General features: G+C 37.4%; 219 protein-coding genes, 2 tRNA genes and 18 pseudogenes (2 of these 239 only partly in view). 171 read left to right on the top strand and 68 right to left on the bottom strand.

What is annotated here, in order from left to right; genetic code table 11:
* The 9 genes from N4G44_RS13120 to N4G44_RS13080 all read left to right on the top strand — a co-directional run.
* A protein-coding gene (locus N4G44_RS13120; protein ID WP_474927527.1) for a pirin family protein crosses the window boundary here: on the top strand, positions 1-197 show its end. It extends 679 nt beyond the left edge of the window; the window shows 197 of its 876 coding nt (coding positions 680-876); its start codon lies off the left edge, out of view; it ends in the stop codon at positions 195-197.
* 133 nt (positions 198-330) lie between these two features.
* On the top strand, positions 331-1,749 hold the full coding sequence (gene gndA, locus N4G44_RS13115; RefSeq protein ID WP_474927526.1) for an NADP-dependent phosphogluconate dehydrogenase: 1,419 nt from the start codon (positions 331-333) through the stop codon (positions 1,747-1,749).
* A 9-nt stretch (positions 1,750-1,758) separates the two neighbouring features.
* Positions 1,759-3,240 carry a glucose-6-phosphate dehydrogenase gene (gene zwf / locus N4G44_RS13110; RefSeq protein WP_474927524.1) on the top strand — a complete coding sequence of 494 codons (1,482 nt, stop codon included), beginning with the start codon at positions 1,759-1,761 and terminating at the stop codon, positions 3,238-3,240.
* A gap of 20 nt (positions 3,241-3,260) precedes the next feature.
* Complete coding sequence (gene pgl, locus N4G44_RS13105) at positions 3,261-3,971, top strand: 6-phosphogluconolactonase (protein ID WP_474927523.1); 711 nt, start codon at positions 3,261-3,263, stop codon at positions 3,969-3,971.
* A 510-nt stretch (positions 3,972-4,481) separates the two neighbouring features.
* On the top strand, positions 4,482-5,171 hold the full coding sequence (locus N4G44_RS13100) for a hydrolase (protein ID WP_474927522.1): 690 nt from the start codon (positions 4,482-4,484) through the stop codon (positions 5,169-5,171).
* Between the two features lie 67 nt (positions 5,172-5,238).
* Positions 5,239-7,011 carry an amidohydrolase gene (locus tag N4G44_RS13095; RefSeq protein WP_474927521.1) on the top strand — a complete coding sequence of 591 codons (1,773 nt, stop codon included), beginning with the start codon at positions 5,239-5,241 and terminating at the stop codon, positions 7,009-7,011.
* Between the two features lie 133 nt (positions 7,012-7,144).
* A complete protein-coding gene (locus tag N4G44_RS13090) occupies positions 7,145-7,570 on the top strand; it encodes a DoxX family protein (RefSeq protein WP_474927520.1) in 426 nt (141 codons plus the stop codon).
* A gap of 1 nt (position 7,571) precedes the next feature.
* Positions 7,572-8,942: an alginate export family protein gene (locus N4G44_RS13085; RefSeq protein WP_474927519.1), complete on the top strand. Its 1,371-nt coding sequence runs from the start codon at positions 7,572-7,574 to the stop codon at positions 8,940-8,942.
* A gap of 128 nt (positions 8,943-9,070) precedes the next feature.
* Positions 9,071-9,817, top strand: a complete 747-nt coding sequence (locus N4G44_RS13080) for a M17 family peptidase N-terminal domain-containing protein (RefSeq protein WP_474927517.1) — start codon at positions 9,071-9,073, stop codon at positions 9,815-9,817.
* 85 nt (positions 9,818-9,902) lie between these two features.
* Here the strand turns inward: N4G44_RS13080 and N4G44_RS13075 are convergent, their stop codons facing one another.
* Positions 9,903-10,691: a PhzF family phenazine biosynthesis protein gene (locus tag N4G44_RS13075; RefSeq protein ID WP_474927515.1), complete on the bottom strand. Its 789-nt coding sequence runs from the start codon at positions 10,689-10,691 to the stop codon at positions 9,903-9,905.
* Between the two features lie 628 nt (positions 10,692-11,319).
* On the opposite strand from N4G44_RS13075, the gene N4G44_RS13070 reads away from it, so the two are divergent.
* The 11 genes from N4G44_RS13070 (at position 11,320) to N4G44_RS13020 (ending at position 34,050) form a co-directional block, all read left to right on the top strand.
* On the top strand, positions 11,320-13,182 hold the full coding sequence (locus tag N4G44_RS13070; RefSeq protein ID WP_474927514.1) for a DUF8202 domain-containing protein: 1,863 nt from the start codon (positions 11,320-11,322) through the stop codon (positions 13,180-13,182).
* A 374-nt stretch (positions 13,183-13,556) separates the two neighbouring features.
* Positions 13,557-20,894, top strand: coding sequence for a SpvB/TcaC N-terminal domain-containing protein (locus tag N4G44_RS13065; RefSeq protein WP_474927512.1), 7,338 nt, complete (start codon positions 13,557-13,559; stop codon positions 20,892-20,894).
* Positions 20,895-21,079: 185 nt separating this feature from the next.
* Positions 21,080-23,701, top strand: a complete 2,622-nt coding sequence (locus N4G44_RS13060) for a polymorphic toxin type 43 domain-containing protein (RefSeq protein WP_474927511.1) — start codon at positions 21,080-21,082, stop codon at positions 23,699-23,701.
* Between the two features lie 10 nt (positions 23,702-23,711).
* Positions 23,712-24,131: a hypothetical protein gene (locus tag N4G44_RS13055; RefSeq protein WP_474927509.1), complete on the top strand. Its 420-nt coding sequence runs from the start codon at positions 23,712-23,714 to the stop codon at positions 24,129-24,131.
* Positions 24,132-24,448: 317 nt separating this feature from the next.
* The gene (locus tag N4G44_RS13050; protein WP_474927508.1) at positions 24,449-24,793 is read left to right on the top strand and encodes a hypothetical protein; all 345 of its coding nucleotides are present in this window, start codon (positions 24,449-24,451) and stop codon (positions 24,791-24,793) included.
* 486 nt (positions 24,794-25,279) lie between these two features.
* On the top strand, positions 25,280-29,185 hold the full coding sequence (locus N4G44_RS13045; RefSeq protein WP_474927507.1) for a PAS domain S-box protein: 3,906 nt from the start codon (positions 25,280-25,282) through the stop codon (positions 29,183-29,185).
* Positions 29,186-29,196: 11 nt separating this feature from the next.
* A complete protein-coding gene (locus tag N4G44_RS13040) occupies positions 29,197-29,553 on the top strand; it encodes a response regulator transcription factor (RefSeq protein WP_474927505.1) in 357 nt (118 codons plus the stop codon).
* Between the two features lie 123 nt (positions 29,554-29,676).
* A complete protein-coding gene (locus N4G44_RS13035; RefSeq protein ID WP_474927503.1) occupies positions 29,677-30,009 on the top strand; it encodes a hypothetical protein in 333 nt (110 codons plus the stop codon).
* Complete coding sequence (locus N4G44_RS13030) at positions 30,006-30,626, top strand: HEAT repeat domain-containing protein (protein ID WP_474927502.1); 621 nt, start codon at positions 30,006-30,008, stop codon at positions 30,624-30,626. Before N4G44_RS13035 ends, N4G44_RS13030 begins: the two co-directional genes overlap by 4 nt.
* On the top strand, positions 30,620-32,491 hold the full coding sequence (locus N4G44_RS13025; protein WP_474927500.1) for a glycosyltransferase family 2 protein: 1,872 nt from the start codon (positions 30,620-30,622) through the stop codon (positions 32,489-32,491). The genes N4G44_RS13030 and N4G44_RS13025 overlap by 7 nt, the downstream gene beginning before the upstream one ends.
* The gene (locus N4G44_RS13020; protein WP_474927498.1) at positions 32,452-34,050 is read left to right on the top strand and encodes an LTA synthase family protein; all 1,599 of its coding nucleotides are present in this window, start codon (positions 32,452-32,454) and stop codon (positions 34,048-34,050) included. Before N4G44_RS13025 ends, N4G44_RS13020 begins: the two co-directional genes overlap by 40 nt.
* Before the next feature lie 6 nt (positions 34,051-34,056).
* Here the strand turns inward: N4G44_RS13020 and N4G44_RS13015 are convergent, their stop codons facing one another.
* From N4G44_RS13015 to N4G44_RS13005, 3 genes are all read right to left on the bottom strand, one after another.
* Positions 34,057-35,292 (bottom strand): YaiO family outer membrane beta-barrel protein, encoded by a 1,236-nt coding sequence (locus N4G44_RS13015; RefSeq protein WP_474927496.1) that lies wholly within the window; start codon positions 35,290-35,292, stop codon positions 34,057-34,059.
* A gap of 109 nt (positions 35,293-35,401) precedes the next feature.
* Complete coding sequence (locus tag N4G44_RS13010; RefSeq protein WP_474927495.1) at positions 35,402-36,112, bottom strand: transporter; 711 nt, start codon at positions 36,110-36,112, stop codon at positions 35,402-35,404.
* Between the two features lie 225 nt (positions 36,113-36,337).
* On the bottom strand, positions 36,338-36,805 hold the full coding sequence (locus N4G44_RS13005; RefSeq protein ID WP_474927493.1) for a PA2169 family four-helix-bundle protein: 468 nt from the start codon (positions 36,803-36,805) through the stop codon (positions 36,338-36,340).
* 365 nt (positions 36,806-37,170) lie between these two features.
* On the opposite strand from N4G44_RS13005, the gene N4G44_RS13000 reads away from it, so the two are divergent.
* The 8 genes and pseudogenes from N4G44_RS13000 (at position 37,171) to N4G44_RS12965 (ending at position 43,857) form a co-directional block, all read left to right on the top strand.
* Entirely contained in the window at positions 37,171-37,830 is a 660-nt protein-coding gene (locus tag N4G44_RS13000) for a MarR family winged helix-turn-helix transcriptional regulator (protein WP_474927490.1), read from the top strand.
* 38 nt (positions 37,831-37,868) lie between these two features.
* A pseudogene (locus N4G44_RS12995) lies at positions 37,869-39,358 on the top strand (phytoene desaturase family protein).
* Between the two features lies 1 nt (position 39,359).
* A complete protein-coding gene (locus N4G44_RS12990) occupies positions 39,360-40,196 on the top strand; it encodes a phytoene/squalene synthase family protein (RefSeq protein WP_474927489.1) in 837 nt (278 codons plus the stop codon).
* A 47-nt stretch (positions 40,197-40,243) separates the two neighbouring features.
* On the top strand, positions 40,244-40,711 hold the full coding sequence (locus tag N4G44_RS12985) for an SRPBCC family protein (RefSeq protein ID WP_474927488.1): 468 nt from the start codon (positions 40,244-40,246) through the stop codon (positions 40,709-40,711).
* A gap of 1 nt (position 40,712) precedes the next feature.
* Positions 40,713-41,165 (top strand): sterol desaturase family protein, encoded by a 453-nt coding sequence (locus tag N4G44_RS12980; RefSeq protein ID WP_474927487.1) that lies wholly within the window; start codon positions 40,713-40,715, stop codon positions 41,163-41,165.
* Complete coding sequence (locus N4G44_RS12975) at positions 41,162-41,848, top strand: lycopene cyclase domain-containing protein (protein ID WP_474927486.1); 687 nt, start codon at positions 41,162-41,164, stop codon at positions 41,846-41,848. Before N4G44_RS12980 ends, N4G44_RS12975 begins: the two co-directional genes overlap by 4 nt.
* Positions 41,841-43,124 carry a cryptochrome/photolyase family protein gene (locus N4G44_RS12970; protein WP_474927484.1) on the top strand — a complete coding sequence of 428 codons (1,284 nt, stop codon included), beginning with the start codon at positions 41,841-41,843 and terminating at the stop codon, positions 43,122-43,124. The genes N4G44_RS12975 and N4G44_RS12970 overlap by 8 nt, the downstream gene beginning before the upstream one ends.
* A gap of 61 nt (positions 43,125-43,185) precedes the next feature.
* A complete protein-coding gene (locus N4G44_RS12965) occupies positions 43,186-43,857 on the top strand; it encodes a MarR family winged helix-turn-helix transcriptional regulator (protein WP_474927483.1) in 672 nt (223 codons plus the stop codon).
* 116 nt (positions 43,858-43,973) lie between these two features.
* Here the strand turns inward: N4G44_RS12965 and N4G44_RS12960 are convergent, their stop codons facing one another.
* Positions 43,974-45,035 carry a serine hydrolase gene (locus tag N4G44_RS12960; protein WP_474927481.1) on the bottom strand — a complete coding sequence of 354 codons (1,062 nt, stop codon included), beginning with the start codon at positions 45,033-45,035 and terminating at the stop codon, positions 43,974-43,976.
* Between the two features lie 26 nt (positions 45,036-45,061).
* The gene (locus tag N4G44_RS12955) at positions 45,062-45,484 is read right to left on the bottom strand and encodes a serine hydrolase domain-containing protein (RefSeq protein ID WP_474927480.1); all 423 of its coding nucleotides are present in this window, start codon (positions 45,482-45,484) and stop codon (positions 45,062-45,064) included.
* Between the two features lie 262 nt (positions 45,485-45,746).
* Here N4G44_RS12955 and N4G44_RS12950 point away from each other — a divergent pair, with 262 nt between their 5' ends.
* The gene (locus N4G44_RS12950) at positions 45,747-46,364 is read left to right on the top strand and encodes a hypothetical protein (protein WP_474927479.1); all 618 of its coding nucleotides are present in this window, start codon (positions 45,747-45,749) and stop codon (positions 46,362-46,364) included.
* Positions 46,365-46,461: 97 nt separating this feature from the next.
* Here the strand turns inward: N4G44_RS12950 and N4G44_RS12945 are convergent, their stop codons facing one another.
* From N4G44_RS12945 to N4G44_RS12935, 3 genes are read right to left on the bottom strand one after another with little or no spacing between them, the layout of a single operon-like run.
* On the bottom strand, positions 46,462-46,779 hold the full coding sequence (locus N4G44_RS12945; RefSeq protein ID WP_474927477.1) for a nuclear transport factor 2 family protein: 318 nt from the start codon (positions 46,777-46,779) through the stop codon (positions 46,462-46,464).
* Positions 46,780-46,799: 20 nt separating this feature from the next.
* A complete protein-coding gene (locus N4G44_RS12940) occupies positions 46,800-46,928 on the bottom strand; it encodes an SDR family oxidoreductase (RefSeq protein ID WP_474928338.1) in 129 nt (42 codons plus the stop codon).
* Positions 46,892-47,629 carry an SDR family oxidoreductase gene (locus N4G44_RS12935; protein ID WP_474927476.1) on the bottom strand — a complete coding sequence of 246 codons (738 nt, stop codon included), beginning with the start codon at positions 47,627-47,629 and terminating at the stop codon, positions 46,892-46,894. Before N4G44_RS12935 ends, N4G44_RS12940 begins: the two co-directional genes overlap by 37 nt.
* 108 nt (positions 47,630-47,737) lie before the next feature.
* On the opposite strand from N4G44_RS12935, the gene N4G44_RS12930 reads away from it, so the two are divergent.
* From N4G44_RS12930 to N4G44_RS12910, 5 genes are all read left to right on the top strand, one after another.
* Positions 47,738-48,082 carry a winged helix-turn-helix transcriptional regulator gene (locus N4G44_RS12930; RefSeq protein ID WP_474927473.1) on the top strand — a complete coding sequence of 115 codons (345 nt, stop codon included), beginning with the start codon at positions 47,738-47,740 and terminating at the stop codon, positions 48,080-48,082.
* 276 nt (positions 48,083-48,358) lie between these two features.
* Positions 48,359-49,033, top strand: a complete 675-nt coding sequence (locus tag N4G44_RS12925) for a hypothetical protein (RefSeq protein ID WP_474927471.1) — start codon at positions 48,359-48,361, stop codon at positions 49,031-49,033.
* A gap of 66 nt (positions 49,034-49,099) precedes the next feature.
* Positions 49,100-49,864: a hypothetical protein gene (locus tag N4G44_RS12920; RefSeq protein WP_474927470.1), complete on the top strand. Its 765-nt coding sequence runs from the start codon at positions 49,100-49,102 to the stop codon at positions 49,862-49,864.
* Between the two features lie 42 nt (positions 49,865-49,906).
* Entirely contained in the window at positions 49,907-50,473 is a 567-nt protein-coding gene (locus N4G44_RS12915) for a hypothetical protein (protein ID WP_474927468.1), read from the top strand.
* A gap of 92 nt (positions 50,474-50,565) precedes the next feature.
* Positions 50,566-51,237, top strand: a complete 672-nt coding sequence (locus N4G44_RS12910) for a hypothetical protein (protein ID WP_474927466.1) — start codon at positions 50,566-50,568, stop codon at positions 51,235-51,237.
* Positions 51,238-51,328: 91 nt separating this feature from the next.
* On the opposite strand, the gene N4G44_RS12905 is transcribed toward N4G44_RS12910, so the two are convergent.
* Both N4G44_RS12905 and N4G44_RS12900 read right to left on the bottom strand, forming a co-directional pair.
* Complete coding sequence (locus N4G44_RS12905; RefSeq protein WP_474927463.1) at positions 51,329-52,243, bottom strand: hypothetical protein; 915 nt, start codon at positions 52,241-52,243, stop codon at positions 51,329-51,331.
* 58 nt (positions 52,244-52,301) lie between these two features.
* On the bottom strand, positions 52,302-52,595 hold the full coding sequence (locus tag N4G44_RS12900; protein WP_474927460.1) for a helix-turn-helix domain-containing protein: 294 nt from the start codon (positions 52,593-52,595) through the stop codon (positions 52,302-52,304).
* Positions 52,596-53,195: 600 nt separating this feature from the next.
* Between N4G44_RS12900 and N4G44_RS12895 the strand changes: the two genes are divergently transcribed.
* The 3 genes from N4G44_RS12895 (at position 53,196) to N4G44_RS12885 (ending at position 55,300) form a co-directional block, all read left to right on the top strand.
* Complete coding sequence (locus tag N4G44_RS12895; protein WP_474927458.1) at positions 53,196-53,741, top strand: hypothetical protein; 546 nt, start codon at positions 53,196-53,198, stop codon at positions 53,739-53,741.
* Positions 53,742-53,866: 125 nt separating this feature from the next.
* A complete protein-coding gene (locus tag N4G44_RS12890; protein ID WP_474927457.1) occupies positions 53,867-54,478 on the top strand; it encodes a DUF4142 domain-containing protein in 612 nt (203 codons plus the stop codon).
* Positions 54,479-54,781: 303 nt separating this feature from the next.
* Positions 54,782-55,300: a DUF2911 domain-containing protein gene (locus N4G44_RS12885; RefSeq protein WP_474927456.1), complete on the top strand. Its 519-nt coding sequence runs from the start codon at positions 54,782-54,784 to the stop codon at positions 55,298-55,300.
* Between the two features lie 115 nt (positions 55,301-55,415).
* Here N4G44_RS12885 and N4G44_RS12880 read toward each other — a convergent pair whose 3' ends face one another.
* Positions 55,416-55,637: a helix-turn-helix transcriptional regulator gene (locus N4G44_RS12880; RefSeq protein WP_474927454.1), complete on the bottom strand. Its 222-nt coding sequence runs from the start codon at positions 55,635-55,637 to the stop codon at positions 55,416-55,418.
* Positions 55,638-55,880: 243 nt separating this feature from the next.
* Between N4G44_RS12880 and N4G44_RS12875 the strand changes: the two genes are divergently transcribed.
* From N4G44_RS12875 to N4G44_RS12845, 7 genes are all read left to right on the top strand, one after another.
* Positions 55,881-56,057 carry a hypothetical protein gene (locus N4G44_RS12875; protein WP_474927452.1) on the top strand — a complete coding sequence of 59 codons (177 nt, stop codon included), beginning with the start codon at positions 55,881-55,883 and terminating at the stop codon, positions 56,055-56,057.
* A gap of 57 nt (positions 56,058-56,114) precedes the next feature.
* Entirely contained in the window at positions 56,115-57,107 is a 993-nt protein-coding gene (gwsG, locus tag N4G44_RS12870) for a grasp-with-spasm system ATP-grasp peptide maturase (protein WP_474927450.1), read from the top strand.
* Complete coding sequence (locus N4G44_RS12865) at positions 57,076-57,264, top strand: hypothetical protein (RefSeq protein ID WP_474927449.1); 189 nt, start codon at positions 57,076-57,078, stop codon at positions 57,262-57,264. Before gwsG ends, N4G44_RS12865 begins: the two co-directional genes overlap by 32 nt.
* Positions 57,265-57,383: 119 nt before the next feature.
* Complete coding sequence (gwsS, locus tag N4G44_RS12860; RefSeq protein WP_474927448.1) at positions 57,384-58,478, top strand: grasp-with-spasm system SPASM domain peptide maturase; 1,095 nt, start codon at positions 57,384-57,386, stop codon at positions 58,476-58,478.
* A 178-nt stretch (positions 58,479-58,656) separates the two neighbouring features.
* The gene (locus N4G44_RS12855) at positions 58,657-58,971 is read left to right on the top strand and encodes a helix-turn-helix domain-containing protein (RefSeq protein ID WP_474927447.1); all 315 of its coding nucleotides are present in this window, start codon (positions 58,657-58,659) and stop codon (positions 58,969-58,971) included.
* On the top strand, positions 58,961-59,200 hold the full coding sequence (locus N4G44_RS12850; RefSeq protein WP_474927445.1) for a magnetosome magnetite crystal formation protein family: 240 nt from the start codon (positions 58,961-58,963) through the stop codon (positions 59,198-59,200). Before N4G44_RS12855 ends, N4G44_RS12850 begins: the two co-directional genes overlap by 11 nt.
* Before the next feature lie 110 nt (positions 59,201-59,310).
* Positions 59,311-60,465 carry a serine hydrolase domain-containing protein gene (locus N4G44_RS12845; protein ID WP_474927443.1) on the top strand — a complete coding sequence of 385 codons (1,155 nt, stop codon included), beginning with the start codon at positions 59,311-59,313 and terminating at the stop codon, positions 60,463-60,465.
* Between the two features lie 236 nt (positions 60,466-60,701).
* Here N4G44_RS12845 and N4G44_RS12840 read toward each other — a convergent pair whose 3' ends face one another.
* The 5 genes from N4G44_RS12840 to N4G44_RS12820 form a co-directional block, all read right to left on the bottom strand.
* The gene (locus N4G44_RS12840) at positions 60,702-61,241 is read right to left on the bottom strand and encodes a hypothetical protein (RefSeq protein ID WP_474927442.1); all 540 of its coding nucleotides are present in this window, start codon (positions 61,239-61,241) and stop codon (positions 60,702-60,704) included.
* A gap of 42 nt (positions 61,242-61,283) precedes the next feature.
* Complete coding sequence (locus tag N4G44_RS12835) at positions 61,284-61,652, bottom strand: hypothetical protein (protein WP_474927440.1); 369 nt, start codon at positions 61,650-61,652, stop codon at positions 61,284-61,286.
* Positions 61,649-62,335: a hypothetical protein gene (locus N4G44_RS12830; protein WP_474927439.1), complete on the bottom strand. Its 687-nt coding sequence runs from the start codon at positions 62,333-62,335 to the stop codon at positions 61,649-61,651. The genes N4G44_RS12835 and N4G44_RS12830 overlap by 4 nt, the downstream gene beginning before the upstream one ends.
* A 66-nt stretch (positions 62,336-62,401) precedes the next feature.
* Entirely contained in the window at positions 62,402-62,896 is a 495-nt protein-coding gene (locus N4G44_RS12825; RefSeq protein ID WP_474927437.1) for a helix-turn-helix domain-containing protein, read from the bottom strand.
* The gene (locus tag N4G44_RS12820) at positions 62,842-63,327 is read right to left on the bottom strand and encodes an AraC family ligand binding domain-containing protein (protein WP_474927436.1); all 486 of its coding nucleotides are present in this window, start codon (positions 63,325-63,327) and stop codon (positions 62,842-62,844) included. Before N4G44_RS12820 ends, N4G44_RS12825 begins: the two co-directional genes overlap by 55 nt.
* Before the next feature lie 244 nt (positions 63,328-63,571).
* On the opposite strand from N4G44_RS12820, the gene N4G44_RS12815 reads away from it, so the two are divergent.
* The 13 genes from N4G44_RS12815 to N4G44_RS12755 all read left to right on the top strand — a co-directional run bounded on the left by N4G44_RS12815 (position 63,572) and on the right by N4G44_RS12755 (position 76,563).
* Positions 63,572-64,099: an SRPBCC family protein gene (locus N4G44_RS12815; protein ID WP_474927434.1), complete on the top strand. Its 528-nt coding sequence runs from the start codon at positions 63,572-63,574 to the stop codon at positions 64,097-64,099.
* A 364-nt stretch (positions 64,100-64,463) separates the two neighbouring features.
* On the top strand, positions 64,464-65,006 hold the full coding sequence (locus N4G44_RS12810) for a peptidoglycan-binding protein LysM (protein ID WP_474927432.1): 543 nt from the start codon (positions 64,464-64,466) through the stop codon (positions 65,004-65,006).
* Between the two features lie 200 nt (positions 65,007-65,206).
* Positions 65,207-65,752, top strand: coding sequence for a peptidoglycan-binding protein LysM (locus N4G44_RS12805; RefSeq protein WP_474927430.1), 546 nt, complete (start codon positions 65,207-65,209; stop codon positions 65,750-65,752).
* A gap of 272 nt (positions 65,753-66,024) precedes the next feature.
* Positions 66,025-66,570 carry a peptidoglycan-binding protein LysM gene (locus N4G44_RS12800; protein ID WP_474927429.1) on the top strand — a complete coding sequence of 182 codons (546 nt, stop codon included), beginning with the start codon at positions 66,025-66,027 and terminating at the stop codon, positions 66,568-66,570.
* Between the two features lie 66 nt (positions 66,571-66,636).
* The gene (locus tag N4G44_RS12795) at positions 66,637-67,182 is read left to right on the top strand and encodes a peptidoglycan-binding protein LysM (RefSeq protein WP_474927427.1); all 546 of its coding nucleotides are present in this window, start codon (positions 66,637-66,639) and stop codon (positions 67,180-67,182) included.
* Positions 67,183-67,393: 211 nt separating this feature from the next.
* Positions 67,394-67,939, top strand: coding sequence for a peptidoglycan-binding protein LysM (locus N4G44_RS12790; RefSeq protein WP_474927426.1), 546 nt, complete (start codon positions 67,394-67,396; stop codon positions 67,937-67,939).
* Between the two features lie 81 nt (positions 67,940-68,020).
* Positions 68,021-68,833, top strand: coding sequence for a fimbrial biogenesis chaperone (locus tag N4G44_RS12785; RefSeq protein ID WP_474927425.1), 813 nt, complete (start codon positions 68,021-68,023; stop codon positions 68,831-68,833).
* A 26-nt stretch (positions 68,834-68,859) separates the two neighbouring features.
* Positions 68,860-70,371 carry a hypothetical protein gene (locus N4G44_RS12780; protein WP_474927423.1) on the top strand — a complete coding sequence of 504 codons (1,512 nt, stop codon included), beginning with the start codon at positions 68,860-68,862 and terminating at the stop codon, positions 70,369-70,371.
* 56 nt (positions 70,372-70,427) lie between these two features.
* Positions 70,428-71,630 carry a hypothetical protein gene (locus N4G44_RS12775; RefSeq protein WP_474927421.1) on the top strand — a complete coding sequence of 401 codons (1,203 nt, stop codon included), beginning with the start codon at positions 70,428-70,430 and terminating at the stop codon, positions 71,628-71,630.
* Between the two features lie 10 nt (positions 71,631-71,640).
* Entirely contained in the window at positions 71,641-73,074 is a 1,434-nt protein-coding gene (locus N4G44_RS12770; RefSeq protein ID WP_474927420.1) for a hypothetical protein, read from the top strand.
* A 755-nt stretch (positions 73,075-73,829) separates the two neighbouring features.
* Complete coding sequence (locus N4G44_RS12765; RefSeq protein ID WP_474927419.1) at positions 73,830-74,564, top strand: sensor histidine kinase; 735 nt, start codon at positions 73,830-73,832, stop codon at positions 74,562-74,564.
* Positions 74,564-75,208: a response regulator gene (locus N4G44_RS12760; protein ID WP_474927417.1), complete on the top strand. Its 645-nt coding sequence runs from the start codon at positions 74,564-74,566 to the stop codon at positions 75,206-75,208. Before N4G44_RS12765 ends, N4G44_RS12760 begins: the two co-directional genes overlap by 1 nt.
* Before the next feature lie 326 nt (positions 75,209-75,534).
* Positions 75,535-76,563 (top strand): LLM class flavin-dependent oxidoreductase, encoded by a 1,029-nt coding sequence (locus N4G44_RS12755; protein ID WP_474927416.1) that lies wholly within the window; start codon positions 75,535-75,537, stop codon positions 76,561-76,563.
* On the opposite strand, the gene N4G44_RS12750 is transcribed toward N4G44_RS12755, so the two are convergent.
* Both N4G44_RS12750 and N4G44_RS12745 read right to left on the bottom strand, forming a co-directional pair.
* Positions 76,564-77,025, bottom strand: coding sequence for a Crp/Fnr family transcriptional regulator (locus tag N4G44_RS12750; RefSeq protein ID WP_474927414.1), 462 nt, complete (start codon positions 77,023-77,025; stop codon positions 76,564-76,566).
* Between the two features lie 408 nt (positions 77,026-77,433).
* Positions 77,434-77,507, bottom strand: a tRNA-Arg gene (locus N4G44_RS12745).
* A gap of 59 nt (positions 77,508-77,566) precedes the next feature.
* Between N4G44_RS12745 and N4G44_RS12740 the strand changes: the two genes are divergently transcribed.
* The 3 genes from N4G44_RS12740 to N4G44_RS12730 are packed head-to-tail and all read left to right on the top strand — an operon-like array spanning position 77,567 to position 81,343.
* A complete protein-coding gene (locus N4G44_RS12740; RefSeq protein ID WP_474927413.1) occupies positions 77,567-78,613 on the top strand; it encodes an ABC transporter substrate-binding protein in 1,047 nt (348 codons plus the stop codon).
* 41 nt (positions 78,614-78,654) lie between these two features.
* On the top strand, positions 78,655-79,299 hold the full coding sequence (gene mtgA, locus N4G44_RS12735) for a monofunctional biosynthetic peptidoglycan transglycosylase (protein WP_260543971.1): 645 nt from the start codon (positions 78,655-78,657) through the stop codon (positions 79,297-79,299).
* Between the two features lie 13 nt (positions 79,300-79,312).
* Positions 79,313-81,343, top strand: a complete 2,031-nt coding sequence (locus tag N4G44_RS12730; RefSeq protein ID WP_474927411.1) for a recombinase — start codon at positions 79,313-79,315, stop codon at positions 81,341-81,343.
* A 334-nt stretch (positions 81,344-81,677) separates the two neighbouring features.
* Here N4G44_RS12730 and N4G44_RS12725 read toward each other — a convergent pair whose 3' ends face one another.
* The 4 genes from N4G44_RS12725 to N4G44_RS12710 all read right to left on the bottom strand — a co-directional run bounded on the left by N4G44_RS12725 (position 81,678) and on the right by N4G44_RS12710 (position 84,326).
* On the bottom strand, positions 81,678-81,974 hold the full coding sequence (locus N4G44_RS12725) for a hypothetical protein (RefSeq protein WP_474927410.1): 297 nt from the start codon (positions 81,972-81,974) through the stop codon (positions 81,678-81,680).
* A 70-nt stretch (positions 81,975-82,044) separates the two neighbouring features.
* Positions 82,045-82,419: a four helix bundle protein gene (locus N4G44_RS12720; RefSeq protein ID WP_474927409.1), complete on the bottom strand. Its 375-nt coding sequence runs from the start codon at positions 82,417-82,419 to the stop codon at positions 82,045-82,047.
* A 133-nt stretch (positions 82,420-82,552) separates the two neighbouring features.
* Positions 82,553-83,656 carry a DNA replication/repair protein RecF gene (gene recF, locus N4G44_RS12715; protein WP_474927407.1) on the bottom strand — a complete coding sequence of 368 codons (1,104 nt, stop codon included), beginning with the start codon at positions 83,654-83,656 and terminating at the stop codon, positions 82,553-82,555.
* Positions 83,657-83,762: 106 nt separating this feature from the next.
* Positions 83,763-84,326: a UbiA prenyltransferase family protein gene (locus tag N4G44_RS12710; protein ID WP_474927405.1), complete on the bottom strand. Its 564-nt coding sequence runs from the start codon at positions 84,324-84,326 to the stop codon at positions 83,763-83,765.
* A 105-nt stretch (positions 84,327-84,431) separates the two neighbouring features.
* Here N4G44_RS12710 and N4G44_RS12705 point away from each other — a divergent pair.
* The 28 genes and pseudogenes from N4G44_RS12705 (at position 84,432) to N4G44_RS12570 (ending at position 107,526) form a co-directional block, all read left to right on the top strand.
* Positions 84,432-90,310: pseudogene (locus N4G44_RS12705) on the top strand (alpha-2-macroglobulin family protein).
* Between the two features lie 211 nt (positions 90,311-90,521).
* A complete protein-coding gene (gene eco, locus N4G44_RS12700; RefSeq protein WP_048501871.1) occupies positions 90,522-91,010 on the top strand; it encodes a serine protease inhibitor ecotin in 489 nt (162 codons plus the stop codon).
* 509 nt (positions 91,011-91,519) lie between these two features.
* Positions 91,520-92,212: a hypothetical protein gene (locus N4G44_RS12695; RefSeq protein ID WP_474927403.1), complete on the top strand. Its 693-nt coding sequence runs from the start codon at positions 91,520-91,522 to the stop codon at positions 92,210-92,212.
* 26 nt (positions 92,213-92,238) lie between these two features.
* Positions 92,239-92,928, top strand: coding sequence for a TolC family protein (locus tag N4G44_RS12690; protein ID WP_474927401.1), 690 nt, complete (start codon positions 92,239-92,241; stop codon positions 92,926-92,928).
* Between the two features lie 17 nt (positions 92,929-92,945).
* Positions 92,946-93,901, top strand: a pseudogene (locus N4G44_RS12685) (HlyD family secretion protein).
* 2 nt (positions 93,902-93,903) lie between these two features.
* Positions 93,904-95,094 (top strand): ABC transporter permease, encoded by a 1,191-nt coding sequence (locus tag N4G44_RS12680; RefSeq protein WP_474927398.1) that lies wholly within the window; start codon positions 93,904-93,906, stop codon positions 95,092-95,094.
* Positions 95,095-95,328: 234 nt separating this feature from the next.
* Entirely contained in the window at positions 95,329-95,784 is a 456-nt protein-coding gene (locus N4G44_RS12675) for a DUF1569 domain-containing protein (protein WP_040994307.1), read from the top strand.
* A gap of 11 nt (positions 95,785-95,795) precedes the next feature.
* The gene (locus tag N4G44_RS12670; RefSeq protein WP_474927397.1) at positions 95,796-96,002 is read left to right on the top strand and encodes a hypothetical protein; all 207 of its coding nucleotides are present in this window, start codon (positions 95,796-95,798) and stop codon (positions 96,000-96,002) included.
* A gap of 68 nt (positions 96,003-96,070) precedes the next feature.
* Positions 96,071-96,265 carry a hypothetical protein gene (locus N4G44_RS12665; RefSeq protein ID WP_474927395.1) on the top strand — a complete coding sequence of 65 codons (195 nt, stop codon included), beginning with the start codon at positions 96,071-96,073 and terminating at the stop codon, positions 96,263-96,265.
* Positions 96,266-96,267: 2 nt separating this feature from the next.
* Positions 96,268-96,681, top strand: coding sequence for a hypothetical protein (locus tag N4G44_RS12660; RefSeq protein ID WP_474927394.1), 414 nt, complete (start codon positions 96,268-96,270; stop codon positions 96,679-96,681).
* 70 nt (positions 96,682-96,751) lie between these two features.
* Positions 96,752-97,123 carry a VOC family protein gene (locus N4G44_RS12655; protein ID WP_474927392.1) on the top strand — a complete coding sequence of 124 codons (372 nt, stop codon included), beginning with the start codon at positions 96,752-96,754 and terminating at the stop codon, positions 97,121-97,123.
* A gap of 7 nt (positions 97,124-97,130) precedes the next feature.
* A complete protein-coding gene (locus N4G44_RS12650) occupies positions 97,131-97,676 on the top strand; it encodes an SRPBCC family protein (RefSeq protein ID WP_474927391.1) in 546 nt (181 codons plus the stop codon).
* A 41-nt stretch (positions 97,677-97,717) separates the two neighbouring features.
* Complete coding sequence (locus tag N4G44_RS12645; protein ID WP_474927389.1) at positions 97,718-98,167, top strand: VOC family protein; 450 nt, start codon at positions 97,718-97,720, stop codon at positions 98,165-98,167.
* 145 nt (positions 98,168-98,312) lie between these two features.
* Positions 98,313-98,705 carry a DUF1398 domain-containing protein gene (locus N4G44_RS12640; protein ID WP_474927387.1) on the top strand — a complete coding sequence of 131 codons (393 nt, stop codon included), beginning with the start codon at positions 98,313-98,315 and terminating at the stop codon, positions 98,703-98,705.
* Positions 98,706-98,812: 107 nt separating this feature from the next.
* Positions 98,813-99,490, top strand: coding sequence for a DUF2490 domain-containing protein (locus tag N4G44_RS12635; protein ID WP_040994318.1), 678 nt, complete (start codon positions 98,813-98,815; stop codon positions 99,488-99,490).
* A gap of 91 nt (positions 99,491-99,581) precedes the next feature.
* Complete coding sequence (locus N4G44_RS12630) at positions 99,582-99,890, top strand: hypothetical protein (protein ID WP_474927385.1); 309 nt, start codon at positions 99,582-99,584, stop codon at positions 99,888-99,890.
* A gap of 5 nt (positions 99,891-99,895) precedes the next feature.
* Positions 99,896-100,111 (top strand): hypothetical protein, encoded by a 216-nt coding sequence (locus tag N4G44_RS12625; protein ID WP_474927384.1) that lies wholly within the window; start codon positions 99,896-99,898, stop codon positions 100,109-100,111.
* Positions 100,111-100,584 carry a bestrophin family protein gene (locus tag N4G44_RS12620; protein WP_474927382.1) on the top strand — a complete coding sequence of 158 codons (474 nt, stop codon included), beginning with the start codon at positions 100,111-100,113 and terminating at the stop codon, positions 100,582-100,584. The genes N4G44_RS12625 and N4G44_RS12620 overlap by 1 nt, the downstream gene beginning before the upstream one ends.
* Before the next feature lie 77 nt (positions 100,585-100,661).
* Positions 100,662-102,056 carry a Na+/H+ antiporter gene (locus N4G44_RS12615; RefSeq protein ID WP_474927380.1) on the top strand — a complete coding sequence of 465 codons (1,395 nt, stop codon included), beginning with the start codon at positions 100,662-100,664 and terminating at the stop codon, positions 102,054-102,056.
* Positions 102,017-102,274, top strand: coding sequence for a hypothetical protein (locus N4G44_RS12610; protein ID WP_474927378.1), 258 nt, complete (start codon positions 102,017-102,019; stop codon positions 102,272-102,274). Before N4G44_RS12615 ends, N4G44_RS12610 begins: the two co-directional genes overlap by 40 nt.
* A gap of 17 nt (positions 102,275-102,291) precedes the next feature.
* Entirely contained in the window at positions 102,292-102,909 is a 618-nt protein-coding gene (locus N4G44_RS12605) for a hypothetical protein (RefSeq protein ID WP_474927377.1), read from the top strand.
* Positions 102,910-102,929: 20 nt separating this feature from the next.
* Positions 102,930-103,355 (top strand): SRPBCC family protein, encoded by a 426-nt coding sequence (locus tag N4G44_RS12600; protein WP_474927375.1) that lies wholly within the window; start codon positions 102,930-102,932, stop codon positions 103,353-103,355.
* Between the two features lie 4 nt (positions 103,356-103,359).
* Positions 103,360-103,866: a GNAT family N-acetyltransferase gene (locus N4G44_RS12595; protein ID WP_474927373.1), complete on the top strand. Its 507-nt coding sequence runs from the start codon at positions 103,360-103,362 to the stop codon at positions 103,864-103,866.
* Complete coding sequence (locus N4G44_RS12590; protein WP_474927372.1) at positions 103,866-104,246, top strand: VOC family protein; 381 nt, start codon at positions 103,866-103,868, stop codon at positions 104,244-104,246. The genes N4G44_RS12595 and N4G44_RS12590 overlap by 1 nt, the downstream gene beginning before the upstream one ends.
* Positions 104,247-104,281: 35 nt before the next feature.
* Entirely contained in the window at positions 104,282-105,304 is a 1,023-nt protein-coding gene (locus tag N4G44_RS12585) for a glutaminyl-peptide cyclotransferase (RefSeq protein ID WP_474927370.1), read from the top strand.
* Positions 105,305-105,480: 176 nt separating this feature from the next.
* The gene (locus N4G44_RS12580) at positions 105,481-106,413 is read left to right on the top strand and encodes a hypothetical protein (protein ID WP_474927368.1); all 933 of its coding nucleotides are present in this window, start codon (positions 105,481-105,483) and stop codon (positions 106,411-106,413) included.
* 62 nt (positions 106,414-106,475) lie between these two features.
* Positions 106,476-107,089, top strand: a pseudogene (locus N4G44_RS12575) (deoxynucleoside kinase).
* 86 nt (positions 107,090-107,175) lie between these two features.
* Positions 107,176-107,526 carry an ArsC/Spx/MgsR family protein gene (locus N4G44_RS12570; protein ID WP_474927366.1) on the top strand — a complete coding sequence of 117 codons (351 nt, stop codon included), beginning with the start codon at positions 107,176-107,178 and terminating at the stop codon, positions 107,524-107,526.
* Between the two features lie 33 nt (positions 107,527-107,559).
* Here the strand turns inward: N4G44_RS12570 and N4G44_RS12565 are convergent, their stop codons facing one another.
* The gene (locus tag N4G44_RS12565) at positions 107,560-107,865 is read right to left on the bottom strand and encodes a DUF493 family protein (RefSeq protein ID WP_040994336.1); all 306 of its coding nucleotides are present in this window, start codon (positions 107,863-107,865) and stop codon (positions 107,560-107,562) included.
* Between the two features lie 41 nt (positions 107,866-107,906).
* Entirely contained in the window at positions 107,907-108,578 is a 672-nt protein-coding gene (locus tag N4G44_RS12560; protein WP_474927364.1) for a DUF4197 family protein, read from the bottom strand.
* 344 nt (positions 108,579-108,922) lie between these two features.
* On the opposite strand from N4G44_RS12560, the gene N4G44_RS12555 reads away from it, so the two are divergent.
* From N4G44_RS12555 to N4G44_RS12470, 18 genes and pseudogenes are all read left to right on the top strand, one after another.
* Positions 108,923-111,769 (top strand): SusC/RagA family TonB-linked outer membrane protein, encoded by a 2,847-nt coding sequence (locus tag N4G44_RS12555; RefSeq protein WP_474927363.1) that lies wholly within the window; start codon positions 108,923-108,925, stop codon positions 111,767-111,769.
* 11 nt (positions 111,770-111,780) lie between these two features.
* The gene (locus tag N4G44_RS12550) at positions 111,781-113,244 is read left to right on the top strand and encodes a RagB/SusD family nutrient uptake outer membrane protein (RefSeq protein ID WP_474927362.1); all 1,464 of its coding nucleotides are present in this window, start codon (positions 111,781-111,783) and stop codon (positions 113,242-113,244) included.
* A gap of 18 nt (positions 113,245-113,262) precedes the next feature.
* Complete coding sequence (locus N4G44_RS12545; RefSeq protein WP_474927360.1) at positions 113,263-114,162, top strand: LamG domain-containing protein; 900 nt, start codon at positions 113,263-113,265, stop codon at positions 114,160-114,162.
* A 42-nt stretch (positions 114,163-114,204) separates the two neighbouring features.
* A complete protein-coding gene (locus tag N4G44_RS12540; protein WP_474927359.1) occupies positions 114,205-115,593 on the top strand; it encodes a glucoamylase family protein in 1,389 nt (462 codons plus the stop codon).
* A 12-nt stretch (positions 115,594-115,605) separates the two neighbouring features.
* A complete protein-coding gene (locus N4G44_RS12535) occupies positions 115,606-116,997 on the top strand; it encodes a glucoamylase family protein (RefSeq protein WP_474927357.1) in 1,392 nt (463 codons plus the stop codon).
* Positions 116,998-117,113: 116 nt separating this feature from the next.
* Positions 117,114-117,821: a carboxylesterase family protein gene (locus N4G44_RS12530; RefSeq protein ID WP_474927356.1), complete on the top strand. Its 708-nt coding sequence runs from the start codon at positions 117,114-117,116 to the stop codon at positions 117,819-117,821.
* Between the two features lie 112 nt (positions 117,822-117,933).
* Positions 117,934-120,260: pseudogene (bglX, locus tag N4G44_RS12525) on the top strand (beta-glucosidase BglX).
* Positions 120,261-120,346: 86 nt separating this feature from the next.
* Positions 120,347-120,733: a hypothetical protein gene (locus N4G44_RS12520; protein ID WP_474927354.1), complete on the top strand. Its 387-nt coding sequence runs from the start codon at positions 120,347-120,349 to the stop codon at positions 120,731-120,733.
* A 180-nt stretch (positions 120,734-120,913) separates the two neighbouring features.
* Complete coding sequence (locus tag N4G44_RS12515; RefSeq protein WP_474927352.1) at positions 120,914-121,315, top strand: hypothetical protein; 402 nt, start codon at positions 120,914-120,916, stop codon at positions 121,313-121,315.
* A gap of 146 nt (positions 121,316-121,461) precedes the next feature.
* A complete protein-coding gene (locus tag N4G44_RS12510) occupies positions 121,462-121,602 on the top strand; it encodes a bacteriocin-like protein (RefSeq protein WP_474927349.1) in 141 nt (46 codons plus the stop codon).
* A gap of 479 nt (positions 121,603-122,081) precedes the next feature.
* A pseudogene (gene purB / locus N4G44_RS12505) lies at positions 122,082-123,508 on the top strand (adenylosuccinate lyase).
* 63 nt (positions 123,509-123,571) lie between these two features.
* The gene (locus N4G44_RS12500; protein ID WP_474927347.1) at positions 123,572-124,708 is read left to right on the top strand and encodes a serine hydrolase domain-containing protein; all 1,137 of its coding nucleotides are present in this window, start codon (positions 123,572-123,574) and stop codon (positions 124,706-124,708) included.
* Positions 124,705-124,998 (top strand): glycogen-binding domain-containing protein, encoded by a 294-nt coding sequence (locus N4G44_RS12495; protein ID WP_474927345.1) that lies wholly within the window; start codon positions 124,705-124,707, stop codon positions 124,996-124,998. Before N4G44_RS12500 ends, N4G44_RS12495 begins: the two co-directional genes overlap by 4 nt.
* A gap of 71 nt (positions 124,999-125,069) precedes the next feature.
* The gene (locus tag N4G44_RS12490) at positions 125,070-128,765 is read left to right on the top strand and encodes a phosphoribosylformylglycinamidine synthase (RefSeq protein WP_474927344.1); all 3,696 of its coding nucleotides are present in this window, start codon (positions 125,070-125,072) and stop codon (positions 128,763-128,765) included.
* A gap of 13 nt (positions 128,766-128,778) precedes the next feature.
* Positions 128,779-129,159 (top strand): barstar family protein, encoded by a 381-nt coding sequence (locus N4G44_RS12485; RefSeq protein ID WP_474927342.1) that lies wholly within the window; start codon positions 128,779-128,781, stop codon positions 129,157-129,159.
* Between the two features lie 93 nt (positions 129,160-129,252).
* Complete coding sequence (locus N4G44_RS12480) at positions 129,253-129,879, top strand: SGNH/GDSL hydrolase family protein (protein WP_474927341.1); 627 nt, start codon at positions 129,253-129,255, stop codon at positions 129,877-129,879.
* A complete protein-coding gene (locus N4G44_RS12475) occupies positions 129,879-130,211 on the top strand; it encodes a gamma-glutamylcyclotransferase family protein (protein ID WP_474927340.1) in 333 nt (110 codons plus the stop codon). The genes N4G44_RS12480 and N4G44_RS12475 overlap by 1 nt, the downstream gene beginning before the upstream one ends.
* A gap of 68 nt (positions 130,212-130,279) precedes the next feature.
* Complete coding sequence (locus N4G44_RS12470; protein ID WP_474927338.1) at positions 130,280-130,462, top strand: bacteriocin-like protein; 183 nt, start codon at positions 130,280-130,282, stop codon at positions 130,460-130,462.
* Positions 130,463-130,492: 30 nt separating this feature from the next.
* On the opposite strand, the gene N4G44_RS12465 is transcribed toward N4G44_RS12470, so the two are convergent.
* Positions 130,493-130,849 carry a diacylglycerol kinase family protein gene (locus N4G44_RS12465; RefSeq protein WP_474927337.1) on the bottom strand — a complete coding sequence of 119 codons (357 nt, stop codon included), beginning with the start codon at positions 130,847-130,849 and terminating at the stop codon, positions 130,493-130,495.
* 255 nt (positions 130,850-131,104) lie between these two features.
* Between N4G44_RS12465 and dnaN the strand changes: the two genes are divergently transcribed.
* From dnaN to N4G44_RS12450, 3 genes are all read left to right on the top strand, one after another.
* On the top strand, positions 131,105-132,235 hold the full coding sequence (gene dnaN / locus N4G44_RS12460; RefSeq protein WP_474927336.1) for a DNA polymerase III subunit beta: 1,131 nt from the start codon (positions 131,105-131,107) through the stop codon (positions 132,233-132,235).
* 299 nt (positions 132,236-132,534) lie between these two features.
* The gene (gene pheT, locus N4G44_RS12455) at positions 132,535-134,937 is read left to right on the top strand and encodes a phenylalanine--tRNA ligase subunit beta (protein ID WP_474927335.1); all 2,403 of its coding nucleotides are present in this window, start codon (positions 132,535-132,537) and stop codon (positions 134,935-134,937) included.
* A 528-nt stretch (positions 134,938-135,465) separates the two neighbouring features.
* Positions 135,466-135,876 (top strand): META domain-containing protein, encoded by a 411-nt coding sequence (locus N4G44_RS12450; protein WP_260544071.1) that lies wholly within the window; start codon positions 135,466-135,468, stop codon positions 135,874-135,876.
* Between the two features lie 49 nt (positions 135,877-135,925).
* Here the strand turns inward: N4G44_RS12450 and N4G44_RS12445 are convergent, their stop codons facing one another.
* The 4 genes and pseudogenes from N4G44_RS12445 to N4G44_RS12430 form a co-directional block, all read right to left on the bottom strand.
* Positions 135,926-136,165 carry a hypothetical protein gene (locus N4G44_RS12445; protein WP_007845674.1) on the bottom strand — a complete coding sequence of 80 codons (240 nt, stop codon included), beginning with the start codon at positions 136,163-136,165 and terminating at the stop codon, positions 135,926-135,928.
* A 52-nt stretch (positions 136,166-136,217) separates the two neighbouring features.
* On the bottom strand, positions 136,218-137,108 hold the full coding sequence (locus N4G44_RS12440; protein WP_474928337.1) for a 3-hydroxybutyryl-CoA dehydrogenase: 891 nt from the start codon (positions 137,106-137,108) through the stop codon (positions 136,218-136,220).
* A gap of 122 nt (positions 137,109-137,230) precedes the next feature.
* A pseudogene (gene bla-A / locus N4G44_RS12435) lies at positions 137,231-138,108 on the bottom strand (CGA/CIA family class A beta-lactamase).
* 84 nt (positions 138,109-138,192) lie between these two features.
* Positions 138,193-138,792, bottom strand: a complete 600-nt coding sequence (locus tag N4G44_RS12430) for an isochorismatase family protein (RefSeq protein ID WP_474927332.1) — start codon at positions 138,790-138,792, stop codon at positions 138,193-138,195.
* Positions 138,793-138,902: 110 nt separating this feature from the next.
* Between N4G44_RS12430 and N4G44_RS12425 the strand changes: the two genes are divergently transcribed.
* The gene (locus tag N4G44_RS12425; protein WP_474927331.1) at positions 138,903-139,229 is read left to right on the top strand and encodes a winged helix-turn-helix transcriptional regulator; all 327 of its coding nucleotides are present in this window, start codon (positions 138,903-138,905) and stop codon (positions 139,227-139,229) included.
* A 62-nt stretch (positions 139,230-139,291) separates the two neighbouring features.
* Here the strand turns inward: N4G44_RS12425 and N4G44_RS12420 are convergent, their stop codons facing one another.
* The gene (locus tag N4G44_RS12420) at positions 139,292-141,022 is read right to left on the bottom strand and encodes a cellulase family glycosylhydrolase (protein WP_474927329.1); all 1,731 of its coding nucleotides are present in this window, start codon (positions 141,020-141,022) and stop codon (positions 139,292-139,294) included.
* 246 nt (positions 141,023-141,268) lie between these two features.
* Positions 141,269-142,230, bottom strand: a pseudogene (locus N4G44_RS12415) (Gfo/Idh/MocA family protein).
* Positions 142,231-142,369: 139 nt separating this feature from the next.
* On the opposite strand from N4G44_RS12415, the gene N4G44_RS12410 reads away from it, so the two are divergent.
* The 6 genes and pseudogenes from N4G44_RS12410 (at position 142,370) to N4G44_RS12385 (ending at position 148,086) form a co-directional block, all read left to right on the top strand.
* Entirely contained in the window at positions 142,370-143,020 is a 651-nt protein-coding gene (locus tag N4G44_RS12410) for a protein-L-isoaspartate(D-aspartate) O-methyltransferase (RefSeq protein WP_474928336.1), read from the top strand.
* Positions 143,021-143,338: 318 nt separating this feature from the next.
* Positions 143,339-143,602, top strand: coding sequence for a prevent-host-death protein (locus N4G44_RS12405; RefSeq protein ID WP_474927327.1), 264 nt, complete (start codon positions 143,339-143,341; stop codon positions 143,600-143,602).
* Between the two features lie 86 nt (positions 143,603-143,688).
* Positions 143,689-144,672 (top strand): 2-hydroxyacid dehydrogenase, encoded by a 984-nt coding sequence (locus tag N4G44_RS12400; RefSeq protein ID WP_474927325.1) that lies wholly within the window; start codon positions 143,689-143,691, stop codon positions 144,670-144,672.
* A 52-nt stretch (positions 144,673-144,724) separates the two neighbouring features.
* Positions 144,725-145,015: a hypothetical protein gene (locus N4G44_RS12395; RefSeq protein WP_474927323.1), complete on the top strand. Its 291-nt coding sequence runs from the start codon at positions 144,725-144,727 to the stop codon at positions 145,013-145,015.
* A 152-nt stretch (positions 145,016-145,167) separates the two neighbouring features.
* Positions 145,168-145,785, top strand: coding sequence for an endonuclease domain-containing protein (locus N4G44_RS12390; RefSeq protein WP_474927322.1), 618 nt, complete (start codon positions 145,168-145,170; stop codon positions 145,783-145,785).
* A gap of 316 nt (positions 145,786-146,101) precedes the next feature.
* Positions 146,102-148,086, top strand: a pseudogene (locus tag N4G44_RS12385) (urocanate hydratase).
* A 39-nt stretch (positions 148,087-148,125) separates the two neighbouring features.
* Here N4G44_RS12385 and N4G44_RS12380 read toward each other — a convergent pair.
* The 4 genes from N4G44_RS12380 to N4G44_RS12365 all read right to left on the bottom strand — a co-directional run bounded on the left by N4G44_RS12380 (position 148,126) and on the right by N4G44_RS12365 (position 151,255).
* Positions 148,126-148,869, bottom strand: a complete 744-nt coding sequence (locus N4G44_RS12380) for a hypothetical protein (RefSeq protein WP_474927320.1) — start codon at positions 148,867-148,869, stop codon at positions 148,126-148,128.
* Positions 148,870-148,873: 4 nt separating this feature from the next.
* Positions 148,874-149,788, bottom strand: a complete 915-nt coding sequence (locus N4G44_RS12375; protein WP_474927319.1) for an MvdC/MvdD family ATP grasp protein — start codon at positions 149,786-149,788, stop codon at positions 148,874-148,876.
* Positions 149,785-150,117, bottom strand: a complete 333-nt coding sequence (locus N4G44_RS12370) for a hypothetical protein (RefSeq protein ID WP_474927318.1) — start codon at positions 150,115-150,117, stop codon at positions 149,785-149,787. The genes N4G44_RS12375 and N4G44_RS12370 overlap by 4 nt, the downstream gene beginning before the upstream one ends.
* Before the next feature lie 616 nt (positions 150,118-150,733).
* Positions 150,734-151,255 (bottom strand): hypothetical protein, encoded by a 522-nt coding sequence (locus N4G44_RS12365; protein ID WP_474927316.1) that lies wholly within the window; start codon positions 151,253-151,255, stop codon positions 150,734-150,736.
* A 106-nt stretch (positions 151,256-151,361) separates the two neighbouring features.
* Here N4G44_RS12365 and N4G44_RS12360 point away from each other — a divergent pair, with 106 nt between their 5' ends.
* Complete coding sequence (locus tag N4G44_RS12360) at positions 151,362-152,087, top strand: TonB-dependent receptor plug domain-containing protein (protein WP_474927315.1); 726 nt, start codon at positions 151,362-151,364, stop codon at positions 152,085-152,087.
* Positions 152,088-152,151: 64 nt separating this feature from the next.
* Here the strand turns inward: N4G44_RS12360 and tpx (N4G44_RS12355) are convergent, their stop codons facing one another.
* Positions 152,152-152,709 carry a thiol peroxidase gene (gene tpx, locus N4G44_RS12355; protein WP_474927314.1) on the bottom strand — a complete coding sequence of 186 codons (558 nt, stop codon included), beginning with the start codon at positions 152,707-152,709 and terminating at the stop codon, positions 152,152-152,154.
* 176 nt (positions 152,710-152,885) lie between these two features.
* On the opposite strand from tpx (N4G44_RS12355), the gene N4G44_RS12350 reads away from it, so the two are divergent.
* The 5 genes and pseudogenes from N4G44_RS12350 to N4G44_RS12330 all read left to right on the top strand — a co-directional run bounded on the left by N4G44_RS12350 (position 152,886) and on the right by N4G44_RS12330 (position 157,622).
* Complete coding sequence (locus N4G44_RS12350) at positions 152,886-154,514, top strand: NADP-dependent glyceraldehyde-3-phosphate dehydrogenase (protein WP_474927313.1); 1,629 nt, start codon at positions 152,886-152,888, stop codon at positions 154,512-154,514.
* Positions 154,515-154,670: 156 nt separating this feature from the next.
* Positions 154,671-155,179 (top strand): annotated as a pseudogene (locus tag N4G44_RS12345) (RNA polymerase sigma factor).
* A 10-nt stretch (positions 155,180-155,189) separates the two neighbouring features.
* Positions 155,190-156,005, top strand: a complete 816-nt coding sequence (locus N4G44_RS12340) for a hypothetical protein (RefSeq protein WP_474927310.1) — start codon at positions 155,190-155,192, stop codon at positions 156,003-156,005.
* 515 nt (positions 156,006-156,520) lie between these two features.
* Positions 156,521-157,015: an RNA polymerase sigma factor gene (locus N4G44_RS12335; RefSeq protein ID WP_474927308.1), complete on the top strand. Its 495-nt coding sequence runs from the start codon at positions 156,521-156,523 to the stop codon at positions 157,013-157,015.
* Positions 157,016-157,031: 16 nt separating this feature from the next.
* Entirely contained in the window at positions 157,032-157,622 is a 591-nt protein-coding gene (locus N4G44_RS12330) for a hypothetical protein (protein WP_474927303.1), read from the top strand.
* A 42-nt stretch (positions 157,623-157,664) separates the two neighbouring features.
* Here N4G44_RS12330 and N4G44_RS12325 read toward each other — a convergent pair whose 3' ends face one another.
* Positions 157,665-158,837 (bottom strand): S41 family peptidase, encoded by a 1,173-nt coding sequence (locus N4G44_RS12325; RefSeq protein ID WP_474927299.1) that lies wholly within the window; start codon positions 158,835-158,837, stop codon positions 157,665-157,667.
* Positions 158,810-159,196 carry a hypothetical protein gene (locus N4G44_RS12320; RefSeq protein ID WP_474927294.1) on the bottom strand — a complete coding sequence of 129 codons (387 nt, stop codon included), beginning with the start codon at positions 159,194-159,196 and terminating at the stop codon, positions 158,810-158,812. Before N4G44_RS12320 ends, N4G44_RS12325 begins: the two co-directional genes overlap by 28 nt.
* Before the next feature lie 170 nt (positions 159,197-159,366).
* Between N4G44_RS12320 and N4G44_RS12315 the strand changes: the two genes are divergently transcribed.
* Together N4G44_RS12315 and N4G44_RS12310 are read left to right on the top strand one after the other, a co-directional pair.
* Positions 159,367-159,717, top strand: a complete 351-nt coding sequence (locus tag N4G44_RS12315; RefSeq protein WP_474927290.1) for a hypothetical protein — start codon at positions 159,367-159,369, stop codon at positions 159,715-159,717.
* A 5-nt stretch (positions 159,718-159,722) separates the two neighbouring features.
* On the top strand, positions 159,723-160,451 hold the full coding sequence (locus N4G44_RS12310) for an MBL fold metallo-hydrolase (protein WP_474927284.1): 729 nt from the start codon (positions 159,723-159,725) through the stop codon (positions 160,449-160,451).
* Position 160,452: 1 nt separating this feature from the next.
* On the opposite strand, the gene N4G44_RS12305 is transcribed toward N4G44_RS12310, so the two are convergent.
* Positions 160,453-160,740 carry a GNAT family N-acetyltransferase gene (locus N4G44_RS12305; RefSeq protein ID WP_474927278.1) on the bottom strand — a complete coding sequence of 96 codons (288 nt, stop codon included), beginning with the start codon at positions 160,738-160,740 and terminating at the stop codon, positions 160,453-160,455.
* Between the two features lie 420 nt (positions 160,741-161,160).
* On the opposite strand from N4G44_RS12305, the gene N4G44_RS12300 reads away from it, so the two are divergent.
* From N4G44_RS12300 to N4G44_RS12280, 5 genes and pseudogenes are all read left to right on the top strand, one after another.
* Positions 161,161-161,598 (top strand): hypothetical protein, encoded by a 438-nt coding sequence (locus tag N4G44_RS12300; RefSeq protein WP_474927274.1) that lies wholly within the window; start codon positions 161,161-161,163, stop codon positions 161,596-161,598.
* A 112-nt stretch (positions 161,599-161,710) separates the two neighbouring features.
* The gene (locus tag N4G44_RS12295; protein ID WP_474927271.1) at positions 161,711-162,616 is read left to right on the top strand and encodes a helix-turn-helix domain-containing protein; all 906 of its coding nucleotides are present in this window, start codon (positions 161,711-161,713) and stop codon (positions 162,614-162,616) included.
* Between the two features lie 88 nt (positions 162,617-162,704).
* Positions 162,705-163,304, top strand: a pseudogene (locus N4G44_RS12290) (aldo/keto reductase); the annotation flags it as partial.
* Positions 163,244-163,705: an aldo/keto reductase gene (locus N4G44_RS12285; protein WP_474928335.1), complete on the top strand. Its 462-nt coding sequence runs from the start codon at positions 163,244-163,246 to the stop codon at positions 163,703-163,705. The pseudogene N4G44_RS12290 and the gene N4G44_RS12285, both read left to right, overlap by 61 nt.
* A 64-nt stretch (positions 163,706-163,769) precedes the next feature.
* Positions 163,770-164,762 carry an MBL fold metallo-hydrolase gene (locus N4G44_RS12280; protein ID WP_474927268.1) on the top strand — a complete coding sequence of 331 codons (993 nt, stop codon included), beginning with the start codon at positions 163,770-163,772 and terminating at the stop codon, positions 164,760-164,762.
* Positions 164,763-165,062: 300 nt separating this feature from the next.
* Here N4G44_RS12280 and N4G44_RS12275 read toward each other — a convergent pair whose 3' ends face one another.
* From N4G44_RS12275 to N4G44_RS12235, 9 genes are all read right to left on the bottom strand, one after another.
* The gene (locus tag N4G44_RS12275) at positions 165,063-165,455 is read right to left on the bottom strand and encodes a DoxX family protein (RefSeq protein ID WP_474927264.1); all 393 of its coding nucleotides are present in this window, start codon (positions 165,453-165,455) and stop codon (positions 165,063-165,065) included.
* Between the two features lie 171 nt (positions 165,456-165,626).
* Entirely contained in the window at positions 165,627-166,403 is a 777-nt protein-coding gene (locus N4G44_RS12270; protein ID WP_474927261.1) for a DUF1223 domain-containing protein, read from the bottom strand.
* A 120-nt stretch (positions 166,404-166,523) separates the two neighbouring features.
* Positions 166,524-167,285, bottom strand: a complete 762-nt coding sequence (locus tag N4G44_RS12265) for a LytR/AlgR family response regulator transcription factor (protein WP_474927258.1) — start codon at positions 167,283-167,285, stop codon at positions 166,524-166,526.
* Entirely contained in the window at positions 167,266-168,282 is a 1,017-nt protein-coding gene (locus tag N4G44_RS12260) for a sensor histidine kinase (protein WP_474927255.1), read from the bottom strand. The genes N4G44_RS12265 and N4G44_RS12260 overlap by 20 nt, the downstream gene beginning before the upstream one ends.
* A 302-nt stretch (positions 168,283-168,584) precedes the next feature.
* On the bottom strand, positions 168,585-169,025 hold the full coding sequence (locus N4G44_RS12255; RefSeq protein ID WP_474927252.1) for a hypothetical protein: 441 nt from the start codon (positions 169,023-169,025) through the stop codon (positions 168,585-168,587).
* The gene (locus N4G44_RS12250; protein WP_474927247.1) at positions 169,025-170,005 is read right to left on the bottom strand and encodes a heme-binding domain-containing protein; all 981 of its coding nucleotides are present in this window, start codon (positions 170,003-170,005) and stop codon (positions 169,025-169,027) included. Before N4G44_RS12250 ends, N4G44_RS12255 begins: the two co-directional genes overlap by 1 nt.
* Before the next feature lie 325 nt (positions 170,006-170,330).
* The gene (locus N4G44_RS12245; RefSeq protein ID WP_474927243.1) at positions 170,331-172,550 is read right to left on the bottom strand and encodes an NADP-dependent isocitrate dehydrogenase; all 2,220 of its coding nucleotides are present in this window, start codon (positions 172,548-172,550) and stop codon (positions 170,331-170,333) included.
* A 105-nt stretch (positions 172,551-172,655) separates the two neighbouring features.
* Positions 172,656-173,768, bottom strand: a complete 1,113-nt coding sequence (locus N4G44_RS12240; RefSeq protein WP_474927240.1) for a cadherin repeat domain-containing protein — start codon at positions 173,766-173,768, stop codon at positions 172,656-172,658.
* A gap of 13 nt (positions 173,769-173,781) precedes the next feature.
* On the bottom strand, positions 173,782-174,267 hold the full coding sequence (locus N4G44_RS12235; RefSeq protein WP_474927238.1) for a T9SS type A sorting domain-containing protein: 486 nt from the start codon (positions 174,265-174,267) through the stop codon (positions 173,782-173,784).
* 127 nt (positions 174,268-174,394) lie between these two features.
* Between N4G44_RS12235 and tpx (N4G44_RS12230) the strand changes: the two genes are divergently transcribed.
* The 24 genes and pseudogenes from tpx (N4G44_RS12230) (at position 174,395) to N4G44_RS12115 (ending at position 191,044) form a co-directional block, all read left to right on the top strand.
* Entirely contained in the window at positions 174,395-174,895 is a 501-nt protein-coding gene (gene tpx, locus N4G44_RS12230) for a thiol peroxidase (protein WP_474927236.1), read from the top strand.
* Between the two features lie 85 nt (positions 174,896-174,980).
* The gene (locus tag N4G44_RS12225) at positions 174,981-175,328 is read left to right on the top strand and encodes a VOC family protein (protein WP_474927233.1); all 348 of its coding nucleotides are present in this window, start codon (positions 174,981-174,983) and stop codon (positions 175,326-175,328) included.
* A gap of 60 nt (positions 175,329-175,388) precedes the next feature.
* Positions 175,389-175,793: a glyoxalase superfamily protein gene (locus N4G44_RS12220; RefSeq protein ID WP_474927229.1), complete on the top strand. Its 405-nt coding sequence runs from the start codon at positions 175,389-175,391 to the stop codon at positions 175,791-175,793.
* Positions 175,794-176,018: 225 nt separating this feature from the next.
* Positions 176,019-177,227, top strand: a complete 1,209-nt coding sequence (locus tag N4G44_RS12215; protein WP_474927227.1) for a DUF763 domain-containing protein — start codon at positions 176,019-176,021, stop codon at positions 177,225-177,227.
* Between the two features lie 235 nt (positions 177,228-177,462).
* Positions 177,463-178,053: a Crp/Fnr family transcriptional regulator gene (locus N4G44_RS12210; RefSeq protein ID WP_042278985.1), complete on the top strand. Its 591-nt coding sequence runs from the start codon at positions 177,463-177,465 to the stop codon at positions 178,051-178,053.
* Positions 178,054-178,129: 76 nt separating this feature from the next.
* The gene (locus N4G44_RS12205) at positions 178,130-178,543 is read left to right on the top strand and encodes a VOC family protein (RefSeq protein WP_040994448.1); all 414 of its coding nucleotides are present in this window, start codon (positions 178,130-178,132) and stop codon (positions 178,541-178,543) included.
* An 87-nt stretch (positions 178,544-178,630) separates the two neighbouring features.
* Positions 178,631-179,092, top strand: a complete 462-nt coding sequence (locus N4G44_RS12200; RefSeq protein WP_474927224.1) for a hypothetical protein — start codon at positions 178,631-178,633, stop codon at positions 179,090-179,092.
* A gap of 67 nt (positions 179,093-179,159) precedes the next feature.
* Complete coding sequence (locus N4G44_RS12195; protein ID WP_474927222.1) at positions 179,160-179,684, top strand: DinB family protein; 525 nt, start codon at positions 179,160-179,162, stop codon at positions 179,682-179,684.
* Between the two features lie 3 nt (positions 179,685-179,687).
* Entirely contained in the window at positions 179,688-180,464 is a 777-nt protein-coding gene (locus N4G44_RS12190; RefSeq protein ID WP_474927219.1) for an alpha/beta fold hydrolase, read from the top strand.
* 246 nt (positions 180,465-180,710) lie between these two features.
* Positions 180,711-181,142 (top strand): VOC family protein, encoded by a 432-nt coding sequence (locus N4G44_RS12185; RefSeq protein WP_474927216.1) that lies wholly within the window; start codon positions 180,711-180,713, stop codon positions 181,140-181,142.
* Between the two features lie 74 nt (positions 181,143-181,216).
* Positions 181,217-181,630 (top strand): SRPBCC family protein, encoded by a 414-nt coding sequence (locus N4G44_RS12180; RefSeq protein WP_474927214.1) that lies wholly within the window; start codon positions 181,217-181,219, stop codon positions 181,628-181,630.
* A gap of 35 nt (positions 181,631-181,665) precedes the next feature.
* Entirely contained in the window at positions 181,666-181,905 is a 240-nt protein-coding gene (locus N4G44_RS12175; RefSeq protein ID WP_474927212.1) for a helix-hairpin-helix domain-containing protein, read from the top strand.
* Positions 181,906-181,986: 81 nt separating this feature from the next.
* Entirely contained in the window at positions 181,987-182,853 is an 867-nt protein-coding gene (locus N4G44_RS12170; RefSeq protein ID WP_474927209.1) for a VOC family protein, read from the top strand.
* Between the two features lie 128 nt (positions 182,854-182,981).
* Positions 182,982-183,836, top strand: coding sequence for a VOC family protein (locus tag N4G44_RS12165; RefSeq protein ID WP_474927206.1), 855 nt, complete (start codon positions 182,982-182,984; stop codon positions 183,834-183,836).
* 107 nt (positions 183,837-183,943) lie between these two features.
* A pseudogene (locus tag N4G44_RS12160) lies at positions 183,944-184,776 on the top strand (SDR family oxidoreductase).
* Positions 184,777-184,881: 105 nt separating this feature from the next.
* Positions 184,882-185,310, top strand: a complete 429-nt coding sequence (locus N4G44_RS12155; protein WP_474927203.1) for an SRPBCC family protein — start codon at positions 184,882-184,884, stop codon at positions 185,308-185,310.
* Positions 185,311-185,337: 27 nt separating this feature from the next.
* Entirely contained in the window at positions 185,338-185,781 is a 444-nt protein-coding gene (locus N4G44_RS12150; RefSeq protein WP_474927200.1) for an SRPBCC family protein, read from the top strand.
* Between the two features lie 124 nt (positions 185,782-185,905).
* Positions 185,906-186,364, top strand: a complete 459-nt coding sequence (locus N4G44_RS12145; protein ID WP_474927197.1) for a DoxX family protein — start codon at positions 185,906-185,908, stop codon at positions 186,362-186,364.
* 139 nt (positions 186,365-186,503) lie between these two features.
* Positions 186,504-188,509, top strand: a pseudogene (locus N4G44_RS12140) (S9 family peptidase).
* 269 nt (positions 188,510-188,778) lie between these two features.
* On the top strand, positions 188,779-189,333 hold the full coding sequence (locus N4G44_RS12135; protein ID WP_474927194.1) for an RNA polymerase sigma factor: 555 nt from the start codon (positions 188,779-188,781) through the stop codon (positions 189,331-189,333).
* Positions 189,334-189,429: 96 nt separating this feature from the next.
* Complete coding sequence (locus N4G44_RS12130) at positions 189,430-189,690, top strand: hypothetical protein (protein ID WP_474927191.1); 261 nt, start codon at positions 189,430-189,432, stop codon at positions 189,688-189,690.
* A 92-nt stretch (positions 189,691-189,782) separates the two neighbouring features.
* Positions 189,783-190,046 (top strand): hypothetical protein, encoded by a 264-nt coding sequence (locus N4G44_RS12125; RefSeq protein WP_048501781.1) that lies wholly within the window; start codon positions 189,783-189,785, stop codon positions 190,044-190,046.
* Between the two features lie 351 nt (positions 190,047-190,397).
* A complete protein-coding gene (locus tag N4G44_RS12120; protein ID WP_474927187.1) occupies positions 190,398-190,730 on the top strand; it encodes a DnaJ domain-containing protein in 333 nt (110 codons plus the stop codon).
* A complete protein-coding gene (locus N4G44_RS12115) occupies positions 190,724-191,044 on the top strand; it encodes a hypothetical protein (RefSeq protein ID WP_474927185.1) in 321 nt (106 codons plus the stop codon). Before N4G44_RS12120 ends, N4G44_RS12115 begins: the two co-directional genes overlap by 7 nt.
* On the opposite strand, the gene N4G44_RS12110 is transcribed toward N4G44_RS12115, so the two are convergent.
* Positions 191,024-191,197, bottom strand: a complete 174-nt coding sequence (locus N4G44_RS12110; RefSeq protein ID WP_474927183.1) for a hypothetical protein — start codon at positions 191,195-191,197, stop codon at positions 191,024-191,026. The two genes, N4G44_RS12115 and N4G44_RS12110, sit on opposite strands and share 21 nt — an antisense overlap.
* Before the next feature lie 432 nt (positions 191,198-191,629).
* Between N4G44_RS12110 and gcvP the strand changes: the two genes are divergently transcribed.
* Positions 191,630-194,488 carry an aminomethyl-transferring glycine dehydrogenase gene (gene gcvP / locus N4G44_RS12105; protein WP_474927178.1) on the top strand — a complete coding sequence of 953 codons (2,859 nt, stop codon included), beginning with the start codon at positions 191,630-191,632 and terminating at the stop codon, positions 194,486-194,488.
* Between the two features lie 72 nt (positions 194,489-194,560).
* Here the strand turns inward: gcvP and N4G44_RS12100 are convergent, their stop codons facing one another.
* Positions 194,561-194,740: a hypothetical protein gene (locus tag N4G44_RS12100; protein ID WP_474927174.1), complete on the bottom strand. Its 180-nt coding sequence runs from the start codon at positions 194,738-194,740 to the stop codon at positions 194,561-194,563.
* A 192-nt stretch (positions 194,741-194,932) separates the two neighbouring features.
* On the opposite strand from N4G44_RS12100, the gene N4G44_RS12095 reads away from it, so the two are divergent.
* Entirely contained in the window at positions 194,933-195,121 is a 189-nt protein-coding gene (locus tag N4G44_RS12095; protein ID WP_474927169.1) for a hypothetical protein, read from the top strand.
* Between the two features lie 208 nt (positions 195,122-195,329).
* On the opposite strand, the gene N4G44_RS12090 is transcribed toward N4G44_RS12095, so the two are convergent.
* Complete coding sequence (locus N4G44_RS12090; protein WP_474927167.1) at positions 195,330-196,061, bottom strand: YggS family pyridoxal phosphate-dependent enzyme; 732 nt, start codon at positions 196,059-196,061, stop codon at positions 195,330-195,332.
* Positions 196,058-196,777, bottom strand: a complete 720-nt coding sequence (locus N4G44_RS12085; RefSeq protein ID WP_474927165.1) for an AAA family ATPase — start codon at positions 196,775-196,777, stop codon at positions 196,058-196,060. Before N4G44_RS12085 ends, N4G44_RS12090 begins: the two co-directional genes overlap by 4 nt.
* Positions 196,778-197,961: 1,184 nt before the next feature.
* Between N4G44_RS12085 and N4G44_RS12080 the strand changes: the two genes are divergently transcribed.
* Positions 197,962-198,297 carry a DMT family transporter gene (locus N4G44_RS12080; RefSeq protein ID WP_474927162.1) on the top strand — a complete coding sequence of 112 codons (336 nt, stop codon included), beginning with the start codon at positions 197,962-197,964 and terminating at the stop codon, positions 198,295-198,297.
* Positions 198,298-198,335: 38 nt separating this feature from the next.
* Here the strand turns inward: N4G44_RS12080 and N4G44_RS12075 are convergent, their stop codons facing one another.
* A complete protein-coding gene (locus N4G44_RS12075) occupies positions 198,336-198,764 on the bottom strand; it encodes a hypothetical protein (RefSeq protein WP_474927160.1) in 429 nt (142 codons plus the stop codon).
* Positions 198,765-198,995: 231 nt separating this feature from the next.
* Between N4G44_RS12075 and N4G44_RS12070 the strand changes: the two genes are divergently transcribed.
* Both N4G44_RS12070 and N4G44_RS12065 read left to right on the top strand, forming a co-directional pair.
* On the top strand, positions 198,996-200,033 hold the full coding sequence (locus N4G44_RS12070) for a sensor histidine kinase (RefSeq protein ID WP_474927157.1): 1,038 nt from the start codon (positions 198,996-198,998) through the stop codon (positions 200,031-200,033).
* Positions 200,030-200,755 (top strand): LytR/AlgR family response regulator transcription factor, encoded by a 726-nt coding sequence (locus N4G44_RS12065; protein ID WP_474927155.1) that lies wholly within the window; start codon positions 200,030-200,032, stop codon positions 200,753-200,755. The genes N4G44_RS12070 and N4G44_RS12065 overlap by 4 nt, the downstream gene beginning before the upstream one ends.
* Before the next feature lies 1 nt (position 200,756).
* Here the strand turns inward: N4G44_RS12065 and N4G44_RS12060 are convergent, their stop codons facing one another.
* Together N4G44_RS12060 and N4G44_RS12055 are read right to left on the bottom strand one after the other, a co-directional pair.
* Positions 200,757-201,383 carry a class I SAM-dependent methyltransferase gene (locus N4G44_RS12060; RefSeq protein WP_474927152.1) on the bottom strand — a complete coding sequence of 209 codons (627 nt, stop codon included), beginning with the start codon at positions 201,381-201,383 and terminating at the stop codon, positions 200,757-200,759.
* 155 nt (positions 201,384-201,538) lie between these two features.
* Positions 201,539-202,273 carry a DNA-formamidopyrimidine glycosylase family protein gene (locus N4G44_RS12055; RefSeq protein WP_474927148.1) on the bottom strand — a complete coding sequence of 245 codons (735 nt, stop codon included), beginning with the start codon at positions 202,271-202,273 and terminating at the stop codon, positions 201,539-201,541.
* A gap of 70 nt (positions 202,274-202,343) precedes the next feature.
* Between N4G44_RS12055 and N4G44_RS12050 the strand changes: the two genes are divergently transcribed.
* Entirely contained in the window at positions 202,344-203,699 is a 1,356-nt protein-coding gene (locus N4G44_RS12050; protein WP_474928334.1) for a deoxyguanosinetriphosphate triphosphohydrolase, read from the top strand.
* A 155-nt stretch (positions 203,700-203,854) separates the two neighbouring features.
* Here the strand turns inward: N4G44_RS12050 and N4G44_RS12045 are convergent, their stop codons facing one another.
* The 4 genes and pseudogenes from N4G44_RS12045 to N4G44_RS12030 form a co-directional block, all read right to left on the bottom strand.
* Positions 203,855-204,202 carry a DUF4377 domain-containing protein gene (locus N4G44_RS12045; RefSeq protein WP_474927143.1) on the bottom strand — a complete coding sequence of 116 codons (348 nt, stop codon included), beginning with the start codon at positions 204,200-204,202 and terminating at the stop codon, positions 203,855-203,857.
* 563 nt (positions 204,203-204,765) lie between these two features.
* Positions 204,766-205,122, bottom strand: a complete 357-nt coding sequence (locus N4G44_RS12040) for an Mpo1-like protein (RefSeq protein WP_474927141.1) — start codon at positions 205,120-205,122, stop codon at positions 204,766-204,768.
* 184 nt (positions 205,123-205,306) lie between these two features.
* Positions 205,307-206,991, bottom strand: a pseudogene (locus N4G44_RS12035) (APC family permease).
* 111 nt (positions 206,992-207,102) lie between these two features.
* On the bottom strand, positions 207,103-209,343 hold the full coding sequence (locus N4G44_RS12030) for a CocE/NonD family hydrolase (protein ID WP_474927139.1): 2,241 nt from the start codon (positions 209,341-209,343) through the stop codon (positions 207,103-207,105).
* 253 nt (positions 209,344-209,596) lie between these two features.
* Here N4G44_RS12030 and N4G44_RS12025 point away from each other — a divergent pair.
* A pseudogene (locus N4G44_RS12025) lies at positions 209,597-212,544 on the top strand (tetratricopeptide repeat protein).
* A gap of 83 nt (positions 212,545-212,627) precedes the next feature.
* On the top strand, positions 212,628-214,397 hold the full coding sequence (locus tag N4G44_RS12020) for a TonB-dependent receptor (protein WP_474927136.1): 1,770 nt from the start codon (positions 212,628-212,630) through the stop codon (positions 214,395-214,397).
* A gap of 207 nt (positions 214,398-214,604) precedes the next feature.
* On the opposite strand, the gene N4G44_RS12015 is transcribed toward N4G44_RS12020, so the two are convergent.
* Complete coding sequence (locus N4G44_RS12015; protein ID WP_474927132.1) at positions 214,605-215,240, bottom strand: alpha/beta hydrolase family protein; 636 nt, start codon at positions 215,238-215,240, stop codon at positions 214,605-214,607.
* A gap of 5 nt (positions 215,241-215,245) precedes the next feature.
* Positions 215,246-215,698 carry an alpha/beta fold hydrolase gene (locus N4G44_RS12010; RefSeq protein ID WP_474927129.1) on the bottom strand — a complete coding sequence of 151 codons (453 nt, stop codon included), beginning with the start codon at positions 215,696-215,698 and terminating at the stop codon, positions 215,246-215,248.
* A 260-nt stretch (positions 215,699-215,958) separates the two neighbouring features.
* Between N4G44_RS12010 and N4G44_RS12005 the strand changes: the two genes are divergently transcribed.
* Positions 215,959-216,030, top strand: a tRNA-Arg gene (locus N4G44_RS12005).
* Between the two features lie 282 nt (positions 216,031-216,312).
* Here N4G44_RS12005 and N4G44_RS12000 read toward each other — a convergent pair.
* Positions 216,313-216,762: a hypothetical protein gene (locus N4G44_RS12000; protein WP_474927127.1), complete on the bottom strand. Its 450-nt coding sequence runs from the start codon at positions 216,760-216,762 to the stop codon at positions 216,313-216,315.
* A 598-nt stretch (positions 216,763-217,360) separates the two neighbouring features.
* Here N4G44_RS12000 and N4G44_RS11995 point away from each other — a divergent pair.
* From N4G44_RS11995 to N4G44_RS11985, 3 genes and pseudogenes are all read left to right on the top strand, one after another.
* A complete protein-coding gene (locus N4G44_RS11995) occupies positions 217,361-219,034 on the top strand; it encodes a glycosyl hydrolase 115 family protein (protein ID WP_474925610.1) in 1,674 nt (557 codons plus the stop codon).
* Positions 219,031-219,669 (top strand): hypothetical protein, encoded by a 639-nt coding sequence (locus N4G44_RS11990; RefSeq protein ID WP_474925612.1) that lies wholly within the window; start codon positions 219,031-219,033, stop codon positions 219,667-219,669. Before N4G44_RS11995 ends, N4G44_RS11990 begins: the two co-directional genes overlap by 4 nt.
* Positions 219,670-219,678: 9 nt before the next feature.
* Positions 219,679-220,796, top strand: a pseudogene (locus tag N4G44_RS11985) (glycoside hydrolase family 43 protein).
* 69 nt (positions 220,797-220,865) lie between these two features.
* Here N4G44_RS11985 and N4G44_RS11980 read toward each other — a convergent pair.
* The 5 genes from N4G44_RS11980 to N4G44_RS11960 all read right to left on the bottom strand — a co-directional run bounded on the left by N4G44_RS11980 (position 220,866) and on the right by N4G44_RS11960 (position 223,728).
* Positions 220,866-221,183 carry a helix-turn-helix domain-containing protein gene (locus N4G44_RS11980; protein ID WP_474925615.1) on the bottom strand — a complete coding sequence of 106 codons (318 nt, stop codon included), beginning with the start codon at positions 221,181-221,183 and terminating at the stop codon, positions 220,866-220,868.
* A gap of 131 nt (positions 221,184-221,314) precedes the next feature.
* Positions 221,315-221,773, bottom strand: coding sequence for a hypothetical protein (locus N4G44_RS11975; protein WP_474925617.1), 459 nt, complete (start codon positions 221,771-221,773; stop codon positions 221,315-221,317).
* 48 nt (positions 221,774-221,821) lie between these two features.
* The gene (locus N4G44_RS11970) at positions 221,822-222,319 is read right to left on the bottom strand and encodes a hypothetical protein (protein ID WP_474925618.1); all 498 of its coding nucleotides are present in this window, start codon (positions 222,317-222,319) and stop codon (positions 221,822-221,824) included.
* A gap of 104 nt (positions 222,320-222,423) precedes the next feature.
* Complete coding sequence (locus N4G44_RS11965) at positions 222,424-222,864, bottom strand: DUF2147 domain-containing protein (protein WP_474925621.1); 441 nt, start codon at positions 222,862-222,864, stop codon at positions 222,424-222,426.
* 48 nt (positions 222,865-222,912) lie between these two features.
* On the bottom strand, positions 222,913-223,728 hold the full coding sequence (locus N4G44_RS11960) for an oxidoreductase (protein ID WP_278353585.1): 816 nt from the start codon (positions 223,726-223,728) through the stop codon (positions 222,913-222,915).
* A 633-nt stretch (positions 223,729-224,361) separates the two neighbouring features.
* Here N4G44_RS11960 and N4G44_RS11955 point away from each other — a divergent pair.
* The 6 genes and pseudogenes from N4G44_RS11955 to xylA form a co-directional block, all read left to right on the top strand.
* Positions 224,362-225,345 carry a terpene synthase family protein gene (locus N4G44_RS11955; protein WP_474927123.1) on the top strand — a complete coding sequence of 328 codons (984 nt, stop codon included), beginning with the start codon at positions 224,362-224,364 and terminating at the stop codon, positions 225,343-225,345.
* A gap of 267 nt (positions 225,346-225,612) precedes the next feature.
* Positions 225,613-226,716 (top strand): helix-turn-helix domain-containing protein, encoded by a 1,104-nt coding sequence (locus N4G44_RS11950; protein WP_474927120.1) that lies wholly within the window; start codon positions 225,613-225,615, stop codon positions 226,714-226,716.
* Between the two features lie 74 nt (positions 226,717-226,790).
* Entirely contained in the window at positions 226,791-227,465 is a 675-nt protein-coding gene (locus tag N4G44_RS11945; RefSeq protein WP_474927118.1) for a hypothetical protein, read from the top strand.
* A gap of 437 nt (positions 227,466-227,902) precedes the next feature.
* A complete protein-coding gene (locus N4G44_RS11940) occupies positions 227,903-228,628 on the top strand; it encodes an NUDIX hydrolase (RefSeq protein WP_474927115.1) in 726 nt (241 codons plus the stop codon).
* Positions 228,629-228,644: 16 nt separating this feature from the next.
* A pseudogene (locus N4G44_RS11935) lies at positions 228,645-230,128 on the top strand (xylulokinase).
* Positions 230,129-230,233: 105 nt separating this feature from the next.
* Positions 230,234-230,686, top strand: a pseudogene (gene xylA, locus N4G44_RS11930) (xylose isomerase) (it continues 875 nt past the right edge of the window).

Raw genomic sequence — 230,686 nt, 5'->3', positions numbered from 1 at the left:
ATATCGAAACCCATTACCAGGTTAAGAAAAAAGGAAACGGAGTTTATGCTTTTATTCTGAAAGGAAGTGCGGAAATCGAAGGCCAGAAAGTGGAAACAAGAGACGGCTTCGGGGTTTGGGATATTTCCGGTCTGAACATTAAATCAACTTCAGAGAATACAGAGATTTTATTAATGGAAGTTCCGATGACGATGTAATTAACTTGAATATTTTAGTTTTTTATGTATTAAAACTATGATAGCAATCGAAAGAAATTACGGATATTTTTTTTACTGGTATGCATTTCCGTAATTTTATCGACTGTAAAAATTAAATAAATCTTAAGTAAGAATGGAAAAGTATAATTACGGGGTCATTGGGCTCGGAGTAATGGGAAGAAACCTGCTTTACAATATTGCCGATAACGGTTTTTCTACAGCAGGATTCGATTTGGATGAGGAAAAAGTAAAAGAGCTTCATAACGGGGCAACTCCGGGAACCCAGGTGAAAGGAACAGCTTCTCTGGAAGACTTTGTATCCGCTTTGGAAAGTCCGAGGAAGATCATTTTAATGGTTCCTGCAGGAAAACCGGTAGATGCCGTTCTGGAAAATATTACACCGCTTCTCAGCCCGAAAGATATTGTGGTTGATGCCGGAAATTCTTATTTCAAAGATACCGAGAGACGTATTGCTGATTTAGCTTCTAAGAACCTGCATTTTATGGGAATGGGTGTTTCCGGCGGAGAGCAGGGGGCAAGAAGGGGACCGAGTATTATGCCCGGTGGAGACCTGGAAGCTTTTACTTTGCTTAAGCCTATGTTGGAACTGATTGCAGCAAAAGTAAACGGGGAAGCCTGTACTGCTTATATGGGCAAAGGTTCCGCAGGAAACTATGTGAAAATGGTTCACAACGGTATAGAATATGCCATCATGCAGCTGATCAGTGAAGCTTACGACTTGTTGAGAAAAGGTGCAAACCTGAACAACGATCAGTTATACGAAGTTTTCAAAAAATGGAATGAAGGCGAAATGAATTCTTTCCTGATTGAAATCACAAGAGATATTTTCAAGCAAAAAGATGATTTGGCAGATGGTTTTCTGGTCGATCATATTTTAGACAAAGCCGGTGCAAAAGGAACCGGAAAATGGACTTCCGAGCAGGCAATGGAAATTGGTGTTTCTATTCCGACCATCGATATCGCGGTAACTTCAAGAATTTTATCCGCATATAAAGAGGAAAGAGTGAAAGCCTCTCAGTTATATGCTAAGGAAGAAATTATCAAGCCGGAAAATACAGAATTATTCATCCAGGAAGTGGGCGATGCGTTGTACCTGGCTACTTTAATCAGCTATGCACAAGGTTTGGCACTGCTCGTAAAAGCTTCTGAAGAATACCAGTTTGAAATTCCGTTGAAAGACGTTGTCAAAATCTGGAGAGGTGGATGCATCATCCGTTCTGTTTTATTGGAAACGTTCTATTCGGCTTATACGCAGGATCCAGGGTTATCTAATATTTTATTGAATCAGGAAATTTCCGGAATTGTAAAGTCTAAAATTAAGTCTTTAAGAAAAACAGCGGCTTTTGCTGTGTCAAACGGAATTCCAAGTTTAGGGCTTCAAACCACTTTAGGATATTTTGATGCATATACCACAGAATCTTTACCTGTGAATCTTATTCAGGCACAGCGTGATTATTTTGGAGCACACACCTACCAAAGAGTGGATAGAGAGGGAGTTTTTCACACTTCATGGCAAAACGTAAATAACTAAAACCGGAAAATGAGCGACAATACAATCCTGCACCCTACAACTATTGTTATTTTTGGTGCAACGGGAGATCTGGCCAAAAGAAAGCTTTTTCCTGCATTTTACAATTTATATATTGATGGCAGAATGCCAAAAGGCTTCAATATTCTGGCTTTAGGAAGAGCTGAAAATACAGACGAAAATTTTAGAAATTATATTAAAGAAAATCTGAAAAGCTTTTCAAGGAAGAATGTTACCACAGAAGACTGGGCTGGTTTCCAGGCACACATTTCTTATTTTCAGCATCAGCTGGATGAAGAAGATTCCTATAAAAACCTGTCCCAGAAACTGGAAAATTTTGATAAGGTTTACGGGACAAGAGGCAACAGGCTTTTCTACCTGTCGATTGCACCGAATTTTGTGTCCGTTATTTCCAATCATATCAAGAATACCTCTATAGCTTCTGATCCTGAAAAAGACCGGATTATCATCGAGAAACCTTTTGGTCACAATAAAGAGTCTGCCATAGAATTGAACAATCTTCTTTCGCAAACCTTTAAGGAAGAGCAGATTTACCGTATCGATCATTATCTGGGTAAGGAAACCGTTCAGAATATTTTGGCATTCAGGTTCGGAAATTCAATCTTTGAGCCTTTGTGGAATCACAGGCATATTGAATCTGTGCAGATTACTGTTGCAGAAGAAGTTGGTGTAGAGACCAGAGCGAGTTTTTATGAGCAGACAGGTGCTTTGCGTGACATGATCCAGAACCATCTTTTGCAGATCCTTTGCATGGTTGCCATGGAGCCGCCGGTTTCGCTGGAATCTGGGGAGATCAGGGACCGTAAAGTAGATGTTTTAAAATCAATCCGCAGGATTTCACCGGACAAAGTAGATCATTATGCAGTGAGAGGGCAGTACGGAAGAGGAAAGGTAAACGGTATCAAAGTAAACGGTTACCGCCAGGAAGAAGGAATTGCCCCTGATTCCAATACAGAAACATTTGCCGCTATAAAATTCTACCTGGATAACGAAAGATGGGAAAACGTTCCTTTCTACGTTCGTACAGGAAAGAAAATGAAAGAAAAGCATTCCTATATTACCATTCAGTTTAAGCCCCTTCCGCATTCTACATTTTCGGAAAGTTCATCCCTTTTATCCGCTAACCGTCTGACTATTAATATCCAGCCGCAAATGGATATCAGGTTACTGTTTATGTCAAAAAAACCGGGACTTTCATTAGAATTAAAGCCTGTGGAAATGATTTTTGATAATTTCGCCTGCCAGACCGATACTCCTGAAGCTTATGAAACCTTGTTGCTAGAAGCGCTTATAGGAGATCTTACCCTGTTTATGCGTTCCGATCAGGTAGAAGAGGCGTGGGATGTTGTAAAAACCATTCAGGAAACCTGGGAAAAAACCAAGGATCCTTCTTTCCCCAATTATGAAGCGGGAAGCTGGGGACCTGAAGACAGTAATGCGCTGGTAGAAAGACAGGGGCACCAATGGGTTTAATTTGAATTAAAAAAGTAAAAATGAATATTACAGCATTTGATGATCTGAATACCTTATATAAAAAAGCGGCAGATACCTTTGTTGAGCTTTCCGGAAAATCTATCCTGAAACATGACAAATTTTTTGTTGCCTTAAGCGGCGGTTCTTCTCCGAAGGCTATTTTCAGTCTCTTGGCGACTCAGGAATACGCAGAAAAGGTAGAATGGAATAAGGTCTATTTCTTTTGGGTAGATGAAAGATGGGTTTCCCTTGATGATGAAAAGAGCAATGCGAAAATGACTTTCGAAACACTTCTTGATAAAGTTCCTGTTAATAAGGATCACATTTTCCCGATGTATAAAGACGGAATCGAACCTGAAGATTATGCTAAAGAATATGAAACGCAGATCCGAAATGTTTTGGGAGCTGATGGCATTTTCGATTTTATCCTTTTAGGAATGGGCGACGACGGCCACACGGCTTCTTTGTTTCCGGGTGAAAAAATCCTGCACGAAAAAGAAAAATGGGTAGATGCTTATTATCTGAAACCTCAGGAAATGTTCAGAATTACACTGACTGCGCCCATTATCAATAAAGCTGAGAACATCCTGATTATCACATTCGGTACTTCTAAAAAGCATGCTTTGAATGAAGTCTTGAACGGAGAATACAATCCGGAGATGTATCCGCTTCAGTTAATTGAGAAGAGAAACGGAGTTCAGCTTTTCACTGATAAAGAGGCTGGTGCTTGATGCTGTAAAATGATTTCTGCCGTTCCCAGACTGATTTATTAATCTGGTTAAATGTCCGGTAAAATTGATTATCATAAATTTGTCACATCATTACCTCTGAAAAGGTAAAAAATACTTCAGGAAGTGATGATTTTATAGCGACAAAAAAATTAAACACTTCTTCATTACGGGGTGATATATTTATGTGAAACAGGCTTGGGTTTATTAATCCAGGCCTTTTTTTTGTCTGGATTTTACTGTTGGTAATTTTTCATTTTTACTTTTAATGTATTGTTTATTAGTGTTTTAGATTAATTACATGTGGCTTTTAGATTAATGGTGATAACATGAAAATGAGATCTGGTAAAAATAAATCCAACTTTTTTTCATGAAAATTAATTTATTAAACTAGTTAAATGTGCAGGCTTTCTGACCGCCCTAAATTTGTCATATCAAAATCAAACAAATATCCAGTAAGATTTTAAAATTTAGAACAACATTATAATAAGCAACATTTAAAAAGTAAACATTATGAAAAAATTAATCTTAACATTCGCAACAGTAGTATTATCAGTAACAGCATTTGCTCAGAAACCTGGAAAATTAATGTTGGACCCGACTAACCATGCTTTGGTTTTAATTGACCACGAAGGGCAGATGGCATTTGCCACAAAAAGCATCAGCATGGAAGAGCTGAGAAACAATGTAGCCTTGATTTCCGGAGGTTCAAAAATCTTTAATATTCCGACAGTGGTAACAACAGTTGCAGAAAAATCTTTCGCAGGACCTGTTTTCCCTGAAATTTCTGAAGTGTATCCTGAAGCAACAACTGGATATGTAGACAGAACCACAATGAATACCTGGGAAGACCTGAACGCTCACAAAGCCATCACAGGGAAAAACAAAAAGAAACTGGTTCTTGCAGGGCTGTGGACAAGTGTTTGTGTCGTAGGACCGGCTTTATCCGCCATCGATGAAGGGTATGAAGTATATGTCATTACAGATGCTTCAGGTGATATTTCAAAAGAAGCTCATGACCAGGCAGTGACAAGAATGGTTCAGGCTGGGGTGCATCCTATTACCTCTGTTCAGTATATTCTTGAATTACAGAGAGATTGGTCCAGAAAAGAAACGTACAAACCGGTTAATGATTTAATGAAAAAATATGGCGGCGCTTACGGATTAGGAATCCAGTACGCTCAGGATATGCTTAAGCATTAATCAGCTTTCAACGATGGCAGGTTGAAAAAACAGCCTGCCTTTTCTTCAAACTATTAAAAAGTAAATTATGAAACCACTACATAAAATTCTATTCTCATTCATCTTAGGTGCAGGACTGCTGAATGCCCAGAAAGCCGATTTAATTGTAACCAACGGTAAAATCACGACGATGGATGATAAAAATCCGGAAGTTCAGGCAATTGCCATCAAAGACCATAAAATTCTCCAGACAGGAACGAATGCGCAAATCTTAAAATTAAAAGGCGGCAGTACAAAAATCATTGATGCTAAAGGCAACAGAGTGATTCCAGGGTTATTTGACAGCCATTTACATGTCATCCGTGGCGGAAGATTTTACAATACCGAGCTTCGCTGGGACGGTGTGAAAACTTTGAAAAGAGCTTTGGAAATGCTGAAAGAACAGGCCCAAAGAACTCCAAAAGGTCAGTGGGTAAGAGTAATTGGTGGCTGGAACGAATATCAGTTTGAAGAAAAAAGACTGCCAACTTTGGAAGAAATCAACGAAGCGACAGGCGATGTTCCTACTTTCATAATGTATCTCTACGCAAAAGCCTGGCTGAATAAAGCGGGTTTAAAAGAATTAAAGATCAACAGCGATACGCCAAATCCGGCACAGGGTTTAATTGAGAAAGACAGCAACGGCGACCCGACAGGTTTGTTGGTTGCAGAACCGAATGCGTTTATCCTGTATTCAACTTTGGCAAAACTACCTGAGCTGACAGAAGCCGAGAAAGAAAATTCCACACTGCAGTATATGACCGAATTAAACCGTCTTGGTGTGACTGCTGTAATGGATGCAGGCGGTGGTTTTCAGAATTTCCCTGACGATTACGGAACAACGGATGCATTGAACAAACAAGGGAAAATTACGGTTCGATTACCTTATTATTTGTTCGCTCAGAAAAAAGGTTCCGAACTCGCCGATTACACAAAATGGACAGGAATGGTAGAAATCGATGACCACGGCCATAACGGCCATAATGAAATCGATTATCATGTAAATGGAGGCGGAGAGAACTTAGTATCAGACGGTGCCGATTTTGAAAATTTCCTTTTTCCAAGACCTGAACTGCCTGCAACAATGGAGAAAAATATGAAAGAAGTAGTAAGTCTTCTGGTTAAAAAAAGATGGCCGTTCAGAATTCACGCCACCTACAATGAAAGCATTACAAGATTCCTGAATGTTATTGAAGAAGTGAATAAAGAAACACCATTAAACGGACTGGTTTGGTTTATCGACCACGCAGAAACGGTTTCTGAAGATAATATGAAACGTATCAAAGCTTTAGACGGCGGAATCGCGGTACAGCACAGAATGGCCTATCAGGGTGAAAGTTTCATCCATCGCTACGGGAAAAAAGCAGCTCTGGCTTCTCCACCGGTAAAGAAAATGCTTGAGATGGGAATTCCTGTCGGATTGGGAACAGACGGAACGAGAGTCGCAAGTTATAATCCCTGGGTTGCTTTATACTGGATTACTACAGGCAAAACATTGGGCGGAACCCAGGTAATGGCAAAAGAAAATGTTTTGGACAGGAAAACAGCTTTATCACTTTCCACTTTCGGAGGATACGAACTGATAAAGGATTTTGAAAAAGGAAAAATCAAAAAAGGATATTTCGCAGACCTTACGATTTTGGATAGAGATTATTTCAGCGTCAGTGAAGAAGAAATCAAAGATATTACTTCAAAACTAACTATCGTTGACGGAAAAATAGTGTACGGAGACGAAACCTATAAAAATGCTGCTCCGGCTTCACTTCCTGTAATCCCGGAATGGTCTCCGGTAAAATATTACGGAGGATACCAAACGAAATAACGAAACCAAAGGCTACTTTGCCCCAAAATTCCCCTCCTTTGGAGGGGTGGCGAAAATTCAAAGAATTTTTGACGGGGTGGTTAAAAAAGTAAATTATTAAAATTCATCATCCCATCATTTCAAACCTAAAACTATGAAAAAGCTCATCCAAACCATCACCAATACCAGCCTTGAAGGAAAATTAATTCACATCGCTTTATTGGCATTCAGAATTTTATTATCAATAGAATTAATCACAGCACACGGACTGAAAAAACTTGGAGTAGGCGTTGCAGCAGCGGAAAAAATACCTAATCCTCTGCATCTTCCGGAAGCCTTCAACAGTCTTTTTGCAGATGCAGCCAACCTGGTGTTCCCGGTATTTGTCATCTTCGGATTTTTTACCAGAATTGCTGTTCTCCCGATTTTGGCGGTGACTCTCACAGGGTATTTTGTTCTTCACTGGAACGATGCTTTACTGATAAAAGACACTCCTTTTATGTACAGCCTGTGTTATTTGTTTCTGTTTTTTGTAGGTCCCGGAAAATATTCAGTCGATAATTATTTAAGAAAGATCTAAAATGAAGAAGTTAATTGCAATACTGTTGATTGTGCAGATTTTAATGCCTGTCTGTATCTCCGCACAATTTAAGCTGATGAGGTTTGATGAAAATTATGCAGCCTACCAGGATTCTGCAAAGACGTTTTATAACTCATTGAAATATATTCCGCTTTCCGAAAACAATGGCAATAAATATTTATCCTTAGGCGGAGAAGCAAGAGCAGAGTTTGTAGAATTTAATAATGAAGACTGGGGAAGACTGGGAATAGGAAGCAACCCGTTTTTTATCCAGAGATATAGTGTTCATGCAGATTTGCATTTAGGCTCAAGAGTGAGAATTTTCGGACAGCTGAGAAGTGCGTGGGAAAATGGCAGAAAGAATGGCCCAAGACCTATAGATGAAGATCATTTGAATGTTCAGAATCTTTTTATAGACGTAGATGCGGTTAAAAATGAAAAAGAAAAACTAACCGTTCGTGCAGGAAGACAGGAGCTGGACTACGGAAGCGGAAGATTGATTTCTGTGCGGGAAGGTCCGAACCTGAGGCTGTACTTTGATGGATTAAAGCTGATGTACCAGAAAGGAAACTTCAAATCGGATGCTTTTATGATGATGGCAAGCGAAATCAATACTGGGGCGTTTGATAATAAACTTTCAAAATCCATCAATCTCTGGGGTAGTTACAACACCCTCATTCTTCCTAAAAGTGGAAATCTGGAATTCTATTATCTGGGAATTCACCGGAAAGACTCACGTTTTGAAGACGGAATCGGCGACGAGACAAGACATACATTAGGCGGGAGATTCTGGAAATACGGTGGCGGTTTTATTTACAATTTTGAAGCGGCTTATCAGTTCGGGAACTTCAATAAAGGAACGATCAGTGCATGGACGGCTTCTGCAGACATTGGTTATCTGTTTGAAAATGTAAAAGGAAAACCGACCATCAATCTTCGCAACGATTATATTTCCGGAGACAGAAACAAAAATGATGGAAAGCTGGGAACTTTCAATCCGCTCTATCCTAAAGGAGGATATTTCGGATTCAATCCGCAAATCGGACCTGTGAATCTGATTGATATCCATCCTTACGCAACGGTAGATTTGAGTAGCAAAATAACGGTTCAGGCAGACGTGGTTTTCAATTGGAGATATTCTACCCAGGATGGTGTTTACAGGCCAAGCGGTTCTCTGAACCTGACTTCCGTGAATTCAAAAAAGAGATATATCGGAACTGCTTTTTTAGGAAGCTTTAATTATAAGATCAATAAATTTTTCACTTTCAATACTGGAATTCAGTATTTCAAAACCGGCGAATTCGTAGATGATATTATTGAAGATGACAAGGACGGACTATTCATCAATTCAAGAATCGTTTTTAAATTTTAGATTAAGCATACATAAAATTCGTTTTTAATTATCCCACATCAAGGCTGAAAATTATTTCAAAACCTACCTTTGATACACAGTAAAACAACAAACAACTAGATAAATATTAACTTAAAAAATAAATCATTATGAAAAATAAACTTACCAATATCCTTGGCAAATCCTTATTCATTGCCGGATTAGCATTTTCAACCCTGACTTTTGCTCAAACAACTACAACTGCAGCCAACTCATCTGCAAAAACCACTGCCGTAGGAACATCAAAAAACTGGGGTTCAGTGGATGGAATTTCTATGATAGGCTTGGTTCAGGGACCATCCTCTGCCGATGCCCAGCTTCAGGTTGCCTGTGTTTTCGAATATACGGAAAATGATATTCACAGTGCCCAGGCTTTACCTGCCAATCTGAACGGATTGGTACATTTGGATGATGCCTTGAAAGGTGAATTTACAAAAATCAGACAGTCGGGACAGTTTAAAGGACATTCCTTGGAAACTCTTTTAATAACACCTCCTGCAGGTTCTATGTCTGCGAAAAAATTATTGCTGATCGGCTTGGGCAATAGAAACAATTTTACTCCTGAACTGATGACTTCAGTGGGAGAAGTTGCCGCCCGCGAAGCAATGAGATTGGGGGTAACCAATTTTGCGTTTGCAAGTGATTTAAAAGATGCGGGAATAGATTCGCCAACTGCTCTGGTAGCAGGAAATGTAGTGAAAGGTATCGTCAGTGCAAACCGTTCTGAAACCTATCTGAAAGAGCATAACCTGTCCAAAACAAAAAAATTAGAAAAAGTATACCTTTTAGCCGGGCCATCTTTCTTTGAAATTGCCGGTGGCGGAATTTCAGACGCGATTGCAGAATTGAAGAAATAAGATTTCTGGTTTAAAATACTACTAAAAATGGCGCCACTTTGAGAAAAGCGGCGCCATTTGGCTTTTTAGTCAGATCACAATATCATTATTCTATCCGGAAATATCCTTCGGAATAAGTTCTGGCTTTACCTGCTACAATTATTCTTTCACCTTTGTTTTCACAATAAAGCTCACCGCCTCTTTCCGATAGCTGGCGGGCGAAAAGTTTATCTTTTCCTAGTCTTGATGACCAGAACGGAATCAGCGAGCAATGGGCAGAGCCGGTTACCGGATCTTCAAGGATTGACGATTGCGGTGTGAAATATCTTGAAACAAAATCACTGTCAGTACCAGCGGCTGTCACAATAACTCCTCCAGGGTCAAGATTGATAAGGTCAAAAACAGATCTTTCAATTTTAATCTTTTTTATATCTTCCTCAGATTCATATACCAGAACATAATCTCTTGATTTGAAGACTTCCTTAGGCTGAATATTAAGGGCTTGGGTTATCATATCCGGAAGAGTAGACGCTTCAGGGATTCTTGACGGGAAATCCATATAATAAACCCCATCTTTTACTTTAACTGTTAATTCACCACTTTTGGTTTGAAAAACCATTCTGCTGCCCTGATAATTTAAGATGGAAACCAGACAATGAGCCGTGGCAAGAGTAGCATGTCCGCACAAATCCATTTCTATTTCCGGGGTAAACCATCTCAGATGTATGGTACTGCCATTATCGATAAAGAAAGCTGTTTCTGCGACAGCATTTTCGCGGGCTATTTTTAAAAGTATTTCATCGGGTAACCAGTTTTTTAATGGAACAACACATGCAGGGTTTCCATGGAAAATTTCTTCTGTAAAAGCATCTATTTGATATAATTCTAACTTCATAACTGACAAAATTTAGTCTGCAACAAAGATAATTTATTTCCATGGCAGACCTTTGGTTTAATTATGTTTTATGGGATAATTTGTATCTCTTATACCTGAAATTTGAAGCTATGATCTGAGTTCGTAATTGCATCAATCAATATACTATTTATTAATTGTCAGATATTTTTTATCATTTTTTATGATAGAAATTCATCTTAAAAAATGAACAAATAAATCCCCTTAACTAGGTGTATTTCCAGAGATTTTGATAAATTAATCATTAATGAAATTTGTATTTTGAAATTAACTTTTAAATATTTTTTTATAAAAAATATTTTTTATTCAATATATGTAATATTTTTTTATACTTTTGAAAATCATAAAATATGTTAAAATATGAAATTTGACTGTAATGGAATTTCTTGCCCTTTTAATTCTTAAACAAACTGATTAGTTACAAATGCTAATTATTTAAGATGCAGAACAATTATATATAGTTAACATAAAAAATAAAATATAATATTTGAAACACTTAAAAATACAAACGATGAAAAAAATAAACCTATTTCACTTTCTGATTATACAATAATCTTATAAGCTCCAGACTGCTACTTCTCTTAATATTTATTTTATATCTTAATTCAATATGAGTAAAGTTTATACCTCTATATTTATATTTTGCTGCTGTTCTTTTTTGTTTTCTCAAACTACTATTTTTGGTGGAGTTCCGGGACTTTCTTTCAAAAAGAATAATGTGAAAGATAGTATTTTACCTACCGATACCCTGGCTGGAAAATTAATGAACTTTCATTTAATTAAAGATCCTGTAACCGGCTCTTTTTTTAAAAAATTAGATGCGGGCTTAAATCAACCGTCCTTATTTATTGTCAGCAATAAATTTGGAGGAAATGAAAAAAGGATTTATGGTAAAATAGGAAGTACTATTATCAGTAGTATTGGGATTGATGATTTTAATGATTCATTAAGAATTAACAGCGCTCAAGCTGGTTCAAAAATATTAACCTTTACCAAAAATGATAGTAATCATAAAATTAATCCTATTGTCTTTTTAAATAAGAGAACTGATCATTCACTTTTAATTCCTGAGATTCTTGTTTTTAACAGGAACCTTTCTGTAATAGACAAGCAGAAAGTTGAAACTTATCTTTCAATAAAATATGGAATTACCATTAATGATATATCTGAAAAAAATTATATTTCTTCTGGAAATCAAATTATTTGGGATTCTAAAAAAAATAAAAACTACAATTTTAGGATTACCGGTATAGGTAGGGATGATGCATTCGGATTGTATCAAAAACAATCTGCAAATGCAGAAGACGAGCATATTGTAGTTTCTTTAGGTCAGGTACAAGCAACTAATAATCAAAATAATACCAGTATTAATCAAGGTAGCTTTCTCTTGTGGGGAGATAATAACCAAGCCTTAACTTTCAAAGAAACAGATCTTATTTCTGCACATCCTAAACGGGATATGATGAGAATGTGGAAAGCACAGGTGAAAAACACAGGATCAATTCCTATGAAAACTCATCTCTATCTTAATCTTACCGGATTGCAACAAAATGATAAAATAAGATTACGAATTTTTACCAATGAAAGTAACTATCAGAGTGATCTTTCTACGGATATTCTGGGAGAGAAATTGAATGATTCATTATATGTTTTCAAAGATGTCGCTTGGGATACTGATCTTGATGGGATTGATTATTTTACCTTTAATTTACAAGATTCCCAAAGTGATATACTTGTACAACTTATCAGCACTTGTAGCGAATTTGGGAACGGTATCGTAAAAATATCGGTCCCGGAAAATATTTTTCCATTTACCTATAGCTTAAAAAGTATAACCACCAATCAAATGGTAGTGAATACTACTTCCGCGAGCTCTAATCCTGTTTTATTCAACAATCTTGCTCCTGATAATTATGAGCTTAGTATTCATAGGAACGGGTATCCAGATATTATAAGGAGCTTTGATCTTGAAGGCATTGTTAACCAGAATATTGACAACCAATATGTTTGGATGGGGACACCAATAGAATTGGACCTTAATACATCTTCTTATCAGTATACTCTTACAGCTCCTTCGGGTGCAGTAACTTATACTGCTCCCTACCTTCTTAACGGGCAGGGCACTTATCAATTGCTTATCAAAAACAAGCTGGGGTGCGAAATAACAAAAACACTTTCTGTACTTAGCCAAACTGAATACGACGCTTTACAAAGTACTTCTTTGTTTAAAAAAATTACCGTATCTCCGAACCCTTCTCATGATGGGAATCTGACGATAAAAGTAGAGCTGAAAACTGCTAAGCCATTGACAATTAAAATATTCAACAGTTTAGGAGTACTTGTTAAGCAAGGTCAGTATAATTCAGCTTCTGATTTTAGCATTCCGATGAGCATCCCTGCTTTTGTAGGATATTACAATATTAAAATATTTATTCCTGAAGAAGCAAAAGGAGTTAATTTTCTTATCAACTAATAACTAATAAAAAACACAAAATCCAAGATATGAAGCGACGTTCATTTTTCAGGCATAATACCATTGAACTGTTACCCGTTCTTATCCCTGTTATTCTTTCTCTAAGTAGCTGGACACTTTATAAAGTTATCCACAAAGATCAAAATATGGTAAGAGCGGTTAAAAGTTCAAATCAATATTCTAATCCATTTAAAATTAACTGCGATTTTCTAAAGCCGAGTAAAAGTGGTAAGCATATTAATAAAGAATCACGGGATATTTTTCATAACTTTTCGGTAAATAAAGTAACTGATTCTGCTTCCGCGAACCTTTTACTTTCGGAGAATAAAAAGCTTAAGTATACATCTAAAACCGAATTAAATAAAATCCGCTCATTGTCTGGTGATTTTAATTCCAGATTGACAAACTCAGGATATATAGGAGAGATCGGAAATAAAGATCCGCAAAGAAGAGATGCAAATGCTTCCGATAACATATTTGATGTTCAGCTTTCGGCCGTAGATCCCAATAAAACTTATATTCTTAATTACGAGGTAGAAGGTTATTCGGATGCGAATTCTGTGACCCGAAGTATCAATGGTAGCTTTGCAATGGGCGGTTATGTCAGACACAAAAAAGCAGGCTGGAATTCAGTGTCTGAACCACTTAATACAGAACTCCTGAAAAAAGGGGAAAATAAAATCTTATTCAATGCCCTGAATAAAGGAGATTATTATGCGATTAAGAATGTTCGTATTACTGAAAAACCAAATAATTCCTCTTCTTCCTATACTGTAACTGCAAAAATATACAATGATAAGGTTGTGTATCTTCGGGGATTTGTAAATCCTGGATCCGGAATCAAATCTTTAGATATTGAAGGGGAAAAGATAAACCTGAAAGGAAATGAATTTGAATATGCTTCTTATGAAAATTCAGATAAAAAGTTTTTTACTGTTAAATTCAATGGCTCACAATACGTACCCGAAATAATTGTTGAAAAGACAGTAGAGAATTCTTTTTCAGCAGAAATAAGTACATATGAAACAGAAGGGCATATGATCGTTTCACAGAATGAATCAGGAATTGTAAAAGGATTAAGATTAATTGATATACCTCCGGTAGATCTATCCACCATTAATGTAAGTCATAATTATGCAGGATTTCGTTTCAATAATAAAACTTTAAAAGAGGCGGAATTTCATTTACCTTATGACCAAGATAAACTTCCTAAGGACTATCAGGAAAAAGATATTACTGCATTTATGTTTGACTATACTAAAAAAGAATGGTCTCCTGTAAATATTGATAGTGTAAATACAGTAAAAAAATATATTATACTTCGTACTTCATTAAGTAATGCTGATTTTATGGCAGGTATTGTTAAACATCCAGAAAGCCCGGAAACAGGAGCTGGCGCACAAACGGAGTTTAATGATATGCCAATTGCTAATCCGGGATCTAAAATTAACCTGATTGCTCCGCCGACACCCAATCAACAAGGTACTACAAACGTTAAATATCCTATTGAAATACCTGCAGGAATTGGAGGTTTTCAGCCTAATGTTTCTATCGCATATAATAGTGATAATAAATTCGGATGGGCAGGAACGGGATGGGATATTCCAATAGAAACTATCGATATTGATACCAGATGGGGTATTCCGGCATTTGGTAGCCAGGAAACTGAGATTTACTTAATTGCAGGTGAGCAGCTTGTTTTCAGGGATGATTACCTGCCCAATAAACTTCCTTATTCCGAGGTAAGAATAACAAACAGGCAGTTTTACTACCGTAATGGAGTAAAAGAAGGATATACCATCACAAGAAAAGGATCTTCACCTTCAGATTATACGTGGGAAACATTGGATGGAAGCGGGACAAAAAAAGAATATCTGGATGTATTGACCAATAATCCTTCAAGTAATTCTTCAGGAAGTGTGGTGAAATGGTTTTTGTCTAAAGTTACAGATCGTTTCGGAAATACTATAACCTATACCTATTCAGACTCATTCGATGGAGGAGGTAAAAATAAATACCTGTCAAGAATTACTTACAGTAATAATACTGTTATTGAATTTGAAAATGAAGCGGGCATTAGAGGAGATATGACTTTCAATTATAAACTGGGAGTTAAATTGGCAGACGCAAAAATATTAAGCAAGATTAGAGTTAAAAGAGCGAATATCAATATCCGTGAATATGAGTTAAATAATACGACCGTAGGGATGTTTTCCAAAAGACTTTTAACAGAGATTATTCAAAAAGATGGAAATGGCATTCTATTTAACAAACACAAGTTACTTTATGAACACAATATGGGTGTTTTTGAAAAAACACCTACCAAAGTATACAACACTCCAAAAGATAACGGAGATGTAGGTTCTTTTTCAGGGGGCAATACCAGTTTTATTTCCGGAACATATAGTAAAAATAAAAATATTCGGGGTGCAGTAAGTTTTGGTGGTGGGCTTTGTTTTTTTGTTGGAATTAACAAAAAGGGGACTATAGGGATTACAGCAAGCTATGATGATAATGAGGCATATGGAAAAAATCAGCTTTTAGATATTGATGGAGACGGATTGCTAGATAAAGCATTCTATTCTTCAAATGGTAATATCAACTTCAGAAAGAATATAAGAACAGGATTTAGCGGGGTATATTCTTCTTCCGGACTTCCCGATGATACTCCTATCTATACCCATAATAGCTATAATACTACTCTCGGATTGGAATATTCATTTGCGAATGGTGTTGTAGGGGCTAATTATTCTTTTGGTAACAGCAATTCACCGATTTATTTTTCAGATGTTAATGGCGATGGCCTTCTGGATATGATCCATTATGGTGATGTTTTCTTTAATAAGATAAGAAATGGTGCCCCTCAGTTTATGACTCAGCCGGCTTCAGGAACAGTAAATGTTACGGAAGAAACTCCTAACGCTATTCTGGCAGGAAGCAATGCAGTTCAGGACACTATTATAACTACTAGCCAATTCTCGTCTTCTTTAGCCAATATTGTAAGAATGTGGGAAGCTCCTGTATCGGGAGATATTCGTATAAGTAATGAAGTAACATTGCTTCAAAACTCTCAGGATGGGGTGGATGTGTGGATTGAAAAGGGTGAAATGACAAAAGCCAATGAAGACCTCTCAGGATATAATCCTGCTAATTCCTCTCAAATTTCTCCAACCGTTACCTTAAATAGTCAGGGGCAGTTTCAGGCTCTTGGCACCACAACTCATGTTGAAAAGGGGCAAAGGATATTCGTAATAGCATCTTCTAAAACTAATCAGAATGGAGATAGAGTTAAAGCATATACAAGTATAGTATATACTTCTGTTCCGGGAGTTTCTGATCTGGGGATGCAGGATGCTAATAATAATACCTATTTTAGATTTGATGCAAGAGTTCATTACTTGCCATCCAGTCAAAAGCAAAATGTAATAGGTGATAAAAGTAAAGTCAATATTTCTTGGGATAAATTAAATAATGAAATATTTACAGATGATGTTGATTTTAAAATTTATAAAACGATACAGTCAATATCTGATACTACTGGTGTGATGCCGCCATCTACACTGATATATCACCAAAAACTAATTAAAGGTGATAATTTGAATTCAGTTACAGTGGCAAACAATGAAATTGCCAATTCCGATATTTCCAATTTGTTACTTAATCAGAACCCTTCCGACGGTACTATAACCCTGTTGCATTTTGATGTTTCTTCCGATACCAATGTTTCATGGGAAAAGATCAAGTGGAAGCCTACTCTTACGATAATGTCGGATACAGACACTACTGCGGTCAAAGCTTTAGTACAGTATAATCCCTATTCTGAAAGGCTAATTAATACTTTGCCTAAGGATTTCTTAAAATACAGGGAATATCCTTTTTGCGGCGATAAAACAGTATGTCCCCGTTGTAAGGCGGCAAGTGCTTATTATGTATTCCCGGATTTTAATGGAAATACTTCATTGAATGATTATTCCATTAACTTAAGCCAATCACATAATACAAGAGTTACTTTTTCATTAAAAATTAAGGACAATAACGGAAATGTTTACACTGCGAAAAATACGGTAAATGTTACTAATAATGTTATGCCGATTCCGAAAATAGACATATGTGCTTTTTTTGCGACTATACCTATTAGTTATGAAGAGCTTTGTATGCTGCCTTTTTATTTTGAGATCAGCTCTCCGGATTATGTAGTTACAAAAAAGCTGTCTTCGGAAAACCCGTTTATTATTAATTCTGCATTTTTAGGAGACCCAGCTTTAGAAAATACGGAACATAAAGCTGACTATTTTGCCTATCGTTCGGAGAACAACCATTATAATATCAATACAGGGTTGGTATACCAGGGATGGGGCAGATTTACATATAATGGTTCAAAATATCCTAGTCAGGCAATTCGTGAAAATGAATTTACAACCAATCCATTAGCCAATGTTCCACCTCCGGGCGGAGCTTCTCCTTGTAATCCTTCTTCTCCGGATTACTTCACATGTATGACGAATTATATTATTCAGCAGAATAATAACCGATATTTTACTCCCTTACAATTGAATGCAGAAACAGATGCTTATGTATCTCCTATGGAACCTGCAGAATTGTCCGAATACGATCTGCAGCCTTATGTACTGGGAGTATCTTCCAGCAGTTCTACCGTTGTCACAACACCTGTTTTTTCAGTGCCTAATCCACGGGGAATAATTCTCCGTTCCCGTTCTGATGCATTTCACGCTTATGTTGCGGGATCAATAATTCCCTGGCTGGGCATCAGTGGACATGCAGGCATCTCTACTGAAAAAACATCAGATTATTTCCAGGATTTTAATGGGGATCATTATCCCGATATTATTTCAGGAAGCTATTACCAGAAAACAAACGTTTTGGGGCAATTAGCGGCAGTATCTTCTATCAATGAAAAGGAAATTAAGAATAAAGGATTCATATTGGGTGCAGGACTTTCAGCTTCTGCTTCCGTAGCCAAATTCAGTAATACTGCAAATACATTCTTTGCCATAGGAGGAGAAAAAGATTTGCACACAGGATCTTCTTCTTTCGCTTTAGGAATAGGGCTTAATGTTACGGTAGGAAAAGCATGGGCACAGGGTACAGGTGTATGGGCTGACATAAATGGTGATGGCCTGACGGATTATATTTCTGATGGAAGCACATATATCAATACAGGAAATGGTTTTGCACCAGAGTCTTACGGATGGGACGTTTCGGAGGTGTCGAAAGGGGATTCTTTTGCAGTTTCAGGAGGAGGTGGTTTCAGCTTCGCTAATGGAAGCTGGGCTGCAGGTGTTGGACTTTCGAAATCTTCATCTACAGCAAAAGTGGGATTAATAGATATCAATGGGGACGGTCTTGCAGATAAGATCGTAAAGAATGGAAATACCTATGAAATGTTGATCAATAGTGGAACTTCCTTTATTCCTCTTGAGAACTTCAATGAAAATTTTAGCTTGGATAATAAACAGAATTCATCCGGGTTTAATTTATATGGAACACTATGTGCTTGTTTTGGATTGAAAATTTGTGTTTCAGCAGGAGGTGGAACCGATAAGTCTGTGTCTAAACAGGAAGTAGATCTCAGGGATTTTGACGGAGACGGATATCCGGATTTACTTGTTTCAGGAAATGACGGTGAACTGACATTTTATCAAAATCAATTGCCAAGAGCCAATTTACTGCTTAGTATTGAAACTCCCCTTCAGGGATTGATTGAATTTGAGTATTACAATGTCAACGAAAAAAATAACCTGGCAACACTTATAGGAGGGACTTACCAGATGCCTTTTTCAAAGACCGTGCTTTCCAGAATGGCTGTATGGAATTTTAAACCTATTGATACTACTCTTCCATACTTGGGCAATGTTTTAGATCCCCAGAGGATAAAGCCTGCTCAATATTTCAGTTTTGAATATGAAAAAGGAATACAGGACAGGAGAGAGCGAGAATTTTTAGGTTTCGGAATTGTAAAAACAAAAGTTTTTAATGAGTATGTTCTGCACCAAACCTATGTTACCCAGTATGAAACTGATTACACGGGTAATGAAAATAATTTTTACGTTAATTATAATGACACAAAAGTAAGGCAGTATTTCTACAAAAAAGGAATTGTACGCTCTTCGTATATGCTGGACAGCCAGAATAGAAAACGAAGCGAAACGAAATATACTTACCGGTATTTCGACCAGCCTTCTTCTTCAGAATATGCGCTTACAGAAAATCAGTCCGAACCCCAGTACAAGGATATCGGCAGGATTATACCGCTTTTATATAAAACAGAATCTACTTTTACTGAATTTTCCGCATCCGGGAGTCATAGTAAAACAACGGTCAATACAATTGATGCTTATGACAAATACGGTAATGTCACCCGTTCTACCTACAGAGGCTCCTCAACACCAACCTACACACCTCAAGGTATAAAAACACAGATTTCCTATCATGCTCCCGGGGCTAAAAATATAGTAGGAATACCTTCAGAAAAAATTATAATAGCTAATAGTAATGAGATCATGCGGAAAAGCACCACAGTTCTGGATGCTGCCCAAAATATAAGACAAATTAAAAAAGACATCTTGGGAACAGGCAGTAACGGGGCTTCCGGGACGGCAGATTTTGATATGGAGTATGACACTTATGGTAATTTAACCAAAGTTACACAGCCGGTTTCTGCAAACGGACAGCGAATGGTCTACAATTATGTTTATGATCCGGTGTATCATACCTATTTGACGGCTACCACTGATGCATACGGATATACAAGCACCACTCAGTATGATGATAATTATCTGTTGGGAGTTCCTGTTGCCATAACAGGTATTAATGGTGCAACGGCTCAATATACATATGACTCTTTCGGAAGGCTTACTGACTATCTTGCTCCCACGGATGTCGATTTTACGATCAGATTGTACTATTATTTTTCAGAAACTATACCGGTAGCTATTACGGAAAGAAAACCTATCAAGAATGACAAGGACCCAAGGCCCAATTACTTCGTTAGTTTATTTACTGATGCATGGGGAGAAGGCATCATGTCCAAGAAACTGTTTAAAAAAGAAAACCAGACCTACTATTTTGCCAATAACATTTACCAGATTAAAGATCATCTGGGAAGGCCTGTAAAAACAATCCTCAGAGATAAGGTGACAACAGGGACCGATATTATGACCTCTCTTAAAAAGTTTGATGATTACACGACTGCAGAAGACCAGGCTGCTCAAATTTATTCAACTACTACGTATGATGAGTTAGACCGCCCTGTGAGCACTACGCAGTTTAATGTCGCTACTAACAATGGACTGCAAAATCTCACCACCAATATGTTCTATGAATTTGGGATGGACAGGTATGGGTTTACACAGTTTTCAACAAGAGTAGTGAGTCCTTTGGGAAACACCAATATTTCCTATACTGATGAATTTGGCAGAACAACTTCCAGTAAGCAGACTAATGGAAATGAAGATATATGGGTGAGCTACAAATATGATGGTCTCCACCAAATTACTGCCATGCAGGATGCCGGAAACCATATTACAGAATATTTCTATGATAAATTTGGAAGAAATATCAAAAAAACAGAACCGGATGCAGGAGAATCAGGGTTTCAATATGATATGACCGGTAAAGTGACCTCCACCTATAATGCTGTTTTGAAGTCTAACGGAAAAAAATTAATTATAAATACAATTTTGACCAGTTAATATCTGTAGAATACCCTGATCACTCGGTACATTTTGTATATGGTGAGCCAGGAGGAGTTGCTGAAGAGCGTGGAAGGCTGATAAAGCAAACCGACAGAACAGGTACCCAAAACTTTAAATACGACATATGGGGTAATGTAAAAGAAAACATGCGGGTTGTGGTAGCGCCTAAAAATGTTCCCAAAATGTTCAAAACTTCTTTTGTACATGATGTATATGGCAGAATCAACAAGATTTTTTATCCGGATACCGAAGAGGTCACTTACAGCTATAATATGACAGGGCTTCTGGACGGAATCACAAGCAAGCTTCCGGGAGGAAGTAAGCCAACGGACATTGCCCATTCTATGACCTACAACAATAGAGACCAGTTGACCTCTTACATTGCAGGAAACGAAACCAAAACCCAGTATAACTATGATCCGTGGGGGAAAGTCAATGAACTTTCTCTATTGTATGACAATGGAAATACGAATATTCGTAAAAACAGATATTCTTTTGATGGTAACGGAAATGTTTCTGTAATCAATGGTATTACGCCCATGACTGGAAATTATCCATCTATGGATATGGGAATAGCTACGGATAAGACTTTCAGCTACGATTCTTTCGGAAGGTTGGGTTCAGCCCTAATAACAGCTACAGGAAAGAAGAATACCAAATATTATAATTTAAATATGAAGTATAATGCTGTTGGAAATATGGAGGTGAAAGACTTTAAACTCAAAACATATAAAAATGGAACCTGCATGACTCCAAGTAATGAAGGCGATGCAGGCTTATATAAATATGAAGATCCTGTGCATCCTAATGCGGTATCTTCGATATCTTATACCAAATTTGAGAATTTCACAGCTCCTATGGATTGTGGTCTGGTTCCGATTGACCTTTCAGTCAATGCAAAGGAAATGTTTCGTTATGATCTCAACGGAAATCTTGTCACTATCGTAGAAGATCAGCAGCAGTCTGAGAATACTTCTGCAGAATACAGAGAACTGTTCTGGGATGATCAGAACCGCCTGAAAGCTGTGGTCACTCAAAAAGAAAATTTCAATTACTACGTATATGACGCAGCCGGAGAGAGAATCCTGAAAAATGATGCGGTTTCTAAAAACCTTTACGTCAATGGGAATGATCCCAGCAATACCACCCAAATGGGACCTTTTGTTTATTATCCCAACGGCTATATGGTATTGAGTAACAAAACCATGAGCAAGCATTATTATATGGGAAGCCAGAGAATTGCCACAAGGGTAAGCGCGGTACCTACGCATAGGTTTAAAGTAAACCTTTCCGAAGGTTACGAGGAACAGGCATCTTTATTAGGAGAGGAAATACATGACATTATAGTAGCAGCCGGCCTTCCTGATGAAGTATGGGTAGAGGGCGAAGATTCTCAGGGAACCTATACTCCGCCTGTTTCTGCAACGCATGATGATACACTCTGCTCCTTTCTTATGGAACAGCAGATCTATACATTTTTACAGGACGAGAATGAGAGGTGTTATACTAAGCTGACGGAATATTATGAGCAAGCTTTAAATGATGGAAAGTTTTGTGAAAGGTGGACTGAGTTTTTGCAGGATGAATGTATGATTAACTACACTCCGCCGGAAATTCTGGAGAATGAAATGTACTGGATACATCCTGACCACCTTAGCGGAGCCTCAATATTAACGAATATTAAAGGGAATATCACCAATTGGTACGAATATATGCCGTATGGGGAAATGCTGATGGAAAATACGACGATGGGCTATGATAATCCTTACAGGTTCAATAGCAAAGAGCTTGATATGGCTACCGGATACTATTATTACGGAGCAAGATATTACGACCCTAAACGAAGCTTCTGGTTAAGTGTTGACCCATTATCAGAAATTACGCAGTCTCCGTATGCCTATGTTTGGAATGATCCTGTTAACTTTGCAGATCCAACGGGATTGATGGGGGAAAGAGTAGGAGGCGGTAACCCATGTGATCCTCCCGGGAAAAGGAGTTTTCTTAGAAAAGCCTATGACTGGATATTTGGCCGTAAATCTCACGCTAATATTTCAGTTGGGCCAATAACTCAAGAACCAGATCAAAGCGATTTGCCATGGTATCTTAATAAAAGTGAGTATGGCGGAAAGCCTGTTCTGACGCTAGGATTGCACAATATTAAGCTTCCATACATGCAAAGAGAACAGTATGACTCAGATGTATTGGAAAATGGAGACCGATTTATGAAGAATGCTTTGGGCTCTGCTTATAATGGTCTTGCATCTATGTGGAATGAAGGGATGCAAGGAAAAGAAGGCTCAGCCATGATGTTTGAAGGAGATCGGGATGCAGAATCTGCTGTAAGAAGGATTGTCAGGGGAAATGCAGGGGCTGAGGAATTTGAAGGATTAGCTGCAATGGCCATTATTCATAAAGCAGGAGAAGTGTCAGGTTCAGGACCAGCTGCTGGAGTAATAGAAGTTAGTGATAGGGTGAAATCTGTAGCTCAATTCAAAAATTATTTTCCTAAGCAAGGTGCAATAGAATTTGTATTTGATACAGAAACTAATACTTTTCTAGTTGGCAATCCAAAAGGTCCACAAGGATTATTATCTCCACATGAAAGCTTGGCTAATTTAATAGAAGCTGGAACTGTAGGAAAAAGTAGATATGTTGGAGGAATGTATAAAAGAGACGGCAATAATATATTGACCACAGAACATTCGGGACATTATGGTCATAATTGGACAGACCAAAATAGAGCCCAATTCATAGAATTTATGGAAAAAAATACTGGTTTAAAAGTTAAACATGAAAAATGGTAAAATTAATAATATGGAAAAAAGAATAATTTACCTTCCAGATTTGCAATATGAATGTTATTTTCTTGGAAATGGCTGGAAAGTTGTTAAAGAAGATAAAATAAGGAATATTTATATCGATTCTTTTTATGGTTATCCTTTTTACATAATTTTTGAAAATACAGAAACGGTAATTGAACAGTTAAAAATACAAATCAATAAACACAACATACTACTTTCAGATATTTTCCCTATAGAATTAATAGTGAAGGATATAGTAAATCATCAACAAGACTATTGGTTAAATTTATGTATAGATTTTATTATTAAAATGAATTGTTTAAATGAGGATATTGCAAAAATTTTGGGTGAAACAAAGCATAATAAACATTTTAGTCAAAAACTTAGACATACAATAAAAAGAATATTATTTATTAACAATTTTGATTATTAAAAAGTTCTCAAGCTCCTTGGATTTTCTGCCTTTTTTGAGACAAAATAGTTATACTCTTTTTTTATTTTATTACGGAGTAAGATATTACGATCCTAAACGAAGCTTCTGGTTAAGTGTAGACCCATTATCAGGAGAGAAAAGGAGGAAATGATTCATGCGATCCACCAGCTAAAAGAACCTTCGTTAAAAAGCATGGGATTGGTTATCTGGATTATTTAGGAGGAGTTGATTATGGTCATAAATCCAATGCCCACTTGAAGGTAAATAACAATGTACAGATTGGAATTCCAATTCCAATATCAGAAGAATAATATTTGATGTTTATGTTAGTTTTTTATTTAAAAAAAGAAAAAGAAGATACATATATAAAAAAAATGCTAAGCGTTATTTTTAAATGTCGTGATACAGAAGTTCAAGAATTATTGAGTGACAGTGATAGTTTAGTTAAATTTGAAAACCGTTTTTTAGACAATATCTCAGAATTTTGTGTAGAATTAATTATCTATATACATGGCAAAGATAAATTAAGTGATATTAATCTATCAAATAATTACTTCTTGGGGCGTAAGATATCAGAGTATATTAATGAAGATTTAGTAGTACATTATGAGAATGGTGATGCTTACCAATGGATATTAATAAAAGAAAATCGTTTTTTTTAGTAGAAGAAGTTGATCAAGAGAGTCCTGGAATTAATTTAAGGAAAGGTAATGAAGTTGAAATATGGTGTTCTACTAACTAATGGAATTGCTATCTTTTTTGAGACCCTAAACGACGTTTTTAATGGTTCTACACTTAACCAAATCAGAAATTACGCAATCTATGCTTATGTCTGCAATATGGCGTTGCTTTTAAATAAGCGACGCCATTTTGTTTTTGGTAAATAGGATAGAGTTTAAACAATTTTTATTTGATTTGTTAAAGTTGATGAATAAGTACCTTTTCATACTTCTAATTGTTAGATTCACAGTTTGAATCTAACACTTTTCGATTATGTATATTCTGAATAATTTTCTATTTTATAGTAGTATTATTAGTCATAATTAATTATTGCATATATTAATTATGAAATAATTAAGTTTATAAAAATAATTTTTATAATAATTTTCTGACTATATTTAGCGTAAAACAAATAGTAAATTAATATTATGGACAATTATCCAGTACCTGATAATGAAAAGGGAAGAGTTAAAAAACTGGAATTATTTGATCTTCTGAATCTTCCAAAGGATTCTCAATTAGATGTTTTTGCGGAAGCTGCGTGTCTGGTTGCAGATTGTCCCAGCTCGCTTATTGCGATTATGGAAAGCGAGATTCAGACAATACAGAGCTGTATTGGAATGTCTTTAGATACCGTAGATCGGAAAAATACATTATGTCAGTATTCTATTGCAAGCGGAGACGTTGTGGTAATAAATGATACATTGAAGGACAGCAGATCATCCGGCAATTCAATAATACTTGAAAGTGGCATCCGCTTCTATGCAGGGGTGCCACTAATAGATGATGAGGGCTTTGTATTGGGAACTATTTGCGTGATAGATTACAAGCCTAAAACTATTTCGGAAAACCAGATTGCCACCCTTAAAAAAATAGGTGAGGCAGTGACCAAGTTTTTCCTGAATAAAAAGAAAAATGTTCAGGCCGAATATTTCCAGCAGACTTTCGATATTTCCAATAATCTGATCTGTGTTATTGATCGGGAATTTATTCTTAAAGAAGTAAATCCATCCTTTGAAAAACTTTTCGGGTTGCCTAAAAATCAGGCCGTTGGTCAGAGTTTTTTAACGATTCTGGGGAAGCAGGATCCTCCTTTGCTGCTCAAATTAGAAAACTTTCTCCAGACCGATGAAGAATTGGTATTTATAACTTCTACCAATATAGATGGAGCTGCTCCTGTTCTTATAGAATGGTATCTGAAGCAGAATCAGAATCATTCCGGAATTTTTTGTTTCGGGATTAATATTACCCAACGTATAGAAGAAAGGCTTCAGCTTGAAAGCTCTGAGCGACGTTTCAGAAGCTTTTTTGAAAATGCTATTGGCCTGATGAGCATGCATGATATGGAAGGGAATATTCTTGAAGTGAATGAAAAAGGAAGAGAAAACCTGCAATATTCTGCGGAAGAAGTACAGGGATTGAATCTGAAAGACCTTGTTCCCGAGCAAAACTGGCCTTTACTGGAGCAATATCTGCAGCGGATCAATCAGAACAAGGAAGATTTCGGGACAATGATCCTCAAATCAAAGAAAGGCGAAGAGCTGATCTGGATGTATCATAATCTTGTAGAAACCGATAAAGACGGAAACCCCTATGTAGTAAGTACAGCCCTGAATGTCACCGAAAGAATCACCCTGGAAAGAGATCTGGTATATGCTAAGAAAATGCTCGAGCAGACAAGTTCGGTTGCTCAGGTGGGCGGCTGGGAAGTTAATCTTAAGAATAATGCTGTATTCTGGTCAAAGACGACAAAAGAAATTCATAAAATAGACTATGATTTCCAGCCGGATCTTGAAAATGCAATTGGTTTTTACAAAGATGAAGACAGGCAGAAAATTGATTTCCTTTTCAAAAGGGCTGTTTCGGAAGGTATTCCTTACGATGAAGAGGTTCAGCTTGTCCGGAATGATGGCGTTACGATCTGGGTGAGGGTAAAAGGAATTCCGGAGTTTGAAAACGGGGTATGCAACAGGGTTTTCGGGATCATTCAGGATATTGATGCCTTCAAAAAGATTTACCTGGAGCTTGCGAACAAAGAAGCAATGATGCAGTCTTTCGTAACCTATGTACCTGTTCCTGTAGCAATGTTCGATAAAGAGCTTAATTATATTTCGGTAAGCACCAGCTGGAAAGAAGAATTCAATATGAATCATATGGAGCTGACGGGAGAGAATATCTTTACCATTTCTCCCGATGTTCCGGAAGAAAGAAAAGCTATTTACAGGAATGCTTTGCAGGGAAAGGTCTATAAAAATGAAGATTTTGCCATTGAGCTTTTACATAAAGAGGGAATCCAGCATTACAATGTGGAAGTAGGGCCATGGTATCTTTCAGATGGGGTGATAGGTGGTGTAATAGTTTCTGTTCAGAATATTACCAGTGCTGTTAAAATTAATGAAGAGCTCAAAAATGCGAAAAAAATGGCAGACATTGCGAGCAAGGCTAAGTCAGAATTTCTCGCCAACATGAGTCACGAAATCCGTACCCCTCTGAATGGGGTTATAGGATTTTCAGATCTGCTTTTAAAAACCCCGCTCAATGAAATACAAAGCCAATATCTTAATTATATTAATGAATCCGGGGAAAACCTGCTTGCTATAATTAATGACATTCTGGACTTTTCCAAGATAGAGTCCGGGAAAATGGAGCTCCTCATTGAAAAATCCAATGTTTATGACCTAGTCAGCCAGGTAGTTAATGTAATTCTTTATCAGTCGCAGAAAAAGCATATTGAGCTGCTGCTTAATATCGAGCAGGGACTGCCGAAAATCCTTTGGCTAGATGAAACCCGACTGAAGCAGATTCTTATCAATCTTTTAGGGAATGCAGTAAAATTCACACAGCAAGGTGAAATTGAGCTTAAAGTAGAAAAGCTGAATATCAGCGATAAAAATATATCACTAAGATTTTCTGTAAGAGATACCGGAATAGGCATTCCTCTTGAAAAGCAGCAGCATATTTTTGATGCTTTTACACAGGAAAACAGTTCCATCAGCAAGCGCTACGGCGGAACCGGGCTGGGACTTACGATATCGAATAATATTTTGGGCTACATGGGAAGCCACCTTTCGCTGAACAGTGCACCGGGAAAAGGGTCTGTATTTTTCTTTGATATCGAGGTGCCTTATGAAATGTCCGAAACCAATGAAGATGAAGAACTGAAAATAGAAAAAGTCCTTATTGTAGACGATAATGAAGCTAACAGGGTGATTCTTCAGCACATGCTGGCGTATAAAAAAGTTGAATCGAAACTGGCAGCCAATGGAATGGAAGCCTTACAGATTTTGTTGTCAGGAGAACGGTTTGATGTTATTTTAATGGATTACCATATGCCCGTTATTTCCGGGCTGGAAACTATTGAAAAAATTAAGGAATTATTCATTCAGAAAGATGAAACTTCTCCACTTGTTATCCTTCATACTTCTTCTGAAGAGCATGATGTGATCAATTCTTTCCGAAAAGACGAAAACTCATACTTCCTTTTAAAACCTATAAAATCAGAGGAGCTCTATCAAACATTGAAACGTGCGGTACAGTATAATGTAAAAGAATTACCCGCAGCTGCGGAATCGGAAATGGAAACTTCTTTGTTCCCGCCTGATATTCATGTTTTACTTGTTGATGATAACCCTGTGAATATGGTACTTAACAACAAAATGATGAAATCCCTGATTCCTGATGCACAGCTTACGGAGGCAACTAATGGACTGGAAGCTTTGGAACAATGTAAAAGCAAACATTTTTCGGTGATCCTGATGGATGTTCAGATGCCTGTAATGGATGGTATTGAGGCCACCAAACAGATCCGTCTTCTTCCCGGATATCAGGATGTTCCGATTATTGGAGTCACAGCAGGAACTGTAATAGGTGAGAAGGAAAAATGCATCATGTCCGGAATGAATGATTTTCTTCCGAAACCTTTAAGGCAGGCTGATCTTCTGGAAATGCTTACAAAATATATTTCCGGCAATAAAGCAGAAAGCAAAAATGCTGTAATAACGGAAAAATACCTTGACCTGAATCTTCTCAATGATCAAATGGGAGAAGATGATGAAGATTTTAGGAAAATGTTTCTGAATTTGGTTATCCAACAGCTTTCCGAGGCCGAAAACAACATCAAAAATGCCGTCGCTGAAGAAAATGCTAGAGAATTGAGCAAAGTCCTCCACAAGCTGAAAGGAACTGCCGGAACAGCCGGATTGATCAAGCTGGCAGAAACCGCTTTATACTGGGAAAAGAAAGTAGACGAAACTACAGATTTCTCATCCTTACAGCAGGAAATAACTGATGAAATAACAATCGGATTGAATTTAATAAAAGGTTTAATAAAATAAAAACAAAAACTATGTTGATTCTGATCGCCGAAGATGATGAACTGATCCTAAAAACGATAGAACACAAATTATTAAAAGAAGGTCATGAGGTAATCCTTACCCGCAACGGTAAGGAAGCCATTGAAACCTTAAAAGAGAAAGAGGTGGACCTTGCCATTACAGATATCATGATGCCTTTCGCTTCAGGTATAGAAATACTTTCTGCTATAAAAACCATGGGGAAGCAGATTCCTGTTATTATGCTGTCCGGCATGGGGCAGGAAGAGGTAGTGCTTAATGCTTTCGATCTCGGGGCTTCGGATTTTATTGTAAAGCCATTCAGCCCCAATGAATTGATGCTGAGAATTAAAAGATTTATCCCTAAATAAACAAATATGCTGCTCACCACTTCTGTACATTTTCTTTTTCTCGTATTCCTTGGGATGCTGCTACTCGTACTGTTATTGATTATAGGGGTACTTTTTTACAGCTTTTTTCAATATAGAGAATCTGTGAAAACCTCAGAATGGATCAAGATTATTAATCAAAAAATCTCAGAAGTTATTGTTTATGAAGATCAGGAGCTGTCTCCGGATCAAAATTTTATGGCCTCTTCGGGGAATTCGTCATTCCGGAATTTATTCCTGCAGAAACTTGTAGATTCTGAAAAGAAATTCTCAGGATCGGCAAAAATTAAAATTAAAAACCTCTTCAAAGAATATCATCTCCAGGAGGAAGCTGCCAAAAAGCTTGATCAGAAGAAGCCCTACCTCATCGCTGGTGGGATACAGGAACTTACAGTGATGGATGTCAAAGAAAGTCTTCCAAAAATTTCTTCTTTTTGACTCATCCTTCCCCGCAGGTCTACCAGGAAGCACAGTACGCTATGGTAAGCTTTAAAGGTTTTGAAGGTCTTGATTTTCTGAATACTGCGACAGGAAAAATTTCAGAATGGCAACAGCTCCGTCTTCTTCTTTCTATTACCAGCATACCGGAAAATTCAGGAGAAGCTATCGAAAGCTGGCTTAGAAGCCCCAATGACTCGGTCATTATTTTTACTTTAAAACTGTTGAGGAAGTTTCAAATGCTTTCTTTTTATCCGACTGTAGTTACTCTTTTGGAGCATTCTTCAGTCGAGGTGAGAATACAGGCCGTACAGACGATTTTGTCACTGGAAAATCCTTCAACAATTCCTTTTCTTACAGAAGTGTATCCGGATCAGCCGCATGAAGTTCAGCTTGAAATTCTTCGTGTGATGAAGGTTTCCAAAGACCAGTGCTGCACAGAGCTGATAAAAAAAGAATTATTGGAAAACAATGATACAGTCATCAAGGTGTATGCTGCGGAAACCCTTTTTGAGCTGGGACACCGGGAATATTTAGAACAACTTTCCAGGGATGAAACGTCGTCCGAAGAATTAATTCAAATTATAAAATACGCACTCCGGGAAAAAGTATGTTAGAGTTCTCACACATTATCTATGAAGTTATTATATGGCTATTCCTGCTGTACGGAGCTGCGGTAGCCGTTATTTATGGCTGGATCGGGATCTATGCGCTGGGAGCCGTTATACGCTATAAAAAAGAAAACACATTCACCGATTACGGTATTATTGCTGCCAACCCCAATGCGCCCGCCTTCAGTCTTCTTGCGCCTGCCTACAATGAAGGAATGACCATTGTGGAAAATGTAAGGTCGTTGTTGTCCCTTTATTATCACAACCTGGAAATTATTATCATTAACGACGGGAGTAAAGATGATTCTATCCAGAAACTGATCGAAGCTTACGAGCTGGAAAGAGTGTCTTTCTTTGTACAGGGGAAAATTGAAACCAATAAGATAAAAGGGGTTTATAAGAGTAAAAATCAGGCTTTTAAAAAGCTTATCGTTGTAGATAAGGAAAACGGCGGTAAAGCTGATGCCTTAAATGTTGGAATTAACGTTTCTTCCGGAGATTATCTGGTGTGCATCGATGTGGATTGTATCCTGGAGCAGGACGCGATCTTAAAACTGGCCAAACCCTTTCTTGAACAAACCGACAAAAAATATATTGCCTGCGGAGGAGTGATCCGCCTTGCCAACAATTGCGTCATTGAAGACGGGAAAGTAGTAAGTGTAAATATGCCTAAAACGCTGCTGGGAAAAACGCAGGCCTTAGAATATATCCGGGCTTTTGTTTTGGGGCGAATGGCGTGGTCACGCGCATCAGGACTGATTCTGATCTCCGGCGCCTTTGGGGTTTTCGACAGGAAGATTGTTCTGGAATGTGGCGGATACGATAAAACTACGGTAGGTGAGGATATGGAACTGGTAGTCCGTATGAGGAAATATATGGAAGAAAGGAATGAGCCTTATGAAGTGCTTACAATTCCTGATCCCCTTTGCTGGACAGAAGTTCCTGAAAGCAAGGATATCCTGAAAAAACAGCGTAACCGCTGGATGCGCGGAACAATTGAAACTTTATGGAAACACCGGAAAATGATGTTCAACCCAAAATACGGAAAGCTGGGGATGGTAAGTCTTCCTTACTGGTTTTTCTTCGAATTTCTCGGCCCGTTGGTTGAGTTTTTAGGATACATCGTCTTTTTTGCTTTTCTTTTATTGGGGATTATCAACTGGTCGTTTTTCGAGGTTTTATTTGCACTGGTGGTATCAATGGGATTCCTTTACTCTATTTATGGGATTCTGGTGGATCTTGTCAGCCATCAGGTATATACCAAGCGAAAAGATTTTCTTACTTTGATAGGAACTGCTTTTTCAGAGCCTTTTTATTTTCATCCAATCGTGGTGAAGGCTGGAGTGAACGGATTTATAGATTATTTTAAAAAATCTCATGGCTGGGGCGAGATGACAAGGCAGGGCTTCAACCAGAATACTAAGAATTTACCTTTAAAGGAAAGAATTTCCGCGATTCTTAACAATGGCTTAAGGAAATTGGGAATGGTCTCTTTGGTATTCCTGATTCTGTTTTTAGCAGGGGTCACGGCAGAATGGTTTTGGTACAGATATTCTTTTCCAAGATTTAATTTTTCTTCAATTGCGGGACCTCTCTTTTTAGGAAATATTTTATTTGCGTTTAAACTTATATTTGGTTTTGGAGTTATTTATTTAATTATTAATTCCATAAAAGAAAGCTGGGCCAATTTATCAGCGTTGATCATATTTTCATTTGTAGCTATTACACAATACATTCTCTTCCTGTATTTCTCGGAAACCCAAAACCTGTTGGGTGCCGATCTTTTGTACTATAGCAAAGATGAAATTAAACAGATTTTAAGGGCGGGGGAATGCTTAATTTTAAAAATTTTGCACTGCTGGGAGTTTTAATTGCGGTATGTGCTATCCCTTTGTGGATTGCAGGGAAATCCGCTTTTAAGTCAAAATATGTTGGAATAGCTTTTTTAAGCCTCGGTCTGCTTGCCTTTTTTGTTCCGGATAATAGGGTGCAGTCTAAGGAATTAAACCAGACCAATAATAGCTTCAGCCAGACTGCTTCCAAAAGCAAATGGGCCTATTTTTTTATATCCAATAAAGATAATTTTATCAGTGACCATCCGGAAATCGGTGAATTGATTAATGATAAAGAAAATTTTACGGCCGATGCTGAAATGCTCAACCAGTCATTTCCTTTCTGGAGAAAAGAAAATACTCCGGACTTTTTAGGAGCTTATTTCAATAAATCCGAAGAAATTCCGAATCTTGTCTTTATTGTGATGGAAGGTTTTGGACATGCTTATACTTCTCCCAAAGGTTACGTGGGGAATTTCACGCCCTTTCTGGATTCTTTGGCCAATAAAAGCTTGTATTGGGAAAACAGTTTAAGCTCTGCGGGGAGGACGTTTGGTGCCTTGCCTTCGCTCACCGGGTCGCTTCCTTTTGGGAAAAACGGATTCCTGGAAATTGAAAATACACCTGAACATTTTAACCTTTATAATATCCTGAAAGCCAACGGGTTTGAAACAGGATTTTTCTATGGTGGAAACCTGTCATTCGATCGTTACAGAAATTTTCTGGAATACAGTAAAGTAGATCATATAGTGGATATTGCATCATTTGGTGGTGCTTACAAAAGACTTCCGGCAACCAATGGAGACAGTTGGGGCTATGAAGACCAGGCGGTTTTCGGAAAGATGCTGGAGACCCAGAAATTGCAGCAAAGGCCATACTTTAATATGCTTCTTACGCTTTCTACCCATAATCCTTTTTTGATCAATAACAGGGCGTATTATGAAAAGATTTATAATGAAAGATTACAATCCGGTTTATTAAATCCTGAGCAGAAAAAATGGGCGGTGGGCTATAAAAACCAGTTGATTTCTGTCCTGAATGCAGATGATGCCCTGAGAAACTTCTTTGAAAATTACAGCAAACGTCCGGATTTTCAGCATACGATTTTCGTTATCACGGGAGATCACAGTATGCCGGAAATCACACTGGAGTCTAAAATTGACAGGTTTCACGTACCATTGCTCATCTATTCGCCATTGCTGAAAGAAGCGAAACGTTTTCAGAAAACGACAAGTCATTTTGATATTGCCCCTTCTGTTTTAGCTTATTACAGGAACAATTATAAACTCCGTACACCTTCTACTGTTACCTGGGTAGGACGGGGTTTTTCTCCGGATTCGCAGGTAAGCAAAGCCGGAATTCCTATCATGCAGAGTAAAAATATGATGGCTGATTTTGTTTCAGATAAATATTATCTTCATGAAGGCGAACTGTTCACCCTTAAAAACTCTGAGGAGGATCCTTCTGATGATGCTTCTGCCTTGAAGTTGATCAGTGGACGTTTTAATCAGTTTAAAAGTATGAACTCCAGGTTTTATGCCACTAAGAAATTAATGCCGGATTCTGTCATGATTAATTTTATGAAAAAAAATAAATAAAACAGTTTAAAACTTTCTTGTATAGCCTAAAGTAATGTCAAACTGATTTCCTTTTTCATTCGGCAGGTATTCCTGATTGTAATACATGGTTCCTACAGAAAACATATTCGATTTTAAGGAAAAATTATATTCAGCACCTATTTTAAAGGTTTTGAGCTTAAAAGTCTCGTTTTCCAGAAGGTTATTCCTGTTTTCTTCAGGGCTGATTCCCGTACCGATCTGAAAGCCAAAGTAATCCTGTGCACTTTTTGTATAATAGCGTACCGTTCCCGTGTATGAATGTGAAATATTTTTGCTGTCCGGCGTAATGTAAGTTCTTACATTGAACCAGAAGTTTTTGTAGTACTTCCCGATAGACGCAGTATACATCCAGATGCTGTTGCTGAAGTAAAGCTGCCTATACCCGATTTCTGCTTCAAAACTCCTGGGAAGATTGGCGTTCAGGGAAACTCCTGTACGGTATTTCGGGAACAGTCCGACGTCATTGGAGTAGGCGCCACCCACATAGAGATAAAAGATTTTAGATAACCGCGGATAAGCTTCCAGTTCAATCTGGGTTCCGTCTTTGGCAAATTTATTGGCATAATTCCCCCTGATGATCACTGCACCAATGGGTGTGGACCTTTTATAACTGAGTCCCACAACATGCCAGTCGTCATCAAACTGTTTGTCAAAATGTGAGTAGTTGTAAAGAATGCTTATGGCATTTTTGTAAGTAAATTCATGCACCCTTACGGCCAGACTGTTGGCTTCAGTATTTTTTGGATTGATAGCCAAAACGGCTTTGAGGGCTTTTTCAGATTCAATATAATCTTTGTCTGCATATTCTACTTTTGCCTTTAAAAGCCAGAGAGCTTCAGACTGCGGGTGAAAAGATAATCCTTTACTGATGATTTCTTTAGCCTTGCTATACTGGTCATTCCAATATTCCAGGGAAGCGTAGGCAAGGAAGTAATCTTCATCCTGAACATTTTTTCTTCCAAGATCTTCAAAAACGGCTCTTGCAGACTCCGGATCTTTATTCCATGTATAAACTCTTCCTAAAAAAACTGAAATATCGGTATAGTTGGGGGCTGCTTCCAAGGCCTGTCTGGCAAGTGCAATAGAAGTGGTGTAATCTTTATTTTCGAATGCAGCTGTTTTTGCTTTTGTAAATAATTCGTCAGCTGACACATTTTGCTGGGCATATATTTGTAACGGAAGCAATATCAGAAGAACTAAATATCCAAAGTATGTTTTCATAGAAGTGAAATGGTTAATCAATTTTTTAATAGCTGAATTATATATGAATAACAAATATATTGAACTTTTATAAGCAATTTACTATCAATAAATTTTTATATGTATATTTTTAATGACGATATGATAAGCCGACGAAATAATGCTTTGCCGCGGTCTGCTGTATTCCATAATTGATTCCGAGATCTAGTTTAAGGTCTTTTATAACTTCCATTTGAATGGCGGCATTGATAAAATTTGAAAACTCATGCGCCTTAAAATCATACGTATAATAAGTTTCCGCTATCCAGTCAATCCCTTTGGATAATGGATGGCTGATCGTTAATGTTTGCAGGAATTCCGTATGCATCGAAGGTTGATCTTTATCCTTGAGCTCATCTACTTCCACCTGCAGCCCAAGTTTCCATTCACCGGGCAACTTATATGACATGGGTACAATCAGGCCGTACTCATAGCGGCTTTCTTCATATTCAGAAGTCGGAAATTTTACGTAGGGTAAAACAGCCAGTGCAAAAGCGCCATGGTTGTTTCCTGTTAAATTTTGTTTTATTCTCAGTGTGATATCACCAATTCCTTTATTCACTACTTCAGAACCTGAACTTAAATCCTTCTCCTTTTGCCGGCCGTAGGTCTGGAAACCAACCTGTATGGCAGTATTACCGGTAATCCCGATCTTTAGGTTTGCCTGATTGATGAGTAATGTATTGGTTTTCTGTAGATCTGATTTCTCATGGGTGAGCCTCACTAAGTCCGTTTCAAATTGAATATGGCCTGCATCTACCGTGTAAGGGGATTCGGTAACATCGGGCCGGTCAGTTTCCATTTCTCTCATAAGCTCCCGTGGCACAGGATTAAAAGAGAGTAATTTTTATGAGGTTCCTGTTGAGCAAAGTAAACTGATGGCAAAAATAAGGCGGCAAAAGCTAGTTTTGAGAAAAAATAAAGGTCATTCATAGGTTTTGTTTAAAAGTTTTAAGGTTTTGGATTCCATTGATACAAATGGTTCGGTTCAACTGGTTTGTGAAACAGATATCCCTGCTATGAATGATTATTCATCTTTTTTCTTATAGTGCTCGATATTATTGAATTGATGATAAGAAGTACGAAGCTGTCTCAGTTGTTCGGCAATGACTTTAGAGCTTTGCGCACACAGGTTACCACTTTTCAAAGCGTTTTCATAAGCTTCAATAGCATGTTGTTCACCAAAAACTACATTTTCCAAAGTTTCTTGATCATTATTGCTTTTCGGTAAAGAATTTTTAATGTCGATCCATGTCCGGTGAAGGCTGCCTGCCAATGATGAGGTGTCTTCATCCGGATTTCCGCCTCTTTCCGTAATGAGATTGATAATTTCATTCTTCATTATTTTGGACTGGGAGATCATTTTGTCATATTCTCCTTTCAGATCAGAATAGCTTTCCCAAACCTTTCCTTCTACGCTTTCAAAACCTTTAATCCTGTCATTGGTTATATGAAGTAAATCGTTGAGTGTTGAAATTGTTTTAGTATTTTCCATATTAATAATTTTTAAAATATTAAACAATAAATATGCCCGCAATGTTTATTTTGTGGTATTTATTAGCTTTTTTTTATAAAACTCATAAATTAAAATGTGTCGATCTGCAATATATTTAGTTGATTAATAAACAATTGTTGCGTTGGCCAGCATACAATTTATATTCTTTTCTATCGAACCTTTTAGAAATAAATTTAATTAATAACGTATTGATTGTTAATATTTTAAACTTTATTCTTGTCGGGCCTTTTCTAAATAAAAATCTAAGACTTTTCAATTTTTAAATCTTTGAATTAAAATAAAAATCAAAATAAAAGTATATTTATGTTCTTTTATAAGTATATTTGTATACTAATTTGATTCAAATGAATTTTGATCTCTTAAAAGCAGTTGTGGAACTCGTTCAGCAATTTTCAGAGCAAAATGAAGGTAAGGCGATATACAACAATAATCTTCATGGCTTTACGGAATGGCTGACCGCTTCCTGTAAAAATAATTCTGAACCGGAAGATCCGGATTGGAAAGGAAAACAACTGGGAAACAATTCAGACATCATCATCAATATTTTGCTGATAAGAATGAGCAGGTATGTAAAATCTTATTCACGGTCTGCAATCAGCAATTCAGTATTTTCAAGCCAGGATGATATCATTTACCTGATCAATCTGAAAATGACAGGTGCTATGACAAAAATGGAATTGATAAAACGTAATATACAGGAGAAGTCTTCAGGTATAGTGATTATTAACCGTTTAATCCGCAATGGCTGGGCTGAGCAGACAGTCACTGAAAAAGATAAAAGAACAAAGCATATTCGGATAACAGAAAAAGGGCTTTCCGTATTGGAAGAGCACATGGATGAAATTGGTAAAGTTTCCAAAGCTATGGTAGGAAACCTGGATCATTCTGAACAAAAGCTGCTCATGGCCATACTTTCTAAACTTGATGAATTTCATGATAATTTTTACCGTATGAATCTTGAAACCAGGGATCTGCTGGATAATGTGTATAAAAGTTTGAATTAATACAGTAATAACACCATCAAAACTATTAAATAAAAAAAATGAACAGGGGAAGCTTAAGAAAGAGGATTGCGGTAATAGGCTCTGGATTTTCCGGACTCTCTGCTGCCGCCTATGCTGCGAAATCAGGAAATGAAGTACATGTATTTGAAAAGCATCACCAGCCTGGCGGACGCGCAAGACAATTCAAAACAGAAGAAGGCTATGTTTTCGATATGGGGCCCAGCTGGTACTGGATGCCTGATATTATTGAAAGCTTTTTCGCCGATTTTGGTTGTAAAGCATCTGATTTCTTTGAACTAGTTTCTTTAAATCCTCAGTTTGAAATGGTTTTTTCCAAAGAGAAAGTTTCAGTTCCTGAGAAAAATGAAGATATCCGCGAGCTGTTTGAAAAAATAGAACAGGGAGCAGGTAAGAAATACGATCAGTTTATGAAATCTGCCCGTTTCAAATATGAAGTAGGGATGAAAGATTTTGTAACCAAGCCTTGTTATAACTGGCTTGAATTCGCTTCATTAAAAATAGCTGGCAGCGCTGTAAAGCTCAACCTTTTGAGTGATTTCAGAAAATATGTATCAGGTTATTTTACAGATCCGAAACTCAGATCACTCATGGAATTTCCGGTTATATTTCTTGGCGCTTCTCCGCAGCAGATTCCTGCCCTTTACAGCCTTATGAATTACGGAGGATATGTTTTGGGAACAAAATACCCGATGGGAGGTTTTTATCAGCTTGTTCTGGCAATGAAAGAAGTTGCTGAAAAACAGGGCGTGACTTTTCACTTTAACCACGATGTACAGAAAATCAATACGGAAAAAGGCAAGGTTACCTCAGTAACGGTGGATGGAAAAGATTATGAATTTGATGCAGTCATTGCCTCATCAGATTATCACCATACGGAAACATTAATTCCCAAATCGCTCAGAAATTACAATGATGCTTACTGGAAAACAAGAACCTTTGCTCCTTCATGCCTAATTTATTACCTGGGGATCAAAGGAAAAATTCCCCATCTGAAACATCATACCCTGTTTTTTGAAAATGATCTGGATAATCATATAGACTGTATTTATTTAAATAAAAAATGGCCCTCCAAACCTCTTTTTTATGCGTGTTGCCCTTCCAAAACAGATCCGCATGTAGCTCCTGAAGGTTGTGAAAATCTTTTTTGCTGCTGCCTCTTGCTCCGGGCATACACGATGAGGAATCTGTGAGAGAAAAATATCTGCTGGAAATGCTTGAAAGAATTGAAAAACATACCGGTGAAACCGATCTTATTTCCAGGATTGAATATAAAAGAAGCTATTGCGTAAGTGATTTTATCTCAGATTATAATGCTTACCAGGGGAATGCTTACGGATTATCGAATACACTGTCGCAAACAGCAGTTTTAAAGCCTAAAATAAAGAACAGGAAGATCAGGAATCTTTTTTATACGGGACAATTAACCGTTCCGGGCCCCGGAGTTCCTCCATCTGTAATTTCGGGGAAAATTGTAGGGATTGAAGTTAGTAAACTAAAAATAAAATAATATGAAAAAATTGTTTGATGAATTGTCTTACGATGTCAGTAAGTCCGCTACACAGAAATACAGCACCAGTTTTTCATTGGGAATACTGGCATTGAAGCCTTCCATCAGACCTGCTGTGTATGCTGTTTATGGTTATGTGCGCCTTGCAGATGAAATTGTGGATAGCTTTCATGGCTACGATAAAGAGAAACTTTTAAAGAGGTTAAAGGCTGAAACCTATGATGCGCTGGAAGACGGCATATCGCTCAACCCCATTCTGCATTCATTTCAGGAAACCGTTCGTCAGTATGATATTGATATCCGTTTGATCGATCAGTTTTTGCACAGCATGGAAATGGATCTTCATAAAATTGATTATAATTCGGAATTGTATAAAAAATATATCTACGGATCTGCGGAAGTAGTAGGGCTAATGTGTCTGCAGATCTTTACAGAAGGCAATAAAGAACAGTATGAGAAGCTTAAACCATTTGCGATGAAGCTGGGATCAGCATTTCAGAAAGTTAATTTTTTGCGGGATCTGAAAGATGACTACCAGGTTTTGGGCAGGACCTATTTTCCGTCCCTGAATATGTCCGTCTTTGATAATAAAGTAAAGGTACAGATTGAAAAAGAAATTGAAGAAGAATTTAACGAAGCATTGCAGGGAATTAAAAAACTGCCCGGATCCGCCATTTTTGGAGTGTACCTGGCCTACAGATATTACCTTTCTCTTTTTGAAAAAATAAAAAAAACAAGTTCTCAGCATATTTTACAGCAGAGGATAAGGATCGCGAATTCACAGAAGCTTGTGGTTGCCTTCAAAAGCTATATACGGTATAAATCTGCTTATTTCTGATAGCTGGATTCCGGTCTTTTGAAGGTTTATGAATCAATAAAAAATAAATGATGTACAGATTATACAGAGAACAGCAGCTGAATTGCAATATAGAAACGGCATGGAAATTTTTTTCATCCCCTCATAATTTATCAAAGATAACCCCTGAAAGCATGAATTTCGTGGTTCTTTCAGATGTTCGGGACGAACCTATTTTTAAAGGGATGGAAATAGATTACAAAGTTTCTCCTTTATTAGGAATTCCGATGAAGTGGAAAACCATTATCAGCCAGGTTGAGGATTATAAAAGCTTTACAGACTTTCAGAAAAAAGGTCCGTATAAGCATTGGAATCATTTTCATGAATTTATTCCGAATGAGAATGGGGTACTGATGAAAGATACTGTAGATTATGAACTTCCGATGGGTATTTTAGGTAAAATCGCCCATCAGCTATTCGTAAAAGAAAAGCTTAAAAGTATTTTCGATTTCAGATACAGGGTTTTGAATGATCTTTTTAACCATAAGCCTAATTAAAATGAATTTTCTGATCGTTTTAGGAGTATTTATTTCCATGGAGGGAGCTACATGGCTGATCCACCGGTATATTATGCATGGCTTTCTGTGGAGCCTGCACCGGGATCATCATGATCATAGCCATGACGGGAAGCTTGAAAGAAATGATATGTTCTTTTTCATTTTTGCAAGTCCGGCTATTGCTTTATTGTACCTTGGTGTAAAGCAGCAATTCAGCTATTGGTTTTTTATCGGCCTTGGAATAAGTCTTTACGGAATGGCCTATTTCTTTGTACATGATATTTTTATTCATCAGCGGGCAAAGGTTTTCAGCAAAACAAACAATCCTTATTTCCTTGCCATCAGGCGTGCCCATAAACAGCACCACAAACATCTTGGGAAAGAACATGGAGAATGTTTCGGATTCCTGTGGGTTCCTGTTAAATATTTTAAAATGTATTTCAATAAAAAATGATGCCTTATACTTACATACTCATCAACTTTTTCACAGTCATTATCTGCTTTTTAGCTTCTTTTGACAAGAGAATACAGTTTAACAGGCTTTTCGGAAAGTTTCTGCTGTCGTCCACCATTGTGGCAATTCCATTTATTATCTGGGACATATGGTTCACTTCAAAAGGGGTTTGGTGGTTTGATCTTAGGTATACCTTAGGATTCAAAATAGCAGGGCTTCCTATTGAAGAATGGATGTTTTTTTACTGTATTCCTTTTGCATGTGTTTTTACTTACTATTGTATAGAGAAATTTTTTGATCTGGGACTGGCTGATGCCTTTAATAATATCATTGTATTTACGGCTGTTATTGTTCTCGGGGTTACAGGACTTCTTAATTATGACCGAATATATACTTTGCTTACAGTGATCATCACCATACTCACGCTTTGCTATCTGCATTTTATTGCTAAAAAAGAATGGATAGGAAAGGCCAGCTTTGTATATCTTATTTTGATGCCAGGTTTTTTTGCAGTGAACGGAATCCTGACCGGATCTTTAATCCCTTCGCCTGTTGTTAACTATAATCCTGATGATTTTTTAGGCATCAGAATGGGCACTATCCCTGTTGAAGATGCCGTTTACGGTTACAGCCAGTTTTTACTCAATATTTATTTCTTTAAAAAAATAACTAAAAATGGATAAAGTGACTATTTTTTGGTTCAGAAGAGATCTTAGGCTGGAAGATAATGCCGGGCTTTATCATGCCCTTCAGTCAGGATTGAAGGTTATTCCGGTTTTTATTTTTGATACCGATATATTGAACAGGCTTCAGAATAAAAAGGACAAAAGGGTAGACTATATTCACCAGGCTTTACAACGTATTCATAAAGAACTGAAAAAGCATGGCAGCGGACTTTATGTTTATTACGGGACTCCCATGGAAGTTTTTAATAAAATCATTCAGGATTTTAAGGTAGATAGCGTTTTTTGTAACAGGGATTATGAACCGCAGGCCATACAACGGGATCAGCAGGTGGCTGATTTTCTGCTTAAACATCATATCCAGCTGAAAGATTTTAAAGATCAGGTCATATTTGAAAAAAATGACATTCTGAAAAATGACCTTTCCCCGTATACAGTTTTCACCCCGTACTCAAAAAAGTGGAAGGAGAATCTGAAGAATATAGAAACATTTACTATAAACCGGACTCATTTTGCAAATTATAACGGGCCTTCAGAGATCATTTCGCTGAAAGAAACCGGATTCGAGAAAACCGATCTTGAATTTACAGAACCTGAACTAAACAGAGAGATAATAGATTCTTACGGAAAGTACCGGGATTTCCCTGCAATGGACCATACCACTCATCTTGGCATTGCCCTTCGTTTTGGGACCATTTCGATCCGGAAGTGTATGCAATATGCTGTTAAACATAATGAAATCTGGCTTAATGAACTTATATGGAGAGAATTTTTTATGCAGATCCTGTATCATTTTCCAGATGTTGTTCATCAGTGTTTTAAAAAGAAATATGAGAATATTGCCTGGAGAAATAACGAAAAAGAATTCAGGGCATGGTGCGAAGGGAAAACAGGATATCCTATTGTAGATGCAGGCATGAGACAGCTTAATGAAACCGGGTTTATGCATAACAGGGTAAGGATGATCACAGCAAGCTTTCTGACCAAACATCTGCTCATCGACTGGCGATGGGGAGAAGCCTATTTTGCTGAAAAATTGCTGGACTATGATCTTGCAGCCAATAACGGAAACTGGCAGTGGGCCGCAGGCTGTGGTTGTGATGCGGCACCGTATTTCAGAATCTTCAATCCTTACGAACAGACCAAAAAATTTGATAAAGATTCTCAGTACATCAGAAATTGGCTTCCTGAAGATGTTAGGGAAGAGCCCATTGTAGAGCATACAAAAGCCAGAGAGAGGGCATTAAAGGCATACAGGGAAGCGCTGGCGGAATAACCATACCATATATTGCTGATTCTTTTAGGAATTAGGTATTTTTGTAAATTATTTAAAGGAGATGAATTATACACTTATAAAAGATTTTATAGACCTGCTGCAGGAGTTTGATACCGAAATCCAGGCTTTCCCAGATTTGTATCCGGGAAATATTCAGGGTTTTAAAGAATGGATTACCGATAAGGAGAGTGCTGAGCAGAAAGAACGTCCCGAAGAACCTTACTGGGAAGGAAAAGAGAATGGAAGAACGCCGGAAAGTGCTATCAGTACACTGCTTGTTCATCTTAACCGCTATGCCAAAACTTACTCAAAGTCCGCCATCTCAAATTCTGAATTCTCGACTCAGGAAGACTTTATTTATCTGATTAATCTGAAGGCTTTTGGGGAGATGACCAAGATGGCCCTGATTAAGAAAAATATTCATGATAAGCCTGTAGGCATGCTGATTATTGCAAGATTGTTACGCCAGGGACTTATTGAACAGAATGACTCTGATCTGGATAAACGAAGTAAGTTAATCCGTATTAGCGAAAGAGGATTAGTGGTCCTGGAAAAGCAAATGGAAAAGATTCGCCAGGCTACCCATATCGTTGCCGGAAACCTTAATTATCGTGAAAAAATGGAGCTTATACGTATTTTAAATAAGCTGGATAGTTTTCATTATCCTATTTTTTCGCGAAACATCCATTCTGATCAGCTGATCGATATCATATATGATGAATATTCATTTTGATACTGAATGAGATACTTAAATGTACCAATGGTTTTATTTTCTTTCAAAACGGTGAGTACAGCCTGATTTTATTATTGGTACATTTAAGTATATCAAAGATATTTTAAAAGATTGATTTATTTTTTAGTGGCTATAACTTCATTGATTTTCAGAATCATTTCCTTTGCATTGGCATTGGACGGATCAAGTTCCAGTGCTTTCTGGTAATCGCTCTTTGACAGTGCATATTCTTTTTTGTTAAAATAAGCTTCCCCACGGCTATCATAAACATTTCCTGACTTTGGAAACTCATTGACGTTTAAATCAAAAATCTTAAGCGCTGCATCTGTTTGACCGTTTCTTAGAAATTCATATCCCAATTCGTTCAATTCATTTTCATTGGAGAAATTATAATCATCAGGCTTATTCTTTTTAAGATCTTTATATAAAGCAATTCCTTTATCAATGTTTTTTAAACATTCTTTTCTGATTGTTAGGCCAATAGATTCTTTTTGAGGTTCGATAGGATAGTTCTTCCAGTGGTTCAAACTGGCAATGCTTAAAAGAATTTCTTCGATTAATTTAAAATTATTTCCGTTAGTCATTACGGCCAGCCCGTTTCCGTCTTCAGCACTTCCGATATAGTAGCATACAAAGCCTTCATTTCCACCGCTGTGACTGAAGTATTTTGTGCCTTTGAAATCATTTAGAAATACCCCGTAATTATTCTCAATTCTCTTTACAGACATTTCTTTGGACAAAATTTTATTTGATTTTCCTAGCAAAGACAATTGTGTTTCAATGATATATTTCGCCAGATCATTTGGGTTGGTCCATAAACCGGCTGCTGCTTTTTCGGGATAGATGTGATATTTGCCTTGTACTTCTTTTCCATTGTTATAAGCCGTTGCCAATAATTTTTCTTTTCCCTGGGACGGTGGCTGATTATAAGAACTTTCATTCATTCCCAAAGGCAGAAGAATATTATTCAACAGGTAATCTTCATATCTTTCTCCTGTTGTATTCTCAAGGATTAATTGTGAAATGGTAGTTCCACCTCCTGAATACTGAAACTTAAGGTCAGGTTCAAAAGCAGACCGTACTGCCGGAGAGTTGGCAGGTTTCTGACCATTGAGAATCTGTATGATTGTAGGCAATTCTTTTCCTCTTTGATAACCTCCGAAACCATGAACAGACAACCCTGCTGTATGACTTAAAAGATTCGCTATAGAGATTTTTTTCCTTTTGAAACTGAATCGTATGGGAATTTCCAGCTTTTCAAATAATTATTGATGTCATCATCCAAACCTAATTTTCCTTGCTCAACGAGCTTCAAAAGACCAAGACTATTGATAGATTTGCTGATGGACGCAGCCTGGAATAATGTTTGAGTGGTTGCCGGTCTGTTTTCAGCAACATCTGCATAGCCGTATGCTTTTGCCCATTCTACTTTATAATCTTTAATCACTGCGATGCTTACCGCATTCATATTGTAGAAAGCCATCCTCTCTTTTAAGGTCCATTTCTTAGTTTTCGACTGATCCCAGCTCAGAAGGTTATCTTCAAATGATTTTATTTTATCCTTTACACTTTGGGCAAAAACATTCAGTGATAAAGAGAGAAGCAGGATGAGATGTATTTTTTTCATTTTTATTCTTGGTTATCTGTTTCAGTATAAAGACGATTCAAAAGCAAGTTTTATTACATCAGGGATTGATTTTTTAATATCTGTTTTCCTGTTTATTCTTTTTCAGTTTACAATCGTTCTTTTTTCTTCATAAATGTAAGGTTTCGTACTCATATCACCATATTAAATTATATCGTCAAATTAAAATTCACCTTGTTTTTGTTCTGTGATTGGCATTCAAAAATTATTTAACTTTATTTCAGGTTAATTAAAAAATACACTTATGAAAAACTTGACTAAAAATTATCTGTTGCTTTTACTGACCTTTTTTACTTTAGGTAATGTGAATGCACAAAACAGCCGCACAAGTACGAATGATACCGTTAAATTAAAATCTTCTGTTCCGTTTGATACAAACGTCGCCAAGCTTGCATTGGATGAAGGGAACAGCACCATTAAAGGCAGAATAAGTCTGACACTTCCGCCTGCGGATGGGGGCAAAACATTTTATGGCAGCAATCTGAAAGTTTATCTCATGCCGGTTACCCCATACCTGCTGGATTTCCTGGAGCTTAGGAAGCAGGAAGACCCTAAAAGGCTAAAGTTTGCTTATCTGAGCCCGCAGGCATGGAAATACAGGCTGGAAGCGATGTCCAATGGCGCGGGCGAATTTGCTTTTTACCATATGAAGCCAGGAAAATATTACTTGGAAGTCTATTTTCCGTGGCAATATTCGGGGTATGACAACCAGTATGTAGGTTCGGAAGGAAATACAGATTATTACCAGAAGCAATATTTTTCGAGTAATTATGATCAAATGCTCAGTAAGATTATAGAAATTAAAAAAGATGGCTCAACCGAGAAAGCAAAACTGCATAAATTTGTGGTAGGACGTCATTAATAAAACGGAAAACAGGAATAACAAAAAAGCGCAAATTTTAAGAAAAATTTGCGCTTTTTAAAGTTGTGACCACTAATATTCTGTTATCGGCAAAATATTAACCGGTTATTTTCAGCGATTGAATGTATCCATCAGCCAGCTGAAAATGATATTTCAAAACAATAGGACTGCCCGGAAATGTTCCCGACGTTTCAGCCGATAAGATGTTTTCCTTTTCGTTATAATCTAATGGCTTCATACTGGCTCTGTATTCTTTGTTGGCTTTGTCAATCCAGTTTTCAATTTCTGCTTTTCCGTTGTGGGTTTTGCCTTCATCAAATACTTCTGCATTTTCAGCAAAACAATTGGCATAAGCTGCACTGTCAAACTCATTTTGGGCTTTTACTAATTCTGAGATAATGTCTGGTAAATTCATTGTATGGTATTTTAAGATGATTAAATGGTTGGCACTGTACCGCCATCGATTATAAATTCAGTTCCGGTTAAATAGCTGGCTCTTGGTGAAACAAGAAAGCCAACGAATTCAGCTACCTCTTTCGGTTCCGCAGGTCTTCCGAAAGGTATTCCCCCAATGCATCCATCACGCTTTGTTGCGCTTCTTCTACAGTACTATTCGCATTTCTCGCAATTTCACCCAGCCAGGCTTCCGAAGCTGTTGTATTGATCCACCCTGGTGAAACAGTCAGTACCCGGACACCTTTGGGAGTAACTTCGTTCGATAAACTTTTACTGTAGTTTCTCAATCCTGCTTTTGCAGCGGCATACGGCAAAGTAGAGTCGTACAAAGGCAATTTACCCTGGATTGAAGCGATGTGAATAATCACGCCGGTTTTCCGCTCTATCATTTGTGGTAAAAATCCTCTGTCCAGCCGAACCGGAGCAAGCAAATTAGCCTGTAAGGTTGATTCCCAATCCTCATCAGATAATACGGTAAAGCCGCCAGCGGGCGTAGATGAAGAACCAAGGTTGTTCACAAGAATGTCCAGCCTTCCATAAGCTGCCAGCACTTCACTGATTACTTTTTGTGCTCCTTCTGCTTTACTCAAATCCGAAGGAATGAAATGCAGGTTGCTGTTTTCTTCTTCGGGTGCGTTTCTTGCAGTGATAATAACCGTTGCGCCAGCTTGTAACAGTCTTTCTGCTATTGCTTTCCCGGCTCCTTTTGTTCCACCGGTTACCAAGGCAATTTTACCTTGTAGTTCGTTGTTGTAATTAAATTGATATTCCATTGTTGAATTCTTTGATACAAATTTCCGAAGTATCACTTTTTCAGGCAATAACGGAAAACCGAATCACATAGGGATAATTTTTTCCCCTATTGTGCAATTTGGTACATTGGACTAAATTTGTGTATGCATGAAAGAAAAATACCTTTGAATTTAAACTGCGGTCTTGACCTTATCGGTGAAGTCCTTTACGGCAAATGGAAAATCCGTCTGTTGTGGTTTATCCATCAAGGTCACCTGCGTCCAAGTGAACTGAACCGTAAGATTCCTGATGCTTCAAGACGCGTTTTAAATATCCAGCTGAAAGAACTTGAAGAGCACGAACTCGTTACCAAGAAAATCTACGCTCAGGTTCCACCAAAAGTTGAATATTACCTTACAGATTTTGGCAAGACCCTGATTCCTGTAATTTCTACCTTAGGATTTTGGGCTGATGAGAATGAAGACAGGCTAAGGGAAGTCATTTTAAAAAGAATGTCAGGGAATGCCTGAGATGAAGATCCAAAACTGTATTCTATTAAACTGATTATAAAGAATAAAATGGTATTACTTATCTTAAAGTGATACCATTTGTGTTTTCGTGGTTAAGCGAATCAAAACTACAAGCCTCTGATTTTGCTGTCAATCTACTTAATTTGTTATCATTTTTCATTTAACTGTTGAATATAAAGTTGTTTGTTAATTACTTAACATAAAAACAAATAAAAATTTATATATTTAGAGGTGACTTCATTTCAGGATAGCAATCAACTTTAGCCAAAACCAACAATGGAAAAACTCATACCTGTTTTAATCTGCTTACTCTTTCTGACGAGTTGTAAAAAGGAAAAGGCCATAGAGTTACAGGATTTCAACTTTAATAATAAGACATCAACCTATTTTTCAGATAAGGATAAGTACAAAACGTATGACAACTATTACAAGATAAAGTCTGAGGTTATAGGTGTTGATACTATTTCTGACGGTGAGTTTATTGGAAGCGAAAAACCCATACGGATTGAATACAGACAGGAAATTTTTTCTAATGATGATGTTCTGGCGAGATTTGACGATTTTGATTTTAATGCCATTAATTTCGCGACTACCCTTGATGGCAAGATGATGGTTTTTAATGCGGTTGCGGGGGATATTTCTTTAAAAGAAGCTGAAAAATTTGTAGCGTTTTTAGATCAAAAATATGGGAAATCAAAAGTTGGCAAAGAAACTTTTATCAAGCCTTACGATATTTATACCTGGCGTTTAAAAGACCGTATCATTAAATATTGTGTAGTTGCTGACGATGGAAGCAATACCATGAACATTGAAGCCGGGCAGGCCAATAAGGGAAGTGAAGCCGGAAAAAAGAAATCTCACACAAGAGCTTTCCTTTTTATTATAAAAAATGAGTATGCCGGCCAGGTCATAGGGAAGATGAGTTCAGGTGACCTTTTGTATTGCAAATGATCTTCCTGTATTAACACTTTTTATTCAATGATAAGCATTAAAAATCCATAAAAAATCAAATCATCTATGCAAAATAAAATTTATATGCTTTTTGTGTTGCTGCTTCTATCATTTTGTCATTCACAGGATAACAAAATTGTTGATCTGGCAAAAATATCCAGGGATTTTGATGTCTCGGGATTTTACAGCAATAAGATCAAGAAGACCAACGAGATTATTTCGAAAGATCCTAAAAGTATGGATAAAAAAGAAGCCCTTAACCTGCTGGATAATGCTTTTTTTGTAAAAGATACTTTAGCGTACTATAAAACGGAGGGAAGATTCCCTACGGACCTTTCTTTAGAATCAACCAATGACTGGATGGTGAGAAACAAGAAACCAACCGAAATATTTGGCTATGGATACAAAACGGTCGCCTACGATCCGGAAAAAGACAAGATCGCTGTTTTGAATACAGTAACATTCCCCAAAATGGATATGGTAGAAGACCGTAAAGGCAAACTGATGTACCTTAAAGTAGAAAAGACTTCAAAAACGTCTGCTGATTATAATAAAATCAAGGACTACATCAGTAAAAACTGTAAGAAAGTTGCTGTTGATGACAGTGATCCAGATGCTTCATATTGGGAAGGTGGATCTTTCTATTATTATCTTTTTAAGGATGATCATCAGGAAGAGGAGATCTCTTTCGATGCACAGGGGAATAAAACATCCGGAAGGGTAGAGGCAACAGAAATCAGGCTGGAAATGTTTGAAAAGTCTTATATTAAAAAGATGGAAGAACTAGGAATCTATTCGGCGGGATATAAATTTTGGAAAAAATCTTTTTAATGCAAATGATTCTGTCTTTAATCATCAGCAATGAGTAAAATTATGAAAAGCATTTACAGATATTTTATACTTATTTTACTTTCGGTCCCCCTGAACTTATTGGCTCAGAATACTAAAGAACACTTTACCTATCAGGTCAGAGAAGAGCATGGAGACCTGAACAATGATGGCAAAATAGATAGGGTAACTGTGGAAATGGATACACTGGACGAAACAAGACCGTTAAGACTACAGATTTTCCTGTCTCAGCCGAATGGGAAATTAGCATTGGCCGTGTCTTCAACCAGGATCATCGAACCTCAATATCCGGCTGGAAAACAGGGGAAATTTAATGGATTTCAAATTCCGGATTTCTTTATTGAAAACGGGATCTTAAAAATGTGGAGCGAAATTGAAGGCGGCCATATTACCTACGACTTCAAGTATAACAATGGTAATTTTGAATTGATTTATGTAGATAAGCTCACCAATAATGCAACGAAAGGCTATATTGATGAAAAAACAGTATTTACAGAAACCAAATTTGATCTGGTTACCGGGATCAGAACCGAAACGGATGAAATATCCGGCCAATCCAAAGCATTGAAAGTAAGAGAAAAAAAGTTTTAGTCAGGCCCCTGCCTAAAATACAGGATTTTAAATTTTCCGATAAAAAATTATATTAAGAAGAAGTAATCAGTATATAATTATAAAAAAAGACAATGCCGATACCCTCACTACCTCCGGACGGAGGCATGCTATATAAAGAAACCGATATGGCGCAGCTGTTCCCGGAGCCGCTAAATGCAATTACTGCTGTATTATTTTTAGCTATAGCCATTTTCTGGACCCTTAAAATGAAGGATAATTTCAAAAAATATCCTTTTTTAACCTACTGCCTGGTTTTATTATATATTGGCGCCATTGGGGGAACCATTTACCATTCTTTCAGGCAATGGCCCGTGTTTATTATGATGGATTGGCTGCCCATTATGTTGCTCTGCCTGTCTGCCGGATTTTATTTTGTAGCTCAGAGCACCAGATGGTACTATGCTGTTGCAATGGTTCTGGGATATCTGGCACTTCTATTCGCTTTGAGGAACTGGATTCTGGCAGATAACCCCTCTCTTTTTATCAACCTGAATTATGCAATCATGGCCTCATTGGTGCTTTTCTCAGTATTAAGATACCTTATTTATACCCAATGGAAAGCCGGCCAATGGGTAGGCTTTGCTTTATTGTCGTTTGTTTTTGCATTGATCTTCCGTATCGCTGATCAATGGGAATGGTTCAGTTTCGGAACCCACTTTTTGTGGCATACGTTTGGGGCGGCAGCGACGTTTTGTATGTTTAATTATATCTTTCTTACGCGGGATGTAATTGTAAAGACATAAATGGTTTTTTCCTTTGAGCAAGTAATAAGATTATTTTCTTTAAACTTGTTATAAAGTCTGGACACTTCGGAGTGCGGGTAATATTCGTAAGTTAATTAAATAAAGTATTAAAATTTACATAAATATTTCCTGTTTCACTCGCTTTTCTGCGTTTTTTAAATAGCAAATCACTTAGACTGATTCTATGGTCTAAAACTGCCAGTAAATCTGCACCATCCATGATTATTATTGATTTAAAATCAGATGAAATAGCTTCTTTTGTAACGCCGTCTATTGAAATTAATAATCCTGCAGCGTTTTTAAATTTTGATTCAACTTTATAACAAAATGCCGCTAAGTCACTTCTATTAACTTCCTTTGCCCATTTAGCTTCTAACAAATAATCAGTATTTTGAAAGGTAAAAGCCCCATCTATTTGTTCACCATTAATTTTAAATGAACCTTTGGGTTCTAGATCGAACAACAGAAATAACTTGTATAAAAATTTTTCTAATTGAAATCCTCGTTGATGAAAGTTTTTATTAATTGCTATATTATGAAATTCACCTTTTAATTGTGAAAGTTCTTCTTCTAGTGATAAAGCTTTTTTTACAGATTGTTCTGCTTTTATTTTTCTTGCTTTTGCATCCTCTTCTTCTTTATTAGTTTGAAAAAAACCTTTAGTTAAATTTCTTACATTATTTACAGCTGCTTTGGCTTTTTTTGCCTTTGAACCATCTTCGTCCCAATAAGATAAATTTTCATAATCTGTGAAATCACTTACCGCAAAAACCAAATTGATTATATCTTTTTCATAAATATCCATTCGACTAACCATTCTATGAATTAGTTCCTTAACAACTTCTCGTTTAGTTAAGTTCCAATTTATTGTTGAAACTATTGTTGGGTTATCTAATGTTAATTTTATAAATTGTTGTAAATCTTCCTTCCTCCAATATATTACGGATAACGCTTCTTTAACAGCAACAATTTGTTGCGGAGAGATTTTCTTTTTTCCTTCCATCATTAAATCTGTTTTTATTGTCTATTTGTATTAAATATGATGTGTTTATATATTTAATTGATTAATTACTTTTTCTTCTTTTAGGAATAGCTTTCAAAATATTATTTTCTTTCATGTATGTTTCAAAATCAAATTTAATTGAAAAAAGTTTTGAAGGCTCTATTCCAGCTGCTAATAGTATTCTTACTAAAGTAGATAATTTAGGAATATTTTCCTTATTTAGTAATCTATAAATTTGCTTTCTATCAACATTAGCTGCTGCTGCCAAATCTGAAATATCAATCCCTTTTTCATCAATAAATTCTTTCACATAATCAGCTATTGCAATAAAATATTTATCTTCAATATATTCCATTAAATAAAAGTGACATATTTGTCAAAATTTTCATTGACAAATATGTCACAGTTTTAAAAAAGTATTACATTTGTACAATAAGCTACAAAAAAGGTAGCTTTGCGATACTTCAAAGAACAATAGAAGCTATTGCTTAGAATCTCGATTCGAAAACTGGTAATTTTAGTACACGAGACGATAAGCAGGAAGCTCACGACCTAGGCGTGGGCTCTCTTATCTGTGTACAAGGTATACCAGTGCCCCGAATCGGATATTGTAGAGTCCCATGCCGTTTTTATTTCATGCCGTTCTGTTTTTCTACAATCATCTTTTTCTAGGCTGCTTCACTACATAAAGTATCATGTACGATACAATGGAGTGTACAATCCATTGCGGCTTCAGGGCTTTCACGGGAACACAGATTTTATTTTTATAAAACCATTAAGAGAAATTATTTTAAACCATTAAGGTAAATGAAGATATTAAGATAAATTAAGATCCATCAAAGATGGGTAAAGCATTTCGCTGAATAAATAGCTTCAGCTATGATCTTAATGGGTCTTAATCGCTTAAAAAATCTTAATGGTTAAGAAAAATTTCAACAATAAAAGATACAAACGCATGAAAAAGATAAAAACAGATTTTGATACCCGGCTTTGGGAAGGCAAGCGCTCCGGGTTGCAGCTGATAGAAACTTTCTTTCAGTTCAATGAGCTGGATGCTTCCAAAGAAAGGCTCAGCAACATTATGAATTATGCAGTCAAGAGAAATAGCTGGATCCATGAAGATCCGGCGGTGATCTTCCAGTTTCATCAGTCGATGAGGTCGTTGATCCGGGCAGGCTATCTCATCATGCTGAAGGACAGAAAATGGACGGTTGATACCCGGCCGGAGAAGATTTCCCCTTGGGCTCTTGGCTTGCTTTCGGAGAAGGAATACCGGAATCCTCTGCTGGTTTTCAAAAAAGCATTCAGGGAATACACCCTCAAAGAATTTGATTATTTTATGTCCGGAATCGTCTATTTTTCAATGGGTGTCTATGAAAATCTGCCGGAAAGCAACATCGTTATGCCCTACATTCATACGATTAAAATGCTGGATGCGGCACATCTTATTCTTCAGAGAAGGAGAGAAAAGGAGAGGGCTGAAACCAATTCAGTTGATTAAGCTGAGTTAAGAGGTAAAAGGGTAGAGAAAAGTACATCTGTTATAATTTTGGCAAATAAATTGTTGTAATCACAGCGGGGTATAATATTATATGCAATTTTACATTAACCATTTAAATTATATTTATGAAAAATTCAATTTTAGCCCTTTTAGCAATTGCTGCTATCGTGGCATGCAAAAAAAATGAAACGACGGCTGTTGATCGGAATACTGATAGTGCTGAAATAGCAACTCCGGTTGATTCTGCTAAGAAAACCAGTGATTCTGCTACAATGCCGGATACTGCAAATGCAACAAATTCTTTAAGTGATCAGGATAAAAAATTTGCAGACGCTGTCGCTCGTGGCGGATTGATGGAAGTAATGATGGGACAGCTTGCTGCAACCAATGCTTCCAATGCCAAAGTAAAAGCACTAGGTGCAATGATGGTTAAAGATCATAGCAAAGCCAACGATGAGCTTAAAAAATGGGCATCTGCCATAGGGTATACTTTGCCTACCGGTTTAGACGCTGAAAAACAGAAAGAATACGACGATCTGAAAGCTAAAAAAGAAGCAGAATTTGATCGTAGCTATACTGACCTTATGGTGAGTGATCATAAAAAAGATATTGAAGAGTTCAAAAAAGAAGCTGCCGAAGGTAAAGAAACGTCATTGAAATCCTTTGCAAGCAGTACACTGCCAACTTTACAACATCATTTAATGGAATCAGAAAAAGCAAAAGCTGCCATAAAATAGTAGGATAGAATATAACAGTAATTTCTATGAAAAAAATGTGAACAACGGATAATGCATCCTCTGTTTCATTTTTACCATATAAAGCCATTGCAAAGCAGTGGCTTTTTAATTTATGATGACTGCAATTTTAAATCCTTTTGATTATATAAAAAAGGAGAGGGCTGATACCAATTCAGGATAAGATGAGGGTAGCGGCATTCATTATATTTTCGGCAGCCGGTTGACTGTTTTATAAGTCAAAAGCAGTAAATTCGTAAACAAACAACAAACAACAAACAACAAACAACAAACAACAAAAATAGTATGAAAACCATCATTAAATCTGCTGCCGTCCTTGTTGCAACCATGACCATCTCCCTGAATGCCTTTGCACAGGAAACTAAAAAACCTGCCAGCCCTCCGGCCACTGCTACAGGAAAAATTAAAGATGCCACCATTACCATAGCCTATAGCAGCCCTTCTGTAAAAGGGCGTACCATATGGGGCGGTTTAGAAGCTTATAATAAAGTTTGGCGTGCGGGTGCCAATGAAGCAACTACTTTCGAAACGGATAAAGACATTACCGTTCAGGGTAAGCCACTGCCTGCAGGTAAATACAGCTTTTTCCTGATCCCTAAAGAATCCGGAACCTGGACAGCCATTTTTAATAAAGAGCCAAAACAATGGGGTGCTTTTAAATACGAAGAAGCGAAAGATGCTTTACGCGTCGATGTAAAAACAAAAGCTTTACCAACCAGACAGGAAACTTTAGTGTATAAAATAAACAATAACGGATTCACAATGGATTGGGATAAAATCTCAGTTCCTGTAGAGATAAAGTAAACTAAAGTATGATAAACTAAAATCCCGTTAATGCGGGATTTTTTTATGGTATCAAAATGATTATCCGGCTATTTCTTCTTCGAACTTAGTGCTTTTAGTTCCAGTTTTAAGATCTCTATTTTTTTTGTAATACCAGATATTGATTGGGGCATTCTTCAAAAATTTCTTCTACAGGAACATCCAGCAGCCTGGCAATATCTTTCCATTCCTGATCCGAAATTTTAATTTTTCCTGTTTCTCTTTTCTGATACTGGGTCTGGCTTATTTTAAGGTAAGTGGCAATATCTGCCTGGGTAATTTTTCTTGCTTTTCGTACAGCGATTAACTTCTTGTTCATGGTTCTGTGAAAAATATAGTGAAACGAAAGTATAGAATATTTTTTTTAATACAAAAATAAAGGCTATAAAAAGCTATAATTTTTGCTTTTTTGTGTGAATTATGTTTGATACATTTGAAAAACATGACACCGAAAAGTGTCTTTTTGTATGTGTACAGTACAAAATAAAAAACGCTGATCAGCATCAGCCCACGTCAGGGTTTGTATGACGAAAATTGTTATTAAATTTTAAAAATTATTTTTATGAAAAAGAAGTTAGAAAGCTTAAAGCTGAAAAAATTTAAAATGCAAAAAGTAAAAGGAGGAGGGCCACTAGATCCAGTAACAGGTTTTGACCCTTATACTTATGGACCTGGCAATACCTATAACGGAACATATTATGTTACTGACACTGTTCAAACAGATGTAAACCCAGGATAGAAAATAAAATAGGCTATTTGTATTTATTGCAAATAGCCTAATTTTAAGATTGACATTATGATAATTATTTTTAGTAAAAATTACGGTGAGAATACAACAGATGATGTTTTGAATTGGTTGTACCATTACAAAAAAGACAATGAAGTAATCGTTAGAATAAATGGTGATGATTTACTAAATAAAGACTTTTATATTGACATCTCCAATTCCGAATTTAATTTTAATGATCAGAAAATAGATAATCAGATTGTACATACGATTTGGTTCAGACGCACTTTTGATCAGGATTCTTTAAATATTGAACCCAAAATTTTTGATGAATTTCATAATAACAAAACCCTGGAAAACCATTTATTATCCGAATTAGGAACAATATATAGGTTTTTAGAATCGTTTTTAGAGGATTCAGTCTGGATCAATAAATACAGTGAAAGTTTAAATAAACTGAAAACGCTTAAACTTGCTGAAAAACATGGTCTGAAAATTCCAGACACTTACATAACCAACAAAATAGAGATCATTAACCAATTAGCAACAGATAAAAGTCTGATTACAAAGCCCATAAGCGATGCTGTAACGCTTTTTGATGATGATTCTCATTATATGATGTATACAAGCGAAGTAAAGGAAATAAAAAAAGAGGGCCATATTTTTCCTACCAAACTTCAAAGTAAAATAGATAAAAAATTTGAGCTTAGAATATTCTATATAGACGATGTTTTTTATTCTATGGCTATATTTTCTCAGAACGATCATAAAACCAAAGTCGATTTTAGAAACTATAATTTTAAGAAAAGCAACAGAAATGTACCTTATCAACTGCCGGTAAATATAGAATCAAGTTTAAAAGAATTAGTTAAAGAATTAAATCTGAAAACTTGCTCGATAGATATGATCGTTTCAAAAGATGAAGAGTATTATTTTCTTGAAATAAATCCTGTAGGGCAGTTTGGAATGGTTTCCAAACCATGTAATTATCATCTGGAAGAACAAATGGCATTATATATATTGAAAAATTATGAAGAAAATAACAACGAAATTAAAAAATAAAAAGCTTCCTCTTCCTTACTGGAATATACAAAAAGAATTATCAGATAAAAAAATGGGTGATGTTCCGGCAATGATGTATTCTCATTCAGAATTGTATCAGACGAGAGGTTATGTTGTGGAAGGCTCCAGAATAGTGATATCTAAAATCATCAGTTAATTGTAAAAAATAATATTATGGGTTTTATTTCCAACTTCTTGTATGGGAATTAATTTTAGAAAAGAAATACTGGAATATCTTTCAAAACCAATCTCCTATCCTTTAGATGATAATATAAGATGACTTATTTTAATAGATTTGCTTGTTGCCTGGTAAATTATGGGCATACAAGAAGTATAATTTGCGATGTACAAAGAAATAATTATTACCTGATTCCAAATTCTCTATATACTTTACTTACTGAAGAGTTTCCCAATTTTTCCATTGAAGAAATTTATGAAAGCTATGGAAAGGAAAATGAAGAACACTTAAAAGATTATTTAAATTTTTTATTGGCCAATGAAATAGGGTTTATAGATACCCAAATCATAAAAGAACTCATTCCTTTAAATTTAAATTATAAGGTTGCCGAATCAATTTCCAGTATGATAATTGATCTAAGCAAAGAGTCTTTTTTTCTTGAAAATTCAGTTCAGATTGCCAAATTTATTGATACAAACCGGGTAAAGCAATTACAAATCAGATGTTATGATACAATTGATTTAAATCTGTTTTTTAATTTTTTGAATAGCCTATCTGCAACCACTTTAAAAGGTATTGAAATAATTTTGCCTTATAAAATGAAATTAGAAAACAGATTAATCAATAAGAACATTATCAACTCAAATGATAAAATTTTCAGATTGATTTATTTTGGATGTAATGAAACTAAACATGATAAATATTTGAACAGAATGATCATTTATGTTGAAGATAAAATTATAAATAAAAAAAGCTGCGGATTGATTTCTTCAAAATATTTTAATTCCAATCTCGAAACCTATACTTTATCCAACAGCCAAAACTCCTGTCTCCACAAAAAGATTTCCATAGATTCCGAAGGTAACATTAGAAACTGTCCTTCCATGCCTCAAAGCTTTGGGAATATTAAAGATACTCCCTTAGAAGAAGCATTATCCCAGCCTGATTTCAAAAAATACTGGAACCTGACCAAAGACAGCATAGAAGTTTGCAAAGATTGTGAATTCCGGTATATCTGTACAGATTGCAGAGCTTATACAGAAAGAACCCATACTGATTCTGAAGGCTTAGATACTTCAAAACCTTTAAAATGCGGATATAATCCATACACAGGGGAATGGGAAGAATGGAGTACTAATCCGCTTAAAGAAAAAGCAATCAATTATTACGGAATGCAGGATTTGGTAAGATAAAATAATACAGAATCATTGAGAAAAACTTCTCATTTTGCAACAATCTGATGCCAAAACTTTTTCTGTTCAGTATTTGATGTAGTGATCTTATAGCGGCAGCCATAAGGTTGTAAGTTACGTTAGGATTGATATTGGATTAGCTGTTTCATAAGCAATATTTGCATATTTTTGTGAAACCATGAATTCGAAATTAGCAGATTACAGACGTAAAAAAGGACTGAGCCAGCAGCAGCTTGCAGATGTTTCAGGGGTGAGTATAAGAACGATACAGCGCATCGAAACCGGAAAAGTGGAAGCACATCCCTCCACACTAAAGATGCTTGCGGACGCACTTGAAGTGGACACTGAAAAACTCACGATCAATGAACCGTTATCAGAATCTCCGGAAATCAAAAACGGAGATAAAATAAAACCGGTTTTCCATATTTTAGCGCTCATCGGGCTTTTTTTCCTGTTTTTAACATTATTCTTCCAGGACTTTTATGGTTTTTAAAAAAGATGAATCCCTGGCTTACGACCTCGAAGGGAAATCAGTCGTTAATTTTCAGATCACAATGTCTCTTCTTTTTATACCGGCGGTTTTATTAATGATCTTTGTATTTTCCGTTGGATTTCCGTTGGTGCTGATCATCTATCTTTATACACTCGTCATGTGTATAATAAATATTTTCAGGAGCATCAACAAAAAGAGAGCTTCTATCCTTTGGCCTACCTGTTTTTGAAATAAACTCTCTGAAAGCCTCTTCCAGAGCCAAATGGCGTTAACATGTCATAGAAGAGTCGTAATAAGTTATTGTGATTTGCCGCTAAATTTGTGACAAATCTTTTCCTCATGAAACAATTCTTCACTCTTGTATTCTTAATCTGGATATTACCTTTAATTGCTCAAAAAAATATCAAGATCAGACACCTTAACGGAAAAACAATCGATTCTCATGTTCTGCAGCAGCGCTTGTCGCGATTGGTCGATAGTGCTAAGATTGCCGGTTTGCAGATCGCTGTTGTCAACCACAATAAGGTGATCTATTCATCAAGCTTCGGCTATAAGGACATTGAAAACGGTAAGAAGCTTAATGACAGTACCGTGATGTACGCAGCCTCACTAACAAAGCCTGTTGCTGCTTATATCTTTATGCGTCTGGTAGATCAAGGAGTATTCAGCCTCGATCAGCCTGTTTACAAATATCTGAAAAAACCGATAGGAGACTATGCGAAATGGAAAGACCTGGCAGAAGAATCCGAATCCTTCAATCGGATCACCCCCAGGATGCTCCTGAGTCATAGTTCCGGGCTTCCGGTTCTCCGGCATTTGTATGGTAATAAAGTCAACCTTATCGCTAAACCGGGCGAAAAGTTCTATTACTCCAATGAAGGGATTAATCTCTTGGGATTTATGATAGAGGAATATACGGGAAAGAAACTTGAAGATATTGCAAGGGAAGAAGTTTTCGGACCCCTGCAGATGAGACATACGAGCATGATTTGGGAAAACAGATTTGAAGATAATTTCTCCAATGCTTATTTCAAAGATGGGAAGAAATACGGTTCGGAAAGGAGGGAAAGCAGCAGGGCCGCTGGTTCAATGTCTACCACAGCAAATGATTATGCAAATTTTGTGATCAACCTGATGAAGAAGAAAGGCTTATCCGGTAAAGCTTATCTTGAGATGCTGAAGCCACAGATCATGGTAAAGAGCAGGAGAGGATTCGGACCTTTGAAAGACAGTATCACCACTGAGAATGATGCGATTCGTCTTGCCTGGGGATTAGGAATAGGGCTGTTCGACTCACCTTTTGGTCACGCTTTCTTCCATACCGGACACGGTGAAGCTAACCAGAATTATGCTGTGGCATTTCCTGAAAACGGAACAGCCGTCATTATCCTCAGCAACAGTGAGAACTTTGAAAAGAACAATGCGGAGATCTTAAAGCTCTGTATCGGGGATATATATTCACCACTGAGATGGCTTGGACATTTGGACAATTAGGAGTAGAAGTGGTATTTCATAGTTCTATGATACAGTTTTGGCGGAACTTAGATAACAACACTGATGTTGATTTACGCATATAAAGCTTTTTCGTCTTTTGCATCAGTTTGATGAGGTAATTTTCAGATTGCGGAAATAGCCGTCTGTGCCTGCATCAACAAATAAACCTACAGCCCCGGATCCATCTGCTCCTTGCCTGAGATCAGTCACAATAAGTGAAGGATGTTTATCTTTGTTTAAAAAAGTTTTGCCTGGCTGCCTGCTACTTCAATTTTCATCTTGATCCATTCATTCAAACCCATATCGGCATATGACTCATACTTCCCGGGATTCTCTTTTCTTAAACGCTCATATTTATAATCTGGAAAAGAAAAATATTGAATGGAGTGATTGCGTCTTACCTGATCTTCGGCTCTGCCATTCGTTGGACGTATATAAATGGATTCAAATCTGGAATTCGTATCGTTGATTCTGAATGCCAATCCGATAAACCCACGGTCCGTTGGAGAAGCCGTGGGGAGAAGTCTGCTTAGAACTTCTACCTCTATAATGCCATTTTTAAAATTAGTGTTCTTTACCCGTACAAACGTAGGTTCATCTGCTTCTTTCACAGTAGAATCTTTTACGACCCTAACAATATTTTTACCCTGCAAATTATCGATTTTCATATAAACCTTATTGGGCATAAGATGGTGTTCGTCTAAATTGATTCTTTGGCTGTATACACTTTCTACGGCAAAAAGGAAGAGAAGCAAAATTATTCTTATATTTTTCATGTTATTTAATACCCATAGGTTTATGATCTGTATTTATAGAATTCATTTTTTAAAAAGTCCCGCATTTAATTTTGAACCTTCCGAACCGTCCGCCAATTGCAGGTAATTGCGTTTACTCTGATCTTTTTCAATGATAACATTTCCTGTGGTCTGTACGTTTTTCATTTCCAGAAAATCTGTTGAGGTGGCATTACTGTCACTTAAGGGACCGCTTCCATAGCCTGCCAGCTTATTATAATTGACAAAAATACAGTCAGAAGCCTTATACTTTCGTGTACTTCCTTTTTCCCTTATCCATATGGTACTGGTATTGGCGATGATGTTATGATGAAAATCGAAATCATCTCCATTGGTACCCTGTGTGGTCCACACTCCGCAGAAATAGCCGCCATAGACCAAAGAATGTCTCATGGCACTGCGGCTGCCTTTTTTCCATCGTTTTTCCAGAAGACAACAGGAATTTTACAGTTGAAAAACACACAATGATCGATAACCAGACCATAGCCATTTGCGATGACACCCACGTGTAACGGCAATACATCCACATTTCCGGCGAACAGACATTGGGTTACCAGAAGGTCATCCAGGTTTTTTCCGTCACGCCATATGGGGTAGGAGCGACGTAAATTATTACTGTCGAGATAAGTATAATCAGGGCTGCCTGTAAACCGCAGGCCTTCAATGGTGACGTGGCTTACCTCGGGTTGTATACCTTTAGCTTCCTCTCCTCCTATACCAGGCTCAAGGGGTGCAGCTGTTATTACGACCGGCATTTTACTGGGTGCCCAGTCTGCATCATCCGGCATAATTTCGGCGCGAATGATAAGGCGATTGGTAAAGCTGTACTTATCATTGTTAAATAGCACGGTTTGAGTTAAAATATGAATACCTTCTGAAAGGATAATCGTTGTTTCTCCCTTCTCTTTGTTTAGGTTGACGCGTCTGGCCGCCTCCGAAAGGTTCTTTAAAGGCTGGATCTTTGTTCCGGAATTGGTGTCATTACCGGTCCGGGGATTAATATATAATTGCTCTGCTTTTATCCAAAACAGATTCATCAGGCAGAATAAAAGACCAAGGGTTGCAGATTTTATCATTTTCTTTTTTTTGTAAAATTAGAAACATTCATCCCCTGCAAAAAGGTCATTTTATCTTTAAAGTTGTCATTTTATACTCTTTCGGTATTGCTGGGGCGTGACATTAGCAAATTTTTTAAAGAAACGATTGAAATTGGACGGATCAGAGAATCCCAATTCATAGCAAATCTCTTTTGCGGATTTATTCTGGTGCAGCTGTTTCTTTATTTCCGAAACCAGCTTGTGATGAATCATTTGTTGTGCTGACAATCCGCTGAACTGCCTGCATATCTTATTGAGGAATCCGGGGCTTATGTTTAGCATTCTGGTGTAGGCCTCAACGGTCTGGTCCTGTAAGAATCTTTTTTCCAGCAGCGACCTGAATCTATAGAAATCTGCATGTACATAGGTATCGCCCGGGACCTGGTAAACACCGGCATAATAACGGTTGAGTATGATAAGCAGCTGATATAGAAGTGACCTGATCATATGATTACTGTCATTCCGGATCTGTCCGAACTCCTGTTCTATTTCCTGTAAAAGTTGCAGGCATTTTCCGAATGATGTTTCATCAGTCTGCATTTCAGCGGGATGCGAAAACTGATGAAAGTACTGAAAACGATACAGAAAAAACTCATCTGAAAAAAAAGATGGAGAAAATCTTTTTCAAAGAACAGCGTGTAGCCTTTTACCTCCTCCTCAATTTCCCATCGGCGAACCTTTCCGGGACTGGTAAAAATTATGGTTCGCGGGTGAATTGACACTTTATTCTCATCCAAAGCCAATGTTCCGGATCCTTCCCTGACGAAAATAATTTCGTAAAAACTAAGTTGATGCAATGTGCTGTCTAATACATAATTTTTCAGAGTTTCAATACGGCCAAGATCCAATAACAGCTCCGAACCATATTTAAAGGGCAGAAAATGATAGGTCTTAATTGGGGGATCGATGCCATCTTTTAGAATTTCTTTATAATATATAATGGATAGGTTAAAAGTACAAATTTTGTGCATGCCTTGCATAATCATATGCCGGTTAGCTACCATCTGAACAGCTGATTGGCCTTTTTTTGACTTAATTTTCCTTCCTGTACTCAAGACTGTCTTCGTTTTCTTACAATTTTAGCTCCTCTGGTAAACCGAATTTTGTGGTAATAAAAAAACAGTTTTTATGAAAAAGCCGGCGCTTGACTTCGGGCAGTTTGTTCATGATCACTTAAAGTTTTTCAAATAATTAATAATCTTAAAAATAATCAAAATGAAAAAGTTAGTGTATAGTTTTCTTTTAATAGCAGGTATTATTGCGATAATAATTACTTGCATAGAAATATTAACCTCATACAATGTATCAGAATCTGTTAATAAGGAAGCCCCTGTGAAAACCTATCAGGAAATTACAATAAATGCTCCTGCGCAAAAAGTGTATCAGATTATGAGTGATATCGATCATTGGACCGATTGGCATAGTGATGTTAAAGATACCAAACTAAACGGGCCATTCGAAAAAGGAAGCTCTTTTGACTGGAAAAGTGGAGGCTTGACAATTCATTCTACTTTGCATACTGTACGTCCGGGACGTAAAATCGGTTGGACGGGTAAAGCTTTCGGAGCATTTGCGATACACAACTGGTCATTTGTTGAGAACAATGGAAAAACTACAGTAAAGGTTGAAGAAAGCATGGAAGGATGGTTAGTGTCCCTATTGAGGAGTACATTTCAAAAAGGTTTGGAAAGTTCACTACAAATCTGGCTAAAGAATCTTAAAGCGAGAGCAGAGAAAAAATAGAAATACAAATTTAATTTGCAAATAAAATACTTAAGGTTATCATAATTGTTGTGTAACCATAGTGATATAATAGAGCATTTAACTTTCAATATTCTGATTGGTTCATTGTAAAAATGCTGTTCATAGATAAAGTGTCCATTTGTTTTTTCTGTAAATCATTTATTAGAAGAGAGATACTATTTTTAAGTGATTAAATACTATTTAAGTTGTGTTTTTCTCTGACATATTGAAATATTTATAAATTTTACATGATGATACTTAATCATTAATGAGAAATTCTTTGGTGATGTCATATAATGTTATTAGATTTATAATTAGTTCCTGAATCACAACATTTTATTACACCTCTTTAAATTTATTAATTATGAAAAACCAAATCTTTATCGCTGCACTGTCTCTGGGAGCAATCGCCTTAGGAACCAAACAGGTTATGGCACAAAATTCGGATCAGTTGAGCACATCAGTAAATATTATTTTATCGGACGTTATTGCAATGGATATTGGCTCTGGTGCTTCAGAAGGCACTGTGGATTTTAATTACGGGAGTACCAAAGACTATAATTCGTCAAAAAATGTGACCGTTCCCAACAGTTTAGTCATTATTTCCTCCAAAAATTTTGATGTAAAAGTAAAATCTGAAGGGGCACACTTTGTAAGCGGCGCGAACGTAATTCCTGTAGATGTATTACAGGTAAAAGCAATACCGGGCGGAAGTTTGGTGGGTAGCCTGAATGAGGTTACTTTATCTACAACTGATCAGGTGCTGGTGAGTAATGCAGGTTCAGGTACCAAACAGTCTTTAAATATTGCCTACTCAATTTCGGCGGAAAATGCATCCAGGGTACTTCTGGGAAAACCACAGGGAACTTACACCCAAAAAATAACTTATACTGCCACCGCATTGTAAGTAAATATCAATTTTTAGAAAGAAAAGCCCTCAATATAAAAATATTGAGGGCTTTTTTATTGATCATATGAATAAACCGTGTAGTGATTTTACTACATGAACTTCCATTTTCCACTACAAAGAAACTTTTATCGCTGCTATAAATTTGCAGTATACAAAAGATAACAATTAAGTAAAAATAAAATTTAAATATTACTATCATGAAAAAACTAATCTTAATCCCAGCCTTAACTATTGGAGCAATCATATTAGGAACTAACAATGTTCAAGCTCAAAATACTACAGCAACCACAACCGTAAACATTACCCTTAACGATGTCATCTCTATCGATGCAGGAAGTACAGCTATTGGTAATACAGTTGACTTTAACTACGTTACTGCATCAGATTATAATTCTGATCAAACGGTTAGTAAAGCCAACTCTTTAAAAGTTACTTCAACGAAAAGCTTTAATGTTAAAGTAAAAGCAGGAGGTGCTAATTTTATGAATGGAACCAACCTGATTCCTGTCAATGTTTTAACAATCAAACCTTCTACAGCAGCGGGAACAATGGGCGGAACAAAAACCGCTGTAGTTTTATCTGCAACGGATCAAACCTTAGTAGCCAATGCTCCGCTTGGAAGTGCATTAACATTGAACCTGGATTACACTATTCCAGCAGCAAAATCATCATCTTCTGATATTTTAGGTAAACCGGCCGGAACTTATACGCAAACAGTAACTTATACGGCAACAGCTTTATAAGTCAATTATTTTTCATATTAATATTTTGTGATTTGGTGTTTCGAAGGCTTCCTCAGGGAGGCCTTTGATTTTTGTATGTATTGTAATATTACGACAGCTTTATAATAGAAATAACAGGGCTTTACTATTTAAGTCAAAAAATGATAAACCGTGTAGTGATTTTACTACATGAATTTCCATTTTCCACTACAAAGAAACTTTTATCGCTGCTATAAATTTGCAGTATACAAAAGATAACAATTAAGTAAAAATAAAATTTAAATATTACTATCATGAAAAAACTAATCTTAATCTCAGCCTTAACTATTGGAGCAATCATATTAGGAACTAACAATGTTCAAGCTCAAAATACAACCGCAACTACAACCGTAAACATTACCCTTAACGATGTCATCTCTATCGATGCAGGAAGTACAGCCATTGGTAATACGGTTGATTTCAACTATGTTACAGCAGCAGACTATAACTCTGACCAGACGATTACCAAAGCCAACTCTTTAAAAGTTACTTCTACAAAGAACTTTAATGTTAAAGTAAAAGCGGGTGGTGCTAATTTTATGAATGGAACCAACCTGATCCCTGTCAATGTTCTGACTATCAAAGCTGCTACCGCTGCCGGAACAATGGGTGGAACAAAAAGTGCTGTAGTTTTATCTGCAACGGATCAGACTTTAGTATCCAATGCTCCTCTTGGAAGTGCATTAACATTGAACCTGGATTACACCATTCCAGCGGCAAAATCATCATCTTCTGATATTTTAGGTAAGCCGGCCGGAACTTATACACAAACAGTAACGTATACTGCAACTGCTTTGTAGCAACTGTAGATTTGTAATGTTCAAAAGAGAACAATTAAACAAGAATAATAATTAAATCTTACTGCCATGACAAAACAAATCGCCATCACAGCCTTAACTTTTGGAGTAGTTATATTGGGAACTAATAATGTTCAGGCTCAAAATACAGCCGCAACCACAGCTGTAAACATTACCCTGAACGATGTGATCTCTATAGATGCAGGAAGTACAGCAATAGGTGGTATAGTTGCCTTTAACTATGTTACTGCAGCAGACTATAACTCTGATCAGACGATTACCAAAGCCAACTCTTTAAAAGTTACCTCGACTAAGAATTTTAATATAAAGGTAAAAGCAGGAGGACCGCATTTCGTCAATGGTTCAAACTCAATCCCTGTAGATGTTTTGACAATCAAGGTTGCAGAAGCTCCCGGAAACATGGGCGGAACCAAAAACGATGTGGTTTTATCCCCAGGAGAAAGAACTTTAGTAGCCAATGCTCCGCTTGGAAGTGCATTAACACTTAATCTGGACTATACCATTCCAGCGGCAAAATCATCATCCTCTGATATTTTAGGTAAACCGGCCGGAACTTACACGCAAACGGTAACTTATACAGCGACTGCTTTATAAAAAATAAAAAAACACATCAATATATATGCGCCCTCAACACTTTCCAGGTATTGAGGGTTTTTCTATTTAAGCCGAATGAGTAAACCGTGTAGTGATTTTACTACATGAACTTCCGTTTTCCACTACAAAGAAACTTTTATCATCGCTGTAGATTTGTAGTGTTCAAAGAGAGCAAACAATTAAATAAGAATAACAATTAAATATTATCATCATGAAAAAACAAATCGTAATCGCAGCCTTAACTTTTGGAGCCATCGTATTAGGAACTAACAATGCTCAAGCTCAAAATACAACTGCAACCACAACGGTAAACATTACTCTGAACGATGTCATCTCTATCGACGCAGGAAGTACAGCAATTGGTAATACAGTTGATTTCAACTATGTTACTGCAGCAGACTATAACTCTGATCAGACGATTACTAAAGCCAACTCTTTAAAAGTTACTTCCACGAAGAACTTTAATGTTAAAGTAAAAGCAGGAGGTGCTAATTTTATGAATGGAACCAACCTGATCCCTGTCAATGTTTTGACTATCAAAGCAGCTACAGCAGCCGGAACAATGGGCGGAACAAAAAGCGCTGTAGTTTTATCTGCAACGGATCAGACTTTAGTATCCAATGCTCCTCTTGGAAGCGCATTAACACTGAATCTGGACTACACAATTCCAGCTGCAAAATCATCATCTTCTGATATTTTAGGTAAACCGGCCGGAACTTACACGCAATCAGTAACTTATACGGCGACTGCTTTGTAATAAAATTTTTAGTCTGTAAAGGTTCCTTTTGCTGCGTTTTCAGTAGTTTTGGGAATCTTTTATTATTAAACTATTTACACCATGCACAAGTTTATTCACCTTTTTATTTTCTTGATCTTAACAGGTTCTTCTTCACTTCTGGCACAGAGTATCTCAATGTCGCCTACACGCTTGTTTTTTACAGGTAATCCGGGAGAAAAAGTAACAAAGACAGTCACGCTTCAAAACAGCTCGGATAAGGATTATGTTTTTAATCTCAACTATAAAGATTGGGTTAGAGAAGAAGACGGAAATAAGGTTTATCTTGAAGCAGGCAGTTCAAAAACTTCCAATGCTTCCTGGGTATCCACCTTAGAAAATACGGTAACAGTTCCTGCGAAAAGTACAAAGGAGATTGTAGTAACCATGCAGATTCCGGCAAACGCATCAAAGTCTGCCGTTACGAACAGCATGTTGTTTTTCACCCAGCTTCCTCAGCAGGCAGATAAGGCGCGTATTCAGAATGGTATTGGTATTATCACCTTATTTGAGGTGGGGCTTCACATCTTTTATACGCCACCGGGAAACCATGTGAAAAGTCTGGATATTACCAATATTTCAGAGGTGAATAGTGAGAATGCAGCGAACAGAAAAGTTGCAGTAAGCATCCATAATGATGGAAACACTATTAATGATGCTACCGTTGAGTTTGAACTCACCGACAAAGACAGTGGTAAGGAAATAAAATTACCCGCAATTGCCATCTCCATGCTTCCGGATACCAATCAGGTCGTTCAATTTTCTTTACCGGAGAACATTTCAGGGAACTTCCTTGGCGTAGTTATTATCAAAATGGCAGAATCCAATGATTTACGTGTAGGAGAAAAAACTTTAAATTTTAAAATTAAGTCTTGAAACCACAGAATGGAATATCGATATCAGTGCTAAGAAGAACAATCTTATTTTTTGTATTTGTTTTTCTGCACTTCTCGTTGGCCTTTGCGCAGGAAAAGAAGGATATCCGAATCCATTTTGAAAATGACAGTGTAGCTGTTGAGAAGGGTTCTACTTTTACTAATTTCCTGGTCATTGAAAATAAAAGTTCTGAAGAGATTACCATTCAGAATATCATACCCCAGGAAAAATATCCGGGATTGCTTTTCTATCCCCAAAATGACTTTACCTTAGGTGCGGGCCAGTCTAAAAATCTTCCTGTGAAAATGATCGCCAACGTGGATTTTATGAAACTGAGATCCAATGAGATCCAATTTCAGGTTTCGTATGCCACTCCAACGGCCACCAGAACTGAAAGCGCCTCGTTTGTCGTTGCTAAAGGCGAGAACAAAAATATTGCAATTTATACGGCTACCTACGAAAATTTCATTAACCCTGCCGTGCCCGAATCCTCAATTCTGCTGACTGTAGAAAATCAAGGGTATAGTAAACGAACCGTTAGGATTGATTTGCAATCCATTCCTGATGGCTTGGAAATGATGCCCAAACAGCAAACCGTAACTCTGGAAGGTTTAGAAAAACAAACGGTTGAGATCAGAATTGCGGTCAGAAAACAGAATACACTTTATCCGGAATTTAATATTAATGCCATCGTCACAGACCTGCTTGATAATAAAATCGTAGGAAGCAACACGCTCTACTTAGTCGTTTTGTCGCACAACAGACAAATTGCCCGAGGAAACGAAGCCGTGAGCGGAAGTAATTTTGCGGAAATCAGCTATAATGAAAACAGCTCAGGTTTCAATTTTCTTCAGTTGAGGGGAAACACAGCGTTCCGGATAACTGAAAATCTTAAATCACGCTTCAATATTGGTGCGGATTACTATCTGGACGGCCGTTATAACCTGTATGATACCTGGCTGGAACTGGAGAGAAAAAATACGGTATTACGGGTTGGAAATGTTAATAGCAACGATTACGATTATCCGGTTTTCGGTAGAGGAGGGAAAGTTTCTACCAAATTTGGTGAAAATAATCAGATTGAAATTCTTGCCCTGGAAAATAATTATAACTTGTATGGTACTTATTTTCAACAAACAAAAGGATCTACCATGGTGGGGGCAAAATATGGTTTTGGGAATGCTAAATCTTTTAAAGGAAAAGTGTCCTACCTATTCGACCATGATCCGCGCTTTAACGTAGATACGCAGGTAGCAAACGCGGTAACCTCTTTATTAATTAACGATCAACACACCATCCGCACTGAGTTGGGCCTGAGCCACGAAAAAGGCCTTTCGAACAAAGATGAAAATTCAGGAGCTTCAATGGGAGCCAATTACGATGGGAAAATAGGGAAATGGGATATTCAGTCTGTTAATTCCTTTGCTACCAAAAGTTATGCAGGGATTAAAAGGGGATCTTTTTCTCAAATCAGCGCATCGGCCGCCAGTTTTCTGGTTCTCAGCGCGCTTTTATACAATATCAGAATTCGCAGGTAGAGCCTGAGTTCCTGAGTTTCCAGAGTGAGCCAATCCAGTCTGGGAACAACGCTAATTTGCGTTATTATTTCAACAGCACAGAAGCTTTGGGATTAGGGTATCAGTTTTCTTTAAAGAAGTGGAATTTTCTATTGTCTCCAAAGGTTGAAAAGCAAAAAACAGCTAATTTTTACACATCGCAGGAACTTTTTTCATACCGGTTGGAAGCCAACATCAGCACTACATTAGGTGCCCACGGATTGAACCTGACGGCAGAATATTCTTATTCAAAAGAGAACAATAAACCGGACTGGTTCAACAGTCTGAAAACAACTTTATCGTACAGGTATAAATCATTCTCTCTCAACGGAACAGCCCAATGGAACGTAACCAATGTCTTCGATTTAACTTCTTATTACAATGCAGACCGTAATTTTGCCAACTACAATGTATATGCCTCGTATAATTTCCAGATGCTTAATCATAATCTGACCGGATCTTTTTCAGCAGGAACTTTCTATTCGGAGCTTTATAAAAATTTAAACAGCAATATCACCGGTAATCTGGAATACAAGATTTCGCCTTCCTGGTCCACCACAGGCTATTTTAATCTTTCCGGTTATAAATCTACAGCTGAATATGCAAGCAGTGGCAGTTATTACCAGTTCAAAGTGGGGATTAAAAAATATTTTACCACAGCTACGGCTTTCGGAAATCATAAAGTGGCTTTCCAGTTCTTTGAAGATAAAAATTCCAATGGACTTCTGGAGTCCGGCGAACCGGTACTTGCTAATGAAATTGTAAAACTTGACAATTATGTAGCGATGACGGATAAGAATGGAAAAGTAGTTTTTCAGAATGTGCCCGAAGGTACTTACACCCTGAAAGTGAACGAAAGTGCGGGTTCCCGGTTGATGATGGATCCTGTCATTATGGTGCATAACAATATCAGCCGCAAAGTGGGCTTGGTAAAAAATATCAGGGTAAGCGGGAAATTAACAGAGATCAAACAAGCCTACGATACAGTGGAAACGGATGTAACAGGAATCGTGGTGTATGCAAAAAGTGAAGATGGCACGATCTATACTGCCGTGGTTAACCAGAAAAATGAGTTTGAGTTCTTCCTGAAAGATGGAAAATATGACCTCTATATTGAAAATGATAAATACAGCTATACACAACCTACCCAAACTATTCAGGTGACGAAGGAAGGTTACTCAAAAACCGTAGTTTTTGAATATAAGAAGAAAGACACCACCATTAAGGTGAAAAAGTTTTAAATTTAAAAGTATGAAAACGATGAGGACTTTTCTAATAGGAATTTTTACCGTGTTCTGCGGGTCTGTAGCAACGAAAGCTCAGGATGTGTACCTGTCGGTTCCTGAAAATAATATTTTTAACAGGAGCGAATTTACCTCAGTACCTACAAGGGTAATGACGAACACCAACAGAACCAACTGGGATTATGCCTTTTTGGGATTACTCCCAACAGCTCCTACATTTACCTCTGTTTCCGGACCAAATTTTACTCATTCTTCCTCCTCACTTACTTTACCCGGTTCCATTCTTCTTTGGCAGTTGGAAAGTATGGGCGGGCAGCTGCCATATACCGGACTAACAGGTTATTTACCAGGTTTTCAGTCTTTCAGTACAAGCGCTATAAAATGGTTTGAACCGCCATCCACCAGTCTCGGGGGAGGATTCAACCGGGGAAATATCAATTTTACATTTAAAATTCCTGCCGCACAATTTACTGCCAATGCCTTCCGGGCCGGGAATTACTCCATGGACATCACTCAGAATTATAATGACTTCACGCCACATAATTTTAAAACAATTTTAGTGATTCCTTCATCGATACGATGGATCACAAGCTCTTTAACAAAATACATAGAAATATCTTCTTTGAATGACTACCGCAATACAAGTACGCGGGTGTGGGATCTGGGGAATACGGAAATCGCAAATACGGTCGATTTTAATTTTTGGGCGAAAGCTGCTTCCGCAACTGTTCAGTTCACTTCTTCTAAAGGTGTTCCGGGGACCAGAAATATAGCAAGCATTAAATTAGGGAGTAACGGATCTGCCCTCACAACCAAAGCCTTATCCTCCGATTTTCAGAATTTTTCTGCTGCCAATTTCAGTGTTGTATCGGGAAACAGAAACAGCTTCATTCCAGAGCTTCATGTGTCTGCGGAAGATTTTAAAAACTATTTTTTTGAGGCCGGAACGTATACTTTTGAATTGAACCTCAATGCCAGAAGTACAGATAACTCAATTAACAGCTTGCAAAATACGGCTGTTCAGGTAAAAGTGCTCCCTCTGTCGGAGATCACCATTCCCAGTTCCGGGCGAAATGTAAACTTCAATTTTAATACCGCTGCCCATTACACCGATGGTCAGTCACAAATGGTCCCCAACCAGATTATGTTGTCCAATAATGAAAATTTTGAGCTCTATGTAAAATCAGACGAAAATTATTTCAAGAAAGGCGGCCTGCAGACCGACATCAATTCCAACATATTACAAATTGGCGTGGATGGAAGTTCTGTAAATGTGCCCTTATCCAAAACTCCCCAAAAAATACTTTTTAACGGAACACCGGTTTTAGACAGGGGACTTAACGTAAGATACACCATACCACCTGCGGGTGCCCAAAGTCTGGTGGGAAAGGAAAATACCACTTACTCTATCAATGTTTATTATAGCTTTACGGCTATTTAACAATATTTTCTGCAATAGCATTCCCTGATTAGCAGGGTATTGATAAAGTAAATGTATTCCAAAAAATGAATGTCAACTTTGGCTTTTTGTGCAATCTGGATTTTAGCTATTTCCACTTCGATCTCATCTTTTGTTTTCATTTGCTGGCGAAAAGTTCCTTCACAATCCATCGGCATCAATAAGCTGTTTGCCTTCCAATAATTAGTTTTCTGAGTAGATTTTATACAATGTTTTACGGCTGTGGTTCCATCATAGCAATTGGCCCAAAACACAAAACTGTCCAAAGATTTCCTGAAGAATCTCTATAGAAACGTTTTCTTCCTTGATGGGTTTTTCTCCATCAACTCCTATATTTTCAGTACTTATCATGTATTTTGGTGGTCTGGCTATCAATTATTGACGCTTCAGGCTGTCATTCTTATTTTGTATCGTTTGATCAGTTATCTCTTGATATTGTCTATGTTCCATCTTTACCCATTGATGATAATATCAGTAAATCGTTTACCAGGGTGGAAGATTGTCGGAATATTATGCCACACAAATCTGTTTTTAGTTAAAGAAAACAGGGGATTTATCATTTCAGGTAAATCCTGTTTAATTTTTCTTTTTACTAATATGATATTTTTTATAACTTGCCAGCTCCTGGAAGAAAGGTCTGAACGATATGTTTTTATTTGATTTTAAACAATATAACCTTTTCTGCCTTTTTTCAAAAAAATAATTCAAACAGATTCTAAAACCATGATACTGAATTTATGAATGATTTTGACAATGAACTGCAATTAAAAATCGAAAGACTGGAAAACGAAGTCAATTTCAAGAACGGACTGATCTCGATATTGTCTCATGACTCAAAAGAATTGTTTGGAAACTTTCTATGGCTTATAGAAGAGCTGGAGCAAAAGACCATAAGTGAGGAAGATTTTCTTAAGTTGTTGCCACAGGTAAAAAACGATGCCCGGAAGAATCTGCAAACAATCCAGGACAGCATTGCCTGGCTAAAAACACAATACGGGGAATTCAGCATTAAGCCCGTTAAAATCATGGTGATAGATCTTTTTCACTATTTAGAAGAAAAATACGCTGCCAGATTAAAAGAAAAAAACATTAAGTTTTATTTTAAAGGAGATCACAATGCATTTCTTACAAGCGATCGGCTGTTGCTCGAATACGTTTTAGACAAAATTTTTAACAATGCGGTAAAATACTCCTTTCCGGGGCAAGATATTTATTTACAGGAAATTACAGAAGGCGATCAGGTTGTGCTTTCTGTAACTGATTTCGGAACGGGAATACATGAAAAGTATTTACCTGCGGTCTACACTTATGATAATCCCGTATTCCTGGGGACTGCGGGCGAGAAAGGAGTTGGATTAAGTTTGAAAATTGTAAAAAATTTTATATCCTTGCTGCATGGAAACATCCAAATCATTTCCGCTGAAAATAAAGGTACCACGGTTTCCCTTTCTTTACATAAATTTATAGAATAATGGGTTTAAAAGCAAACATTCGTATCGTTGTGGCAGATGATCATGGTATCGTCCGGATGGGGTTAATCCAAACAATCAAGCGATTAATTCCCGATGCCGCCATTTCAGAGGTCGAAGATTATAAATCGCTGTACAAATTAATTCAGAAAGAGGAATTTGACCTGGCCATCATGGACGTCAATATGCCTAATGGTACTGTTCAGGAAGCAATAGACTACATAAAAATTCACCAACCTGAATTAAAAACTCTGATATTTTCTTCGCAGGATGAAGAGCTGTATGGAATGCGTTATCTAAAAATGGGTGCTGGTGGCTATCTCAGCAAGTTAAGCTCCACTGAAGTCATCGAGACTGCTTTAACGGCGATGCTCAGCAAGGGCCGGTATATCAGTGATAATATAAAAGAAGCGATTTTTTTAGAATCATTAACCGGTGCAGCAAAAAATTCTCCTATTGAAACACTGTCAGACCGCGAATTGCAAATTGCCAATAAACTTGCAGAAGGTCTGCCCCTCAAAGAAATTTCTAATCAGCTGAATCTCCATTCATCGACGATCAGCACTTACAAGAACAGGTTGTTTGAGAAGCTGAAAATACGATCCGTACCCGAATTGGTGGAAATTCTCAGGCTGTATAATCAGTAAATATTCTATTCAATTACTTTTTTGGAATTTCTCCTGCTTCATTGAAGCTGGTATTGGTCAATACGGATATTCCTATATTTCGCTTAGGGTAAATTACAAATCGATTCTGTATTTCGTATATCTCTCCGCTCATATTAAATAAAATGCGCCAACTGTTTTTAGTTGGCGCCGTTGGGCTTTTGGTGAACCGTTCGTTAGAGGCAGCAAAATGTTTAGCCATATCGCACCAAACTTTTCTTGATATAGATCATCGTTTTAAAGCTTTAAAAAATGGAAATTTGATCATAATTACATAAGGGAAATTTCATAATACAAAATCAATTGGAATGGAAATAGGAATAGATAGCTTCATTGCTACCGGTGCATATGATGGCTTATTGCGCCCAGAGGAAAATATTGAAGCTATCGAAAATTTGTTATCAAAGATAGAGTTTGCAGATCAGGCCGGATTACATGTCTTTGGGCTGGGAGAGCATCACCGCAAAGAATTTTTGGATGAGTCCCCGGCAGTAATATTGGCAGCAGCGGCGGCAAGAACTAAGAATATTCGGCTTACAAGTGCTGTTACGGTACTTAGTGCAGCTGATCCTGTAAGAGTATTTCAGGAATATGCAACATTGGATATTATTTCCAAAGGTCGGGCTGAGATTGTAGCCGGAAGAGGATCATTTATTGATGCATTTCCTTTATTTGGATTTAATACCCAGGACTATGATGCTCTTTTCGAAGAGAAAATTAAATTGCTTCTTGAAATCCGTGATAATGAAACTGTAACCTGGAGCGGGAAATTCCGTCCTGAACTGAAACAGCAAGCAATATACCCGAGACCGGTACAGGAACAATTGCCAGTTTGGATAGGAGTAGGAGGTACTCCACGATCTTTTATACGGGCCGGAATCCTGGGACTTCCATTAATGGTGGCTGTTATCGGAGGCGAAACGCATCGTTTTCGTCCATTGATAGACTTATATTATGAAGCCGGAGAAAAAGCCGGACATCCTCGGGAAAAGCTTAAAGTAGGATTGCATTCGCTGGGCTTTGTGGCGGATACAATGGCAACAGCAAAGGATATCTATTTTCCCGGTTATCAGAAAATGATGGGTAAAATTGGAAAGGAGAGAGGATGGGCTGCTCCTACACGGGATATGTTTGAAATTCAGGCTGATCCTACCGGAGCTTATGTTATTGGCGATCCGGAAGAAGTTGCAGAAAAGATTCTACGACACAGTGAGGCGCTAGGCGGTATATCAAGATTTACATTTCAGATGGATAATCCCGGACTGAGTAAAAATGATATACTTAGGGCCATTGAATTAATCGGGACAAAGGTAATTCCTATTGTCAATAAGGCCTGATTATTTTTTGACCGCTCGGGATCGAATTCTGCTAAGCGTTTCCTGTGTAATACCTAAATATGATGCAATCAGGTGCTGGGGAAATCGCTGCGAAAATTCAGGATAACTATCAATGAGCATATTATATCGCTCTTCTGCTGTCATACTTATGGCAGCATTGATTCTTTTCTGAGTGGCGAAGGAATAATTTTGGTCCAAATGACGGGTAAGTTCATTCATGATAGGAAGTGTGAATACTTCTTCTCCGGCTTGTTTTGTTAAGACCAATAAATCAGTATCTTCACATGCCTCAATATTGAAGGAAGAGGGTGATTGTTTTGAAAAACTTTCACGATCACCTACCCACCAGCCTTCAATATAAAGACTTATGATATGTTCGGTACCTTTAGTATCTGTACTGTATTTTTTCATGGAACCCTTAGCAAGAAATCCCATATAAATACTTACATCCCCTTCATGCAAAAAAATTCCCGTCTTCTGAGTTTATAAGGAACAAAATTATTTTTTATAATGTTAATTTCATTAGCTGCTAAAGGTCTTGAGACCCGTGAATTGATGTATTCAATTAAAGTGTCATACATTCGTTGTTATTTTACCTGATGCAAATATAAATATACTGAAAGTTATCATTACAATCAAGATGGTTAAGAATAATCTATATTAGGAAATTGATTATTAATTGTAATTTCTGATCATGAAAGAAATATTGGAAATACCGTCTGAATTATTTAAATAGGAACAGTCTTACATTTCTTTTTGTCCCCTGATGTTAGGAAATAAATATTGGATAGTTCAGAATAGAAAATTTAGGAATGGTATATTTAGAAATGGCGCCACTTGTCTTAAAGTGGCGCCATTTGGCTTTTTGTGTGAGCTCGACAGGATTCAAACCTGTAACCTTCTGAGCCGTAATCAGATGCGCTATTCAGTTGCGCCACGAGCCCGTTGTTTCCTTGTTGTTTAAGGGTTTGCAAATATAGCACTTTTTTCCTTTCTTTGAAAGATGAAACAGAGAATTTTACTTTTATTTACAGTTATAGCGCTAATCTCCTGTAAAAGAGAACAAAAAATTTCGTCCTCAGACTGGACCCAAATCTCAAATCGGACTCAATTCAAAGAGCATGACGGGACTCTGGAACTTAAATCCGGCAATTTCACCTATAATTTTAAATCCAATCAGACTCCGTTTAAGAAAATAATCCTTTTAAATGCAAGCATGGCAGGATATATTTCTGAACTGGGAGCCGAAAATCTGATCATCGGGGTTTCAAGCCCGGAATATATTTATTCAGAGAAAATTCAGAACCTTTTAAAAGAAGGTAAAATTCAGAACGTAGGAAGTGAACAGAAATATGATATAGAAAAGATCATTTCCATGAAGCCTGATGCTGTTTTTACCAACTATATTGCCAGTTTCGACAATGCTTATCAACTTCTGAAAAATAATGGAATCCAGGTGGTTTTCCTGGACGAATATATGGAGCAGCTTCCCCTTGAAAAAACCGCTTATATCAAACTTTTTGGTGAATTTTTAGGAAAAGAGAAAGAAGCTGAAACAAAATATACCGAAATTGAAAAAAACTATAATGGCCTGAAGCAGCTGGCTTTAAAAGCAAAAGATAAACCTGTGGTGCTGGCCAATGAAATGTATGGAGATGTATGGTACCTGCCGGGCGGTAAAACATCCGTTGCCAACTATATTGCAGATGCCAACGCTTCTTACATCATGAAAGACAATAAAGAAGAAAAATCCCTGACCATGAGCTTTGAAGAAATATATGCCAAGTCAGGCGGAGTACAGTATTGGGTGAACGCCGGAAATCACACTTCAAAAAAAGAAATGCTGGGAACCAATCCCTTTTATGGAAAGCTGAATGTATTCAATAAAGGAAAGGTTTATACCATTGCCGGAAAAGAAAAGCAGAAAGCCAATGATTTTTTCGAAAGTGGTGCGGTAAGAGCCGACCTTATCCTGAAAGACTATATCAAGATCTTTCATCCGGAACTTCTTCCTGAATATCAGCTGACCTATATGAAAGAACTTCAATAACTCAGGCGAATTGTTTATTTTTGTAGTCCTTTTTAGAAATTATGTGGAAAAAAATTAAGCAGGCCATTTTTATTGTTCTTGTTCTGAATGTATTTTTTATTATTTGGGGCAGGTTTTTCAATCCGCCTATTACCATTACGCAGATCGGAGGACTTTTTGAGTTTGGAAAGCTGCACAGGGATTATATCTCTTATGATGAGATGGGAAATAATGTAAAAAAAGCGGTTATTGCCTCTGAAGATCAGAAATTCTTCAACCATAACGGGTTCGATTATACAGCCATTGAAAAAGCGATGAAGAATAACGAAAAAGGAAAAAAAGTCCGTGGAGGAAGCACCATTTCCCAGCAGACGGCGAAGAATGTTTTCCTTTGGCAGGGAAGAAGCTGGTTCAGAAAAGGTCTGGAGGCTGTGTACACTTTCATCATTGAAAAAGTATGGAGTAAGGATATCATTCTGGAAAGATATCTGAACTCTATTGAAATGGGGCAGGGTGTATTCGGGGTAGAGGCAGCGGCGCAGTATTATTTTGGGAAATCTTCCAAAGATTTAAGTGCTTCGGATGCGGCCTGGATTGCAGCTGTATTGCCTAATCCCAAGAAATACGATCCTAAAAATCCATCCCCTTACCTGAGAAAGAAGCACAATTGGATCATGAGACAGATGAGGAATGTGAGTTTGAAATAGTATCTTTGTCCCAATGAAATTTTTTAATTCCAGCACAAATTTTGAATCAGTTCTTAAAAAATACTTCTCTTTTAAGAACGAAACTATTTCTTTAGAACCATTTGCAGAGTTTTTAGAGAGCATTAAGAGGGCAGATTTTACAACCGTTCTTAATTTTCTGAGAAATAATCCGGATTTTGCTGAAAATTTTAAACATTACATTCATAATATTTTTAAAGAAAGGCCCTTCAACCTTTCCCTTACCGAAGCCAATATTCTTTCAGAAAACGCTTTCTTTCCGGAACTTAAGAAAAGGATCCTTAACAAAGTACTGCCACCCGTGGAAAATGAAAAAACGGTGTGGTATATGATCGATAATGTGAGTTTAAGGCCGAAATCGGACCTGAAGTACCTGCATAACCTTCCTGAAAATGAAATTGACGAGTTTTTAAAAATGCTCGGTGCTTCGGATTTCATTACCAAACCCAACGTCAAAAAAGAGCTGATCTTTTCAATGAATATTCTTTCATGGAGGGTAACAGGGATGGCGATGGAGGTAGAAGTAGTAAGAATGGCCCCTCAGTACAGAAATCTGGATAATCCGTTTCTTGCCCTTCAGAATGAGTTGGAGGCGCTTACTGAAGACCTTAAGAAAGACCCCGGATTGCAGCTGCATTCCAAAGACAGCCGCTACAAGCAGATCAAAATTTATACAGAGCATTGTCATGAGTTTGTCAATATTGCTTTTAAAAACTCTGCCAAATACGGAATTTCCGGTAAAATCAACCAGTCACTGCTTAAAATCCGCCAGCAGACCGAAAGGATCTACGAGATCGTACAGCTCTTGGTGATCGACACTGAGGAAGATGTTACCATCAAATCGAAGCAGCTGATTTTTAATATACTCAATTACAAATCTCATAAAAATAATATTGCAGACCTGATCAACGACAGTACCCGTCTGCTCTCGCATCTTATCACCAACCACACGGCAGAAACCGGCACCCATTATATTACTTCCACTCGTAAGGAATATATGACCATGTTTTATAAAGCAAGTGGAGGAGGGATCATTGTAGGAGCACTCTGCGTCCTGAAAATGCTTTACGGGTACATTCCCGGAAGTGATTTTTCCCATGCATTTTTATACTCAATGAACTATGCGATGGGGTTCATCATGATCTATCTGATGGGATTTACCCTTGCAACCAAGCAGCCCGCCATGACAGCCGCTACGATGACCAAAGTCCTGTCTGAAGAAGGCAACAGTAAACGCAACAATACTGAATTTGCCCATCTTGTATCCAAGCTCTTCAGGAGTCAGTTCATTGCTTTTGTAGGTAATGTGCTGCTTTCATTTCCGATTGCATTGGCAATCATATATGGACTTGATGTATTTTTCTCTCAGAATCTGGCGGTAGAAAGATCAGATAAGCTGTTAAAAGACCTGGATCCGTTCAAGTCAAAAGCGATACTGCATGCAAGTATTGCAGGATTTTATCTCTTTATTTCAGGAATCATTTCAGGAAACATCGGGAACAATTCCGTGTTCTACCAGATCCCGGAAAGGATTGCAAAAAACCTTTCTATCAGAAGTTTTTTCGGTAAAAAATTTGCGAAAAGCTTATCTAAATACTATGCTAAAAACTGGCCTGGAATTGTTTCCAACTTCTGGTTTGGGGTATTTTTAGGAGCAACGGCTCCGGTAGGTCTGTTTTTCGGGTTGGATCTTGATATCAGACACATTACTTTTGCGGCCGGAAACTTTGCTTTAGGACTTTATGGGAAAGATTTTTCAGTGGATTCCTATACTTTCTGGATCTCGTTCTTCACTGTTTTCCTGATAGGTTTCTTCAATTTTCTGGTAAGCTTCTCATTGTCCATGTTTTTGGCGTTCAGATCAAGAAAAATGAACTTCGGGCAGGTGAGCGAAATTTACAGGGAAATTTTCAAATATTTTGTAAAGCATCCGTTCAAATTTTTCCTTCCGCTGCGTTCAGGGCTGGATAAAAGGGCTGATGATTTAATGAGCAGTACGATTTCCAGTAAATCCGAGGAACATTAATATTTTCATCTGTATTAAAAAAACGCTCCTAAAAAGGTACGTTTTAAATTATTTACAGCCTGTTTTCAAGCTATCTGGCAAAGTTATAATTTGCATTTGCCTATATGCAGGGCTCCATTATGGGACACTTAGCTGGAAGTGTGGTATAGTAGGTACATTCACCGGTGGCACAAACTGTTTGACAGCATATTGTTGCTCCGGCACCCATAATTTGTTTTAAATTTTCTCTGTTTAATTTCTTGATTGACTTTTTCATAGTAACGTGATTTATTTGTTTAGCATCCAAATGTATTAATTTAATCTGAAAGTTCTATATTTCTATTGATTTAATAATCTATATCATACGAATGTCATTAAACTTATCCTCACCAAACTTATCCTGAAATTTTTTAAGATAAAAACTTTTCCGCATCTGAAAATCATGTTTAAGTAAAGGAGAATCAATCTTAATGATAATACATTTGTTTTCAATATTGACGCTTTTGATCCCACTGAAAAGACTTTCATCCAGATAATCTTCAAGGAAATCCTTGATTTCAAAAGCAATCAGTTTATTCTCAAAACCATGAATCCTTGCAAAAGATTTTACAAGTTCTGAGGACTGAAATTCACGTTTTTTATTCTTCTTCATGTTGCGTGTTGCGATATGGGTCCGGGGTATGAGGTCCGGGTTTATGGAGTTTGTAAGAGGTTTTCGTTATTTAAATTTTATTCTCGTTCCAGTTTTCCTTGGCCCACTTTTTATAGTTGTTAATTTTTGCACCAAGTACATTATATTCATTTCTTAGGGTTTCAAATTCTAAAGCAGTGTCAGGATATAATGCTATAATCTTTTCTAAATGATTAATGGTTTCATCGTTACTGGTGTGGCTGTATATCAGAAAACGGATGTATTCATTTTTATAAGATGACCTTCCATAGCCCTCCACAATATTAGTGATAACAGAATCGGATGATCTTCTTAACTGGCTGCCTAATTCAAATAATTCATATTTTGGAAGAAGAAAAGTAGCCTTATGCGTTTTTAAAAATAATTCCAGAGCGGTTTTATAAATGTCTAAATTCCTATAACTCATAATCAGATGTGCTTAGAATAAATTTAGCAATTTAGAAATTAACAAATCTATAATTTAACTACAATTCATATTTTAGATCTCCATTATCTCGAAACCCGCAACTCGCATCTCGAAACCCGCACCCCGAAACTTATCAAACCTCAAAAATAATACTTTCCTCGTTAATCTTCTTCACCACACTTTCCGTGCGTTCCCTGTGCGTATCCGTAATAAAAATCTGTCCGAAACTTTCCTGATTAACCAGTTTGATCAGTTGTGAAACCCTTATGTCGTCAAGCTTGTCAAAAATATCATCCAGCAAGAGGATAGGAGTTTTTTTGGTCAATTCCTTTACCAGGCTCATCTGTGCCAATTTTAAAGAGATCAGGAAAGATTTCTGCTGTCCCTGTGAACCGATTTTCTTGATCAGCACATCATCCATCTCAAAAATCAGGTCATCTTTGTGGATACCTTTTGAAGTATACGTCAGCATTCTGTCTCTTTCAAGGCTTTCTTTTAAAAGCTGCTGGAAAGCTTTGTCTGGCTGAGCGGAGTCGAAGCCTTCTCTTAAATCAGATTGATAATACACCGAAACCGTCTCTTTTCCTCCGGAAATAATTCTGTAAAAATTCTGAACAATAGGTCCCAGTTTCTCAACAAAATTTCTTCTTTTCTCAAAAATGCTGGTCCCGAATTTTGTGATGGGAGCATCATATATTTCCAGGGAATCCTTATCCCAGGTTCTGTTTTTGGCGAAATATTTTAGCAGCGCATTTCTTTGCTGGATTGTTTTCTGATATTGGATCAGGTCAAAAAGATATTCTGCATCCGTTTGAGAAATCATAGAATCCAGAAACTTTCTCCGGCTTTCGCCCGAATCCGAAATCAGATTCGAATCATAGGGAGAGATCATCACACTTGGCAGATAGCCGATATGGTCCGCAAGCCTGTCATAGCTCTTATCATTCTTTTTAATGATCTTCTTAGATTCTTTAGGCTGGGAAATTTTAATGATATCTTCGCTGTCTTCGTTCAGAATCTCAGCATCAATGGTAAAAAAATCTTCTTCTCTTTTAATATTGTTTAAATCCGTATTGCCCAGAAAGCTTTTTCCTACGGATAAATAGTGCAGCGCATCCAGAATATTTGTCTTTCCGGCACCGTTGTTTCCCACAAAACAGTTGATCTGCGGAGAGAATTCAAACTTCTTCTCCGAATGGTTTTTGAAATTGTAGAGGGAAAGCTTTTTGATAATCATTCGTCAAAAATACTCCATTATTAGTAAAAATAAAAAGGAAGTGCAGAACAGGTTTCTATCCAGAAGGAAAAATAGGTGTCATCTCTTTTATTTTCAGAGAAATAGATCAGAATAAACGTAATGATTCCCGATAAAAAAAGGCTGTATTATAAACAGGTTTAAGATAAAATACTGCAATCAGCATACTCGTAAAGACAAGTATGTAAGCTGTGTATTTCGTATTCTGTACCCCAATCAGCTTTGGGAACGTCTGTACCGTATCACTGTTCATGTCCCTGATATCAAAAGGCAGGACCAGTGCTGTTATAAAAAAGAAACTGATAAAAAATATTGGAAAACTAAACTCCGGAAGCGTAAGCCAGCAGTTGACCAATGCCCAGACCAGCCCGACATAAAATACTTTCAGCAAAGGAATTTTCCGGATATAAACATCCAGGAAAAAACTGTTGTAAAGCAGTCCTAGAACTACAATAATGAACCATTTCAAAAGTCTGATCTCATTATGATTGTGAATGATCAGAAAAGCACAGATAATGCCGGCCACTGCATTCAGAACCAGTATTTTCAGAAAATGTCTTGTATATTGGTATTTAGTGTAAAGATAGCCGCTGAAATAAGTGATGAAAATGAGCAGTACGGTAGGGAAACGGAATGTGTTTTGCTCTTTCATGAAAAATACTGCAAATAAAGTTCCCATAACGGAGACATAAATTTGACTGTCAATAACAGTTTTTTTCAGTATTTTTAAGAAATTCATTTATCAAAAATAACATATATGAAAAGATTTTCCAAGATTTTTATGCTTTTGCTTTTAATGCTGAGCTTTTCAACTGTTTCGGCGCAGAAATACTACGACGACCAGTGGAAAAAAGTGACTGAAAACAGTACGAAAGGTGCTTATAAATCTAATCTTCCCATCATTTTAGACATACAAAACCATGCCATGAAAGAAAATAATGCGATTCAGCTCATCCGTTCTCTGAAAGCAGAATTCAGTATTGTAAACCAGACACAAGATGATGATCAGAATGATTCTGTTTCAAAATTTTTTAAAAAGCTCCAGCAGGCCGATGCCCAGCTTAAAGGAGAAGAAAAGCTGGTATACGCTGTTCTTTTGAATGAATTTTTCATGGATTATTATCACCAGAATTCATGGGAAATACAAAGCAGAACCAATGTCAATTCACAGGATATTTCCCAGATAGAAACTTGGAGCAAACTGGATTTTAAAAACTATCTGAAGAAAGACTACCAGGAGCTTGACCAGCAGAAGGAAGCAATGAAGAAAATTTCCCTTGCAAAGTATAAAGACATTTTTACTGAAATAAAGGATATTGCTTTTTTTCCAACCGTATATGACTGGTATTCTGTAAAAAAGATCAGCTTCCTTTCTGAAAACGGACTCTTTACAAAAAATGAATTGACTGAAAACCGAACACAGATTAATGCTATTTTTGATGAACTCATTGCCCAAAACAGTGGAAATCCCAAGCTTTATTTCATGAAAGAAAAGCTAGCGGAGAACTGTAATTATAGCCAATGCAAAGACAGACTTGAGCAACTTCAAAACCTTTTAAAGACTGATACCGAAGGAGATTACAAAGTGATCATCATGGAAGATATCATGAGTGAGCTTTTGGCTAAAAAGAAAGAAAATGAAGCTTTGGCTGTTGCTGATCAGGCAAAAAAACAGTATCCGAAATCTCCCTTTATTGAAAACATAAAAAATAAAGAAAACCAGATCACCAATCCGTTTCTTACCCTTAAATATGAGCAGCAAACCCAAAATAATCTTCCGATTCATCTGGTAGCGGACCATAAGAACGTTACAGAATTTTCCCTGAACATTTATGAAGTAAAAGAGGACTTTACAACATTAATGCAATACATACAGAATTCTTACAGCAATACTTTTGGAAAGGTTAAGAAAAATCTCGTAAGAAAAGAAACATTCCAGCTTGGTGATTCCAAAGATTATCAGACACATAAAACCTCGCTGGAAATTAAACCTCTTCCGTCAGGCGTTTATGTAGCTGAATATTCCGTTGCAGGAGCGGAAGCCAATGATGGCAATACAAGACAGAATTTTTACTTTTTGGTTTCAGGAAACAGAATAATCTACCAGACCAAAACAGACAGGAATCAGCTGGCCAACGTAATGAAGCTCGTAAATAGCGAAAACGGAAAGCCTACATCCAACGAAAACCTTACTTTTTACGAATTTGTCGCCAATAAAACATTGAATAAAATTGACGGTAAAACCGATGCGAACGGAGTTTTTAAATTCCCTTCCACAGACAGCAAGGAATATTATAGAACCTTCCTGATCCGCCAGCCAAAAACCAATGACTTCCAGATCATGCAGGTCTATGGAAACGATGGGAATGCAGAAGACTACAATCCCAATAAACAAACCCGTACCATGGCCCAGATCTTTACGGACAGAGCCATCTACAGGCCGGGACAGACCGTTTATTTCAAGGTTGTCAATACAAAAATCGATAAAGAAACAGAAGCTGTCATTTCAGGCTTAAAGCAGAAGATTACCCTTCTGGATGCCAACAGCCAGGAAATATCCTCTCAAAACTTTACAACCAATGAATTCGGTTCTTATCACGGAAGCTTTATCCTTCCGAAGGGCCAGCTGAATGGTATTTTTTACTTAAGAACAGATGACGGGGCGCAGGGAGCAAAAGACATCAGGGTTGAAGAATATAAAAGACCGAAGTTTGAGGTCACTTTCGATCCTGTAAAAGACGAATACAAATACGGGCAGACGATTGAACTGAAAGGAAAGGCAATGATGTTTTCCGGGGTGGCTTTAAGCAATACAACCGTTAATTATGAGATTAAAAAGCACAATATCAGATGGAGGTATTTCTGGTGGTATCCGCGTGATAATGACAATGAAAACTCTATTCTTGGTGAAGCTAAAACCAATGAAAAAGGAGAGTTCGTAATCCGTCTTGATCTTAAAAAAGATGAGAAGCTGGAAGGAATCCAGATCGATAATTATGAAATCAATGCTTCCGTAACTGATATCAATGGCGAAACGCAGTCTGCAGATACCCAATTAAAAGTAGCTTCCGTTTCTCATTATATTAAAGCGGACGGAATTAAGAATGCTTTCAGTGATGAAAATGTAAAATTAAAGGTTGAAACCTTAAATTATAACGAACAGGATCTTAAAAAGTCTTACAAAGCCAAACTGTCAAAACTGAATTCCCCGAACAGGATTTTCAGGGACAATTTTGCACAGGAAATTCAGGATCAGCCGAAATATTCCAAAGAAGAATTTATCGGCAAATTCCCGCATGATTTGTTTGATAAAAATGATGAAGCCAAAAACTGGAAAGCAGAAAAAGTAATTTCCGATAAAATCCAGCAGCCGGCTGCCGAACTGGATTTAGGCAAGCTTGAAGCAGGCGATTATCAGCTTGAACTGTATAATATTGAAGGAAAAGATACCATTAAAACTTCACAGAATTTCAGTATCTGGGATAAAGGATCTTTAAAACCAACACAAAAAACCTTCTTAACGGTTGTTGAACCGAAAAATGAGTTCTCAATAGGAGAGAAGGCTAAGGTATATGTATATTCAGCAGTTCCGGATGCCCTGGTGAATGTATTTGTTCAGGATGGTTCAGGAAAAACGGTTTCGGAGGTACATCAGCTGAAAAAGGAGTCCTGGAATATACCGCAGATATCCCGAAAGATAAAAGTGTGGCTGCATTGAATATCCAGTTCCAGGTTGCTGCGTTCAATGACGTGCAGACTCAATCTGTTACTTTGAAAATAAAAGACAGTGAGCAATCTTTAAAAATAGAAACCGTTACCTTCAGAGACAAACTGGAACCGAATTCCAAAGAAAAATGGACGGTAAAAGTATCGGGAAATGATAAAGAGAAAATAAATGCCGAAGTGTTGGCCAATATGTACGACATGTCACTGGATCAGTTTGCGGCAAACACTTTCGCCTGGGAGAATTTATATCAGCCATATTCTATGGTGACCTCTTATGATATGAGACAATATCTGCTGCAGCAATACTATCAGAAGAGATTAAAGTACTACAATGGAAAATATGTAGAACTGCCGAATTTTAATTGGTTTGATGGTAATTTCGACAGTTATGGGTTAAGAGGAAGAGTTTCAGGATTACAGGTTAATAATATAGCAATGCCGGCTCCTGCTGCGGCTGCAAAAGATGCCGCGATTGAAGAAGTAGTTATGGTTGGATACGCAAAAAAATCTAATATGCGTTATGATGAAGCCTCAGCGGCAAGAGTAAGAGAACAGAATGCTGGCGGTAATGAAGATTCTGAAGACCTTGAAAAAGTTCCCGTACGTCAAAACCTTAACGAAACCGCATTTTTCTACCCTGATCTGAAAACCGATGCAGAAGGAAATGTAAACTTTGAATTCACTTCTCCGGAAGCATTAACGAAATGGAAACTGATGTTCCTGGCCCACACTAAAGATGCCAGAGCAGCAGTATTGGAAAAACAGGTGGTGACGCAGAAAGAATTCTCTGTAACACCAAATTATCCAAGATTCCTGAGAGAAGGAGATGAACTGAACCTTCAATCCAAATTATCCAATCTTACTGATAAAAAACTAAGTGGTTCGGCAGAACTTCAGATCCTGGACGCCTTTACCAATGAAAATATTTCTTCCCAATTCGGAATCAGTGGAGGTTCGCAGAACTTTAATGTAGATGAAAAAGGAAACAGCGCATTAACCTGGAAACTAAAAGTTCCGAACAATGTGTCTTCCATTATTTTGAAGGTGGTAGCGAAAGCGGGAGCCTATTCCGATGGTGAGCAGCAGGCAGTTGCCGTACTTCCGAACAGGATGCTGGTGACAGATGCGGTACCCGTATTTGTAAAAGAAGGGGAAACCAAAACATTTGTTTTGGATAACCTTAAAAATGCAAATTCCAATACGATAACCAATGTTTCCAATACGCTGGAATTGACCACGAACCCTATCTGGGAAATTATGTTCGCATTACCAAGCCTGAAAAATGATCAGAACGGTTCTGCCGATGTGATTTTCAACAAATGGTTTGCAGATGTACTGGCTTCCGAAATATTCAGGGCCAATCCGAAAGTGAAGACCGTTTTTGAAGAATATCAGAACAAAGGACTGCTGAATTCAAACCTTGAAAAAAATCAGGAACTGAAACAGCTTTTACTGGAAGAAACTCCTTGGGTATTGGAAAGCAAAAACGAAGGTGAGCAGATGCAGAAACTGGCTCTGTTGTTCGATGCCAATACGATGAAAAATTCAATTAACCAGGATTGGGACGATTTTAAGAAACTTCAGAACCCTGATGGAGGATTCTCATGGTATCCGGGATATCCGAGTTCTTACGGAACCTCATTATACATCCTTAAAAACTTAGGCAAAATCAATGCTTGGTTAAAAGATAATGCAAAAGATTACCAAAGTTCTGAACAGAAAGAGCTGATAACAAAATTAGTTCAGTACGTGGATAATGAAATTGATAAATATTGGGATGTGAAGAAACAGAATGTCTGGACCAACTGGGCAATAGACTATCTGGATACCCGCAACTACTGGGAAAACCAATATCCTTTAAAAGGAAAAGGAGCATCATTGAAATCTATGGTAAAACAAAAAGCCAAAACAGCAAAGATCACAGATTTCACGTTCTTCGGACTTCACCGTGCTGCTTTGCTTATGAATGATTACGGATTAAAAGACGTTTCGGATAAATTAATGAACTACCTGAAAGAAACATCCACTGATACGAAAACCCAGGGCGTTTACTGGAAACAGAACCTGAACGACTGGGGCTGGTTCGGATCCAAAGTAGTGAATCATGCCGGAGCTTTGGAAGCATTCAACAAGCTGAAGCCGAATGACCAGAAAATGATTGAAGACATGAAGATCTGGTTAATTACCCAGAAAGAAGTCAACTCGTGGGGAAGCTCAAGAGGAACCTCGGAAGTAATTTTTACGATTTTAAATTCAGGAAAATCATGGACAAGTGCTGAAAGCGATAAAGCAACAATTGTTTGGGGCGGAAAAGAATTAGCACCGCAAACCCAGGCAACCGGTTATGTAAAATCAGCAGTTAAAACAGATGTTATTGACAAGAACCTGGGAACAGTTACCGTTACCAAACCAGGTCCGGGAATTGTTCAGGGAGGATTGTTCTGGCAGTATTATGAAGATCTTGATAAAATAAAATCTTCCGAAAACTATATCTCCATCACCAAAGAACTTTACAAAAAAGTGAAAACGGTAAATGGGGAAGAGCTTCAGAAAATCTCATCCGATACACCGTTGAAAGTAGGAGATAAAGTAACTGTAAGAATGATCCTGAACACAGACAGGGCTATGGAATTCATTCACATCAAAGATATGCGTGCCGCAGGTTTTGAGCCGCTGGATGCGCTATCCGGTTACCAGTGGAAAAACAGTCTGGGTTATTACCAATCTACCAAAGATGCATCCACCAATTTCTATATTCAGTACATGCCGAAAGGAAAATATGTTTTTGAATATGATCTTGTTTCCAATGCAGCAGGTAAGTTCTCCAACGGTATCACAACGATGCAGAATTACTATGCACCGCAAATGAATGCCCATACAAAAGGAACCAATGTGACCATTACAGAGTAATTGATAAAGTAAACAAAAAACTGCAGTAGCCTTTACTGCAGTTTTTTTTGTCTTGTTTTCAGCTCGATAATGTCTCTGTAATTTCCTGTTTTTTACTGGTTTTAAGGGAAGATTTGCATCCTGGCAGAGAATTATTATTTTCAAAATTAAACAATTGTTTAGTTTTGGAATGGTTTTTGAAAGTACAATAGAAATTTTTAAAAAAAACAAAATGAAATTTTCAAAGACGTTAATTACGGGATTGGTAATGTTGGCAGGAGTAAATGCTTTCGCTCAAAAGAAAGCAGAGAAATTTGAAAAATTACAGATTGAAATGTTCCCTAAAGCAAAAGAAGGATTCAAGCAGGTATATATTCAGCTGCCTGTTGCAAAAAATGAAAACGACTTAAAAGTTGAATTTTTTGTAGGAGCTGAAAAAATGCTGGACTGTAACAAATATTTCCTGATGGGAGACATCAAAACCCAGGATCTTCAGGGATGGGGCTACAACTATTATGAAGTAGAATCCAATGGTGAAGCGGGAGGTACATTGATGGCATGCCCGGATCAGAAGAAGACCAAGAAATTCGTAACCCTTAAGCCGGAGATCGTAAGATACAACAGCAAGCTTCCTTTGGTTTTCTATGTACCAAAAGACCTTGAAGTACGCTACAGAGTTTTACGTCCAGATGCTAAAATGAAATCAGCGGTTCAGAGATAACCGAAACTATATGATTTTTAAACAACAACTCCTCACATTTTGTGGGGAGTTATTGTTTTATAAAATGTTTGAATCATTAAGATTATGGAAGTATCAAGTCATTAAAGTTCATCTCTCTTTAAACCATAAAATCTGCGCCATCTGCTAAATCTGCGAGAGTTAATTTTTTGTTTTCTCTCGCAGATTTAGCAGATGACGCAGATCTTTTAGAAAACGTCAATCATTAAAAAGTATAAATAATGATTGCTTTAATTGATCTTAAAGCTTTACTACTCTTAATGGTTTAAATTAGGGATGATATATTTGCGAAACCATGATGAATAGACAATAATTTAATTTTTTTCATTTAAAACGGCAATCAAATTAATCTTAAACAGATCTTCTATCCTTATCATAAATAGAGGATTAAAACTAAACGTATTTTAAACTTAATTTAAATTCACCATATTGATGAGTTATCTTCGTGGATTTAACAGATTTTTGCATTATATTTGTTATAAACATAAACCATGAAAAACAATTTATTGATTTTTGCGTTTAGTTTTTTTGCTTTCCCTGCTATCTGCCGGGCACAGTCTGCGCCGGACTTTAAAGAACTTTTAGACAGTGCGATGGTCCGGGATTCCGATCTCAAAATGCAGGTTACCCAAAACAAACTTACAGACCTCGATGAACATAAGCTGAAAGACATCTTTCTTCCCACTCTGGAAGTAAGCGGGCAGGTTGGATATCTGAATGCAACTGCAAGGCTGACATCACCGGAAATTAATCTGGCTCCTTTTATCAATATTCCTCAGGGAAGCTTTAACAATAATCTTAATGTTTCCGGGTTTTCAGGAATTGCCAAAGCAGATGCCAAAATGCTTCTCTATTCAGGAGGTAAAGTAAAGTACCTGAAAAAAGCCAACGAGGAAAAGAAAATCTCTGAAGATATTCTCCTTGAAAAAACAAAAGACGACGTAGTAGCCAATATTTCCAAAGCATATGACCAGCTGGCTCTTATCCATCAGTCTAAAAAAGTACTTGATGAAAGTAAAAAAAGACTTGACATCAACAGGAAAACAGCAGACAAAGCTTTAGGCTACGGCCTGATTACTCCATATGACCATAAAAAAATAGAACTCGCACAGGCTACTCTTGACGCCAAAATGGTAGAATATGAAGGAAAAAAGAACTTCTTCTCACCCAGCTTTATATCCTGACAGGAATCAGTAAGGAACGCCTCAGAATGATTGATCCTGTACTTTCGCCTGTAGAACTTTTATCTTCACAAAAAGGAATAGAAGAAAGAGCTGAGGTACGGGCATTGGAACATGGAATAACAGCTGCAGATTACAAAATAAAAGCCGAAAGAACCTGGATGATTCCCAAAGTACAGCTGATGGCATCGGCATATTATATCGGCCTTTACGGAAGCCGTATCAAAACTTCGGAAAATGTAATCCCCGCAGTTCCGGCGTTGGGCTATGAAGGCGCAAAACTCGACTGGAAACCGACCAATATTAACATTCTTCCCTTACTGACGGCAGGCGTTGGTTTTAAATGGGAAATCTTTGACGGAAAAGAAGGAAAACATGCGGAAGAAACCGCGAAAGTAGGAAAAGAAGTCCTTCAGAACAAAAAAGAAGATGCCCTTAAAAAATTAACTTTAAATCTGGCCAATAACCAGACGAATTATGATATAGCCACCGCTCAGATTAATTTAAAAGCCAAAGAAAAAGAGCTCGCTAAAAATGCCCTGGTTCAGGCTGAAAAAGAATTCAGATACGGGATGAGCAAATCCTCGCAGCTTATTGATGCTGAAAACGACCTTGAATTAGCTGAGCTGGAATACCAGAATGCTCTTTTTAACCAGAGAAGGGCAGGAATAGAGCTCATGAGATCGACTCAGGAACTTGATATCACCAAACTTTATTAATCCTTACCATTAAAATCATGCATAAAAATATATCCATAGTCTTTGCTGTTCTTTTTCTAGTAGGGAGCTGCAGTGAAAAAAAGAAAACCTTAACGATTCCGAAGGCAAAACCAAAAAAGATGTGATTTCCTTTGCTCCAAAAGTAACCGGAAGGATCTTAAAAATATACGTAACCGAAGGCCAGACCGTGAAAAAAGGCGATACGCTGGCATTACTTGATGTACCTGAAGTTTCTGCAAAGATTGCACAGGCCCAGGGTGCAGTGAGCGCGGCAACAGCTCAGGAGCAGATGGCCAAGAACGGAGCAACGGCAGATCAGCTGAGACAGCTTAATGCCAAATATAAAGGTTTGAAAGAACAGTATGAGTTTGCCCAGAAATCTTTTAAAAGAGCCAATAATATGTACCGCGACAGTTTAATGTCCCCGCAGGCCTACGATGAGGTTTATGCCAAACTTCAGGGAGCAAAGGCACAGTATGATGCGGTTGTGGCCGAACTGGATGATGTAAAAAGAGGAACCCGCTTCGAAAAAGTGGAAATGGCGGCAGGACAGGCTTCGCAGGCTAAAGGTGCTCTTCAGGAGGCCAATGTTGCCTACTCCGAAAGATATATTATTGCCACCAATGATATGGAAATAGAAACCATCAGCCTCAATACAGGGGAACTTGCAACAGCCGGTTTCGCTTTATTTAACGGATATATTCCTGAAAGTACTTATTTCAGATTTACCGTTCCCGAAAGTGCCATTTCAAAATATAAAAAAGGGCAGGAGGTGACTATGCAGGTGGTTTACAATAAAGAAACCCTGACCGGAACAATCGTTTACATCAAACAGCTTACAAGGTATGCGGATATTACCACTGCTTACCCGGATTATCAGCTGCAGGATGCGGTTTACGAAATCAAAGTAAAACCGTCAGACATGAACAAGGCTAAAAGTATATTGGTCAACGCTAACGTTATCCTGAAATAATTATGAAAGAATTTTTCCGGCTTTTAAAACGAGAATTCAAGCTTTTTATCGGCAATTCTACCCTAAGGACCGTATTTTTTCTGGCCCCGGTGTTTTATGCCACCCTGTTGGGTTTCGTTTATAAAAGCGGGAAAGTAGAAAATACTCCTGTACTTGTAATTGACCGGGACAATACCCCTTTATCCAGCCAGTTGACCGATATGCTGGATGACAATAAAAGCATCAGCATCATTAAATATGCTCAGGAACCTTTCAGTATAAAAGATGAGGTAATCCGGCATGAAGCAGCAGCGGTAGTCATTATTCCGTCAAGGTTTGAAGCAGATATGCTTCAGAAAAAATATCCCGAACTGAATGTGTACATCAATACCGGAAATGTTCTCACCGCCAATTTTGCCTCCAAAGCACTACAGCTTACCATAGGAACATTCTCGGCCGGAGCTTCCATCAAAGCCTTGCAAAAAGCGGGAATGCCTGCGACAAAAGCTGCTACACAATATGAGCCTTTTAAAGCGAATTATATTACCCTTTTCAATACTACAGGAAACTACCTGATCTTCATGTGGCCTGCAATGCTGGCTGTGGTTTTGCAACAGGTGATTCTCCTTGCCATGGCAGTGAGTTTTGCTTCCGAATTCGAAAGAGGATCTTTCGTGAAAGAATATGCCAAAATGAAAAAGTGGGCCTTCCCGACAATGCTCATTAAGGTAATTCCGATCTGGGTATTTTCCATACTTATCGTCAGTGTGTATTACTTTATGCATATGATTTTCAGGGTTCTGATGCCGGAAGGTATATTTAATTTTATTCTGCTTACGGCAGTATTTGTGGGTTCAGCTTCATTTTTAGGGGTATTTATCAGTATACTCATCCCCAATGCATTGAAGGCAACCCAGATTTTAATGGTTATTGCGTCACCGGCATTTATTATCAGCGGATTTACATGGCCGTTAAGCGCTATGCCTGCTTTCGTCCAGTTTATTGCCAATATTATTCCCCTGACCCCTTTTCTCCAGGCCTTTAAAATTCTACTGATCCAGAAAGGTTCTGTTGAACTTACCTATCCTTATTTAAGGCATTTAAGCATTTTGCTTATCATATATGCTGTTATTGGATGGATTGCTTTAAAGATCAAACTCTGGTTTATTTTTAGAAATAAGGCCTCTGAAATGGAAGGGGAAGTTGTAGAGTAGAAGGGTCTAGAGTATTAGAGTATTAGAGTATTAGAGTATTAGAGTGTGAATCGTTTTAAACAATGAATTTCACCAATACTTCAATTCGCATCCTAAAACCTGCATTCCGCACCCGAAAACGCGCAACTCGTACCCCGCAACCCGCCACCCCAAACACGTCACCACTTTTTTCATGACCCTGTTAAAATCAAAAGAAAAAACTGATATATTTGCTTTCAGATAATTAGACATATTATGGAAAATGTATTTGATGCAAAAGATGCCCAGAACTATATTGACAGGATCAATAAATTGGTGGAAGATACCCACGGTTTATGGGGCAAGATGACGGTTGACCAGATGCTTGCGCATTGCAGCGTATCCTATGAAATGGTATATGAACCTGAAAAGCATAAAAAACCGGGAGCCATTGCAAAATTTATTTTAAAAACTTTTGTAAAACCTAAAGTGGTGGGTGAAAAAGCATATCCGAGAGATTCCCCTACAGCTCCGCAGTTCCTGATTTCCGGAAGAAAAAACTTTGAGGAAGAAAAGAAAAGGCTGATCGGTTTTATCCAGAAAACTCAGCAACTGGGTCCTGAGGCTTTTGATGGGAAAGAATCATTTTCTTTTGGTAAACTCAATTCTCAGGAATGGAATAATATGTTTGCAAAACATCTGAACCATCACCTTGCCCAATTTGGCGTTTAAAATTACACACTATGAAAAAACTTTTATGGATCCTCATTCTTGCCTGCAATTTTGCATGGGGGCAGATGCCGGATATTTCCAATGTCTGGCTGAATAACAGCAAACCCTACACCGGGACAATAGGTGATAAAGGCCAACAGCTTAAGCTGAAAGTGAATATTTCCGAACAGAATAAAAAAATGATCAGGAATACTTTATATCCGGCTATTCTCTTGTAGATGATAACTATGCAAAATACGAAGGGAAAATAACGATTACGAAATACAGGGATGCCAAAAAGAAAGGTGTGGTATTCGGGGATTATGAACTGGCAGAAGAGCCTAAAGGAAAGCATTCCGGTATTTTTAAAGGTAAATTTGTCTATACCTTCCGATGGAATAAGAAAACCGAAAAAATAGAAGGCCAGTACATAGAGCTTATTGGTGACTGGAAAAGTTATGACGGAATACTGGACTTCAAGACCCGTTTAAAAAATCAGTAACCATGTTAAGACGCATATTGGCAGTTCCTGCAGGGCTCATTGCTGGAATTATCTGCATCACCCTGGTTGAGAAAATAGGGCATAAAATGTATCCGCCTCCTGCAGCAGCCGGAAGCGGAGATATGGCGGCAATGAAAGAATATGTTGCCCAGGCACCGTTTATGGCACTTTTCTTTGTCATCATCGGATATGCGTTAGCTGCTTTCGTTTCAGGATTCACAGCATCAAAAGTTGCCAATAATGGAAAACACACTTCAGCAATAGTCTGTGGAGTTATTTTTCTGTTGATAACGATCTATATGATGGTTTCCCTTCCTACCCCGGCCTGGTTCTGGGCCTTAGGTATTCTGGTGTGGGGCCTAGTGTTTGCCGGAAGTACGTTAGCTTTAAAAACAAAAAGAATATCAAACCGATAAGGTTTTGTAAACTGGATAGGTGCAATAATATGCAACTTCATTTGACCTTTAAAAATAATAAAATCCAAATATGAAATTAGGAGTATTTTCAATCAGTTTAAGTGTAAAAGATCTTGAGAAGTCTAAGGATTTTTACGAAAAACTAGGCTTTTCCGCTATGGGCGGGAATATAGAACAGAATTACCTGATCATGAAGAATGGAAGCACCCTGATCGGTTTGTTTCAGGCTATGTTCGACGGAAACATGCTGACCTTCAATCCGGGATGGGATGAAAATGCTCAGAATCTTGAATCTTTTGATGATGTACGCGATATTCAGAAACATTTAAGAGAAAACGGAGTGGAGCTTGATAAAACCGCAGACGAAACCACTTCAGGACCGGAACATATCTTCCTGAAAGATCCGGATGGAAACATGATCTTAATAGACCAACACAGATAAAAACCAAATGATGAAAATATTAAAAAGAATTATCCTTGTCCTGGCTTCTATCCTTATTTTATGGATGGTTATAGCCGCTTTTGTTTCAGGAGACTGTGCCTACGAAAAATCAATAACCATCAATGCACCGGTGGAAAAAGTATGGCAGCAGACCAATACGCTAAAAGCTATGGACCAGTGGAGCCCATGGAACGACCTGGATCCCGGAATGAAGAAAGACTGGTCCGGAACAACCGGGCAGCCTGGCGAAAGAGTTTGCTGGGACAGTGAAAAAGATGCTGCCGGAAAAGGCTGTCAGCAGGTGAAAAAAGTAGATCCTGCCGGTAAAAGAATCGATACGGAAATTAAATTTTTAACCCCTTACGAAAGCGAAGCCAATGCTTACGTGAAAATTGTTCCCGAAGGCAGCGGAAGTAAGGCAACCTGGGGATTCACCTCAAAGATACCTTATCCCTTCACGGTAATGAAACTGTTTATGAACATGGAAGATGCTATTGGAAAAGATTACCAGAAAGGACTTTCCAGACTGAAAGAACTGTCTGAAAAACCGTAAACAAACTTATTAAAACTTAACTAATATTAAAAAAAACAATCATGGCATCAGTAAACGTTTATTTAACATTTAATGGAAACTGCAAAGAAGCATTTGACTTTTATAAATCAGTTTTCGGAGGAGAATATCCTTACATCGGAACTTTCGGCGAAATGCCTCCAATGGAAGGCAAAGAAACTCCTGAGGAAGATAAAGACAAGATCATGCATGTTTCCCTTCCCATTTCAAAAGAAACCGTTCTAATGGGAAGCGATACAGGGGGTGAATGGGCTTCCAACTACAAAGCAGGAAACAATTTCTCTATTTCTGTAAATGCAGAATCTAAAGAAGAAGCGGAAAAATTATTCAACGGTCTTTCTTCCGGCGGACAGGTAACCATGCCTATGGCAGATACTTTCTGGGGAGCTTATTTCGGAATGTTTACCGATAAATTCGGGATCAACTGGATGGTAAATTATGACGATCCTGCGAAAATGCAGCAACATCCATAGAATTTATATCTGAGTACAAAATAGAATTATAACTAACCGGTGGGAATGTCTACCGGTTTTTGTTTTAATAATCCATTTGTACTCTAAAAAAATTAAATTTGAATTCAGGTCCAAACTTGAATTATTATACAAAACATAAACAAAGATGAAATTTACAATCGAACAAATCAAAGCAGAACATCAGCAAGTAAAAAGCGGCGCAGATTTTCCTAAATATATTCAAGGGATGAAAAATTTAGGAGTATCAAAATATACAGTATATGTTGCTGACGGAAATACACAATATTTTGACGTAGATCATCAGTCTGTCATTTCAGGAAAAAAATATGATGTTCTTAACATTGCAGAAGACCTGAACCTTGAACGGTTTAAAACTAGATTAAAGCTTCACCAGCAAGGCGGAACAGATTACCCGACATTCTGCAGTGACTGTGCAGACAACGGGGTAAATGGCTGGAAGATGGATTTGAATGCCATGACCTGTACCTATTTCGATACAAAAGGAAATGATATTCTGGTGGAGCAGATTCCTGGCTAATTAAATATCAGCAAGTATCTTCAGCAAGGCTCATTCAATATTGTTTGCTATTATTGATTTAAATTATTAATTTTGTTCTGTACGATAGATAATAGTAATTGAATAATATGAGAAAGATCTTTACGAAGCTTTTATTTACAGTATTGAGTTTGGGTTCCATAACGGCATTAGCGCAGAAAAACGATTTGGGAGCATGGTATATGTATTTCGGAAACAATAAGATCAGTAAAAAGCTGAACTGGCACAACGAAATCCAGTACCGGAACTTTGATGCCGTTGGAGATCTTGAACAGCTGTTGCTTCGTACAGGGATCGGCTATGATCTGACTGAAAATAACAATAATGTCTTGCTGGGATACGGTTTTATTTTAAGCCGTCCTTACGTAAACGGTGAAAAAAGGGAGAATATTGAACACAGGATTTTCCAGCAGTTTATTACAAAACAGAAGTTCGGACGTTTTAATCTTCAGCACAGGTACCGCTTGGAAGAACGTTTCCTCCAGGACGATTTCAGGATGAGGTTCCGGTATATGATCGGGCTGAATATCCCGATCACCCAAAAAGAAATGCTCCCGAAATCACTGTATGCTTCAGTGTATAATGAGATCTTCCTGCATTTTGACAGTCCGGTTTTCGACAGGAACAGGGTTTATGGAGCTTTAGGATATGTTATCAATAAAAACATGCGGATAGAAGCCGGGTATATGAATCAGATTCAGGAAAACAGGAACCGGGGACAGATTCAGATAGGCTTTTATAATAATATTCCTTTTAATAAAAATTAATATTGACAGTTCTTGCCGGATGGATGCCTTGATGAAGAAAAGCTGTTAATTTAGATAACAGAATCAACAGATCAAAAATAAATAACACAATATGCATTCAGGGAAAAGATTTGGTGCGCTTGAGTTCGCTACCTGGACAAGACGAAGTATCTATGTTCTAACAATATTGTCAGCAATACCTACTGTATTGTACTTTTTAGGCTGGAAATTCCTTTCCGTTCCCTGGCAGCCCATTGCCATTTTAGGAACTGCAGTCGCTTTTATTGTCGGTTTTAAAAACAATGCCAGCTACAGCAGGCTTTGGGAAGCCCGGCAAATCTATGGTGCCATCATCAATGACAGCCGAAGTTTCGGATATGTGCTGAGAGATGCTCTTTCTGAAAAAATCCGGGAAAGGTAAAAGAAATGTTTCTCCGTCATTATGCATGGCTTACTGCGCTTCGTTTTCAGTTAAGAGAACCAAGAGCCTGGGAAAACATGGGAACCGCTCAGTTTGATGAATATTCTAAAAAATATGATATTCCGGAAAGACTGACTAAGTTGGATGATGAGCTTAAAAAATATCTTTCCGAAACCGAACTTCAGTATATTTTAAGTAAAAAAACAGGGCAACACAGCTAATGGCAAGCCAGAGTAAAGAACTGTCCGAAGCTTATGCCAGAGGAGATATCAATGACTTCCAGTGGACGCAGATCAACCAGCAGCTGGTAAAATTTACAGATAACCAGGGAAAGGCGGAAAGGATCAAGAATTTTCCTTATCCGAGAAACTTTTCATCGATTACCACCTATCTTTTGCTGCTGTTTATCCTTTTTGTACCCTTCGGATTACTGAAAGAGCTGGATAAACTGGGTGAAGGAACCCTCCTGGAAGGATGGACCATATGGTTCAATATTCCGTTTTCACTGATGGTGACCTGGTGTTTCCATACCCTGGACAGTGTGGGTGAAGCTTCGGTAAACCCTTTTGAAGGAAGTCCGAACGACGTGCCGATTACTCAGATCAGCCGTACCATAGAGATTGATATGAGAGATATGCTGGATGAAGCCGATCTTCCGCCGGCCATTGCTCCAAAGAACAATATTGTACTTTAAGTAAAAGGTTCAGTTTCATCTGAATGTTAACGCCTTTAAGTTTAGCCAACCAAAACAACTAAAAAAACAAACCCAAAATGATTCACAGTTATGTTATCATATCCATTGCAGTTCTTTTATCTGTAATGATATTGGTGATGATAGGGCAGAAGCTGAAAGTAGCTTACCCTATCTTCCTTGTGATTGCCGGCCTTCTCATCAGCCTGATCCCAGGGATGCCGCATATTGAAATAGAGCCGGATCTTGTATTCCTTATTTTTCTTCCTCCTATTCTTTTTGAAGCGGCATGGTTCACTTCATGGCAGGATTTTCATAAATGGAGGAAGCAGATTTTTTCGATGGCCTTCGGACTTGTGTTTTTAACCTCGATCGTGGTGGCTTATCTTTCGTCTTCCATTATTCCTGGACTTACCGTTGCCATGGGTTTCCTGCTAGGAGGGGTTAATTCTCCGCCTGATGCAGTAGCAGCCACTTCCGTACTGAAGCACATGAAAATTCCTAAAAAGATCACCAGTATCCTGGAAGGAGAAAGTCTCATCAATGATGCTTCCAGTTTAATTGTATTCAAATTTGCTTTGGCAGCTGTTATTTCGGGCCAGTTCATATGGAGGGATGCTGTCCAGGACTTCTTTATGATGGCTGTAGGCGGGGTAGCTGTAGGAGTTGCTGTAGGGCTTTTATTTGGTGCTCTTTTGAGAATTATTCCTTCCAACTCCAATATTGATACCGTAATTACACTAATTGTTCCGTACATTATGTATGTAGGAGCAGAGCATTTCCATTTTTCAGGAGTTTTGGCAGTAGTTGCGGGAGGGCTTTTAATGTCATACAATTCCCATTGTTATCTGAGTCATACCTCAAGGATACAGTCAGGGAACGTGTGGAGTGTCCTCATATTCCTGATGAATACCATTATTTTTATCCTTATTGGTCTGGAGCTTCCTGTAGTGGTTGCTGCGATGAAAGATTATACCATTTCAGAAGGCATTTTTTACAGTGTTGTGATTGGCGGAGCTATTATTTTTACGAGAATACTGTACAGCTATGCGGTCATGTATTTCCCAAGACTCTGCTCAAAAGAATTAAGGTTGAAAGTTCCGAAACCCGACTGGCGCGAACCCTTCATTATCAGTTTTGCTGCGATGAGAGGAGTGGTTTCATTGGCTGCAGCACTTTCCATTCCTGCTTTTTTACCGAATGGAGAAGCTTTTCCTCACCGCAATATCATTTTATTCGTAACTTTCGTCATCATATTGATCACCTTGGTAGGACAGGGACTTCTTCTGACTCCCATCTTAAAATGGTTAAAGATAGACGATGCCGGAAGCGAACTGCCTGAGGAAAAACAGGAAGTGATCCTGATGCGTAAACTTAAAGAAACTGCACTTCAAAAAATGGAAAATGATTTTTCGGATCTGGCAGAAAAAATACTTTGGTTCGTCATCAGAAACATAAACTGGAAACCGAAATGATGCTGATGGCCGATAAGGCCCAATGTATGGCCTCCACAGGAGATTACGTTAATGCGATCAACGAAAATAAAGACGTGCTCCGCCAGATCATCCAGGCACAAAGGAATGAGCTGCACCGGATGAAAAGAGAGAAAATTTTTGATGACCATGTCATGAGAACTATTGAAATGCAGCTGGATTTTGATGAAGCGAAAATCACCGGGTTCTCCCATGGATAGGTTGTAATGTAAAACAAATGGATGCAAAGAAAATTATTGTAAAAACAGAGTCTTCCAACTTATGGTGGGGTATTTATGGGCTTTGTGATAAGGCCGGATGGGAAGATCTGGAATTGTTTTATGAATCTGGTGAGAGAATTGGAGCAGTTTGCTTAAATACAAAAAGTTATTTGAGAAATGGTTTAAATGATTTGCTGGACAAAGAGGATGAAAAAGAATTTTCTGATGCAGTTCAGAAATTTTTATCTGATCATATTTGCCATTATTGGTTTTACTATGACGAGCCGGATGATGAATATTTTCAGGAAGTAAATTACGATGCTCCCAAAAACGGGAAAGGCGTTAAACCACGTTTCATAGACATCTGGCATCCTGATGAAGGAATTGATCTTGAAACAATTGAAACAGGAATAAAATCATTTGCTAAAGATTTTTTAGGAATAGAAAATTGTATCGTTGAAGTTGCAGATGCTGAGCCTTTGGAAGAGGCTATTGATAGTTTTAAATTGCATCAGGAAAGATTGGGTAGAAGTAATGTTAAAGTAGAATTTTCAGATGAATTGATTTCAGAATTATCGGAACGTTTGAAAATGGAAAAAAAAGATGTATTGGAAAAATTAAATTCAAGTATTTGAGTATTTTTAAAATAAAAAATATGAATAAACCAATCACTGTTCAGTACAAAATAAACGCTCCGGCAGAAAAAGTCTGGAACGCATTGACCGATAAAAACGAAATGAAATCCTGGTATTTTGATATCCAGGATTTTGTGTTGGAAACCGGAAAAGAATTTAACTTCTATGAGCCGGGTGAAGCTAAGAAATACCATCATCAGGGCCACATTCTGGAAATTGTTCCTAACAAAAAATTGAAACACACCTGGTCGTATCCCGAATTTTCGGATGCCGTAACTACCGTAACCTGGGAACTTCAGGAAGAGGACAACGGAACGTTGGTAACATTAACCCATGATCATATTGAAGGCTTTGATAATTTAGGCGAAAACTTTTCTCGAAAAAGCTTTACAGAAGGCTGGAATGGAATTATCGGACAAAGCATGAAAAACTATCTGGAAAAATAAACTTATGATACAGTTGCTGCCTTTTACCATAGAAGATAGTTTGGAATTGATCTCTACAATAAAAGACAAAAGAATGCTTCTTCAGTTTGCCGGCCCTGCCTATCATTTTCCCCTGACAAAAGAACAGCTGGAGACTGATCTGGAAAATGAAAACAGATTCATGTTCAGGGTTTTTGATGAGGCGGAACAAAAAGTGATCGGCCACGCCCAGATTTTTCTCAAAGAAAATACTTTTCTGTTGGGAAGAATCCTGATCTGGGACGAAAATAACCGGGGAAAAGGTTACGGAAAGAAAATTGTACAGAACCTTCTGCAATATGGTTTCAGCCATTTCAACAGAGAAATAGCCGAGCTGAATGTATACGACTGGAACACTGGAGCCATTGAATGCTATAAAAAAGTAGGTTTCGAAATTGACCCGGATGTCCTGAGTGAAGTCTGTATCGACAACGAATTATGGCTTTCCATTAATATGAAAATTAATAAGAACACTTTTGAATCCCTGAAATAATGGCAACATTTACAGCACTCCGCCCCATACTTTGGGTTAAAAATATGGATGATACCATAGGATTTTATACCCAGATTCTCGGCTTTACCCTAATGGGAAGAAATGACGATTGGCAATGGGCCTCGATCCGTAAGGACGAAGTGCAGATCATGCTTTCCCAAAATGAATATGAAAAACCAAACGGAATAAGTTTTACAGGCTCATTTTATTTCAATGTTGATAATGTTGACGATCTTTGGGAAGACCTTAAAACTAAAGCCAAAATCTGTTATGAAATTGAGACTTTTGACTGGGATATGAGGGAGTTTGCAGTGTACGACAACAACGGTTATATACTTCAATTTGGACAGCCTGTTGATAATATTGGTAATACGGAATAAAATTTGCTATTTTTGGGGAAATATTTAGAAATTCAATGAAAAAGAATATAATAGTAGGTTTAGCGGTGGTTTTGATGTTGGCGTCTTGTAATAAAGATGAGAAGATCCTGAACACTCTGAATGAGTATAATAATTCAATGACGGAAAAAGGATATCATTTCGGCGATAAACTTGAACTTCCGAAAGAGGTGACGGAGAATGCAGAAAGCATCAGCATCAGCTTTGGAGATAAAGAAACTTCCAGCTTAACGGTTGATCCTAAATTCTTTACATTAGGGGACAATGCGGTTACTTTCAATATCAAAACAAAAGGAGGGAAAGTGTTGAACCAGGATGCAACCATCAACGTATTTGCAAAAAATCCTGAAAAAAGCATAGCTTACCAAATCGTAGCCGAATATCCGCACGATCCGAAGAATTTTGTACAGGGATTCCAGATCGAAGGCAATACCATCTATGAGAGTGACGGGCAGAACGGATCTTCGCAGATCCTGAAATATACATTGGGAACAACAACTCCTCTGGCTTCTACAAAACAGGCTCAGGAAGATTTTTCTGAAGGCAGTACCATTGTGGGAGATAAAGTATATCAGCTGACCTGGCAAAGCAAAAAAGGTTATATCTACGATAAAAGTTCACTGAAACTTCTTTCAGAATTCCCTTATCCGAACGTTTTGGGTGAAGGATGGGGACTTACCTACGACGGGAAAAACCTGATTGCATCAGACGGAAGCAAGCTTTTGTATTTCCTTGATGCCAATGACCCTTCAAAATTGATCAAGTATGTAGCAGTGGCAGGAAGCGCACAAATCTATGACCAATTGAACGAGCTTGAATACCACAACGGATTTATCTATGCCAATGTATGGCAGAAACCGGTGGTCTTAAAGATCAATCCGGCAACAGGAGAAGTGGTAGGGACATTCGATTTTACCGATATTGCTAAACAGAATACCAAAGGAAGTGACGATGTATTGAACGGAATTGCTTTTAAAGGCGAAAACATGCTTGTAACAGGTAAAAACTGGTCCAAGATCTATGAAGTTCAGATTAAATAATCCGATTTAAGATTTATCCATAAAAAAGCAGCGTTCCTCAGGAGCGCTGTTTTTTACTAAAATGACTGGCTGAGATTAATGAGGTTACTATTCAGTATTTCATTCTTTTAATTTAAATAAAAGTGTGTAAATTGCCAACGTTCCGTATAGGAAAGTTATTTTTGCCAAAATAGATTTTGAGACTACTTTACATCATATTGATCTCCTTTTTCTGTACCGTTTCCGCACAGAAATCCCTCCCTTTAGATACTTTGAAACTGAAGGAAGCTAAAGACATGCTTGCGGACGATTACGGGAATCTGTACATCTATAAAAACAAAGACTTCAGTTTTACCAAATATGATTCTCTTGGGAAACAGCTTGGAAAAATGATGCTGACCGTTCCCTATAAGGTACAGTCGGTTCAGAATCCTCTAAGCGTGCCTTTGTTCTCTGAAAATGCCCAGGAAATGAAATTTGTGGATCAGAATATGAATGAAATCCAGAGGATAGATTTCAGGCAGAAGTTCGGGTTTATTAAAATGGCTTATGCGGAGGACTTGCAACAGCTGTGGCTTCTGGACGACAGCACAAAACGTCTTATTCAGTACAATTTCAGGAACGATACCACTATAAATTCTTATCCGTTTGACATCAGTTTTGATGACCTGATGGACCTGCTGGTATTCGAAAATAAAGTCTACATTTTAACCAGAAAGCATATCAGGGTATATTCGCTGAAATTTGAAAAACTTTTTGAAACCCCGCTTGAAAATGGGAAAAGATTCAGAAGGGAAAATGATGTTATTCTGGTGGTGGCAGATAATTCGATCCAGAAATATGATCCTGAAAAAGGAATGATGACGATTTTTGAAGATAAAGACGCACAAATTGTGGATAAAAACATCCTTTCTTATTTTGAAATCAAAGCCAACAAACTCTATCTTTACAACCTGGAAAAAATAAAGGAAACTAAACAGCAGCAAGAACCTGAAACCAAGCAGGAAACTGCGCCGTCTGACACCAAACCATCATCCGAACAAACCGTTGGTGAAGACGTGAAAAAACTGACGGCGAAAAGAAAGAATCTGATGAAAAAGCTCCTGAAACTACTATACAGAAGCTCTTAGAAGAAACTTCAGCGGTTCAGTCAGCAGGTGTTTAGCCCATTAATAAAAAAATACTTAGGAGAATGCATATTGCAGTTACAGGAAATATTGGAGCCGGAAAAACCACTTTGACCACGATGCTTGCCAAGCATTACGGATGGGATGCACAGTTTGAGGATGTAGACCACAATCCTTACCTTGAAGATTTTTATGCGGATATGAGCAAGTGGAGCTTTGCCCTGCAGATTTACTTTTGGGAAGCAGATTCCGCCAGGTAAAGGAGATCAGAGAAAGCGGTAAAAATATTATCCAGGACCGTACCATCTACGAAGATGCCCATATTTTTGCAGAAAACCTGAACGATATGAAGCTTCTTTCAGACAGGGATTTCAATAATTATGTTTCTGTTTTCGGACTGATGAAATCTTTTGTTTCCGCACCGGATCTGTTGATTTACCTGAAATCTGATGTTCCGAACCTTGTTAAAAAGATTTATAAAAGAGGAAGAGAATATGAGGCATCTATCAGCATCGAATACCTTTCAAAGCTGAATCAGAAATACGAAAAATGGATCTCCAACTATACCGAAGGAAAACTGCTTGTGATTGAGGTAGATGATCTTGATTTTGTAGAAAAGCCTGAAGATTTCGGATTTATCCTTGAAAAGATCGAAGCAGAGCTGAACGGTCTCTTTTAACAAATTTTATCAGAATTTAAGACGGCTTTGAATTCATTTCTTCCTAAATTTGATGGGAGGAGTTTAATTTTATAAATGATTATATTATGATGGTTAAGGTTTTACATAACGGAAACTGTTCCAAATCAAATGCTGTACTTGAGTATCTTGATGAAAACGGTGTTCCTTTCGAGATCATCAATATCATGGAAGATCCGTTGAGCGTTTTAGAGATAAAAACAGTACTAAAAAAGCTGAATCAGAGCGTATTTCATATGATCCGTAAAACAGATAAGCTGTACACGGAAAATTATGCCGATAAAAACTATTCTGAAGAAGAATGGATCAAAATCCTTTCTGAGAATCCTTCCCTGATACAGAGGCCTATTTTGATCAAAGGATCTGTAGCCATGCTGGGAAGACCTATTGAGAATGTTAAATTCTTTATTGAAAAATAAATTAAAAAGTCAGCCGAAGCTGACTTTCTTTTTTTACAATAGAATAACGCCTTCTATTTTGGCGACTTCCTTATAAATATTCACTACCTGATCTGCATCCAGAACAAAAGCATTGATATTGCATGCAGTGTATTTTCCGTTTTTACTTTCCCGGTTTCCCAGTGTGAATTTGATACCGTCAAAAACCTTATAGATTTCTGTAAGTTTGGCATCATCTGTGGGAATAATAAATTTAAATAAATAATCTTCAGGAAAGTCGTGATGACCTTCCAGTTTTTCCTTCAGAGAAACATAAAATTCCTCCGGATTTGCGTGTTGGTTTCCTTGTAATATATCCATCTGCCCTTGTTAAATTATATATAAATATAGCGAAAATTTTTCTACTTTCCAAGAGGTCCCAGCAGGGCCTTGGAATTCTGATGTTCATAATCTTCGATGATGTAGAACAATCCGTTCACCAATTGTTCAGAAGCGAGTCTGCTCAGTCCGCCGGTATTGACGTTACTGTTGCTTCCTCCCAGAAGGCTGCCCAGGAGATTATTTCCTGAAAGAGCGGTGTTGATTGTTTTTGCAATTCCATATTCATTCAGCTTCTCATCCACTTTAGGAGCTATTGCTGCCACAAGCTGCTGAGAAGTTTTTTCTTTCAGAATCTGAGTGGCTGTAGTTCCTTGAATAATTCTGGTGACATCCTGTGCATTTAAGCTGTTGACTGCACCCTGAAGTATAGGTTTTGAAGTGTTAACAGTATAAGCTGCCGCCTGGGCAATAAAATCACGTTCTTTAGCTACTAAAGAAGGCGCTATTTTTTCCAGGGTGGAGTTGATATCTCTAAGTTCTTTCGGAAGGGCCTTATCTACCAGGTTATTCTGAAGGAAAGCTTCCTTGTTGCTGTAGATTCCCATCCCTTTATCGATCCCGTTCGTCAGAATTCTTTTAATAATAGATAAACCCAGATCCGAAGTAGCGACTGTAGTGCACGACTGGACGCCGGTAAAAATTAATGTACCGGTTCCAATTAATAATGCTGCTGCTATAATGTATTTTTTCATTGCTCTTTTTCTTATTTTTTCAAATATTGCGCCAAAGGTAAATACTATAACTGTATTAACAAAATATTAAATTCTTCATGCGTATTTGGTGATTTTTTTGCAAAAAGGACAGAATGTTGGATTGGATATTTTATCATAAATTAATATTTATAATATAATTTAGTTACCTGAAATTGCTTTATTTAGTTTTTTGTTTAATATTTATTTATTTTTTTTAAATTTTTATGATATCTTAACATTGTTCGATTTTTTTTCTATTTTTACCTAATGTCTTTTTTTGAGATTTTAAATAACTCCACTAAAGGCATTATGAAATTAGATTGTACGAATAAAATTGAAACTATATGAAACAACGTGATTTAAAGTATTCATGTCTCATTGCAGTTTTATACTTCGGTATGAACGTCAATGCGCAGACTACACCGAAAGACACTGTTCCGAAAGAACAGAAAATTGAGGAAATTGTAATGATTGGTTATGGAAGCAGAAAAAAGGTAGATAATACCACATCTGTAAGCTCAATCAATGCAGAAGAAGTAACAAAAACTAAAGTCCTGAACGCAACACAGGCTATTCAGGGAAAAGCCGCAGGGGTTCAAGTAATGGCTTCTGACTTACCAGGTTCTACACCGACGGTGATGATCAGAGGGCTAGGGACTGCCTTAGGAGGAAGAGATCCTTTATATGTTGTAGATGGTTTATTTGTAGACAATATTAATAATATTAACTCAAATGATATCCTGACTTATGATGTTTTAAAAGATGCATCAGCTTTGGCAATTTACGGTAACAGGGCAGCAAATGGTGTTATCATTATAACAACCAAGAGTGGTAAAGGAAAAGGAATAACAGTTGAATATGATGGCTTTACTGGTGTAAGGATGCCTTTGAAAAAGGTAAAGATGGCTGGGAGTAATTTATTTTCCTACTATAATAATGTTGCTTTTGGAGCGTCAAGATACTCTCAGGATCAGCCGGTCAATACGGATTGGTTTGGCGAGATAACAAGAACAGGAACTTATAATCAACATAATTTATCATTATCAGGAGCTTCGGAAAGTGCTAAATATTTCTTAAGCTTAAGCAACTATGATGAGAAATCTATTTTACAAGGAACTGACTATAACCGTTCTACAGTTAGAACCAATAATGAATTTAAATTTTTAAAGAGAATTACAATTTCTCAAAATTTAAGTGCAACATTTACCAATACAACTCCTAAACCTCTAGGAGCTTTTACAGAAGCATATAAACAGTCTCCTATTGTTCCTGCCTATTTTTCAACAGGGCAATATGGGGTTTCTTTCGTAGGTAGTAATGGTTTTGCTTCTCCAACAGGCCAATCGTTTAACAATGTAGGAAATCCTCTGGCAACATTGGCTTTTAATAACGAAAAGCAAAACTCGTTTATTCTTCAAGGAGGCTTAAAACTTGATGTTGATTTATTTAAAGGGCTTAAATTTACATCACAGTTTTCTGGAGAGTATTCTAATTTTAAAAGCTATAATTACGTCCCATCACTGGCCATTTGGTTAGCAGGAGATCCAACAAGAGTTCCGGCAGGTTATAATTTAGATCCGGATCCGACAAAACAATTACCTTTAAATTTGTTAACCAATACCAGAAAGGATTACTTCAATTGGGTATTAACCAATTTCTTTACTTACAATAAAAAAATCTCAAATATTCATGATATTGAGGTAATGGTAGGAACTGAATCAACAAGAAGGAGTGGAGAGAATGAGCTTACAGTTCAGAGAAAGAATATGATTAACGATAGTAACTATTGGAATATCTATGGTACCGGAACTGATCCTTTTAATTACGCAGATCAGATTGTTAAGGTTAATTCCATTAATAATAATGATAATACCACAATTTCTTATTTCGGGAGGCTTCAATACAAATTAATGAACAGATATTTGTTAACAGCCACTGTAAGAAGAGACGGATCATCTCAGTTTGCTGAAGGAAATAAATGGGGGACATTCCCTTCATTCGGTGCAGGATGGGTTGTTTCTGAAGAAAGCTTTTTAAAAGATAATTCAATTATTAATTTATTAAAGCTAAGAGCAGGCTGGGGTAGATTAGGAAATCAAAGAATTCCTACCAATTATTTACCTTTTGCAACAGGAGCAACTTACAATTATGCATTTGGAGGAAATAGTGTGTCTAACGGGACAACTATTGACAGAATCTTTGACCCGAACCTTTCTTGGGAAATTACAGAAGAAACGAGTGGAGGGGTTGATTTTGAATTGTTAAACAGAAGGTTAAAAGGATCTTTTGACCTATATAGCAAGATCACTAAAAACATTATTTTAACATCCAAGCCAGTATCAACTACAGGTCTTTCTGATCCTGGTTATGCTCATCTTGGAGAAGTATCCAACAAAGGTATTGAAATGTCACTAGGATGGAATGATAAAATTGGAGAAAACTGGAATTACTCAATTAATGCAAACTATTCAATTAATAAAAACAGACTAGAAAAGTTATCGGATGGATATAATCCAATTATAGGAGGAAACTTAGGAAACGGACAGGATACAAAATTCCTTAATGATGATGCTATAGGACAACCATTAGGAAGCTTCTACTTATGGGAGTTCGGTGGATTTGACTCTAATGGAAATATTAAGTATGTGGATACTAATGGTAATGGAGTAACCGGTGCTAATGATGCTTCAGACAGAAGATTTTTTGGATCATACATACCAAAATCTACATTGGGTATTAATGTCGGAGTACAGTATAAAAATGTAGATTTATCAGTAAATGGATACGGTGCTTTTGGACATAAAGTATATAATGGTAAAAAAGCCCAAAGATCTGGAGGAGAAAATATTGAATATGATGTAGCAAATAACTTCTGGACACCTGCTAATACAGGGGCATCAAATGCAGCTCCATTTAATGCAATTCCGATTGCTTCTACTTACTATTTAGAATCTGGCGATTTCTTTAGAATTAATAATATTTCCTTAGGATATACATTTAATAAGCCTGTTGATTACATATCGAATTTGAGGCTTTATGTAAGTGCAGTTAATCCTTTTATTTTCCAAAAATTTTCAGGATTTTCTCCTGAACTTAATGCAGATGGTAATCCGTATGGAAGAACAGGGATCGAATTGGATGCTTATCCTACATTAAGGTCTTTTGTATTTGGGTTAAATGTTAAATTTTAATTAAGAAACTTATGAAACGCAATATATTTTTAGTAGCATTGTGCTCTACACTATTCATAAATCAAAGTTGTGGTGACGATTTTTTAGATCAGCAACCTACAGCTGCAATTTCAGCAGATGATGTCTCGTTAATGAACAACAACGAAGGGGCAGAAAGCTTTATAACTGCCATATATGCAAAATATTTGGACTGGAATATCAGCTCATTTGCATGGATTGGTGTTTCTAGTATTATAACGGATGATGCAGATAAAGGATCTGATCCAAGTGACACAGGAACAGATAAAGATATTTTAGATGCTCTTACATTTACAGCTACAACTCCTTCGTTCCAATCTATTTGGGAAGGTCATTATCAGGCAATTAATAGATCTAATCAGGCATTAAAGTTTTTACCTCAATTAACAAATGCTGACGCAGGTTTACGGTCAAGATTAGAAGGGGAAGCAAAATTTTTAAGAGCATTTTCATATTTCACCCTTGTAAAAAGTTTTGGAGGAGTACCTTTAGTTGATCATGTACCGGTAGCGGGTAATGATGATGATCGTACAATGACTCTCACAAGAAAGTCAAAAGAAGAAATCTACGCATTTATTGAAAAAGACCTTAATGAAGCTATAGCTGTCCTGCCAAATAAAACGGCCTATACAGGTAATAATATAGGTAGAGCAAGTAAAGGTGCTGCTTATGCATTATTGGCTAAAGTGTCTCTTTATCAAAAAAAATGGCAGCAGGTAATTGATAACTGTAACCAGGTAACAGGATATTCTTTAACTCCGAATTTTCAAGATATATATAAAGTTTCAGGAGAAAATAATCAGGAGTCTATATTTGAAATTCAAGGTCTTGGAGGACAAGCTACACCGGGAATCAGACAATACTCTCAGGTTCAGGGTGCCAGAGGTGCCGGAGGCTGGGGCTGGGGCTTCTGTACTCCAACTCAGAATTTAGTAGATGCTTTTAATTCTGAAGGAGACACTGAAAGAAGAAATGCAACAATTATATTTAGAAACTCTACATTGTACGATGGTAGAGTGGTGCCTGCTACTGTAGCTGCTCCTTATTATAATTATAAGGCATATTCTTCCGCATTTTCAGGAAGCGACTATTCTGATACAAATATAAGATATCTCAGATACTCTGAAGTTTTGTTGATGAAAGCAGAAGCTATGAATGAATTAGGACAAACCAGCCAGGCAGCTCCATTTATTAATGAAGTAAGAAATAGGGCAGGATTGGGCAATACAACTGCAACATCCCAGGCAGCCATGAGAACAGCTATATGGAAAGAAAGAAGATTAGAATTTGCCTTTGAGCATGATAGATGGTTTGATTTAGTAAGAACCGGTCAGGCACAAGCTGCAATGGCAGCAGACGGGAAAACATTCGTTGTAGGAAAGCATGAATTATTCCCAATTCCTAACTCATTTATTATTGAGGCTAAGGGATTATCTGCTCAAAATCCTGGATATTAATCTTAATAATTTAAAAAGATGAAAAATAGAAATTTAATAAAATATATAGCGGTAGCTTTTCTATTTGGTGTAGCAACAAGTTGCGAAGATAGTATAGATAAAGATAATCCTGCGATTCCTTATTCTTCAATTGGTGGTTATCAGAATTCTGATGAAGTTGCATCAGATAATTTAATTAGTAAAATAAGTTTTGATAATTCTTCAATTTCTGATTCAAAAAATGGAGTTACTAATGGCTCTGTTTCCGGGTCGGGATTTGAAATTGGGGTTAAAGGTAATGCATACAAGGGATCTACAACTGGTTTTGTTTCTTATAATGATGTAAGTGACAGAATTAAGAATCTTAAGAGTGTAACTCAGGCCATGTGGATTAAAACCTCTGCGCATACTGGAGGAGCGCAATGCCTTTTTATGTTGCCAAAGACAACAGACTTTTGGGGGAATATTTTCGTTTTAATTGAAAGTTCTACCGATGGAAAAATGTTAATAAAGTTCCATATTCAAAAAGATGTAACTCCCAGTATTCCATGGGCCGGACAGTTCATCGAAACTGGAGGAACAAATAAGCTTGAAAATATGTATGATAAATGGAAACATGTCGTTTGGACTTATGAAGCTGGTTCCTCAACATTTTCATTATATGTAGACGGGGTAAAAATTCAATTACCGGATAGCATCACAAAAAGATATACAAATGATCCCCAACAAGGAGGCTCTCCACTTGGCTCTTTAGCAAATTCGAATGTTTCTAAATTTATCATCGGAGGATATCAACAGCATTTGGGTGCTCCTTGGGGAACACCGGATTCTTGGATGCTGAATTATACAGGATTGATGGATGAATTCAGAATGTATGATAAAGCACTTAGTGCTGGAGAAATTGATGCTTTATATAAGCTTGAAAAAGATAACAGATAATACTAAAAGGCCTTTTTTAGGCCTTTTTTTACAAATTGAAATATGAAAAAAACGATAGTTGCAATAATATTCTCCGGATTAATATTTAATTCCTGCTCATCCGGGGACTCTTTATCAGGCCCGGGGACACCTCTTGGAGGGGGAATAGCAGAGACTCCCAACAATTATAGTGATGTTCAATTAATTGAAATGGTTCAAAAAGATGCCCTGAAATATTTTTGGGATTATGCAGAATCAAATTCAAAATTAGCCAGAGAAAGATATCATACAGATAATCCTTCACAGGATGCAAATGTAGTAACAACTGGTGGTTCTGGTTTTGGATTAATGACAATATTGGTTGGAATTAAGAACGGATATATTTCTAAAGCAGAAGCGGTTTCAAGGCTTACAACTTCTTTAAATTTTTTGCAAAATGCAAACCGTTTTCATGGAGCATGGCCACATTGGATCAACGGGACAAATGGTCAGGTAATTCCTTTCGGTACAATGGATAATGGAGGCGATTTGGTAGAAACAGCTTTTTTAGCACAAGGGTTAATTTGCGTAAGAGAATATTTCAAGAATTCTGCTGATGCTTCAGAATTAGCAGTTTCGCAAAAAGCAGATGATTTATGGAAAGGAATTGAATGGAATTGGTATACCAAAGGGGAAAATGTTTTGTATTGGCATTGGTCACCAAATTATAATTTCCAAATGAATATGCAACTAAAGGGCTTTGATGAAACATTAATTACTTATGTAATGGCTGCAGCCTCACCAAATTACTCTATTAATAAATCAGTCTATCAACAAGGATGGGCCAGAAACGGGGATATTAAAAGTACGGCAACGCAATACGGAATTCCCGTTGTTGTAAATCATAATGGAGCTAATGGAACTGTTGGTCCTATGTTTTGGTCACATTACTCATTTTTAGGCCTGGATCCAAGAGGATTGAAAGATGATTATGTAAATTATGGAGATGCAACAGCAAATCATGCTAAAATTATGTATCAGTATTGCCTCACAAATCCTAAGGCATGGCAAGGGTATAATTCTAAAAGTTGGGGGCTTACCGCAAGTTATTCCAGAAATACAGATGGATCAACAGGATATGCTGCACATCAGCCAAATAACGATTTAGGGATCATTTCTCCTACGGCAGCTCTATCAAATATGCCTTATATTTCTTCAGAAAGCATGAATATGCTAAGATTTTTATATAATGAAAATTACAGCAAATATATTGGAATTGCTGGGCCCTATGATGCTTATTCAGTACAATACAATTGGGTCACGCCAAGATATTTGGCAATAGATCAGGGAACAATTGCTCCAATGGTTGAAAATTATAAAAGCCAGTTTTTATGGCAGCTATTTATGAATGCTCCGGATATAAAACAAGGATTACTAAAGCTAGGCTTTCATTCTACACAATATGGATTTTAAAAAGAATATATTATGAAAAGGACCGTATTATCAATTGCCGTAACATCTTTATTCTTTGCATACTCCTGCAAAAATTCTCAATCCTCAAAACAGGAAACCGTTCAGAAACAGGTTGTTAAGAGTAATATTACTGATGAACAGCTAATGGACAGAGTACAGAAAGATGCATTAAAATATTTCTGGGACTATGCTGAACCTAAATCGATGCTGGGAAGAGAGCGGTATCACGAAGACAACATTTATCCTGATAATGACAAGCATGTCGTAACAACCGGAGGTTCAGGGTTCGGACTGGCAACCCTTCTGGTAGGTGTTGAAAGAGGATTTATTCCGAGACAGGAAGCCGTAAAAAGATTGACTCATATGATGGATTTTCTTGCCAAGGCAGACCGTCATAAAGGAGCCTGGTCGCACTGGATCAACGGAGAAACAGGAAAAACCGTTCCTTTCGGCAAAAAAGATAATGGAGGTGACCTTGTGGAGACTGCATTTCTTACCTCAGGGATTTTAATGGTACGTGAATATTTTAAAAACGGAAATGCTGAAGAAAAAGCGCTTGCTTCAAAATGTGATGAGCTCTGGAAAGGAATTCAGTGGAACTGGTATACTAAAGGAGGCGAAAAAGTTCTTTACTGGCACTGGTCACCGGAATATCAGTGGGAGATGAATTTTCCGCTGGAAGGCTATAACGAATGTCTGATTACCTATATTTTAGCTGCTTCATCGCCTACACACCCTATTGATGCAGAAACCTATTACAAAGGCTGGACAAGAAACGGGACTTATCTGACAGACAAAACAAAATACGGGCTACCTCTTTATGTAAAACACAACTATGCCGAAGAATATGGCGGGCCGCTTTTCTGGTCACAATATTCCTATATCGGTCTGGATCCTACCGGGCTTTCTGATAAACTAGTGAAAAATTATTTTGATTTAAATAAAAATCAGGTCCTTATCGACTATAAATACTGCGTTGAAAATCCGAAACAGTGGAAAGGCTACGGACCCAATTACTGGGGATTAACAGCAGGCTACACAAGAAATGAAGACGGAAGTACAGGCTATACTGCCCATATGCCGACTAATGATAATGGAGTAATTACACCTACAGCCGCATTGAGTAGCTTCCCGTACACCCCGAAAGAATCTATGAATTTCCTTAGATTTCTGTACACACAAAAACCTGAATTCATTGGATCAGCAGGACCTTACGATGCTACTTCGGTTAACTACGACAACTGGTTTACCCCAAGATATTTAGCGATAGATCAGGGAACAATAGCCCCAATGATTGAAAACTACAGAACAGGATTCCTTTGGAAACTGTTTATGAATGCTCCTGAAATTCAGCAGGGACTTAAGAAACTGAGCTTTAAATCTGACAAATACAATATCAAATAATCAGATCTTAACCTTATCTTTATCTTATTGAATTTTAATTTAATAGGAATGAATCTTAACCCGTTAAATAAACAATAATACACCAAAACGGCTTTAGCCAAAACCTTAACAACAATATGAAATTAAAGCTAAAACACCTCCCGCTTTTAATCCTGCCGTTCTCATTACAGATTAATGCACAGGAAATAAAAGCGGAATTAAACAAAGAAATCAAAAGAACCGAAAAAATATCCTACATTCTCGATTATCCCCAGAAAGTAAAAGAAAATGTTCCTTTAATCGTATTTCTTCACGGTTCAGGAGAAAGAGGTAATAATCTTGATTTAGTTAAGGTTCACAGTCCGTTTACTTACAAAAATCTGATCAAGGAGCCGGTAGCTATTTTGGCGCCTCAGTGTCCTGCAGATTCATGGTGGGATACGGTGACAGTTTATAACCTGATCAAAGAAGTTCAGAAGAAATATAAGATTGATGCTTCCAGGATTTACCTCACAGGACTTTCGCTGGGAGGATGGGGAACATTGAAGCTTGCTCTGGAGCATCCTGAAATGTTTGCGGCGGTAGTGCCGGTATGCGCCCCTACAGACATGATCATGTATGCGAATATCAATAGGTATAAAGATTTGAATATGAAAATTTTTCACGGCGGAATGGATGATATCGTACTCCCAGAAAATGCTTTTAAATTCTACCAAAAACTGCATCCGGTAAACCCTTCGGCAGAACTGGTTATTTTCCCGAATGATAACCACAACTCATGGGATTCAACCTATTCTGATCCTAAACTGTATGAATGGATGCTGTCTAAGAAAAAAGAAAATTAAATGACTACGGAAAAGAGACATTAATTCTACAAAACACAAATTGTAAAAAAATTAGAATCCCTTATAAAACAAGCAAAATAAAATTAGAACTATAATTTAAGAAGATAGATTTATGAAAAAGTTAATTGTAATGGCAACCATGGCCCTTTCTCCCGTGTTTTCTGCACAGGAAATGGTAACCAGGCCGGTTCAGTCTTACCAGACCGCTCAGTATCAGGCGAAGAAAAAGCTTTCGTGGAAAATCTTTTGTCGAAAATGACTTTGGATGAAAAGATTGGGCAGCTCAACCTGCCGACTTCCGGAGATTTTACCACAGGGCAGGCTCAGAGCTCAGACATTGGCAAAAAAGTGGAGCAGGGATTAGTAGGAGGATTATTCAATATAAAAGGAGCCGAAAAAATTAAAGCAGTTCAGAAAGTGGCTGTAGAAAAAAGCCGTCTGAAGATTCCTTTGATTTTCGGAATGGATGTAATTCACGGTTACGAAACCACCTTCCCGATTCCGTTAGGCCTTGCTGCTTCCTGGGATATGAACCTCGTACAGCAGTCTGCAAGAGTAGCGGCAAAAGAAGCTTCATCAGACGGGATCAACTGGACCTTCTCTCCAATGGTGGATATTTCACGCGAACCAAGATGGGGAAGAGTTTCTGAAGGTTCCGGAGAAGACCCTTATTTAGGAAGTGAAGTTTCCAGGAATATGGTGTATGGCTATCAGGGAAAAGACCTTTCTGCTGCTAATACCATCCTGGCCTGTGTAAAGCATTTTGCACTCTATGGAGCTGGTGAAGCCGGACGTGATTACAATACGGTAGATATGAGCCACGTGAGAATGTTCAACGAATATTTTCCACCCTACAAAGCAGCTGTAGATGCAGGAGTAGCCTCTGTAATGGCTTCCTTCAATGAAGTGGATGGAGTTCCGGCAACCGGAAATAAATGGCTTCAGACCGATGTACTTAGAAAATTATGGAACTTCAAAGGCTTCGTGGTGACCGATTATACAGGAATCAACGAAATGACTGAACACGGAATGGGAGACCTTCAGCAGGTGTCCGCTTTAGCCCTGAAAGCCGGAGTAGATATGGATATGGTAGGGGAAGGATTTTTAACGACCCTTAAAAAATCTCTGGACGAAGGAAAAGTTACACAGTCTGAGATCGATATGGCGGCAAGAAGAATTCTGGAAGCAAAATATGACCTTGGATTATTCGATGATCCTTACCGTTATGGCGATGCAAAACTGGCTGCAAAAGAAGTGTACAATATGGAAAACCGCAACATAGCAAGAAGTGCGGCAGCCCAGTCCATGGTTTTATTAAAGAACGAAAATCAGGTATTACCATTGAAAAAGTCCGGTACAGTAGCGGTGATCGGACCATTGGTGAACAACTCCCTGAATATGGCAGGAACCTGGAGTGTTGCTACGAAACATGCTGCTTCAGTTTCACTAATGCAAGGGCTTCAGGCTAATTATGGAAAAGAAGTGAAATTCCTTTCAGCAAAAGGAGCAAACATAGATTACGATGCTAAATTAGAAGATATTTATGCAGCTCATGGTAAAAAAACAGACCGCGATAACCGTTCTAAAGAAGCATTACTGAAAGAAGCTGTTGATATTGCCAATAAAGCAGACGTTATCGTTCTCGCAATTGGAGAATCTGCAGAAATGAGCGGTGAGTCTTCTTCAAGAACAGAGATTACAATTCCACAGTCCCAGGTTGATTTATTAAATGAACTGAAAAAAACAGGAAAACCTATTGCAATGGTACTTTACACAGGACGTCCCCTGGCTTTAACCAATGTAAAAGATGTACCTGATGCTATTCTTAACGCCTGGTTTGCCGGTTCAGAGGCTGGAAATGCTATTGCAGACGTTCTGTTTGGAAAAGTAAATCCTTCAGGAAAACTTCCGATGACCTTCCCAAGAAGTTTAGGACAGGTTCCTATCTACTATAATGCAAAAAATACAGGCCGTCCGCTAAGCCAGGATAAAGTTGATAAATGCGTGTACGAAAGATTCCGTTCAAACTATATGGATGAATGTAATACACCGTTGTATCCGTTCGGGTATGGTTTGAGCTATTCTAAATTCAGTTACTCCGATCTGTCTGTTTCAAATTCCAATCCAAAAGGAAATCAAACGGTTCAGGCTTCAGTAACCGTTACCAATTCCGGAAACTACGACGGGGCTGAGGTAGTACAGCTGTATATCAGGGATATGGTGGGAAGCATTACCAGACCGGTAAAAGAACTGAAAGGATTCCAGAAAGTATTCCTGAAAAAAGGAGAATCTAAAAAAGTAACCTTCGACATTACACCGGAAAGCCTGAAATTCTACAACGGAGAATTGAAATATGACTGGGAACCGGGAGACTTTGATATCATGGTCGGAACCAATTCTGATGAAGTGAAACACTCAAAGATCAATTGGTCTAAATAATAATAACCAAAGCCGCTCTTTGAGTGGCTTTTTTCCATATTTGGCATGATTTTTAATGGCACAGAGGTAGCTTTAATATAATGATTATGAAAAAAACGATTTTACTTGGCACAGTATTCATGGGATCTTTTCTGTTTGCACAGACCGTAGGAGGAGATAGAGATGCACATGGATGTATAGGTTCGGCGGGGTATACTTACTCTCAGATTAAAAAAGATTGTGTAAGAGTTTTTGAGCAGAAGATTAAATTGACAGAAGTGGCCCCTAAAGGCAGTTCTACTTCAATGGTTGCCGTTATTTTCAGTAAGGATATGAAAAAAGCTGAAGTTTTTATTCCGGATACAGATGGAGAAAGCCTGATCCTTACAAGAGCAGGAAAAGGTAAGACCTGGAAGAAAGATGACTATGTTTTGGTTCCTTTCAAGAAAGACGGATATCAGCTTAAGAAAGACAATGTTGTGATTTATCAGTAAATCCGGATTTTATAAAATACAATAGAGACCGCCTGTTAAGGCGGTCTCTTTGTTTTAATAATTTGGAAGAGAAACAACAGAATTAAAATAGTATAGGTATGAGGCTCCCGGAATGAGGAGTTTTTGTATCTTAGATAAACTAATACCTTGTTACAAAACTCAACCATTAATATTTAAAATATGAGAAAAACTATTTTATTAGGCGCAATGTTCCTTAGCTCTTTAGCCTTTACCCAGCAAAAAGGAGGTGACAAAGATGTTCATGGATGCAGAAGCTCAGCAGGCTATACGTATTCGCAGATCAAAAATGATTGTGTAAGGGTTTTCGAACAGAAAATTAAACTAAAGGAAGTGAACTCAGATAAAAGTTATACTTCCATGACCGCTGTTATTTTTAGTAAAGACATGAAAAGAGCAGAAATTTTCATTCCGGATGGAAATGCAAAAAGCATTATTCTTGTCCGGGAAGGAAAAAGTAAAATGTGGAAAAGTGGAAGCTACATCAAGGAAACCTATGTGTTGGTTCCCTATAAAAAATCAGGTTACCAGATTAAAAAAGATGATGTTGTAATTTATCAGTAATAAAATCATTTAATTGTATGACTTCGTGTTGTAGATTAGATTTTTATTAAGTGGTTGATTATCAATACGATATTTCCGTTAAAAAGTGTATATTAGTATAATCAAATCACAACAGTACAGTAAGGAGCCCCAAAAAATTAAATAATATGAAAAATCTGAAAAAATTGACAAAACAAGAACTGAAAACAGTTCAGGGAGGCATCCCTATGTGTCTGCCAGGATATTTGTGGTGCTCATTTGTTAAAAAATGTATTTCTGTAGGATCAGAGTGCGGACTAGCTCTGTAGTATCGATCTTTTACTGTTTTAAATAATAATAGCCGGTCATTTGACCGGCTATTATTTGTAGAGAAATACCTGAATTGATCAGGCTTTTTAATAACATTTATTAGCATCGTAAATTCTGCATGGCCCGTTCTCAGAATATTGGCATGTTCCGGCAGGGCAGCTTTGTCCCGGTTGTGGAACCCATCCTCCTGAAATCATTTTTAAATTGGACTTTGATAACTTTTTTAGATTTTTCATAATAAGTTTTGTTTTAGATTGTTTATTTGATGTTGTACTAAATTAGAAAATAAATCAATATAATATCACTTACTGTTGAAAAAATAATTTCTGAATCATAAAACGATTCATCTAAAGCAGATTTTAATCTTTGAAAATATAAAATGTGTCATCCATTTGAACCAAAATTTAAAAGGACATTCACAATTTTCATCTCTCACCGAAAATCCTTATTTTTGTACATCTAAAAAGTAAAAGAAAGAATGAATTCCTACAAAAATCCATTGGAAGAGCGCTACTCCAGTGAAGAAATGTTATTTAACTTCTCGCACAATAACAAATTCCAGAATTGGAGAAAGCTTTGGATAGCTCTTGCTGAAATCGAAAAAGACCTTGGACTTGAAATCACAGACGAGCAGATTGCTGAGTTAAAAGCTAATGCTGAAAATATCGATTATGAGAAAGCAGCAGAGTACGAAAAGAAATTCCGTCATGATGTAATGGCTCACGTTCATGCCTATGGCGATGTGGCGCCTTCAGCAAAAGGAATCATCCATTTGGGAGCTACTTCAGCTTTTGTAGGAGATAATACAGACCTTATTCAAATCCGTGACGGACTTTTAATCTTAAAGAAAAAGTTGGTTAACGTGATGAAAAATCTTTCTGATTTTGCTATTCAGTATAAAGATCTTCCTACCTTAGGATTCACCCATTTCCAGCCGGCTCAGCTGACTACAGTCGGTAAAAGAGCAACACTTTGGTTACAGAGCTTGGTCCTTGACATTGAAGAGCTTGATTTCTTCCTGGAAACCCTTCGTTTCAGAGGAGTAAAAGGAACTACCGGAACAGCAGCAAGTTTCCTGGAACTTTTTAACGGTGATTATTCCAAAGTAAAACACTTAGATAAAGAGCTTTCCAAAAGATTCGGTTTCGAAAAAGTTTTCGGAGTTTCCGGTCAGACTTATGACAGAAAAATTGATGCTAAAGTAGTAGCGTTATTAGGAAATATTGCTCAGTCAGCCCATAAATTCACCAACGATTTACGTCTTCTTCAAAATCTTAAGGAAATTGAAGAGCCATTCGAGAAAAACCAGATCGGTTCATCGGCTATGGCCTACAAGCGTAATCCTATGAGAAGTGAAAGAATCGGGGCATTGGCTAAATATGTAATGTCATTGACGACAAGTTCTGCAATGGTAGCTTCTACTCAGTGGTTTGAAAGAACACTGGACGATTCTGCCAACAAAAGGCTGACGATTCCTCAGGCATTCCTTGCTGTTGATGCCATCCTTTTGATCTGGAACAATATCATGAACGGAATCGTTGTTTATCCGAACAGGATCAACAAACATATTATGGAAGAACTTCCTTTCATGGCGACAGAATACATCATCATGGAAGAAGTGAAAGCCGGTGGTGACCGTCAGGAAATTCACGAAGTGATCAGAGTTCATTCTATGGAAGCTTCCAAAAAGTGAAGGAGGAAGGTAAAGAAAACGACCTTATTGAAAGAATCCTGAATGATAATTCTTTAAAACTGGACAAATCAAAATTAAAAGAAGTTTTAGATCCTAAAAACTTTATCGGTTTTGCGCCGATCCAAACGGAGGAATTCATAGCGAATGAAGTCCAGCCGATTCTGGATCAGAATAAAGACCTGATAGGATTGGAGGCTGATCTTAAAGTATAAAACATATGCAGTCCTTTTGGGCTGCATATTTTATTTTAAACATTTTCAAATAAAGATAACTCTATGACCATAAAAGGGCTTTCTGTTTTTCTACTTCTCTTTCTTTCTGTGAAAACTTTTTCACAAAAGAAGGATGATATATACACTATAATGGATACTAATGCCCAAAAGCTTGCCCAAAAATCAGGAGCTTACTCAGTATCCGTAGGAATTGTGAAAAACGGGAAAATCTATACAAAGCATTATGGGGAAATAGACAAAGGCAAAGGCAACAAAGCTGATGACAATACCTATTTTGAAATAGCTTCCGTTACCAAACTTTTTACAGGCCAGTTATTGGCAAAAGCTGTTTTAGATGGAAAGATCAGTCTGGAAGACGATATCCGTAAATTTTTAAAAGAAGATTATCCCAATCTGCAATATCAGGGAACACCTGTTAAAATTAAAAATTTGATTTCCTACAGCACTGCTTTACCACGTAATCTTCCTGATGATACTGAGCTGAGAAAAAATATGACAGATGAAACTCCTTTTCAATACAATAAATTAGGAGAAAAATATACAAAAGACCAGTTTAAGCAGGATCTGAGAAAAGTAAAACCGGACACCATTCCGGGAACAGGATACAAATACAGTAATTTAAGTCTTGAAATTACAGGATTAATACTGGAAAATGTCTACGGAAAAAACTATGAAACACTCCTTAAAGAAAACATTTTTTCAAAATCAGGAATGGACCATACCAAACTGGAACTTGGGAAAAATGGGGTCTTGGCCAATGGCTATTCTACCAGCGGGCGCTTAATGCCGGAATCCAAAAGCCTTTTATGGGGTTCAGGCGGCTCAAAAACCAAATCTACAATGGGAGATATGGTAAAGTTTTTGAAATATGAACTTGATTCCAAAAATGAAACAGTTCAGGAGTCTCAAAGAAATATCTCAGGCAGCAAAGAAAGCTGGTTTGGATATTTTTGGGATGATTTTGCAGTAACAGACAAAGGGAAAAATGGCTATAAACATGGTGGTTCCTTCGGATACCAAACCTGGTTTGCTATATATCCCGAGCTTAATTTAGGCATTTGTATGATAGTAAACATCAGTGGAATGGAAACTTTTCCAGTGTTGCAGAATGCAGCTTACGGATTAGTGGAAGATCTGACTGTTCCATCTGGTAAAAAGAAATATATGGTTATGAGGTGAAGGGCGATAAAGTCGTTTTTGAATATACCCATCCGAAAAACCTGGATGCAGGACTCATCAATAATATTGTCGTTGCAGGTTCCTTCAACGACTGGAATCCCGGAAATAAAGAGTATCAGATGAAGAGAAAAGATAAAAATCATTTTGAACTTGAAATTCCGGCGTCCAGATTTGAGAAAGGGAAGACCTATTCCTTTAAATTTGTACTGAATGGAGGTTGGATGATAACTCCTAAAAAAGCTTCCAATACAGACGGGACAGATGATAATAATCTTACGCTGAAGCTGTAAAAATTAAGGATCAGTATTGGTTCTGAAAAAGTAAAAGAAAAATAAATCTAATATTAAAAAACTGACATCTAATGTCTAATAACAAAAGAATTTTCGTAGAAAAAAGAGGAATTTTCGATGTTGAAAGTCCAAAAATTTTTGATGAAGTAAAAGCGGTTGTTCCGTCAATCCAAAATGTAAAAGTATACAATGTTTACGATATTTTCGGGTTGAATGACGGGGAGTTCGGAAAAGTGGTCAACAGCACTTTCGTAGACCCTGTTACAGATATTTTGCACACAGAAAATCCGGCGGAAGGAATCTTTTTCGCAATGGAATTTTTGCCTGGGCAATACGACCAGCGTGCAGATTCTGCCCAGCAGTGTATAGCCTTACTGACTGAAAATGAAAAATCAAAAGTGAGAAGCGGAAAACTGATCGAATTTGAAGGAGTTTCTGAGTCTGATCTTGCAAAAATCAAAGACCTTTTAATCAATAAAGTAGAATCTCAGGAAAAAGATTTATCAATTTTAGATATTCCTGCGGAAGAAACACCATCAAAAGTTTTAATTCACGAAAATTTCATCAATTTTGATGATGCTCAGCTTGAAGAATTCTTTAATAATCATGGTTTTGCATTAGGCTTGGACGATTTAAAATTCATTCAGGAATATTTTAAAACTGAACAAAGAAATCCAACTGAAACAGAACTTAAAGTTTTAGACACGTACTGGAGTGACCACTGCCGTCATACTACTTTCGAAACACAGCTTTCAAATATTGAATTTGAAGGAGCTTTCAAACATACATTGGAAACCATTTTCAATGACTATATCGAAAAAAGAAAATTCTTAGGCCGTGAGCTGAAACCTATTTCCCTGATGGATCTGGCAACAGTATGCGCAAGGTATTTCCATAAAACAGGTAATCTGGAAAACCTTGTTGTTTCAGACGAAATCAACGCCTGTACCATTCAGATCGAAGCTGAATACGATGGTAAAAAAGAACCGTGGTATTTACTATTTAAAAATGAAACCCACAATCACCCGACGGAAATTGAACCTTTTGGAGGAGCTTCAACCTGTTTGGGAGGAGCTATCAGAGATCCATTGTCCGGACGTTCTTTTGTTTTTCAGGCCATGAGGCTTACAGGAGCAGCAGATGTTCTGGAACCGGTAGATAAAACCTTACCGGGAAAATTACCTCAGAAAACCATTACAAAACAGGCAGCAAACGGATATTCTTCCTACGGAAACCAGATCGGTCTGGCCACTACAATGGTTTCCGAAATCTATGATGAAGGCTATAAAGCCAAGAGAATGGAGGTAGGTTTTGTTACCGGAGCCGTACCTGTAGACTGGGTAAGGCGAGAAAAGCCTGAAAACGGTGATTCAATCATCATTTTAGGAGGAGCAACAGGCCGTGACGGAGTTGGAGGAGCCAGCGGAAGTTCAAAAGAGCAGGACGAGACTTCCATCCACACCATGAGCTCTGAAGTTCAGAAAGGGAATGCCGTTGAAGAACGTAAAATCCAGAGACTCTTCAGAAACCCTGAAGTAACCAAACTGATCAAAAAATCAAATGACTTCGGAGCCGGAGGTGTTTCTGTAGCTATTGGTGAAATTGCCGATTCCTTAGAAGTAAACCTTGACGTTTTACCGTTGAAATATGAAGGATTAAACGGAACAGAGCTTGCCATTTCAGAATCTCAGGAAAGAATGGCGGTTGTAGTTGATCCGAAAGACAAAGAAAAATTCATCAAATTCTGTGAAGATGAAAACATTGTCGCTGTAGAAGTGGCAAAGGTTACGGATTCAGGCAGAATGCAGATGTTCTGGAAAGGTGATAAGATCGTAGACCTTTCAAGAGCATTTTTAGATACCAACGGCTGTTCTAAAAGCCAGGAAGTAAAAATTACCCACCTTGAAGAAGTAAAAGAAGAAAAAGTTCCTTTTACAAAAGAAAACTTCATTAAAATATTAAGCGACAAAAATGTAGCTTCCCAAAAAGGATTGCTGGAAATGTTCGACTCTTCTGTAGGAGGAACTACCGTTGCGATGCCTCTTGGAGGGAAATACCAGCAGACCCTGATGGAGGGAAGCGTTCAGACCCTGCCAATTTTAGGGGCAAAAGACATTGAAACCGTTTCTTTTGCAAGCTGGGGATTTGATGCCGGAATTTCAAAGCAGAACTCACTGCTGGGAGCTTCTTATGCAGTGGTTGAAAGCGTTGCCAAAATTACGGCCATGGGAGGTGACTACAAAAATATAAGGCTAAGCTTCCAGGAATATTTTGAAAAGCTGGGCCAGAACCCTGAAAAATGGGGCAAACCTTTAGCTTCTCTTTTAGGAGCTTATGATGCACAGATCAATCTTGGTCTTGCGGCAATCGGAGGGAAAGATTCCATGAGCGGTACTTATCAGGATCTGAATGTGCCGCCTACATTGATTTCTTTTGCCTGTGCAAACGGTGAAAAGAAAAATGTTATTTCCCCTGAATTTAAACAGGCCGGAAACAAGCTGTATTTCTTTAGCCATATTCCTCAGGAAAACGGTCTTCCGGATTATGAAAGCTTAAAAGGAATTTTTGAATTTATTTTTGAAAATATCAAAGCCGGAAAAATTGTTTCTGTGAAAACCATCAAAGAAGGCGGGGCAGCGGTAGCCTTAGCGAAAATGAGCTTTGGAAACAGATTGGGCGCAGACGTAACTGTTGATGAGAACGCTTTGCTGGCTAAAAATATCGGCAGCTTAATTATTGAATCAACAGAAGAGCTTAGCAATATCTCTCTTCAGCAAATCGGTGAAGTAAAAGATTCAAAAATTTTAAAAATAAACAATCTTGAATCTCCAATCTCGGATCTTGAATCAGCTTACACAGGAACCTTTGAAAACCTTTTCCCTACCAAAGAAAAAGAAAAGCTTACGGTTGAAATAGATGAGCAATTTAATTCCATCAACCCAAGAAATATCATTATTAAAAAACACGGAATCGCCCAGCCGAAAGTATTTGCTCCGGTATTCCCGGGAACCAACTGCGAATATGACACTTTAAATGCATTTGCAAAAGAAGGAGCAGTGGTAAGCAGTCTTCCATTGAAAAACATTAACCATCAATTGCTGGATGAAAGTATTGATGCATGGGTGGAAGAGATCAGGACTTCCCAGATCCTTGCTTTTTCAGGAGGTTTCTCGGCAGGTGACGAGCCGGATGGTTCTGCAAAATTCATCGTCAACGTTCTGAAAAACGAAAAGATGAAAAACGCTGTTCACGAATTACTGGACAGGGATGGAATGATCATAGGAATCTGTAACGGTTTCCAGGCTCTGGTAAAATCCGGTCTGCTGCCTTACGGAAGAATCAAGGATCTGGATGAAAACTCTCCGACGCTTGCTCACAATGCGATCAGAAGACATATTTCCCAGATGGTGAATGTAAAAGTTGTGAATGATGAATCACCTTGGTTAAAAGGAATGAAAGGCCAGGTATTCACTATTCCTATTTCTCACGGTGAAGGCCGTTTCATGGCTTCCGAAGAAGAAATTAAAAAGCTTTACGAAAACGGACAGATTGCCACCCAATATATTGACCTTGACGGAAACATTGCCCACGGAATGCCGTTCAATCCTAACAATTCATTATTCGGGATTGAAGGAGTTACCAGCCCGTGCGGAAAGATTTACGGAAGAATGGGGCATCCTGAGCGTTTTGCTGAAGGTCTCATGAAAAACATACCGACCGCGAATTACCACAATATATTCAAAAATGGAGTGGAGTACTTCAAATAAAAATAACCGAAAAGTGACCGTCATTAATGGCGGTCACTTTTCAAATCTGGCAGGATTCTACGATGAGGTATCTTCAGTGCTCATGAAAGGGACTGACTGGAAAGTGGGAACCTTGGACGGTTTTGATGATATTTTGTACGGAGGTTTCGGAGTGTTTGAGAACGGAGAGGAATTAGAAATTATCTGGAAAGAATCCCAGAAGTCAAAAAAGGATCTCGGTTTGGAAGCAACCTGTGATTTTTATGAAAACAAAATCAGGCAGGGAAAACCATTCAATGTCAAATTGATCCAGCAGAAACTGGATGAACTGGCTTCAGGAAAAGGCCAGACCTTATTTGAAATTTTAGTTGAAATTATAGATTCGCATAAAAATATTGTACTAATTTTGGATTGATGTAATTGATGGATATATGATGATTGATTAATCATCACAAATAAATAATAAATCTACAACAACTAGCATCCAATATCTGACATCTAATTAAATATGAAAAAAATGATTTACGGGCTGTTCTTCGGAGACAGCATTACATATGGGGAATATGACGGAGTATTCGGAGGATGGGTAGATATTCTTAAAAGATATGCTTTACAGCAGTTTCATGAAGGGAAAAATGAACTGATCCTTTTCAACCTTGGGATCGGCGGCGAAACTACAGACGGTCTGTTGAAAAGAATGCCTCATGAACTGGCTGCCAGAAATTCAGCGGAAGGAAATATTGTTTTTATTGGTTACGGCGCTAATGATCTTGCTATAAAAAACGGAGTTCATATGGTAAATCCCGATCAGTTCAGGAATAATATCTATGAGGCAGTTCGTCATGCAAAACAATATGCCCATGATATTTATCTCGTCAACATTCTTCCTGTTTCTCAAAAAGTAGATGGGATAGAAAGCGCAGCAGGAAAGTTGAGAACCCACGATGAAATCCTTATTTATAATCAGATTCTCAAAGACATTGCTTCTGAACACTCGCTGCATTATGTTGATTTTTATAAGGCTGTTTTGGAAGATAAAGAAATCCTGCTTTCCGAAGATGGAGTACATCCCAACGAAAAAGGCTATGGCATAATGGCTGAAACGGCAATACCCATCATAGAAAAATATTTATAATGGCTTATCTGTTTTCCTACGGAACCTTGCAGAAAGAAGAGGTTCAGATTGAGACATTCGGCAGGATTCTGAAAGGTGAAAAAGATATTCTTACTGGGTATAAATTGGGCAGGGTAGAGATCACAGATCCCGAAGTTTTACGCAAAAGCAATCAGCAGTATCATCCTATTTTAGAATTTTCGGGAAATACCAAAGATAAGGTAGAAGGGATTCTTTTTGAAGTTACAGAACAGGAAATTCTGCAGGCCGATGAATACGAAGTGGATGATTATAAAAGAATAGAAACGGTTTTCAAGTCAGGGAAAACAGGGTTTATTTATGTTGGAAAGTGAATTTATCTTAATGTCGTGAAATATTGATTTTATTTGTTAGTTTTATACTTACAAATTCAAGAAACATTATGAAAAATCTAAAAAAACTAAAAAGACAGGAACTGAAAAACGTAAAAGGTGGAATAGGCCCGTCCTTGATCATTTATCCGACAGACGAAAACGGATATTGCAGCAATCCACCGTATATTTCTTACTGTGCAAAATTTGATGGCTGTATGACCTCAGAGTCCTGGGATAAATACTGTTCTTAAAAACATAAGCATTCCTTCGGGAGTGCTTTTTTATTGAAAAATATACTTCCAGTAAACAATTATTCCCGTAACAATTGAAGCTATGGTCATGAGCAGAACAGCTCCAGCGGAAATATCCTTAATAAAGCCGATTCTTTTGTCAAAATCAGGCTGGATGATATCACATATCTTTTCGATTGCAGTATTAAAAATTTCAGCACTTAAAACACCTGCTGAAGCCAGAAGAACAAGTACAGTGTCAGTTGTTGAAAGTTTAAAATAGAAAATGAGGATAAGGTTGATAAAAAAAGCTGCGACCTCGATCTGAAAATTCCTCTCCGTTTTCAGCATCAGCAAAATACCGCGGAAAGCATTAAAGAAACTTTTGTGGATAGGCGGTTTTTGCATAGCTTATTTTTAGCAAAGATAAGATTTGTATTTTGTTGAATCCTGATACTTGGGAACAGTTTTTTGTATATTATATTCACCCGGAAATGAAAAACTAGGGATAGGTTTTTATTCAGGAGTTTATCATTGGAAGGAAATTCTGACATTAAACCAAGCCTGAAAACAGCTTAACGATATTTGTTCAAAACTCCTTAAGATTATTTTTTTCATTATAGTTTCTATTTATTATATTTGTAGAAACTTATTTTTAAATCTATGAAATTTATTATTTCAAGTGGTGAACTGCAGAAAGCATTGCAAACTGTAAGTGGCGTAATATCAAGTTCTCAGTCGAGACCGATTTTAGAAAACTATCTTTTTGAATTAGACGGAAATAACGTTACCATTACAGCATCTGATGGCGAGACTACTCTTGTTACTTCTCTGGAGGTAAAGTCTGATGATTCGGGTAAATTTGCCGTTCCTGCTAAAATTTTTCAGGATTTTATCAAGACGTATGGTGAACAGCCTTTAACCTTTGTAGTAAAGGATCACGCAGAAGGAACCGGAAGCCAGCTTGAAATTTTAGATGAAAAAGACAATTTCGCTGTAGCATTGGATAATGCCGATGATTACCCTGAGCTGCCGGAATTTGATGCATCTCAAAGCGTAACAATGCCTGCCGGAGTTTTATCTGAAGCACTGACGAATACTCTTTTTGCGACCAGTAACGATTCTCTTCGTCCGGTAATGACAGGAGTATTGTTTCAGTTCGGAGAAAATGAGACCAATTTTGTTTCTACAGATTCCCACAGACTGGTTGTATATAAAAGAACAGACCTGATGAATGCCGAACCAATGGAATTCATTATGCCTAAAAAACCTTTGAATATTTTCAAAAATATTCTGGCAAGTTCCAATGAAGATGTTACTATTGATTTCAATGAGAATATGGCCAAATTTACTTTTGGAAAACATATCTGGATCTGTAGACTGATAGACGGGAAATACCCGAACTATACAGCCGTAATTCCGAAAGAAAATCCAAATGTACTGACGATTAACAGAAATCTTCTTTTAGGAGCAATCAAGAGAGCATCGATCATGTCTAACAAATCTACCAATCAGGTGAGATTTAAACTGTCTGCAAACATTCTTCACCTTCATGCAGAAGATACGGAATATGCAAACAAAGCAGATATGCAGATCCCTTGTGACTATAACGGAGAAGACATTAATATCGGTTTCAGTTCTAAGTTCTTAACGGAAATGCTTACTATTCTGGGTTCTGATGATATCACCATGAAGATGTCTCAACCTAACAGACCGGGAATCATTGAACCTCTTGATGGTCTTGAAGAAAGTGAAAATATCTTAATGTTGTCAATGCCGGTAATCGGATTGTAATATTTAAAATACATAAACGATAAGAGACTGAATTTTCGGTCTCTTTTTATTTTTATATGATATCAGGAATTTTTGAAATTTATTTTGATCATTCTTTAAAAAATCTGAAAATAATGCAATAGGTTTGTAAGTTTCGTATAAAAAATACATCAAAATAGATCGGAAACGGATCAGAAACTATTTGTTTTAAAGTCCTCCCTAAATTTCTCTATTTCTTAAAAAAACACGACATTTGTACGGGAAAAAACCGTACAGGAAAACCGATACGGAAATTCAATAATTTTTTCAAAATATAGCAAATGAAAATATCAAACAACTGGCTGAAAGACTTTATCAAAACGGAACTGAAAACGGAAAGGATCGGAGAATTCCTTACAGATATAGGTCTTGAAGTAGAGGGGATAGAAAAATTTGAAAGTGTAAGAGGCAGCCTGGAAGGTATTGTAGTAGGAAAAGTATTGACCTGCGAAAAGCATCCGAATGCAGACAAATTAAAGAAGACAACAGTTGATGTAGGGAATGGTAAAATATTAAATATAGTTTGCGGGGCTCCCAATGTTGAAGCCGGACAGACTGTTCCTGTAGCTGTTGTTGGGACTAAAATTTATGATAAAACCGGAAATCTTTTCGAGATCAAGGAAGCAAAGATCAGAGGCGAGGTTTCTCAGGGAATGATCTGTGCAGAAGATGAGCTTGGCCTTAGCGAAGATCACGGTGGAATTATGGTTTTGGATGAAACCAAATATGAGGTAGGAAAGAATTTTGCAGATTATTTTGAATTGACCAACGATGAAGTGATCGAAATCGGCTTAACTCCCAACAGAACGGATGCCATGTCCCATTACGGCGTTGCCAGAGATCTTCATGCTTTCCTTTCGACCAACCAGCAGAAATCAACGTTTGAAAAAGTATCTTCTGAAACGGTAAACGGTGAAGGTTCACACAATTTCACGCTGGAAGTGGAAAATGCAGAACTTTGCCCAAGATACATCGGAGCTGTTATTGAAGACGTGAAAGTAGCTGAATCTCCGGCATGGTTAAAGGCAAGATTGAAAGCAATCGGCCTGAACCCAATCAACAATATTGTAGATATTACCAATTATATTCTTCACGGATACGGACAGCCTCTTCATGCATTTGATGCAGACAAGATTACCGGTAGTAAAGTGAAGGTAGGAACCGTAAAAGAAGGGACTAAATTTACCACTCTGGATGGTGTGGAAAGAACTTTAAACGGTTCTGAAGTGATCATTAAAGACGGAAAAGATAACCCGATGTGTATTGCGGGGGTTTTCGGTGGTGTTCATTCAGGAGTTTCTGATGAAACAAAAAATATATTCCTGGAAAGTGCCTATTTCAATCCGGTAGCGGTAAGAAAAGGGGCCAAATTTCATGGGCTGAACACCGATGCTTCTTTCAGATTCGAAAGAGGAGTAGATCCTAATATGACCAGAACAGCCATTACCCATGCCATCAAAATGATTCAGGAGATTGCAGGTGGAAAATTGGTAGGAGATCTGCTGGAAGAATATCCAAAGAAAATTGAGGACAATTACGTAATCATTAGGTTTTCAAGAATCGAACAGATCCTGGGAACAAAAATTCACAGAGAAAAAGTAAAGGAAATCTTAAAATCTCTTGAAATTCAGGTTTTAAATGAAATTCAGAACGGACTTGAAATATCTGTACCGGCTTACAGGGCAGATGTAACAAGAGAAATTGATGTTATTGAAGAAATCCTGAGAATTTACGGTTACAATAAGATCGATGCTCCGCAGAAAATATCTTTTACACCGGTAAAACTGAGCGCTAACGATCAGGATGAGCTTGAAAATAACTGGGCGAGAACCCTGCAGAGCCTTGGTTTCAATGAAGCGATGAACAACTCACTTACTTTCGTAAAGGATGAAACTGATGCTGTAAAATTACTCAATCCATTGAGCGGAGATCTTGCCTTCATGAGAAAATCTTTATTGGAAGGTCTTCTTCAGAATGCAGTGTACAATATCAACCGAAAAAACCAGGATATCAAATTCTTCGAATTCGGAAAAATTTACCATAAAAAAGAAAAATACGAAGAGAGAAAACAGCTTGCCATTCTTGTTACAGGAAGAGATGTTGCCGAAAACTGGCTGCAGCCTAAATCTGCAGTAAGCTTCTATAACCTGAAAGCTTACGTGAAAGTTTTGCTGGAAAAACTTGGAGTGGATTATAAAGAGGTTGCTTTAACAGATGAAAGATTCTCTGATGCATTAGCTTATGAGGCAGACGGTAAAATCTTAGTGAGAATCGGAAAAGTAGCGCCGGTTTTATTGAAAGATTTTGACATTGATCAGGAGTGTTTCTATGCTGAAATCGAGCTGGAATTGGCTCAGCAGCTACGTTCTGAAAAAGTGCTTACGTTTAAGGATATTCCTAAGTTCAATAAAATCAGAAGAGACCTTGCCTTATTAATTGATAAGAATATCAATTATCAGGATCTTTATCAGACGGCGAAAAAGAATAAATCTCCTTTCATCAAGAATATCAACCTGTTCGATGTATATGAAGGAAAAAATCTTCCGGAAGGTAAGAAATCCTATGCGATGAGCTTTGAACTGTTGAATGAGGAAAAAACCCTGGAAGAAAAGGAAATTTCTGAAGTAATGGATTCTCTGATCAAAGCATTCCAGAAAGAATATAACGCAGAATTAAGATCTTAATAAAAGATAAGACTTATAAAAAAACGGACTTGAAAAAGTCCGTTTTTTTATTTTTACTTCTCAGATCTTCAAGATTTAATATAATAATAATGATGATCAATATCCTAAAACTTGCAGCATAAAAAAATCTGCGTAATCTGTGTAATCTGCGAGAAAATAAAAATATTTTAAAGAAACATCTAAATATCTACGAGATTTCTAAATTCTTTTGTCTCTCGCAAATTACATAGATTAAGTAGATGATAAAGTAATCTTTATTACAGAATTTTCAGCATAAAAAAATCTGTGTAATTTGTGTAATCTGTGGGAAAATAAAAATATTTTCAAGTAAAATTCAATAAGAGCAAACTTTTACCGGCCTTCAAATGATCCCAAATCTCCGGCTTTAACCAAAAAATAAAAATAACCTTAATACTTATGATTAATAAAAAGTTCAGTAATTAGTATTCTTAAAAAAGTAATAAAATCTTCCACAAGCCGTTTAAATAATATAATTTCCTTAAATTTGAGTAAATCAAAAAGAAAAAAATGAAAAATCTTTTTTTAAGTATAGGTGCGGCTGCTATTCTGGCGTCGTGTGGCACAATGACGAGTGCTTCTGCCTCTAAAGTAGGAAAGGCCCAGCCTTCACTGGCCAATACAAAATGGACTTTGGCAGATAATGTAAAAGGAAAAGTTCCGACCCTTAACATCGAAGGTGAAAAGATCAATGGAAACGGAGGATGCAACAACTATTTCGGAACAGCTAAAATAGACCCTTCTACAGGTGATTTTTCTGCCGGACAAATGGGTTCTACAAAAATGATGTGCAATAATATGAGCGTTGAGCAGAATTTTATGGATATGGTAGGAAAAGCTAATAAATATGTTGTTTCCGGAACGACGCTGGAACTTTACAAAGACAATCTGCTACTGTTGAAATTCAATAAAGCTGAATAACATAAAAAAGGAACTCAATTGAGTTCCTTTTTATATGTTTAGGTAGTTATTATTCTTCCTCTTCTTCGTCGTACTTAGCCAACTCTTCATCGCACCATTTAAATGCAGCTTCTACCACTTTTGTAGCCTCGTCTGCCATAGTTTCCTCATCGTCACCTTCCAAATCATCCAGCCATTCAACTTCTTCTTCCTCTACATTTAAGATAAATCTTGGATATTCTGTATGAACTACGAATAAATCTTCAGGAAATTCCGAATTGTCTGCTAATAAAAACTTTGGTAATTTCATTTTTTTAATATTTTAACTTTAATCAAAGATAAATAAAATTATTGACTTAAAATTATTTCAAAAACATTTTTGAAACTTTTTCAGCTTTTTTGCTTTCCGAATAATCATAGAAACCTTCACCGGACTTTACGCCCAGTTTTCCGGCCATTACCATGTTGACAAGAAGTGGATTCGGAGCATACTTAGGGTTTTTGAAACCGTCATACATCACGTTCAGGATAGCAAGACAAATATCCAGTCCGATAAAATCTGCCAATTGAAGAGGACCCATCGGATGTGCCATTCCAAGCTTCATTACCGTGTCGATCTCTTCTACACCGGCCACACCGTTGTAAAGTGTTTCAATAGACTCATTGATCATGGGCATAAGGATTCTGTTGGCTACGAAACCCGGATAGTCATTCACCTCCACAGGAACTTTACCCAATGTTTTGCTCATCTCATAGATGGCATCGAAAGTTTCTTTAGAAGTAGAATATCCTTTGATGATCTCTACCAGCTTCATAATAGGAACCGGATTCATGAAATGCATTCCGATTACTTTATCAGGTCTTTTGGTAGCGGCAGCAATTTTTGTGATAGAAATAGAGGAGGTGTTTGTAGCGAGAATACAGCTGGCAGGTGCCAGTTCGTCCATCTGTCCGAAGATTTTCACTTTTAAATCCTGATTTTCCGTAGCAGCTTCAACGATAAGGTCTGCGTTTCCTGCAGCGTTTTTAAGCTCTGTAAACGTGGTGATGTTTCCTAAAGTCTCAGCTTTTTGTTCTTCTGTAAGGTTTCCCTTTGCAATTATTCTGTCAAGGTTAGTTGTAATTGTTTTCAATCCTCTGTCCAGCGCATCCTGAGATACATCTACCAGATTTACTTTGAATCCGCTTTGTGCAAAAGTATGCGCAATACCATTTCCCATGGTTCCAGCTCCAATAACTACAATGTTTTTGATCATTTTTTCTTTTATTATTTATAGATAGTTAAATTTTCAATGCCTGATTGCTCCTTGTTTTCATTAATAGTAGTGAAACCAAATATTAGCAATTTTTCTGCTTTAAAAATAAGCTTAATATTTTACTTATTAAAATCATCCCAGACTGCCTTGGAAATATCGGAAACCATTTTACAGTTAACTTCATCTGTTTCAGTAGAATTGTTGACGAATACAGCAATTGCGTAATGTTTTCCATCAGGAAGAGTGATGATTCCCATATCATTTTCTGCCACAGTAAGTCCATTATCATACTTTCCGGAAGAACCGGTTTTATGCGCTACAGGAGTATTTTTTGGTAACTGCTCGACAATTTTATTCGTCCCTGTTTTAGTTCCTAACATAATCTGCATCAGATAATCGGTAGATTTTTTAGAAAGCAATTTTCCGTCGTAGAACTTTTTCAAAACCTGTACGGCAGAATTGGCAGTGCTGTAATTTTCGTACTGCGTTTTCCAGTTTTTATGCATATCATCCTCGTTGTGTTTGATCTGGAAACCTTTTACCCCTTTGGAATCCATAAATTTCTGAACGGTTTCTGTTCCTCCGATCAGTCTGAGGAGCATATCGCATCCATTATTGTCACTTAATGCAACCGTATAATCCAATACTTCGCCCAAAGAAAGGGAAACATTGGCTTCAGGATATTTCTCGCGTATTGGAGACCATGTATTTTCCAGCATATCCTCTTTCTTGAAAAACAGTTTCTGATCCAGTGAAAGTTTTTTTGATCTACAAGATCCAGCACAGCACAGGCAATATGAAATTTGAAAACACTTAAAGTAGGAAGCGGCTTATCCCCGTTTTTACTGAACTTGAAATTATTTTCAAAACCCAGAACAGAAACTCCTACGGTAGCTTTTTTACCTTGTGTAATAGAACTTATTTTTTGCTCCAAGGCCGATTTCTGAGCTACTGCCAGTGAAGAGATCAGAAGAAAGAAAATTCCTATTTTTTTCATAATGTATCAAATTAAAAAACTCCCTTTTAAAGTCTAAAAGAGAGCTGCAATTTAAGATAATTTTGTTGTAGTGCTATTGAAATTCTATGATTCGATGTATTTTTTAAGAATCTCTTCATACATAATACCCTGAATTCTGCTTCCTTTTTCTGAAGCCCAATCCATAGCAAGTTCAGCCATTACCTGATTTGTGCTTGTAAGAATTACACCTGCTTTTTCCATTCTTCTTAATGAGGTCTCATCTGCAAGAGTTGTGGGTGAGCCACCGGCATCTACTACTACCTGTATTTCGTAACCATCTTCTAAAGCACTCATTGCAGGATAAACTATACACACATCATTAGTAAGACCTGCCATAATAAGACGCTTCTTGCCGGTTTTTTCTACAGCATCTTTGAAAGGTTGATACAGCCATGCATCTACAACTCCGGGTCTTTTTATTCTTTTCAGATAATCTTCAGGAGCTATTTTTTGCAGATCATCAAGAAGAAGTCCCTGGAAATGGTCTTCCTGGCTGGAAGTTAATATAAGCGGCATTTTTGTTTCTACTGCTGTACGTGCCAAAGCGCGCGTGTTTTTTATAATTTCTTCATGATCAATATTCCGTGCTAATTTAATCGTTCCTACCTGGTGGTCAATGAGTAAAATAGCACTGTCTTCTGTGGAAAATCTTTTGTTATTCATAATTTTAAATATTTGTGAAACAAAATTGCATAGAAAAGTTTACTTTTGAAATAAGTTTACTTTTTGTATATTAGTTTACTTTTATATAGTTATTGATGAATAAAGCACTTATGAAAAATAAAATACAAATCCAGCCTGTGATGGATGCTTTGGAAATTATAGGAGGGAAATGGAAGTTTCCTATTCTTTACAGTCTTTGTGGAGGAAAAAAGAGATTTAAGGATTTGTTGGAAGACATTGGTAAGATTACTCCCAAAATGCTAAGCTCTGAACTTAAAAGTTTGGAATGTAATGGCCTTGTTTCAAGAACAGCAATTGCCACTGTTCCTGTAACTGTTGAATATGAACTTACGGAATATGGGGAAACTTTGGAACCTGTTCTACGTCATATTCAGATGTGGGGAATGAACCACAGAAAAAAATTATTGAGAGTATAAAGTAAATCAAAAAACTCCTTTTTATTGATTAAAAAAGGAGTTTTTTGATTTAAACATAATTATTATTTTATATCAAAATAATTCAGATTAACACCATTATTTTCAAAGAATACTCTGATGCTAGTCTCTCCTTTTCTAAGACTGATATTTTTTACAGAAAAAGTTTTCCAGTTCTCATTTCCACCGCTGGACGGTAACGATGCATTTGCTAGAACCTTTCCGGAGGCTGTTTCAATTCTTATTCTGGAATCATTAACAGCTGCATATCGTATATCAAATGTATAATTCTTGTCTTCCTTTGCTTCAATAGTATACTGAAGCCATTCGCCTGCTTCCGTTTTTCCTACATAATATTTATTGGTGATTTTATCGTGGCACAAGTAAATGTCCACACCATCATTTCTCATCTGCTGTCCGGAATTCCATTCGGATCTTTTCGCAGGATCACTTACCCACAGGTTAACAAAATCCTTGTCCACATAAGCTGAACCCATTCTTCCCAAATCATAGTCTGAAGCAAATACCCTTCCCGGAGCCAGATGTTTTCTGAATGGTTTTGTAGAATTATCTGTCACCTGTCTGAACATGGCATCAATGACATCGTTCTTAATTTCAACATTGTTGAATTTGTAGTTTTCTGCAATCTGCATCAATGCTTTTGCTGCGAAATCTCTGGAAGGCTTTTCCCCTCCGTTTTTCCAATAGCTGAGAAGCTTTTCGTATTCAGGAGTAATCTTTACATTGGTGATTCCTGCAATATTATCTATTTTTTTCATCGGCCAGAATGCATAGCCAATGTTATGTTTATCAAGAAGCTGGATAAGTTCTGTAAACCATACGTTCGAGTTTTCTCCGGTTTCCCCGAGCCAGATGGGGATATTGTGCTTCTTTCTGAGGTCGAGAATAGACTGGATGGTTTCATCATTGTTATAATTCCAGTACTTATGAAAGCTGAATGCCATATTGCTGTCCCAGAGCGGGATCAACCCGTTATAGTTATTGCCCCATCCGTTACCTTCAATAAAGATGATATGCTTTTTATCGGATTCACGGATCGCGGCGGTAATATCTTTCTGTAGTTTCCATAGCGGAGCATTCGACATTTCGTCGGTACCATTTGGGTTTTTTCCGGTGAAGTTGATATTAGGTTCATTGATCAGGTCATAGCCGCCGATCCACGGTTCATCTTTATATCGCTCCGCAAGCTTTTTCCATAAGGCAATGGTCTTTTTCTGATTTTCAACGCTTTCCCACAGTGATGGTTTGGATTTATCATTATCTGAAATATTAACGTCATTTCCTTGTCCGCCAGGTGCTGCATGAAGATCCAGGATCAGGTACATTTTGTTTGCCGCACACCATTTCAGAAGATCATCCGTCATTTTAAAACCTTCTTCCAGCCATGTATTTTCCCCTTTTACAGGTTCTTTTTCAATAGGCAGGGTATACAGATTGTAATGCATCGGAAGTCTTACGGAATTAAAACCGGATTTTGCAAGAAAGTCTATATCCTCTTTGGTAATACCGTTTTTAAGGTAGGCTTTATAGAATTCTTTCATTCCGTCTTCACCGACCAGTTCACTTATTTTTTCTTTAATTTTATACTGAGGACCAGCAAAATCTGCCGTTTTCAGCATATATCCTTCCTGAAGCATCCATCCTCCGAGACCTAAGCCTCTCAGCTGGATATTTTCACCTTTATCATTAACGATTTTCTGACCGTCGGTTTTCAATAATTGTGATGTCCCAAATTGAGACAATAAAAATGCGGATAACAGGATGGCTTTTTTCATAAGAAGTTATTTATTTAGTTTTATTGGAAAGAATTAAAGAATTATGATATTAAGAAAGACAAATATATTTAAAAAATCCAGAAAACATTAAAATCGTATAATGAAAATTAATTATTCGTAAAATATAAGCAAAATGCTGCCGTTCTTTATATTGAAATGTTAAAAGAGAAAAATCTGCATAGACCAAAATAAAAACAGACTGTCATATGACGACAGCCTGTATTGATAATGTATGATCGTTATTTTTTAAGAAATCAGCTTTACAATTTCCAATGCAACTTTTAGGGCTTCCGTTCCGTCTTCCAGGGAAACTTCTATGTTTTTACCGTCAGTGATGGCATCTGCAAAAGAATTTAATTCATCAAGAATGGCATTATTAGGCTGAATGTCAGGGTATTCAAATAAAATCTGGTTCTTTTCCCCATCCGCATTTTCTATAATCATATCGAAAGGAGTAGGATTTTCGGGAGCGTCTTTCATTCGGATCACTTCTGCCTTTTTCTCCAGGAAATCTACGGAAATATAGGCGTCTTTCTGGAAAAAACGGCTTTTTCTCATCGCTTTCATAGAGATTCTGGAGGTGGTAAGATTCGCCACACATCCGTTTTCAAACTCAATTCTGGCATTGGCAATATCCGGAGTTTTACTTACCACACATACACCGCTTGCATGAATGGTTTTAACCTTAGATTTGGCCATACTTAACAAAATATCCAGATCATGAATCATAAGGTCCAGTACTACAGAAACATCCGTTCCTCTCGGATTGAACTCTGCCAGCCTGTGGATCTCTATAAACATAGGGTTCTTGATGTATTCCTTAGTGGCAATAAAAGCAGGGTTGTACCTTTCAACATGACCGACCTGCGCCTTGATTCCGTTCTCCTGACATTTATGAAGGATCTCTTCTGCCTGTTCAAGCGTTTGGGTGACCGGTTTTTCAATGAAAAAATGAAGTCCTTTTTCAATAGCTTTTAATGCATAATCGTAATGGTAAACTGTGGGTGTCACAATATCCAGCATGTCGATCTGCTCAAGAAGTTCATCAAAATTTTCAAAATATTTATAACCGAATTCAGCTTCTATTTTTTTCCGTTTTCAGTATCTTTATCATGGAAGCCTACCAGTTCGTACTTATCTGACTGATTAAGAAGTCGTAAATGAATTTTCCCCAGATGTCCGGCACCTACCAAACCTGCTTTTAACATAGATTTTTTTAATTTTTGTAAAGATAAGAATTTTAGGTATTAGGAAATACGTTGTCTATTTTGGGTTGACCGGTATGGATAGTTTTTTTACTTTTGTAGGAACTACTATCACCACCTAATAACTACTATCTTACTAATGATGCATGATTCGTTTGTACATAAAGGGAAAAGAAAGATCCTCGTCGAATATTTAAGACATAACATAGGAATCTCGGATGAAAATGTACTTTCGGCAATGAATGAAGTTCCGCGACACCTTTTTATTGAAAGTATTTTTGAAGATTTTGCCTATGAAGACCGGGCATTTCCCATCTTATCACACCAGACTATTTCCCATCCTTCAACAGTAGCAGAACAGTCTGAGCTGCTGCAGGTAAAACCGGGTGAAAAAGTGCTGGAAATCGGAACCGGATGCGGATATCAGACAGCAGTTCTGTTGGCTATGAAAGCATTGGTTTATACCGTAGAAAGACAGAAAGATCTGTTTGATTTTTCCAAGAAGAAATTTCGTGAGCTGCATTTAAACCCTAAATTTCAGAGCTTCGGAGATGGTTTTGCAGGACTTCCTACCTTTGCACCTTTTGATAAGATTATTGTTACCTGTGGAGCTTCTGTACTGCCCACAGAATTATTGAAACAGTTGAATGTAGGCGGAAAAATGGTGATTCCTCTGGGGCCTACCGATGAACAGATTTTATACAGGTTTACAAAAACAACGCCTACCCAGTTCGAAAAAGAAGAGTTCGGAGCTTATAAATTTGTTCCGATGCTTGGGGACACGAACCATTAAATAGTAAAGCAGATTTATAAACCACAAAAGTCACAAAAGTTTTATTTCAATTAAACACTTTAGAATACTTTAGTTTTAAAAGCTTTACTGTCCTGAAAATAAGAAGAATACATCAGTATAAAATCAAAGATTTTTATTAAAATTTAGTGTACTTCTATACACATGGTATCCAACTTCGCAATAACTTAAGTTTTCAAAAAAGCTTTTGTAGCTTTGGTTAAAAAGTGAAATTTTTCTTTTATTTTAATAAAATTTAAGACCGCTTCGGAATAATAATTGAATTCAATTTAAAACCTAATCACTTAAATTTTTATTATTATGGATACGAATAGATTTAAATCATCACACGATTTTAGTAATATTCAGAAAAATCTGCATAATAATCCCGGATATCATGCTGAGAGCTATACCCAGCAGGTAAAGGATTATATAAATGATATGAAAACAAAGAATCAGGAACCTACCAAACAGGGCTTTATGGCTCATGCTCAGAAATCGGCAAAAGAAGTATGGGAAGAAATTCAGGAGATGGCTTCAGAAGCATGGGATAACAGCCAGGACCATTCAGAAAAAGATCAATAATTTTTAATACTTAAGTTAGAGAACCTCACTTTTAAAAGGAGTGAGGTTTTTATTTGAAAAATTTAAACACGAAATCAAAAAAGATCATGAAAGTATTTGTAAACAGAAGAATTCCGGAAGCAGGAATTAATAGGCTGAAAGAAGCAGGACTTGAAGTTTTTATTCCGGAACATGAAAACCTTTCCCATGAAGAATGGCTGATCTACTGCCAGAATCATGATGCCATTTTGAGTGTCGGTGGAGAATTTAAATACGATAAAGATTTTTTTGATCAGTGTCCGAACATAAAAACAATTGCTTTATATTCCGTAGGTTTTGACCATGTGGACATTAAAGAAGCAAACCGCAGACATATTCCGGTAGGGAATACCCCGGATGTGCTCAGTAAAGCTACTTCTGATGTTGCATTCCTGCTGATGCAGTCCGTGGCAAGAAGAGCAAGCTATAATTTCCAGAAAGTAAAAGACGGCAATTGGGGAGATTTTGATCCAATGCATGCCTTAGGACAGGAACTGTATGGGAAAACCTTGGGAATCTTAGGGCTGGGAAGGATTGGATTTGAAATGGCTAAAAAATCCCGGGCAGCTTTTGACATGAATATTATCTATCATAACCGCCATCCCAATGAAGAAGCTGAAAAACAGCTAAATGCCACTTATGTTTCTTTTGACGAACTTATTGAGCAATCGGATGTCTTAAGCATTCATGCCAATTTTACCCCAGAGCAGAAAGACCTCTTCAATGGTCCTGTCTTTGAAAAAATGAAAGATAATGCCATTTTCGTGAATACCGCCAGAGGTGGTTTCCAAAATGAAAAAGACCTGTATGAAGCACTGATTTCAAAACAGATCTGGGGAGCAGGCCTGGATGTTACCAATCCAGAACCTATGTCTAAAGAAAGTCCGCTTTTGGAGCTTTCCAATGTCTGTGTACTGCCTCATATCGGTTCAGCAACCATGGAAGCCCGGACAGGAATGGCAAAGATGGCTGCCGAAAATATTATTGCCTTCTCTAAAGGAGAAAAAATACCTTATTGTGCCAATCCGGAAGTATATTCTGAAAATTCGTAGCAGCTTGGAATTATTTTTGTTCCTTACAAATTAACCCTAAACATAAAATATCATGACACCAGAAAACAATACCAATGAACAGAACAGAAAGTTAGAAGAAATGGATTACAATCCTAATGAAGATATTTTTAACCAGGAACCTCATATTCCGCTTGATGGTGATGGAAATCCTATATTAAACGAAGAGGATGATGATAAAATAGACAAAGGCCTTGATATTCCCGGAATAGAAGAAGATGATGACATGGAGGAAATCGGCTCTGAAGATGAAGAGAACAATTATTGGAGCCTCAGCGATAACGATGATGACCACGAAGAAGAAAACGACGATGTCCTGACGTAGATTTCAATAGATAATAAAGTAACCTTACTGATTTTCAGTGAGGTTTTTTTATTTTTGAAAACCACCTGTATTCTGCAGAATATTATTCCCCTCCCTTGGAGGGGTGGATTCGACTGAAAGGAGAAGACGGGGTGGTTAAAAAACACAAAACAATGAAAGAAATACTAATAACCCACATCAACGGGGTTCCCATCCATAGGAACTTCGTAGAAAACATACCTTATAATCCACACTTAAAAATTTTACTGAAAGAAAAACGTAAGGCAGGCATTCTGGGTGAAGTTCTTTTCTGGAAAAAAGTGCGAGCCGGAACCTTCCACAATATAGATTTTGACCGGCAGAGAATTATAGGGAACTATATTGTAGATTTTTACGTGAAAACTTTAGGGTTGATTATTGAAATTGACGGCTCAAGTCATGATGAAAAGCAGGTATATGACGGAATCCGGCAGGAATATCTAGAATCTTTGGGACTTACTATCTTCAGAATTACTGATTTTGATGTGAGGAAGAATATTGGTGTTGTGATGAAGGATCTGGAGTATTTATTATTGAGCATTTCGGGACCACCCCGTCTTCCAAAATTCCATAAATTTCGGAATCCACCTCCGGAAGATGGGAGTTTTTGGTTGGCGTCTTTATTAAAGTCGGTATCTGCAAATCGTGCATCAGTAAGTTTTATATTTTTGAAACTACCCGTTTTCTGTAGAATATCATTCCACTCCTTCGGAGGGGTGGATTCGACTAAAAGGAGAAGACGGGGTGGTTAATATCAGTGTTGTGATGAAGATCTGGAGTATTTTATTATTGAGCATTTTGGAACCACCCCGTCTTCCAAAATTCCATAAATTTTGAAATCCACCCCTCCGGAGGAGGGAAACCTTTTTCCACATTACAAACAAGGCTGCAGTCTACATTTATACCCTGCAAATCATCTGCAAGCAACCTGCTTCATTAGCTATTTACCCTTTTGCCTTTTTGCCCTCCCACGATTTCGCCCTTTCCACCTTTTACTTGCCTATATTTCCTAATTTGAATATCTTTAAAACTTCAAAATTTACTCTAAACATTGAACTCAATAGCAATATGACATTTCAAGAACAGATACAGCAGGGGATTCCTGATCAGCTGCCGCAGCCTAAACCTTATGAAACCAATATCAACCATGCGCCGAAACGTAAAGAAATTTTAGGAGAGGAAGAGAAAAAACTTGCTCTGAAGAATGCTTTGCGTTATTTCGATCCTAAGTTTCATGCAGAATTGTTGCCTGAATTCAGGGAAGAGCTGGAGAAATACGGAAGGATTTATATGTACCGTTTTCGCCCGGATTATGAGATGAAAGCCAGGCCTATTTCCGATTATCCGGGAAAATCCGAGCAGGCTAAAGCCATTATGCTGATGATCCAGAATAACTTGGATTATGCGGTGGCACAGCATCCTCACGAGCTCATTACGTATGGAGGGAATGGCGCTGTGTTTTCTAACTGGGCTCAGTATCTGCTGACGATGAAATACCTGTCTGAAATGACGGATGAACAGACCCTTACCATGTATTCAGGACATCCGATGGGACTGTTTCCGTCTCATAAAGATGCACCGAGAGTGGTGGTAACGAACGGAATGATGATTCCTAATTATTCCAAGCCGGATGACTGGGAGAAATTCAATGCTTTGGGCGTTACGCAGTATGGGCAGATGACGGCGGGAAGTTATATGTATATCGGGCCGCAGGGTATTGTTCACGGAACAACGATCACGGTTCTGAATGCTTTCAGGAAAATAAAAAAGAACCCAAGGGAGGACTTTTCGTAACTTCAGGATTGGGAGGAATGAGCGGTGCACAGCCAAAAGCAGGAAATATAGCAGGCTGCGTTACGGTATGCGCAGAAGTAAATCCTAAGATTACCAAGATCCGCCACGACCAGAAGTGGGTGAACGAGATTCACGAAAACCTTGATGAACTGGTAAAAAGAGTAAAAACAGCTCAGGAAAATAAAGAAACGGTTTCCCTGGCTTACCTTGGAAATATTGTGGAAGTTTGGGAGAAATTCGATGAGCAGAATTTAAAAATAGATATAGGTTCAGACCAGACCTCGCTTCACAATCCTTGGGCGGGTGGTTATTATCCGGTTGGACAAAGCTTTGAGGAATCGAACAGGATGATGGCTGAAGATCCGGAACAGTTCAAGGAGAAAGTTCAGGAGACTTTAAGAAGACATGCTGCGGCCATCAATAAGCATACCCAGAAAGGAACTTATTTCTTCGATTATGGGAATGCTTTTTTACTGGAAGCTTCAAGAGCGGGAGCCGATGTAATGGCAGAAAATCCAAGCCTTGGAAGAGAATTCAAATATCCGAGCTATGTTCAGGATATTATGGGGCCTATGTGTTTCGATTATGGTTTCGGGCCGTTCCGTTGGGTATGTACCAGCGGAAAGCCGGAAGATTTGCAGAAAACGGATGATATTGCCTGTGCTGTTTTGGAGGATATGGTGAAAAACTCTCCCGAAGAGATCCAGCAGCAGATGAAAGACAACATTCAGTGGATTAAAGGGGCACAGGAAAACAAACTGGTAGTAGGATCGCAGGCGAGAATCCTGTATGCCGATGCAGAGGGAAGAATGAAGATCGCTGAAGCCTTCAACAATGCTATTAAGAACGGAGAGATCGGACCAGTAGTTCTCGGAAGGGATCATCATGATGTTTCCGGGACGGACTCGCCTTACAGGGAGACTTCCAATATCTATGATGGTTCAAGATTTACCGCAGATATGGCGATCCACAACGTGATTGGTGACAGTTTCCGCGGCGCTACATGGGTATCTATCCATAACGGAGGTGGAGTAGGCTGGGGCGAAGTGATTAACGGTGGTTTCGGAATGCTGCTGAATGGAACTGCAGAAGCCGACAGAAGACTGAAATCTATGCTTTTCTGGGACGTAAACAACGGGATTTCCAGAAGAAGCTGGGCCAGAAATGAAGGCGCTGTTTTCGCCATTAAAAGAGCGATGGAAGCAGAACCAAATCTGAAAGTAACACTCCCGAATTTTGTGGATGAGAGTTTGTTTTAGAACTCTTTAGATATGGAAAAACCTGCTGTAAAGCAGGTTTTATTTATTTATATAAATTGTATCTTTTTGAATAATATAAATTGGCTCTTTAAATACTTTATTTTCAATTTTTACAGGATCTGTTAATTTTAATTTTAAAGGATTTACTATTTCTATTTTTTTATTTTCGGTTTTTTGAAAAAATGAAATAAAACAAACACTAATAACCAGAACACTTAATAAAATATTTGCAATTTTAAAAGTATTATAGGAGTGAAGAACATTTGAAGCTTTGATGTTATTCAATTTTTGATTTTCGTTTATAGCATACAAATAGTCTCTTATTAATTCTTCATTGAATTCATCAAGCGATTTATCCTTAAATTTTAAAATATTTTCTGGACCAGGAAATGAATAATTATATTTTTTTACATTGTAATTTTTCAAAGCATTAATAATTGTAAGAATGTAGAAAACATATGTAAAAATCAAAATAAAAACGAATAATAGCTTAACACCAAATGCCAAGTCTTCAGATTTGTCTAATAATAGGGGAATAAATAATGATGCCAAGGAAATTATTAAACTGGTTTGAGAAATAAGTTGTGCTGTTTTAGTTTCGATATTTTCTAATCTTGCGCGTTCTTCATCTATTAAAATTTTAAGAAAATCTTTATGTTGAACCAGCTTGTTTTCACTAGAGTTTTGAATATTATTATAATCTGAATAATTATAACTAAAAGGATTAACAACATCAATTTTGGATAAACCAATACTTTTTAGAAAATCAAAAATTTTTTTCATAAACTCAACTATTTAAGAATGTAATTATACTATCCGAAATTTTTAATCCTGTATCTGTTTCTATCCAAACCCATTGTCCATTTGCATTTATTTCAATGAAATAAAATTTATTATATATATCTTTGATAATATCAATGGCACCGAATTTTAGTCCTAATGTTTTGACTAATTTCAAACATTGAAGTTTAATATCGTTGGGTAAATCATTTTTCTGAAACTTTAAATTATCTCTTCTCCAATCAATTTTTGTTTTTTCATTTTTTTGTGAATCAACTGAGGCTATAAAAATTTCATTTTCAACAATTGTAACTCTATATTCTACTTCTTTCTCAATATATTCTTGAAAAATAACAGGAGTTATTTCTAAACTATCAATGTTATCTATATGTTTTCTATTTACTAAGTTTGTAAATAGTAATTTAGTTTTATTTTCTTGCAATAATCTTGAATTCCAAAAAGGTTTTAAAATTATTTTTTCATTATTTAAAAAATAAAATTCTTTGATTTTAGCTGGGTTTGTTGATATAAGGGTTTTGGGAATATTGAATCCTAATGACCTTGCATGTTTTAATTGTAATAGTTTATTCTCTGCATTGTAAATATTATTAGGTTTACTTAACCACTTATTAGTATTAATTATATTAAATAAGTTTTTTAAAAAACTATCATATTCACTTAGTAAAAATTGTTGTTCCTCTATAGAAAATTGTGAAAAATCCGATAGCTTAGTTCTTCTGAACCAAACAGAATTAAATTCACTTATTCCATTAATATTAAAATCTAGCGAATTATCTATAATAAAATTATACTTTGGAATGTCTTCACAATTTAATCTGAAATAATTAATATTTTCATTGTTAAGCTTATTGATAATATAATCTGCAGTATAATCTTCTTTATGTGTAATTATTAAAATCATTTATCAGAATCTGTTACTTCTTGTGATTCAGTCAATGTATTAGTAACCATTAGAAAATTAATTCTATTATCTCTATCTGAATCTGAAGCTTCCGTATTGGTAAAAGTTCTGGTTTGTGTACCCATTAAAATAGTATTTCTATCTGTATCAGAATCAGATACTTCATCGTAAGTTTTTGTTAAAGTTTGAGTTGCTAGGTTAATCTTTGAAATTGCGGGCTGATTATTTTCGTCAACGGTTAGATTCAATTTTTCACAATATTTTAAATGGTCATTTTCAATAATGTTATTATTAATTTCTTCAAAATAATTTAGAACTAAATTTTTCATTGTATTTTATTTGTGGTTATAATTTCAAATATAAAAAAATAAAATTACTCACACTTACGGGAAACCGTAATCTCAAACATCCTGCTTACAACCTCCCCAATCCCTCCGAAACTCCCAAACACAAGCAAAACAAACCTCCCGACTTCTCCGGTGGTTCTAAACACTATTGTTTGCCATTTCCGGAGATCTCCATAAGTCTCCTGCAAATTGCGGGAAACTTTCGTATAGCTCCGTAGATTTATTTCGAGGTGGTTTGTAAGTAAACAACTTTTTATATATTTTGTTTTAGTTAACCAAAACACAAACAAATGAAAATTGCACTCACCAACTGAGTGCCAAAGATCTTGCGATTTTAGCTCAGAGAATTATTATCAATTCCCAATTCGCAGTCTAAACCTTTAGTATTAAAAAAGTATTATAAAGTTTCAAAAAAGATTCCCACGGATTTCACAGATCTACACAGATAATTGCGTATAATTTAATTCAATAAAGTATAACATAAACATTCGTGCAATCTGTGATATCTGTGGGAAAATAAAATTGTTCAGTATATAATAAAAAACTCAGCATATAGCTGAGTCTCATTTTTTGAACCATTAAGAAGCTTTTATTTCTATCATTTTTCGTATTCTTTCAGGAAATTATACGTAGCATCTTTTAAAGATTTTTTTAGATTATTTTTTTCGTCCCCGCCGCCGCTTTTACGGATTCCTGTGGTTTGTATTTCTTTGCTGTTGCTGATGTTTTTATAATTCACCACTGTTTTCAGGGTCGCTACAGAAAACCCGAAATGCCAGTTGATCTCCGAAATATCCGTGTCGAATACCACGGCATTTTTATCCGTGATTTCTTCGGAGTTTTCAATGAAATTGAGTTTTATATTGGTCTCACTGGCGAGCTCGTTTAAAGATAATTGGAAGGTTTCCTTTACATTGGGCTGCATCACACCGCCCAGTACAGTCCCATACATTCCCGTAAAGTTGATCTGGTTCTGACTTTTAGGATTCAGTTTGAAATAGATGGATTTTTCTGCATAGAAATTTTTATTCAAACTGTTATTTGTATAATTGTGGGAGGTTCCGCAGGCCGTTAAAGTAATTGCTGCTGTAAATAGTAAGAAAAATCTGAAAATTTTCATGGTTTGTTTTATAAAGTTTTACTGACCAAATATATAAAAAGAGGCTGTAATTAAAAAGCTTCCAACCTTTTCCCAAAACAAAGCATCTTTACTATAAAAGATCCTTATGAAAATTACCATACCTCAACCCTGTCACGAAAACTGGGCAACTATGACCCCGGAAGAAAAAGGAAGATTTTGCTCCGTATGCTCCAAAACCGTCAGGGACTTTACCATTGCTTCCGATGAGGAAATAATAAATGTTTTTTCCCGTTCCTCAGAAGATATCTGCGGAAACTTTTATGAATCCCAGCTGAACAGGAACCTGCAGTATTCTTCCCTCAATTCGGTTCTTGTAAAATTTGCGGTAGGTTTTATTCTTACTACCGGGGGATTTGTTGCTGTAAACGCACAGCATAATGTAGCCCGTGATACTTTAAAAACAGAACAATTAGAAGTCTTGCTGTACGGAGTGAAATCAAAGCCAAAGCAGGAGCAGATGGTGGCCGGAGCCCCTGTCGTGGTACAACAAAACCTTCTGGCGAATACCAAAGAAAATAAGCCGGAAGAAATGATACCAAAATCTAAGGGAATAGTGAGTAATTCAAAACCGGCAGATAATCAGCCGATAAGAATCGGAGGGGCAAATTCCAGTTTGAGGGAAGATCAAAAACCTTTAGTAGTTATAAACGGGAAAATAGTCAGTTTAAAAGATCTGCAGGAAACAGATCCCAATGCAATAAAAACCATGAGGATTCTGAAAGATACCGCTGCTACTTCAGTCTATGGCTCAAAGGCTCAGAACGGAGTGATCATAGTGACTACAAAAGGGAGATGGAAAGTAAAGAAATAATCTGGGGTTGCGGCGATCGAAGATCGCCGCAACCCCAGATTAAATTATTCCAAAAAGCAAAAGCTTATTTTTTCACCGCCGCAATGGCTGCTTCATAATTCGGTTCGTGAGAAATATCTGCAACCTGCTCTTCATAAATGATCTTTCCTGAAGGATCAATCACCACCACAGCTCTGCTCAAAAGGCCTTTCATTACAGAATCTGTGATCTCCACTCCATACGTTTTCCCGAAATCTGAACGGAAATCCGAAAGCATTACCACATTTTTGATCCCCTCCGCACCACAGAATCTTTTCTGGGCAAAAGGAAGATCTTTGGAAATACAAAGAACCACCGTATTCGGAATATTGCCCGCATCTTCATTGAAATGGTGAACAGATGCTGAACAAACCCCTGTATCTACACTCGGGAAAATATTAAGGATAACATATTTTCCTTTGTACGAATCCAAAGTTTGGTCCTTCATCGTAACGTCCGTAAGCGTAAACTTTGGAGCAGCTTTATTCACTGCCGGTAATTTGGAGTACGTATGCACAGGTTTTCCTCCCATTAGAACAATATTCTGAGCGAAACTGAATACTGAGAAAAGAAATACAGCGCTGAAAATTAATCTTGATACCATGAATTTTATTTTTAAACAAAATTATTCTTTTTTTGGCAGCCGTTTGTTAATTTTAATTCAAACAGCCATCAAATAGAGCAAATCTATCAGTCAGCTATTTTTTTACCGGTTGTAACATCTACCTTTATTCTGTAAAAGGTAAAATTTACATTCAAATTATCAAAAAACAAAAATTTATGGATTCAGAAAACAAAGCCTTATTTCAGAATATTTTTAAAAGCGAAAACGAAATTCCCGAAGAATATAAAGTTCCCGAAATTCATCAGAATGTTTATCTTCTGAATGGTGAACTTGTAGAATGGAAAGGAGAGGTTCAGAATATCTATTCACCTGTCTGTATCCCTACAGAAAACGGTCTGGAAAGGAAACTTCTGGGAAGCGTTCCCAATATTGGCCCAAAGGAAGCAATGGATGTTCTTGAAGCTTGTGTAAAAGCTTATGATAATGGTCTTGGGGAATGGCCTACAATGTCTGTGGAAGGACGCATCCAGTGCATGCAGAAATTTGTTTATCTGATGATTGAACAGCGTGACCTGGTGATCAAACTGCTGATGTGGGAGATCGGTAAAACCCTGGCAGATTCTACCAAGGAATTCGACAGGACTGTAGATTACATCAATCAGACCATTGATGCCTTAAAGGATCTGGACAGGGAGTCTTCCCGTTTCCAGCAGGCGGAAGGAACTATTGCACAGATCAGAAGGGCTCCGCTGGGCGTTGTCCTGAGTATGGGACCATTTAATTATCCTTTAAATGAGATTTTCACTACCCTGATTCCCGCCCTGATCATGGGAAATACTATTCTCTTTAAACTTCCAAAGCATGGGGTTCTGGCTCATTATCCGCTATTGAATGCCTTTAAAGAAGCCTTTCCGAAAGGAACAGTAAATACTTTGTATGGAAAAGGTTCGGAAATCATCACTCCGATTATGGAAAGCGGAAAAGTAAATGTTCTGGCTTTTATCGGCTCCAGCAAAGTGGCTAACGGACTGAAAAAACTACACCCTAAAGTCAACCGTTTACGTGCCATCCTCAGTCTTGATGCGAAGAATGCCGCAATCGTAACCAAAAATGCAGACCTTAATGTTGCGGTAAGCGAATGTATCCTGGGTGCCTTATCATTTAACGGGCAACGTTGCACAGCGTTGAAGCTGATTTTTGTTCAGAAAGAAATTGCAGAAGAATTTACTGAAAAATTAAGCGCTGCCGTTTCAGCAATGAAAGCTGGTTTGCCATGGGAAAAGGATGTAAAAGTAACGCCGCTTCCGGAAGTGAATAAGCCGCCATACCTGAAGGAATGTATTGAAGATGCTCTAGCCAAAGGAGCGAAAGTTTTAAATGAAAACGGCGGATTTACGGAAGAATCTTTTGTATTTCCGGCAGTGGTTTATCCTGTTAACAGCGATATGAAGCTGTATCATGAAGAGCAGTTCGGGCCGGTAATTCCGGTAGTTCCGTTTGAAGATATAGAAGAGCCTATTGACTATCAGGTCAATGCTTCCCATGGAATGCAGGTAAGCATTTTCAGTGAAGATCCGCAGGAAGTTTCCAGGCTGATCGACCCGTTTGTGAATCTTGTAAGCCGTGTCAATATCAATTGTCAGGCACAGCGTGGTCCGGATGTATTCCCGTTCACAGGAAGAAAAGACAGCGCGGAAGGAACGCTTTCCGTATTCGATGCACTCCGTTCATTCTCGATCAGATCCCTGGTAGCCGCAAAACTGACCGATGCCAATAAGAAATTATTAAATACAATCGTCCGGGAACATGACTCTAATTTTTTAAGCACAGATTATATTTTCTAGGCTCTTCTTTTAACTCTATTTAACATAAAATAATAATCCTCAATAAATTTCTTTATTTTTTGAGGATTTTGTATTTTCAGGCATTAAGTTTTTAGTTTTTATATTAAAAAAGTAGTATTTTGTTAATAATGTTTCTTTGCGGGTAGAGTTTATAGAATGTCTTTAATGGAAAAGGAATTTTTAGAGAAAATAGAGAAGCATAAAGGTGTTATCTTCAAGATCTCTAAAATGTACATGGACGATCAGGATGATCAGAATGATCTTTATCAGGAGATCATTTATCAGGCCTGGAAATCATACGGCGATTTCCAAAGGAGAAGTGACTTCTCAACATGGCTCTACAGAACTGCACTTAATACAGCAATCGTATTTCTTCGTAGCGAAAAAAACGTAGTTTTATACAAAATCAGGGCATAGAGAATCTTGTTGTTCCGCAGGAGTCCTATAATGATACGGATGACAGGAATATGAAGTTGATGTATGAAGCTATCCATCAGCTCAGCCCTATAGATAAAGCACTGATCTTTTTCTTTTTGGAAGATTTTTCAGGTAAGGAAATTGCCAGCCAGTTGGGGATAACTGAAGTGAATGCCCGTGTAAAACTGAACAGGGCTAAAGCAAAACTGAAGGAAATTATCGAAAAGCAAAGAACAAATCGGATTTAAAACAAAACAAATGGAGTTAGAAAATTTTAAAGAACTTTGGGACAAGGATAACAGGCAGGATCTGCCTGAGATTTCTTTGGAGAAGCAGGGCGAAATTCATTCTCCCATGCAGATGCTGAAGCTCAATATGCAAACGGAATTCTGGCTGATGCTCGTCACCCTGCCAATGCTTCTTATAGGGTTTCCATATGCTTCCGGTGATAAGAATATCATTATTATATCAGGTTTTGTAGTGGCCCTCACACTGGCTTTTATCATCTATTTCTATTCCCGTTTTCTCAAACTTTACAAAATACTCTGTAAAAGCGGGATTAATACCAATTATGATCTGTTTAACCTGAAAACGCAGCTCCTAATATCAAAAGAAATCTATATTTCCTACTATATTTCCTATATTCCTCTTGCTTTCCTGTTATCCCTTATCCAGATCAATTTTCATTTTGAGATAAAATATAACCTAGCGATTTTCGGAGTCAGCTTTCTCATTACCCTTATGCTGGTGTGGTTTATTATAAAATATTGGATATATTATATGTATGGCAGATACATAGAAGATGTAGTACGCCTTGTAGATGAACTGAACGGTGTGGAAACAGGTCCTAAAAAAGTACGGGGAAATTCATGGTTTGAACGTTCTCAGAAATTCTTTATCAAGAAGTTCGGGCTAAAGGGAAATATCCTGAATACGGTCCTGTGGTTTGTTTCGGTATATATATTTATTATTGCATTTTTAACAATTGTCCTGGTGCTTTTCATAGTCATTGGAGTGAAGCTGCATTTCATTGATATCTATTCCCTTCAAAAGGCTTTAAATAATTTGAATTAAAGATTTAATCCAAAATATCAACCTAAAAACCGGCAATCGTTTGCCGGTTTTTTATTGGTTACGGACTTACAGATTTCCACAGATGTTTATGTTATTAATAAGGTTTTTTATAAGTGCTAAATAAAATAAGAGCATCAGAATTTATTTTTTAATGTATTTTTTCCCTAAAAAAGTGTAACATTTTCACTTTTATTCTACTAACTGTCATAGGCAGGGAAAATATCAGGCTCATATTTATGGTTGCCAATTTTAACTGACTGTTCAATTTTAGTAGAAATACTTCGTAAGTAATTATTAATTAGAGATTATTTCGTTACAAAGAATCTGGTTCATAGACAGATGTGGAGTAGAGCTTAAAAAAACACACAATCAGCCCGACAGGAAATTTCTGTTGGGTTTTTTAATGTCTTTATATAAGCATTTTAAATAGAGGTCAGAGTTGTTCAGAAATTTTATTTATAAAATATGTGTAACAATTTTTTACATTTAAAACTAACTCTATAGAGCCCGAAACCATGAACTCATCAGAGCAGGAATTTTTAGAAAAGATTGAAAAGCATAAAGGAATCATTTTCAAGATTTCTAAAATGTATATGTCCGAAAAAGACGACCGCGATGATCTTTTTCAGGAAATTACTTACCAGCTCTGGAAAGCCTATCCCCATTTCAGAGGAGAGAGTGAATTTTCTACCTGGCTGTACAGAATTGCACTCAACACTGCTATTATCTTTCTGAAATCCGAGAAAAGAAGAAGCTTTATTTCTAATGAGGATTTTTCCGGATATAAAATTGCTCAGGATGATTACGACTATGGAAAAGAGGAGAAATTAGCTAAAATGTATAAAGCAATCCGGCAATTGAACCCCATCGATAAAGCTTTTATTTTTTATTATCTGGAAGATTTTTCGGGAAAAGAAATTGCAGAACAGATGGGAATTTCCGAAGGCAATGCAAGAGTGAGAATGAACCGCGCTAAAAATAAACTGAAAGATATTTTGAATAAGTCATAATTTTAAATCAGCACCCATGAATATAGACGAATTAAAAAATGTGTGGAATGACGATGTTTCCCAGGAAACCCCTGAAATAAGTATTGAACAGAGAAATAAGATCAATCTCCCTCTGGAGAAAATACGTAAAAATATGCGTATGGAATTTTGGTTTGTGATCGGAGTTTTTATATTTGCATTTATAGTTTGTGCTTTCTGCAGACCGTTTAAACTTCAGTTTTATATCACTGTTCTTGTGGCATCAATGCTCGTTGTCACGATCTTCTTTTTCAGTAAATTTTTTAGGCTTTACAACGATATCAGCAATCCGATGCTCAAAACCTATGATTCGTTAAAGGATCTGGTTATGCAGGTCAATCTCAATAAGCAGTACTATTTATCTTATTATCTGAGTTTTGTACCTTTTATTGTCTGCGAAATGATCATTGTAATAGAATTCATACCGTGGCCACAGCCGATGAGCGAAACGAGAATTGCCGTGATTCTCATAAGCTCAGTGATCATAGGTCTTTTTGTGCTCTTTATCTCCGGAAAATTCTGGTTTTACCGTTACTACGGAAGATATATTGTGCATATTGAACAGCTTTTGAAAGAATTAAAAAGATGAAAACAGTTTAGGCGGGCTGAAAGCCCGCCTAAACCTTATAAATTATCTGTTTTGTTTTTCCTTAGCAATTTCTTTTTTCACCCATTCCAGTTGCGGATCCTTTTTATTAATAATATCCTGCATACTTTCTTTAATGGTCACATCCGGAGAAACCCCTCTCTTGGTATTTTGAAAATCAATATTGGGTTGTACCAGCAATAATCCTATCGGGAAATTGATCCTTGAGTGAGGAAGTTTCTGGTAAGAGTAAAACCCTGCTACGGTTCCGTCATTGGCGCCTCCGGTCTCTTCGCCAACCAGAATAGCTCTTTTGTCGTATTTCAGTTTTGCGGTGATAATGGAGGATGCGGAAAAACTTCCACCGTTGATCAGTACAAATACTTTACCATGGAAAGCATCCTTTTTCGGTTTTGTAGGTTGGGCTGCCTTCATTTTGTAGTATACTTTTCCGTCCTTTTTATAAGTGCTGAACGTTTGTGCAAAAACATACGTGGGATAGGCAAGGCTTTTAAAAGCATACTGAAAAGGAGAACTTTTCCTGAAATAGTTGGTTTTGAGCGGAGTAATCCTTGAGGTAAGCTGTGACGGCTTTATCAGAACATAAGGTTCCGGGGCCAGATAAGAGTACAGGTTATTGATCTCGTGTAGGGATCCGCCATAATTGTTGCGAACATCTATGATTAAATAGGAGGATCCTGCGTTTTTTATCTTTGCAAATGTTTCTTTATAAAAACGGTCCGAATAATCGCTTGAAAAGCTTTGGATCTTTAAATAAGCTGTTGTACTGTCTTTATCAAGGAATTTAAAATTCCGGTTATAAGAATCAGTAAAGGCTACATAGTCATTGACTTTCTTTTCCGGAGTTCGTTTTTCCTGTTCCTTATCTTTTTCCAGGTCGACTTTGGATTTAGATTCCCGGTGAAGGATATATACTTGTTTTTTGCCGTTGTAAAGGGTTTCTAAATAAGCTTTGTCTGCAAAACCGTTTTCTGCCGTATAAAAATTAAAAAAAACATCCTTTAAAAAATAAGGCTGAAAAGTGTCATTATATCCGTCGCTGCTGATCAGGGCACGGTATTTCTTTATATATTCGGATACAGGAATATGGTTGATGGATAGAACTTCAGTTCCCGGTTTTATATCGTTTATAGAATCTTTGTTTTGAACAATAAACAGGCGATTGTCTTTTACATAATATTCGAAACGGCTGAACATTCCCTTTTTGTGTTCAAGAGATTTGATTTCCTTTTAGAAAACTTTTTTCTGGGAATTCTCAATGCCAGATGTCCTTCACGGATATCAGCAATTACAGGCTGAAGTTTGAAATAAAACTGAAGCGGGGTTAGCGGCTGGTCGATGGTTTGTTTAAGACTGTCAAACTTATAGTCAAGATCCTTTTTAGAAATATACCAATAAAGCTGCGGATGCATTTTCTGAAGCTTTAAATAAGCGTAATCTATATCCTCTTTAAGCTCTTCGGTACCAATACATGCTGTACTGCGCTCATTATGTCTTCTGACAGATGAGCATGCAGAAAGTGCTGCAGCCAGCAGTATTATCGAATAATTTTTCAACGTGTTTGAAGTTTTTTCAGTCGGCTAAGTTAAAAAGATTAAGTGATTCTAACTTTAAATAAATAATAAATTATTCAGAAACCTTTATAAATTAAGTTAAAAAAATACTTCAATTTTTAGATTAAACCAAAAGTAAATACCTTTGCCCCTTTATTTTGCAGATGATGTATTTGATTTTACTGATTGGAGTTTTGGTAGTTGTCTACCTGGTCGTGATGAATATGCCTGCTTTCGGAACAAAGCCTGAAGGCAGAAGGCTGGAACGCATCAGAAAATCAAAACTTTACAGAAACGGGAAATTCCAGAACATCAGCCATACCCCGTCTGTAACTGAAGGATATAGCACCGTAAAAGTCACTTACGATTTTATCTTCGGAAAAAAACATCCACTTCTAAAGCCCCCGAAAGCTATTCCTTCACTTCATACCGATTTAAAAAAATCAGGAAAGATGAGGATGTTTTTATCTGGCTGGGACATTCGTCTTATTACCTGCAGACGGATGGTATTTCTTTTCTTATAGATCCTGTGCTGAGTGTATATGGTTCTCCGTTTAAGTATTTTAACAAAGCTTTTAAAGGCTCGGATATATTTAAGCCGGAAGATATTCCAGCTCTGGATTATCTTGTGATTACCCATGACCATTTTGACCATCTGGATTATCCTACTGTAAAGTCAATCAGAGAACGGACAGGAATGGCAATCGTACCTTTAGGAGTAGGAGCCCACCTGGAAAGATGGGGGTATCGTGAGGAAAAATTAATTGAAGAAGAATGGGGAGCAGAGGTTCTTTTGAAAAATAATCTGAAAATTACCTTTACACCGGCGAGGCATTTTTCAGGGAGAAAAATAAAGCAAAACAATACGCTGTGGACCTCATATGTCTTGGAAACTCCTACAAAAAAGATATTTCTGGGCGGTGATAGTGGCTACGATTCCCATTTCGAAGCAATAGGCCATGAATTCGGGCCTTTTGACTATGCTGTTCTCGAGAACGGACAGTATGGCGAAGCCTGGCGATACATTCATGCGCTTCCGGAGGATGTTATTCAGGCTGCTATTGACCTTAAGGCAGAACATATTATTCCTGTTCACTCCTCAAAATTTGCACTGGCACTTCATCCCTGGAATGAGCCGCTTCAGAAAATAACAGGTTTAGGAAAAGAAAAAGGGCTGCATGTCCTTACCCCGATGATTGGGGAAGTTTTAGATATGAACAGCACTCACCACCAGTTCAGGGAATGGTGGGAAGAATAATTCAGGCATGCCAGATGTCCTTGTATCTTGCAGGGTGATTTTCAAACTGCTGGCGCACAAAATCGCACTCAGGATCTACCAACAGATCTTTATCCTCGGAATAACGGACCAGTTCATCCAGAAGCATTTTGGCATATCCGTGGCCTTCACGTTCTTCGTTAATTTTAGTGTAATAAACAATCAGTAGTCTGCCGTCTATTTTTATTGACATATATCCGGCTTTTTCTCCATCAATTAACAGCTGCAGTTCATCTTGATATGGTGATATTTCAAACTTTATATTTTCCATAATAATTAAGATTTAGTTGGGTTAAATTGACTGCTTCATTTCAGCTTATAAAGCATTTACTAATCTGTCAGCATCATAATCCTTCCGGATTTGAAATTCTTCTTTTAAAATTACAAATTAAAATAATACAAAACAGGGCTTTTGCCGGAACTTAACAAAATTTAAGCTCTTTTCAGCTTTTGAAGTAAGGTGATATAGTGAAATAATACGTTGAATTAAGACCAATTATTTATAAAAATCAGGTAATAATTCATACTATTATATAATTCTTAAAAAGATATTTAGTGTAAATAAGTGTATTATTTTGTTCAGATTATCAGTGAGTTATATTTTATTTAACAAATATTGGGAATTTGAAAAAAGTCTTGGCATTTTAATTGACTAAGCTAAAACAGTTTAACCTAAATCAAACTAAAAAAGATGAAAAAATTATTAATCGCATTAATGCTTGCAGGCACATTTGGCCTCACTTATGCACAATCAGATTATTATAATGATTACAGAAGAAGTATAGCGGATATCAACTGGCAGACCGTAGCTGCAGATCTTTTGCTTTCTGCCACACAAACCAATCAGCTGAATGCTTTAAATGACAGATATCGTGATTATGATTCATGGAACAGGGTATACGTAAGCAACCCCGACCGTTGGAGAGAAGACCGTTACTATGAAATTGAAAGAATTCTTGGAAGAGAAAAATACACCAAGTTTAAAAACAAATATTATAAAGGTCAGAACCCTGTAGCAGTTTACAACCGTAATAAAAACAATTACAAAAAATATAATTCCAAACAGTACAAAGAGTACAGAAAGGAATATAAAAAGGAACATAAAGAATACAAAAAGAAACATCATTAAGTCTCCTAAATATCAACTATATTCAATCTAAATGGCCGGCATTTGCCGGCCGTTTTTGTTTTGTGGACTATAAAATATCTATTTATTTGTTTGAATTTTATAACTTAGTACTATGGAATCTAAAGAAACAATAAAAGAATTTTATTTACGGTATGCTCCACAGGAAAGGATAGATGTTGCAGTAGCATCCGGGATAGGGCATTTTAATGTCTTTTCGCGCGAAAGCTGCTCATTGGTATCACCTTACAGCAGAAGAGACTATTATAAAATTTCGCTCATTATAGGAAAAGGAAAGCTTCATTATGCTGACAAATGGATCCATGTAGACCGCCCGGCACTTTTATTTTCCAATCCTGTGGTTCCTTATTCCTGGGAAGCAGACGATGAGGATCAAAAAGGCTGGTTCTGTCTGTTTACTGACCAGTTCCTGCAGAATGGGACACGTCTGGGAAACCTTATGGATTCACAGCTTTTTAAAATAGGAGGAACGCCTGTTTTCTTTGTTGATGAAGATCAGCAAGCCATCATTTCGGGCCTTTTTACCAAGATGATGACCGAGATTCAGACAGAGTATATGCACAAATATGATATGCTTCGTGCCTGCCTTCATCTCATGATTCATGAAACCATGAAAATGCAGCCCGCTGAAAGCTTTGAACCTTATCAGAATGCTTCTCACCGGGTAGTATCGCTATTTATGGAGCTGTTGGAGAGGCAATTCCCCATCGACAGTCCGGAAGCATTTCTGAAGCTAAAAACCCCGAATGACTATGCGCAGAATCTTTCTATCCATGTCAATTCTTTAAACCGTGCAGTCAAAGAACTGACAGGAAAAACGACAAGTCAGCAGATTGCTTCCAGGATCATTCAGGAGGCCAATGCTTTGCTGAAACATACAGACTGGAATATTTCCGAAATAGCCTACGGATTGGGATTCGAAGAACCGGCCTATTTTACCAATTTCTTTAAAAAACAGACGGGACTGACTCCCAATGAGGCCAGAACAACAATTGTTTGAATTTTATAATTCTTAGTTTGAATTCTATATTCCATTCATCCGATTCTTGTTCTAATTTTGTTTTATCAAATTTAAAATCACAGCAATTATGAAATTCAGAAAATTAGGAAACACAGGAGAGCAGCTATCTGCAATAGGTTTGGGATGTATGGGAATGAGCTTTGCCTATGGCCCGGCAGATGAGCAGGAAAGCATCAATACCTTGCATAAAGCATTGGATTTAGGAATAAACTTCTGGGATACTGCAGATATGTACGCTGCAGGAGAGAATGAGAAATTAATTTCAAAAGTTCTGGTTCCAAACCGCGATAAGATTTTTATTGCCACCAAATTCGGATTCAGGTTTAAAGATGGAAAGCCAAGCCACAGCGGAGCTCCCGGAACCTATTTTGACGGTTCACCGGAATGGATCAGGCAGGCAGTGGATTTAAGCCTTCAGAGACTTAAAATCGATACCATTGATCTTTATTATGCTCATAGGGTAGACCCGAATGTTCCGGTAGAAGAAACGGTAGGCGCAATGGCAGAACTTGTTAAAGAAGGAAAAGTGAAATACCTTGGTTTGTCGGAAGCTTCCGCAGAATCTATCAGAAAGGCAAATAAAATTCACCCGATTACAGCACTGCAATCAGAATATTCTATCCTTACCAAAGATGTAGAAAGGGAAATACTTCCTACCATCAGAGAATTGGGTATCACACTGGTTCCTTATTCTCCTCTGGCAAGAGGACTTTTGCCAACATCAATGAAGTACAGAATTTTGGCGATGAGGATTTTAGAAAAACATTACCGCGATATCAAGCGGAATATCTTGAAAACAACAAAAACCTGGCAAGGGAAATCAATGAATTTGCAGCGTCCAAAGGAATAAAAGGAACTCAGTTGGCCTTAGCCTGGGTTCTGAACCAGGGAGAAGATATCATTCCGATTCCTGGAACCAAACGCATCAAATATCTTCAGGAGAACATCGAAGCCGTGAATATTGATCTTTCTTCATCAGATTTGGAAACCATTGATGCCCTTCTGAAAAAATATCCTAACGTAGGCGAAAGATATACGGAAGGTTCCATGAAATTGGTGAATAACTAAAAATATACCTCCAGACTCCTGAATAACAAGCGGGAGTCTGTTTTTTAAACATACACATTTGATTATGAACAGAAGAGAACTTTTAAAAGGCGGATTGATGGCCGGGGCATTAAGCTTCGTTCCTTTTTCTGGTGTCTTTGCAGGGACCAAAATGCTCCCGCTCAATTTTGAGGAAGATCTTTCGGCATTTAAAAAGATAAAATTCGGTGAACTGGAACTTTTTATTCTTACGGACGGGTACATTCACGAGAAAAGTGTTGACACATTTGCCCCAAGGGCAGATATTTCCCAGTTAAAAACAATTTTAAGAGATCATTTCCGCTCCGACGACTCTATAGACATGGCAATGAACCTGATGCTCGTCAAAACAAAAGACAGGCTCATTTTACTGGATGCCGGGATGGGGATTTTTGCAGATGAGAGAACGGGATTTATTCTGAAAAGTTTACAGAAAGCGGGATTTTCTCCAAAAGATATTACAGATGTTTTCATTTCCCATGCTCATCCCGATCATATCGGCGGGGTGGTAGATAAACAGAATAACCTGGTTTTTCCCAATGCTGATTTCCATATCTCAAAAATTGAATATGATTTCTGGCTGCAGGCTTCCATTAAAGATTTTAAAAACAGTTTTTTAAAGAATCAGCCGGAATTTCTTAACCAGATCATTCCACCTATTCAGAATATCCTGAAAACAATCCGCCCGAAGCTGAAATTTTATGATTTTAAAAAGCCTTTGTTTGATCATTTCAGTTTTCAGCTGGCTCCGGGGCATACCCCTGGCCTTACAGTCATGACTATTTCTTCAGGCACTGAGAAGCTGATGTATATCGCAGACCTGATCCACTCTGATGTTATTCTTTTTCCACACCCAGAATGGGGATTTTCAGGAGATACAGATCTGGACATTGCTACAGATTCCCGTAAGAAATTACTTAATCAGCTGGCAGAAACCAGAACGAAAGCTTTTGCCTACCATCTTCCATGGCCGGGCCTTGGCTTTACAAAGAAAAAGGATGTGGCCTATGAATGGGTTCCGGAGATTTTTATGAATTAACGGTTCACTGACGGATTCAACTTAAATTTTCTACGACATAGTTTTAATGATAAATCCTCCCAGAAATGGGAGGATTTATTGATTGAAATCCCCAATCATAATGAATATACCCGTAGAAAATGAAAAAGTAATATTACCTGACTGGGGGAAACATAAATAGAATTTTATTATGATCAGTTCATCAATTGATCGTGTAATTTTACTTTGCAAATGTGGTCACATTTTTACTGAATTGAAAACAGAGCATGTAAGAGATTCGGAATTTCTAACCTTGATTATATACTCCAGGACCGGTTGCTGCTACGCTTCTCCAAAAATAAGTTCAGGAGAATACAGCTTTCTGAACATGATATACGTTACAGAAAGAACGGTAAATGCGATTACTGCATCTATAGTGGCAGCAAACCCAAGTACTGCAATCTTAGAGAAAAACGCGAAAATGATGTCGAAAAACATTCCGGCGAAGACCCACTCTTTCAGTCTTAGTAAACGGTTGGGAAGAAGAAGCACCAGAATTCCCGACAGTTTAAATACTCCAAGGATATAAATAAAATGAGGCGGGTACCCAAGCTGTTGAGTAATATCCCATACAACAGGGTTTTTAGTAAGCTCAAAAAAGCCGCTTGCTCCAAACCATAATGACATAAAAATTGCTCCTGACCAGTAGATGATTTTTGTTGTTTTTGTTTTCATTGTTTTAATATTTAAATTTTTATTGATTTTATTGGATATTAGTGTTAAAATGCTGAGACGCAGTTTTCTTTAATAATGCTGTTTTTAAGGCAGTATTTCACCGTCATTGCGAGGAGCGCAGCGACGAAGCAATCTCAGATTTTCCAGCGCCTTTGTATTCTCAAACAAATTTTACTGGATTGCTGTTTTCGCAGCACCTGAAATTCTTCCGGTTTTCAGATTTTGAATAAATCCGATGACTTCCCAGTTTTCGGGAGAAAAATTCTCAGGAAGTTTGAAGTTTGTTGTTCCTTCAGAGCTATCTTTCAGGGAAATGTTGTTTTGCTGATGGACAATCTGCCAATGCTGTAGACGGTGACCTTTATTTTCGCCGCCTCCAACCTGAGTGGATGATTTCTTTTCAATCAGGCTGATCAATAGCTTGTTTTGAGAATCAGTTGCAGCAGTTTTATAATTAATGGTGACTGTTTTCTGTAAAATTTTTGCAGAAAGGTCTATGGAAGTATTTTTAGTGTCAAACAGCACATTTTGAAGAGCGTTTTCTATAGAATTTCTTTCAGAACCTACAAATTCTTCTTTCCCATTCACAACCAGCTGCGGAGTGTACGTCTGTGATTGAAGAAGTCGGCTGTACCATTGCTGGCGTTGTGAATTTTCAGTACTGCTGAACCGGTCTTTCCATCCCATGCGGTTCCAGTAGTCTACGTGATAGGAGAGAATATAAACCGGACGGTTCCTGTATTCTTTTTCAATCTGGCCCATCAGTTCATCGGCGGGAGGGCAGCTTGAACAGCCTTCAGAAGTGAAAAGTTCCAGAACAGCAAAACCATTGTTCTCAGACGAAATAACAGGGCTTGTTTCTCCGATCTCCTCTTTCTGTACAAATGCAGAAGCTGCAAACATTAAAGTGGTAAAAGCACTTACTGTGAATAGATTTTTTAGAATCATGTCTTTTAATTTTGATTCAAAAGTAGATTCCTTTTAAGTGCAAAAGAAGATAAAAAAGGGTTAGCCGGACAAAAAGCAAGGCGAACCCGGAAAATATAAAGGGTTAAAATTTTGAAAATCCTACCGATCTTCCAGCCAGGTGAAGAAACTATGCGTTTTCTCTTTATTGATCAGGAGTTTCTCAGGAGTTTCAATAACCAGCTTAACCAGTATTTTACGCTGAAAATAATGCTCCATTTCTTTGATCGCTTTAAAATTCACCAGATACTGACGGTTGATCCTGAAAAACTGCTTTTCCGAGACCTGCCCGGCTACCTGTGCGAGTGGCTGCGAAAGCTGGAACTGTTCTTTATCAAATGTAACGAGGTGGGTAATTTCATTGTGAATGTAGAAGTAGGCAATGCTTTCAGTAGCAATCGTCGTATATTTTTGATTCTTAAAAACCAGGAAGCTGCTTTTGCCTTCAGGCTGACTAATTTTCTGTAAAAGAGATTCAATATCAGGAAGTTCATTCTTTTGAAAGAATTTTTTAAGCTCATCAACTTTTTTCAATGCTCCGGAAATATCTTCACGGGAAAAAGGTTTCAGGACATAATCTACCCCTTTACTTTTGAAGGCATCCAGCATATATTGGTCAAAAGCGGTACAGAAGATAATCGGGGATGTGATCTCAACCGCTTTCAGGATTTCAAATGAAAGTCCGTCAGAAAGCTGGATGTCCATAAAGATAAGATCCGGCTGTATATTTTTTGATAAAGCTTCAACGCTGGTCTCAATACTGTCATACACTCCCAGGATTCTGGATTCAGGCTTTAGATCTAAAATGAGATTCTGGAGGGACTTTGCTGCCCTAAATTCGTCTTCAATGATGATGATATTCATGGATCAAAGGTAATTTTATTTGAAAAGTTTTTTCGTCCGAGTAGATTTCGATTTGCTGTTCCAGCAGATGGCTAAAACGCATTTTTATATTGTCAAGACCAACTCCTAAGGAATCTTCTGCTGCAATTTTCCTCTGAATAGGGTTTTCAATAATAATCCTGTCTTCGGAGCTATATATTTTAATATGCAATGGCCTGCTTTGAGAGACTATATTGTGCTTGATACAGTTTTCTACCAGAAGCTGCAGGGTAAAAGGAGGGATGAGGGTTTTAAAATCCTCTTTTTTAAGTTCGTCTGTAAATAAAATTCCTTCACCAAAACGTGCTTTTTGAAGGAAAAGATAAGCTTCTACGATTTTCATTTCTTCCTGAACTGCGATAAGATCGAGTTTTCTGCTTTCAAGGGTAAATCTGTAAAAATCAGAAAGTTTAATAATGAAATCCACTGTCTCGGAATCATGGGTTTCTGCCATCGATTTTAATGTATTCAGACTGTTGAAAAGGAAATGAGGGTTTACCTGCTGTTTCAGTAATTCATATTGGGCACCCAGATTGTCACTTTTCACTTTTTCCAGTTCCAGCTGTATTTGCTGACCTGCATAATTATTCTGAAGCAATGTGAGGAACATATAACATACAAGATTGATCAGGATTCCTCTAACTTCTACCATCAGCATGACAGGACCAAAATTAATATGCGACAGAATAAGCTGCTGGATCCAGGCCAGACCAAACATGATCACCATTCCGGATGCCAGAGCCGCCAGTAAGCTTGAATACGAAATATTCTGTTTCCGTTTACCTTTATTTCGGTTTAACAGATAAATATTGAGATACCACATAATAATAGAAAACGCTGCAGTTATGACTGAATTTACTACTGCTTCCTTCCAGTTGAACGCATGGGAAGCCAGCTGAGGTACTGAAGATAAAATTCCCAGGAAAAGGGAACTTGTCCAGATGACGGCCGGTGAAATTTTTATTTTTTGCTGCTGCATAGAACAGTGGGTTTTAAAAGGTGAAATTATGTTTTTTATTTGTAAAAGAAGCGGTAAATGTGAATAGTCAATGGTGAATTCGCTTTGCTTGTGAATTTTATTCGCCGGGAAGAAAATTGACCACTGACTTTGCGTTAGCAAAAATTGACGATTGACAGAACATTATTGTCAATGGTGAATGGTGAATCCTCTTTGCTTGTGAATTTTATTCGCCGGGAAGAAAATTGACCATTGACTTTGCGTTAGCAAAATTGACCATTCACAAAAATCTCCTGAAGCTGAAAACTCAGCTTCAGGAGATTTTAAGGTCTCACAACAGGTTTATAACTCATGATATATCGGATCCGCTCACCTTTATCAGATGAGACAGGCTCTGCAGCCAATATATTTTGGACCTGATAAGAAACTTTTCCGTCATTAGTAGTCTGAAGTGTTTCCACACTCAGTAATTCACCGGTGATGGTTCCTCCAATATATTGAGGGTTGTCATGATATTTCCATGTGACTAATTTTATGACAGAACCTTTTTCCAGCTGAGGTTTTTCTCCTGATAATGATGCCAGGGCCTGCAGGTTGCCATACAGGGCGGATGAAGTTTCCTTTTTAGTATTTAATGAGGTGGAAATAAATTGTAAATCTCCGGGATCAAAAACAATACGTTTTAAGTCCTTATCTGGTTCATCAATTTTGCAGGCAGTGAATAAAGCAGAGATTGACAGAGCGATGAATAGTAGCTTTTTCATTATTTCTCAAGGTTTTTAATTAATCTTTCAGTGTTGATTTTCATCGGAACGTCAAATAAATAGCCGGTTTTCTCAGCTAACTGACGATGGCATGCGATACACGATTCTTTTGCAAATGAGGCGGTTTTTCCGGTGGGATGAAGGTCTTTCCCTGAAAACTTGGCAAATCCCCAGCCTTCTGTATCTGCGTATTTCTTAGCATCTTTTACCATAAACTGGGCATTGACAAATTCTCCGGCTCTCACTTCTCCATCTGCCAGTTGCTGCTGTTTCCAAACTGATTTTACGATGATGCTTCCGTCCGGCCATGGGTGGAAATTTTCCGTTTCGACTGCTTTTACAGCAATATTATTCCCATAAATAACCCTGATGGAGTGATCGAAAAGGGTACTCATGCTGATCACCTTCCAGTTTTTAAAATCATCCGTATACTTTACTCCGTTGGGGGAAACCGGAAATTGTGCCGGGGCAGAACTTTGACTGGCTTCAGTGTGCTGGTGGGGATCTTTTTCTTTTTTTGCTGAATTAAGGCTGGATAATGAAAGAGTATATTTTCTGAGCGTTTCAATATCTTTTGTTGTGATTTTGGCTGAAGGGTGGAGTAAAGTGTATTCATGAAGCGGCATTTTTCCGCTCTGCATCATATTTAAAATAGCATACATTTTTCCCTGATGTTCGGCGGGTGAATAATTCCATTCCGAAAAATTTAAAACTTCTTTTGCTCTTTTTACATCTTTATTCACAGCCCATGAAAGGGGAGCAATTTTATCATACCAGCTTAAATTCTGCTCATTGGAATGACAGTTAAAACATGAATTTTCCAAAATGGCAAGAACTTCACGGGGAGCTTCAATTTTTTTTGCAACAGGTTTTCCTTTGATAGAAGGATTGAAAAGCTGTAAAACGGCAAATGCAGCTATTACTGCCAAAAATATGATGGCTATTGGCTTTGCTGTTCTTTTTTTATTTGCTGAGTCCATAACGATATTATTTTTATGGCTCAAAAGTAGATTGCTATAGGTTGCTTTGAAACAGAAAAGAAGGTGAAACGGACAAAATGGAGGGGGAAGAGGGAAATATGAGGTGGCAGGTTGAAGGTGATAGGTTGCAGGGATTAGGGATTAGGTTAGGGATTAATGGCGCCACCATTATATATTGGTGTAAAAATTCAATAGGGATGGGCTTTAGCCCGTCCGCATTCAAAAAACTTTCTATTGGCTTTAGCCAAAACTTAAAATCATATTCTCAGGTATAGTCACAAAAAAAGCCCCTTAAAAAGGAGCTTTTTATATAATTAAACAGAAATTAAATTCCGTCAATAATTTCATTTAAAACTGTGCTTGGTCTCATTGCTGCATACGTTTTGTATGTATCGGTTTTGTAGTAACCGTCAATGTTTTGAGGTTTACCTTGAGCGCTTATCAGTTCTTCATTGATAACAGCTTCGCTTTCCTTCAATGCTGCTGCTACCGGAGCAAAATGAGCTGCCAGTTCAGCATCTGCAGTCTGGTTGGCCAGAGCTTCTGCCCAGTACATGGCTAAATAAAAATGAGAACCCCTGTTATCGATCTGTCCTACCTTTCTTGCAGGAGATTTATCGGTAGCTAAGAATTTAGCGTTAGCTTCATCCAGTGCATCAGCTAAAACCTGAGATTTAGTATTTCCCTGTGTCTGAGCCAAATGTTCTAAAGAAGCCTGAAGGGCAAGGAATTCGCCTAAAGAATCCCATCTCAGATAACCTTCTTCCAGGAACTGTTCAACGTGTTTTGGAGCTGAACCTCCGGCACCTGTTTCAAATAAACCACCTCCGTTCATCAATGGAACGATGGAAAGCATTTTTGCAGAAGTACCCAGTTCAAGGATTGGGAAAAGGTCAGTAAGGTAATCTCTCAATACGTTTCCTGAAACAGAAATCGTATCTTTTCCTTCTCTTGCTCTTTTAAGGGTTTCAGTCATGGCGTCTTTTACATCAAGAATTCTGATGTCAAGACCTGTTGTATCGTGATCTTTAAGGTATTTTTCTACTTTCTTGATGATCTCTCTGTCGTGTGCTCTACCTTTATCTAACCAGAAAATAGCAGGGGTATCGGATAATCTGGATCTGTTAACAGCCAGTTTTACCCAGTCCTGGATTGGAGCATCTTTAGTCTGACACATTCTGAAGATATCTCCTTTTTCTACTTTCTGAGAAAGAAGTACGTTTCCGGCTTCATCCTGAACTTCAATAGTTCCGTCTGCAGAGGCCTGGAAAGTTTTATCGTGAGAACCGTATTCTTCAGCTTTTTGAGCCATCAATCCTACGTTTGGAACAGAACCCATCGTAGTAGGATCCAGTTTTCCGTGGGCTTTCATATCATCGATTACAGACTGGTAGAAACCTGCATAAGAACGGTCCGGAATAATACAAACCGTATCTTCTTCGTTTCCGTCTTTGTTCCACATTTTACCGCCTCCTCTTACCAGAGCAGCCATAGAGGCATCAACGATAATGTCAGAAGGAACGTGGAAGTTGGTAATTCCTTTGTCAGAATTTACCATTGCTACTCTTGGTCCGTTAGATAAAGCAGCTTCAATATCAGCCTTGATTTCAGCTTCCTGAGCATTTCCTTTGATTTTTTCGAAAAGATCAGCAAGACCGTTATTTGGGTTAACATCTAAAGACTTGAATGTTTCAGCATATTTAGTGAAAACATCTTTGAAATAAGTTTCTACAATGGCACCGAAAATAATCGGATCAGAGATCTTCATCATCGTAGCTTTCAGGTGAGCGGAAAGAAGTACGTTTCTGCTTTTAGCCTCATCAATTGCTTTTTGAACAAATGCTTTCAATGAGTTTAGATTCATCACAGAAGAGTCAATTACTTCTCCGGCCTGAAGACCTGCGAAATCTTTCAGTAAAGTTTCAGCACCGTCGTTTCCTTTGAATATAATTTTGAATTTTGTAGCGTTTTCTACAGTTGTTGAAGTTTCAGTTCCGTAGAAATCTCCTCCATCCATGTGAGCAACGTCTGTTTTGCTGTCAGAAGCCCAGTCTCCCATTCTGTGAGGGTTGGCTTTTGCGTAGTTTTTAACTGCTTTTGGAGCACGTCTGTCAGAATTTCCTTCTCTTAACACAGGATTTACGGCACTTCCTAAAACTTTGGCATATTTAGCTTTAATTGCTTTCTCTTCGTCATTCTTAGGCTCTGCAGGATAGTTAGGAACTGCGAAACCTTTAGACTGTAATTCAGCAATAGCTTCGTCAAGCTGAGGAGCTGAAGCTGAAATATTAGGTAATTTGATAATGTTTGCATCAGGTTGAGTAGCCAATTGGCCCAATTCTGCCAATGCATCACCAATCTTCTGGTCATCTTTCAAAAACTCAGGGAAGTTGGCCAGAATTCTTCCTGCCAAAGAAATATCCGGGACAGCAATTTCAATGTTTGCCGATTTTGTAAAAGCTTTTACAATAGGTAAAAACGAGTGTGTTGCCAACATTGGAGCCTCATCCGTAAGAGTGTAATAGATTTTTGATTTGTCTGACATTATACTTGTGTATTTATTATTTGATTTTTAAGAATCACAAATTTACTAAATATGATTGTTTTATGAAGGTATTTTAAATAAAAAAGAGGCCTTGGCCTCTTAAGTTTATAATTGTGTAATTGTATAAGTTCCTGTCCCGTTAAAATTGAGACCGAATTCAAGTTTATAGTTTTTAGGAGTAGAAGAAAGATTTGGAAAAGTAATGGCAGAACCATCAATATCGAAAGAACCATCATTTAAGTTATCTCCTAAATCTTCAACCTCTGGACTATCTGAAGCAAGCTGGATATAAAATGAACCTCCAGTGCTGGTGGTAACTCCGTTGATAAGGGCCGTAAATTTTCCTGTAGTAGTATTATATGTGACAGAAGTTACAGGCGTAGTACCTGAAATAGCAGTAAACTTAATTTTAGGAACAAAGTTGAAGAAACCTGCCCTCATTTGTGGGCCGTTAGGAGCGATCAGAATCTGGTAGTATCCGTTGGACGCAACATTATAATTACTTCCATTGGCAGTAACGAATCCGTTGGAGTCTGAACCGTAAACCTGTGCACCATTACTTGGTGAAGCTATGAATTTAATCTGGGTATTGGCCTGAAGGTATTTATAACCCACTTTCGTAGTGCCGTTTCCCCGTAGTAATTCAGCAGAGGAAGGAGTAAAGGAGTTATATGATCCATACGTATATAAGTTAGAAGGTAAAGTATTACCGGATGAACTCGTATTCGTAGGCAGACTTAATATACCGGAGTCGCTTACGTTTAATGTATAATTGGTTCCGTTTGGAGATACCAGAGTAATGCCCTGGCCAGGACCAGTAACGATTGTTTTACTTACCTGTGCATATGGAACACTCATCAGCTGATTAACTCCCATATTGGTATAGTTTGAACCTCCCTGAGGATCCATTTCCACCTTCACGAATTTTGTGCCGGCTTCCCAGTTGATCCCCGAAAAATTTCCTGTAGAAGGAGTTCCCTGACCGATATTAAGATTAACCAATCCTTTGGCGTTGGTTGTTTTGTTATGGGTTTCTGTATATATAACATTTCCGGTAGTACTGTTTTCCAGAATACTTACTTTTAAAGAAATATTTCCGTTGGCAATAGGTGCTCCCGAAGCATTAAAAGCAATCGTCTGGTAGCTGAAAGCCTGTGGAACCTGTGCACTTACAAGTGCAGCAATAAATAATCCTATAGTAGCATAAAGTTTTTTCATGTTTAATGAGTTTTTAAGGTTTTTTAATGATTTTAATAGGTTTGATGTCGGGGTTTTTAAAAGAAATCATATAAATCCCTGAATTCAGGCTACGCAGATCCAGTTTCCCGTTATCAGGTTTTATTGTTAAAACAAGTCTTCCCGAAGTATCATACACTTCAGCTTCTTCAATTTTTGTTCTGGAGTTTAAAGTAATGTGAACAAAGTCGGTAGTAGGATTGGGATAAATCTTGACATTGTCTTTTTCAAGTTCTTTAACACCCAGAACCTGCAGAACAGACTGGTAAAACATACCCATAGTCCCTGAGTTGGCCTGATTGGGATCGGCAGGAATTACATAGATTTCCCCTACGGAATGCGTGAAATTGGTATCAGAAACTGCTCCGGAATTGATGTTGCCGATCACAGACTGAGCGAAACCAAAAACCGGCACTCCAAAGAGCAGGAAAGTAATTTTTTTCGCATGATTATTATTTTTTTGGATTGCGAATATAATCAAAATTTGTTTCAGGTAAATGATCTGCAACAGATAAGTTTTTTTATTTCTACTTTAAGAATTATTTAACCTTTCGTTGGCCTTTAAACTTTCTATTTTGAGTAAATTTGAAAAACTAAAAAATAAAATTATGGCAGCGATTACACTTAAAGGAAATCCGGTAAATACAATAGGAACTCTTCCCTCAGTAGGAACAACTGTAAAAGATTTTGCATTGGTAGATTCCAATCTGAATGTGAAACTTCTTTCTGATTTTGACGGCAAAAAGAAAGTGTTTAATATCTTTCCAAGTATTGACACAGGAATTTGTGCCGCTTCTGCAAGAAAATTTAATGAAGAAGCTTCAAGCCTTGATAATACTGTAGTGATCAATGTTTCCAAAGACCTTCCTTTTGCACTGGGAAGATTCTGCGCAGCGGAAGGCTTAAATAATGTGGAAACCCTTTCAGATTTCAGAAGCAGTTTTGGTGACGATTATGAAGTAACAATTACAGATTCCCCGATGAAAGGGCTGTTAAGCCGTGCAGTGATTGTGACGGATGAGAACAATAAAGTTGTTTATACAGAACAGGTTTCAGAAATTGCCCAGGAGCCGGACTACAGTGCAGCCATTGATGCCCTGAATAAATAGAATACAATAATTTTTGCAGAAAGCCTTGCAAACGCTATGTTTTGCAAGGCTTTTTAGGCCTTAAGAATTTCCAAATACTTCTAAAATGATCAAAAGAATTGTCGCCAATATAAAAACCGAAGACCTTTCAGAAGCCGGTTTTTTTTATCAGGATATTTTAGGGCTGGAAGTCCTGATGGATCACGGATGGATTAAAACTTTTGGAAATGATCAGGAAGCTAAAGTTCAGGTCAGTTTTGCCACTCAGGGCGGAAATGATACGGAAGTTCCTTTACTTTCCATAGAAGTAGATAATGTAGATGAAATCTATCAAAAAGTACAGCAGGCAGGTTTTGAAATAACCTACGGAATGGCAGATGAAAACTGGGGCGTGCGAAGGTTTTTTGTGAAAGATCCGTTTGGAAATCTGATTAATATACTTCAGCATACTTAGTTTTGCAATAAGCAATAAGCAATAAGCAATAAGCAATAAGCAATAAGCACCATTTTAGTCATGAAAGCAGAAAAGGTTATTCCGGTACTGAGAATTTTTGATTACAGCAAAACAGTGGAATTTTATATACATTGGCTGGGTTTTGAGATCGTGTGGGAAAATCATTTTGAAGAAAATACCCCGGTTTATATGGAAGTGAAAAAAGACAATATTATCCTTCATTTAAGCGAACATCATGGTGATGGAACTCCCGGAAGCAATGTGTTTATCTGGGGACAGGGAATTGCTGAATACCATAAAGAACTGCTGGATAAAAAGTATAAATACAACCGTCCCGGACTGGAGAAAACATTTTATGGAGCAGTAGCATTCACTGTAAATGATCCTTTTGGAAATAAAATCATCTTCAATGAAGAATTTGATGAAGAGAAACATCAGAATCTGGAATTTTTTTCAATACACTAATCAATTTAGGAACAGACATTTCTTTTTAAGTCTTAAGGAGATAAATGGTTTCAGGATTCACACAATAAAAACAAAAACCTGTATTTATTCTGCCAACCAAAATATTCAATAGGAACGGGCTTCAGCCCGTTCTCAAAAAAATCATCCTCCGGCTTTAGCCAAAACTTAATAAAACAGATGATCCCAATCATCAAAAAATAACAATACGATAACTACCTTTGTAGAATGAAACGTTCAGGAACTGCAGATCTGCCATTACATTACGGAAAAGTCCCGCCGTGGCTTTACGAACGTATGTCTGCGCTCGGACTTTCCATTATAGAAGTCATTCTGATGGACTATGGAAAAGATGAAGTTCTCAGAAGGCTTGCAGATCCGTTTTGGTTTCAGAGCTTTGGTGCTGTGATGGGAATGGACTGGCATTCCTCAGGAATTACTACATCTGTGATGGGAGCTTTGAAACGTTCCATCAATCCAAATTCAAAGGCATTGGGGCTGTATATCTGCGGAGGAAAAGGGAAGTTTTCAAGAGAAACCCCTTCAGAACTCCTTCAGATTGCTGATCAGACAGGACTCGACGGTCATGAACTCGTAAAAGCCAGCAAACTTTCCGCAAAAGTAGACAATACAGCCATTCAGGATGGTTACCAGCTCTATCTCCACAATTTTATTTTGGCAGATAATGGAAGCTGGAGTGTGGTGCAGCAGGGAATGCACGAGTCCGATGGTACGGCAAGACGCTATCACTGGCATTCGGAAAATATAAAATCATTTATAGAAGAACCTCACACAGGGATTAATGGCATTTCAAGAGGTAAAATCCTTAATCTTACGGATGCAGAAGCTTCAGAGAACAGAAAAGGAATTCTGGATATTTCCCATACCGATTCTATTGATGTGATGAAGGACTTTTCAAGATTAATTCTTCCTGCCCATCATGATGTACAGGCTTCTGACGTGGATCTGAAACGCCTTGGAGCCCTTCTGTACGTAACCCGTGAACAGCAGCCTCAAAATTTCGAAGACCTTCTGATGCTGGAAGGAGTAGGTCCCAGGACTATGCAATCCCTGGCGTTGGTCAGTGAAGTGATCCATGGAGCACCTTCAAGGTTTGCGGATCCGGCCAGGTTTTCATTTGCCCATGGCGGTAAAGACGGGCACCCTTTCCCGGTTCCTACCAAAACCTATGATGAAAGCATCAATATCCTCAGAAAAGGAATCGAAAAATCCAAACTCGGAAACTCCGATAAGCTGAATACTTTAAACAAACTGCATCAGATTGTAGCTGCTACTGAAAAAGATTTCACTCCCGATTTTGATATTCAGAAAGTGATTGAAGAAGAAAGACAGAATTCGTTTCGCTTTGGCGGGAAAACGGTTTTCGGAGATGCACAACCACCTAAAAATAAGCCGATCCAGCTTTCTTTATTCTGATATACATCTTGAAGGCTTAATTTTATTCTTTAAATCCTTTAATAACTATAAAACTATAAACTTTCGAATGACGGTTCAGTAAGTCTGTGTTTAATTATTTAGAAAGATTAAAAACTACTTCTGGTAAACGGTTCTTGTGACTTTATTTATATCATCTATCGATTTTGTTTAATTCGATTTATTACGGATTCAATTAAAAATGATATTTTTAAAACCTTTAAAAGACACCGACTCAATGACCAGTAAAGCCCTAGAGATCTGCTACGACTTTCCGTTTTTTCTGCATGAAGAGCTTGATGAAATATTCCAGGCTCACGAAAAAGTTTTTTTTCAGAAAGGAGATATCATTCTGCAGGAAGGAAAAACAGCCAACGAATACTATATCCTGGAAAAAGGCCTTGCCCGTTCCTATGTAAATGATTTTAACGGAAATGAGGTAACCACACACTTTTTTGCAGATAACGAGATCATTATTGAGGTTTTATCACTCTTTCAGAGAGTTCCGTCCCAGGAAAACATCATCTGCATTACAGATTGTGAATGCTGGCGCTTCGATTACGAGACCTTTCAGGAACTGTTCCATAAAATACCGAACCTCAGAGAATGGGGAAGGGCATGGATGTCAAAAGAGCTTTTTGTTTACAAACAGCGTTCTGTAGAAATGTTTACCCTTTCCGCCACCAGGCGCTATCTTAACCTTTTGGAGCAGAAACCTCAGGTTTTACAGTTTGCGCCTCTCAAGCAGGTAGCATCCTATCTGGGCGTTACAGATACTTCTTTAAGCCGTATCCGCAAAGAAATCGTATCCCATCCAAAGAAAAATTAAATCTTGTCTTATGGCAAGTTGATTTTCATACAGGCTTGGTAATTTTGGTTAAAAGTTTAACACTAAACAATATAATATGAAAATCAATCAGATCTACGTCAACCTTCCGGTGAAGGACGTACAGAAAACAAGAGAATTTTGGACCAAGCTGGGTTTTTCTATTGCTGAGGAGATGTCTAATGAAAAAGGCATCTGTGTTGTCATGAAAGACGACAGTATTTACGTTATGTTTTTGTCAGAAGAATATTTCCAGTCATTTTCTGAAAGACCTGTTCCAAAAGGTGATACCACCCAGGTACTTGTTGCCATTGGCCTGAACAGCCGTGAAGAAGTGGACCAGGTAGTAAATACGGCTCTGGAAAACGGTGCTTATCAGCATGAAGAACCTCAGGATGAGGGATGGATGTATCAGAATTCCTTTTGGGACATCAACGGGCATGGGTGGAATGTTATCTTTACAGATGTTTCTCAATTCCCTGCTCAATCTTAAAACCTGAATGTATTCATGACCTGAGCAGGAAAAATATTCAATCCGTTTTCCTGTCTGCAAGTCATGGACTCAAATAAACCTACTGCTATGAAAACAAAATCAAACGATATTGAAATAGTAAAAGTTCAGGTATTCAGCAATTACAAAGTGATTTCAATGAATATCGACGGCATTACCCATGAAGAATCTATGGTTTTTCCAAATGGTGAAGCCAACTGTCTGAACTGGATCCTTGGGCATTTAATTTACATAAGAAATGCATTCCTGAATGCCTTGGGCGAAGAATCCGTTTGGGACAACGAGAAATTTTCATTCTATAACAGGGGAGAAATTCCGCTGGAAAGAAAAGACGAATTGATCGCTTTTGAAGAATTAAAATCTTACCTGCAAAAATCTCAGGATAAACTGGAGCAGAAGCTGATCAGTCTGGAAAGTTTTAATCCCGAAACTATTAATGATATTGCTATTTTCTGCCTTCATGAAATTTACCACAGCGGACAGCTCGGTTATCTCAGAAGAATTTTAGGAAAACCGGGTGCCATCAAATAGCATCAGAATAGACTTCGTCTTAAATATCCGGAAAGGGATCATTTTAAAACAACTAAAAAATCAAACAATGGACACACCAAAATCAAAAAAATTAGAGGTTATTATTCCCGCATACAGAATGCACTCCCAAAGCTTTCTCAATGCACTGGATGGTATTTCGGAAGAAGATGCCCTGAAAAGAATTGAAGGAAAAACCAACCATATCGTCTGGATGGCAGGAAACTTTGTCAATATGCGTTATGGGTTGGGATGGATTTTAGGACTCAGAGATGAAGATCCTAATGGTGAGCTTTTCTTTCAGGGAAAGGCATTGGACGAAAGCTTCAAGTATCCCAGTTTAGATGAGCTGGAGAAAAATTTCCATGATATTTCTCCAAAAGTATATCAGAAACTCTTAGAGGCTACCGATGAAGAACTGGATGAAATTTTCCAGATCGGGATGAATATTCCTTTCGTTCCTGAAACCAAACTCAATTTCGCAGGCATGTGTATGGGACGTGAGGATTATTTATGCGGACAGATAGGCCTTATGAGAAAAATTCTGAATTATCCGGGCATGAAGTACGATGTAGACGAAAACCTAAAATATTAAAGGATGGAATCTAAAGAAAAAGGCTATTATCAGGTCAACGGAATCCGGATGTATTATGAAATTTACGGCTCCGGAAAGCCTTTGGTGCTTATTCATGGCGGTGGTTCCTCGATCCTGTTTGATTTTAAGGAAATTATCTCCAGACTTGAAAACCGTTTTCAGCTCATAGGTATTGACCTCCAGAACCACGGAATGACAGATCACCGTGATATTCCCGAAACCTTTGAGCAGGATGCTCATGATGTTGCGGCTCTTTTAAAAGTACTTTCCATTGAAAAAGCCTCATTCCTCGGATTCAGCAACGGAGGGAATACGGTGATGCAGATTGCCCATCTTTACCCTGAAATAACTGAAAAAATCATTGTTGCCTCTTCATTCTATAAAAGAGCCGGGATGATGGACGGGTTTTTCGAAATCATGGACCAAGCAACGCTGGAGTCAATGCCTGAACCTCTTAAAATCAATTTTCTCAACCTCAATCCGGATTTTTCAAAGCTGCAAAACATGTTTGAAAAAGACAGCAAAAGGATGCAGTCGTTTGAAGACTGGGACGAAAAAATATTAACATCTATAAAAGTTCCGGTGCTGTTCATCAGTGGAGACAAAGATGTGATGAAGCCGGAACACGTTATAGAAATGTGGCGGCTGGTTCCCGGATCTCAGCTTATGATCCTTCCGGCGGGTCACGGCTCATACATGATGGCAGATTTCGAAGGAAATACAGATTCTGATCTCATAAATCTGACAGCTAATGAAATCATTAAATTTTTAAACCATTAAAAAGTATAAGATTGTAAGGTATTAGATAAATTATAACTCTTAATCTTCTTAACAGCTTAATGAATCTTAATGGTTCAAACCAAAATTTTCACAGCCTCTGCTAAGTGAAACGCCTTTGCGACCAATATCAGTAATAAAACATTAGCGATCTCAGCGTTTAAACTAAGACATCAACTAATGTATTCATGAATACATTAATACTTTTTACATTTTACAATTAATAATAACATTTAAAAATCAGAAATCATGGCTAAATTAAATCCATACCTAAATTTTGACGGAAAAGCAGAAGAAGCTTTCAATTTTTACAAATCTGTTTTCGGAGGAGAATTCCTTGGTGAAATTCACAAAATGGGAAATGCTCCCGGAACCGAAAATTTATCGGAAGAAGATAAAAACAGGGTGATGCATATAGCTTTACCAATCGGAGGGGACCTCCTTATGGCTTCAGATATCGTTCCTGCATTCGGGCAGACCCTTAACGTGGGGAACAACAACTATGTATCCATTTTCCCGGAATCGAGGGAGGAAGCAGACAGGCTTTTCAAAGGTCTTTCTGAAGGAGGAAATATAGAAATGCCTATTGAAGACCAGTTCTGGGGCGACTATTTCGGGAGCTTTCAGGACAAATACGGAGTTCATTGGATGGTGAACTATAGCGAAGGATACGCAAAATAATCTTATCTTTAACTAAATTATGAGGGCAGTCCGGTCCGGGCTGCCTTTTTACAACGATTAAAAAAATAGAAACTATGGACCCGATTAAGATAGACATCACAATTTTAGCCCCGGTAGAAAAAGTCTGGAATTATTTCAACGATCCTAAACATATTACAAAATGGAATTTTGCCCATGAATCCTGGGAATGTCCCAGTTCAGAAAATGATCTGCGGGTAGGAGGTAAATTCAAAACCAGAATGGAAGCAAAAGATAAAAGCTTTGGCTTTGATTTCGAAGGATTCTACGATGAGGTAATTCCGAACGCCAATATCAAATACCATATGGAAGACGGCCGGAAAGTGGAAGTTATTTTTGAGAAGATAGACGAAAACACTACAAAAGTGATCGAAATTTTTGATCCTGAAAAACAAAATTCTGTGGAAATGCAGCGGGACGGCTGGTATGCTATCCTTAATAATTTTCACAAATATGTTGAAAATCATTAAAATATACACCGACAGTCATGATAAATCTGGTTATAATGGCAAAATGTCTAAGCTCCATTTGTGCTGTTAATCATGTCGTTAAAAATAATAATTTCCTGTACGGCGTTATTGCAGTACCGGCAAGAAGAGCTTTGGAAAGAGAAAAAATTGACTCTCTTGAAAAACTTTCGGATTACTCTGAGCAGGAGATCATGAATCTTCATGGTTTCGGAAAAAATACCATGCTGAAACTTAAAAATCATATGAAAGAACATCAAGTTTCTTTCAAAAGCTGATCATTATACATGCGGAGAATTCATCATTCCCGGATTGAGAATGACCAATAAAACTATATGTACCACCTTAAAATGAATACTATGAATAACGATATTTTTCCTTGTCTCTGGTTTGATAAAGAATCAAAAGAGGCAGCAGAATTCTATTGTCAGGTTTTTGACGGGAAGATCACTGCAGATACTCCCGTTGTCATGAACATTGACCTTTTCGGACAGAAACTAATGCTCCTGAACGGAGGCCCTCATTTTACAAAGAATCCGTCAGTTTCCTTTATGGTGATCTGCAAAACAGAAGATGAGGTTCAGCAATACTGGGACCAACTGATAGAAGGAGGAATTGCCCTTATGGCTCTGGATTCCTATTCGTGGAGCAAAAAATACGGATGGGTTCAGGATAAATACGGAGTTACCTGGCAGCTGTTTCTGGGAGATAAGCAGGAATCACAAAGAATTGTTCCTACCCTGATGTTCATTCATCAGAATAACGGGAAAGCAAAAGAAGCTATGGAATTTTATACCCAAACCTTTCCAAATTCAAGCATCGGAAATATTTTGAAGTATGGTGACGGTAGCGAAGGTCATTCTATACCTGAACCTGCTGAAAATGTACAGCATGCCCAGTTTACCATTGATGGATACAGCTTCTTCTGTATGGATAATTCTTATGATCACCCGTTTGATTTTAATGAAGGAATTTCCATTGTGATCATGACGGATAATCAGGAAGAGACCGATCATCTTTGGAATACCCTTACTTCAGAAGGCGGAAGAGAAAGCATGTGTGGCTGGCTGAAAGACAGATATGGACTGAGCTGGCAGATTGTTCCCAAAAGGCTTATCCAGCTGATGAATGATTCCGATCAGGAAAAAAGCCAGAAAGTAGTTCAGGCAATGATGAAAATGCAGAAAATTATCATCAGAGATTTGGAAGAAGCTTATAATTCTTAAAGGCAAAAAGGCGAAACAGTAAAAGACAAATTTGCTTTTTAACCTTTTCGCTCTTTAGCCTTTTTGCTTTTTCGCCTTTTCGCGATTTTACTTTTTTACTTTCCTAATAATTTCAAAATCTAAAAGTCATGAACAACAATATCTTTCCATGCATTTTATTCAATGGAGACGCCAAAAAATCAGCAGATTTTTATTGTAAGATATTCGGCGGGAAAATAACTGCGGATACACAGATTGTTATCAATATTGAACTTTTCGGACAAACGATCATGCTTCTTAATGGTCCCGAGAAAGAGAAAAATCCTTCAGTATCGTTTATGGTGATCTGTGATACCGAAGACGAAGTACAAAAGTATTGGGATCAGCTGAAGGAAGGGGGAACTGCCCTGATGGATCTCGGAACCTATCCGTGGAGTAAGAAATATGGCTGGATTCGCGACCAATACGGAGTAACCTGGCAGTTGTTTCTTGGTGAAAAAACTAATGACCAGAAACTGGTACCTACCCTTATGTTTATCCATGAGAATAGCGGAAAGGCTGCAGAAGCTATGGCATTTTATACGAAAACTTTCCCTAATTCAACAATCGGAAATATCTCGAGATATAAAGATGGAGGGGAATCCGGTGAAGATCCCGAACATATAATGCATGCCCATTTCACAATTGATGGCTATAGTATGTTCTGCATGGATAATTCCTATGATCACCAGTTCGATTTTAATGAAGGGATTTCAATGGTGGTCATGACAGACAGTCAGGAAGAAACAGACTATTTCTGGAACAGTCTTTCCGGCGATGGAGGAAGTGAGGAAGTTTGCGGCTGGGTAAAAGATAAATACGGACTTAGCTGGCAGATCTTCCCAAGACAATCGATGAGACTGATCAGTGATCCTGATAAAGAAAAGGTAAATAAAGTGATTCAGGCTATTATGAAAATGAAGAATATTATCATTAAAGACTTGGAGGAGGCTTATAATTCATAAAGTTAAAATACAAATTCAGTTGTTTTAATTCGCTGTTTTTTCCGTTTTATTCCTTTTATATTCCTGTTTCGGCTTGCTGTTTGATGTGATTTATAAAAGATTTGCTTATGAAAACACAGAACAAGTCACAATCCAAATCAAAAGTGCCTAAGGAAGGTCTTCTTCCTGAAATCATCAGAAACAATTATCTTGGAAGCCGGAAACTTACCGGAAAGAGAGCAGTCATCTCAGGTGGCGACAGTGGAATAGGACAGGCTGTAGCCGTTCACTTTGCAAGAGAAGGGGCAGATGTCGCAGTGATTTATAAAGAAAGCGATGACGATGCCAGGGAAACCCAAAAACTCGTTGAGAAAGAAGGGCAGCAATGCATTCTCATCAAAGGTGACCTTACGAAGAAAGCATTCCGGACAAAATGCGTGGAGAAAGTAAAAAATCTCTGGAATAACCTGGATATTCTCGTTAATAATGCGGGAATCCACACCTCTGAAAACAGCCTTGAAAAGATCTCTGATGAACAGATCGTGGAGACTTTTAACACCAATATTATTTCCATGATTTCTTTAACGAGAGACTTTTTACCGCTGATTGGTGATGGCGGCCGGATTATTTGTACTACATCGGTTACCGCATACAGGGGAAGTGACCACCTCATCGATTATGCAGCCACTAAAGGAGCTATTTTATCTTTTATCCGCTCCCTTTCGGCTAACCTTGCTGAGAAAAAATACTGGTCAACGGAATTGCTCCGGGCCCCATATGGACGCCCCTTGTGAAAGAAACCTTTGATGATCTTTCGACATTCGGAAAAGATACTCCTTTGAAACGGGCGGGACAACCCTCAGAAGTTGCACCGGCCTATGTTTTCCTTGCCTCTGAAGATGCCAGTTACATTACCGGCGAAGTCATTCATATTAACGGCGGAGATTTTGTAGGCGGATAAGCAGGACTTAGAAACTAAAGTTAAAATCACGACATCCGGAAGTAAACTTTGGAATCTATAATCTGAAATCTGACGTCTGAAATCTAAACATCTAAATAAAAAACAATGCAGAAAATATTTTTTGAAATTCAAATTGATGCAGCTCCTGAGAAAGTATGGGATGTCCTTTGGAGTGATATGACCTACAGACAGTGGACCACTGCATTTATGGAAGGATCCTTTTATATGGGTAGCTTTGAAGAAGGAAACATCATCAAATTTCTTGACCCCAACAATAACGGAATGTTCAGCCGTGTTGAAAAAAATACCCCCAATAAAGAAATGAAATTCCTTCATCTCGGAGAGATTTACAATGGGGTAGAAAGTGAGCAGAATTGGGGAGAAGCTACGGAAGCTTATATTTTAGAGGAAACCCCTACAGGAACCCTGTTGAAAATTGAAATCAATACCCCTGAAGAGTTTAAAGATTTTTTTGAAGAAAAATTTCCGACTGCTTTGGGAATTGTGAAAAATCTTTCGGAAAACCAATTATAAAAAGCACCAACCATAAAAATCTGAAATATGGAAACCTTATCATACGAAATAGAAATCAATGCATCACCGCAGAAAGTCTGGAATGTTCTTTGGGATGACACAACTTACTCTGAATGGACGAAATTCTTCGGCTCAGGATCCGTAATGAAATCCGACTGGAAAGTTGGCGGAAAAACGTACTTCCTGAATGGTGAAGGCGAAGGAATGGTATCAACCATTGACGACCTTGATGAGCCCAACCAGATTATTTTTAAACATTTGGGAATGGTAGATAAAGAAGGTAACGAGGATACAAAGAGTAAAGAAGTAATGGAATGGAGTGGCAGTTTCGAAAAATATATCCTTATCGACCTTGATGGAAAAACAAAGCTGCATGCAGAAGTGCAGACCGAAAAAGAATGGGAAGACCACATGAACACAGGATTTACAAAAGGACTGGAAATAGTGAAAAATCTTGCCGAAAATAAATAACTGTTATTTCTGTAATAATAAAAGCCACACAGACTTTCAAAACCTGTGTGGTTTTTTAATATATTGAGGAGAAGTATGGTAAAATTATTTTATCTTTTCAATACGGTAAATAAATAAAAAAAACATGAAGTTATTAACGATCCTTTTCGCAACATTTATCCTTGCTTTAATAGGAACTTATATCGTTCAGGGAAAACCTGATTTTTTATTTTCAGGAAATCTGGGGATGGCTGTGTTTATTGTATTCACAGGATTTTCCCATTTTAAATTCCAGAAAGGAATGGCGATGATGATTCCTGATTTTATTCCCGGCAAAATGTTTTGGGTATACTTCACAGGATTTCTTGAAATAGCGGCGGGAATAGGTCTGATGATCCCGTCTATAAGAGAAATTACAGCGGTACTGCTGATTATATTTTATGTCTTGGTATTCATAGCCAACATTAATTCGTCCAGAAAAAACATCAATATTTTCAAAGCAGATTTTACGGGACCTGGCATGAATTATCTTTACAGGGAAAGGATTCCCATGCAGCTTATTTTAATAGCCTGGACCTGGTATTTCGGAATATATATCAATTAGGAATTTTACAGTTTTTTAATTATTATATAAAATTTCATAATTTATGTAACATTCTGGTGGGAAAAACTGTCCTATTGTATAAGGTTTTAATTGTTTTAAGATCTGTGACAGAGAAAATTAACCATCCAAAATATAAATTATGAACTTTAACACTAAAATTTTTGGTACGGCCCAAATCGTACTGTCAGCAATTATGATCAATGCACAGACTTCAACGGCCAAGCTGCCGGGCGATCCTACGCTTCCATCCACGAAAGCAAATCTTGAAAAACTGATCTCTTATGACAAAGGAAACTTTAAATACAAGGTAGAAGACTATTTTGCAAGACCTAATGCCTCACAGTTTAAAATCTCTCCGGACGGACAGTATCTGTCCTACAAAGAAAAAGATAAGGATAAGAAAAACCATGTCTATGTAAAAGAACTGAAAACAGGTAAAATATCCAAAGCAATTGTTGAAAAAGACGACCTTATCAAAAGCTACGGATGGCTTGGCAACAAACGCCTTTTCTTTACCCAGGACAAAGGAGGGAACGAAAATATCCACCTGTATGCTGCAGATATTGACGGAAAAAATCTCAAAGACCTTACCCCTTTTGACGGAATTACACTCGGAACTGTAAAGCTGATAAAAGATACGGATTTTGTTGTGGTTACCATGAATAAAAATAACAAACAGATCTTTGAGCCTTATAAGATCAATTTCAATACAGGTGAAATAACCCAGCTGTATGAAAATAAAGATGTCAACAGCCCTATTGATGATTATATTTTTGATAAGGATGGAAACCTAAGAGGATATACCGTTCTTGAAAACGGATTAACGACAAAAACTTACTATAAAGATCTGCAGACAGGAAAATTTAACCTCCTGAAATCCACAGACTGGAAAGATACCTTTTACATCATAAGTCTTAATGATAATTCTAAAAACAAGGATGAAGCTTATGTGGTCACCAATCTGGACAGTGATAAATCCAGGATTGTACTCTATGATCTGAAAAAAATGCATTGATCAGAGAAGTATATTCCAACCCGGTATTTGATGTAAACTCTATAAGCCTCGCCGGGAAAAACAGGAATTACGAACTGGATTATATCAGCTATGACGGTATTAAGAGCGAAACGGTCCCGGTAAGTAAATTTTATAAAGAAATTGATGATCAGCTGAAAGCTGAATTTAAAGACAAACAGTTTTCCATTGTTTCTTCCGATGACAACAACGAAAAACTTCTGGTTTATGTAGGCAGTGATAAGCTGTATGGGGCTTACTACGAGTATGATACGAAAAGTAAAAAAACAAGCCTTCTTTACAACCTGATGCCGCAGCTGAAAGAAGAAGATATGGCAGAAATGAGGCCTATTGAATTCAAAAGCAGGGACGGACTTACTATTCATGGCTATATCACCCTTCCCAAAGCAGCCCTTGAAGGTAAAAAAGTACCTCTGATCGTTAATCCTCACGGAGGGCCGCAGGGAATCCGGGATCAATGGGGGTTCAACCCTGAAACCCAGCTTTTCGCAAGCAGAGGATATGCAACACTTCAGGTGAATTTCAGAATCTCAGGAGGCTATGGAAAAGAATTCCAGAAATCAGGTTACAAGCAGATCGGAAGAAAAGCAATGGACGATGTGGAAGACGGAGTAAAATATGCTATTGAACAAGGTTGGGTAGACAAAGATAAGATCGCTATTTATGGAGGAAGCCATGGAGGTTATGCCACATTGATGGGGCTTATCAAGACTCCTGATCTCTATGCTTGCGGGGTGGATTATGTAGGGGTTTCCAATATTTTTACTTTCTTCGATTCCTTCCCGGAATACTGGAAGCCTTACAAAGAAATGGTAAAACAGATCTGGTATGATCTGGATAATCCGGAAGAAGCAAAAATAGCCAAAGAAGTTTCACCGGTTTTCCAGATTGATAAAATCAAGAAACCTTTATTTGTGGTACAGGGGGCCAATGATCCAAGGGTTAATATCAATGAATCCGATCAGATTGTAAAAGCAATGCGCGCAAAAGGCTTCGAAGTTCCTTATCTGGTAAAATATGACGAAGGACACGGATTCGGGAAAGAACCGAACAGGCTGGAGCTATATAAATACATGCTGGGCTTCTTCGCAGAGAACTTCAATAAAAAATAAAATAGCTTATAATAAACAGGAACGGGAAGTGTAATGCTTTCCGTTTTTTATTAGATATTTAGGGATTAGAAATTAGGGATTAGGGACTCCCTCAGCATTTCCAGCTACAAACAGTCTTCCAAATCTTTCATCCCGCATCTCGCACCCCGTATCCCGAAACCCGCACCCTGTAACAAAAATTCACCAATCAATAATTTTTTTTAAATTTATTAAAGTAAAACCAAAAGACAGTTCGTCATAGCAATATGGAGGTTGTCGAAGAAATAACAATGCCACAAGAGGAGAAAGCAAGTATCATCTCACAAACCGTTTCAAAGTACGGAGGAAAGCTGATGTCTTATATTCGTCCGAAAGTGAAAAACACGGAAGATGCGGAAGATATTCTGCAGGAAGTGTGGTTTCAGTTCAGCAGTCTGACCAATCTTTCCGAGATTGTGAATGTGGGCGGCTGGCTGTACCGGGTAACTGCGAATAAAATCACAGACCGTTATCGCAAAAAGAAAACTGAGAATCTTGAAGATTTCGTTTATGAAGACGAAGACGGAAGTTTCTCTATCAAAGATATTCTATTGCTGGACGAAAGTGCCGGGCCTGAAATTAAAATGTTTCAGGATGAAATATGGAAGAAGCTTTTTGAGGCCCTGGACGAACTTCCGGAAAAACAGAGACTGGTTTACGTTGAAAATGAGCTGAACGATAAAACCCTTCAGCAGATTGCTGATGAACAGGGGGAAAATATAAAAACCATTATCAGCAGAAAAAATTATGCTGTGAAGCATTTAAGAAACAGGTTGAGAAAATTATACGAAGATTTAAATAGTTAGTAAAAAGAAAGTTATGAATCATAATAAACACAAAAAAGGCTGGATTTTTTATTCCTATGTCCACCGTTGATTTTACTGGGAGTTACATGGATCGTCATGTCCCTTTGGAATTGTCTGCTTCCTGATATTTTGGGCGTGAAATCAATAACATACTGGCAGGCAATGGGAATATTGATTTTAAGTAAAATTCTTTTCGGAGGCTTCCATTTCGGAAAAGGGGTGAGAGATTTTAAGGAAAGAAAGATGAGAGAAAAGATGCAGCATCTGTCTCCTGAAGAAAGAGAAAAATTTAAAGAAGTCTGGAGAGAAAAATGTGCAGGCGGATTTTTTAACAGACACAATAAAACCAACGAATAATTTGAAAATTTTAAAGAAGTAGTAAAGTAAATTGAAAATTCATTCGTCTATATAAAAAAACAAGAAGTAGTAAAATTTAAAATTTTGAAAAAATGAAAAATTCAGCATTAAAAGGAGCTCTTGGAGCATTAGCTGTTGTAGGAGTAGCATTGGCTGCTAAAAAAATAGCACAAAGAAAAAGATTTATGAAAGGTATTTTTAACGAATACGGAATCAAAGAAAAATCACCTTTCGGTCTTGCCGATAAGATCAGAGAAATGAATGACGAGCAGTATCAGGAACTGAAAGGAAAATTTAAAAAAGAATTTGCTTCAGGATTTTGCAGAAAGAATCATAGCAATACTGCAGAAGCATAAGCATAAGTAGTAAAAACTAAATTGAAATTGTTAATTCCGGCGCGGGAAGCTTTGCTTCCCGCGCCGGAATTTTTTTATCGTCATTGCGATGAGCGCAGCGACGAGGCAATCTCAATAATGGTGGCTTCGAGAGCCTCAACCACCAACAGGGCAGCCTTATGAAACTAGAGAAATAATAAACTAGAGAAATAACATATAGACTATTATAGATAGTAATAAGTTATAGGAGGCTGAGGCTCCCGAAGCCACCGCCGCCATAATTAAAAAGCAGAATCCTTCTTTAAAATAAGACTACATTTTATCCTGCAGAATAATGATAAAGAAAATAAATCCTTATTTTTGTAAGGTTCAATGAAAGACTACTACTATTTTCTCGGAATTTCTCCGGATGCTTCAGAAGAAGACATCAAAAAAGCCTATAGAAAACTGTCTTTAAAGTACCATCCCGATAAGAACGAAAACGATGATTTCTTTGCAGGGCGTTTCCGTGAAATTCAGGAAGCTTATGAAATATTGAGTGATCCGGGAAAGAGACGTACTTATGATCAGAATTTAGAGAATCATCAGAAAAGTTTCAGGTACAATATCCCGCCTTCTATTAAAACGTTTACGGCGAATAAGATTCATGCAAAAAAGGGGAGGAGATTATCATCAACTGGCAGACGAACAATGCGGATGTGGTGAAAATACTTCCTTTCGGTCTGGAAAAACCTTTTGGAGAAAGGATATTTAAGATTACGGAATTTAAGGACGGTAAATTCCAGTTATTGCTTCATGCAACGAATTCTCTGCTTCATAAAACTGCGGTGCAGGGAATCACTATTACTGAAGTCTTTGAGAACGATGGCTCCCAGTTTAAAAACAGTGTGGAGGAAATGTTTAAGCCTCAGCCGGTAACACGTATCAATAAGTCCGGTCAGCCAAAAATCATGATGCTGATTTGGGGGATTATTATTTTGGCCCTGGCCATATATTTTTTATTCAGGAATTCCGGATAGCTTAAGCCATCTTTTTTCTTCCCGGACATTTCTTGCATCTTTTTCCCTTTTTGAATTTCTTGCAGCAGGATTTTTTTCGCAGAACATGTCTTCATTATTGAATGCGTATGCTGGAGTTAAAGGCGGTACTTTAAATGGGATAATCATATTCATGTTGCAAATATATTAATTTAGAATAAATATAATTAATAAAATTTCATAAATCTTATCACCCCTGTTTATCAGCGTATTTGTAAGGTGTCTAATACCTGATTTTAGAGCATAAACATTGTTTTCCGACCAATAAACTTTACCCGAAAATAACAATCAGCTTAAGCAAAAAATAAAATTTAGACTGAATACAATTAGAAGGCAGTTTCTTTCAATTAATCTGTTTTTCTTGTACTGTCAATTGAACAAAACCTTATGTGAAGTCTTAAAAAGTTAAGCTTTTAAATTTTATGTAATAAATAGCTTTTATTTCATTTCTTATTGAACGGATATGGAAGTTTCCCTGTCGTTTCGGCAATTTCGGACTCTTGTACAATCACTTAAAAAAGTGTAATTTTACGAATCTTTTTTACGAACAAAATCTAATAAATAAAAATGAATACAGAACAGTTTGTGAGCCGTCACATTTCCCTTAATGAAGCCGATAAACAGGCGATGTTGGAAAAATTGGGCGTTTCAAGTATTGAAGAACTAATTTCTCAGACCATTCCTTCTTCTATCCGCTTAGAGAAAGATCTTGAGATCTCGGCACCGCTTTCAGAATACGAAATGCTGAACCATTCGAAAGATTTGGCATCGAAAAATACTGATTATACGAGCTACATTGGTTTTGGATATCACAATACCCTTTTACCATCAGCTATTCAGAGAAATATCTTTGAAAACCCAAGCTGGTACACGGCGTATACTCCTTATCAGGCGGAAATCGCCCAGGGAAGACTGGAAGCTCTTCTGAATTTCCAGACTGTAGTGTGCGACCTTACAGGCTTTGAGCTTGCGAATGCTTCTCTTCTTGATGAGTCTACAGCTGCTGCTGAAGCCATGCACATGTTCTTCAACAACAGAACGAAAGATCAGAAGAAAGCAAATGCAAACAAATTCTTTGTTTCCGATCTTGTTTTGCCTCAAACCGTTGCTGTTTTAAAAACCAAAGCAGAAGGTTTAGCTATCGAAATCGTGGAAGGTGATCACAAAACTCACCAGTTAGACGAAACTTATTACGGTGTTTTATTACAGTATCCAGGTAAAAACGGAATCGTTCTGGATTACACAGAAGATATTGTAGAATATAAAAAATTAGACCTGCAGGTAGTTGTTGCCTGCGATCCGATGGCTTTGGTTAAACTGAAATCACCGGCTTCAATGGGTGCTGACTGTGCGGTTGGAACTTCACAGAGATTTGGTATTCCATTAGGGTACGGAGGTCCTCACGCAGCATTTTTCTCTTGCAGGGAAGATTACAAAAGAGATATTCCGGGAAGAATCATCGGGGTTTCTCAGGATATGTACGGAAAACGTGCATTAAGAATGGCGCTTCAGACCAGAGAGCAGCACATTAAAAGAGAAAGAGCTACTTCCAATATCTGTACGGCACAGGTACTTCTTGCTGTAATGGCTGGGATGTATGCTGTTTATCACGGTCCTAAAGGTTTGAACTACATTGCTGATCAGATCCACTTTAAGGCAAACGCTTTGAAAAACGGTCTTAAAGCATTAGGATATCAGGTTGTTGAAGAGCCGATCTTCGATACGGTGAAAATCACCATGAGTGAAGATGAAAAAGGAAGATTGTCAAGAATGATGCTTGATCATAAAATCAATCTGAATTATTTCACAGAAGGTGTTGTAAGCATTGCCATCAATGAAAGTACTACATTGGATAAATTAAATGTTCTGATGGCTTCTTTTGCTCAGTTCAAAGATAAGCAGACTTTCAAGTTAGAAATCAAAGAAGGATACAGCATCCCTGAAGAGAATTTAAGAAAAGACGAAATCCTTACCGAGCAGGTATTCAACAAATACCATACGGAAACAGAATTGATGCGTTACATCAAACGTTTGGAAAGAAAAGATTTATCATTGACTCATTCAATGATCTCTCTTGGTTCTTGTACAATGAAACTCAATGCTGCTACTCAGATGTTGCCACTTTCATGGGATAATTGGGGAGCTGTTCACCCGTTTGTACCGGTAGATCAGGCAGGAGGTTACCAGCAAATGATCAAAGAGCTTGAAAAAGACCTTGCTGAGATCACAGGTTTTGCAGGAACTTCTCTACAGCCGAATTCAGGAGCTCAGGGAGAATATGCAGGATTAATGGTGATCAGAGAATATCATATTTCAAGAGGTGAAGGCCACAGAAATGTAGTACTGATCCCTCAGTCTGCGCACGGAACAAACCCGGCTTCTGCAGCCATGGCAGGAATGAAAATTGTTGTTGTTAAAAATCTTGAAAACGGAGAAATCGATTTCGAAGATTTAAAAGCTAAAACAGAGCAGCATTCTGAGAACTTATCTTGTGTTATGATCACTTATCCGTCTACTTACGGATTCTTCGATGCCAACATTAAAGAAATTACAAGCTTAATCCACGAACACGGTGGTCAGGTATATATGGATGGTGCTAACATGAACGCTCAGGTAGGATTCACAAGTCCTGGAAACATCGGAGCAGACGTTTGTCACCTGAATTTACACAAAACTTTCGCAATTCCTCACGGTGGCGGAGGTCCTGGAGTAGGTCCGATCTGTGTGGCTAAGCACCTGGTTCCTTTCCTTCCTTCCAATGCAAATATTAAGATCGGTTCTAAAGATGCGATCGACGGTATTTCTGCAGCACCTTACGGATCAGGATTGATCCTGAATATTTCTTACTCTTACATCAAAATGTTAGGTACAGAAGGTTTGAAAAAAGCAACAGGACATGCGATCATGAATGCGAATTACCTGAAAGAGGTATTAGCAGAGCATTTCCCGATCTTATATTCAAACGAGAATGGAAGAGTGGCTCACGAATGTATCGTAGATTTCCGTCAGTTCAAATCTTTAGGAATTGAGGTAGCTGATGTGGCGAAGAGACTAATGGATTATGGATTCCATGCGCCAACCGTTTCTTTCCCTGTAGCAGGAACATTGATGATAGAGCCTACAGAATCTGAAAGCAAGTCTGAAATCGACCGTTTTGCAGAAGCTTTAATCTCCATCAAGAAAGAAATTGAAGAGATTGCTAACGGAGAAGCAGATCAGGCGAATAACGTCCTTAAAAATGCTCCTCATACAGAACAACTGGTCATCTCTGATTCATGGGATAAACCTTACAGCAGAGAAAAGGCAGCTTATCCGCTGGAGTGGGTAAGAGACCACAAATTCTTCGCTTCCGTTTCAAGAGTAGATGAAGCTTACGGAGACAGAAACTTAGTATGTACGTGTGAGCCGATTGAAGCTTATATGTAATATATTTGTAACCAATATAAAAACACCCGTTTAGATTCTAAACGGGTGTTTTTTTTTGTTATTTATTTTCTATTATCTTCTTTTATAGCTGTATGCTACAAGAAGTGCCACAGCCATAGTTGCACATGTTACCATTGAAACTATTTGAATAGATGCTTCACTGTCTTTTGCTGATGATGAATTTTGCTCTTTATTACATGAAGACAGTACTGCTGCCATGAATAGACAGCTCAGGAGTAATTTTTTAATCATAAATGTATTTGTTTGGTTATTAGTAATTTATGAGCAAAAAAGATGCCGTGCACCTCATTAGAATAGAAATTCTATATGCAGTAAATAAAAGATTGGACGAGCTCATTCCGGTGAAAAGCAACTCTGATTCAATTTATTATTTACAGTTAGCCTTTCCGCCTGATTTTTTTAGAAATATACAAGGTAGCAAAAATGCTGGCGATCGTTATACAGGTTATTAAAAAAGTAGCTTTTATCATATCGTTTTCATTCCTTGGTCCATTCCCGGAGCAGTCAGCAAGCATCAGTGAAGCTGTGAAAAGACAGAAAAATATTCCGAAAGAATTCCGGAGAGTGTGCAAAATATTTGTTTTCATCATAGATGGTATTTGTGTACCGTAAATCTATAATAAAAACTGGTCTAAATGATTATAAATGAAAATATTAACTTTTTTAACGTAAAATTTTTTATGATTTTGCCATAGCACAGTTGATTTTAAAATCGTATTTGTTTTTTTGTGAAATAAAAGATCAATCAAATAGTCATCAGCATTTAAAAATTTAAACTTTAACCAATCTCAAAATCCCACATCCTCATAGTCTCACACACCTAAGCTTTTTCATTCCAGTAATAAGAATCCGGATACACCCTCGCACCAAATACAGCCGTTCCCACTCTCACAATAGTGGCGCCTTCTTCAATGGCTGTTTCCAGATCTCCGCTCATTCCCATGGAAAGCTCCTTCATTTCTACGTTGGGGATATTCTGGCTGATGATCTCCTGCTGTAAATCTTTAAGGATTTTAAAGCATTTTCTTACCTTTTCTGTTTCTGCACTGAAAAGGCCTATCGTCATTAATCCTTTGATCTTTAATGTCGTGAATTCAGCAACTTTTCTGGTCAGTTCAACAGCTTCTTCAGGATGTACACCAAATTTACTTTCCTCACCGGAGGTATTCACCTGGATCAGGATGTCTATTGTTTTTCCTTCGGATAAAAGCCGCTGGTGGAGTTTTTCTGCAAGATCCGGACGGTCCAGAGACTGTACACAAACCACGTCATACTTTAGAATATCTTTGATCTTATTGGTCTGGAGATGCCCGATGAAATGATTTTCATGAGGGGTATCTTTCAGTCCCTCATATTTTTCTTTTAATTCCTGAACTTTATTTTCTGCAATCAGTGTATACCCGTTTTCTAAGGCAGTTTTAATACGTTCTGCGGAAACCGTTTTTGTAGCCAGCAGCAATCTTACTTCATCAAGGTTCCTGCCTGCTTTTTCACATGCTTTCTTTATCCTGTCGTTAATGATTTCAAGATTGTGGAGGATATCTTCTTTCATGGCTGTATCATTTTCTCCGCTTCCAGTTTTTTGATCAAAGCAGATTTTATGGAGGTTAAAGTGTGGTCTTTCGCTTCAGCAAAAGAAATGCTGTATTTTCTTTCTACTTTTTGCAGATCCTCAGGAAAACCGGAAAGGAGACTGTCGTAATAAGTATCTAAAAACTCCTTTGAGGGCAGTTCATAGCTGATCTTTAGCTGGAAACGTCTCAACAAAGCCGTATCAATAATCTCTGCGTGGTTGGTAGCACACATCAGAAGCGCATTCTCGGGATAATAATCAATAAGCTGGATCAGAGTATTCACAAGCCTCCTCATTTCGCCCACATCCTTATCGTCGCTGCCTCTCGCTTTCCCGATCTGGTCCAGCTCATCCAGGAACAGAACAGATCTTTCCCTTGCGGCTTTGTCAAAGATCATTTTGATATTTTGTGAGGTCTCTCCGATACGCGAAGACACAATATTGCTGAGGTTAAGGATCAGGATGTTTTTACCTAATGCATTGGCTACAGCTTTGGCGGTCATTGTTTTCCCACACCCGGAATTTCCCTGCAGTAAGATTTTATTATTGACCGGAAGCCCGTATTCCTGAAGTTCCTTCACATAAGTATGCTCTTTGATAAGTTGTACCAGCTGGTCCCTGTTATGAGTGTCGAGAAATACATCGTTAAGGCTTACTTCCTCCTTGTCCTGAATGATGAGATTATACAGATTCATGTTAAAACTAAAAAGTGATTCTTATCCATACAAAGATAAGGCTTTATTGAATGAAGTCTCGGAATAAACCATAGACCGGTTAAATAATATTCAATAGGAACGGGCTTTAGCCCGTTTAAAAAAACAAACCTTCATCTGGCTTTAGCCAAAACCTTTAATTGAGCAGGAATCAACAAGAAAAGCCGAACTATTGTTCGGCTTGACTATTGGGATATATAAAATTTGCTATGAAATTCAGCTAAGAAGTTATGTTTTCCGGCCCTTTTACTCTAATTGAGTAAAAGAGCGTCATCTGATATTTTCAGATTAAAAACATAAACAATACAATTAATATAGATGTTCTATAGGCTTTCCTTTAAATAGAACTAGTTTCTTTGTTCTCTTTTTACTGTTGCAAAATAAGAAGCGAATACTACTACACATGTTGCGATACCGATGTAAGTTACCATTTTTTGTTTTATTTAATTATTTGACTTTATTTTATCGATTTTCTAATTGCAATATTACTGTTTTCAAATCGCATGCCAAAGCAAATAATTATGATGTATATCAGTATGTTATGTTCTTAAATTGTTAATTTTCACGACCTGTTTGTTTATAAAAAATTAATGTACTTTTATGAAATTATTAATATATTTATTGTCTTATCTGTAAAATTTTAAAAAGTTGACAACTGTTTCAATGCTTCTATATTGGAGTTGATAAAACAAAAAATTAAAAATGCGATGCATAATATCTGCTTTTCACTTCGTAACTGAACGTCAGATTTTGGAAAATGGAAGAATTATTATGTTAAGAAAACTTATTTTTCGAAGCCCGATTTTATCCTTAATTTTTTAAATCCTGGCAGGTTTCGTGACATGAATTTGAAAATTTTGTCACATAATATAGAAATACTGACACATTTGAAACATATACGGTCACACATTTTATGCAAAATATTATTTTTCTCTTTTTTGTAAATCGTTTGTGATAATTGCAATGGAGTTTTTCACCTGCATGGGATATTAAGGTGATTGTTTTACCGGATTTGTACTTCTTATTTATATAATCAATTAGGAATCCGGCTTCGGTAAGAATTCACTATTTAAATCTCATTAAAAGATAAAAAATGATGCTAATTTAGCAGTTCGTTTTCCGGTGAAAAGAACAGCTTTTCATTATTTTTGCAGAAAACAAGCTTTATGGGACGCAGTTATATATTCCTGGCCTTAGCCATCATATTCGAGATCATAGCAACTACTTTTCTTAAGAAATCTGAGGAATTTTCGAAGTTTTGGCCGTCTGTGGTTACTGTGATAGGGTATGCTTCCGCCTTTTATTTCCTGAGTCTTACCCTGCGTCATATCCCTGTAGGAATAACGTATGCCATATGGTCCGGGGTAGGTATTGTTTTTATAACCATGATTGGGATCATTGCCTTTAAACAGGTCCCGGATCTTCCGGCCATCATAGGAATTCTATTGATTGTTATCGGGGTAATTGTTATTAATGTATTCTCAAAGATGGGAACCCATTGATTTTTTTAAATTAAAGGTTCAAAAATCCGTACCATGACCTATTTTAAAGCATGGATGGTGGATTGGAAGAAATTAAACAGGAATATCCTGTCATAAAATATATCAATATTGTTCTCAGTTATAAAATCCTTGTGCCGGAGAGTATCAGTAATCATATTTTCTTCCACAAAAACAAACCATACTTCCTTAAGCTGCTTCTGTCTTTTAAATTCTTCAAAAGCATTCCAGTCGTAGGGAGTGGAGTGGTTAAGGTTATAGAATAAAATTCCTTTTTTAACACCATTTTCTTCCACAATATTAATAGGATGCTGGATGTAATTCAAAATACTGATCTGTGACTGATAGCACTCCACGAAATGATGCAGATCGATCATCTGTATCACCTTTTCTTCTTGTTGGGATTCTGTCATATAAAAACATTCTGAGGTTATTTCCTGTGTAAGTTCCTGAAAAACGGCTAATTCCATAAGCATTAAAATTCAGGGCAAAGAAATAAATAATACCATTGCATGAAATTTTTTTATACGAAACCGCTCTTATTTTATACGAAATCCAGCCTAATTAAAATTGGTATAAAAAATAACAGGGTTGGTATAATATTATAAAGATTTCCTGCGTTATTCTCTATTTTTGCTTTTAATTAAGACCTACGGAATACTATGAGATACGGACCGTCAAAATTTAAGGAGACACTTGTCATGGATTTTCTGGTTGAAGACCGGTTCAAAGTCCGCAGGCACCTGCTATTCCTGGTTTTCTTTTTCTTCCTGATGTACAGCGCCAGGTTCTGGCACTGGTATTCCGGGATTTACCAGTACTATGTTTTGTTTTTTGTATATGCTGTCCTGATTACGATGGTTTACATCAATATATATGTCCTGGTGCCGAAGTTCTTCTTTAAAACAAGATATATTACCTATCTCATTCTGCTGTTAATAATGGGAGTTGCCGGACTTAATATGATAAGCTATGGCTTTAAATTTTTCTTCGGAGACTTCAGGGTAGAGAATATTAAGAAGGAAAGCGAAAAGGCAAATCTATATGAAGGTATATTGATGTGCATTCCGATTATTATGACGACAACTACCGTAAAGCTCCTGCAAAAATGGATCACGGATACTAAAAGAATAACAGAGCTTAATAATCTTACCTTACAAATGGAGCTGAATGAGCTCCGTAACCAGATCAATCCGCATTTTCTTTTCAATATGCTCAATAATGTGAAGGCTCTTACAAGAACGGATCCTGAAAAAGCATCAACAGTAATTGTCAAGCTTTCAGAATTCTTAAGATATCAGCTGTATGAAAACGGAGAAGAGAAAACTCTGCTTATTTCAGAGATCGATTTTTTGTCCAATTTCCTTAACCTTGAAAAGATACGCAGAGAAAACTTTACTTTTGATATCAATGCACAAACTGAGAGCAGAACGTTAAAAAGCACTTTTATTCCGCCGAATTTATTTACCACCTTTGTTGAGAACGCGGTAAAACACAGTCTTGATATCAGCAGCAAAATGTGTTATGTGAAAATAGATATAAGCGTTGAAAACAAAATCCTTTATTTTACCTGTACCAATTCAATGAATCCGAGTCTCACCGTTTCCAACGCCAACTACAGCGGACTGGGACTTGCCAATATTAAAAGAAGACTCGAGCTTCTCTATGGAAATACTTTCAGCCTCGAAATTTCCTCCGGAGAAAAAGAATATACCGTTAATTTAAAAATTCCTGTATGAACTGTATTATAATAGATGATGAGCCTCTGGCAAGAGCAGAAATGCGCTCACTGATCAATGAAACCTCAAAGGCCGAAATTCTGGGAGAATTTTCCAATGCTCCTTCAGCGCTGGATTTTCTTAAAACCAACGAAGTAGATCTTATTTTTCTGGATATTGAAATGCCCATGGTAACCGGTTTGGAATTTGCCGAAATGCTGCCCAAAAAATCACTGATCATTTTTACCACGGCCTATTCCCAGTATGCCTTAAAAAGTTATGAACTGGAAGCCGTAGACTATCTGCTGAAACCAATAGATACCAAAAGGCTGGAAAAAGCCATAGAAAAAGCCATCCTTTACACAGAACTTTTGTCTAAGGATACGGTGAAAAATACAGTAGAGTCCAATACGGCGGACTTTTTATTCATCAAGGCAGACCGGAGGTTCTATAAGATCAGTTTTTCAGATATTAAATTTATAGAAGGCCTGAAAGACTATGTGGTCATCCATACCCGGCAGCAAAAGCTTATTACAGCTATGAACCTTAAAACCATCCATCAGAAAATTTCCAGGGAAACCTTTCTCCGTGTGAGCAAATCGTATGTGGTTAATCTCGATTTTATCGATTCATTTGACAATCATAATGTTTATATTGATGAATTTGAAATTCCTATCGGCGAAGTATACAGATCCGATTTTTTTACAAAATATGCCGGCGGAACTCTGAATTCGGAAGGATAGGTTACAGCTTCTGGCCTACAAAACGGATTACAGAGCCTGTTCCGTTATGAAATAAACCTTCATGGAGTTCTATTTCTTTTTCCTCCAGTTCTATGATGCTGTAATTGGGAAAGTCTGCTTTGATCTCATCTATCGAAAATAAAGATCCGATGTCTTTAGGGCCGCCAACTTTCTCGTTTTTTGCAATATAATCAAGGTGATTTTTGCTGAATGCCTCAAAAATAATAACTCCTCCTTTGCGAAGATACTGATCCAGCATCCGATGGATAGAAGACTTGATATCGGCAGGGAAATGTGCATAAATAAGAGCAATTGCATCAAACTGTTCAGCCTGAAAATTTAAAGTCTGAAGCTCACCAACCTGATAATCAATAACGACATTTTGATTGTCAGCAAGCTGTAAAGCTTTATTCTTCCCTTCATTGCTGATATCAAAGGCGGAAACTTCCCACCCTTTTGTTGCAGCAAAAACAGCATTCCTGCCTTCTCCTTCTGCAGGAAACAGAATAGTGCCCGGTTCTAATTTTTCTAACTGTTGCTTTAAATAATTATTCGGCTCTGTTCCGTAAGCGAATTCTTCACTGCTGTATCGGTCATTCCATCTGTCAAGCCATGGGTTTTCTGTCATCTCTCTGTAAATTTGGGTTAGTAGTTGCAATCATGCATCAATTTGATGCTTTAAAGCCCCAAATATAAGGCGATTACAGCTTTTCTACGAATGGAAAAAACATTGGGCAAAATAGATTTTGTAAATAAGGGAAGGTAAAAATTATAACAGCTTATTTAATAAAGCTTTTGGTCCTTTTCACAGTAAAAACTTCGTCTTTTTCCTAAGCCGGTTTGTTTTTTGACAAGTTTTTGCCCGCATTTAGGGCAGATGGTTTTGGTATGAACCAGCCAGTGCTTCTTTAAAACAAATTCCCGTTTCCATCCCAGGAAATCAAAACTGTAATTCCGGGCTTCTGCAATCAGTTCTTTCAGTTTTTTGGGAGGAAGACTTCCAAGCAGGCTTTCAGGCTGGACGCCTATTCTGAACAGCACTTCATTTTTGATAATATTTCCCACTCCTGAAAAAATATCCTGATCCATTAAAGCATCACAAACCATCATCTGCGGTTTGGATTTCAGTTTCTTTTCTGCTTTCTGCGGATTCCAGGCATCGCTCATGACGTCAGCTTCCCAGTCTATCGAGGATAAAAATTCAAGATCTACGGATTTGACTGAGCAGGTGTAAAAATATAAGCTGCCGGTCTTAAAAATCAAAGATAAACGGAGACTCTTATCGGGCTTCGTCTGTTCATCAACACTGTAGGACCCAAACATCAGCAGGTGAATACGGATCGCCTGTTTGTCCAGAACAAGATACGTCTGCTTTCCAAACGTCCGGATTTCATGAAGGGTTTGTCCGGTCAGGGGTTCTTTATCGAATTTGGCATTGCCTGAAGCTTCTGTCACTTGTTTTCCGACAAACGGCTGCAGGCTTTCTTTCATTAAAATTATGGATGGTCCTTCAGGCATGGCTTTACTTTTCAACAAAAGTTCAAATACTATTCCGTAAAAATAAAATTTGGAGTAATTTTGAAAAATGATGAATTTAAACCAGATTTTCACGAATCAGCGTACAGGAAACAATCCGCATACCAAAGCTTCAAGAACTGATTTTCAGAGAGATTTCGACAGAATTATCTTCTCTTCAGCATTCAGAAGGCTGCAGAATAAAACCCAGGTTTTTCCTCTTCCCGGAAGTGTTTTTGTACACAACAGGCTCACCCATTCGCTGGAAGTTTCGTCTGTAGGGCGAAGTTTGGGAAGTATTATCGGGGAATTTATCTTTGATGCTTATAAAAATGACCTTACGGAAGATTCCAAAAACTTTTATCTTCATAATTTAGGAAATGTAATTGCCGCAGCATGTTTGTGCCATGATGTAGGAAATCCGGCTTTCGGACATTCGGGAGAAGATGCCATTGCAAGTTACTTTGAAAGGAATGAAAAGGATCTTAAACTGAAATTTAATGAGAAAGAGTGGGCGGATCTTGTGAATTTTGAAGGGAATGCCAATGCAATAAGAGTTCTGGCACAGCGTCAGCAGGGAAAAGATGACGGCGGAATTCAGCTTACATTTTCCACGCTTGCGAGCATTGCCAAATATCCTTGTGAAGCTGTCGCTAAGAAAAAAGGAGTAATTCACAGGAAAAAATTCGGGTTTTTCCAGAATGAGAAAGATATTTTCCTGGAAATAGCAAAGTCAACGAATTTGATCCTGGAAAATGAAGAACCTTATATTTTTAAAAGACATCCTTTTGTATGGCTGGTAGAAGCTGCAGATGATATTTGCTATAATATTATCGACATGGAAGATGCTCACAGATTGGGAATTGTCTCTACTTCAGACTGTGAAAACCTGTTTTTTGAACTGATAAAATCTGAAAGCAGTGATACGGAAAAGGTGAAAAATAAACTGGCTTCGATTTCCAATGAAAATGAAAAGATCTCTTATCTGCGGGCAAAAGCGATCAATGCGCTGATCAATAAATCCCTTGAAATCTACAAACATCATTTTGAAACTATTCTTCAGGGTAATCTGAACAATGGACTTTTGGATATTTATAAGTCTGAGAACCGTGCTTTACAAGATATCGAATCGTTCTCCATTGAAAAGATTTACAACCATAAAGCTGTTGTAGAAATTGAAAATGCAGGTTATAATGTAATGTATGAGCTTCTCGATCATTTTATTCCATCAATTCTGAAACCTGAGGATGAAAGGAAATCTTACGATAAAAAAGCTCTGAAGCTGCTCCCAAGACAATTCGTTTACGAAGAGGGGACGGATTACCAGAAGGTGCTTGGCGTTATAGATTTTGTTTCAGGAATGACGGATAATTTTGCAACTGATCTTTACAGAAAAATAAAAGGAATTGATATCGGAATGACTGTTTAAGTTTTGAAAGCTCAGTTCTTTTAACCATTAAGAAATTATTTGAGAAGTGAAGGGTAATTAAGGTCCAAAAACCTTAATAATATTAAAACTTAACAAGCTTTTAATGGTTCAGCATAAAATAAAAACTCCCGGAATTTTCGGGAGTTTTTTTGTCTTTATTTTTTGGTTTTAGAAACCTCTTTTACCAATATGTATTTTATAGAAGATCCGTCAGCGGGCGGATTGGCAATCTTTTCTGTTTTTACTTTTAAAACATATTCATATCCCGGTTCATAAGTGAATCCTTCAATATTTGTGTAGAAGTTCGTCCAGTTTTCTGAAGCCTTTTCTTTTACCTGCAGGCATTTCATAGGAGCTACTCCTGTACAGTCTGCGGTTTCCGGTCCTACGATGAGTGTTTTTTCATCAGCTCCGGCAGTGTTAGCCGTTGTCGTACATTGTGTCATTGCGAATAGGGCTACTGCAGGAACAGCGCTTTTTAAAATGGTTGCGATAATTTTCATAAACTTATTTTAAGGGTTAGGTCCAATTACTATGCCGAAGTTTTCAACACAGTTTTTCTGTCATTTTTGAGTTCTTAATTATTTAATTTAAGCGTTTTCGAAAATATAATCCACGTATACAAAAACTAAAAATACAACATGGAAAATCTAACCCAAGTTGGAAATTATAAAAATTAAAAAATCTGAAATAAGAGATCTATCAGTTATCGGAAGTTAATGAAATTAGAGCTATGTTTTCGCAAATAAAGCATTCTTAAGGAAAAATTTATTGCTGCTTGATTGTCAAGTTTAACTTTAATTTAATGTTTTTAATATATCTGACAATCAGTGTTTTTGTATTTTTATTTAGATTTTAGTTTAAGTATGTTTTTTTGAAACTAAGCATCCATTTTCGACGGCCGGAGGCCTCCGAAAATGGATGCTATAAAAATCTTTCACTTTAAAATACCAAGCCATCCATAAAAATCTCTGATTTTTAGAAAACTAAAGTGTACTTCTAAACAGGGAAAGATTAAGCTTAAAAAACTAAAGTGTCAAAATTTTTTGCAATTAAAAAACAGCTATTAAATTAACCTCTCGGTATCTTCAGCCTCGTTTGGCTTCGGAGCTGTTCCCTTGAATTTCTGTTTACCGGTCAGCAGTTCAAAAAACAGTCTGAAGTCTGAGATTAATGACCAGAAAGGATACTTAAAAGTTGCAGGTTTGTTTCTTTCGATGACAGCATGGCTGAACCATGCAAAACCATATCCGAAGATGGGAATGTACCATAGAAAACGCTCTTTTCCTGAACTGATGACGTACCAGATGACCACAAATACCAAAAGGGTTCCAATGAAGTGAAAGATTCTTGTTCCTGTTTTACTGTGCTCGGTAAGATAGAACTGATAGAATTCTTTGTATGTTTTAATTCTTTCTGACATGGCAATATTAGTTAATAGTTCTTTTGGAAGATATGCAATAATTCTGCCGATTTTAAGGAGAGCAGAAAAGCAGAAAAGGACTAAAAGCAAAAAGGCAAATTCGTTGGTCTGCGAATTTGCCTTTTATTATAAATTATTGCTAATTAGCGGTTTCACTATTTAGCCTTTTTGTCTTTCAGTCTTTTTATCCTTTAGGTTCCCAGCTGCTTCTCAGCTTACTGTTTCTATAGCCGTAGCAGAAATAAATTATGAGCCCTAAAGCGAACCAAAGTCCGAACCAGAACCAGTTCTCATGGCTCATCCCTGTAAGAAGGTATAAACATGAGCTTAGCCCGATTAAAGGAATCAGAGAGAAATTCTTGATAAAGGTAAAGATACACAGTACCAGATTAATCAGGATAAAAACAAAAATAGAAGCTCTGAATTCACCCTCTTTAGGATCTTTCCAGTCCATCAGGTTAGTGAAAAATTCCGGCTGCCAGAAATAGAAGCCGATCAGTCCGCCAATAAAAATAACCGGGAAAATGATTTTACCGTTAACATACGGAAGGTGGAACCTGCCTTTGATCTTCTCTTTGCAGGAAGCATTAAAACTCCGGCGCAAACCAGTACGAAAGCGAAGATCGTTCCGATACTTGTAAAATCCAGAATGAACGTTTTATCTGTGAAAAGGATAGGAACCCCCACTGCAATACCTGTAATAATGGTAGCAAACGAAGGTGTTTTATACTTAGGATGTACTGTTTTGAATTTTTCAGGCATTAATCCGTCACGGCTCATGGCATACCAGATTCTTGGCTGTCCCATCTGAAATACCAGCAATACGGTAGTAATGGCAACAATAGCAACAAAAGAAACGACAAGTTCCATCCAGGCTACATTGGCATTCGATTTTTCGAATATAAATGAAAGCGGGTCTCCGATGCCGTCAAACTTCCTGTAATCCACCATTCCGGTTAAAACAAGGGTTAAAGCAATATATATTACCGTACAAAGCACCAGGGAAATGATCATTCCTTTCGGAAGTGTTTTCTGAGGATCTTTGGTTTCTTCGGAAAGAACACTTAATGCATCAAAGCCTATATAAGCAAAGAAAACCCCTGAAACGGCACTCATCACTCCTGCAAAACCGTTGGGCATAAATGAAGCTACCTGGGTTTCCGGGTTTACCGGTGTCCAGTTATCCGTATTGATATAAGCGAAACCTACAAGGATTACTAAAACAATAACCGCCAGTTTTAAGATTACCAAAGAGTTATTGAAGTTTTTACTTTCTTTTACCCCTACATAACAAAGCCATGTAATTAAACCGTTGATTACCAATGCAGGAACGTCAACGATAAATTTTAAACTGCCAATTAATGGTGCTGTTTTCCAAGCATTTAAAAGTTCCTTATTTTCGGAGCCTAATTGAAAAGCTTTTTTGGCTTCTGTATAGCTGCACGTAAGATAGTCGGGGATATGCATGCCCAGACGTCCTAAGAAGCTGGTAAAGTAATCGGACCAGGAAAAAGCCACGTAAATATTCCCGAAAGAATATTCCATGATCAGCGCCCATCCAATCACCCAGGCAATCAGTTCCCCGAAACTGGCATAAGCATAAGTATACGCAGAACCTGCCGTAGGAATTCTGCTGGCAAATTCAGCATAGCATAATGCTGTAAAACCGCAGGCAAAACCACAAATTAAATATAATAGAATAACTCCGGGGCCACCCCTGAAAACCGCTTCACCTAAGCTGCTGAAACTTCCTGCTCCAATAATGGCCGCAATACCAAAAAAAACGATATCCCAAACACCTAAAACCCTTAGAAGACTGGTAGATGTATCTGTTTCTGAATAGTTTTTCCTTCTGAAAAGTTGATTCATTCAATATTTATTTGAGTTTGAAAAAAAGCAAATGTAATGATTTTTTATTTTGATGTTATCCGTCGTCTTAATATTTAGTTAAAAATGCGGAAGTTTATAAGTTAAATGCCTTTATTCTTGATAAATAGGTATTTCCACATAACTGTCATTGTACCATTTTATTTCCAGAGGTTCCCCGGAATCTTTTATGGTTTCGTCACTTACATCTTTGCCGGTTCCGTAATTGATCTGCCAGGCAGGGGATTTATTTACACCGACCAGCAAAACCAGTTTGCTTCCTTTTTCTATCTTTTTACTGGTGAATATTGAATTTTTTACAGGAATTTGCTCGATTTTTCCGGGTTCAAGGAGATGGCGTACAGCATTGTCTTTTGCATAGCTTGCTCTTACAATATGAGTGGATAACAAAAATGTTTTTCCATCAGGTTGTACCTGGTACAGATACATATCAGTATCGAAATCTTTTTTATTAATTGATACATTGAAAAATCCGCCTGGATTTCCGCTGATAATAAGATCCTTGTCCAATACTTCACTTTCAAAGTAAATGGAGTTTGTGACTTTTACACTGTCTGTTTTGCTTACTTTATGATAAGTGTCTTTCTGGTCCCGGTTTTTGAAATCAACCTTTTGCGTGATGAAGTTTTTGTTTTTTGGCTGAGTAAAAACTGATGTCCCATTTTTACGTTCCTGAAGATAAAACTTAATTGTTGAAGTATGCATATTTTCCAAAGCAGGAACGTGTTTCCATGTATTGGTATTCATTACCTGGAAATTGATCCTGTCTTTTAATAATTCAGGTTTTTTGCCATTTTTCAGGATATAATCGAACCATGAAAAGGCAAGATCATCAATGCTTATCCTTGCCGCAGGATCTATCGGCCTGCCTCCTACATAGGTGAATCCGTAGCTTTGGGCCCCGCCATGATCATAAGGACCTATCACCAGATAATGATTGGCATTTTTATTATATTGATGATGGGCTTTAAAATAGGATAGTGCCCCGATCTGATCGTCATCATAATATCCTGTAGTTGTCAGGATAGGAATATTGATATTGGCAAAATCCTCTTTGTAAGGAACCATTTTCTGCCAGTATTCATCATATGCGGGATGATCCAGCCATCTTTGAAATATCTTGCTGGGCTTTCCGCTTATGGTATCCAGGGCTCTGAATGACTTTCCGCTTTTGTACCATTCGGTATTAATGGAATCCCATTTTTTGGAATTGTTAAAATCTGCTTCATCCGTAAGCTTATTGTTTGTTACATAGTTGATCCACTGCAGCATATAGCTCATGAATATATTGTTTTGGGCAGGGTAATCGATCCCGATTCCTACGGCCACCTGTGGAACAATTGTTTTTAGGGCAGGATGCAGTTTCTTTACCGCTGCCCACTGGCTGAAACCTAAGTAGCTGCCGCCGATCATTCCCACTTTGCCGTTGCTCCATGGTTGTTTGCTTACCCAGTCAATAACTTCATAAATGTCCTGGGATTCATGCTCAAAAGGGTTGTTTTCATCATTGCTGTTCCTTTTGCCACGGGTATTCACAACAGCGCCAACATAATTGTAAATAGCGGCTCTTTTCCCGAAATAAGCATCGAATTCTCCGGCATAGATATTATTGGTAAGAATAACAGGGAGGGGAGAGGTGTTTTCCTTTTTCCTCACAATGGTTATTGTCAGGGTGTTTCCGTTTTTTGTTTTTAAATCTTTTGTTTCAGTTATAAATTTTTCCTGGTCTTTTGCTTCCGCCAGCTGCATAATCTGAGGCTTAAGGCCGGAGTAAGTCTTATAACTTATATAATTTCTGCACAAGGCCAGAGCCGATGCGTAATCTATACTGTCTTTATCTTTCTGTTGGTCCAGGCTTTCTTTTAAAAGTTTCCTTGCGGCACCAACATCTCCGTTAACGGCCATAGTTACCTTAGTGATCAGTTGATCGGAAAGGCTTTCATACTTCTTATTGAATGCTTTCTGAAGCGCCGTCTGAAAGGATATATGTTCTTTTTCTTCAACCACTTTTGCCAGACTGTAAAATTCATAGGCGATGAATCTGTTTCCTGCCATATTGTGATCGGCAAATTCATTCCGGTAGTCTGATAGGGTGATGATCGATTTTTTGTAATCTTTGGCGACCATCTGCAGCCTGAAAAGCTGATCAGAATAAGCCATTTTATTCGCTTTTTTAAGCGTTAGCAAGGTCGGTTGTGTTATCAGTTTTGAAGCAAGCAGAGGCATCTGTTTTTCCAGAACGGCAGAGTCGGTGACTGCTGTTTTGGGAAAGTAAAACTTCTGAGCCTGCATCAGATTAGCAAAAATTAATGCTAAAAGTATTCTAATTTTCATGTAATGGTATGTTTTTAGCTGCTGTAGAATGAGGATTTAATCAAAATATTTTTTTGATGATTCTATATTGATCCCTATTCAAGTTTTATGATACTAAAGTAATCATTTTTTATCATTGAATAGTGAAATGTGTTCAATTGGTATTTTGAGGTATTAAAACCTTTTAAAACTTGCTTAAACAATAAGTTTTTAATATTTTCGTTAACTTATATAGACTAATCTTTTTATTCAGAAAAAGAATGAATTCAAAAAAATCCTTCTCTCAGCTGCAGTGCTCTATTTCGGAATCTCCGAAGCGCAACAGTCACAGTACTTTACACAGAAAGAAAATTACAGGTTCAATCTCGCCGAAAATCTTTATCAGACTAAAATATACAATGCTTCCCAGTTCGAATATGCCAGACAGTACTTCTATAACCAGAATCTGTCCAAATCGAGAAAAGAAGCGGCGCAGTTTTTTGATAATGTGATCGGGGTAATTCTCCAGAAAAATCATGCGGAAGAAGGGTTAACGGCCTTCATGAAAGAATATCCGAATTCAGCCTATTTTGCCCAGGCTAATCTTCCTTTGGCAGATTACTATCTGGCTAAAAAAGATTTCGAGAAAGCTTTGGAAACATTGAAAAAAGTAAATCAGTACCAGCTTTCCAAAGAAGAAAATACACAGTATATTCTGAAGCTGGGCTATGCCAAATTCATGATGGGCGATACCAAAGGTGCTACAGATGCTTTGGAGGAAGCTTATAAAACAGCGGATGAATCTCAGAAAGGAGATATTGCCTATATGCTGGGTCACCTTTACTATTCAAACAGGCAGAGCGATAAGGCTTTCCAGTACTTTGATTCTGTGAAAGACCAGCCGAAATTCTCAAAGCTGGTACGTCCTTATTATGTGCAGATGTACTATAATGATAAGAACTATGATCAGGCCATTACCGAAGGTACAGCACTTCTGAATGAAGATATTTCAGATGCCTATAAAGCGGAAGTTCATAAGATCATCGGGGAAAGTTATTTCATGAAGAATGATTACAATTCAGCGTATCCTCATTTGAAAGATTACCTGAACGTTCAGCAGAATCCTTCTGAAAATGACCTTTATGAAATGGGATTCGTAGCTGCTCAGCTGAAAAAGTACGATGAAGCGGTTTCCTATTATAACCAGCTTATCAACAGCAATTCGGCGCTGGCCCAGAATGCTTATTATCAGCTTGGAAATGCCTATCTGGCGGTAGATAAAAAGCAGGAAGCCCTTTCGGCGTTCCGTTCTTCTTACCAGATGGATTATGATGCCAAAGTTAAAAAACTGGCTCATGAGCAGTATGCAAAACTGAGTTATGATATCGGAAACCCTTTTGAAAGCCCTTCTGCGGTAATTCAGAGCTATATCAACAACAATCCGAATGATGCAAATGGACCGGAAATGAGATCGCTTCTTGTAAAATCTTATTTATATTCCGGAAACTATAAAGAAACCCTTAATGCCATCGACAGGCTTAAAGATTCTACCCCTGAAATCAATAAAGTGGATCAGGAGGTTTCCTATTTACTGGGAACAGAGGAATTCAACAAAGGAAATTATGATGAAGCGGAAACCTACTTCCTGAGAAGCTTAGGATTCAATATCAATAAAGAATTTTATAACAGAGCATTGTATTGGTTAGGTCAGGTATATTACCAGAAAGGGAATTATCCGTCTGCCATCGCACGTTATGAAAAACTGCTTAATGAAAACTTTCCTGAAAAACAGCAGTTGCCTTACGATCTGGGCTATGCTTATTTCAAATCTAAAAATTCGATCAGGCGCAGACTTATTTTAAGCAATACCTGAGCAATCCTAAACCGGAATTCAAAAATGACGCAGAACTTCGTCTGGCAGATATCCATTATGCCAACAATGATCTGAACGAAGCAATCGCGATCTACGATAAAAATGAGGACGCCACAGACTATACCTTATACCAGAAAGCAATGGCTTTAGGATTTAAAGGGGATACACAGGCGAAAATCAACAATTTAAAGAATCTTTTATCCAAATACCCTGATTCCGAATATTATGACGATGCCCAGTATGAAATGGGAACGGCGTATGCAGCTCAGGATGATTTTGCGAACTCTAACGATGCTTTTGCCAAAGTGATCAAGACATCTTCGGATAAAGATCTTGTGGCCAATGCTTCTATTTACAGGGCACAGAATTATATTGACCAGAATCAGGCTGATAAAGCACTGTCGGAGCTTAAATCTTTAGGCGAGCAGTATAAAAATACAGCTTATGCTGAAAAAATCGTTCAGGCGGCCAAACCTATTTTCACAAAGAATGGTGACGTTTCCGGATATGAGAGCTTTGCTAAAAATATAGGAGTGAATGTAGATGCCTCTGAAATTGATGAGATCAACCTTTCAACAGGGAAGCAGTATTTCACCAAGAAAGACTATAAGAATGCCATTTCTTATTACGAAAAATATTTAACGCAGAATCCTACAGGAGAAGGCCTTTATCAGGCTAAATATGAGCTTGGAGAAAGTTACTATCAGACAAATAATTCTACAAAAGCGCTTCTTGTACTGCAGGAAGTGGCAGCTGTACAGAACGATTACCAGGATGATGCCCAGACCCGTCTTGCGCAGATCTTTACAGCACAAGGCAACACGGCAGAAGCTAAAAAATATCTTGAGAATATCAGGAACTCTTCCGATATCAACATTAAGAATTACGCCAATGTGGAGCTGATGAAAATATATGCCAATGAGAAGAACTTCTCCGAAGCTGAGAAATTAGCCAATGCAGTTATTGCCAACTCTAAAAACTCTGCCGCGGTTATAGAAACAGCGAAAGTAATTAAAGCAAGAAGTTTAATGAATTCAGGGAAGGATAAAGATGCACAGTCTGCCTACACTTCTCTCGAAAAATCATCCAACACATCGGTTGCAGCAGAAGCGTTATATGCAAAAGCTTATTACCAGAACAAAGGAAAGGCATTCAAATCCTCGAATGAGACCATCTTTAAACTGGCCAATAATTATGCTTCCGAAGATTACTGGGGAGCAAAAGCGCTGGTGCTGATGGCTAAGAACTATGTTGGACTGAAAGACAACTACCAGGCAAGTTATACCTGCGACCAGATCATCGAGAACTATAAAGATTTCCCGGAAATTGTAGCAGAAGCAAAAGAGGTTAAAAAGCAGATTAAAAAGTAAATGTACTACCGTATTCATGTACAAATGTATTCATGCAGTAATCCATAATACATTTTGCTTAAATACTTAAATACAAAAGAATAATGAACAGAAAAATTCAATTTTTATCCATATTATTTTTAGGGTTTTCGCAGTTTGCGTTTGCCCAGATCAAGGAGGAGAAACTGATTCTTAACAAGAAGCGGGAACCGGAAGTGAAGAAGATCGAGAAAAAGAAAACCTCCGTGGAAACCATCAAGAACTATCCGCCGGAAGAGAAATCCCAGAATCCTGTAAAATATACCATTACGGATGTGCCTGCGGTTTCGGATTTTAAAACTTCCACCATTCAGGGACAGGATGTGACCCCGAAATTTGAAGGAACGGCTCAGAATAATTACCTGCAGTTCGGAATGGGAAACTTCGGAAAAATCCTTGCAGATGCCAACATTTCCAAAACACTTGAAAACAAGCTGGAAGTAGGTGCAGATTTCCATTTCCTTTCCACTTTGGGCCTGAAAAAGGAATATGCTTGGGATTCCAAACAAAGTTCTACAGCAATCGGGGCCTACCTGAATTCATACGGTGAGAAAGGTAAATTTAACCTAAATGCACAGTATGGACTGGATAATAACAGATATTACGGAATTTATGCCTTAGAGCCTGCTGCGGACGTAGATCTGAAGCAAAGGGTGAATCAGTTTAAGGTAAACGGATATTATGATTTTTACTCCAATGAGATCTTAAATGGTGTAAGGGTAAAATCTTCTTTCCTGAAAGATCATTTTGATGCACAGGAAAACCAGGTTTCCATCCTGGCGAACCTTTCGAAGCATGCGGTGGAGATCGGAAAATCAGGAATCAACCTAAATGCAGATCTTGGAGTAGGCATTGAAGCTGTGAAATCGGAGTTTGCCATCAGGGATAAAAATTCGTCCAATTTTTTCAATACTACCTTAGATCCGAAAGTGACTTTCAGAAAAGGGGATTCCTATTTAATGCTGGGATCTACATTTTCTTTCCTGAATGCTAAGAATTCCAATGATGTAATCGGAGGAGAAGTGAAAAATAATAAAACCTATTGGTTCCCACAGGCTGAGTTCCAATTTGCCGCTGCCAAAGAATTCAAATTCTACGGAGGGGTAGACGGCGGTTTAAAGCTTAATACATATGGAGATCTTTTGCAGGCGAATCCATTCATCGTTTCTGACCAGTTTTTAACCCCTACAGAGACTAAATATCATTTTTACGCAGGTTTGAGAGGGGACATTGATGAGACCTTCAAATACGACTTCTCTGCAGGCTATGGAAAGATCAACAATATCATGTTCTTCCAGGCAAATAACCTGTTTGATAATACCTACACTCTGAACCGTTCTGCCTATAATTTTGCCAATACATTCTCAGCGGTATATGATGATGGAAATGTGAGTGATATTAAAGGTAGCGTACAGTATTTTCCTCTTGAAAACCTGACACTGGACGCAGAGCTAAAGTTTACAAAATACGATCTTAAAAATTACAAGGATATTTATAACGTTCCTTTATTTAATGCCAGTATCGGGGCGAAATATACCATGCTGGATAAAAAGCTATTGTTAGGATTCAAAGGGATCTTCGCGAGCGACAGAACGACGAATTCTTTTGCCATTGAAGGAGTTGCCAATCCGGACATGATGTACCAGTCAACGGAAAACAGAAATGATAAAGTAGGAGGGTATGCAGACTTAAACCTTTCTGCAGAATATAAGTTCCATAAGAACTTCAGTGTTTTCGCCATCGGAAATAATCTTCTGAACTCGAATTACCAGACGTACAAAGGTTATAAAGTACTGGGAGCACAGATCCTAGGAGGGGTGAAAATTACTTTCTAAACTTGAAGATATTTCAACAATATAAAAGCCTTACATTATCCGATGTAAGGCTTTTTTTATCAAACTTTTATTGTTAACTATTAAAATCTAATAAGCTTTTAAGAATGTTAAGAAATGCAATCTTCAAAACCAAATGATTGGTCTTCATTTCTTAAATTCTCTTTAGTGGTTTAAAAAAGGATTTCAAGGTTTAAACATTTCTATCCATTATTTGTCTTTAACAGTGGGCAGAACATCATTTAATAAAGTGACCAGCATTTTTCCCGGCTCTTCCCAGGGAATCAGATGGGCGGAATTTTCAAACCAGATCCCCTTTTTGGCTGGGGCTTTTACATTTTGAAGCCATGTATGGGTAGGCTCGGAAGGAGTGGTGTAATCGTGGCGTCCCATGAACATAAACACAGGGATCGGGAAGTTTTTTACGCTTTTAAAATCAACATTTAAAAATTCAGGAAGAAGTTTTCCTAATGTAAAAAGACTTCCTGCACCAAGGGCATCCAAATCCTTTTCCGAATATTCCGAGAAGAGCAGAGGAGCCTGGAAATAATACCTTGAGCTATTTCTGAAAGCAGTAAGGCCACCATAATATTGCGGCCATTTTCTTGCAATAATAATTCTTTCCCTTGTTATCGGCTGATTTCCCGGATATGGTGAAATAGATTTCAATTCTTTGATGGCAGCATCGTTTTTTAAGCGGATAGCTTCTTTTAAGGCATATTCCACGCTCAAACGTTCATTATCCCTGGTATTGATGATCTGTCCGATACCTACATAGGAATAGAACAGATCGGGCCTTTTCAAAGCTGCATTCATAGAGACGATGGTTCCCCAGCTGTGCCCCATCAGGATCACTTTTTTCTTTTTGTATTTTTTTCAATGTATTCTGCCAATTCAATAGCATCTTTTACATATTGGTCGATATGGATGGTGTTCCCTAAATTAACGGTATCATTGATTGCATAGGTTTTTCCTGCTGCTCTCTGATCATAGTTCACTACCGTAAAATATTCCTCAATAGGTCTCTGAAACATCCACATGACCGGACTGACCGGTGAAGCTGGACCGCCGTGGACGAACAGGATTATAGGGTTTTCTTTATTCTGTCCTCTTACATATACCTGCTGTTTTATATTTCCTATAGTGACCGGATAGCTTTCCTGGATACCATTGGGCGAAACTATGGAGTCAAGGTCTCTGATAATTTCTTTAGATTTAGCATATTCATCAGTGGATGGGGTAGTCTGTGCAAAGGAAACAACCGTCCAAAAAAATAAAAAAGCTGATAATATTTTATTTCTCATAATTTCTTGCCTAAAAATTCTACAATATGTTTTCTTATAAGTCCGGAATTTATTTTAAATGTTACGTTTTTTTAATTAATTGAATTTTAACTGTTTGTAACCATCAGTTTCTTCTGCCGGATATTAAGGTGGATGGGCTGTAAATGATTTTTAGAATTAAACTTTTACCGGGCTTTATAAATTGTAAAAAAATCAGTATTTTCGCACTCGGAATCATAGCAATGGTATTGAGATTGCTCATTATTTACTGCTAGGAACACGGCTGCATAGTTTAATGGATAGAACTTCGGATTTCGGCTCCGACAGTGAGGGTTCGAATCCTTCTGCGGTCACAAAGTGAGACGCTCTTGTTTTAAAACAAGAGCGTCTTTTTTTATTTATAATTTGTTGTACTCCAATTATTTTTGAATTTTTTGTGATTTTTATATTCTATTCAGAAAGTAATGATTGAAAATCACCTCGAACTCGTTAAAAAACCTTTTGTTTTACTGTAATTATTTGGTATTTAATTACTTAATTGATTTGTTTGAATGGAAAAATGGTTTTGTACTGGTGAGTCACCCCAAAGATACTCAAACTCAATTATATGATTGATTTTAAATGTTTTTATAACATTATAATAATTGAAATTTTTGTTCAAAATCTATAAAAACTACTTTTTTGATAAAATCTGAAATTTTTTGATTAATATCTTGGGTATTTTCCGAAGAATAATTTTTTCCTTTATTTTCTATGCCATAAATTATTTTAACGGGCTTTGATAGCATTTTTTTAAAATTTTGTATATCTAATAAAACTTTTGTGAGAAAAGTAAATTGATGATTTTTCTTTTCATTATTGCATCTGAAGCTTCGTAAAGAAAATCCTAGCTTATCAAGTGGGGAAATTTGTTCTTTTGCGCTCATATGAAATCCAATGGTTTTAGCTAATTCTTGTAATTGTTTTGTATCATTATTTAAAGCAATTTTACAATTTTCTTTTATAAGTAAATAATCATCATAATCAATATCTCCTTTAGTAAATAATTGTTGAGCATTTAGAGACCTATCAATGAGCTTTTCCATGTCTTTATTTATCATTATATCCTAAAAATAAGATGAAATCGATTGCATAATATTTGGACATTTCTTTTTCTTTGAAGGAGAGTTTAAATCATTTATTGTTTATTATAAAGCTGTTGTGTTCTTGCATTAAAGAAGATTACTACTGCAATCGATTGTAATTCGATAAAAATTATTACCTTAGCCTTATAAGTGTTGTTTTAACACTTATAAATAATGAAGTATAAGTTTAACCAACAATATGATCGGAAAGTAATTGTGAAATATTGCTAGACTCAAACCATATATTTCATTAAGCCGCTGATATGAATTACTAAAGACTAAGCCAGTGAAAAATAAAACTAAACTGTTATCCAAGTGTATATACACGCTCCTTATTTCATTTTTATGTATTCCAAATATTGGAATAGCACAACAGGCAAAAGGACTATCAGTTGATATTATAACAGAGAATAAAAATGATGCTGGTATTTTTCCTATAGTGAGTGATGAAAAAGCTAGTTCTATTCGGTATGATGTGGGAGAGCTGAAACAAGTAATTCGTGCAATTGGAGATTTGCAAAATGATATTGAAAATGTTACTGGAGTAAAACCAGCTGTTGTGACTAATAGCAATATGATTGATTTTGAAATTATTGTTGGGACTCTAGGGGTTAGCAGAACTATAGATCAACTGGTATATTCTAAAAAACTCAAGACAAAAGATTTAAAAGGCAAGTGGGAAAGTTTTGTGATCACTGTCATTGATAATCCTAAAGCCAATCAAAAGCAATTAGTGATTGCAGGCAGTGATAAAAGAGGAACAATTTTCGGAATTTATGAATTATCAAGGCAACTTGGTGTATCGCCCTGGCACTGGTGGAATGATGTTCCTATTAAAAAGCGAAACAATGCCTATGTATTACCGGGTTATTATGCTTCAGGAGAGCCCAAAGTTAAATACAGAGGAATATTTATCAACGACGAAGAACCAGCTTTCGGAACCTGGGCAAGGACAAAATTCGGAGGAATCAACAGCAAAATGTATGCACATTTGTTTGAACTTTTGCTTCGTCTTAGAGCAAATTATCTGTGGCCTGCCATGTGGGGTAAAGCTTTTAATGAAGATGACGAGCTCAATCCAAAAGTCGCTGATGAATACGGAATCGTAATGGGCACCTCACACCATGAACCGATGATGCGTGCACAAAAAGAGTGGGGTAATCATCGTAAAGAATATGGAAACGGAGAATGGAATTACCATACCAACAAAGAAGCACTTTTGAAATTCTGGGAAGATGGATTCCGTCGTAATGTAAATTTTGATAATCTCGTGACCATGGGAATGCGTGGCGACGGAGACGAGCCGATGAGCGATTTGGGAAGTGCAGAAGCCAACTTCAAACAGCTGGAGCAGATAATGCACGATCAGAGAAAAATCATTGAAAAAGTAACTCAAAAACCTTTGAAGAATACACCTCAAATGTGGGCTTTATATAGTGAAGTACTGGAATATTATGACCAGGGAATGAAAGTTCCGGATGATGTCATTATTTTGCTTTGTGATGACAACTGGGGAAATGTAAGAAGACTTCCCGAGTTACATTCAAAAAAACATCCTGGTGGTTATGGAATGTATTACCATGTTGACTTACATGGAGCGCCAAGAGCCTATCAATGGCTGAATATGACGCAGATTCCTCATATGTGGGAACAGTTACGGCTTACTTACAGTTACGGTGTTGATAAGATCTGGATTCTTAATGTCGGAGATTTGAAACCGAACGAATATCCGATGGATTTCTTCCTCAATATGGCCTGGAATCCAACGTCTTTCACACAGGATAACCTCGAAAATTATTCTTTGAAATTCTCGGAAGAACATTTCGGGAAGACACAGGCAAGAGAGGCGGCAGAAATTATTAATCTCTATTGTAAATACAATGCACGAATCACTGCAGAAATGTTAAACGAAAAAACCTATAACCTTCAAAGCGGTGAATTTTTACAGGTAAGAGATGCATATTTAGCTCTGGAAACACGGGCTTTAAGACAATTTATGGAATTAGATGATGTCTATAAAGACACTTATAAACAATTGGTTTTACATCCCGTGCGTGCAATGGCCAATCTCTATGACATGTATTATGCCGTTGCAATGAACCACAAGCTGGCCCGTGAAAAAGATATGAAAGCCAATTATTGGGCAGATTACGCAGATGAGTGTTTTGCCAGGGATGCAGTATATACTCAAGATTATCACTCAAATATTTCTGGGGGAAGTGGAAGCATATGATGGACCAGACGCACATTGGTTATAAATCATGGGATGAACCGCGAGAAGGAAACATCAAACCTACGGTCTACAGAATCACTTCTGAAGAATCCAAAACGGGAGGTTATATTTTTGAAGAGAAAAATGGCGTAGTCGCTATGGAAGCTGAACATTTCTATGAAACAAAAGCAGCAACAAAAACTAAGTGGACAATCATTCCTGATTTGGGAAGAACGCTTTCCGGGATTGCATTAATGCCTTACACCGAAAAAACAGATGGTTCAGCAATAACATATCAATTTAAATTAAAAGCTAACTCTTCAGAGGTAAAAGTCCATTTCTTTTTTGATTCTACATTGCCATTCAAAAAGGGAGGTCAAAGTATTAAAGTGTATTTTGACAGGAACAATTCGAAGACAATCGGTATCAATCAGGATTTGACATGGGAAAATAATTATTCCAAAATGTATCCGGCGGCAGCGGCAAGAATTATAGAAAAAGTAGAAACCTTAACGCTTCCTGCCAATCAGAATGGTAATTACATTTTAACCCTGGAACCTTTAGATCCGGGAATTGTTTTACATAAAGTCGTAATTGATCATGGAGGTTATGAAGAAACCTATTTGAAAATGGATGAAAGTCCTTATAACCGATAAACTATAATTATGAAGATGTTTAAAAGTATTCTGGCATTTTTATTACTCACCGTTACGATCAGTAGCGTAGCCGCTCAAGTTGAAAACCACAAAACTTCGGCAAAGAAAGAATTTCGCTATATCAATCCCATTACCAGAGATTCTGCTATTTCGATGCGTGACCATTTTATTATCAAAGTTGATGATACATGGTATTGCGTAGGAACTTCCAATCCTGTTTGGACCGGCCCCAATCCCGGGGTGCGACTATTGGTTTCAAAAGATCTGGTCAACTGGAAGCAACATTCTTTTTTGATCGATGCTAAAAAGTTACCCAAAGACACTCCTTATAACGGAAGATTCTGGGCACCGGAGATCCATTTTATCCAGGGGAAATTTTGGCTGACTGTTAATAGCGGAAAGGTCACCAATGAAGATCCTAAGGGTATGGGCACTCACAATGTCTGGTTATTTTCTTCGGACAAAGTAACAGGACCTTATAAGCTCGTAAATGGACCACTTACACCGCAGTACAACAATGATGCGACATTGTTTGAAGATGAAGACGGACAGATCTATTTTTATTGCAGCGGTAATGGACTTTTTCAGGCTAAAATTGATTTAAAAACCGGAAAGCTAACAACACCGTTGGTTAAATTTTTGGACAAAAAGCAACCTGGCTGGCCAGACTGGATGCAGGGAGGTATCGAAGGCCCTTTCGTAATAAAAAAGAAGGAACTTATTTTATGTTTTTTTCAACCTGGACCCGTGGTTATGAAGTTGCATTATTAAAATCAAAAAATCCATTAGGACCTTGGGAGCTTGCTTCTCAGGAACCTATTTTCGGAACCCGCAAAAAGGGCTATAGACAACAGATGGCCGCAGAAGGAGGCTATGAAAATCTTGAATTTACGGACACTGAAGATCCTTACCAGGAAACGGGACACAACGCATTATTCATCGGACCTGATGGAAATCTATGGAATTCCTGCCATTATTTTATGTACGATAAGCGACCTTATCCTTACAGTCAAACATTTGAGCCTTGGGAGCTGGGTCCGCAAATGGGAATTGAACCTGTACATTATAAAAATGGAATGTTCTATATCAATGGCCCGACCTGGACCGAGCAGGTAATTAAATATTAGAATAACATAACATTTGCTGATCTGTTTTAGGTCGGCAAATGTTATGATTATAGTTAATTTCCGGATTTATTAATTCATATTTCTGTATTCCTGAGGAGTATTCCCAGTCTTTTTCTTGAACAATTTACTAAAGTACTGAGGATATTCAAAACCTAGTTCGTAAGCTATTTCATTTATACTCTTGCTACTACCCAGCAGAATACTTTTAGCTTCTTCGATCAGGTAATGATGTATTTGGTCCTTGGCATTCATGCCGGTTTCTTTCTTTAACAGATCACTCAAATAATTGGGCGACAGATTTACTTTGCCAGCCAAATAATTTACCGACGGCAATCCTTTTTCCTTGAGGACTTCAGAATTAAAATACTCCTGTAAAGCACGTTCCACTTGCGATACAATGTCCCGATTTGAATTTTTACGAGTTATAAATTGTCGCCCGTAATACCTGGAGCAATAATTGAGTAATACCTCTATATTAGATACAATCAGGTTTTGGCTATGAGTATCAATATTCTCCTCTAATTCACTTTGTATTTTTTGAATGCAGTCGAAAAGATTTTGTTTCTCTTTTTCTGATAAATGAAGAGCTTCGGAAGCCTCATAAGAAAAAAAGAGTAGTCTTTCATTTTAGTATCTAACGTTGTACCCCTTATCAGATCAGGATGAAAAAATAATCCCCAACCCATCATGTCTTCCCGTTTTTCTATTTCACTATCCAATTCAACCACTTGCTTAGGCGCAATGCAAATTAAACTTCCTTCCTGGAAATCATATTGTTGCCTGCCATACTTCATATTGTTAGCACAGTAATTTTTAAACATGATAGAGTAAAAATCGCAGGTTATTCTTGTGCCTGGTTCAATATATTCATCGACTTTGCTGAAGTCTATAATAGCTACTAACGGGTGTTTAACGCCGCCTTGCTGCACAAATCTGCTGATCTCAGATATGCTTTTTATGTTCATTATCGGATTCATGTTTTCTTCCCACTTTTCTAATTGATAAATTACGAAATTTATTTTTAGTTACTGTAATGCTTTTAAAACAAAGCTGTAGTATAGATCCGCCCTTTCCTGTGAAAAATAATCGATGACCAAGCCGGTTAGCGCAAAGTAGGATAAACCAATGCCAATGCCCTGCCACGTTGGGTTTTTGGTTGTCCAGAAAATAATTAATGTCATGGTAAAAAAGAGAGTAGCAACAATTTTTGATACTTTATACCCATATTGAAAATCTTCTATTCGTTTCTTTTCAGCATTTACAAATTCTTTCTTAGACTGCTGATAATTTTGCGGAAATTCTGCCATGCGTTTTTGATTGGAGAAGAGCATACCACTTGCAATGCCTGCATAAATAACACCGCTAACAATAAGAGGCCATAATAAAGCTTTGGATCCTGGAGTGGAGCCTATTTTCCAGAACAAGAGACCAGCGGTGATTGTAAACAATCCAAATGCAAGGATCAACCAGGCTTCAAATATTTCCGCCCTTATCCAATTGATCGTGTTTTGAATAAATTCCATCGTTATGATTGTATTGTTAATTAATATTAATTCCTTTAAGCTCTTAGGCCTGATTTTTAAGCCAGCAGTGGAGTAGAGCGATTAAAATACTTCTGTTATCTCGGCTATTTTAAATACCTATGAAAGGTGGCCGTCTTTCCCATTAATGATATACCCATAAAGCCCCTGAGATTCATTTTTCCATCTTTTAGCCAAGCCTTGCAACTATAAGTGTCTCCGCTTGGTGCATTATAGATTTTACCATCTACATATTCTTCGCCATCCCATTTGAGCCCTGTTAAACTGGTAATGCCAATCAGGTTTCTTGAGCGTAATTTTGGGTCAGGGTTTTTAAGGTCTTTCTTAGAAGTTGTGCCATCTTTTTCAACAATTTGATTTCCCCAGAGATATCTACCGTAGTACTTGTCGTCTTGTTTAAAGATTTCAAGTCTCACGTCCTTTTTATCAGACTCCCATTTTCCTAATATAGCGTCTGGACCTGTTTGTGCAAATGTTTTTGATGCAATAGCAAGCATCACTATTAGTAAGATTTTTAATGATTTCATTTTTAATGATTTAATAATTAAACAAGTTGGTTTTACTGATTTATAGTATTACATCTGGCTCATAACAATCTTATCGAAAAGATCATCACCAAGATAAGTTCTCATCCACACCATTGGTTTGGCAAATTTTCCCACACGATAACGGGTTCTAGGGTTGTTGGAATTGACAATTTTACTAATGGCATCTGAAATAACTGTAGGTTTTGATGAACCATTGCCTTGCGCAGCTTTCTTAGTGCCTTCCATGATTTTGTCCATTAAATCTCTGTAAGCACTATCTTTAGGAAGCTTATTAAAACCATCCAATAACACTGAACCAAATTCTGTTGCAATAAAACCAGGCTCTAATACCACCACATGAATGTTAAATTGTTTTAATTCCAGGCGTAAACAATCACTTAATCCTTCAACTGCATGTTTGCTGGCATGATACCAGGCTCCCATTGGAAAATACATTTTGCCTCCCATAGAAGACGTGTTGATAATAGTTCCTGCTTTAGCCTTACGCATAATTGGAACAACTTTTTGAGTCATTGCGGCCATGCCAAATACGTTGACTTCAAACTGTTTTCTAGCTTCATCTAATGGAACGTCTTCTATTGAACCATAGAGTCCAAAGCCTGCGTTATTCCAGAGTACATCTATTTTTCCTTGTTCTTTCACTATAGTATCTACAACATTTTGAATGTCTTCTTCGTTGGTGACATCCATTTTAATGGGGTGCCCACCTATATTTTTCAAATCTTCCATCTGGTCTATCCTTCGTGCTACTGTGTAAACTATGTGACCTTCCTGAATTAGCTTTTTGGCAGTCTCTTTACCCATGCCTGAACTTGCCCCGGTAATAAGAATTACTTTTTTCATTATTTTTTAGTATTAAATTTTATAGGACAAAGGTGGCTCAATAAACGGCCTTAGGAATAAAACAAATTCATGATTGTTGTATACATTTTACTGATATTAATGGAATTGCTCTTTTAATATTTTTTAAGAAAAATGGATAACAAGAGGGATAGCTTTAATCAAATAATTTGATTAAATACTTAAAATTCAAAATTTTGTGAAATAAAAATTAATCAGTATCATATATTTTTTTAACTTTAATATCATAAACTAATTCCATAAAAACATTAACCATTAAATTATATTCTATGAAAATTTTACTCCATAACAAATTCAGAAACTGATATTATTCACTGTCTCTCATCCATGTATCATTCAGATAATTTAAAATGATCTGTCAGAATGTAGGGCTGACTGACTGAAACTTTCCTTTTTAATATTGAACAGCTTTAGATCCATGAAGATTGGCTTGAAATCCAATGATCTTTTGTATTCTTATTGGTCTTGATTTTCACATCATTCCTGCCAAATCTTTCACAGTATCTGTACGTTACAATGCTGTCAGATTTCCTGAGCATAAAAACTAGATAAGTATAAAATAGTATTATAGAAGTAATTCAACATTTAAATTTCATAAAACTTAATATTTTAATCATGAAACAGAAAGATGTTCCCGTTTTACAGTATCCCTGGCCTTATGAAATAGGTCCGTTTTCACAATCTTTTTATGAAGAACAGAATAATTGGATTGATACAGACTATCAGTTTATGTCTGAAGCTACAAGAACAAAATATAAAAAACATGGCCTGGTGGAAGCTGCATCCTATATGTTTCCGGCGGCGAGTACCCGGGAGCAGGTAAGGCCTCTTGCAAGATTTATGGTATGGCTTACTTTATGTGACGATTATTATGAATTGTGCCCTGTTGATAAATTTGCCGATATCAGGGATCATATTATGGATGTTATGACAGGCGGCAAACCAAAACCGAATGACATTGGACTTATAAGGCAGGTTGCTTTAAGCCGTGAAGAATTTCTCCCTTATGTAAATGAAAACTGGCTTCAACGATGGGCAAAATCTTTTTACAATTATACAACTTACGGCATTATGCAGGAAACCCCTTACAAATTAAGAAAGGAGTTTCCAACATTGAGTAATTATCTTCTTATCCGTGAATATTCTATTGCAATGTATCCTTACGGAGATCCTGTAGAGCCATCGATCGGTTATATTGTTCCGGACTCTATATCAGAGCACCCTGTCATCAGGAGGCTGAAAATGCTCATGTGCAGGATTATAGCAATTCAGAATGATTTTGGTTCAATAGAAAAAGAATTGGCGGTAGATACGGAGTTTTTAAATATTATACTGATTATACGGAATCAATATAAAGTTTCTTTGGAAGAAGCGGTTACAGAAGCGATGAATATCCACGACTCCTATGTGAAGGAATTTGTGGAGCTGCAGAATAATCTGCCTGATTTCGGACCACATCAAAAAAATATAGGACGTTTTGTCCATAATATGGCTCTGATGATCTCCGGATTAGGGGAATGGTATCATAAAGGGCAATCTACCCGCTATAAAACTCCGGGAGAATTCCCTAAACCTGAATATGGAATATCAGTAAAATAAAATGTATACGGGTTATACGTCTATGTCTCTGGATCAGAAGATAATCTGTTCCTAAACCCATAAACAGAATATATGTTGAAGCAATATAAGCTGAAGAAGAAAATTATACATTGCAATGATCTCAAATCTCTAAAAGATCCTGGCATGAGCTGGGATTTTGTTTTAAAAATGTGTACGATGGCTTATCAAAACGTAATTCATATATTTGAATATTGCATATAAGCATATTAAATGTGTTTTTGGGGTTAAAAATACTTGAACATACCAATGTTAATAGAGAATTTAAGTTTTTCGGGAATTTCTGCAGCTCTTTTATGCATAGTGATCATTCTGTCTAAAAAGAAGATCAGCCATTCAGATAAGTATCTGATACTTTGGCTGGTGGTCAGTTCCCTAAATATCGGCTATTATCTGTATTCACCGTTTGTTCCCTATTATTTGCAGTCTTTTGGATTTACTTTACCTGTTTTAAGTACAGGGGTTTTATTTTTATACGTGATCTCCTTAACATTCAACCGTACCTTTGAGTTCCATATAATTCTAAAAAATATACTGCCTTACTTAATCTACAATGTTTTGTTTATATTCGTCTACCTTACTTTCGGGAAGATACCATTTGATTATGGAGTACCCGGATTGGTGTGGGGAAATCATAATGTGATATTGAATATTCTTACCTTTCCGATGGCTGTAGTGCCGGTTGTCTATATCCTGTTATGCTTTTTTGCCCTGCGGAAATATCAAAGGTTACTTCCTGAATTTTATTCATTCCTGGAAAGAATCAATTTAAATTGGTTGAAATATATACTTTTGTCTTTAGTAGGCCTGTTTATAATTGTTTATAGTATTATCCTTATTTCTACAAAAACAGATCTGATCCCGATTGATAAAACATTTGGAATTGTTGCAGCCATCCAGAGTGCATTCTTGTTTTCAATTGTTTTTTTTAGCCTGCGTCAAAGTATTATAGTTAATTACACTGTAATTCTGGATCCGGAACCGGAAATTCAGAATAAGGATTCAAAGCCTGACGAAAAACTGGAAGAGCTGGCAATAAAGATTCTGGAATTTATGGAAAAGGAAAGGCCGTATCTGGCAGAAGATTTATCACTTTCCAAATTGGCAGAAGATTTAAATATTTCTACCAATATGCTGTCACAGGTTATCAATCAGAATTTAAATACAAATTTTTACAGGTTTATCAATTCTTATCGGATAAAAGAAGTAAAAAGAATGTTGAAAGAGCCTTCCTATGCTCATTATTCAATTCTGGGTGTGGCATATGAAGCCGGATTCAACTCAAAATCAACATTTAATAAAATTTTCAGAGAAGAAACCGGAATGACTCCCAGCGAGTTTCGTAAGTCCTGATTGGCTGGCAATACGTCCTAATGTATAGAAACGGTCGTCTGTATTGGCCTTGTTAGGGAACTTTGCAAGAAAAAATGGAATCAATCTTACATTCTTCAAACATTTTCGTGCACATCATTGCGGGAACCCTTGCGTTAATAACCGGATTGATCATCTTAGCAAAAAAGAAAGGAACTGCTCTTCATAAAAGAATTGGCAGATGGTTTATTATCTTAATTGTTCTGGTGGTCTTTACAGGCGCTCTGGGCGTTATTATTTTTAAAAGGAACTTATTTTTATTAGTTCTTACGACATTAGTAGGGTACAATACCTATTCAGGAATCAGAATAGTTAAAACAAAAAGTAATGATTTTAAAATGATCGATCTGTTTGCAATGCTTTTTGCTGTTTTAACAACGTTGTATTTTCTTTTTTATCTTAAGACCATTGGGTTTTATTGGAATCCCGTCATAATATATAGTACGGTAGGTTATTTGTTTTCGGTTATTGCTTATGATGTTCTTCGGTACCTGATTCCGAAATCTAAATATAAAAACTTATGGATGTATGAGCATAGTTGTAAAATGATCAGTGCATTAGGTGGCCTATTGTCTGCATTTATCGGAACTGTGCTGCCGGATTACAAGCCTTATAGCCAATTTTTGCCATCGTTGCTGATGACGGTTGTGATTATCATTTTTCTAATTAAAATAAGACAGAAGCTTAAAAAAAGCCCTCAGGATTATACCGAAAATAACGGGATCCTATAACAGATCCGGCTATTATTTTTGTTACTTTTTAACAGGATAATCCGAATCCTTAAATTCATTGTTTCATAAAACTTTAAGGTTAGAGTAGTAAAATTGGTAAAATAATTTAGCTTTTTGTTTGCTTTTTAGCAATGAAAAGTGTGTTTTTCACATTTTTTTACAAGTAAAATGAAAAAAAATTCATTCTTCTTATCATAATATTTATTCTGAAAATTAAATTTTTTTTAGCGCTGATAATTATTGCAATTAATTGTGAATTCATGTTTTACGAAATGAGTAAGTGTAAAATGAATGATAACCTTATCATATTTTTTATACAATTGATATCATAAAAAATCGATATGTAAGGTGTTGATAAGCAGTATATAATGGTGGATTTATTTTTTTATTCAGATGAATTTTTATATTTGTAATGTTACCAAAATGTTAACGAACTAATGAATCATAACTTTATTCATACCTATGTCTCTGTAGACTGTGTTGTATTTGGATTTGACCATGAAAACCGGTTGAATATCTTATTAGTACAGCGCCATGTTGATGATATCCCGTTGGAAAAGCAGAGAAAACTGCCCGGAAGCCTGATTTTCAGTGATGAAGATGTAGACGATGCTGCACAAAGGGTACTTCATGAACTTACAGGAATAAAGAAAATGGTTCTTAAACAGTTCCGGTGCTTTGCAGATCCTATGAGGGCAAGCAATGTACATGATATAACATGGATGGATAAGGAATACAAGCACCATATAGACAGGATTATTACAGTAGCCTATCTTTCTCTTTGTAAAATAGATCATAAGATCAACAGTACAAAATATGATACCGTAGACTGGTATCCGATAGATGAGGTTCCTGTATTGCCGTTTGATCATAACAAAATTATCAATGAATCTCTGATTGAGATCAGAAAATGGATCGAATCCGATTTCTCTATTATTTTTGAGCTGCTACCCAAAAGATTCACCATAAGACAGCTCTATCAGCTCTACAGCGCTTTAAGCGAAAGAAATATTGATATTAAAAATTTCCATAAAAAGATATCTTCATTCTCCTATATTGTTCCCTTGGATGAAATTCAAAAAGATGTATCTCACCGTGCAGCAAGATATTACCGGTTTGATGCTAAGATTTACAAGAAAAACAATACAAAACTTATAAAATAACCCCCTTTAAAAAATTATGTACTTACTAGGCTATGACATTGGCAGTTCTTCTGTGAAAGTTTGTCTCATCGAGGCATCCAGTGGAAAAGTGATTGCTTCTGAATTTTCTCCCAAAAAAGAAATGAAAATCACTGCTATAAATCCAGGATGGGCAGAGCAAAATCCGGTTGACTGGTGGACCAATCTGAAATTGGCACATGAAGCTGTTATGCATGAATCAGGAGTACATGCTGAAGATATTAAAGGAATCGGAATTACCTGGCAGATGCATGGTTTGATTCTGGTAGATAAAGACCAGAACCTTTTAAGACCGTCGATTATCTGGTGTGACAGCCGTGCTGTGCCCTATGGAGAAAAAGCTTTCAAAACAATAGGTGAAGAAAAATGCCTTTCCCATCTGCTGAATTCACCGGGAAATTTTACCGCATCAAAGCTTGCATGGGTAAAAGAAAATGAACCTGAAATTTTTGAAAAGATAGACAAAATAATGCTTCCCGGAGATTATATTGCCATGAGACTCTCCGGGCAGATAGGAATGACCATTGAAGGATTATCAGAAGGGATTTTCTGGGATTTTAAGAACAACTGTATCTCGGAAGATATCCTTAACCACTATGGAATTCCTAAAAGTTTTTCCCGGAAATTGTGCCTACATTCGGTATTCAGGCAACCGTTTCAAGGGCAGCAGCTGAGGAATTAGGCTTAAAAGAAGGCACACCGATCTCTTACAGGGCAGGAGACCAGCCCAACAATGCGCTTTCTCTAAATGTTTTCAATCCGGGAGAAATTGCCTCTACAGCAGGAACTTCGGGAGTAGTATACGGAGTTCTGGATCAGCTGGAATATGATAAATTATCAAGGGTAAATACATTTGCCCATGTCAATTATACACCGGAACAGATCAGACTGGGAGTTTTGCTGTGTATCAACGGAACCGGAATTTTAAATTCATGGCTAAAACATAATTTCGCAACCTCACTTTCCTCTTACGGGGATATGAACGATATGGCTTCACTTTCACCTATCGGTTCAAAAGGGTTAAGTATTATTCCTTTTGGGAACGGAGCCGAAAGAGTGCTGGAAAATAAATATACAAGCTGTTCGATTCACGGAATTAATTTCAATATACATACTAAAGGAGATATACTGCGTGCGGCGCAGGAAGGTATTGTATTCTCTTACGAATACGGAATGGATATCATGAGAAATATCGGAATGGATATCCAGGTCATCCGTGCAGGAAATGCCAATATGTTTTTAAGTTCAATTTTTCGCCAGTCGCTATCCAGTGTCAGCAATGCGGTCATTGAACTTTATGATACCGATGGAGCGGTAGGAGCAGCAAGAGCTGCCGGAATGGGAATAGGATTTTATTCAGATTCCAGAGAAGCATTTTCTTCACTTGAACAGATAGCGGTGATAGAACCCGAACACGAAAAACAAGAACAATATTTAGAAGCCTATGCCAGATGGAAACATCATCTTAATGAAATAATCTAGGACAATTACAACAGTATTTTCATCCTCTTACTGACTTTTAACAACCAGTGAGAAGGGTATCTCTACGCAAAAAATTAAAAACAAATTAAAAATAATCAAATAAATATGAACACTTTAACAGGTACAAAAGAGTTTTTTACGGGTATTGAAAAAATTAAGTTTGAAGGGAAGGAGAGCAGGAACCCGTTGGCATTCCGTTATTATGATGCGGAAAAGATCGTGATGGGGAAACCTATGAAAGACTGGACCAGATTTGCGATGGCATGGTGGCATACCCTGTGTGCCAACGGAAGCGATCCGTTCGGAGGACCTACCATCCACCACCCATGGGATATCGGAAATGATCCTGTGACCAGAGCAATGCATAAAATGGATGCAGGTTTCGAATTCATGTCCAAAATGGGTTTCAGTTATTACTGCTTCCATGATATCGATCTGGTAGATCCGGCCAATAACTGGAAAGACTACGAGAAGAATATGCAGACGATCGTGGAATACGCCAAACAAAAGCAGCAGGAAACCGGAATTAAGCTTTTATGGGGAACAGCCAATGTTTTC

Source organism: Chryseobacterium sp. GTID13, assembly GCF_056172655.1.
The sequence above is the reverse complement of the archived record's forward strand: the minus strand, read 5'-3'. Positions and strand labels throughout refer to the sequence as shown.

Excerpts from the sequence above, each read along its gene's own strand:
- dnaN (WP_474927336.1), top strand. The coding sequence starts at position 131,105 with ATGAAATTTATTATTTCAAGTGGTGAACTGCAGAAAGCATTGCAAACT.
- N4G44_RS12570 (WP_474927366.1), top strand. The coding sequence starts at position 107,176 with ATGATGGTTAAGGTTTTACATAACGGAAACTGTTCCAAATCAAATGCT.
- N4G44_RS12040 (WP_474927141.1), bottom strand. The coding sequence starts at position 205,122 with ATGTCAGAAAGAATTAAAACATACAAAGAATTCTATCAGTTCTATCTT.
- N4G44_RS12060 (WP_474927152.1), bottom strand. The coding sequence starts at position 201,383 with ATGACAGAAAACCCATGGCTTGACAGATGGAATGACCGATACAGCAGT.
- N4G44_RS12760 (WP_474927417.1), top strand. The coding sequence starts at position 74,564 with ATGGGTTTAAAAGCAAACATTCGTATCGTTGTGGCAGATGATCATGGT.
- N4G44_RS13055 (WP_474927509.1), top strand. The coding sequence starts at position 23,712 with ATGGAAAAAAGAATAATTTACCTTCCAGATTTGCAATATGAATGTTAT.
- N4G44_RS12300 (WP_474927274.1), top strand. The coding sequence starts at position 161,161 with ATGAAAAAATTATTAATCGCATTAATGCTTGCAGGCACATTTGGCCTC.
- N4G44_RS12200 (WP_474927224.1), top strand. The coding sequence starts at position 178,631 with ATGAAAACAAAATCAAACGATATTGAAATAGTAAAAGTTCAGGTATTC.
- N4G44_RS12250 (WP_474927247.1), bottom strand. The coding sequence starts at position 170,005 with ATGGACTCAGCAAATAAAAAAAGAACAGCAAAGCCAATAGCCATCATA.
- N4G44_RS12130 (WP_474927191.1), top strand. The coding sequence starts at position 189,430 with ATGTCCCTTTGGAATTGTCTGCTTCCTGATATTTTGGGCGTGAAATCA.
- N4G44_RS12865 (WP_474927449.1), top strand. The coding sequence starts at position 57,076 with ATGAAGAAAATAACAACGAAATTAAAAAATAAAAAGCTTCCTCTTCCT.
- N4G44_RS12360 (WP_474927315.1), top strand. The coding sequence starts at position 151,362 with ATGAAAATTACCATACCTCAACCCTGTCACGAAAACTGGGCAACTATG.
- N4G44_RS12110 (WP_474927183.1), bottom strand. The coding sequence starts at position 191,197 with ATGAATATGATTATCCCATTTAAAGTACCGCCTTTAACTCCAGCATAC.
- N4G44_RS11940 (WP_474927115.1), top strand. The coding sequence starts at position 227,903 with ATGAATCATAACTTTATTCATACCTATGTCTCTGTAGACTGTGTTGTA.
- N4G44_RS12010 (WP_474927129.1), bottom strand. The coding sequence starts at position 215,698 with ATGAGAAATAAAATATTATCAGCTTTTTTATTTTTTTGGACGGTTGTT.
- N4G44_RS12170 (WP_474927209.1), top strand. The coding sequence starts at position 181,987 with ATGAATAACGATATTTTTCCTTGTCTCTGGTTTGATAAAGAATCAAAA.
- N4G44_RS13040 (WP_474927505.1), top strand. The coding sequence starts at position 29,197 with ATGTTGATTCTGATCGCCGAAGATGATGAACTGATCCTAAAAACGATA.
- N4G44_RS12550 (WP_474927362.1), top strand. The coding sequence starts at position 111,781 with ATGAAACGCAATATATTTTTAGTAGCATTGTGCTCTACACTATTCATA.
- N4G44_RS13015 (WP_474927496.1), bottom strand. The coding sequence starts at position 35,292 with ATGAAAACATACTTTGGATATTTAGTTCTTCTGATATTGCTTCCGTTA.
- N4G44_RS12555 (WP_474927363.1), top strand. The coding sequence starts at position 108,923 with ATGAAACAACGTGATTTAAAGTATTCATGTCTCATTGCAGTTTTATAC.
- N4G44_RS12515 (WP_474927352.1), top strand. The coding sequence starts at position 120,914 with ATGAGAAAAACTATTTTATTAGGCGCAATGTTCCTTAGCTCTTTAGCC.
- N4G44_RS11975 (WP_474925617.1), bottom strand. The coding sequence starts at position 221,773 with ATGAATCCGATAATGAACATAAAAAGCATATCTGAGATCAGCAGATTT.
- N4G44_RS12730 (WP_474927411.1), top strand. The coding sequence starts at position 79,313 with ATGAAATTTTTTAATTCCAGCACAAATTTTGAATCAGTTCTTAAAAAA.
- N4G44_RS12430 (WP_474927332.1), bottom strand. The coding sequence starts at position 138,792 with ATGAATAACAAAAGATTTTCCACAGAAGACAGTGCTATTTTACTCATT.
- N4G44_RS12395 (WP_474927323.1), top strand. The coding sequence starts at position 144,725 with ATGACACCAGAAAACAATACCAATGAACAGAACAGAAAGTTAGAAGAA.
- recF (WP_474927407.1), bottom strand. The coding sequence starts at position 83,656 with ATGATTATCAAAAAGCTTTCCCTCTACAATTTCAAAAACCATTCGGAG.
- N4G44_RS12220 (WP_474927229.1), top strand. The coding sequence starts at position 175,389 with ATGAAAGCAGAAAAGGTTATTCCGGTACTGAGAATTTTTGATTACAGC.
- N4G44_RS12135 (WP_474927194.1), top strand. The coding sequence starts at position 188,779 with ATGCCACAAGAGGAGAAAGCAAGTATCATCTCACAAACCGTTTCAAAG.
- N4G44_RS13045 (WP_474927507.1), top strand. The coding sequence starts at position 25,280 with ATGGACAATTATCCAGTACCTGATAATGAAAAGGGAAGAGTTAAAAAA.
- N4G44_RS12675 (WP_040994307.1), top strand. The coding sequence starts at position 95,329 with ATGGAAAATGTATTTGATGCAAAAGATGCCCAGAACTATATTGACAGG.
- N4G44_RS12900 (WP_474927460.1), bottom strand. The coding sequence starts at position 52,595 with ATGGAATATATTGAAGATAAATATTTTATTGCAATAGCTGATTATGTG.
- N4G44_RS13075 (WP_474927515.1), bottom strand. The coding sequence starts at position 10,691 with ATGAAGTTAGAATTATATCAAATAGATGCTTTTACAGAAGAAATTTTC.
- N4G44_RS12660 (WP_474927394.1), top strand. The coding sequence starts at position 96,268 with ATGTTAAGACGCATATTGGCAGTTCCTGCAGGGCTCATTGCTGGAATT.
- N4G44_RS12835 (WP_474927440.1), bottom strand. The coding sequence starts at position 61,652 with ATGAGACATTCTTTGGTCTATGGCGGCTATTTCTGCGGAGTGTGGACC.
- N4G44_RS12530 (WP_474927356.1), top strand. The coding sequence starts at position 117,114 with ATGAAATTAAAGCTAAAACACCTCCCGCTTTTAATCCTGCCGTTCTCA.
- N4G44_RS12245 (WP_474927243.1), bottom strand. The coding sequence starts at position 172,550 with ATGTCAGACAAATCAAAAATCTATTACACTCTTACGGATGAGGCTCCA.
- N4G44_RS12330 (WP_474927303.1), top strand. The coding sequence starts at position 157,032 with ATGAATATAGACGAATTAAAAAATGTGTGGAATGACGATGTTTCCCAG.
- N4G44_RS12820 (WP_474927436.1), bottom strand. The coding sequence starts at position 63,327 with ATGCACAAAATTTGTACTTTTAACCTATCCATTATATATTATAAAGAA.
- N4G44_RS12925 (WP_474927471.1), top strand. The coding sequence starts at position 48,359 with ATGGAAAAACTCATACCTGTTTTAATCTGCTTACTCTTTCTGACGAGT.
- N4G44_RS12380 (WP_474927320.1), bottom strand. The coding sequence starts at position 148,869 with ATGAAAAAAATTTTTGATTTTCTAAAAAGTATTGGTTTATCCAAAATT.
- N4G44_RS13010 (WP_474927495.1), bottom strand. The coding sequence starts at position 36,112 with ATGGAAACTGACCGGCCCGATGTTACCGAATCCCCTTACACGGTAGAT.
- tpx (WP_474927314.1), bottom strand. The coding sequence starts at position 152,709 with ATGGTATCAAGATTAATTTTCAGCGCTGTATTTCTTTTCTCAGTATTC.
- N4G44_RS12985 (WP_474927488.1), top strand. The coding sequence starts at position 40,244 with ATGATGTACAGATTATACAGAGAACAGCAGCTGAATTGCAATATAGAA.
- N4G44_RS12810 (WP_474927432.1), top strand. The coding sequence starts at position 64,464 with ATGAAAAACCAAATCTTTATCGCTGCACTGTCTCTGGGAGCAATCGCC.
- N4G44_RS12055 (WP_474927148.1), bottom strand. The coding sequence starts at position 202,273 with ATGCCTGAAGGACCATCCATAATTTTAATGAAAGAAAGCCTGCAGCCG.
- N4G44_RS12445 (WP_007845674.1), bottom strand. The coding sequence starts at position 136,165 with ATGAAATTACCAAAGTTTTTATTAGCAGACAATTCGGAATTTCCTGAA.
- N4G44_RS12945 (WP_474927477.1), bottom strand. The coding sequence starts at position 46,779 with ATGAATTTACCAGACATTATCTCAGAATTAGTAAAAGCCCAAAATGAG.
- N4G44_RS12630 (WP_474927385.1), top strand. The coding sequence starts at position 99,582 with ATGCATTCAGGGAAAAGATTTGGTGCGCTTGAGTTCGCTACCTGGACA.
- N4G44_RS12335 (WP_474927308.1), top strand. The coding sequence starts at position 156,521 with ATGAACTCATCAGAGCAGGAATTTTTAGAAAAGATTGAAAAGCATAAA.
- N4G44_RS12265 (WP_474927258.1), bottom strand. The coding sequence starts at position 167,285 with ATGAATATCATCATCATTGAAGACGAATTTAGGGCAGCAAAGTCCCTC.
- N4G44_RS11945 (WP_474927118.1), top strand. The coding sequence starts at position 226,791 with ATGGAATCAATCTTACATTCTTCAAACATTTTCGTGCACATCATTGCG.
- N4G44_RS12975 (WP_474927486.1), top strand. The coding sequence starts at position 41,162 with ATGATGCCTTATACTTACATACTCATCAACTTTTTCACAGTCATTATC.
- N4G44_RS12470 (WP_474927338.1), top strand. The coding sequence starts at position 130,280 with ATGAAAAATCTAAAAAAACTAAAAAGACAGGAACTGAAAAACGTAAAA.
- N4G44_RS12370 (WP_474927318.1), bottom strand. The coding sequence starts at position 150,117 with ATGAAAAATTTAGTTCTAAATTATTTTGAAGAAATTAATAATAACATT.
- N4G44_RS12510 (WP_474927349.1), top strand. The coding sequence starts at position 121,462 with ATGAAAAATCTGAAAAAATTGACAAAACAAGAACTGAAAACAGTTCAG.
- N4G44_RS12620 (WP_474927382.1), top strand. The coding sequence starts at position 100,111 with ATGGCAAGCCAGAGTAAAGAACTGTCCGAAGCTTATGCCAGAGGAGAT.
- N4G44_RS12585 (WP_474927370.1), top strand. The coding sequence starts at position 104,282 with ATGAAAAAGAATATAATAGTAGGTTTAGCGGTGGTTTTGATGTTGGCG.
- N4G44_RS11965 (WP_474925621.1), bottom strand. The coding sequence starts at position 222,864 with ATGAAATCATTAAAAATCTTACTAATAGTGATGCTTGCTATTGCATCA.
- N4G44_RS12695 (WP_474927403.1), top strand. The coding sequence starts at position 91,520 with ATGAAAAACAATTTATTGATTTTTGCGTTTAGTTTTTTTGCTTTCCCT.
- N4G44_RS12990 (WP_474927489.1), top strand. The coding sequence starts at position 39,360 with ATGAAAAAATTGTTTGATGAATTGTCTTACGATGTCAGTAAGTCCGCT.
- N4G44_RS12725 (WP_474927410.1), bottom strand. The coding sequence starts at position 81,974 with ATGAAGAAGAATAAAAAACGTGAATTTCAGTCCTCAGAACTTGTAAAA.
- N4G44_RS12070 (WP_474927157.1), top strand. The coding sequence starts at position 198,996 with ATGGATTTTCTGGTTGAAGACCGGTTCAAAGTCCGCAGGCACCTGCTA.
- N4G44_RS12600 (WP_474927375.1), top strand. The coding sequence starts at position 102,930 with ATGAATAAACCAATCACTGTTCAGTACAAAATAAACGCTCCGGCAGAA.
- N4G44_RS12165 (WP_474927206.1), top strand. The coding sequence starts at position 182,982 with ATGAACAACAATATCTTTCCATGCATTTTATTCAATGGAGACGCCAAA.
- N4G44_RS11970 (WP_474925618.1), bottom strand. The coding sequence starts at position 222,319 with ATGGAATTTATTCAAAACACGATCAATTGGATAAGGGCGGAAATATTT.
- N4G44_RS12500 (WP_474927347.1), top strand. The coding sequence starts at position 123,572 with ATGACCATAAAAGGGCTTTCTGTTTTTCTACTTCTCTTTCTTTCTGTG.
- N4G44_RS12420 (WP_474927329.1), bottom strand. The coding sequence starts at position 141,022 with ATGAAAAAAGCCATCCTGTTATCCGCATTTTTATTGTCTCAATTTGGG.
- N4G44_RS12490 (WP_474927344.1), top strand. The coding sequence starts at position 125,070 with ATGTCTAATAACAAAAGAATTTTCGTAGAAAAAAGAGGAATTTTCGAT.
- pgl (WP_474927523.1), top strand. The coding sequence starts at position 3,261 with ATGAATATTACAGCATTTGATGATCTGAATACCTTATATAAAAAAGCG.
- N4G44_RS12765 (WP_474927419.1), top strand. The coding sequence starts at position 73,830 with ATGAATGATTTTGACAATGAACTGCAATTAAAAATCGAAAGACTGGAA.
- N4G44_RS12340 (WP_474927310.1), top strand. The coding sequence starts at position 155,190 with ATGGAGTTAGAAAATTTTAAAGAACTTTGGGACAAGGATAACAGGCAG.
- N4G44_RS12205 (WP_040994448.1), top strand. The coding sequence starts at position 178,130 with ATGAAAATCAATCAGATCTACGTCAACCTTCCGGTGAAGGACGTACAG.
- N4G44_RS12270 (WP_474927261.1), bottom strand. The coding sequence starts at position 166,403 with ATGATTCTAAAAAATCTATTCACAGTAAGTGCTTTTACCACTTTAATG.
- N4G44_RS12255 (WP_474927252.1), bottom strand. The coding sequence starts at position 169,025 with ATGAAAAAGCTACTATTCATCGCTCTGTCAATCTCTGCTTTATTCACT.
- N4G44_RS12100 (WP_474927174.1), bottom strand. The coding sequence starts at position 194,740 with ATGATTAAAAAATTACTCCTGAGCTGTCTATTCATGGCAGCAGTACTG.
- N4G44_RS13100 (WP_474927522.1), top strand. The coding sequence starts at position 4,482 with ATGAAAAAATTAATCTTAACATTCGCAACAGTAGTATTATCAGTAACA.
- N4G44_RS12155 (WP_474927203.1), top strand. The coding sequence starts at position 184,882 with ATGCAGAAAATATTTTTTGAAATTCAAATTGATGCAGCTCCTGAGAAA.
- mtgA (WP_260543971.1), top strand. The coding sequence starts at position 78,655 with ATGTGGAAAAAAATTAAGCAGGCCATTTTTATTGTTCTTGTTCTGAAT.
- N4G44_RS12540 (WP_474927359.1), top strand. The coding sequence starts at position 114,205 with ATGAAAAAAACGATAGTTGCAATAATATTCTCCGGATTAATATTTAAT.
- N4G44_RS12805 (WP_474927430.1), top strand. The coding sequence starts at position 65,207 with ATGAAAAAACTAATCTTAATCCCAGCCTTAACTATTGGAGCAATCATA.
- N4G44_RS12210 (WP_042278985.1), top strand. The coding sequence starts at position 177,463 with ATGACCAGTAAAGCCCTAGAGATCTGCTACGACTTTCCGTTTTTTCTG.
- N4G44_RS12880 (WP_474927454.1), bottom strand. The coding sequence starts at position 55,637 with ATGAACAAGAAGTTAATCGCTGTACGAAAAGCAAGAAAAATTACCCAG.
- N4G44_RS12720 (WP_474927409.1), bottom strand. The coding sequence starts at position 82,419 with ATGAGTTATAGGAATTTAGACATTTATAAAACCGCTCTGGAATTATTT.
- N4G44_RS12450 (WP_260544071.1), top strand. The coding sequence starts at position 135,466 with ATGAAAAATCTTTTTTTAAGTATAGGTGCGGCTGCTATTCTGGCGTCG.
- N4G44_RS11960 (WP_278353585.1), bottom strand. The coding sequence starts at position 223,728 with ATGAAAAAAGTAATTCTTATTACCGGGGCAAGTTCAGGCATGGGTAAA.
- N4G44_RS13095 (WP_474927521.1), top strand. The coding sequence starts at position 5,239 with ATGAAACCACTACATAAAATTCTATTCTCATTCATCTTAGGTGCAGGA.
- N4G44_RS12790 (WP_474927426.1), top strand. The coding sequence starts at position 67,394 with ATGAAAAAACAAATCGTAATCGCAGCCTTAACTTTTGGAGCCATCGTA.
- N4G44_RS12405 (WP_474927327.1), top strand. The coding sequence starts at position 143,339 with ATGGATACGAATAGATTTAAATCATCACACGATTTTAGTAATATTCAG.
- N4G44_RS12280 (WP_474927268.1), top strand. The coding sequence starts at position 163,770 with ATGAACAGAAGAGAACTTTTAAAAGGCGGATTGATGGCCGGGGCATTA.
- N4G44_RS12065 (WP_474927155.1), top strand. The coding sequence starts at position 200,030 with ATGAACTGTATTATAATAGATGATGAGCCTCTGGCAAGAGCAGAAATG.
- N4G44_RS12045 (WP_474927143.1), bottom strand. The coding sequence starts at position 204,202 with ATGAAAATTATCGCAACCATTTTAAAAAGCGCTGTTCCTGCAGTAGCC.
- N4G44_RS12175 (WP_474927212.1), top strand. The coding sequence starts at position 181,666 with ATGGCAAAATGTCTAAGCTCCATTTGTGCTGTTAATCATGTCGTTAAA.
- N4G44_RS12275 (WP_474927264.1), bottom strand. The coding sequence starts at position 165,455 with ATGAAAACAAAAACAACAAAAATCATCTACTGGTCAGGAGCAATTTTT.
- tpx (WP_474927236.1), top strand. The coding sequence starts at position 174,395 with ATGGCAGCGATTACACTTAAAGGAAATCCGGTAAATACAATAGGAACT.
- N4G44_RS12150 (WP_474927200.1), top strand. The coding sequence starts at position 185,338 with ATGGAAACCTTATCATACGAAATAGAAATCAATGCATCACCGCAGAAA.
- N4G44_RS12785 (WP_474927425.1), top strand. The coding sequence starts at position 68,021 with ATGCACAAGTTTATTCACCTTTTTATTTTCTTGATCTTAACAGGTTCT.
- zwf (WP_474927524.1), top strand. The coding sequence starts at position 1,759 with ATGAGCGACAATACAATCCTGCACCCTACAACTATTGTTATTTTTGGT.
- N4G44_RS12095 (WP_474927169.1), top strand. The coding sequence starts at position 194,933 with ATGCTGGCGATCGTTATACAGGTTATTAAAAAAGTAGCTTTTATCATA.
- N4G44_RS12195 (WP_474927222.1), top strand. The coding sequence starts at position 179,160 with ATGGACACACCAAAATCAAAAAAATTAGAGGTTATTATTCCCGCATAC.
- N4G44_RS12795 (WP_474927427.1), top strand. The coding sequence starts at position 66,637 with ATGACAAAACAAATCGCCATCACAGCCTTAACTTTTGGAGTAGTTATA.
- N4G44_RS12085 (WP_474927165.1), bottom strand. The coding sequence starts at position 196,777 with ATGAATCTGTATAATCTCATCATTCAGGACAAGGAGGAAGTAAGCCTT.
- N4G44_RS12980 (WP_474927487.1), top strand. The coding sequence starts at position 40,713 with ATGAATTTTCTGATCGTTTTAGGAGTATTTATTTCCATGGAGGGAGCT.
- N4G44_RS12905 (WP_474927463.1), bottom strand. The coding sequence starts at position 52,243 with ATGATGGAAGGAAAAAAGAAAATCTCTCCGCAACAAATTGTTGCTGTT.
- N4G44_RS12825 (WP_474927437.1), bottom strand. The coding sequence starts at position 62,896 with ATGCAGACTGATGAAACATCATTCGGAAAATGCCTGCAACTTTTACAG.
- N4G44_RS12020 (WP_474927136.1), top strand. The coding sequence starts at position 212,628 with ATGAACAGAAAAATTCAATTTTTATCCATATTATTTTTAGGGTTTTCG.
- N4G44_RS12365 (WP_474927316.1), bottom strand. The coding sequence starts at position 151,255 with ATGAAAATTTTCAGATTTTTCTTACTATTTACAGCAGCAATTACTTTA.
- N4G44_RS13085 (WP_474927519.1), top strand. The coding sequence starts at position 7,572 with ATGAAGAAGTTAATTGCAATACTGTTGATTGTGCAGATTTTAATGCCT.
- N4G44_RS12475 (WP_474927340.1), top strand. The coding sequence starts at position 129,879 with ATGGCTTATCTGTTTTCCTACGGAACCTTGCAGAAAGAAGAGGTTCAG.
- N4G44_RS12910 (WP_474927466.1), top strand. The coding sequence starts at position 50,566 with ATGCCGATACCCTCACTACCTCCGGACGGAGGCATGCTATATAAAGAA.
- N4G44_RS11950 (WP_474927120.1), top strand. The coding sequence starts at position 225,613 with ATGTTAATAGAGAATTTAAGTTTTTCGGGAATTTCTGCAGCTCTTTTA.
- N4G44_RS12680 (WP_474927398.1), top strand. The coding sequence starts at position 93,904 with ATGAAAGAATTTTTCCGGCTTTTAAAACGAGAATTCAAGCTTTTTATC.
- N4G44_RS12950 (WP_474927479.1), top strand. The coding sequence starts at position 45,747 with ATGAAAAACTTGACTAAAAATTATCTGTTGCTTTTACTGACCTTTTTT.
- N4G44_RS12215 (WP_474927227.1), top strand. The coding sequence starts at position 176,019 with ATGAAACGTTCAGGAACTGCAGATCTGCCATTACATTACGGAAAAGTC.
- N4G44_RS12535 (WP_474927357.1), top strand. The coding sequence starts at position 115,606 with ATGAAAAGGACCGTATTATCAATTGCCGTAACATCTTTATTCTTTGCA.
- N4G44_RS12635 (WP_040994318.1), top strand. The coding sequence starts at position 98,813 with ATGAGAAAGATCTTTACGAAGCTTTTATTTACAGTATTGAGTTTGGGT.
- N4G44_RS12710 (WP_474927405.1), bottom strand. The coding sequence starts at position 84,326 with ATGAAAGAGCAAAACACATTCCGTTTCCCTACCGTACTGCTCATTTTC.
- N4G44_RS12050 (WP_474928334.1), top strand. The coding sequence starts at position 202,344 with ATGAATTTAAACCAGATTTTCACGAATCAGCGTACAGGAAACAATCCG.
- N4G44_RS12390 (WP_474927322.1), top strand. The coding sequence starts at position 145,168 with ATGAAAGAAATACTAATAACCCACATCAACGGGGTTCCCATCCATAGG.
- N4G44_RS12645 (WP_474927389.1), top strand. The coding sequence starts at position 97,718 with ATGGCATCAGTAAACGTTTATTTAACATTTAATGGAAACTGCAAAGAA.
- N4G44_RS12595 (WP_474927373.1), top strand. The coding sequence starts at position 103,360 with ATGATACAGTTGCTGCCTTTTACCATAGAAGATAGTTTGGAATTGATC.
- N4G44_RS12560 (WP_474927364.1), bottom strand. The coding sequence starts at position 108,578 with ATGAAAAAATACATTATAGCAGCAGCATTATTAATTGGAACCGGTACA.
- N4G44_RS12650 (WP_474927391.1), top strand. The coding sequence starts at position 97,131 with ATGATGAAAATATTAAAAAGAATTATCCTTGTCCTGGCTTCTATCCTT.
- N4G44_RS12815 (WP_474927434.1), top strand. The coding sequence starts at position 63,572 with ATGAAAAAGTTAGTGTATAGTTTTCTTTTAATAGCAGGTATTATTGCG.
- N4G44_RS12350 (WP_474927313.1), top strand. The coding sequence starts at position 152,886 with ATGGATTCAGAAAACAAAGCCTTATTTCAGAATATTTTTAAAAGCGAA.
- N4G44_RS12000 (WP_474927127.1), bottom strand. The coding sequence starts at position 216,762 with ATGGAAAAGCTCATTGATAGGTCTCTAAATGCTCAACAATTATTTACT.
- N4G44_RS12965 (WP_474927483.1), top strand. The coding sequence starts at position 43,186 with ATGAATTATACACTTATAAAAGATTTTATAGACCTGCTGCAGGAGTTT.
- N4G44_RS12400 (WP_474927325.1), top strand. The coding sequence starts at position 143,689 with ATGAAAGTATTTGTAAACAGAAGAATTCCGGAAGCAGGAATTAATAGG.
- N4G44_RS12850 (WP_474927445.1), top strand. The coding sequence starts at position 58,961 with ATGGTTTTTAAAAAAGATGAATCCCTGGCTTACGACCTCGAAGGGAAA.
- N4G44_RS12845 (WP_474927443.1), top strand. The coding sequence starts at position 59,311 with ATGAAACAATTCTTCACTCTTGTATTCTTAATCTGGATATTACCTTTA.
- N4G44_RS11955 (WP_474927123.1), top strand. The coding sequence starts at position 224,362 with ATGAAACAGAAAGATGTTCCCGTTTTACAGTATCCCTGGCCTTATGAA.
- N4G44_RS12305 (WP_474927278.1), bottom strand. The coding sequence starts at position 160,740 with ATGGAAAATATAAAGTTTGAAATATCACCATATCAAGATGAACTGCAG.
- N4G44_RS12655 (WP_474927392.1), top strand. The coding sequence starts at position 96,752 with ATGAAATTAGGAGTATTTTCAATCAGTTTAAGTGTAAAAGATCTTGAG.
- N4G44_RS13005 (WP_474927493.1), bottom strand. The coding sequence starts at position 36,805 with ATGGAAAATACTAAAACAATTTCAACACTCAACGATTTACTTCATATA.
- N4G44_RS12325 (WP_474927299.1), bottom strand. The coding sequence starts at position 158,837 with ATGTTCAGCCGTTTCGAATATTATGTAAAAGACAATCGCCTGTTTATT.
- N4G44_RS12090 (WP_474927167.1), bottom strand. The coding sequence starts at position 196,061 with ATGAAAGAAGATATCCTCCACAATCTTGAAATCATTAACGACAGGATA.
- N4G44_RS12565 (WP_040994336.1), bottom strand. The coding sequence starts at position 107,865 with ATGGATATATTACAAGGAAACCAACACGCAAATCCGGAGGAATTTTAT.
- N4G44_RS12425 (WP_474927331.1), top strand. The coding sequence starts at position 138,903 with ATGAAAAATAAAATACAAATCCAGCCTGTGATGGATGCTTTGGAAATT.
- N4G44_RS12120 (WP_474927187.1), top strand. The coding sequence starts at position 190,398 with ATGAAAGACTACTACTATTTTCTCGGAATTTCTCCGGATGCTTCAGAA.
- N4G44_RS12030 (WP_474927139.1), bottom strand. The coding sequence starts at position 209,343 with ATGAAAATTAGAATACTTTTAGCATTAATTTTTGCTAATCTGATGCAG.
- N4G44_RS12590 (WP_474927372.1), top strand. The coding sequence starts at position 103,866 with ATGGCAACATTTACAGCACTCCGCCCCATACTTTGGGTTAAAAATATG.
- N4G44_RS12015 (WP_474927132.1), bottom strand. The coding sequence starts at position 215,240 with ATGGGGCACAGCTGGGGAACCATCGTCTCTATGAATGCAGCTTTGAAA.
- gwsS (WP_474927448.1), top strand. The coding sequence starts at position 57,384 with ATGACTTATTTTAATAGATTTGCTTGTTGCCTGGTAAATTATGGGCAT.
- pheT (WP_474927335.1), top strand. The coding sequence starts at position 132,535 with ATGAAAATATCAAACAACTGGCTGAAAGACTTTATCAAAACGGAACTG.
- N4G44_RS13000 (WP_474927490.1), top strand. The coding sequence starts at position 37,171 with ATGAATTTTGATCTCTTAAAAGCAGTTGTGGAACTCGTTCAGCAATTT.
- N4G44_RS12190 (WP_474927219.1), top strand. The coding sequence starts at position 179,688 with ATGGAATCTAAAGAAAAAGGCTATTATCAGGTCAACGGAATCCGGATG.
- N4G44_RS11990 (WP_474925612.1), top strand. The coding sequence starts at position 219,031 with ATGATGGACCAGACGCACATTGGTTATAAATCATGGGATGAACCGCGA.
- N4G44_RS12185 (WP_474927216.1), top strand. The coding sequence starts at position 180,711 with ATGGCTAAATTAAATCCATACCTAAATTTTGACGGAAAAGCAGAAGAA.
- N4G44_RS13025 (WP_474927500.1), top strand. The coding sequence starts at position 30,620 with ATGTTAGAGTTCTCACACATTATCTATGAAGTTATTATATGGCTATTC.
- N4G44_RS12480 (WP_474927341.1), top strand. The coding sequence starts at position 129,253 with ATGAAAAAAATGATTTACGGGCTGTTCTTCGGAGACAGCATTACATAT.
- N4G44_RS12295 (WP_474927271.1), top strand. The coding sequence starts at position 161,711 with ATGGAATCTAAAGAAACAATAAAAGAATTTTATTTACGGTATGCTCCA.
- N4G44_RS12240 (WP_474927240.1), bottom strand. The coding sequence starts at position 173,768 with ATGAAAAAACTTTATGCTACTATAGGATTATTTATTGCTGCACTTGTA.
- N4G44_RS12855 (WP_474927447.1), top strand. The coding sequence starts at position 58,657 with ATGAATTCGAAATTAGCAGATTACAGACGTAAAAAAGGACTGAGCCAG.
- N4G44_RS12895 (WP_474927458.1), top strand. The coding sequence starts at position 53,196 with ATGAAAAAGATAAAAACAGATTTTGATACCCGGCTTTGGGAAGGCAAG.
- N4G44_RS12770 (WP_474927420.1), top strand. The coding sequence starts at position 71,641 with ATGAAAACGATGAGGACTTTTCTAATAGGAATTTTTACCGTGTTCTGC.
- N4G44_RS12125 (WP_048501781.1), top strand. The coding sequence starts at position 189,783 with ATGAAAAATTCAGCATTAAAAGGAGCTCTTGGAGCATTAGCTGTTGTA.
- N4G44_RS12755 (WP_474927416.1), top strand. The coding sequence starts at position 75,535 with ATGGAAATAGGAATAGATAGCTTCATTGCTACCGGTGCATATGATGGC.
- N4G44_RS12465 (WP_474927337.1), bottom strand. The coding sequence starts at position 130,849 with ATGCAAAAACCGCCTATCCACAAAAGTTTCTTTAATGCTTTCCGCGGT.
- N4G44_RS12080 (WP_474927162.1), top strand. The coding sequence starts at position 197,962 with ATGGGACGCAGTTATATATTCCTGGCCTTAGCCATCATATTCGAGATC.
- N4G44_RS13090 (WP_474927520.1), top strand. The coding sequence starts at position 7,145 with ATGAAAAAGCTCATCCAAACCATCACCAATACCAGCCTTGAAGGAAAA.
- N4G44_RS12545 (WP_474927360.1), top strand. The coding sequence starts at position 113,263 with ATGAAAAATAGAAATTTAATAAAATATATAGCGGTAGCTTTTCTATTT.
- gndA (WP_474927526.1), top strand. The coding sequence starts at position 331 with ATGGAAAAGTATAATTACGGGGTCATTGGGCTCGGAGTAATGGGAAGA.
- N4G44_RS12955 (WP_474927480.1), bottom strand. The coding sequence starts at position 45,484 with ATGAAAAAAATACATCTCATCCTGCTTCTCTCTTTATCACTGAATGTT.
- N4G44_RS12640 (WP_474927387.1), top strand. The coding sequence starts at position 98,313 with ATGAAATTTACAATCGAACAAATCAAAGCAGAACATCAGCAAGTAAAA.
- N4G44_RS12075 (WP_474927160.1), bottom strand. The coding sequence starts at position 198,764 with ATGGAATTAGCCGTTTTTCAGGAACTTACACAGGAAATAACCTCAGAA.
- N4G44_RS12615 (WP_474927380.1), top strand. The coding sequence starts at position 100,662 with ATGATTCACAGTTATGTTATCATATCCATTGCAGTTCTTTTATCTGTA.
- N4G44_RS12690 (WP_474927401.1), top strand. The coding sequence starts at position 92,239 with ATGATTGATCCTGTACTTTCGCCTGTAGAACTTTTATCTTCACAAAAA.
- N4G44_RS12920 (WP_474927470.1), top strand. The coding sequence starts at position 49,100 with ATGCAAAATAAAATTTATATGCTTTTTGTGTTGCTGCTTCTATCATTT.
- gcvP (WP_474927178.1), top strand. The coding sequence starts at position 191,630 with ATGAATACAGAACAGTTTGTGAGCCGTCACATTTCCCTTAATGAAGCC.
- N4G44_RS12840 (WP_474927442.1), bottom strand. The coding sequence starts at position 61,241 with ATGAAAAATATAAGAATAATTTTGCTTCTCTTCCTTTTTGCCGTAGAA.
- N4G44_RS12970 (WP_474927484.1), top strand. The coding sequence starts at position 41,841 with ATGGATAAAGTGACTATTTTTTGGTTCAGAAGAGATCTTAGGCTGGAA.
- N4G44_RS12375 (WP_474927319.1), bottom strand. The coding sequence starts at position 149,788 with ATGATTTTAATAATTACACATAAAGAAGATTATACTGCAGATTATATT.
- eco (WP_048501871.1), top strand. The coding sequence starts at position 90,522 with ATGAAATTTTCAAAGACGTTAATTACGGGATTGGTAATGTTGGCAGGA.
- N4G44_RS12410 (WP_474928336.1), top strand. The coding sequence starts at position 142,370 with ATGCATGATTCGTTTGTACATAAAGGGAAAAGAAAGATCCTCGTCGAA.
- N4G44_RS12885 (WP_474927456.1), top strand. The coding sequence starts at position 54,782 with ATGAAAACCATCATTAAATCTGCTGCCGTCCTTGTTGCAACCATGACC.
- N4G44_RS12800 (WP_474927429.1), top strand. The coding sequence starts at position 66,025 with ATGAAAAAACTAATCTTAATCTCAGCCTTAACTATTGGAGCAATCATA.
- N4G44_RS13020 (WP_474927498.1), top strand. The coding sequence starts at position 32,452 with ATGCTTAATTTTAAAAATTTTGCACTGCTGGGAGTTTTAATTGCGGTA.
- N4G44_RS13080 (WP_474927517.1), top strand. The coding sequence starts at position 9,071 with ATGAAAAATAAACTTACCAATATCCTTGGCAAATCCTTATTCATTGCC.
- N4G44_RS12520 (WP_474927354.1), top strand. The coding sequence starts at position 120,347 with ATGAAAAAAACGATTTTACTTGGCACAGTATTCATGGGATCTTTTCTG.
- N4G44_RS12180 (WP_474927214.1), top strand. The coding sequence starts at position 181,217 with ATGGACCCGATTAAGATAGACATCACAATTTTAGCCCCGGTAGAAAAA.
- N4G44_RS12260 (WP_474927255.1), bottom strand. The coding sequence starts at position 168,282 with ATGCAGCAGCAAAAAATAAAAATTTCACCGGCCGTCATCTGGACAAGT.
- N4G44_RS12625 (WP_474927384.1), top strand. The coding sequence starts at position 99,896 with ATGTTTCTCCGTCATTATGCATGGCTTACTGCGCTTCGTTTTCAGTTA.
- N4G44_RS12145 (WP_474927197.1), top strand. The coding sequence starts at position 185,906 with ATGAAGTTATTAACGATCCTTTTCGCAACATTTATCCTTGCTTTAATA.
- N4G44_RS12875 (WP_474927452.1), top strand. The coding sequence starts at position 55,881 with ATGAAAAAGAAGTTAGAAAGCTTAAAGCTGAAAAAATTTAAAATGCAA.
- N4G44_RS12890 (WP_474927457.1), top strand. The coding sequence starts at position 53,867 with ATGAAAAATTCAATTTTAGCCCTTTTAGCAATTGCTGCTATCGTGGCA.
- N4G44_RS12915 (WP_474927468.1), top strand. The coding sequence starts at position 49,907 with ATGAAAAGCATTTACAGATATTTTATACTTATTTTACTTTCGGTCCCC.
- N4G44_RS12740 (WP_474927413.1), top strand. The coding sequence starts at position 77,567 with ATGAAACAGAGAATTTTACTTTTATTTACAGTTATAGCGCTAATCTCC.
- N4G44_RS12225 (WP_474927233.1), top strand. The coding sequence starts at position 174,981 with ATGATCAAAAGAATTGTCGCCAATATAAAAACCGAAGACCTTTCAGAA.
- N4G44_RS12670 (WP_474927397.1), top strand. The coding sequence starts at position 95,796 with ATGAAAAAACTTTTATGGATCCTCATTCTTGCCTGCAATTTTGCATGG.
- N4G44_RS12830 (WP_474927439.1), bottom strand. The coding sequence starts at position 62,335 with ATGATAAAATCTGCAACCCTTGGTCTTTTATTCTGCCTGATGAATCTG.
- N4G44_RS13070 (WP_474927514.1), top strand. The coding sequence starts at position 11,320 with ATGAGTAAAGTTTATACCTCTATATTTATATTTTGCTGCTGTTCTTTT.
- gwsG (WP_474927450.1), top strand. The coding sequence starts at position 56,115 with ATGATAATTATTTTTAGTAAAAATTACGGTGAGAATACAACAGATGAT.
- N4G44_RS13050 (WP_474927508.1), top strand. The coding sequence starts at position 24,449 with ATGTTTATGTTAGTTTTTTATTTAAAAAAAGAAAAAGAAGATACATAT.
- N4G44_RS13060 (WP_474927511.1), top strand. The coding sequence starts at position 21,080 with ATGTTCAAAACTTCTTTTGTACATGATGTATATGGCAGAATCAACAAG.
- N4G44_RS12605 (WP_474927377.1), top strand. The coding sequence starts at position 102,292 with ATGGATGCAAAGAAAATTATTGTAAAAACAGAGTCTTCCAACTTATGG.